At 56.0% G+C, this 179,402-nt stretch carries 173 protein-coding genes, 1 tRNA gene, 4 pseudogenes and 1 other annotated feature; of the genes and pseudogenes, 92 read left to right on the top strand and 86 right to left on the bottom strand.

Annotated features, from left to right (window positions below; translation table 11 throughout):
• Nucleotides 1-720: 720 nt before the first annotated feature.
• Nucleotides 721-900, top strand: a pseudogene (locus tag APT89_RS24735) (hypothetical protein); the annotation flags it as partial.
• A pseudogene (locus APT89_RS07815) lies at nt 828-1,237 on the top strand (hypothetical protein). The pseudogenes APT89_RS24735 and APT89_RS07815, both read left to right, overlap by 73 nt.
• Before the next feature lie 93 nt (nt 1,238-1,330).
• Here APT89_RS07815 and glyS read toward each other — a convergent pair.
• The 3 genes from glyS to APT89_RS07800 form a co-directional block, all read right to left on the bottom strand.
• On the bottom strand, nt 1,331-3,400 hold the full coding sequence (gene glyS / locus APT89_RS07810) for a glycine--tRNA ligase subunit beta (protein ID WP_028015075.1): 2,070 nt from the start codon (nt 3,398-3,400) through the stop codon (nt 1,331-1,333).
• A 9-nt stretch (nt 3,401-3,409) separates the two neighbouring features.
• Nucleotides 3,410-4,321 (bottom strand): glycine--tRNA ligase subunit alpha, encoded by a 912-nt coding sequence (gene glyQ / locus APT89_RS07805; RefSeq protein ID WP_003860141.1) that lies wholly within the window; start codon nt 4,319-4,321, stop codon nt 3,410-3,412.
• A 160-nt stretch (nt 4,322-4,481) separates the two neighbouring features.
• Nucleotides 4,482-4,787: a YsaB family lipoprotein gene (locus APT89_RS07800; RefSeq protein WP_060572020.1), complete on the bottom strand. Its 306-nt coding sequence runs from the start codon at nt 4,785-4,787 to the stop codon at nt 4,482-4,484.
• A gap of 182 nt (nt 4,788-4,969) precedes the next feature.
• Here APT89_RS07800 and APT89_RS07795 point away from each other — a divergent pair, with 182 nt between their 5' ends.
• Nucleotides 4,970-5,965 (top strand): acyltransferase, encoded by a 996-nt coding sequence (locus APT89_RS07795; RefSeq protein WP_060572019.1) that lies wholly within the window; start codon nt 4,970-4,972, stop codon nt 5,963-5,965.
• On the opposite strand, the gene APT89_RS07790 is transcribed toward APT89_RS07795, so the two are convergent.
• The 4 genes from APT89_RS07790 to xylA form a co-directional block, all read right to left on the bottom strand.
• Nucleotides 5,958-6,878: a GlxA family transcriptional regulator gene (locus APT89_RS07790; RefSeq protein WP_060572018.1), complete on the bottom strand. Its 921-nt coding sequence runs from the start codon at nt 6,876-6,878 to the stop codon at nt 5,958-5,960. The genes APT89_RS07795 and APT89_RS07790 overlap by 8 nt on opposite strands.
• On the bottom strand, nt 6,878-7,417 hold the full coding sequence (locus APT89_RS07785) for an isochorismatase family protein (protein WP_060572017.1): 540 nt from the start codon (nt 7,415-7,417) through the stop codon (nt 6,878-6,880). Before APT89_RS07785 ends, APT89_RS07790 begins: the two co-directional genes overlap by 1 nt.
• Nucleotides 7,418-7,520: 103 nt before the next feature.
• A complete protein-coding gene (xylB, locus tag APT89_RS07780) occupies nt 7,521-8,975 on the bottom strand; it encodes a xylulokinase (protein WP_048958456.1) in 1,455 nt (484 codons plus the stop codon).
• Between the two features lie 61 nt (nt 8,976-9,036).
• A complete protein-coding gene (xylA, locus tag APT89_RS07775) occupies nt 9,037-10,359 on the bottom strand; it encodes a xylose isomerase (RefSeq protein ID WP_088204493.1) in 1,323 nt (440 codons plus the stop codon).
• 371 nt (nt 10,360-10,730) lie between these two features.
• On the opposite strand from xylA, the gene xylF reads away from it, so the two are divergent.
• From xylF to xylR, 4 genes are all read left to right on the top strand, one after another.
• Nucleotides 10,731-11,723, top strand: a complete 993-nt coding sequence (gene xylF, locus APT89_RS07770) for a D-xylose ABC transporter substrate-binding protein (protein ID WP_041911619.1) — start codon at nt 10,731-10,733, stop codon at nt 11,721-11,723.
• 72 nt (nt 11,724-11,795) lie between these two features.
• Nucleotides 11,796-13,337 carry a xylose ABC transporter ATP-binding protein gene (locus APT89_RS07765; RefSeq protein ID WP_060572016.1) on the top strand — a complete coding sequence of 514 codons (1,542 nt, stop codon included), beginning with the start codon at nt 11,796-11,798 and terminating at the stop codon, nt 13,335-13,337.
• Nucleotides 13,315-14,496 carry a xylose ABC transporter permease XylH gene (xylH, locus tag APT89_RS07760; RefSeq protein WP_060572015.1) on the top strand — a complete coding sequence of 394 codons (1,182 nt, stop codon included), beginning with the start codon at nt 13,315-13,317 and terminating at the stop codon, nt 14,494-14,496. Before APT89_RS07765 ends, xylH begins: the two co-directional genes overlap by 23 nt.
• Before the next feature lie 33 nt (nt 14,497-14,529).
• Entirely contained in the window at nt 14,530-15,708 is a 1,179-nt protein-coding gene (gene xylR / locus APT89_RS07755) for a D-xylose utilization transcriptional activator XylR (protein WP_041911622.1), read from the top strand.
• Nucleotides 15,709-15,746: 38 nt separating this feature from the next.
• Here the strand turns inward: xylR and APT89_RS07750 are convergent, their stop codons facing one another.
• Nucleotides 15,747-16,571, bottom strand: a complete 825-nt coding sequence (locus APT89_RS07750; protein WP_045630274.1) for a protein bax — start codon at nt 16,569-16,571, stop codon at nt 15,747-15,749.
• A 314-nt stretch (nt 16,572-16,885) separates the two neighbouring features.
• Between APT89_RS07750 and APT89_RS07745 the strand changes: the two genes are divergently transcribed.
• Both APT89_RS07745 and avtA read left to right on the top strand, forming a co-directional pair.
• Nucleotides 16,886-18,916, top strand: a complete 2,031-nt coding sequence (locus tag APT89_RS07745) for an alpha-amylase (RefSeq protein ID WP_060572014.1) — start codon at nt 16,886-16,888, stop codon at nt 18,914-18,916.
• 201 nt (nt 18,917-19,117) lie between these two features.
• Nucleotides 19,118-20,374: a valine--pyruvate transaminase gene (gene avtA / locus APT89_RS07740; protein WP_047363353.1), complete on the top strand. Its 1,257-nt coding sequence runs from the start codon at nt 19,118-19,120 to the stop codon at nt 20,372-20,374.
• A gap of 4 nt (nt 20,375-20,378) precedes the next feature.
• Here avtA and yiaJ read toward each other — a convergent pair whose 3' ends face one another.
• The gene (gene yiaJ / locus APT89_RS07735) at nt 20,379-21,197 is read right to left on the bottom strand and encodes an IclR family transcriptional regulator YiaJ (protein WP_041911625.1); all 819 of its coding nucleotides are present in this window, start codon (nt 21,195-21,197) and stop codon (nt 20,379-20,381) included.
• Nucleotides 21,198-21,421: 224 nt separating this feature from the next.
• On the opposite strand from yiaJ, the gene yiaK reads away from it, so the two are divergent.
• The 8 genes from yiaK (at nt 21,422) to araD (ending at nt 28,997) form a co-directional block, all read left to right on the top strand.
• Nucleotides 21,422-22,420: a 3-dehydro-L-gulonate 2-dehydrogenase gene (yiaK, locus tag APT89_RS07730; RefSeq protein WP_060572013.1), complete on the top strand. Its 999-nt coding sequence runs from the start codon at nt 21,422-21,424 to the stop codon at nt 22,418-22,420.
• Between the two features lie 10 nt (nt 22,421-22,430).
• Nucleotides 22,431-22,898: a YhcH/YjgK/YiaL family protein gene (locus APT89_RS07725; protein ID WP_041911627.1), complete on the top strand. Its 468-nt coding sequence runs from the start codon at nt 22,431-22,433 to the stop codon at nt 22,896-22,898.
• Nucleotides 22,899-22,924: 26 nt separating this feature from the next.
• Nucleotides 22,925-23,851 (top strand): DUF4862 family protein, encoded by a 927-nt coding sequence (locus APT89_RS07720; protein ID WP_045260032.1) that lies wholly within the window; start codon nt 22,925-22,927, stop codon nt 23,849-23,851.
• Between the two features lie 42 nt (nt 23,852-23,893).
• Nucleotides 23,894-25,213, top strand: a complete 1,320-nt coding sequence (locus APT89_RS07715; RefSeq protein ID WP_041911629.1) for an MFS transporter — start codon at nt 23,894-23,896, stop codon at nt 25,211-25,213.
• 76 nt (nt 25,214-25,289) lie between these two features.
• Nucleotides 25,290-26,795: an FGGY-family carbohydrate kinase gene (locus APT89_RS07710; protein WP_060572022.1), complete on the top strand. Its 1,506-nt coding sequence runs from the start codon at nt 25,290-25,292 to the stop codon at nt 26,793-26,795.
• A complete protein-coding gene (gene ulaD, locus APT89_RS07705; protein ID WP_060572012.1) occupies nt 26,792-27,445 on the top strand; it encodes a 3-keto-L-gulonate-6-phosphate decarboxylase UlaD in 654 nt (217 codons plus the stop codon). The genes APT89_RS07710 and ulaD overlap by 4 nt, the downstream gene beginning before the upstream one ends.
• Before the next feature lie 2 nt (nt 27,446-27,447).
• A complete protein-coding gene (locus APT89_RS07700; RefSeq protein ID WP_060572011.1) occupies nt 27,448-28,308 on the top strand; it encodes an L-ribulose-5-phosphate 3-epimerase in 861 nt (286 codons plus the stop codon).
• A complete protein-coding gene (gene araD, locus APT89_RS07695) occupies nt 28,302-28,997 on the top strand; it encodes an L-ribulose-5-phosphate 4-epimerase (RefSeq protein WP_041911632.1) in 696 nt (231 codons plus the stop codon). Before APT89_RS07700 ends, araD begins: the two co-directional genes overlap by 7 nt.
• On the opposite strand, the gene APT89_RS07690 is transcribed toward araD, so the two are convergent.
• A complete protein-coding gene (locus APT89_RS07690; RefSeq protein WP_045260037.1) occupies nt 28,998-29,816 on the bottom strand; it encodes a helix-turn-helix domain-containing protein in 819 nt (272 codons plus the stop codon).
• A 225-nt stretch (nt 29,817-30,041) separates the two neighbouring features.
• On the opposite strand from APT89_RS07690, the gene APT89_RS07685 reads away from it, so the two are divergent.
• From APT89_RS07685 to APT89_RS07675, 3 genes are all read left to right on the top strand, one after another.
• Nucleotides 30,042-31,442, top strand: coding sequence for an MFS transporter (locus APT89_RS07685; RefSeq protein ID WP_060572010.1), 1,401 nt, complete (start codon nt 30,042-30,044; stop codon nt 31,440-31,442).
• A gap of 10 nt (nt 31,443-31,452) precedes the next feature.
• Nucleotides 31,453-33,402, top strand: a complete 1,950-nt coding sequence (locus APT89_RS07680; protein WP_060572009.1) for a glycoside hydrolase family 127 protein — start codon at nt 31,453-31,455, stop codon at nt 33,400-33,402.
• Nucleotides 33,403-33,608: 206 nt separating this feature from the next.
• Nucleotides 33,609-34,685 (top strand): type I restriction endonuclease, encoded by a 1,077-nt coding sequence (locus APT89_RS07675; protein WP_060572008.1) that lies wholly within the window; start codon nt 33,609-33,611, stop codon nt 34,683-34,685.
• A 3-nt stretch (nt 34,686-34,688) separates the two neighbouring features.
• Here APT89_RS07675 and APT89_RS07670 read toward each other — a convergent pair whose 3' ends face one another.
• The 3 genes from APT89_RS07670 to APT89_RS07665 form a co-directional block, all read right to left on the bottom strand.
• Nucleotides 34,689-35,096, bottom strand: coding sequence for a type II toxin-antitoxin system HicB family antitoxin (locus APT89_RS07670; protein ID WP_060572007.1), 408 nt, complete (start codon nt 35,094-35,096; stop codon nt 34,689-34,691).
• 14 nt (nt 35,097-35,110) lie between these two features.
• Nucleotides 35,111-35,296: a type II toxin-antitoxin system HicA family toxin gene (locus APT89_RS23250; protein WP_041911637.1), complete on the bottom strand. Its 186-nt coding sequence runs from the start codon at nt 35,294-35,296 to the stop codon at nt 35,111-35,113.
• Between the two features lie 209 nt (nt 35,297-35,505).
• A complete protein-coding gene (locus tag APT89_RS07665) occupies nt 35,506-36,246 on the bottom strand; it encodes a MipA/OmpV family protein (protein WP_060572006.1) in 741 nt (246 codons plus the stop codon).
• A gap of 117 nt (nt 36,247-36,363) precedes the next feature.
• On the opposite strand from APT89_RS07665, the gene APT89_RS07660 reads away from it, so the two are divergent.
• A complete protein-coding gene (locus APT89_RS07660; protein WP_060572005.1) occupies nt 36,364-37,329 on the top strand; it encodes a LysR family transcriptional regulator in 966 nt (321 codons plus the stop codon).
• Here APT89_RS07660 and aldB read toward each other — a convergent pair.
• The gene (gene aldB, locus APT89_RS07655; protein ID WP_041911639.1) at nt 37,326-38,864 is read right to left on the bottom strand and encodes an aldehyde dehydrogenase AldB; all 1,539 of its coding nucleotides are present in this window, start codon (nt 38,862-38,864) and stop codon (nt 37,326-37,328) included. The genes APT89_RS07660 and aldB overlap by 4 nt on opposite strands.
• A 165-nt stretch (nt 38,865-39,029) precedes the next feature.
• Between aldB and APT89_RS07650 the strand changes: the two genes are divergently transcribed.
• A complete protein-coding gene (locus tag APT89_RS07650) occupies nt 39,030-39,914 on the top strand; it encodes an ROK family protein (RefSeq protein ID WP_028015053.1) in 885 nt (294 codons plus the stop codon).
• A gap of 3 nt (nt 39,915-39,917) precedes the next feature.
• Here the strand turns inward: APT89_RS07650 and selB are convergent, their stop codons facing one another.
• From selB to APT89_RS07625, 5 genes are all read right to left on the bottom strand, one after another.
• Complete coding sequence (gene selB, locus APT89_RS07645) at nt 39,918-41,756, bottom strand: selenocysteine-specific translation elongation factor (protein ID WP_060572004.1); 1,839 nt, start codon at nt 41,754-41,756, stop codon at nt 39,918-39,920.
• The gene (selA, locus tag APT89_RS07640) at nt 41,753-43,138 is read right to left on the bottom strand and encodes an L-seryl-tRNA(Sec) selenium transferase (RefSeq protein WP_041911642.1); all 1,386 of its coding nucleotides are present in this window, start codon (nt 43,136-43,138) and stop codon (nt 41,753-41,755) included. The genes selB and selA overlap by 4 nt, the downstream gene beginning before the upstream one ends.
• Nucleotides 43,139-43,241: 103 nt before the next feature.
• Entirely contained in the window at nt 43,242-43,850 is a 609-nt protein-coding gene (locus tag APT89_RS07635; protein ID WP_041911643.1) for a glutathione S-transferase, read from the bottom strand.
• A gap of 90 nt (nt 43,851-43,940) precedes the next feature.
• Nucleotides 43,941-45,077 carry an HlyD family secretion protein gene (locus APT89_RS07630; RefSeq protein WP_028015049.1) on the bottom strand — a complete coding sequence of 379 codons (1,137 nt, stop codon included), beginning with the start codon at nt 45,075-45,077 and terminating at the stop codon, nt 43,941-43,943.
• 2 nt (nt 45,078-45,079) lie between these two features.
• Nucleotides 45,080-45,436, bottom strand: coding sequence for a DUF3302 domain-containing protein (locus APT89_RS07625; RefSeq protein WP_028015048.1), 357 nt, complete (start codon nt 45,434-45,436; stop codon nt 45,080-45,082).
• A 634-nt stretch (nt 45,437-46,070) separates the two neighbouring features.
• On the opposite strand from APT89_RS07625, the gene APT89_RS07620 reads away from it, so the two are divergent.
• The 9 genes from APT89_RS07620 (at nt 46,071) to trmL (ending at nt 56,158) form a co-directional block, all read left to right on the top strand.
• Complete coding sequence (locus APT89_RS07620) at nt 46,071-47,978, top strand: PTS mannitol transporter subunit IICBA (RefSeq protein WP_028015047.1); 1,908 nt, start codon at nt 46,071-46,073, stop codon at nt 47,976-47,978.
• A gap of 102 nt (nt 47,979-48,080) precedes the next feature.
• A complete protein-coding gene (gene mtlD, locus APT89_RS07615) occupies nt 48,081-49,229 on the top strand; it encodes a mannitol-1-phosphate 5-dehydrogenase (RefSeq protein WP_045630257.1) in 1,149 nt (382 codons plus the stop codon).
• Nucleotides 49,226-49,816 carry a mannitol operon repressor MtlR gene (gene mtlR, locus APT89_RS07610; RefSeq protein WP_041911645.1) on the top strand — a complete coding sequence of 197 codons (591 nt, stop codon included), beginning with the start codon at nt 49,226-49,228 and terminating at the stop codon, nt 49,814-49,816. Before mtlD ends, mtlR begins: the two co-directional genes overlap by 4 nt.
• Before the next feature lie 57 nt (nt 49,817-49,873).
• Nucleotides 49,874-50,236 (top strand): YibL family ribosome-associated protein, encoded by a 363-nt coding sequence (locus APT89_RS07605; protein ID WP_015572767.1) that lies wholly within the window; start codon nt 49,874-49,876, stop codon nt 50,234-50,236.
• A gap of 271 nt (nt 50,237-50,507) precedes the next feature.
• The gene (gene lldP / locus APT89_RS07600) at nt 50,508-52,163 is read left to right on the top strand and encodes an L-lactate permease (RefSeq protein WP_060572003.1); all 1,656 of its coding nucleotides are present in this window, start codon (nt 50,508-50,510) and stop codon (nt 52,161-52,163) included.
• Nucleotides 52,160-52,933, top strand: a complete 774-nt coding sequence (gene lldR, locus APT89_RS07595; protein WP_041911647.1) for a transcriptional regulator LldR — start codon at nt 52,160-52,162, stop codon at nt 52,931-52,933. Before lldP ends, lldR begins: the two co-directional genes overlap by 4 nt.
• Nucleotides 52,930-54,117 (top strand): quinone-dependent L-lactate dehydrogenase, encoded by a 1,188-nt coding sequence (gene lldD, locus APT89_RS07590; protein ID WP_041911648.1) that lies wholly within the window; start codon nt 52,930-52,932, stop codon nt 54,115-54,117. The genes lldR and lldD overlap by 4 nt, the downstream gene beginning before the upstream one ends.
• A 181-nt stretch (nt 54,118-54,298) precedes the next feature.
• The gene (locus tag APT89_RS07585; protein WP_041911649.1) at nt 54,299-55,639 is read left to right on the top strand and encodes an MFS transporter; all 1,341 of its coding nucleotides are present in this window, start codon (nt 54,299-54,301) and stop codon (nt 55,637-55,639) included.
• A gap of 45 nt (nt 55,640-55,684) precedes the next feature.
• A complete protein-coding gene (gene trmL, locus APT89_RS07580; protein ID WP_028015039.1) occupies nt 55,685-56,158 on the top strand; it encodes a tRNA (uridine(34)/cytosine(34)/5-carboxymethylaminomethyluridine(34)-2'-O)-methyltransferase TrmL in 474 nt (157 codons plus the stop codon).
• Here the strand turns inward: trmL and cysE are convergent.
• From cysE to APT89_RS07555, 5 genes are all read right to left on the bottom strand, one after another.
• Entirely contained in the window at nt 56,155-56,976 is an 822-nt protein-coding gene (gene cysE, locus APT89_RS07575) for a serine O-acetyltransferase (RefSeq protein ID WP_008502718.1), read from the bottom strand. The two genes, trmL and cysE, sit on opposite strands and share 4 nt — an antisense overlap.
• Before the next feature lie 74 nt (nt 56,977-57,050).
• Entirely contained in the window at nt 57,051-58,070 is a 1,020-nt protein-coding gene (gene gpsA, locus APT89_RS07570; RefSeq protein WP_045630251.1) for an NAD(P)H-dependent glycerol-3-phosphate dehydrogenase, read from the bottom strand.
• Entirely contained in the window at nt 58,070-58,537 is a 468-nt protein-coding gene (secB, locus tag APT89_RS07565; protein WP_003860835.1) for a protein-export chaperone SecB, read from the bottom strand. The genes gpsA and secB overlap by 1 nt, the downstream gene beginning before the upstream one ends.
• Before the next feature lie 32 nt (nt 58,538-58,569).
• Nucleotides 58,570-58,821 carry a glutaredoxin 3 gene (gene grxC, locus APT89_RS07560; RefSeq protein WP_028015037.1) on the bottom strand — a complete coding sequence of 84 codons (252 nt, stop codon included), beginning with the start codon at nt 58,819-58,821 and terminating at the stop codon, nt 58,570-58,572.
• Nucleotides 58,822-58,832: 11 nt separating this feature from the next.
• On the bottom strand, nt 58,833-59,264 hold the full coding sequence (locus tag APT89_RS07555) for a rhodanese-like domain-containing protein (protein WP_041911651.1): 432 nt from the start codon (nt 59,262-59,264) through the stop codon (nt 58,833-58,835).
• 246 nt (nt 59,265-59,510) lie between these two features.
• On the opposite strand from APT89_RS07555, the gene gpmM reads away from it, so the two are divergent.
• From gpmM to APT89_RS07530, 5 genes are read left to right on the top strand one after another with little or no spacing between them, the layout of a single operon-like run.
• Complete coding sequence (gpmM, locus tag APT89_RS07550; protein WP_028015036.1) at nt 59,511-61,055, top strand: 2,3-bisphosphoglycerate-independent phosphoglycerate mutase; 1,545 nt, start codon at nt 59,511-59,513, stop codon at nt 61,053-61,055.
• A 33-nt stretch (nt 61,056-61,088) separates the two neighbouring features.
• On the top strand, nt 61,089-62,348 hold the full coding sequence (gene envC, locus APT89_RS07545) for a murein hydrolase activator EnvC (protein WP_231940812.1): 1,260 nt from the start codon (nt 61,089-61,091) through the stop codon (nt 62,346-62,348).
• Between the two features lie 3 nt (nt 62,349-62,351).
• Nucleotides 62,352-63,302 carry a divergent polysaccharide deacetylase family protein gene (locus APT89_RS07540; protein ID WP_045630248.1) on the top strand — a complete coding sequence of 317 codons (951 nt, stop codon included), beginning with the start codon at nt 62,352-62,354 and terminating at the stop codon, nt 63,300-63,302.
• 20 nt (nt 63,303-63,322) lie between these two features.
• Complete coding sequence (locus tag APT89_RS07535) at nt 63,323-64,528, top strand: glycosyltransferase (RefSeq protein WP_060572002.1); 1,206 nt, start codon at nt 63,323-63,325, stop codon at nt 64,526-64,528.
• Nucleotides 64,529-64,543: 15 nt separating this feature from the next.
• Complete coding sequence (locus APT89_RS07530; RefSeq protein ID WP_045260055.1) at nt 64,544-65,458, top strand: hypothetical protein; 915 nt, start codon at nt 64,544-64,546, stop codon at nt 65,456-65,458.
• Nucleotides 65,459-65,484: 26 nt separating this feature from the next.
• Here APT89_RS07530 and tdh read toward each other — a convergent pair whose 3' ends face one another.
• Together tdh and kbl are read right to left on the bottom strand one after the other, a co-directional pair.
• Nucleotides 65,485-66,513 (bottom strand): L-threonine 3-dehydrogenase, encoded by a 1,029-nt coding sequence (tdh, locus tag APT89_RS07525; protein WP_042717745.1) that lies wholly within the window; start codon nt 66,511-66,513, stop codon nt 65,485-65,487.
• A gap of 9 nt (nt 66,514-66,522) precedes the next feature.
• Nucleotides 66,523-67,719 carry a glycine C-acetyltransferase gene (gene kbl / locus APT89_RS07520; RefSeq protein WP_041911657.1) on the bottom strand — a complete coding sequence of 399 codons (1,197 nt, stop codon included), beginning with the start codon at nt 67,717-67,719 and terminating at the stop codon, nt 66,523-66,525.
• Between the two features lie 215 nt (nt 67,720-67,934).
• On the opposite strand from kbl, the gene rfaD reads away from it, so the two are divergent.
• The 6 genes and pseudogenes from rfaD to APT89_RS07490 all read left to right on the top strand — a co-directional run bounded on the left by rfaD (nt 67,935) and on the right by APT89_RS07490 (nt 74,123).
• Nucleotides 67,935-68,867 (top strand): ADP-glyceromanno-heptose 6-epimerase, encoded by a 933-nt coding sequence (gene rfaD, locus APT89_RS07515; RefSeq protein ID WP_041911658.1) that lies wholly within the window; start codon nt 67,935-67,937, stop codon nt 68,865-68,867.
• A gap of 2 nt (nt 68,868-68,869) precedes the next feature.
• On the top strand, nt 68,870-69,916 hold the full coding sequence (gene rfaF, locus APT89_RS07510; RefSeq protein ID WP_048958489.1) for an ADP-heptose--LPS heptosyltransferase RfaF: 1,047 nt from the start codon (nt 68,870-68,872) through the stop codon (nt 69,914-69,916).
• 3 nt (nt 69,917-69,919) lie between these two features.
• A complete protein-coding gene (rfaC, locus tag APT89_RS07505; RefSeq protein ID WP_060572001.1) occupies nt 69,920-70,903 on the top strand; it encodes a lipopolysaccharide heptosyltransferase RfaC in 984 nt (327 codons plus the stop codon).
• Nucleotides 70,904-70,906: 3 nt separating this feature from the next.
• On the top strand, nt 70,907-72,007 hold the full coding sequence (locus APT89_RS07500) for a glycosyltransferase family 9 protein (RefSeq protein ID WP_059353786.1): 1,101 nt from the start codon (nt 70,907-70,909) through the stop codon (nt 72,005-72,007).
• Between the two features lie 5 nt (nt 72,008-72,012).
• Nucleotides 72,013-72,921, top strand: coding sequence for a glycosyltransferase family 2 protein (locus APT89_RS07495; protein WP_060572000.1), 909 nt, complete (start codon nt 72,013-72,015; stop codon nt 72,919-72,921).
• A pseudogene (locus APT89_RS07490) lies at nt 72,909-74,123 on the top strand (O-antigen ligase family protein). The gene APT89_RS07495 and the pseudogene APT89_RS07490 overlap by 13 nt, the downstream one beginning before the upstream one ends.
• Before the next feature lie 24 nt (nt 74,124-74,147).
• Here the strand turns inward: APT89_RS07490 and APT89_RS07485 are convergent.
• Nucleotides 74,148-75,104 carry a polysaccharide deacetylase family protein gene (locus tag APT89_RS07485; protein ID WP_047363309.1) on the bottom strand — a complete coding sequence of 319 codons (957 nt, stop codon included), beginning with the start codon at nt 75,102-75,104 and terminating at the stop codon, nt 74,148-74,150.
• A 150-nt stretch (nt 75,105-75,254) separates the two neighbouring features.
• Here APT89_RS07485 and rfaQ point away from each other — a divergent pair, with 150 nt between their 5' ends.
• The 7 genes from rfaQ to coaD all read left to right on the top strand — a co-directional run bounded on the left by rfaQ (nt 75,255) and on the right by coaD (nt 82,147).
• Entirely contained in the window at nt 75,255-76,325 is a 1,071-nt protein-coding gene (rfaQ, locus tag APT89_RS07480) for a putative lipopolysaccharide heptosyltransferase III (protein WP_045260064.1), read from the top strand.
• Nucleotides 76,322-77,449 carry a glycosyltransferase family 4 protein gene (locus tag APT89_RS07475; protein ID WP_047363307.1) on the top strand — a complete coding sequence of 376 codons (1,128 nt, stop codon included), beginning with the start codon at nt 76,322-76,324 and terminating at the stop codon, nt 77,447-77,449. Before rfaQ ends, APT89_RS07475 begins: the two co-directional genes overlap by 4 nt.
• Nucleotides 77,450-77,451: 2 nt before the next feature.
• Nucleotides 77,452-78,552, top strand: a complete 1,101-nt coding sequence (locus tag APT89_RS07470) for a glycosyltransferase (RefSeq protein WP_060571999.1) — start codon at nt 77,452-77,454, stop codon at nt 78,550-78,552.
• An 11-nt stretch (nt 78,553-78,563) separates the two neighbouring features.
• On the top strand, nt 78,564-79,553 hold the full coding sequence (locus APT89_RS07465; RefSeq protein WP_060571998.1) for a glycosyltransferase: 990 nt from the start codon (nt 78,564-78,566) through the stop codon (nt 79,551-79,553).
• Nucleotides 79,554-79,619: 66 nt separating this feature from the next.
• Nucleotides 79,620-80,894, top strand: a complete 1,275-nt coding sequence (waaA, locus tag APT89_RS07460) for a lipid IV(A) 3-deoxy-D-manno-octulosonic acid transferase (RefSeq protein WP_028015020.1) — start codon at nt 79,620-79,622, stop codon at nt 80,892-80,894.
• The gene (locus tag APT89_RS07455; RefSeq protein WP_060571997.1) at nt 80,894-81,664 is read left to right on the top strand and encodes a glycosyltransferase family 2 protein; all 771 of its coding nucleotides are present in this window, start codon (nt 80,894-80,896) and stop codon (nt 81,662-81,664) included. The genes waaA and APT89_RS07455 overlap by 1 nt, the downstream gene beginning before the upstream one ends.
• Nucleotides 81,665-81,667: 3 nt before the next feature.
• Nucleotides 81,668-82,147: a pantetheine-phosphate adenylyltransferase gene (gene coaD, locus APT89_RS07450; RefSeq protein ID WP_045260067.1), complete on the top strand. Its 480-nt coding sequence runs from the start codon at nt 81,668-81,670 to the stop codon at nt 82,145-82,147.
• 2 nt (nt 82,148-82,149) lie between these two features.
• Here the strand turns inward: coaD and mutM are convergent, their stop codons facing one another.
• From mutM to radC, 4 genes are all read right to left on the bottom strand, one after another.
• A complete protein-coding gene (gene mutM / locus APT89_RS07445; protein WP_028015018.1) occupies nt 82,150-82,959 on the bottom strand; it encodes a bifunctional DNA-formamidopyrimidine glycosylase/DNA-(apurinic or apyrimidinic site) lyase in 810 nt (269 codons plus the stop codon).
• Between the two features lie 72 nt (nt 82,960-83,031).
• Entirely contained in the window at nt 83,032-83,199 is a 168-nt protein-coding gene (gene rpmG, locus APT89_RS07440) for a 50S ribosomal protein L33 (RefSeq protein WP_003024094.1), read from the bottom strand.
• A gap of 22 nt (nt 83,200-83,221) precedes the next feature.
• The gene (gene rpmB / locus APT89_RS07435; protein ID WP_002436699.1) at nt 83,222-83,458 is read right to left on the bottom strand and encodes a 50S ribosomal protein L28; all 237 of its coding nucleotides are present in this window, start codon (nt 83,456-83,458) and stop codon (nt 83,222-83,224) included.
• 218 nt (nt 83,459-83,676) lie between these two features.
• A complete protein-coding gene (gene radC / locus APT89_RS07430) occupies nt 83,677-84,342 on the bottom strand; it encodes a RadC family protein (RefSeq protein WP_059353792.1) in 666 nt (221 codons plus the stop codon).
• A 174-nt stretch (nt 84,343-84,516) separates the two neighbouring features.
• Between radC and coaBC the strand changes: the two genes are divergently transcribed.
• The 3 genes from coaBC to slmA all read left to right on the top strand — a co-directional run bounded on the left by coaBC (nt 84,517) and on the right by slmA (nt 86,879).
• Nucleotides 84,517-85,728 (top strand): bifunctional phosphopantothenoylcysteine decarboxylase/phosphopantothenate--cysteine ligase CoaBC, encoded by a 1,212-nt coding sequence (coaBC, locus tag APT89_RS07425; protein ID WP_028015016.1) that lies wholly within the window; start codon nt 84,517-84,519, stop codon nt 85,726-85,728.
• Nucleotides 85,706-86,164 carry a dUTP diphosphatase gene (gene dut, locus APT89_RS07420; RefSeq protein WP_060571996.1) on the top strand — a complete coding sequence of 153 codons (459 nt, stop codon included), beginning with the start codon at nt 85,706-85,708 and terminating at the stop codon, nt 86,162-86,164. Before coaBC ends, dut begins: the two co-directional genes overlap by 23 nt.
• 118 nt (nt 86,165-86,282) lie before the next feature.
• Nucleotides 86,283-86,879 carry a nucleoid occlusion factor SlmA gene (gene slmA / locus APT89_RS07415; protein WP_028015015.1) on the top strand — a complete coding sequence of 199 codons (597 nt, stop codon included), beginning with the start codon at nt 86,283-86,285 and terminating at the stop codon, nt 86,877-86,879.
• 41 nt (nt 86,880-86,920) lie between these two features.
• On the opposite strand, the gene pyrE is transcribed toward slmA, so the two are convergent.
• Together pyrE and rph are read right to left on the bottom strand one after the other, a co-directional pair.
• On the bottom strand, nt 86,921-87,562 hold the full coding sequence (pyrE, locus tag APT89_RS07410) for an orotate phosphoribosyltransferase (protein ID WP_041911672.1): 642 nt from the start codon (nt 87,560-87,562) through the stop codon (nt 86,921-86,923).
• A gap of 68 nt (nt 87,563-87,630) precedes the next feature.
• Nucleotides 87,631-88,347, bottom strand: coding sequence for a ribonuclease PH (gene rph / locus APT89_RS07405; protein WP_010426431.1), 717 nt, complete (start codon nt 88,345-88,347; stop codon nt 87,631-87,633).
• Nucleotides 88,348-88,473: 126 nt separating this feature from the next.
• On the opposite strand from rph, the gene APT89_RS07400 reads away from it, so the two are divergent.
• Together APT89_RS07400 and APT89_RS07395 are read left to right on the top strand one after the other, a co-directional pair.
• The gene (locus APT89_RS07400; RefSeq protein ID WP_008502687.1) at nt 88,474-89,337 is read left to right on the top strand and encodes a YicC/YloC family endoribonuclease; all 864 of its coding nucleotides are present in this window, start codon (nt 88,474-88,476) and stop codon (nt 89,335-89,337) included.
• A 206-nt stretch (nt 89,338-89,543) separates the two neighbouring features.
• A complete protein-coding gene (locus APT89_RS07395; protein WP_023334014.1) occupies nt 89,544-90,161 on the top strand; it encodes a trimeric intracellular cation channel family protein in 618 nt (205 codons plus the stop codon).
• A gap of 2 nt (nt 90,162-90,163) precedes the next feature.
• Here the strand turns inward: APT89_RS07395 and ligB are convergent, their stop codons facing one another.
• Nucleotides 90,164-91,834 (bottom strand): NAD-dependent DNA ligase LigB, encoded by a 1,671-nt coding sequence (ligB, locus tag APT89_RS07390; protein ID WP_060571995.1) that lies wholly within the window; start codon nt 91,832-91,834, stop codon nt 90,164-90,166.
• Nucleotides 91,835-92,085: 251 nt separating this feature from the next.
• Here ligB and gmk point away from each other — a divergent pair, with 251 nt between their 5' ends.
• The 5 genes from gmk to recG are packed head-to-tail and all read left to right on the top strand — an operon-like array spanning nt 92,086 to nt 97,952.
• The gene (gene gmk, locus APT89_RS07385; RefSeq protein ID WP_010426438.1) at nt 92,086-92,709 is read left to right on the top strand and encodes a guanylate kinase; all 624 of its coding nucleotides are present in this window, start codon (nt 92,086-92,088) and stop codon (nt 92,707-92,709) included.
• 54 nt (nt 92,710-92,763) lie between these two features.
• Nucleotides 92,764-93,039: a DNA-directed RNA polymerase subunit omega gene (gene rpoZ, locus APT89_RS07380; protein WP_000135058.1), complete on the top strand. Its 276-nt coding sequence runs from the start codon at nt 92,764-92,766 to the stop codon at nt 93,037-93,039.
• 19 nt (nt 93,040-93,058) lie between these two features.
• The gene (gene spoT, locus APT89_RS07375; protein ID WP_045630233.1) at nt 93,059-95,173 is read left to right on the top strand and encodes a bifunctional GTP diphosphokinase/guanosine-3',5'-bis pyrophosphate 3'-pyrophosphohydrolase; all 2,115 of its coding nucleotides are present in this window, start codon (nt 93,059-93,061) and stop codon (nt 95,171-95,173) included.
• A gap of 4 nt (nt 95,174-95,177) precedes the next feature.
• The gene (gene trmH / locus APT89_RS23990) at nt 95,178-95,867 is read left to right on the top strand and encodes a tRNA (guanosine(18)-2'-O)-methyltransferase TrmH (RefSeq protein WP_041911675.1); all 690 of its coding nucleotides are present in this window, start codon (nt 95,178-95,180) and stop codon (nt 95,865-95,867) included.
• A 3-nt stretch (nt 95,868-95,870) separates the two neighbouring features.
• Nucleotides 95,871-97,952, top strand: coding sequence for an ATP-dependent DNA helicase RecG (gene recG / locus APT89_RS07365; protein WP_060571994.1), 2,082 nt, complete (start codon nt 95,871-95,873; stop codon nt 97,950-97,952).
• 2 nt (nt 97,953-97,954) lie between these two features.
• Here recG and gltS read toward each other — a convergent pair whose 3' ends face one another.
• On the bottom strand, nt 97,955-99,157 hold the full coding sequence (gltS, locus tag APT89_RS07360) for a sodium/glutamate symporter (RefSeq protein ID WP_028015008.1): 1,203 nt from the start codon (nt 99,155-99,157) through the stop codon (nt 97,955-97,957).
• 225 nt (nt 99,158-99,382) lie between these two features.
• On the opposite strand from gltS, the gene xanP reads away from it, so the two are divergent.
• Both xanP and APT89_RS07350 read left to right on the top strand, forming a co-directional pair.
• Nucleotides 99,383-100,774 (top strand): xanthine/proton symporter XanP, encoded by a 1,392-nt coding sequence (gene xanP / locus APT89_RS07355; protein WP_014881972.1) that lies wholly within the window; start codon nt 99,383-99,385, stop codon nt 100,772-100,774.
• Nucleotides 100,775-100,893: 119 nt separating this feature from the next.
• Nucleotides 100,894-102,582: an AsmA family protein gene (locus APT89_RS07350; protein WP_060571993.1), complete on the top strand. Its 1,689-nt coding sequence runs from the start codon at nt 100,894-100,896 to the stop codon at nt 102,580-102,582.
• Nucleotides 102,583-102,692: 110 nt separating this feature from the next.
• Here APT89_RS07350 and yicI read toward each other — a convergent pair whose 3' ends face one another.
• Nucleotides 102,693-105,011, bottom strand: a complete 2,319-nt coding sequence (gene yicI / locus APT89_RS07345; protein WP_060571992.1) for an alpha-xylosidase — start codon at nt 105,009-105,011, stop codon at nt 102,693-102,695.
• 12 nt (nt 105,012-105,023) lie between these two features.
• Entirely contained in the window at nt 105,024-106,415 is a 1,392-nt protein-coding gene (locus tag APT89_RS07340; protein WP_060571991.1) for a glycoside-pentoside-hexuronide family transporter, read from the bottom strand.
• Nucleotides 106,416-106,704: 289 nt separating this feature from the next.
• Between APT89_RS07340 and APT89_RS07335 the strand changes: the two genes are divergently transcribed.
• Nucleotides 106,705-106,799: transfer RNA gene (locus APT89_RS07335), tRNA-Sec, on the top strand.
• A 478-nt stretch (nt 106,800-107,277) separates the two neighbouring features.
• Here the strand turns inward: APT89_RS07335 and APT89_RS23240 are convergent.
• On the bottom strand, nt 107,278-107,439 hold the full coding sequence (locus tag APT89_RS23240) for a YlcI/YnfO family protein (protein WP_065421064.1): 162 nt from the start codon (nt 107,437-107,439) through the stop codon (nt 107,278-107,280).
• A gap of 128 nt (nt 107,440-107,567) precedes the next feature.
• On the opposite strand from APT89_RS23240, the pseudogene APT89_RS23235 reads away from it, so the two are divergent.
• From APT89_RS23235 to APT89_RS07315, 4 genes and pseudogenes are all read left to right on the top strand, one after another.
• Nucleotides 107,568-107,833, top strand: a pseudogene (locus APT89_RS23235) (SymE family type I addiction module toxin).
• A gap of 417 nt (nt 107,834-108,250) precedes the next feature.
• Nucleotides 108,251-108,946, top strand: a complete 696-nt coding sequence (locus tag APT89_RS07330; RefSeq protein WP_072201704.1) for a hypothetical protein — start codon at nt 108,251-108,253, stop codon at nt 108,944-108,946.
• 211 nt (nt 108,947-109,157) lie between these two features.
• Nucleotides 109,158-109,637, top strand: coding sequence for an Hcp family type VI secretion system effector (locus tag APT89_RS07320; protein ID WP_060571988.1), 480 nt, complete (start codon nt 109,158-109,160; stop codon nt 109,635-109,637).
• A 10-nt stretch (nt 109,638-109,647) separates the two neighbouring features.
• On the top strand, nt 109,648-110,232 hold the full coding sequence (locus tag APT89_RS07315; protein ID WP_239689082.1) for a hypothetical protein: 585 nt from the start codon (nt 109,648-109,650) through the stop codon (nt 110,230-110,232).
• Nucleotides 110,233-110,265: 33 nt separating this feature from the next.
• Here the strand turns inward: APT89_RS07315 and APT89_RS07310 are convergent, their stop codons facing one another.
• From APT89_RS07310 to APT89_RS07300, 3 genes are all read right to left on the bottom strand, one after another.
• Nucleotides 110,266-110,709, bottom strand: a complete 444-nt coding sequence (locus APT89_RS07310) for an acetyltransferase (RefSeq protein ID WP_060571987.1) — start codon at nt 110,707-110,709, stop codon at nt 110,266-110,268.
• A gap of 31 nt (nt 110,710-110,740) precedes the next feature.
• On the bottom strand, nt 110,741-111,790 hold the full coding sequence (locus tag APT89_RS07305) for a class I SAM-dependent methyltransferase (protein ID WP_060571986.1): 1,050 nt from the start codon (nt 111,788-111,790) through the stop codon (nt 110,741-110,743).
• Between the two features lie 78 nt (nt 111,791-111,868).
• Entirely contained in the window at nt 111,869-112,393 is a 525-nt protein-coding gene (locus APT89_RS07300; RefSeq protein WP_028014997.1) for a lipocalin family protein, read from the bottom strand.
• 117 nt (nt 112,394-112,510) lie between these two features.
• On the opposite strand from APT89_RS07300, the gene APT89_RS07295 reads away from it, so the two are divergent.
• The 5 genes from APT89_RS07295 (at nt 112,511) to APT89_RS07275 (ending at nt 117,031) form a co-directional block, all read left to right on the top strand.
• Nucleotides 112,511-113,236, top strand: coding sequence for a MerR family transcriptional regulator (locus tag APT89_RS07295; RefSeq protein WP_060571985.1), 726 nt, complete (start codon nt 112,511-112,513; stop codon nt 113,234-113,236).
• Between the two features lie 99 nt (nt 113,237-113,335).
• Nucleotides 113,336-113,746, top strand: a complete 411-nt coding sequence (gene uraH, locus APT89_RS07290; RefSeq protein WP_060571984.1) for a hydroxyisourate hydrolase — start codon at nt 113,336-113,338, stop codon at nt 113,744-113,746.
• Nucleotides 113,747-113,848: 102 nt separating this feature from the next.
• The gene (locus APT89_RS07285; RefSeq protein ID WP_041911685.1) at nt 113,849-114,808 is read left to right on the top strand and encodes a YbgA family protein; all 960 of its coding nucleotides are present in this window, start codon (nt 113,849-113,851) and stop codon (nt 114,806-114,808) included.
• A 144-nt stretch (nt 114,809-114,952) separates the two neighbouring features.
• Nucleotides 114,953-116,041, top strand: a complete 1,089-nt coding sequence (locus tag APT89_RS07280; RefSeq protein ID WP_060571983.1) for an AAA family ATPase — start codon at nt 114,953-114,955, stop codon at nt 116,039-116,041.
• 186 nt (nt 116,042-116,227) lie between these two features.
• Nucleotides 116,228-117,031 carry a DUF4225 domain-containing protein gene (locus tag APT89_RS07275; protein WP_041911687.1) on the top strand — a complete coding sequence of 268 codons (804 nt, stop codon included), beginning with the start codon at nt 116,228-116,230 and terminating at the stop codon, nt 117,029-117,031.
• Here APT89_RS07275 and APT89_RS07270 read toward each other — a convergent pair.
• The 5 genes from APT89_RS07270 to APT89_RS07250 form a co-directional block, all read right to left on the bottom strand.
• Nucleotides 117,009-117,338: a hypothetical protein gene (locus APT89_RS07270; protein WP_041911688.1), complete on the bottom strand. Its 330-nt coding sequence runs from the start codon at nt 117,336-117,338 to the stop codon at nt 117,009-117,011. The genes APT89_RS07275 and APT89_RS07270 overlap by 23 nt on opposite strands.
• Before the next feature lie 234 nt (nt 117,339-117,572).
• Nucleotides 117,573-118,532, bottom strand: coding sequence for a GlxA family transcriptional regulator (locus APT89_RS07265; RefSeq protein ID WP_060571982.1), 960 nt, complete (start codon nt 118,530-118,532; stop codon nt 117,573-117,575).
• 26 nt (nt 118,533-118,558) lie between these two features.
• Nucleotides 118,559-119,338 carry an MBL fold metallo-hydrolase gene (locus APT89_RS07260; protein WP_041911690.1) on the bottom strand — a complete coding sequence of 260 codons (780 nt, stop codon included), beginning with the start codon at nt 119,336-119,338 and terminating at the stop codon, nt 118,559-118,561.
• 122 nt (nt 119,339-119,460) lie between these two features.
• Nucleotides 119,461-120,261: a lipoprotein NlpA gene (gene nlpA / locus APT89_RS07255; protein WP_028014989.1), complete on the bottom strand. Its 801-nt coding sequence runs from the start codon at nt 120,259-120,261 to the stop codon at nt 119,461-119,463.
• A 147-nt stretch (nt 120,262-120,408) separates the two neighbouring features.
• Nucleotides 120,409-120,828: a GNAT family N-acetyltransferase gene (locus APT89_RS07250; protein WP_041911691.1), complete on the bottom strand. Its 420-nt coding sequence runs from the start codon at nt 120,826-120,828 to the stop codon at nt 120,409-120,411.
• A 186-nt stretch (nt 120,829-121,014) separates the two neighbouring features.
• On the opposite strand from APT89_RS07250, the gene APT89_RS07245 reads away from it, so the two are divergent.
• From APT89_RS07245 to APT89_RS07225, 5 genes are all read left to right on the top strand, one after another.
• Nucleotides 121,015-121,584 (top strand): TetR/AcrR family transcriptional regulator, encoded by a 570-nt coding sequence (locus APT89_RS07245; protein WP_028014987.1) that lies wholly within the window; start codon nt 121,015-121,017, stop codon nt 121,582-121,584.
• 147 nt (nt 121,585-121,731) lie between these two features.
• On the top strand, nt 121,732-122,853 hold the full coding sequence (locus APT89_RS07240) for an efflux RND transporter periplasmic adaptor subunit (protein ID WP_045260816.1): 1,122 nt from the start codon (nt 121,732-121,734) through the stop codon (nt 122,851-122,853).
• A complete protein-coding gene (locus tag APT89_RS07235) occupies nt 122,853-125,963 on the top strand; it encodes an efflux RND transporter permease subunit (protein WP_060571981.1) in 3,111 nt (1,036 codons plus the stop codon). The genes APT89_RS07240 and APT89_RS07235 overlap by 1 nt, the downstream gene beginning before the upstream one ends.
• Nucleotides 125,963-127,327: an efflux transporter outer membrane subunit gene (locus tag APT89_RS07230; protein WP_060571980.1), complete on the top strand. Its 1,365-nt coding sequence runs from the start codon at nt 125,963-125,965 to the stop codon at nt 127,325-127,327. Before APT89_RS07235 ends, APT89_RS07230 begins: the two co-directional genes overlap by 1 nt.
• Nucleotides 127,328-127,448: 121 nt before the next feature.
• Nucleotides 127,449-127,745 (top strand): YicS family protein, encoded by a 297-nt coding sequence (locus APT89_RS07225; RefSeq protein WP_048957724.1) that lies wholly within the window; start codon nt 127,449-127,451, stop codon nt 127,743-127,745.
• 44 nt (nt 127,746-127,789) lie between these two features.
• On the opposite strand, the gene APT89_RS07220 is transcribed toward APT89_RS07225, so the two are convergent.
• Complete coding sequence (locus APT89_RS07220) at nt 127,790-128,740, bottom strand: LacI family DNA-binding transcriptional regulator (RefSeq protein ID WP_060571979.1); 951 nt, start codon at nt 128,738-128,740, stop codon at nt 127,790-127,792.
• Nucleotides 128,741-129,033: 293 nt separating this feature from the next.
• Between APT89_RS07220 and APT89_RS07215 the strand changes: the two genes are divergently transcribed.
• From APT89_RS07215 to APT89_RS07190, 6 genes are all read left to right on the top strand, one after another.
• Complete coding sequence (locus tag APT89_RS07215) at nt 129,034-129,348, top strand: PTS sugar transporter subunit IIB (protein ID WP_014830072.1); 315 nt, start codon at nt 129,034-129,036, stop codon at nt 129,346-129,348.
• Between the two features lie 11 nt (nt 129,349-129,359).
• Nucleotides 129,360-130,685 (top strand): PTS sugar transporter subunit IIC, encoded by a 1,326-nt coding sequence (locus APT89_RS07210; RefSeq protein WP_028014981.1) that lies wholly within the window; start codon nt 129,360-129,362, stop codon nt 130,683-130,685.
• A gap of 17 nt (nt 130,686-130,702) precedes the next feature.
• Nucleotides 130,703-132,079 carry a glycoside hydrolase family 1 protein gene (locus APT89_RS07205; RefSeq protein WP_060571978.1) on the top strand — a complete coding sequence of 459 codons (1,377 nt, stop codon included), beginning with the start codon at nt 130,703-130,705 and terminating at the stop codon, nt 132,077-132,079.
• Nucleotides 132,080-132,084: 5 nt separating this feature from the next.
• On the top strand, nt 132,085-132,387 hold the full coding sequence (locus APT89_RS07200; protein ID WP_028014979.1) for a PTS lactose/cellobiose transporter subunit IIA: 303 nt from the start codon (nt 132,085-132,087) through the stop codon (nt 132,385-132,387).
• 138 nt (nt 132,388-132,525) lie between these two features.
• Nucleotides 132,526-133,905: a carbohydrate porin gene (locus tag APT89_RS07195; protein ID WP_041911699.1), complete on the top strand. Its 1,380-nt coding sequence runs from the start codon at nt 132,526-132,528 to the stop codon at nt 133,903-133,905.
• Nucleotides 133,906-134,022: 117 nt separating this feature from the next.
• Nucleotides 134,023-134,928, top strand: coding sequence for an EamA family transporter (locus tag APT89_RS07190; RefSeq protein WP_060571977.1), 906 nt, complete (start codon nt 134,023-134,025; stop codon nt 134,926-134,928).
• Between the two features lies 1 nt (nt 134,929).
• Here APT89_RS07190 and APT89_RS07185 read toward each other — a convergent pair whose 3' ends face one another.
• Genes APT89_RS07185 through nepI form a run of 3 tightly spaced genes read right to left on the bottom strand, consistent with a single transcriptional unit; the run spans nt 134,930 to nt 136,690 of the window.
• Entirely contained in the window at nt 134,930-135,196 is a 267-nt protein-coding gene (locus APT89_RS07185; RefSeq protein ID WP_041911701.1) for a Txe/YoeB family addiction module toxin, read from the bottom strand.
• Complete coding sequence (locus tag APT89_RS07180; protein ID WP_045631197.1) at nt 135,171-135,443, bottom strand: type II toxin-antitoxin system Phd/YefM family antitoxin; 273 nt, start codon at nt 135,441-135,443, stop codon at nt 135,171-135,173. The genes APT89_RS07185 and APT89_RS07180 overlap by 26 nt, the downstream gene beginning before the upstream one ends.
• A gap of 56 nt (nt 135,444-135,499) precedes the next feature.
• Nucleotides 135,500-136,690 (bottom strand): purine ribonucleoside efflux pump NepI, encoded by a 1,191-nt coding sequence (gene nepI, locus APT89_RS07175; protein WP_060571976.1) that lies wholly within the window; start codon nt 136,688-136,690, stop codon nt 135,500-135,502.
• A gap of 207 nt (nt 136,691-136,897) precedes the next feature.
• Between nepI and APT89_RS07170 the strand changes: the two genes are divergently transcribed.
• A complete protein-coding gene (locus APT89_RS07170; protein ID WP_041911704.1) occupies nt 136,898-137,896 on the top strand; it encodes an aldo/keto reductase in 999 nt (332 codons plus the stop codon).
• Nucleotides 137,897-137,958: 62 nt separating this feature from the next.
• Here the strand turns inward: APT89_RS07170 and APT89_RS07165 are convergent, their stop codons facing one another.
• Genes APT89_RS07165 through APT89_RS07130 form a run of 8 tightly spaced genes read right to left on the bottom strand, consistent with a single transcriptional unit; the run spans nt 137,959 to nt 143,883 of the window.
• A complete protein-coding gene (locus tag APT89_RS07165; RefSeq protein WP_060571975.1) occupies nt 137,959-139,134 on the bottom strand; it encodes an acetyl-CoA C-acetyltransferase in 1,176 nt (391 codons plus the stop codon).
• A complete protein-coding gene (locus APT89_RS07160; RefSeq protein ID WP_041911705.1) occupies nt 139,131-139,544 on the bottom strand; it encodes a carboxymuconolactone decarboxylase family protein in 414 nt (137 codons plus the stop codon). The genes APT89_RS07165 and APT89_RS07160 overlap by 4 nt, the downstream gene beginning before the upstream one ends.
• A complete protein-coding gene (locus tag APT89_RS07155) occupies nt 139,531-140,751 on the bottom strand; it encodes an MFS transporter (protein ID WP_060571974.1) in 1,221 nt (406 codons plus the stop codon). The genes APT89_RS07160 and APT89_RS07155 overlap by 14 nt, the downstream gene beginning before the upstream one ends.
• 21 nt (nt 140,752-140,772) lie before the next feature.
• Nucleotides 140,773-141,423: an HAD family hydrolase gene (locus tag APT89_RS07150; protein ID WP_045260826.1), complete on the bottom strand. Its 651-nt coding sequence runs from the start codon at nt 141,421-141,423 to the stop codon at nt 140,773-140,775.
• Between the two features lie 3 nt (nt 141,424-141,426).
• Nucleotides 141,427-141,651 carry a 2-hydroxymuconate tautomerase gene (locus APT89_RS07145; protein WP_041911708.1) on the bottom strand — a complete coding sequence of 75 codons (225 nt, stop codon included), beginning with the start codon at nt 141,649-141,651 and terminating at the stop codon, nt 141,427-141,429.
• Between the two features lie 7 nt (nt 141,652-141,658).
• Nucleotides 141,659-142,492 carry a hypothetical protein gene (locus APT89_RS07140; RefSeq protein ID WP_028014969.1) on the bottom strand — a complete coding sequence of 278 codons (834 nt, stop codon included), beginning with the start codon at nt 142,490-142,492 and terminating at the stop codon, nt 141,659-141,661.
• A complete protein-coding gene (locus APT89_RS07135) occupies nt 142,485-143,261 on the bottom strand; it encodes an AfsA-related hotdog domain-containing protein (RefSeq protein ID WP_028014968.1) in 777 nt (258 codons plus the stop codon). The genes APT89_RS07140 and APT89_RS07135 overlap by 8 nt, the downstream gene beginning before the upstream one ends.
• A 10-nt stretch (nt 143,262-143,271) precedes the next feature.
• Complete coding sequence (locus APT89_RS07130; RefSeq protein WP_060571973.1) at nt 143,272-143,883, bottom strand: hypothetical protein; 612 nt, start codon at nt 143,881-143,883, stop codon at nt 143,272-143,274.
• 187 nt (nt 143,884-144,070) lie between these two features.
• Here APT89_RS07130 and APT89_RS07125 point away from each other — a divergent pair, with 187 nt between their 5' ends.
• Nucleotides 144,071-144,991: a LysR family transcriptional regulator gene (locus APT89_RS07125; protein WP_028014966.1), complete on the top strand. Its 921-nt coding sequence runs from the start codon at nt 144,071-144,073 to the stop codon at nt 144,989-144,991.
• On the opposite strand, the gene APT89_RS07120 is transcribed toward APT89_RS07125, so the two are convergent.
• The 11 genes from APT89_RS07120 to APT89_RS07075 form a co-directional block, all read right to left on the bottom strand.
• Nucleotides 144,988-145,440: a DUF1198 domain-containing protein gene (locus APT89_RS07120; protein ID WP_060571972.1), complete on the bottom strand. Its 453-nt coding sequence runs from the start codon at nt 145,438-145,440 to the stop codon at nt 144,988-144,990. The two genes, APT89_RS07125 and APT89_RS07120, sit on opposite strands and share 4 nt — an antisense overlap.
• Nucleotides 145,441-145,591: 151 nt before the next feature.
• The gene (locus tag APT89_RS07115; RefSeq protein WP_060571971.1) at nt 145,592-146,596 is read right to left on the bottom strand and encodes an alpha/beta fold hydrolase; all 1,005 of its coding nucleotides are present in this window, start codon (nt 146,594-146,596) and stop codon (nt 145,592-145,594) included.
• A 161-nt stretch (nt 146,597-146,757) separates the two neighbouring features.
• Complete coding sequence (uhpT, locus tag APT89_RS07110) at nt 146,758-148,149, bottom strand: hexose-6-phosphate:phosphate antiporter (protein WP_060571970.1); 1,392 nt, start codon at nt 148,147-148,149, stop codon at nt 146,758-146,760.
• 132 nt (nt 148,150-148,281) lie between these two features.
• On the bottom strand, nt 148,282-149,592 hold the full coding sequence (uhpC, locus tag APT89_RS07105; RefSeq protein ID WP_041911712.1) for an MFS transporter: 1,311 nt from the start codon (nt 149,590-149,592) through the stop codon (nt 148,282-148,284).
• Nucleotides 149,585-151,090: a signal transduction histidine-protein kinase/phosphatase UhpB gene (gene uhpB, locus APT89_RS07100; protein WP_045630906.1), complete on the bottom strand. Its 1,506-nt coding sequence runs from the start codon at nt 151,088-151,090 to the stop codon at nt 149,585-149,587. Before uhpB ends, uhpC begins: the two co-directional genes overlap by 8 nt.
• Nucleotides 151,087-151,680 (bottom strand): transcriptional regulator UhpA, encoded by a 594-nt coding sequence (gene uhpA, locus APT89_RS07095; RefSeq protein ID WP_041911714.1) that lies wholly within the window; start codon nt 151,678-151,680, stop codon nt 151,087-151,089. The genes uhpB and uhpA overlap by 4 nt, the downstream gene beginning before the upstream one ends.
• An 82-nt stretch (nt 151,681-151,762) precedes the next feature.
• Nucleotides 151,763-152,050, bottom strand: a complete 288-nt coding sequence (gene ilvN / locus APT89_RS07090) for an acetolactate synthase small subunit (RefSeq protein WP_010426528.1) — start codon at nt 152,048-152,050, stop codon at nt 151,763-151,765.
• Nucleotides 152,051-152,053: 3 nt separating this feature from the next.
• Nucleotides 152,054-153,742: an acetolactate synthase large subunit gene (ilvB, locus tag APT89_RS07085; protein WP_045630905.1), complete on the bottom strand. Its 1,689-nt coding sequence runs from the start codon at nt 153,740-153,742 to the stop codon at nt 152,054-152,056.
• A gap of 106 nt (nt 153,743-153,848) precedes the next feature.
• A complete protein-coding gene (ivbL, locus tag APT89_RS23985; RefSeq protein ID WP_057979964.1) occupies nt 153,849-153,947 on the bottom strand; it encodes an ilvB operon leader peptide IvbL in 99 nt (32 codons plus the stop codon).
• Between the two features lie 146 nt (nt 153,948-154,093).
• Nucleotides 154,094-154,513: a helix-turn-helix domain-containing protein gene (locus APT89_RS07080; RefSeq protein WP_127334638.1), complete on the bottom strand. Its 420-nt coding sequence runs from the start codon at nt 154,511-154,513 to the stop codon at nt 154,094-154,096.
• Entirely contained in the window at nt 154,510-154,824 is a 315-nt protein-coding gene (locus APT89_RS07075; protein ID WP_041911716.1) for a type II toxin-antitoxin system HigB family toxin, read from the bottom strand. The genes APT89_RS07080 and APT89_RS07075 overlap by 4 nt, the downstream gene beginning before the upstream one ends.
• Before the next feature lie 488 nt (nt 154,825-155,312).
• Here APT89_RS07075 and tisB point away from each other — a divergent pair, with 488 nt between their 5' ends.
• From tisB to emrD, 4 genes are all read left to right on the top strand, one after another.
• Nucleotides 155,313-155,402, top strand: coding sequence for a type I toxin-antitoxin system toxin TisB (gene tisB, locus APT89_RS23225; protein WP_045260836.1), 90 nt, complete (start codon nt 155,313-155,315; stop codon nt 155,400-155,402).
• Between the two features lie 64 nt (nt 155,403-155,466).
• Complete coding sequence (locus APT89_RS07065; RefSeq protein WP_060571969.1) at nt 155,467-155,913, top strand: GNAT family N-acetyltransferase; 447 nt, start codon at nt 155,467-155,469, stop codon at nt 155,911-155,913.
• A 62-nt stretch (nt 155,914-155,975) separates the two neighbouring features.
• On the top strand, nt 155,976-156,809 hold the full coding sequence (locus tag APT89_RS07060; protein WP_028014955.1) for an EamA family transporter: 834 nt from the start codon (nt 155,976-155,978) through the stop codon (nt 156,807-156,809).
• A gap of 175 nt (nt 156,810-156,984) precedes the next feature.
• Nucleotides 156,985-158,169, top strand: coding sequence for a multidrug efflux MFS transporter EmrD (emrD, locus tag APT89_RS07055; RefSeq protein ID WP_039024559.1), 1,185 nt, complete (start codon nt 156,985-156,987; stop codon nt 158,167-158,169).
• Here the strand turns inward: emrD and APT89_RS07050 are convergent.
• Nucleotides 158,072-159,160 carry a glycoside hydrolase family 5 protein gene (locus APT89_RS07050; RefSeq protein ID WP_060571968.1) on the bottom strand — a complete coding sequence of 363 codons (1,089 nt, stop codon included), beginning with the start codon at nt 159,158-159,160 and terminating at the stop codon, nt 158,072-158,074. The two genes, emrD and APT89_RS07050, sit on opposite strands and share 98 nt — an antisense overlap.
• An 84-nt stretch (nt 159,161-159,244) precedes the next feature.
• Nucleotides 159,245-160,171 carry a DNA-binding transcriptional regulator DsdC gene (dsdC, locus tag APT89_RS07045; RefSeq protein ID WP_060571967.1) on the bottom strand — a complete coding sequence of 309 codons (927 nt, stop codon included), beginning with the start codon at nt 160,169-160,171 and terminating at the stop codon, nt 159,245-159,247.
• Nucleotides 160,172-160,375: 204 nt separating this feature from the next.
• On the opposite strand from dsdC, the gene dsdX reads away from it, so the two are divergent.
• On the top strand, nt 160,376-161,713 hold the full coding sequence (dsdX, locus tag APT89_RS07040) for a D-serine transporter DsdX (protein WP_045630899.1): 1,338 nt from the start codon (nt 160,376-160,378) through the stop codon (nt 161,711-161,713).
• Between the two features lie 17 nt (nt 161,714-161,730).
• Nucleotides 161,731-163,017, top strand: coding sequence for a D-serine ammonia-lyase (gene dsdA / locus APT89_RS07035; RefSeq protein ID WP_045630898.1), 1,287 nt, complete (start codon nt 161,731-161,733; stop codon nt 163,015-163,017).
• 35 nt (nt 163,018-163,052) lie between these two features.
• Here dsdA and APT89_RS07030 read toward each other — a convergent pair whose 3' ends face one another.
• The 4 genes from APT89_RS07030 to APT89_RS07015 all read right to left on the bottom strand — a co-directional run bounded on the left by APT89_RS07030 (nt 163,053) and on the right by APT89_RS07015 (nt 166,771).
• Nucleotides 163,053-163,400, bottom strand: a complete 348-nt coding sequence (locus APT89_RS07030) for a DUF202 domain-containing protein (protein WP_045630897.1) — start codon at nt 163,398-163,400, stop codon at nt 163,053-163,055.
• Entirely contained in the window at nt 163,390-163,737 is a 348-nt protein-coding gene (locus APT89_RS07025; protein WP_028014948.1) for a YidH family protein, read from the bottom strand. Before APT89_RS07025 ends, APT89_RS07030 begins: the two co-directional genes overlap by 11 nt.
• Nucleotides 163,738-163,829: 92 nt before the next feature.
• The gene (locus tag APT89_RS07020) at nt 163,830-165,152 is read right to left on the bottom strand and encodes a 6-phospho-alpha-glucosidase (RefSeq protein ID WP_060571966.1); all 1,323 of its coding nucleotides are present in this window, start codon (nt 165,150-165,152) and stop codon (nt 163,830-163,832) included.
• Nucleotides 165,149-166,771, bottom strand: coding sequence for an alpha-glucoside-specific PTS transporter subunit IIBC (locus tag APT89_RS07015; RefSeq protein ID WP_060571965.1), 1,623 nt, complete (start codon nt 166,769-166,771; stop codon nt 165,149-165,151). Before APT89_RS07015 ends, APT89_RS07020 begins: the two co-directional genes overlap by 4 nt.
• A 221-nt stretch (nt 166,772-166,992) precedes the next feature.
• Between APT89_RS07015 and APT89_RS07010 the strand changes: the two genes are divergently transcribed.
• On the top strand, nt 166,993-167,739 hold the full coding sequence (locus APT89_RS07010) for a GntR family transcriptional regulator (protein WP_028014945.1): 747 nt from the start codon (nt 166,993-166,995) through the stop codon (nt 167,737-167,739).
• Here APT89_RS07010 and APT89_RS07005 read toward each other — a convergent pair.
• From APT89_RS07005 to ibpA, 3 genes are all read right to left on the bottom strand, one after another.
• A complete protein-coding gene (locus APT89_RS07005) occupies nt 167,707-169,368 on the bottom strand; it encodes a putative transporter (protein WP_028014944.1) in 1,662 nt (553 codons plus the stop codon). The genes APT89_RS07010 and APT89_RS07005 overlap by 33 nt on opposite strands.
• Nucleotides 169,369-169,497: 129 nt before the next feature.
• The gene (ibpB, locus tag APT89_RS07000; RefSeq protein ID WP_028014943.1) at nt 169,498-169,926 is read right to left on the bottom strand and encodes a small heat shock chaperone IbpB; all 429 of its coding nucleotides are present in this window, start codon (nt 169,924-169,926) and stop codon (nt 169,498-169,500) included.
• Nucleotides 169,927-170,062: 136 nt separating this feature from the next.
• Complete coding sequence (ibpA, locus tag APT89_RS06995) at nt 170,063-170,473, bottom strand: small heat shock chaperone IbpA (protein ID WP_008500162.1); 411 nt, start codon at nt 170,471-170,473, stop codon at nt 170,063-170,065.
• Nucleotides 170,467-170,538 (bottom strand) — a sequence feature (ROSE (Repression Of Heat Shock gene Expression) occurs in the 5'-region of heat shock genes and acts as an RNA thermometer to modulate expression.). Its footprint overlaps the gene before it by 7 nt.
• A 250-nt stretch (nt 170,539-170,788) precedes the next feature.
• Between ibpA and APT89_RS06990 the strand changes: the two genes are divergently transcribed.
• Nucleotides 170,789-171,121 carry a YceK/YidQ family lipoprotein gene (locus APT89_RS06990; protein WP_014881914.1) on the top strand — a complete coding sequence of 111 codons (333 nt, stop codon included), beginning with the start codon at nt 170,789-170,791 and terminating at the stop codon, nt 171,119-171,121.
• Here APT89_RS06990 and APT89_RS06985 read toward each other — a convergent pair.
• The 8 genes from APT89_RS06985 to APT89_RS06950 form a co-directional block, all read right to left on the bottom strand.
• Nucleotides 171,118-172,347 (bottom strand): DUF3748 domain-containing protein, encoded by a 1,230-nt coding sequence (locus APT89_RS06985; protein WP_041911727.1) that lies wholly within the window; start codon nt 172,345-172,347, stop codon nt 171,118-171,120. The genes APT89_RS06990 and APT89_RS06985 overlap by 4 nt on opposite strands.
• 51 nt (nt 172,348-172,398) lie before the next feature.
• Nucleotides 172,399-173,736 carry an MFS transporter gene (locus APT89_RS06980; protein WP_080350606.1) on the bottom strand — a complete coding sequence of 446 codons (1,338 nt, stop codon included), beginning with the start codon at nt 173,734-173,736 and terminating at the stop codon, nt 172,399-172,401.
• Between the two features lie 78 nt (nt 173,737-173,814).
• Entirely contained in the window at nt 173,815-174,963 is a 1,149-nt protein-coding gene (dgoD, locus tag APT89_RS06975) for a galactonate dehydratase (protein WP_028014940.1), read from the bottom strand.
• On the bottom strand, nt 174,960-175,577 hold the full coding sequence (locus APT89_RS06970; protein ID WP_041911729.1) for a 2-dehydro-3-deoxy-6-phosphogalactonate aldolase: 618 nt from the start codon (nt 175,575-175,577) through the stop codon (nt 174,960-174,962). The genes dgoD and APT89_RS06970 overlap by 4 nt, the downstream gene beginning before the upstream one ends.
• The gene (locus tag APT89_RS06965) at nt 175,561-176,439 is read right to left on the bottom strand and encodes a 2-dehydro-3-deoxygalactonokinase (RefSeq protein WP_041911730.1); all 879 of its coding nucleotides are present in this window, start codon (nt 176,437-176,439) and stop codon (nt 175,561-175,563) included. The genes APT89_RS06970 and APT89_RS06965 overlap by 17 nt, the downstream gene beginning before the upstream one ends.
• Nucleotides 176,436-177,125, bottom strand: coding sequence for a D-galactonate utilization transcriptional regulator DgoR (dgoR, locus tag APT89_RS06960; RefSeq protein ID WP_003861109.1), 690 nt, complete (start codon nt 177,123-177,125; stop codon nt 176,436-176,438). Before dgoR ends, APT89_RS06965 begins: the two co-directional genes overlap by 4 nt.
• Nucleotides 177,126-177,351: 226 nt before the next feature.
• Nucleotides 177,352-178,164 carry a sugar-phosphatase gene (gene yidA, locus APT89_RS06955; protein ID WP_047363227.1) on the bottom strand — a complete coding sequence of 271 codons (813 nt, stop codon included), beginning with the start codon at nt 178,162-178,164 and terminating at the stop codon, nt 177,352-177,354.
• A gap of 114 nt (nt 178,165-178,278) precedes the next feature.
• On the bottom strand, nt 178,279-179,304 hold the full coding sequence (locus APT89_RS06950) for a zinc-dependent alcohol dehydrogenase family protein (RefSeq protein ID WP_041911732.1): 1,026 nt from the start codon (nt 179,302-179,304) through the stop codon (nt 178,279-178,281).
• Nucleotides 179,305-179,402 lie beyond the last annotated feature (98 nt).

Here is a 179,402-nt window from a genome sequence, read left to right as displayed (position 1 = left end):
GTGGTGGTACAGCACGAAAGTGGGGGTGATCGACCTGAAGAAAAAGTCGATCACCATGGGTAAAGGATGTTAAAAAGTGTTCACCATGTCCCCGAACACCTGTCTACCATGTCCCCGGACTGTACAAGGGAGAGGGCTGGGGTGAGGGGAAGCATACGACTCTGGTGGTCATTCCGTTCACTTTATGTTCCTTGCTACTCTGTAACGACAATACCCGTGAACGTGCCAGGGTGGCTCAGTCGCCACCACCCTGGCTACCCGGGCTCCCGGCGGTAAATCGCCGCTACGCGGTACCTTCGGCTTATTCCTTCCGGCTTATCGGGGACGGGCGGAGGTAACATCCCTGTAAAGCCCGCCCTCTCGGCGCATCCATGCGCCTCGCCCCGGCCGGAAGGCAAACGCCTCAGCGATTTACAGCCGGACCATAGCGTCGCTGTAAGACCTCTGCCCGCAGTATGCTTTTCATTGCGGTAATTTTGCGAGTCTCTTTCCAGAAATGGTAATATCCTCAGTGGCATAGCTCAAATCTTTTGCCGCCTGTTTTGATGAGCAGTAAGTTCTCTTTGCACCTGCAAAATCAGGTGCCGGGTTTAGCATCCTGGCTTATCTTATCGGCGGCACATTATGTGCAGCATGCTTTGCTACATCTCAATGGTGGGCTGAGCAGGGGCATCGAAAGATGCGCCGGTATCCGATAAGGCCGGTAATGCTAACTCTGTTCAGTCCACCACCAGCGAAGTTAGCATTTCCGGTGGTGGAAGCTTTATCACTTATCGGAGGCTGCCAATATGGCTACTACCCCAACCCAAGCTCATTCTTAATTCACCCTGCCCTTCAACCACGCCACCGACTTCACCGAACTGGCGGATAACTGCGAACGTTTTACCGACGCACTGGTAGATTGCGAAGAACCCGCCCCAAAAATGGCGCTTTACGGCAGACTTTATGCCTGTCTGAATCTTCTGCAACCCACGCTTCTGGAACCTGTTCCGGACGCTTTAAAAGCCAGCCTGACCGTGAAGGAACTCCCGTCACGCGTTCCGGCTTTCGAACCCGAATGCGATCAGCTGGGCGCTACTGTCAGGAGCTTACGCAGATGCTGATGAACGGCTCACTGCCGCGACAATCTGAAATCGTGATGGAAGATTTGCTGTGCGAGCTGGTCAGCTACTTTGCTGATACGCTGAAGGCACGGCGCTGGCTGCAGACAGACGAAGGCACAATCGCGATCGGCTAAACCTGCCGGATGGCGCTGCGCTTATCCGGTCTACAAAAGACCCATAAAAAAACCCGCCGAAGCGGGTTTTTAGCATTGGTTACAACGGGCACATTACTGCAGCAGCGAAATATCCGCCACGCGCAGGAACAGCTCGCGCAGTTTTTCGAGCATGGAGAGACGGTTAATACGCAGTTCTTTATCTTCTACGTTCACCATCACTTTCTCGAAGAAGGCGTCGATCACGTCACGCAGCTCCGCCAGCTCAACCAGCGCTTCCTGGTAACGACCTTCCGCGAAGTACGGCTCGAGCTTGTCGCGCAGCACCACAACCTGCATCGCCAGAGCGATCTCTTCCGGCTCTTTCAGCGTCGCGGCGTTTACGCGCTCGTTCAGCGTCTCGTCGGATTTCGCCAGGATGTTGGATACACGCTTGTTGGCCGCCGCCAGAGCAGATGCCGCTTCCAGCGTACGGAAGTGGGAAACCGCCTTCATACGCGCATCGAAATCAGCCGGACGGGTTGGACGACGCGCCAGCACCGCCTGAATGGTGTCGACGGTGTAACCTTCGTCCTGATACCACGCGCGGAAACGGCCGAGCATAAAGTCGATCACGTCATCCACAACGTTCGCGTTGGTCAGCTTGTCGCCGTACAGACGCACCGCTTCTTCGGTCAGGGTCTGCAGATCAAGGTTCAGGTTCTTCTCAACGATGATGCGCAGCACGCCCAGCGCGGCACGACGCAGCGCAAACGGGTCTTTATCGCCTTTCGGATGCTGGCCGATGCCGAAGATACCCGCCAGGGTGTCCATCTTATCGGCAATCGCTACAGCGCAGGCAACCGGGTTGGACGGCAGATCGTCGCCCGCAAAGCGCGGCTGATACTGCTCGTTCAGAGCTACGGCCACGTCTTCCGCTTCGCCATCGTGACGCGCGTAGTGCATGCCCATTACGCCCTGGGTGTCGGTGAATTCGAACACCATGTTGGTCATCAGGTCGCATTTGGAGAGCAGGCCCGCACGGGTGGCATGGTTCACGTCGGCACCGATTTCACGGGCGATCCAGCCGGACAGCTCCGCGATACGGTCGGTTTTGTCGCGCAGCGTACCCAGCTGCTGCTGGAACAGTACGGTCTGCAAGCGCGGCAGGTTATCTTCCAGACGCTTTTTACGGTCGGTATTGAAGAAGAACTCGGCATCCGCCAGACGCGGGCGCACCACTTTCTCGTTACCGGAGATAATCTGGCTCGGATCTTTCGATTCGATGTTCGCCACGAAGATGAAGTTTGGCAGCAGCTTGCCGTCGTTGGCGTAAACCGGGAAGTACTTCTGGTCACCCTTCATGGTATAAACCAGCGCTTCTGCCGGAACGGCCAGGAATTTCTCTTCGAATTTTGCGGTCAGCACAACCGGCCATTCCACCAGAGAAGTGACCTCTTCCAGCAGGCTGTCGCTCAGGTCGGCATTACCGCCAATCTTACGCGCCGCTTCTTCCGCGTCCGCTTTAATTTTGGCTTTACGCTGTTCGTAGTCGGCAATCACTTTACCGCGTTCCAGCAGGATCTGCGGATACTGGTCGGCATTGTCGATGGTGAACTCTGGCTCGCCCATAAAGCGGTGGCCGCGGATCACGCGATCGGACGCCACGCCCAGAATGGTCGCCGGAATAACGGTGTCGCCCAGCAGCAGGGTCACGGTGTGTACCGGACGCACGAAGTGTACGTCAGACGCGCCCCAGCGCATCAGCTTAGGAATCGGCAGCTTCGCCAGAGAAGTGGCGATCATGTTTGGCAGCAGCGCTTCCGCGCTTTCGCCTTTCACGTGGGCACGATACAGCAGCCATTCGCCTTTATCGGTGGTCAGACGCTCGGCCTGATCGACGGTGATGCCGCAGCCGCGCGCCCAGCCTTCGGCAGCCTTGCTTGGCTTGCCTTCCGCGTCAAACGCCTGGGCAATCGCCGGGCCACGTTTTTCGACTTCGCGATCCGGCTGAGACGCCGCCAGATTTGCCACTTTCAGCGCCAGACGACGCGGTGCAGCAAACCACTCAATTTTACCGTGCGCCAGGCCAGCGTTATCCAGCTCGGCGGTCACATTCGCAGCAAAAGATTCAGCCAGGCTGCGCAGGGCTTTTGGTGGCAGCTCTTCGGTGCCGATTTCCACCAGGAAAGTTTTCTCAGACATGGCCGCCTCTTATTTGTTTCGGTTGCACATCGGGAAGCCAAGGGCTTCACGGGACGCGTAGTAAGCTTCTGCAACGGCTTTGGTCAGGGTACGAATACGCAGAATGTAGCGCTGACGTTCAGTTACGGAGATCGCTTTGCGGGCGTCCAGCAGGTTGAAGCTGTGGGCGGCCTTCAGAATACGCTCGTAAGCAGGCAGCGGCAGCGGAGTTTCCAGCGCCAGCAGCTGCTGAGCCTCTTTCTCGTACTGCTCGAAGCAGGTGAACAGGAAGTCCACGTCCGCGTATTCGAAGTTATAGGTGGATTGCTCCACTTCGTTCTGATGGAACACGTCGCCGTAGGTGGTTTTACCCAGCGGGCCGTCGCTCCAGACCAGGTCGTAAACGCTGTCTACGCCCTGAATGTACATGGCCAGACGTTCCAGACCGTAGGTGATTTCACCGGTGATCGGCTTACATTCCAGACCACCGACCTGCTGGAAGTAGGTGAACTGGGTCACTTCCATGCCGTTCAGCCACACTTCCCAACCGAGACCCCAGGCACCCAGCGTTGGGTTTTCCCAGTTGTCTTCCACGAAACGGATGTCGTGGATGGTTGGATCCATACCCAGCTCTTTCAGCGACCCGAGATACAGTTCCTGAATGTTGTCGGGTGATGGCTTAATCACCACCTGGAACTGATAGTAATGCTGCAGACGGTTCGGGTTTTCACCGTAACGACCATCGGTCGGACGACGGGAAGGCTGCACATACGCGGTCGCCATTGGCTCTGGGCCCAACGCGCGCAGGCTGGTCATCGGGTGTGAAGTGCCGGCGCCGACTTCCATGTCCAAAGGTTGAACAATGGTACAGCCCTGACGAGCCCAGTAATCCTGTAAGGTCAGGATCAGGCCCTGGAAGGTCTTGGTATCAAACTTTTGCATAGTATTTCGTGCTGGATACGTGTGGTTTTAAATGGAAGGGACCAGTATACCCGCTGGCTGCAAGATATACAGTACGAAACGGGGTTGTTTAGGGAAAATTGGGAAATAAGCCTTCCGGCCAGAACGCTGACGGCGTCTGGTTGTTGATTATGCGAGCAGGCTAGCGCATGGAGAGATGTAAAAACTGACCGTCCGCATCAAACGAGCAGACAAAGCCCTCTTTACGCGCAGTATACCCTCTAAGCTCATAGCTGCCCTGAAAGCGCTCGAATCCGATGACGTTAATTTTCTGAACGTCCGAGTTATAGCGCCGAGCGGCCCGCTCTTTACAGAGCGCTTCCATATTCAGCGAACGCTCCGGGCTTATTTTTCCCTGCTGCGCTTTTTGCACGGGGACTTCCTGTGACGTACTGCATCCTGCCAGCATGAATAGCAGAAAGAGTGATGCCACACGCTTCATCATCATTTTTATTACCGTCCTGGTCAGCGGCTGTTATTTTTAGTATCAACACTTTTATAGATTAAGGTCTGCCATTCTGCGAATCTCGCGGTCTCCCGGCAAGCCTGTGCATAAAACTCAGAATTTTCCAAACGAAGACTTTTGGACAATGGGAGTCCCACTCACTTTACAGGGAATAAGAGGAACTGATGCCGTCAAAAATTAACTGGATTGATAACCTGCGCGGAATAGCGTGTCTGATGGTGGTCATGATCCACACGACGACCTGGTATGTCACGAATGCCCACAGCATCAGCCCCGTTAACTGGGATATTGCCAATATCCTCAACTCCGCGTCGCGCGTCAGCGTGCCGCTGTTTTTTATGATTTCCGGCTTTCTCTTTTTTGGCGAGCGTAGCGCGCAGCCGAGGCACTTCATCCGCATCGCGGCCTGTCTGGGGTTCTACAGCGCCGTTGCCCTGCTCTATATCACCCTGTTTACCTCCATTAACGCCGGGTTATCCCTCAAATTTTTGCTGCAAAAACCGGTTTTCTACCACCTGTGGTTCTTCTTCGCCATCATCGTTATCTATCTGGTCTCTCCGCTCATTCAGGTGAAAAACGTCAGCGGGAAAATGCTTCTGGCCCTGATGGTGGTGATTGGCATCGTCGCCAACCCGAACACGGTTTCGCAGAAAATCGACGGTTTCGAATGGTTGCCGGTAAATCTCTATATCAACGGCGACACCTTCTACTACGTGCTTTACGGCATGCTGGGGCGCGCCATCGGGATGATGGATACGCAAAAGCGCGGTCTGAACTGGCTCTGCGGAGCGCTGTTTATCGCCGGCGTGGCGGTGATTTCACGCGGGACGCTACATGAGCTTCAGTGGCGCGGCAATTTTGCCGATACCTGGTATCTGTATTGCGGGCCGATGGTCTTTATCTGTGCCGTATCGCTGCTCACGCTCGTTAAAAACACCCTGAACGCGCGTCCCCTTCCCGTGCTGGGCTTTATCTCGCGGCACTCGCTGGGAATTTACGGTTTTCACGCGCTGGTGATCCACGCCCTGCGAACAAGGGGCGTTGAGCTCAAAAGCTGGCCGGTGCTGGATATCGTCTGGATTTTTGCCGCTACGCTGGTTATCAGCCTGCTGCTGTCGATGCTGCTGCAAAAAATCGACACGCGCCGCTTCGTCAGCTAACGCTGCGCTGCCGGGCGCGGTGGTACTGGCGCGGGGAGGAGAAGCCTGCCGCCAGCGAGGCCTGTTCCACGCCGCGCCCCTGCATCAACCACTGCTCCGCCACCGCCAGACGCAGCTGCTCCAGATAATCGCGGACGCTAATCCCTAAATGCGTCTGGAAAAGCCGGGTGAGATGGCGCGGGCTGACGTGCGCCAGTGCGGCGATATCAGGCAAGCTCCACGTTTTTTGCGGCTCGGCGGTGAGCGCATCCTGCGCCCGATGGATCGCCGGATGAAGATGATTGCGGTAGCGCAGCCACGGGGAGAGCTGGGGATCGTCACCGGAACGGCGGAACCAGACCACCATCTCGCGCGCCACTGCCAGCGCCTTTTCGGGACCGCACAGGCGGTTAATCATATGCAGCGCCAGATCGATGCCCGACGTGATCCCCGCGCTGGTCCAGATATTCTCGTCCTGCACAAAAATGCGGTTTTCTTTAATCGTCGCCGTGGGAGCCACAGTGCGTAAACGGCTGATAACGTCATGGTGGGTTGTGCACTGTTTGTTATTCAGCAGGCCCGATTTCGCCGCCAGCAGCGCACCAGAACAGACGCACATCACCGTGATATCCCGGCGCTGAATGACCGGCTGCAGGCGCATTAGCCAGTGCTGGATCTGCTGCGCCTGCGGCGTTGAGAACTGAGCGCGGGAGTCGCTCACCCCCGGCAGGACCAGCAGACTCCCTGGAGGCAGACTTTCCGGCAACGGCTGGATGCCGCCCATCGTCAGGCCTATCGACGTCGGCACGTCCGGTTGCGGCCCAATGTAATGCAGACGAAACGCGTCGCCAGCCAGCACAAAGGTCTCCGCCGGGCCTGACATATCCAGTGCCAGTACCCCGGGTAACATCACGAACCAGACGTCGATGCGCATTACAGTGACTCCAGCGTCTCCGCTACCGTTTTAATGTCGGCAAAACGCCCGGCCAGTACCGTCTCGGTACGGTGGCGAATTTCCGCTGCGCTCAGGGTAATGCCCTTGTACATCATGGGAAACGTCAGCGTTGCCTCGCTCACAAACGTCACAGCATAACCCAGATCGGATGCTACCCGAGCGGTGGTTTCACAGCATTGTTCCGTGCGAATGCCGCAGATAATCAGCTGGTTGATATCACGCTCGCGCAGCCAGCGGTCAAGCCCGGTATCCGTGAAGGCATTATGGACGTGTTTCTGGAAAACCACATCCGGCTGATGACGCAAAAAGGCCATCGGTTTGACATAGCCGCTTTGCAGCGTGAAGGGGCCGTCTTCATCCACATGAAAAATATCAACGACTGGAATACCGCGCGCCTGGCAGCCTTCAATCAGCCCCAGCATCGCCTGCTGAAAGGCAGGAATGTCGCCCTCCTGCCAGTAAGGGCGATGATGGAAGGACTGCTGAGTATCAATATTGATGAGTGCAATGCGTGACATGATAAATCTCCTCGCCAGTGGGTGTGTCACCATACTGGCAAGGAAAGAGAGGCACGCACAGACCAAAAAAGGACATCCTCGTGCCTCTGTCGGACAAGCGAGTTTATGACATCAGCGGCAGCAGCTGCTGATAGATTTTGCGGAACACCTCGCGCCTTTCTGCATAACGGGCATGTCCTGCCGCGTCAGGCACATGCGCCTGTTCAAGCGTAAGCTGCGGCAGCAGCTGCGAAAGCGGCTTGTCCGGGTTCATAGCGATCTGCGCCAGACGCGCGGCGCCGAGCGCGGGGCCAACATCCCCTCCCGTGCGGAAATCCAGCTGCAACCCGCTGATATCCGCCAACATCTGTCGCCAGTAAGGGCTTCGCGCGCCGCCGCCAATCAGGGTGACGCTCGCCGGTTTCAGGCCGCAGTCGTGCACCACATCCATTCCGTCGGCCAGCGCATACCCCACACCTTCCAGAACCGCACGCGCCAGCTCTGCCGGGCCGTGCTGGTGGGTTAGGCCAAAGAATACCCCTTTCGCTTCCGGGTTGTTGTGCGGCGTACGCTCGCCAGAAAGATAGGGTAAAAACCAGACGGTACTCGCCGCGTCATCCGCCTGCTGCGCCGCCGCAATGAGTGCCGGAACGTCCGCCATGCCGGTAAGCTTCGCCGCCCAGTCCAGGCAGGATGCCGCGCTCAGCATCACCGACATCAAATGCCATTTTCCCGGAAGCGCATGACAGAAACTGTGCACAGCGCTTTCGGGATTGCTGCGATAGCCGTCGCTGACGGCAAAATAGACCCCAGAGGTTCCCAGCGACAGCATCGCCTGCCCCGCCTCAACCATCCCGACACCCACGGCACCCGCCGCGTTATCACCGCCCCCGGCCACCACCGGTACGGCAGGCATATTCCAGCGTTCCGCAACGTCTGGCAGCAGCGTACCCGTCACCTCACAGCCTTCGAACAGCGCGGGCATATGTTCCCGGGTCAGATGGCAGGCATCCAGCATCGCCTCGCTCCAGTCGCGTTTCGCCACATCGAGCCACATCGTGCCCGCGGAATCGGACATGTCGCTGGCGAAATCGCCCGTCATACGAAAGCGCAGATAGTCTTTTGGCAACAGGACTTTCGCCACCTGACGGAAAATCTCCGGCTCGTGGCGCTGTACCCACAAAAGTTTTGGTGCGGTGAAGCCCGGCATCATCAGGTTGCCCGTAATCTCGCGGGACGTGGGCACACGCGCTTCAAGGATTGCGCACTCTTCCGCACAGCGGCCATCGTTCCAGAGAATAGCCGGGCGCAGAACGCGATGCTGGCTATCCAGCAACGTTGCACCATGCATTTGTCCGGCAATGCCCAGCGCTTTCACGTCGCGCAGGCTGTGCTGCTCGCCTAAGGCTTTCATCGCGCGATCCGTCGCCTGCCACCACTGCTCCGGGTCCTGCTCCGACCACAGCGGATGCGGGCGTGAAACCTGCAGCTTTTCAGTCTGCGTTGCTAACACGTCGCCCTGCTCGCTTAACAGGATGGCTTTCACACCCGATGTGCCAAGATCGATCCCGATATACATTGTGGTGACTCCTTTGACAGAAATGCCCGGTGGCGCTTCCGCTTACCGGGCCTGGATGCTGTTATTTATCGAACAGGTAGTGATTAACCAGGTTTTCCAGCAATTCCTGATGCCCGCTCTGGTGCTGCGGCGCCAGCTGCTGTTGTTCAGCGTACTTCGCGATGTCCGCAAGCGATAACTGACCCTTCAAAATTTGCTGGCCCAGCTCACTGTTCCAGCCGCTGTAGCGCTTCGCCACGCGCTTATCCAGCTCGCCGTCTTCAATCATACGCGCCGCCACTTTCAGCGCCAGCGCCATGGTGTCCATCGCGCCAATGTGGCCGTAGAACAGATCGTATTTGTCGGTGCTCTGGCGACGCACCTTGGCGTCAAAGTTGAGGCCGCCGGTGGTGAAACCGCCCGCTTTGACGATCTCGTACATCACCAGCGCATTCTCTTCCACGCTGTTCGGGAACTGGTCGGTATCCCAGCCCAGCTGCGGATCGCCGCGGTTCGCATCTACCGATCCGAAGATGCCCAGCGCAATCGCAGAGGCAATTTCGTGGTGGAATGAGTGGCCCGCCAGGGTAGCGTGGTTAGCCTCAATATTCACTTTGATCTCTTTTTCCAGACCAAACTGCTTCAGGAAGCCATACACGGTGGCGACATCGTAGTCGTACTGATGCTTGGTTGGTTCCTGCGGTTTAGGCTCGATCAGCAGCGTGCCGCGGAAGCCGATTTTGTGCTTATGGTCGACAACCATCTGCATAAAGCGGCCAATCTGCTCGCGCTCCTGGCGCAGGTCGGTATTGAGCAGGGTTTCATAGCCTTCACGGCCGCCCCACAGCACATAGTTTTCGCCGCCCAGCTGATGCGTAGCGTTCATTGCCGTCACCACCTGCGTAGCCGCCCAGCTAAACACTTCCGGATCCGGGTTGGTGGCCGCACCCGCACCGTAGCGTGGGTTGGTGAAGCAGTTTGCCGTACCCCAGAGCAGCTTCACGCCGCTTTGCTGCTGTTTTTCTGCCAGCACGTCCACCATCTGCGCAAAATTGTTCAGGTACTCTTTCAGCGACGCCCCTTCCGGCGATACGTCAACATCATGGAAGCAGTAGTACGGTACGTTCAGCTTGTGGAAGAACTCAAACGCCACGTCGGCTTTGCGTTTCGCCAGCTCGATGGCCTCACCCGGCTGTTGCCACGGACGGTCAAAGGAACCCACGCCGAACATATCGGCGCCGTTCCAGCAGAAGGTATGCCAGTAACAGGCGGCAAAGCGCAGATGATCTTCCATGCGCTTACCCAGCACCAGCTCATCCGGATTGTAGTGACGAAATGCTAAAGGATTGGTCGTTTTTGGGCCTTCGTAACGAACGCGATCGAGTTGGTCGAAATAAGCTTGCATATTGAGCTCCATAATCAGGGTATGCGGCGAGTCGTTGATTCAGGAGTAATAGTGAATAGACATTTTGGGTTGCTCAATTACGTTATTTCACACTGCTATTGAGAGAATGCACAACTGTGCGCTGGCTCGCAAAATAATGCGCAGACAAACTATTTTTCGGCGCGCATTCCAGAATCAAATGTAATTAAGGCGTTACGAATTTTAAAATCCGATCGCGGTCATAAATTCAGAAATAAACCAAATATCGTAATGAGAAGATAAAAATCTGTAATTGCCAGCCCGCCTTTCCGCGTTAAAAATTTGCTGCGACCCAGCAGTGAATGTTTCTTTTATCTCAGCAACACATACCCCTACAAAAAGGCCTAATAATTATGAAGATAAAGAACCTGACCCTAACGCTCTGCACTACGCTCCTCCTTGTAAGCTTTGCAGGGCATGCCAAGGAGGTCAAAATTGGCATGGCGATTGATGACCTGCGTCTGGAGCGCTGGCAAAAAGATCGCGATATTTTTGTGAAAAAAGCGGAATCACTCGGTGCGAATGTGTTTGTTCAGTCGGCTAACGGCAATGAAGAAACGCAAATGTCGCAGATCGAGAATATGATCAACCGGGGAGTCGATGTTCTGGTCATTATCCCTTATAACGGCCAGGTATTAAGTAACGTGGTGAAAGAAGCGAAGCAGGAAGGCATAAAAGTTCTCGCTTATGACCGCATGATTAATAACGCCGATATTGATTATTATATTTCCTTCGACAATGAAAAAGTGGGCGAATTACAGGCGCAAAGCCTGATCGACAAAGTGCCTCAAGGCAATTATTTCCTGATGGGCGGTTCGCCGGTGGATAACAACGCCAAACTGTTCCGCGAAGGGCAAATGAAGGTCCTTAAGCCGTACATCGACAGCGGCAAAATTAAGGTGGTCGGCGATCAGTGGGCCGACGGATGGTTACCAGAAAATGCCCTGAAGATTATGGAAAATGCGCTGACGGCCAATAACAACAAAATTGATGCTGTCGTGGCCTCCAACGATGCCACAGCAGGCGGGGCTATTCAGGCTCTGAGTGCCCAGGGACTGGCCGGTAAAGTCGCGATTTCTGGTCAGGATGCCGACCTGGCGGGCGTAAAACGCATTATCGCAGGTACTCAGACCATGACAGTCTACAAACCGATTACTGAGCTTGCCAATACGGCGGCGGAAATTGCCGTTGAGCTGGGCAACGGTAAGCAACCTAAAGCAGATGCAACGCTGAATAACGGCCTGAAAGACGTTCCGGCTCGCCTGCTCACGCCAATTGAAGTCAATAAAGAGAACATTGACGCCACCGTTATTAAAGACGGTTTCCACAAGAAGAGCGAACTGTAATCCGGCGCTGCCCCTGCTCTGCGGGGGCGCATCACGTTGTACTGTTCTTCCCTCGGGTTATGTGGAGCAGTTATGCCTTATTTACTTGAAATGAAAAGCATCACCAAGCGCTTCGGCGCGGTGAAAGCCGTCGACAACGTCAGTCTCCGGTTGAACCCCGGCGAAGTGGTTTCGCTGTGTGGCGAGAATGGTTCGGGCAAATCAACGCTGATGAAAGTCCTGTGTGGGATCTACCCGCACGGCAGTTACGAAGGCGAAATTGTCTTTGCTGGTGAAGTCATCCAGGCGACGCACATTCGCGACACCGAACGTAAAGGCATCGCCATCATCCACCAGGAGCTGGCGCTGGTGAAACATCTCACCGTGCTGGAGAACATCTTCCTCGGAGCCGAGATTTCCCGCCACGGCGTGCTGGATTACGACACCATGACGCTCCGCTGTGAAAAGCTGCTGGCGCAGGTGAGCCTCAACATTTCACCGGATACCCGCGTGGGCGATCTGGGCCTGGGGCAACAGCAACTGGTCGAAATTGCGAAGGCGCTGAATAAACAGGTCAGGCTGCTGATCCTCGATGAGCCAACGGCGTCACTCACCGAACAGGAAACTGCGGTTCTGCTCAATATCATCCGCGATCTGCAAAACCACGGTATCGCCTGCATCTACATTTCGCACAAGCTGAACGAGGTAAAAGCCATTTCGGACACCATCTGCGTGATCCGCGACGGGCAACACATCGGCACGCGTGAAGCTGCGGGCATGAGTGAAGATGACATCATCACCATGATGGTGGGCCGCGAGCTGACCGCGCTCTACCCGAATGAGCCCCACACTACGGGCGGTGAAGTGCTGCGCGTGGAAAACCTGACCGCGTGGCACCCCGTTAATCGCCACATTAAGCGGGTCAATAACGTTTCGTTTTCCCTTCACAGCGGCGAAATTCTTGGGATTGCTGGGCTCGTCGGTGCCGGGCGCACCGAAGCCGTGCAGTGCCTGTTTGGCGTGTGGCCAGGGCGCTGGGAGGGCACGATATATATAGACGGCCAGCCCGTGAGAATCGACAACTGCCAGCAGGCGATTGCCCACGGCATTGCCATGGTGCCGGAAGACCGCAAAAAAGACGGCATCGTACCGGTCATGGCGGTGGGTAAAAACATCACCCTTGCGGCACTCGATCGGTTCTCCGGCGCGCTGAGCAGCCTGGATGATGCCGCCGAGCAGCAGTGCATCCTTCAGTCACTTGCCCGGCTGAAGGTCAAAACCTCCTCACCGGAACTGGCGATTGGCCGACTGAGCGGTGGTAACCAGCAGAAGGCGATTCTGGCGCGCTGTCTGCTCCTCAATCCACGCATATTAATCCTTGATGAGCCGACGCGCGGGATCGATATCGGTGCCAAATACGAAATCTACAAACTGATTAATCAGCTTGTACAGCAAGGGATTGCCGTCATTGTCATCTCGTCTGAGTTACCCGAAGTGCTCGGCCTGAGCGACCGCGTGCTGGTCATGCACGAGGGGAAACTGAAAGCCAACCTGATTAACCAGAACCTGACGCAGGAGCAGGTGATGGAAGCCGCTTTAAGGAGCGAACGTCATGTCGAAAAGCAATCCGTCTGATATCAAAGTCGCTGTTCCGACGCCCGGCGCGTTCGCGGGCCTAAAAGCGCTGAACCTGCAGGTTTTCGTGATGATCGCGGCGATTATCGTCATCATGCTGTTCTTCACGTGGATGACGGATGGCTCGTACTTAAGCGCGCGTAACGTCTCAAACCTGCTCCGCCAGACCGCCATCACCGGCATCCTGGCCGTGGGCATGGTGTTCGTGATCATCTCTGCGGAAATCGACCTGTCGGTCGGGTCGATGATGGGTCTTCTCGGCGGCGTGGCGGCCATTTTTGACGTCTGGCTCGGCTGGCCGCTGCCGCTGACCGTGGCGGTGACGCTGGTACTGGGGCTGGTTTTAGGGGCCTGGAACGGCTGGTGGGTTGCCTATCGGAAGGTGCCATCGTTTATCGTCACCCTGGCGGGAATGCTGGCCTTCCGCGGGATCCTGATCGGTATCACCAACGGCACGACCGTCTCCCCGACCAGCGCGGCGATGTCGCAAATTGGCCAGAGTTACCTCTCGGACAGCATAGGCTTTACGATCGGCGTGGTGGGACTGCTGGCGTTTGTCGCGTGGCAGTGGCGTGGACGTATGCGCCGTCAGGAGCTGGGTCTTGCGTCGCCAGCGTCAACGTCCGTGGTAGGACGTCAGGCGCTGACGGCGGTCATTGTGCTGGGCGCCATCTGGCTTCTTAACGACTATCGCGGCGTTCCGACGCCGGTACTGCTGCTGGCGCTGTTACTGCTCGGCGGCATGTTTATGGCGACGCGCACCGCGTTTGGCCGTCGTATTTATGCCATCGGCGGCAACCTTGAAGCTGCTCGCCTGTCGGGTATTAACGTCGAACGTACCAAGCTGGCGGTTTTCGCCATTAACGGCCTGATGGTCGCTATCGCCGGGTTGATCCTCAGCTCGCGTCTGGGGGCAGGCTCTCCTTCCGCCGGTAACATCGCCGAGCTGGATGCTATCGCTGCCTGCGTCATCGGTGGCACCAGCCTCGCAGGCGGTATCGGTAGCGTGGCGGGCGCGGTCATGGGGGCATTTATCATGGCGTCGTTGGATAACGGGATGAGTATGATGGACGTCCCGACGTTTTGGCAGTATATCGTCAAGGGGGCCATTCTTTTACTGGCAGTCTGGATGGACTCTGCCACCAAGCGACGAGCCTGATAACCGCATTGTGACTTAACTGGGAAGCGAGCCATGTTTGAAAAGCGTCACCGCATTACGTTGTTATTCAATGCCAACAAAGCCTACGACCGTCAGGTGGTAGAAGGGGTGGGTGAATATTTGCAGGCGTCGCAATCCGAATGGGATATTTTTATTGAAGAAGATTTCCGCACCCGTCTGGAGAACATCAAAGACTGGCTGGGTGATGGCGTCATCGCCGACTATGACGATCCCATCATCGAGCAGTTGCTAACCGACGTCGACGTGCCGATTGTGGGCGTCGGCGGCTCGTATCATTCACCCGAACACTACCCGCCGGTCCACTACATCGCCACCGATAACCATGCCCTGGTCGAGGCCGCCTTTCTCCATTTAAAGGAGAAAGGCGTCCATCGCTTCGCGTTTTATGGTTTACCCGCCACCAGCGGCAAGCGCTGGGCCGTGGAGCGTGAACATGCGTTTTGCCAGCTGGTCGCGCAGGAGAAGTACCGTGGCGTGGTCTATCAGGGGCTGGAAACCGCACCGGAAAACTGGCAGCACGCGCAAAACCGCCTGGCGGACTGGCTGCAAACGCTGCCACCGCAAACCGGCATTATTGCCGTGACGGACGCCCGGGCCCGACACGTGCTGCAGGTCTGCGAACATTTGCATATCCCGGTGCCCGAAAAACTGTGCGTGATTGGCATTGATAACGAAGAACTGACCCGCTACCTGTCCCGCGTGGCGCTCTCCTCCGTAGCTCAGGGCACACGTCAGATGGGCTATCAGGCGGCAAAGCTGTTGCACCGTCTGCTGGATAAAGAGGCTCTGCCGCTTCAGCGCCTGCTGGTTCCCCCCGTCCGCGTCGTTGAGCGTCGCTCAACCGATTATCGCTCCCTAAGCGACCCGGCCGTCATTCAGGCCATGCACTATATCCGCAACCACGCCTGCAAAGGGATTAAGGTCGATCAGGTCCTGGACTCGGTGGGCATTTCCCGCTCGAATCTGGAGAAGCGATTCAAAGAAGAGGTGGGCGAAACCATTCATGCCGTCATTCATGCGGAGAAGCTGGAGAAGGCCCGCAGCCTGCTTGTCTCTACGTCACTGTCGATCAACGAAATCTCGCAGATGTGCGGCTATCCGTCGCTGCAGTATTTCTATTCGGTGTTTCGCAAAGAGTATGACACCACGCCGAAAGAGTACCGGGATCGCCACAGCGAGGTGCTGATATAGAAAAGGAAACGCCTTCCAGTGGAAGGCGTTTTTTGAGATTACATATGGGCGGCAATTAAGCGCTGGTTATCCTGGTACATAGCGAACAGATAGTTGTTATAGCTATTTCCCTTCGTCGAATACCCTTTTAGCTTGTGAATCATTGCGCTGGCCGTTACTTCCTGATCCGCTTTACGCAACTGAGCGCGTGATTTACGGAACGATGAGTAGGCCGGGTGCGTATTAAGATTCACCGCGTAAGCATTCACGGAATCTTTTACTGATTCAAACTGAGAATAGCCCTTCACTTTGCCGGGCGCATTATTACAACGCCCTTTCGCACATTTCATGCCGAACAGGTTGTTGTTATTACGCGCCAGCTTAGACGTTCCCCAGCCGCTTTCGGCTGCTGCCATGGTCGCTACCATGCTGCCTGGGATAATGTCCACACGCTCAAGGAGAGCATTCCACGGTACGCGACGCGTGTTACCGTTCCAGCTCAGTTTGTAGCGCTTCGTGATGTCTTTCAGACGCGCGCGTTCAGACGGCGACCATCGGCTATCGTACTGTTTTGAAATTAACCAGTTACGATCCGCCGTAATCGCGGCATTTTGACTTGTTATGTAAGGCATTACCGTCCGGAGAAACGCTTTTTTTCTTGGTGTTCCGGAAGGGTATTTTCGCAAATCAGGAAGTGAACTACTCTTTGCACTATTGCGAGAATACTCTTGTTTACTGCTAACCTTACTACTTGTCGTCTTTATTACGTGGGCTTTCTTACTCGTTGTATCCGTGTGCGTCTTCGCAAGCACCCCACCCGAAAATGTCGTGGTGAGTAACATGAGTATCGCGGCCCCATATCGTCGAATGGGAGTCGATATCATTAGGTCTCCTGGTCGGATGTAATCATCCCAACACCTTATTTTTTTCACAAATTTGAGAGCGGAATCTCAAATCATATCAAAAATAGACTTCAAGAGCACGTATAGAAATAGTCCAAATCCGAAACTATGTCACCTGAAACTTGCTCATAAAAACATCATTCCTGAAAAAATGTGTGCGATATCGCAGATAACTGTCTCATTTCGCGCGGGATCACTCATCCTCACAGATCCTCCCGACAGAAAGCGATGGGGGATGAGTTTTTAACCACAACCTGATGGCACACTGGTCAAAAATGCCGCGACAGGAAAATGGAATGAAACGCACCGCATTAGCTTTTCTGATGTTACCCGCTCTGGCACATGCCGACTGGTCATCGCCGGGGTTTAACACATTTCGCGCCGAAGGCACCGGTGTTTTCACCAGCCAGGCAAAGCTTACGAAGGGTACGCGTCCTCTGACGCTGGGTTTTGACAAGACGTGCTGGCAGCCTTCGGAGGCGATAAAACTCAATGAGATGCTGTCGCTCAAGCCCTGCGACGGGTCTCCGCCGCAGTGGCGCCTTTTCCGCGACGGTGAATACCAGATGCGGATTGATACCCGATCCGGCACGCCAACTCTGCTGCTGACAATTCAGAGCACCGCAGAACAGCCGGTTGCAAGCGTTATCCGCCAGTGCCCGAAGTGGGACGGTAAACCGCTGACGCTGGACGTCAGCCATACCTTCCCGGAAGGCACAGTGGTGCGTGATTTCTACAGCAAACAGACCGCGACGGTGCAGAACGGAAACATAACCCTGCAGCCAGCCGCCAGCAGTGGTGGCCTGCTGCTGCTTGAGCGCGCCGAAACCGACAAACCAGCGCCGTTTAGCTGGCAGAACGCCACCGTCTATTTTGTGCTAACCGACCGCTTTGTGAATGGCGACCCGGGCAACGACAACAGCTACGGTCGCCACAAAGACGGCATGCAGGAAATTGGCACCTTCCACGGTGGCGATCTCAAAGGGCTCGCCAGCAGGCTCGACTATTTACAGCAGCTGGGGGTGAACGCGCTCTGGATAAGTTCCCCGCTTGAGCAGATCCACGGCTGGGTAGGCGGTGGCACCAAAGGGGACTTCCCACACTACGCCTATCACGGCTACTACACCCAGGACTGGACGAAGCTCGATGCCAACATGGGCACCGAGGATGATCTGCGCCATCTTGTTGATGAAGCGCACAGGCGCGGCATTCGCATCCTGTTCGATATCGTCATGAACCACGCGGGCTACGCGACGCTTGCGGACATGCAGGAGTACCAGTTTGGCGCGCTGTATCTGCAGGGTGATGAGCTGAAAAAGACCCTCGGCGACCGCTGGACGGACTGGAAGCCGGGCGCGGGCCAAAGCTGGCATAGCTTCAACGATTACATCAACTTTAGCGACAAAGCCGCATGGGAAAAATGGTGGGGCAAGAAATGGATCCGCACCGACATTGGTGATTACGACAACCCCGGCTTCGACGATTTAACCATGTCGCTGGCGTTCCTACCGGATCTGAAAACGGAATCCACCGCCCCTTCCGGATTACCCAACTTTTATCAGCACAAGCCCGATACCCACGCGAAAGCCATCCCGGGATATACCCCGCGCGACTATCTCACCCACTGGCTCAGCCAGTGGGTGCGCGACTACGGCATTGACGGTTTCCGGGTGGATACCGCGAAGCACGTCGAGCTTGCGGCCTGGCAGCAGTTAAAGGACCAGGCTAGTCAGGCGCTGGCCGCGTGGAAAGGGGCCAACCCGGACAAAAAGCTCGATAACGCACCGTTCTGGATGACCGGCGAGTCCTGGGGTCACGGAGTGATGCAAAGCGACTATTACCGCCACGGTTTCGACGCGATGATCAACTTTGATTATCAGGAGCAGGCGGCAAAAGCGGTGGATTGCCTGGCCGATATGGATCTCACCTGGCAGCAGATGGCGGAAAAGCTGCAAAGCTTCAACGTGCTGAGCTATCTCTCCTCCCATGACACACGCCTGTTCCGCGAAGGAGGCCAGCGCGCTGCGGAGCTGCTCCTGCTGGCACCGGGCAGCGTACAAATCTATTACGGTGATGAATCCGAGCGTCCGTTTGGCCCGACGGGGTCTGACCCGCTGCAGGGTACCCGCTCGGATATGAACTGGCAGGACGTGACGGGCAAGCAGGCCTTAACCGTCGCCCACTGGCAAACGCTGGGCCAGTTCCGCGCCCGCCATCCGGCGATCGGTGAAGGCAAGCAAACCACGCTGTCGCTGAAAGAGGGGTACGGCTTCGTACGCGAGCACAAGGACGATAAGGTGATGGTGGTATGGGCAGGTAATCAATAATTATACCCCCCCTCACCCTGGCCCTCTCCCCGCATGGGGAGTGAGCCGGGGTGAGGGGTGAAACCCACCAGAACTATTCACTACAAAAACCATACTCCGCCATACAAAACAACAAATCCGACCACATCTCCCGATTTGCACCAGCACAGTGCTAGCGTTATGGTTACCCACTTTCAAAATAAGCTCGATAGAACACCTGCTATGACGTTTTCACTTTTCGGCGACAAATTCACCCGCCATTCAGGCATTACTCGCCTGATGGAGGACCTCAACGACGGGCTGCGCACACCGGGTGCCATCATGCTCGGCGGCGGAAACCCGGCGCAAATTCCGGAGATGACAACCTATTTCCAGACGCTGCTCGCGCAGATGCTGGAAAACGGCAAAGCGACCGATGCGCTCTGCAATTACGACGGTCCGCAGGGTAAAACCGAGCTACTGACTCTCCTTGCCAAAATGCTGCGTGAAGAGCTGGGCTGGGATATCGAACCACAGAATATTGCACTAACAAACGGCAGCCAGAGCGCGTTTTTCTACTTGTTTAACCTCTTCGCAGGGCGTCGTGCCGACGGCACCACCAAAAAGGTGCTGTTCCCGCTGGCACCGGAGTATATCGGCTATGCTGATTCCGGCCTGGAAGAGGATCTGTTCGTCTCCACGCGCCCGAACATCGAGCTGCTGCCGGAAGGCCAGTTCAAATATCACGTCGATTTTGAACACCTGCATATTGGTGAAGAGACGGGGATGATCTGCGTATCGCGCCCGACGAACCCAACGGGCAACGTGATTACCGACGACGAACTGATGAAGCTGGATGTCCTGGCGAACCAGCACGGCATCCCGCTGGTGATCGACAATGCCTACGGCGTGCCGTTCCCGGGCATTATCTTCAGCGAAGCTCGTCCGCTGTGGAACCCGAACATTGTCCTGTGCATGAGCCTCTCCAAGCTGGGTCTGCCGGGCAGCCGCTGCGGCATCATCATCGCCAACGAGAAAATCATCACCGCCATTACCAATATGAACGGCATTATCAGCCTTTCACCAGGCGGTATCGGCCCGGCGATGATGTGCGAAATGATCAAGCGCAACGACCTGCTGCGTCTGTCTAATGAAGTCATCAAACCGTTCTATTACCAGCGCGTTCAGGAGACGATTGCGACGCTTCGCCGCTACTTACCGGAAGAACGCTGCCTGATCCACAAACCAGAAGGAGCGATTTTCCTGTGGCTGTGGTTTAAGGATTTGCCGATCACTACAGAACTGCTCTATCAGCGACTGAAAAAGCGTGGCGTGCTGATGGTGCCGGGCGATTACTTCTTCCCGGGTCTGGATAAGCCGTGGCCGCACACGCACCAGTGCATGCGCATGAACTACGTGCCCGATCCGGCAAAAATCGAAGCGGGCGTCAAAATTCTCGCCGAAGAAATTGAAAAAGCGTGGCACGAAGGCAGCCAGTAACACGCTACCCCTCACGCACGTTAAAACCCAGCTCTTTTGATATCGCCTCTGCCGTTTCGCGCAGAGGCTTGAGCAGGTTTTTCTCGCCAACCTGCTTCATGCGGGACGTCGACAGCGAAATGGAGATCGCATACGGCACGCGACCATGAATATCAAACACCGGCACGGCGATACAGGAGACACCCAGCTCGTTCTCTTCTTTATCCATTGCCATGCTGCGATCGCGAATTTCCGCCAGCTCATCGTACATAGCACTCAGTTCAGTGATGGTATTGCGCGTCAGCGGTTGAATCTGTTCCTGATGGCTTTGCCAGTAGCTGGCCACGTAATCCTGATGACCAAAGGCCATATAGATCTTGCCCATTGCAGAACAATAGAGCGGCATATGCTGGCCAATGTAAGCACGCGTACGCAGCATGCCGGTTGTCGGCTCGAGCTTATAAATTAGGATCGCGTGGTCATCTTCCCGACTGGAAAAGTTCACCGTTTCGCCAGTGGCAATGTTCAGCGCCTCAAGATGCGGGGCCGCCACGTGAATAATGTTGAGCGATGACAGCGCCTTTTGCCCGACAGCAATGAATTTAGTGGTCAGACGATAGCTGCCCGCCGCTGGCGCCGGTGTAACGTACCCGCACGACTGCAGTCCCTGGAGTAACCGGTGGACGGTGCTCTTATTCAAACCTGCCAGTTCCGATAAATGCGCAAGCGGACACCCGTTCGGGTAGTTGCTGAGGATCTCAATCAGCATCAGGCCGCGAAACAGGCTCTGGCTGCCTGCTGGCCTCTCTTTTTCCTGCGTTATTTCGCTCTCTTTCATGCTCATCAAATCGCTCCTTTTTATCGCGCTCCTGATGGTAGCGCAAAGTGTGGTTTAGTTCACGATCTCAACAGAAAAAACACAACCAGTTGATTTTAATGCTTTTTGAAAAACGTGAATGTCGTTGATCTGATAAAAATTGATCGCTATATTTGAAATCATATTTCGCATAGTGAAATTTAACGATAAAAAAGCGTTCGCACTTGCCCCTAAAAAACAGGAGAACAGGGATGAAAGTGACCTTCGAAGAGTTGAAAGCGGCGTTCAATCGGGTTCTGCTCGATCGCGGCATAAAAGTGGAGACTGCCGATGCCTGCGCGGAGATGTTTGCCCGCACCACCGAGTCCGGTGTCTACTCGCATGGCGTAAACCGCTTCCCGCGTTTTATTCAGCAACTGGATGCGGGTGACATCATCCCTGATGCCCAGCCACAACGGGTGACCTCATTGGGTGCCATTGAACAGTGGGATGCCCGACGCTCCATCGGCAACCTGACGGCGAAAAAGATGATGGATCGCGCCACCGAACTGGCATCCGACCACGGTATCGGCCTGGTGGCGCTGCGTAACGCCAACCACTGGATGCGCGGCGGCAGTTACGGCTGGCAGGCGGCTGAGAAAGGTTACATTGGAATTTGCTGGACCAACTCCATTGCAGTAATGCCTGCGTGGGGATCAAAAGAATGCTGCATCGGCACAAACCCACTGATTGTCGCTATCCCGTCGAATCCTATCACCATGGTCGACATGTCGATGTCGATGTTCTCCTACGGCATGCTGGAAGTGAACCGCCTGGCCGGGCGCGAGTTGCCTGTAGATGGCGGCTTTGACGACGAGGGCAATCTCACCCGAGAGCCTGGCGTGATTGAGAAAAACCGCCGTATTCTGCCGATGGGCTACTGGAAAGGTTCAGGCTTATCCATCGTGCTCGACATGATCGCTACCCTGCTCTCTAACGGCTCTTCCGTCGCAGAAGTGACCCAGGACAACAGCGACGAATATGGCGTATCGCAGATCTTTATCGCTATTGAAGTGGATCGCCTGATCGACGGGCCAACCCGCGATGCCAAACTGCAACGCATCATGGACTTCATCATTACCGCCGAACGCGCTGATGAGAATGTTGCCGTTCGTTTGCCGGGACATGAATTCACGCGTCTGCAAGAAGAGAACCGTCGCAACGGCATAACCATTGACGACAGCGTATGGGCGAAAATCCAGTCTCTGTGAGGAGGGGATGATGATATTCGGACATATTTCGCAGCCCAATCCGTGTCGCCTGCCGCTGGCGATTGAAAAAGCGCTTCATTTTCTGCGCACCACGGATTTCACTACCCTGGAGCCAGGCGTGGTGGAAATTGAAGGCCGCACTATTTTTGCCCAGGTGCTCGACCTCACCACAAAGGATCAACACGAAAACCGTCCTGAAGTGCACCGCCGCTATCTGGATATTCAGTTTCTGGCCTGGGGTGAAGAGAAAATCGGTATCGCTATTGATACCGGCAATAACAAAATAAGCGAATCATTACTGGAACAGCGAGATATTATTTTTTATCACGACAGCGAAAATGAGTCGTTTATAGAAATGGTACCTGGCAGTTATGCCATATTTTTCCCGCAGGATGTTCATCGTCCTGCCTGTATTAAAAACAAGGAAACGGTAATTCGTAAAATTGTGGTGAAAGTGGCAATCAGCGAATTATTGTAATTTTCTGACGAATACAGGAACGCGAAATGACCAACACCGGTTTTATTATTGGTGCGTACCCCTGCGCACCCTCGTTTCACCAGAAAGGGGAACAAGAAGAACAATCCTTCTGGCGGGAACTTTCCGACACACCGTACATACGCGGGCTGGAACAACCTTGCCTGGAAAACCTTCATCCTTTCGGTGACGAGTGGCTGTTCCGTCATACGCCGGACGAGTGGCAAATCGTGGTCACGGCGGTGATGGAAACCATGCGCCGTCGTGGCACGAACGGCGCATTTGGTCTGGCATCAGCAGACGAAGAACAACGTAAAGCATGCGTTGAATTTTACCGGCATCTGCACCAGAAAATTGACGCTGTAAATGTGCGTTTTCCGGGAAAAGTCATAGCCCTGGAGATGCAGGCGGCGCCGCAGGCCGGGAATGCATCCGTCGAACAGGCCACCGAGGCATTCTCCCGCTCAATCCGCGAAATTGTGAGCTGGAACTGGTCCTGCGATCTGGTGCTGGAACACTGCGATGCCATGACCGGACCTGCACCGCGTAAAGGGTTTTTACCCTTAGAACAGGTGCTGGAGGTGGTAAACGGAACCGACATCAGCGTCTGCATCAACTGGGCACGGTCGGCCATTGAAGGCCGTAATTCCACCGTTCCGCTTGAACACGTTCAGGCCGCATGTAAAGCCGGAAAATTGGGCGCGCTGATGTTCTCTGGCACCACCACACGCGGTGAATATGGCGAGTGGCAGGATCTGCACGCGCCGTTTTCTTCGTTCTGTGCCGACAGTTTAATGACGACTGAACAGGCTACATCACTCTTTACTGCGGCGAGCGCCGCAACATTGAAATTCTCCGGTATTAAATTACTGGAAATAAATGCTAATGCTGATGTCAGCCATCGCATCGCCATTTTGCGTGACGGCATTAGCGCTATGAATAAAGCGACACAATAAAAATAAAAACATATTCCGATTACATTCACAGAGACATTAACTATGAATATTTCAACGAATGCTCTACATGCGGATATTCCGCGCCAGCGCTGGCTAAGAATCATTCCACCTATTCTTATCGCCTGCATTATTTCTTACATGGACCGCGTAAATATCGCCTTTGCGATGCCCGGAGGTATGGATGAAGAACTGGGTATTTCCGCCACCATGGCAGGCCTGGCAGGCGGGATCTTCTTTATCGGCTATCTGTTCCTGCAGGTTCCGGGCGGCAAGATTGCTGTTCATGGTAGCGGCAAGAAGTTTATCGGTTGGTCCCTGGTCGCCTGGGCAGTCATCTCAGTCCTGACCGGTATTGTCACTAACCAGTATCAGTTGCTGGTGCTGCGCTTCTTACTCGGCGTGGCGGAAGGCGGGATGCTGCCCGTTGTGTTAACGATGATAAGCAACTGGTTCCCGGATGCCGAACGTGGCCGCGCCAACGCGATTGTGATCATGTTCGTGCCGATTGCCGGGATCATCACCGCGCCACTTTCCGGCTGGATTATCACCGCGCTCGACTGGCGCTGGCTTTTTATCATTGAAGGTTTGATGTCCATAGTGGTGCTGGTGCTGTGGGCGTTCACCGTTTACGACCGTCCGCAGGAAGCACGCTGGATCTCAGAGGCCGAGAAAAACTATCTGGTGCAAACGCTGGCCGCTGAACAGCAGGCCATCGCCGGAAAAGAGGTGAAAAATGCCTCATTGAGTGCCGTGCTTTCCGATAAAACCATGTGGCAATTAATCGCCCTGAACTTCTTCTACCAGACCGGGATTTACGGTTATACCCTTTGGCTGCCCACCATCCTGAAAGAGCTGACGCACACCAGCATCGGCCAGGTCGGGGTGCTCGCCATTCTGCCTTATATCGGTGCCATTGCGGGGATGTTCCTGTTCTCTACGCTTTCTGACCGCACCGGCAAGCGCAAGCTGTTTGTCTCCCTGCCGCTGATTGGCTTCGCACTTTGCATGTTCCTCTCCGTGGCGCTGAAGGCAAACACCTGGCTGGCCTATGCCGCGTTGGTCGGCTGCGGATTCTTCCTGCAGTCCGCCGCTGGGGTGTTCTGGACGATTCCTGCACGTCTGTTTAGCGCCGAAATGGCAGGCGGTGCGCGCGGTGTGATCAATGCGCTTGGTAACCTCGGCGGATTCTGCGGCCCTTATGCGGTAGGCGTACTGATAACGCTGTACAGCAAAGATGCGGGAGTTTACTGCCTGGCGATTTCTCTGGCACTGGCGGCGCTGCTGGCACTGCTGTTACCAGCGAAATGTGATGCCGGAGCAGAACCCAATCCCACGGTGAATCCGCATAAACGTGCGGCCTGATGCCCTCACCCAACCCACTAAACCGAACCGTAGGCCGGGTAAGCTAAGCGCCACCCGGCGAATAAGTGAGATGAAGATGAGTGAAAAAGAGCCCTTCTGGCTGGGTATCGATTGTGGCGGTACTTATCTGAAAGCCGGGTTATACAACCGCCAGGGAAAGGAAGTGTGTATCGAACGTCGCTCAGTGGCCACGCTCAGCCCACGCGCAGGCTATGCGGAGCGGGATATGCACCAGCTCTGGCAGCACTGCCACGCTACCGTCGCCACGCTGCTCAAACATTCAGGCGTAGACGGAGAGCAGATCAAAGGCGTCGGCATTTCTGCTCAGGGCAAAGGACTGTTTCTACTCGATAAACAGGATCGGCCCCTGGGCAACGCCATGCTCTCTTCTGACCGCCGGGCGCTGGAGATTGTGCAACGCTGGCAGCAGGACGGCATTCCAGAAAAACTCTATCCGCATACGCGCCAGACGCTGTGGACCGGGCATCCGGCCTCGCTTCTGCGCTGGGTAAAAGAGAATGAGCCCCAGCGCTTCGAGAAAATTGGCTGCGTGATGATGGCGCAAGATTATCTTCGCTGGTGCCTCACCGGCACCAAAGCCTGCGAAGAGAGCAACATTTCGGAGTCCAATCTCTACAATATGAATACCGGCCAGTACGACCCACAGCTCACACGCTGGCTCGGTATCAGCGAAATTGACGGCGCCCTGCCGCCGATTGTCGGTTCAGCAGAAATTTGCGGGGAAATCACCGCTCAGGCAGCCGCCCTGACCGGTCTCGCGGCGGGTACGCCCGTCGTTGGTGGACTGTTTGACGTGGTTTCCACCGCGATCTGCGCCGGGCTACACGACGAACACACGTTGAATGCCGTAATGGGCACCTGGGCCGTCACCAGCGGGATTGCGCATGGCATCCGCGACAGCGAGCAGTTCCCCTACGTCTATGGCCGCTACGTTCATCCGCAACAGTACATCGTTCACGAAGCCAGCCCGACTTCCTCCGGTAATCTTGAGTGGCTCACCGCGCAGTGGGGCGATATGTCATTCGATGAAATCAACCATGCCGTCACCGGTCTGCCAAAAGCCGGAAGCGATCTGATTTTCCTGCCATTCCTCTACGGCAGCAACGCGGGCCTGGAGATGACCAGCGGTTTCTACGGCATGCAGGCGCTACACACCCGCGCGCACCTGCTGCAGGCGGTTTACGAAGGCGTGGTATTCAGCCACATGACCCATCTTAACCGCATGCTTGAGCGCTTTACCGAGGTGCAGGCACTGCGCGTCACGGGTGGCCCGGCCCAATCGGACGTGTGGATGCAGATGCTTGCGGACGTCAGCGGTCTGACAATTCAATTACCCCAGGTAGAAGAGACTGGCTGTTCCGGTGCCGCGCTGGCCGCACTGGTCGGTACAGGCATCTATCCCGATTTCCACACGGCGCAACGCGCCCTTAAACATGACATCCGGGTGATTGAACCCGACATGAACGCCCATGCGGCCTATCAACGCAAATATCACCGCTATCAGTTACTGATTTCAGCATTACAGGGCTATCACGCCCAGGTTAAGGAGCACGACCTATGAGCCGACCATTACTGCAGCTGGCGCTCGATCACACCTCACTTCAGGCCGCGCAGCGCGATGTTGCCCTGCTTGTGGATCACGTCGATATCGTCGAAGCCGGTACCCTTTTATGTCTGACCGAAGGACTAAGCGCCGTCCGCGCGCTGCGCAAACAGTGCCCGAAGAAAATTATCGTGGCGGACTGGAAAGTGGCCGATGCCGGAGAGACGCTGGCAGAACAGGCGTTTGGCGCGGGCGCGAACTGGATGACCATTATCTGCGCCGCTCCGCTGGCCACCGTTGAGCGAGGCCACGAGGTGGCACTGCGCTGCGAAGGAGAAATCCAGATAGAGCTCTTTGGTAACTGGACGCTGGACGACGCGCGCGCATGGCAACGTATCGGCGTAAAACAGGCGATATACCACCGGGGAAGAGACGCGCAGGCCAGCGGTCAGCAGTGGGGCGAGGCGGATCTCGCCAGAATGAAAGCCCTCTCAGATATCGGTTTACAGCTTTCGATTACCGGCGGCATCACGCCTGCCGATCTCCCCCTGTTTAAGCAAATCAACGTCAAAGCGTTTATCGCCGGGCGCGCGCTGGCGGGCGCGGATAATCCGCCACAGGTGGCACAGGCATTCCATTCGCAAATCCGCGATATCTGGGGAGCGTAACCATGCGTCAGCATCCGTTAGGTATTTATGAAAAAGCGCTGCCGAAAGATCTCTCCTGGCCGGAACGCCTGGTCCTGGCGAAGAGCTGCGGATTCGATTTCGTTGAGATGTCGGTTGATGAAACCGACGAGCGTTTATCGCGCCTTGAGTGGAGTACCACGCAGCGCGCCTCTCTGGTTGAAGCGATGCTGGAAACCGGGGTGTCTATCCCTTCTATGTGCTTGTCTGCCCACCGTCGCTTCCCGTTCGGCAGCCGCGACGAAACGGTGCGCCAGCGCGCCCGTGAGATCATGACCAAAGCCATCAGGCTGGCACGCGACTTAGGTATTCGCACCATTCAGCTTGCGGGTTATGACGTCTATTACGAAGAGCACGATGAAGGTACTCAACAACGTTTTGCCGAAGGACTGGCATGGGCCGTCGAGCAGGCCGCCGCCGCACAGGTGATGCTGGCGGTCGAGATCATGGATACCGCATTTATGAATTCCATCAGCAAGTGGAAAAAGTGGGACAGCATGCTCGCCTCGCCGTGGTTCAGCGTTTACCCGGACGTTGGCAACCTGAGCGCGTGGGGTAACGACGTTACCGCCGAACTGACGCTGGGCATTGACCGCATTGCGGCTATTCACTTGAAAGATACCCAACCCGTTACCGCGCAAAGCCCCGGACAGTTCCGCGATGTATCGTTTGGCGATGGCTGCGTCGATTTTGTCGGCGTGTTTAACACGTTGAATAAGCTGAACTATCGCGGCGCGTTTCTGATTGAAATGTGGACCGAAAAAGCCAAAGAGCCGGTGCTGGAGATTATCCAGGCACGCCGCTGGATTGAAGCCCGTATGCAGGAAGGAGGCATGACATGTTAGAACAACTGAAAACCGAGGTACTGGCGGCAAACCTGGCGCTGCCAGCCCACCAGCTGGTGACCTTTACCTGGGGCAACGTCAGCGCAATAGATCGCGAAAGCGGCATGATGGTCATCAAGCCGTCCGGCGTGGAGTACGACGTGATGACGGCAGAGGATATGGTGGTGGTGAACATTGCCACCGGCCTGGTGGTCGAAGGCAGTAAAAAACCCTCCTCTGACACACCAACCCATCTGGCACTGTATCGCCGTTATCCGGAGATTGGCGGCATCGTACATACCCATTCCCGCCACGCCACCATCTGGTCGCAGGCGGGACAGGATTTACCCGCCTGGGGCACGACGCACGCAGACTATTTCTACGGAGCGATCCCCTGCACGCGGCTGATGACCACGGCAGAAATTGCCGGGGAATACGAATACCAGACGGGCGAAGTGATCATTAAAACCTTCGAGGAGCGCGATCTCAGCCCAATGCAGGTCCCGGCGGTACTGGTTCACTCCCACGGCCCGTTCGCCTGGGGCAAAGACGCTGCCGATGCGGTCCACAATGCCGTCGTGCTGGAAGAGTGCGCCTATATGGGCCTGTTCTCACGCCAGCTCGCACCACAGTTACCGGCTATGCAGCAGGCGCTGCTGGACAAGCATTATCTGCGCAAGCACGGGGCGAACGCCTATTACGGGCAGTAATCAACCGGAATTAATATGCTCCTTACAGTACCGCCGTTTCCAGACGGCGGGGGTTAACCCGGTATGCTTCGAAAATATCTGTCGGAAATATCCCACGTCGTTAAAGCCGCAGCGCGCTGCGACCTCAGTTAATGACGCAGCGTCGTTGAGCAGGAGTTTTTCCGCCGCCCTGACGCGCTGGCGATGTATCGCCTCCGTCAGGGTTAAATGGAAAGTCCGGCGAAAGACGCGCCCGAGATAATCTGCATTACAGTGCAACGCTTTTGCCAGCTGCGAGGTGGATATCGGTAAATGAAACTGCGTGCGAATAAGCTGTTTTGCCTTCCATGCCATCGCCGCGCCGGCCTGATCTGCGCTGTCTTCATATCCTGAAGAGTTCGACACCTGCTGTAAAATCAATAATAAAATCATCTCCAGCGCCAGGCTACGCCGTAATTTCTCCTGCTCGCTGAGGAATTGACGAAAGAGCGCAATCACATATTCCGCATCCCTTACGCGGCAGTGTTGTTCTATTGCCAGAGGAGCAGCGTTGGGTAACGTTGGATCTTGCGGCTCCACCTCAAAATGCAGCCAGTAAAAGCGCAGGTCCGCCGGGAAATCCTCCACGCCCACATGCCGACGCTGCGGCCAGAGCAACAAACTCTCTCCCGCATTAACATCAAAAACATGATTTTCTTCCTGGATCGTTAAAGTCCCTTTTTCGACAAAAATAATCTCCCACGATGTTAATTTTCGCGCAGGGTGCCGGCCCACTCCGCGGGAGATAAATAGCCCGCCATTTTGAACCTTAACCGGAAGCGCTATGGATAATTCGAGCATGGATATTCACCATTCCGCTTTTATTGTCGTTAATATTCGACTTACCCGTTGATTATTAATCAATATTAAAATATCTGTCCGATCGGAATCACATTTTTATCATCAGGTCGGAATCGTCACCTTTTTATACTTTTCCCTTCCCTTGTTGGCCTTCCCGTTCGATGCAGAATAAAGAGGTACCCAGCATAAATACGATAATAAATTCGATCTCCGAGGAGTTACTTCATGACTTCCACACCGATTACAGACGCAGACGCTGCAAAACAGAAAGTCGATGACCGGCTGTCCGTCCGCGAGAAAATGGGCTACGGCCTGGGCGATGCGGGCGGCACGGTGATTACCTGCCTGATCATGAACTTTCTGACCTTTTTCTATACCGATGTATTTGGTCTCACCCCTGCGCTGGTGGGCACGCTGTTTATTGCCCTTCGCGTGTTTGACGCCATTTCCGATCCGGTGATGGGCGTCATTGCTGACCGCACGCAGAGCCGCTGGGGCCGATTTCGTCCCTGGCAGCTGTGGGTCGCCGTCCCAATAGGCATTATCGGCGTAATGACCTTCACCGTTCCGGAAGCCAGCATGGGCGTGAAAATCGCCTGGGCGTTCGGCACCTATTTGCTATTGTCCGTGGGCTATACCGCCATCAACGTGCCCTACTGCGCGCTGATTAACACCATGACCACCCGCCACAACGAGGTGATCGCCTGCCAGTCCTGGCGCTTTGTGCTGTGCGGCGTGGCGGGCTTTCTGGTCTCCGTTGGCCTGCCGTGGCTGGTAGCGGAGCTGGGTCAGGGCGATACCGCGAAGGGTTATCAACTGGGCGTTGGCGTGCTGTGCGCTATCGCCGTGGTGATGTTCTTGTGCTGCTTCTTCTGGGTTCGCGAACGCGTTCCGCTGGCGCTGATGGGCAAATTCACCCTGCGCGAGCACCTGGCGGGCCTGCGTAAAAACGATCAGCTGCTGCTGATGTTGTTGATGTCGTTTCTGCTGATCAACGTCTTCAACATTCGCGGCGGTGGATATATGTACTTTATCACCTACGTGCTTCAGGGCAGCACGGCGTACACCTCGCTGTTTTTCACCATGGTGACCTTTGCCGCTATTCTGGGCGCAGTGATCGTCAGCCCGCTGTCGCGCCGTATTGATACCGTCAAACTCTACTACTACACCAACCTGGTGCTCGCTGCGCTTGCGGTGGGCATGTGGTTTCTGCCGGGTGGCCCGGCGCACCAGACGCTATGGCTGATCGTCATTTTAAGCAACGGCGTGATCCTGGGCTTCACCCTGCCGCTGCACTTCTCGCTAATGGCCTTTGCCGATGACTACGGCGAGTGGAAAACCGGCGTGCGTTCGTCGGGCATGAACTTCGCCTTCAACCTGTTTTTCATCAAGCTTGCGTGGGCGTCCAGCGCCGGGCTTATCAGCCTGGTGTTTATTGCCGTGGCCTATCAGCCAGGCGCGGGCAACCAGACGCCAGCCTCACTGCACGGCATCACCGCCATGGAGACGCTGCTGCCTGCCTTTTTCCACCTGCTGCTGGCGGTCGCTATCCGCTGGTGCAGGCTTAATAACCCAATGATGTCGCGCATTTCCACCGACCTGCGCCAGCGTCACGTACCGTCCTGAGGAGAACGCTATGTCCATAATGGAACCCGACCTGCACCAGCTGAAAATCAACGATCCGTTTCTCGGGCAATATCAACGGCTGGTCCGTGACGTGGTGATCCCTTACCAGTGGGATGCGCTTAACGACCGCGTGGCGGAGGCCGAACCCAGCCACGCCATCGCCAACTTCCGCATCGCGGCCGGGCTGGAACGGGGGGAGTTTTACGGGATGGTATTTCAGGACAGCGACGTGGCGAAATGGCTCGAAGCCGTGGCGTGGTCGCTGTGCCAGAAGCCGGATGCAGCACTGGAAAAAACCGCCGACGAGGTGATTGAGCTGGTCGCGGCGGCGCAGTGTGAAGATGGCTACCTCAACACCTACTTCACGGTAAAAGCCCCCGAGGAACGCTGGACGAATCTGGCCGAATGCCACGAGCTGTACTGCGCCGGGCATATGATTGAAGCGGGCGTGGCGTATTTCCAGGGAACCGGAAAACGTCGCCTGCTGGACGTGGTGTGCAGGCTGGCGGACCATATCGACAGCGTGTTTGGCCCGGGAGAAACACAGCTACACGGTTACCCTGGTCACCCGGTAATCGAGCTGGCGCTGATGCGGCTGTACGACGTCACGCAGGAGCCGCGTTATCTCAATCTGGTGAAATACTTTATTGAAGAACGCGGCGCGCAGCCTCACTTCTACGATAGCGAATACGAGAAGCGCGGCAAAACATCTTACTGGAACACCTATGGTCCGGCGTGGATGGTCAAGGACAAAGCCTACAGCCAGGCGCATCTGCCCCTTGCGGAACAACAAACGGCCATCGGCCATGCCGTGCGTTTCGTCTATCTGATGGCGGGCATGGCGCATCTGGCGCGCCTGAGCAACGACGAAGGTAAACGCCGGGACTGTCTGCGTCTGTGGAACAACATGGCGCAGCGCCAGCTGTACATTACCGGCGGGATTGGCTCGCAGAGCAGCGGCGAGGCGTTCAGCAGCGATTACGATCTGCCCAACGATACGGTGTACGCCGAAAGCTGCGCCTCAATCGGCCTGATGATGTTCGCCCGCCGGATGCTGGAGATGGAGGCAGACGGCCACTACGCCGACGTGATGGAGCGCGCGCTGTACAACACGGTGCTGGGCGGGATGGCGCTGGACGGTAAGCATTTCTTTTATGTCAATCCACTGGAAGTGCATCCGAAAACGCTGGCCTTTAACCATATCTATGACCACGTGAAGCCGGTGCGTCAGCGCTGGTTCGGCTGCGCCTGCTGCCCGCCGAATATCGCCCGCGTGCTGACCTCGCTGGGGCACTACATTTATACCGTTCGCCCGGATGCGCTGCTGATAAACCTGTACGTGGGGAACGACGTCGCCATTCCGGTGGGCGATAACACCCTACAGCTGCGCATTAGCGGTAACTATCCGTGGCAGGAGCAGGTGAAGATCGAAATCACCTCGCCGGTTCCGGTCACCCACACGCTGGCACTCAGGCTGCCGGACTGGTGCGCGGAGCCTACCGTTTCGCTGAATGGCGAAGCCATGACCGGTGAAGCGTCACGCGGATACCTCTACCTCAACCGCCGCTGGCAGGAAGGCGACACCCTGACCCTGACGCTACCGATGCCGGTCCGCCGCGTGTACGGTAACCCCCAGGTGCGCCAGCAGGCGGGTAAAGTCGCGCTACAGCGCGGGCCGCTGGTTTACTGCCTGGAAGAAGCTGATAACGGCGCCAACCTGCATAACCTCTCCTTGCCCCGAGATAGCGAGTTCCGGGTGTATGAAGGCAAAGGCATTTTCGCGCATAAGATGCTGATACAGGCTGAGGGGATTGGGTGCCAGGCAAAGGAAACGGATGCGCTGTGGCAGTACGACCGCTCGCCGGTACAGCGTCAGCCCCGTACGTTGACCTTTATTCCCTGGTTTAGCTGGGCTAACCGGGGAGAAGGGGAAATGCGGATATGGGTGGATGAAGCATAAATAAGGGTAATACTAATTTTCATAATATATAATATTTTTATCGAGCTCGGTGATGCCGAGCTCTGTGATTTATTATCAATCGAAAGACAATGTGATCTAACCCTCGGTATTGTTTTTTTTGGTGTCCATCATCTCAGCATACCATTGTCTAGTACACATTTTAGTGTTATTCCATAAAGACACACAGCTAAAAATAAGGTTATCCCATGGAATTCACTGAAAGATTAAATGCCTTATCAAATAAAATAAAACAACAAATTGATGTAATAAATACTGAAGAAGGAACAAAAACTGCATTTGTAATGCCATTCATTCATAATGTCCTGGGCTACGATGTTTTTGATCCTTCAGAGGTAACACCTGAATTTGTCTGTGATATTGGCACAAAAAAAGGAGAAAAAATCGATTACGCCATAATGAAAAACAATGACGTACAAATACTTATTGAATGTAAAAAAATTGGCGAACCATTAAATATAAATCATGCGTCACAGTTATTCAGATATTTTCACGTAACAAACGCAAGGATTTCAATTCTTACCAATGGTCAAAATTATAAATTTTTCACTGACCTTGACGCACCAAACAAAATGGACGAAAAACCATTTTTGGAAGTCGATCTACTTGATATTGACGAAAATATAATACCTGAATTAAAGAAACTAACTAAATCTTCATTTGATCTCGAATCAATTATCAATGCTGCTGGTGAGTTAAAATATGTTAGCCAAATCAAAAAAATCCTTCACTCTCAGCTTAATAATCCCGAAGATGATTTTGTGAAATTTTTTGCATCCAGGGTTTATGATGGAATTCTGACGCAAAAAGTCAGAGATTCATTTTTAAATTTAACTAAAAAGGCTGCAAGTCAGTACATAAATGATCAAGTTAATGAGCGACTTAAGTCTGCCATTACGGGTATAACCCCAGCGATTACCGAAACATCAAATGAGCCATCGCATATTGAAGAAGATGACCATAAAGATGAAAGCGATGTGATAACAACGCTAGAGGAACTTGAGGGATATCATATTGTTAAAGCAATTACCAGAGCAGTACTAGAGGCACCACGTATCACTCACAGAGATACCAAAAGCTATTTTGGCATTCTTGTGGATGATAACAACCGCAAACCAATTTGCCGATTGCATTTTAATCGTACGCAAAAATACATCGGACTTTTCGACATAGAAAAAAACGAAACACGTCACCCTATATCGACAGTCGATGATATCTATTCCTTTGCAGATATCCTTAAAGCAACAGCGGCTCTATATAATTAATTTTTACCCAGGCAGCACGCGACGTGCTGCCTCAGCCAGAAATGCGCTTCGATTACCGAACTGAGGATGCTCGCTGACAAAGGAATCAATCTTTACCAGCAAACGTCGAGGCATCGTGATGTTGATACGCTCGGCTCTGCCGTCAAACTGCTTCATATTAATATCCACCAGCAACCATTGCCCGCCCGTGAAGTCGTCAGGGTGATTTTCAAGGTGCACTTCGACATTCCCCGGAAGAGGCAATGCTTCATCCATTTCAAACAGCTCTTCGAAGTGCGCGGTGAGCGCCTCACGTGCATCCTGAAAAGCGTCGTCCAGGGAATCACCTGCAAAAAAACAGCCTGGAACGTCAGGAAAAAAGCCGCTGGCGCTACCGTCGGTGTCAGAATGAATGTAAGCCGGATAAAACATAACTACTCCTGATATCAGTGTTTAATTCCCGCCTGCCGCCATATCTGCGCGAGCGTGCCCGGTTTAATATCCTTCTTAGGATGTGGGACAGTAACCAGCCCTTTCTGTTCGGGATGGCGAAACTGATGATGGCTTCCTTTCGTTCTGACACATTTCCAGCCGTGGCCGATCAGAACGGTAATGACATCCGCACTTTTCACATCCCAGTCCTTCCATGATTATACACATGATACACACCATTACTATCGGGTCGAATCACATTAGCGCATAAGGAACATCAGTGCAGCCGTGTTTTGGCGGAACAGGAAGAAGCATCGAGAAATGAAAAAGGAATACGTTGTATTGCAGATAAAAATGCAGGCAAGATCGTAGGCCGGGCAAGGCAACACCGTCGCCCGGCTTTACCCCATCAGAAGCGCCAGGTCAGGCCGGTCATTAGCGCGAAGCTATCATCGCGGTCGATCATCGGGCTGTTCTTCACGTCATCAGGCAACACGGTGTAGACGGCGCTGGCGTTGAGGTACAGCTTCTGGGTTAACTGATATTTAGCTACCAGACCAACGTAGGGCGTCCAGCTGTCACCGGCGGTGTATTGATCCAGCCCTGAGCGGCGTGACTCGCTGCCGGATACGCCGTAGTAGTAGTCGTTATAGCTCTCGTCGCTGTAAAAAACACCGACAGAAGGCGTCAGGGTCAAACGCTCCATCCTGATTGGACGGAAGTAGGATACCTCGCCCACCACGCCGCCGCTTTCATCCGTGGCATCGCCTGAGACCGCCACTTTCAGAGAACCCCAGCTTTCGTGGCGGTAGTACGCACCGCCGAGGAACGCAGAGGCTTTACGCTCATCAAGCTGCTTCATCTGGTGGTCGTCGTTATCATCCGGATCAAAATGCAGCGGCATCCAGGATGCGGTCAGGCTGAGTTCATTTTTTGCGTCTTTCCACAGGATCCATCCGCCCGTGGTCTGGCGAACATAGAAGCGATCGCTCTCATAGCTAATTAACGGCACCGCGGTGGTATTTTCGTTATAGCCTTTATAAGGAGACTCATTAAATACGGCCCCCGCACCAAGTGAAAAATCACCGGCCATTGCAGAAGAGGTTGCAAATAACGTGGCAGCAATCAGTAAATTGTATTTAATAGTCATGTGAAGTAATCCATTTATACGCCAAATAAACGGGGCGAATAATAATGGTTACAAATTTGCCTGTGCAACGCTGCAGTTTATATAATATTATATATAAAACCATATAGATGGGTGCGCATGATGAATAAATTACAGCTAAAGCCACGCGAGTTAAAAATAATCTCCGTCATCGCAGCCACCCACAGCATTGGTGATGCCGCCGCCCTGCTGGGCATGGCGCAGGCCAACGTCAGTAAATATCTCTCGGATTTTGAAACGCGGGTTGGGCTTAAGGTTTTTGAGCGCACGACCCGCCAGCTCGCTCTGACGCAGTTCGGTGAAGCATTACTCCCTTATGTCGACGCCACGCTGGACAAAAACACACAACTCATTAATTTCATTGCCGATTATAAGCATGAAAAGCGTGGAAAAGTCACAATTTACGCCCCAACGGGCATTGTGACCTATCTCGCGCGCCACGTGATCCACCAGATAAAGGACATCGGGGACATTCGTATTTCCCTGAAAACCTACAACCTGGACCGCAACGAATATTCAGAAGGTGTGTCCTTCCCGGATGACTGTGATATTTTAATTACCTATGCTCAGCCAAAAGATGAAAGTCTGGTCGCCAGCGTGTTAGCAAAATATTCCGTCACTGCATTCGCAACCCAGGAATATTTAAATAAACATCCTTTAACCGGACCTGAAGATTTAATTAATCACTCCTGTATTCTGATCGACTCCATGCTGGTCGATGACGCCAACATCTGGCGTTTTCGCATGCATGGCAGTGATGATGTGCATGATTATCGGGTAACCGGAAACTATATTTGCGACAATACCCAGACGGCCCTGGAGCTGGCAAGAAATAACCTTGGCATTGTGTTCGCGCCGAAAGAAAGCCTGAAGAAAGAATTAACGCAAGGCACGCTGGTCCCCTGTTTCCCGCATCAGGAAGAGTGGTGGCTCGATCTGACCGCCATCTTCCGCAAGCGCGAATATCAGCCCTGGCGCGTACAATATGTTCTGGATGGTGTCCTCAACTGCCTGCGCCAGCAAATTGCTCAGGCCGTCCATGGACGGCCTGAACTGGGTGGTTAGAATAGCCCCAGCGGTTTATCGGAGTAACTGACAAGCAGACATTTCGTCTGCTGGTAATGCTCCAGCATCATCTTGTGCGTTTCACGCCCGATGCCCGACTGCTTATACCCGCCAAATGCCGCGTGAGCCGGATAGGCGTGGTAGCAGTTGGTCCATACGCGTCCCGCCTGTATACCCCTGCCCATTTTATAGGCCAGATTACCGTTACGGCTCCAGACTCCCGCCCCCAGGCCATACGGCGTGTCGTTGGCAATCTCCAGCGCCTCCTCCATCGTTTTGAAGGTAGTCACCGCCAGCACCGGTCCGAAGATCTCCTCCTGGAAGACGCGCATGTTGTTCTGCCCGAACAGGATCGTCGGCTCAAGGTAATACCCTTCCTGCAGATCTCCGCCGAGCACCTTACGGCGACCGCCGGTCAGGATATCCGCCCCTTCCTTCTTGCCGATATCGATGTAGTTGAGGATAGTCTCCAGCTGGCCATGCGAGACCTGCGCCCCCATCTGCGTAACGTTATCGAGCGGGTTACCGCTGCGGATAGACTCGACGCGGCGAATGGCCCGCTCCATAAAGCGCTCGTAGATGGACTCCTGCACCAGCGCGCGGCTTGGGCAGGTGCAGACTTCGCCCTGGTTAAAGGCAAACAGCGCAAACCCTTCCAGCGCCTTGTCGAAGAAAGCGTCCTCTTCCTCCATCACGTCCGCGAAGAAGATGTTCGGGGACTTCCCGCCCAGCTCCAGGGTCACCGGAATGATGTTTTGCGTGGCGTACTGCATAATCTGCTGGCCCACTTCCGTCGACCCGGTAAACGCCACTTTAGCGATCCGTTTTGAGGTGGCCAGATATTCCCCTATCTCACCGCCCGCGCCGTTCACCACGTTAATCACCCCCGGCGGCAGAAGATCGGCAACAATTTCCATCAGCAGCAGGACAGAGAGCGGGGTTAAACGCGCCGGTTTAAGCACAATGCAGTTCCCGGCGGCCAGCGCGGGTGCCATTTTCCAGCTCGCCATCAGCAGCGGGAAGTTCCACGGAATAATTTGCCCGACGACACCCAGCGGCTCGTGGAAGTGGTACGCCACGGTGTCGCTATCTACCTCGCTTATTCCGCCCTCCTGCGCGCGAATACAGGAGGCAAAATAGCGGAAGTGGTCGATAGCCAGCGGCACGTCTGCCGCCATCGTTTCCCGGATCGGCTTGCCGTTATCCCAGGTTTCCGCCGTCGCCAGCAGCTCCAGGTTCTGCTCCATCCGGTCGGCGATTTTGAACAAAATGGCCGCGCGCTCCTGAACGGAGGTATGGCCCCATTTATCTTTCGCTTTGTGCGCCGCATCCAGCGCCAAATCGATATCCCGCTTGCCGGAGCTGGCAATCTCGCACAGCGGCTGGCCGGTAACGGGCGTCAGGTTGGAATAGTATTCGCCGTCGACGGGGGCCACCCAGTCGCCGCCGATAAAATTGTCATAACGGGGCTTCAGCTTGAGGGGAAAACCGTACTCGCCGGGTTGGATACGCGAAGAGGGAGGATTGTTTGTCATGACCGTCTCCTTGCTGTTGGTGTACAACAAGGGTAGTCCCGGCTGGCGGTTTTCTCGCCAGTGGGTGACGGGTTTACGAGCCGTATCACGGATTACCGTACTTTACGTTTCGTTCCTGCCACTGAGCCATACTTAACAGCTCAAGGGCTCATGAGGAACAATGCGATGCAGCTGTTTATCGGTTTTGACGTAGGCGGAACCCACATCAAACACGGCGTGATTGATGAAAATGGCAAGGAGCTGACGACGGACGAGTACGATACTCCTGAGGATAAAAACACCTTCAAAAAGAAGTGGAAAGCGGTAGTTGAAGCGTATCAGGACGAACACGACATCGTCGGTATCGGCGTGAGCTTTCCCGGCCATATTAACCACCACAGCGGCGAAGCGGCAAAAGCGGGCGCGCTCGATTATCTCGATGGTGAAAACCTGTGCGAACTCTTCGCCGGGCTGACCGACCTTCCCGTCACCGTGGAAAACGACGCCAACTGTGCGGCGCTGGGCGAGCGCTGGCAGGGCGCGGGTAAGGACTACGAGCATTTCGTCTGCATCACCATCGGCACGGGCATCGGTGGCGGGATTGTAATGGAAGGCGATCTTTATCGCGGGTCGCATTACCGCGCCGGCGAATTTGGCGTGCTGCCCGTCGGTAATAACGGCGAACCCATGCATGACGTGGCGTCGGCCAGCGGCCTGATGAAAGCCTGCCGCCGCGCGCTGGCCGTATCAGAAGAAGAGATGCCTGACGGCGAGGAACTGTTTAAACGCATGGAGAGCGACGTGCATCTGCGTGAGGCCATTGAGGAGTGGGCCCATTGCCTCTCGCGCGGCGTTTACAGCGTAATCTCGATGTTCGATCCACAGGCAGTGCTGATTGGCGGCGGGGTAAGCGAGCAGGAGAAAATCTATCTCCTGCTCGATAAGTACCTGCAGCGATTCGAGGAGTGGGAGGCGCTCAAGGTGCCCATTCTGCCCTGCGAGCTGGGTAACCAGGCGGGGAGGCTGGGCGCGGTATGGCTGGCTAAGCAAAAACTCTCCCGCCGCACGTAGCGCTCAGGGGAACAACTGCGCGTCGCGAAGCAGATGGTCATTACCCCGGCGACGCGTAAAACCGATGCGGTTGAAATATTCCAGGATCTGGATCGCCAGCTTGCGGCCAACGTTCAGCCGGTCGCGGAAATCGGCTGCGCAGGTGGAGCCGCGCGCCTGATCCAGTTCGCGGATCAGGTTAGCAAACGCCACAATGCGATCGTTACGGTAATAACGATCTTTCACGATCGCGACTATCAGCCCCTGCTGCGCCGCATGGCGCAATACCTGGCGCATCACCTGCTCGTCGGTATTCGTTTCACGCGCCAGATCGCGAACCCACCAGGGTTCATCGCCAAACAGCGGGGCCACTTTTTGCCAGATTGCCTCCTGTTCTGCGGTGAACCCGGCTTTGTGATCCGGCAGGTGCAGCCAGCCGTGATGGCTTTTAATCACCCCGCTTTCGCGCATGTTTTCAATCAGCAGCAGCACCAGCGCATCGTCTTCCATCGGCAGCGCCATGCGTCGCAGGCGCTCACGACCAGGACCGGGTTCATCCTGATGCTGTTCATGGTAAGTGGCGAGCGTGTTCAGGATCTTACGCTGCCAGTTTGCCGCAACCGGCGCATCGAGCAGGCTGTTGCCGGCCTGAATAAAGCCCGGCTGTTGGGTCAGCTGATGCAACCCTTCGCCGCTCAGCTGGCGTGCCCATGCAAAATCACTCAGGCTCACGGCCCCGCGCTCAAGATGCACCCGCAGCGCGGCGTTATCATCCTGAGCCTGCGCAAGCGCAGCCAGCCATTGCAGGTATTCAGGCTTACGCTTGCCGCGTCGCGGCGGGTTCAGCGTCACTACCCGCGCCCCGGCCAGCGTTTCCCGTGCGGAAATGTCCCGCAGTACCAGACGGTCGTCATCCGCCAGCCAGAGCGGCGAATCAAAAACCAGTTCGGCAAGATCGTTTTCCAGCAGGGACACGCGCCCGGTGATATGGCTGGCCGCGTGGTGAATATGCAGCGGCTGCCATTGAGTCAGCGGGACGTTTGTCTGCAGGGAGACGATGACGCGTTCAGACGGCTCGGGCGGGGCGTCGGCCAGCAGCCAGTCGCCGCGGTTAAGCTGCTCTTTTTCCGCATCCCCGGCAATGTTGAGCGCGATCCGCTGCCCGGCGTGGGCGTGCTCCGCAGGCTGATTTTGCGCATGTAAGCCGCGCACGCGCATCGGTTTATTAACGCCCGTCAGCCAGAGGCTATCGCCCACCTTCACTTCACCGCTTAACGCCGTACCGGTGACCACCAGCCCCGCGCCTTTGACGGTAAACGCCCGGTCAATCGCCAGACGGAAGCGGTGATGGCTGGCGTGGTCTCGCGACGAAAGCTGCTGCAAATGGTAGCGAAGTTCGCCGATACCGCGCCCTTCTGTCGCTACGGTGACAAAAAGCGGTGCATCGGCAAAACCATATTCCCGTAAGGTCGCCTGCACCGCTTCGCGCACCTCGCTGACGCGCGCGTCGTCAACGCGATCGGCTTTAGTCAGCGCCACGGTCAGCTGCGGGTTGCCTGTCAGCTGGAGGATCGCCAGATGCTCACGGGTTTGCGCCATCACGCCGTCATCGCAGGCCACCACAAGCAGGGCATGATCGATGCCCCCCACGCCCGCCAGCATGTTGGAAAGAAATTTTTCATGCCCCGGAACATCAATAAAGCCCAGCACGCGGCCATCGGGCTGGGGCCAGTAGGCATAGCCAAGATCGATGGTCATGCCGCGCTTTTTCTCTTCCGGCAGACGATCGGCGTTTATGCCGGTAATTGCCTGCAGTAACGTGGTTTTTCCGTGGTCGACGTGACCGGCGGTGGCAATAATCATTTCAACAACATCTCCAGAAATCGCTCTTCATCTTCAAGGCAGCGCAGATCCAGCCACATGCGGCCGTCGTAAATCCGTCCGATAACCGGCGTCGGCAGGCCACGCCAGCGCAACGACAGGGCCTCAAGGCGGCTACCGCGCCCGTCACGCGGGGTGAAAGTGAGCGCTTGACTCGGCAGCCTGTCCACCGGCAGCGAACCGCTGCCAATTTGCGACTGGCAGGGCTCAATGCGAACGTCAAAATCGGGGTAGTGCGGGGCAACGCGCGGCAGCAGCAGTTCGGCCTGAGCGCGAATCGAGGCGGCATCCCGGCTTAACAGACGCAGCGTGGGCAGGCGGTCAGCCAGTTTTTCCGGATGGAGATAGAGCCGCAGCGTCGCCTCCAGCGCGGCAAGCGTCATTTTATCGGCGCGCAGGGCGCGTTTGAGCGGGTGCAGCTGCAGCTGCGCAATCAGCTCGCGCTTGCCGACGATAATTCCGGCCTGCGGCCCGCCCAGTAGTTTGTCGCCGGAAAAGCTGACCAGGCTCACGCCCGCGGCAATCATCTGTTGCGGCATCGGCTCTTCAGGCAGCCCGTACTGGCTGAGATCCACCAGCGAACCGCTGCCGAGATCGGCAATCACCGGAATATTCAGCTCGCGCCCAATCGCCGCCAGCTCGGCCTCTTCAACCGTTTTGGTGAAGCCTTCAATATGATAATTGCTGGTGTGGACCTTCATCAGCAGGGCGGTGTTTTCATTCACCGCCGCGCGATAATCTTTCGCATGGGTACGGTTAGTCGTACCCACTTCATGCAGCGTGCAGCCCGCCTGGCGCATCACGTCCGGGATGCGAAACGCCCCGCCAATCTCCACCAGCTCGCCGCGGGACACCACCACCTCTCTGCCGCTCGCGGTCGCCGCCAGCATCAGCAGCACCGCCGCCGCGTTGTTATTCACAATGCAGGCATCTTCCGCACCGGTTAGCTGGCAGAGCAGATCCGCCAGCGCGCGATCGCGATGCCCGCGCCCGGCGCCGTCCAGATCGTACTCCAGCGTCACCGGCGAGCGCATGGCCTGCACGACCGCAGCCACCGCCTCTTCCGCCTGCTGGGCGCGTCCCAGGTTGGTGTGCAACACGGTCCCCGTCAGGTTGACCACCGGGCGTAACGCGCTTTGCGCCTTCTCACCCAGCCGATACTCAACTTCCTGCTCCCACGCAGCACACCAGTCGGGCAAGGCGTTTTCGGCCTGGATATGGCCTCGGGCTTCATCCTGAAGCAGACGTAACATCTCCACCGTCGCGGTATGGCCGAAGCGCTCAACGGCAGCGTGAATGCGGGGCTCGCGAAGAAGTCGGTCGGTCGCGGGGATCTGGCTGTACAGCGAATGATGAGTAGTCATGAAAGCGCCTGGCGAGTAAATATCTTCCCCCCTCCCGACGGGAGAGGGAGTTAACATGTGGAGGGATTGTACCGCCTCCGACGCCGAAGTGTTATAACCCGCGTCAAGCCTTTGGCGGTTCGGTGCGGGCAAAGCTCTCGCGGCTAAAGAGCGTTTCTGCGAGTTTCACCAGCAGCGGACGGTCAACGCACCAGCCAGGGGACACCCGGCGGAAGTTGAGATAGCCGATGGCGCAGGCGATGGCGATGGTTGCCAGGTCCAGGCTGTCGGTGTGGATCTTGCCCTCCCGGATAAGCTTTTCACACATATCCAGACTGCGGCTGATTTTTTCCCGCTGGCGCAGCAGCTCGCTTTCTGACTGCTGGGCGGCGGGCCTTGCCTGCTCGCGAACGGAGGTGAGTGCTGCATCCATAATGCCGTCGGCCAGGGCTTCAATTTGCTTCACCGCCAGCGCCGCTTTAGGGTCAGACGGCAGCATTGCCGGGGCAATGCCCAGCAGCTCGATATACTCCGCAATAATGGGGGAATCGAACCAGTATTCGCCCTCGTCCGTCACCAGCGCCGGAACTTTCCCCAGCGGGTTATACTGCGCGACGCCGTTTTTGGCGTTGTAGGGCTGTTCATTAACGAATTCAAATTCAATCCCTTTCTCCAGCAGGAGAATCGAGATTTTTCGCACGAAGGGACTGGTGTAGCTACCGATGAGTTTCATTGCCTGATCCTTGATGCCGGGAAAAAGTCAGTATGGATCAAGCGATGAAAAAAGGGCAGATATGCGTGTCGCATTCCCGCCCCGGAAGGATTAGTGATCGAGATAGAGGTAGTGCATCCAGCTGGTCATACGCAGCAGCACTTTACGCATCACCGAGACGTGGGCGAAATGATCCGAATAGACCGCCACCTGGGCATAAATACCGTCCGGCAAAGCATCGACGTCGGCGTTAGGCTCCAGTTCAATCAGCGCCTGTACCCCATCCGTACCCGGCGCAACGGTCAGTGCCTGCAAGGCACCCTGCGCCTGATACGACCCGCCCGGCACCACAGGCAGAACGCTGGTGAGCTTACCGGTGAACACCTGGCCCGGCAGCGCGTTAAATACCACTTCCGCTTCATCGCCCGGCTTCAGACGCAGCAGCGAGTTCTGACGGAACTGGGCCACAATCTGGCGCTTCTGTTCAGGAATGAAGACCATCACCGGGCGCAGCGGCAGCGCGGCGGCATAGGTTCCCGGACGAATCAGCACCTGGGTGATATAGCCATTGCTCGGCGCGCGCACCACGGTCTGATCGAGGTTGTATTTTGCTTCAGCAAGCTGGGCGCGTAACGAGGCAATCTGCGACTGCTCGCCGTTCACCATGCTGTCCAGCTGGCTTTGAATCTGCGTCTGCTCAGCAACGGAGCCTTTCACCATGGCATCCTGCGCCAGATAGTTCTGCCGCGCGTTATCAATATCGCTTTCAGAGAACGGATTCACCTTCGCCTGGCTGCCTTTGAGGTAGCGCTGATAATCTTTATATAGTCGATCGCGCTCAGCGGAGACGCGTGTCGTATTGGCAACCGCTTCCGAAAGCTGCGCTTTCAGAGTGTCGATATTGTGCGTCGCTGTCACCAGGTCCGCCTTCAGTCTGTCGACGCGCGCCTGATAGCGGCCCGGATCCAGTTTAAATAACACTTCGCCTTTTTTAATGAGCTGGTTATTTTTATCGGTCACTTCAGTAACCACCCCCGTGACCTGCGGCGTAATCGGAATGGAAATTACCGCTTTTTGCGCCGTAAAGGTATACGGATGGTTATAGTTCATTAGCAGAATGAGTCCGGCAACAATAAACACTCCGCCTAACGTCGCGGTAGCAAGCGTCCACTGATTTACCGGAATACGGAATATTTTAAAGATTGCCCAGGCAAATGCCACATAGGTCAGAATAATCAACAGATCCATGATTAGCGCTCCAGCGTGTTTTTATCATCAGAGGGCTGAACCGCTGCCAGCTTGTGTTCTAACTCGGCCACGCGTTTGGCCAGCGCATCCATCCCCGGAACCTCATCAGGCTTAGTAATGTGGTTCTGCATGCCCCAGCCGCGATCTTCGCGGTACAGCGTGGCCCAAATCCACAGGAACGGCCAGATGGCATGGAGCGTAAACAGGCTGATCCAGCCTGCCGTATGAATAGCATCGGCATGGGGATGATTACGCTTTTTAGCCATATTATAGGGGATGTCATGGATGGCGATGATTCCGTAAAAAAGAACCAGAAATACAAAAATCAACACGCCCAGCGCGAAATAGTTGAGAAACATAGTCTCCTCACTTAAACAACGTCAACTCATTACATTAATAAAACAGCACGCAGCCTAATTAATTTATTTTTAAATTTAAAAGGCACACTGATTATTTCAGAGCCGGGGAGTATCGGTTTTTATAATATCTCCACGCAAGTTTATAAGCGTGTCAAAATATATCCTGAATAATAATATACTCAACCTTACATTATGAGCGTCATTCAGGTTTCAACTTTCCGCCATACTACATATGAAAACTGTTTTATTAGCTTTCCGTGTTACTCGAGGCCGTCCTGACGCCGATCGCAGTCGGAGAAATCCGCATAAAAATATTTTGTGAAACCAGTCACAATCCAGAAACAAACCCGCAAAAACAAAATGTGATATCAATCACATAAAGAGGTGGTTTTTGCTCTATTTTTCGCCATCGTATTTTTTTTACTCACCTGTTTTGTGACTCAGATCACTTCATTCAACGCCATACCCCCTACATTTACGTGACATACATCACACAAAATTCCGCTATCTGGACAGTTGAACGATTCAGTGCCAGATTTCACAGCATCAGAACAGGGTCCGGCTACCTCTGCCGCCTCATTAACAATAAACCTCGGGCCGCAAGCCTAAGCGTAAACAGAAGAAGGGGTGTTTTATGTCATCCGATTTCAAGATCAAAGTTCAAAGCTTTGGTCGTTTCCTCAGCAACATGGTGATGCCAAATATCGGCGCGTTTATCGCGTGGGGTATTATCACCGCATTGTTCATTCCGACAGGGTGGTTGCCTAACGAAACGCTGGCGAAACTTGTTGGCCCAATGATTACCTATCTCCTGCCGCTGCTCATCGGTTATACCGGTGGTCGTCTGGTGGGCGGTGACCGTGGTGGCGTCGTGGGTGCCATCACAACCATGGGCGTGATCGTCGGTGCGGATATGCCGATGTTCCTCGGTGCGATGATTGCCGGTCCTCTGGGCGGCTGGGCGATTAAGAAATTCGACGTCTGGGTTGATGGCAAGATCAAGTCCGGCTTCGAAATGCTGGTGAACAACTTCTCTGCGGGCATCATCGGGATGATCCTCGCGATTCTGGCGTTCCTCGGCATTGGTCCGGCTGTTGAAGTGCTGTCCAAACTGCTGGCGGCGGGCGTTAACTTCATGGTGGCGCACGACATGCTGCCGCTGGCGTCTATCTTCGTTGAACCGGCGAAAATCCTGTTCCTGAACAACGCCATTAACCACGGTATCTTCTCGCCGCTGGGTATTCAGCAGTCTCACGATCTCGGCAAGTCCATCTTCTTCCTGATTGAAGCGAACCCGGGTCCGGGTATGGGCGTTCTGCTGGCGTACATGTTCTTTGGTCGCGGCAGCGCGAAGCAGTCTGCTGGCGGCGCGGCTATCATCCACTTCCTGGGCGGTATCCACGAAATTTACTTCCCGTACGTGCTGATGAACCCACGTCTGATCCTGGCCGTTATCCTCGGCGGTATGACTGGTGTGTTCACCCTGAGCGTGCTGGGCGGCGGTCTGGTCTCCCCTGCTTCTCCAGGCTCTATCCTGGCGGTGCTGGCGATGACGCCGAAAGGCGCGTACTTCGCGAACATCGCGGCGATCTGTGCGGCGATGGCGGTCTCCTTCGTGGTCTCTTCTATCCTGCTGAAAACCAGCAAGGTGAAAGAAGACGACGATATCGAAGCGGCAACCCGTCGTATGCACGACATGAAAGCCGAATCCAAAGGTGCGACCCCACTGGCGGCTGGCGATGTTTCTAACGACCTGAGCCACGTGCGTAAAATCATCGTTGCCTGCGACGCCGGTATGGGTTCCAGCGCAATGGGTGCCGGCGTGCTGCGTAAGAAAGTGCAGGATGCGGGCCTGACCAACATCTCCGTAACCAACAGCGCGATTAACAACCTGCCGCCGGACGTTGACCTGGTCATCACGCACCGCGATCTGACCGAGCGCGCTATGCGTCAGGTACCGCAGGCACAGCACATCTCGCTGACCAACTTCCTGGACAGCGGCCTGTACACCAGCCTGACCGAACGTCTGGTTGCCGCGCAGCGCCACGAAGACAACGAAGTGAAAGTGCGCACCAGCCTGCAGGACAGCTTTGACGAGAGCAACGCTCACCTGTTTAAGCTGGGCGCGGAGAACATCTTCCTCGGCCGTACCGCGAGCACCAAAGAAGAGGCGATTCGCTTTGCCGGTGAACAGCTGGTGAAGGGCGGCTACGTTCAGCCAGAATACGTTGACGCGATGCTGGAACGTGAAAAACTGACGCCAACCTACCTGGGTGAATCCATCGCGGTTCCGCACGGTACGGTTGAAGCGAAAGACCGCGTGCTGAAAACCGGCGTGGTGTTCTGTCAGTATCCTGACGGCGTGCGCTTCGGTGAAGAAGAGGACGACATCGCCCGTCTGGTGATTGGTATCGCCGCTCGCAACAACGAGCATATTCAGGTGATTACCAGCCTGACCAACGCGCTGGATGATGAGTCCGTCATCGAGCGCCTGGCACAAACTGAAAGCGTTGAAGAAGTTCTGGCCCTGCTCAACAAATAGCAGCGCCTCTTCCCTCTCCCCTTCGGGGAGAGGGCTAGGGTGAGGGGGAAACGTTCCTCACCCCAGCCCTCTCGGGTAAAAACATTGATGAAGGTTAACACTATGAAAGCATTACATTTTGGCGCAGGTAATATCGGTCGTGGCTTTATCGGTAAACTGCTGGCAGACGCGGGCATTACCCTGACATTCGCCGATGTGAATCAGGTGGTTCTGGATGCCCTGAATGCCCGTCATAGCTATCAGGTTCATGTGGTGGGTGAAAACGAACAGGTTGAAACCGTCTCTGGCGTCAACGCGGTCAGCAGCATCGGCGACGACGTGATTGACCTGATCGCCAGCGTTGATCTGGTGACCACCGCCGTGGGTCCGGTGGTGCTTGAACGTATTGCTCCTGCGGTCGCGAAAGGCCTGAAGAAGCGTAAAGCACAGGGCATTGAAACACCGCTGAACATCATCGCCTGTGAAAACATGGTGCGCGGCACCACGCAGCTGAAAGGTCACGTTATGGCGGCCGTGGCTGAGGAAGATAAAGCCTGGGTTGAAGCGCACGTCGGGTTTGTGGATTCCGCTGTAGACCGTATCGTTCCGCCGTCCGAATCCGCCACCAACGATCCGCTGGAAGTCACTGTTGAAACCTTCAGCGAGTGGATCGTCGATAAAACTCAGTTCAAGGGCGCGCTGCCGACCATTCCGGGAATGGAACTCACTGATAACCTGATGGCATTTGTCGAACGCAAACTCTTCACGCTGAACACCGGGCATGCTATAACCGCGTACCTCGGAAAGTTGGCCGGTCATCAGACCATTCGCGACGCGATCCTCGATGAGCAGATCCGCGCGGTGGTGAAAGGGGCAATGGAAGAGAGCGGCGCGGTGCTGATCAAACGCTACGGTTTTGATGCTGATAAACACGCAGCATACATCCAGAAAATCCTCGGTCGTTTTGAAAACCCGTATCTGAAAGATGACGTTGAGCGCGTGGGCCGTCAGCCTCTGCGTAAGCTGAGCGCGGGCGACCGCCTGATTAAGCCGCTGCTGGGCACGCTGGAATACGGTCTGCCGCACGCCAACCTGGTGAAAGGAATTGCTGCCGCGATGCACTACCGCAGCGAGCAGGACCCGCAGGCGATTGAGCTGGCTCAGCTGATTGATGACAAAGGCGCGCAGGCTGCGCTGGCGCAGATTTCCGGTCTGGACGCCAGCAGCGACGTGGTTGCGGAGGCGGTTAACGCATACAACGCAACCAAATGATTCAGAATCCGGCGCAGGTAAGCCTGCGCCCGAATAACAGATTGTCAGATATGCAGGCAATAATGGAACAAACCCAGGCCTTTGAAAATCGTGTGCTTGAGCGTCTGAATGCTGGCAAAACCGTACGAAGTTTCCTGATTGCCGCCGTCGAGCTGTTAACCGAGGCGGTGAACATTCTGGTGCTTCAGGTGTTTCGCAAAGACGACTACGCGGTAAAGTACGCTGTAGAACCGTTACTGGACGGAGACGGACCGCTGGGCGATCTGTCGGTGCGTCTGAAGCTGATTTATGGTCTTGGCGTGCTCAACCGCCAGGAGTATGAAGACGCTGAACTGTTAATGGCGCTGCGCGAAGAGCTCAATCATGACGGTAATGAGTACACTTTTACCGATGATGAGATCCTGGGGCCCTTCGGCGAGTTGCACTGCGTGGCCGCCCTGCCCCCTGCTCCTCATTTTGATAACAGCGACCCTGAGCTGTACGCTATGCAAAAGCTGCGTTATCAACAGGTTGTCCGTTCCACTATGGTCCTCTCCCTGACTGAGCTGATTTCTAAAATCAGCTTAAAAAAAGCGTTTCAGAAGTAAGCCCGTTCACATTGGTGTATCCTTCCCTGTAATTCCCCCGATTTAGAGTCAATTGTCATGAAAGAAGTCGAAAAGAACGAAATTAAACGCCTGAGCGACCGTCTGGATCTGATCCGTCACCAGATGGCTGGCCTGTCTCTGGTTGATTCCGCCGAGAAATATGCCGAACTGGAAAAAGAGTCCGTGAAGCTGGAAGCGGAGATTGAGCGCCTGCGCGAAGTGAAAGGCCAGAAGTTGAGCAAAGAAGCGCAGAAGCTGATGAACATGCCGCACCGCCGCGCGATCACCAAAAAAGAGCAGGCTGACATGGGCAAGCTGAAGAAAAGCGTCCGTGGTCTGGTGGTGGTGCACCCGATGACCGAGCTTGGCCGCGAAATGGGCCTCAAAGAGATGACGGGTTTTTGTAAGACCGCATTCTGATTTCATGCCGGGTGGCGCTGCGCTTACCCGGCCTGTTCTTTTCCCCTTCGCGTGAATTGGTCCAACCAATAGCGCAATCAATCCTCCCCCGGTTCACAATTCCATTATTTGCGCTCACAAAACCATTGCCACTCCATAACATCTGGTTAACCATTCATTGTCATTAACCCTACAACACAATATTGGCAGGACCACTCTTACACAGTTTGTGACGCAGAGTTGAGCGGAGACTCACCCGCAGCACAGGCTGTCTGGTCCCCAGGAGACCTGCATGAGCCTCTGGCAACAAAACTACGACCCGGCCGGCAATATCTGGCTGTCGAGCCTGATCGCATCGCTACCGATCCTGTTCTTCTTCTTTGCGCTGATTAAGCTCAAGCTGAAGGGCTACCTTGCCGCGACGTACACCGTCGCCATCGCCCTGCTGGTGGCGCTGTTCTTCTACAAAATGCCGGTCGACCGCGCGCTGGCCTCCGTCGTCTACGGTTTCTTCTACGGCCTGTGGCCGATTGCGTGGATCATCATCGCCGCGGTTTTTGTCTATAAAATCTCGGTAAAGACCGGGCAGTTCGACATCATTCGTTCGTCGATTCTCTCCATCACGGCTGACCAGCGCCTGCAGATGCTGATTGTCGGCTTCTCCTTCGGGGCGTTTCTGGAAGGCGCGGCAGGTTTTGGCGCACCGGTGGCGATCACCGCCGCGCTGCTGGTGGGTCTGGGCTTTAACCCGCTGTATGCCGCGGGCCTGTGCCTGATTGTGAACACCGCACCGGTGGCGTTTGGCGCGATGGGGATTCCGATTCTGGTCGCGGGTCAGGTGACCGGTCTGGACAGCTTTGAGATTGGTCAGATGGTTGGCCGCCAGCTGCCGTTCCTGACCATTATCGTGCTGTTCTGGATCATGGCGATTATGGATGGCTGGCGCGGCGTGAAGGAGACCTGGCCTGCTGTGATGGTGGCGGGCGGTTCGTTCGCGATTGCCCAATATCTCAGCTCAAACTTCCTTGGCCCGGAACTGCCGGACATTATCTCTTCCCTGGTGTCGCTGGTCTGTCTGACGCTGTTCCTGAAACGCTGGCAGCCGGTGCGCATCTTCCGTTTTGCCGACATGGGGGCGTCGCACGTGGATCAGACCCTCGCCCGCACCGGCTATACCGCAGGACAGATCGTCCGCGCCTGGTCGCCGTTCCTGTTCCTGACCGCTACCGTGACGCTGTGGAGCATACCGCCGTTTAAAGCGCTGTTCGCTCCCGGCGGCGCGCTGTACGACATGGTGATTAACATCTCCGTGCCGTTCCTCGACAAGATGGTTGCCCGTATGCCGCCGGTCGTGCACGCCGCCACCCCGTATGCGGCAGTGTTTAAGTTTGACTGGTTCTCCGCCACCGGTACGGCCATCCTGTTTGCGGCACTCCTTTCCGTGGTGTGGCTGCGCATGAAGCCTGCCGCCGCGGTACAGACTTTTGCGGCAACGATTAAAGAGCTGTTGCTGCCGATCTACTCCATCGGCATGGTGCTGGCGTTCGCGTTTATCTCGAACTACTCCGGCCTGTCGTCGACGCTGGCGTTAGCGCTGGCCCACACCGGACACGCGTTCACCTTCTTCTCGCCGTTCCTCGGCTGGCTGGGGGTGTTCCTGACGGGTTCAGATACCTCGTCTAACGCCCTGTTTGCCGCCCTGCAGGCGACGGCTGCGCAGCAGATTGGCGTGTCGGACGTGCTGCTGGTCGCCGCGAACACCACCGGCGGCGTGACCGGCAAAATGATCTCCCCGCAGTCCATCGCCATTGCCTGTGCCGCGGTGGGACTGGTAGGCAAAGAGTCGGACCTGTTCCGCTTTACCGTTAAACACAGCCTGATATTCACCTGCATGGTGGGCGTGATCACCACCCTGCAGGCCTATGTCTTAACCTGGATGATCCCATGATAGTGATGCCCAGACGCCTGTCCGACGAGATTGCCTCTCGCGTGCGGGCGCTGATTGAAGAACAACAGCTGGAAGCGGGCATGAAATTGCCCGCCGAGCGCCAGCTTGCCGCCCGGCTTGGCGTATCGCGTAACTCATTGCGCGAGGCGCTGGCGACGCTGGTCAGCGAAGGCGTACTGGTGAGCCGTCGCGGCGGCGGCACCTTTGTGCGCTGGCAGCATGATGACTGGTCCGAGCAAAACATCGTTCAGCCGCTGAAGACGCTGCTGGAAAACGACCCGGACTACAGCTTCGACATCCTTGAAGCGCGTCACGCCATCGAAACCAGTACCGCATGGCACGCAGCGATGCGGGCAACCGAAGCCGACAAAGAGAAGCTCAAAGCCTGCTTCGAAGCCACGCAAAGCAGCGACCCGGACATCGCCTCCCAGGCGGACGTGCGTTTCCATCTGGCAATCGCCGAGGCGTCGCACAACGTGGTGCTGCTCCAGACCATGCGCGGATTCTTCGACCTGCTGCAATCCTCCGTGAAGCAGAGCCGCCAGCGCATGTATCTGGTCCCGCCGGTCTTTGCCCAGCTGACCGAACAGCACGAGGCGGTGCTCAACGCCATTCTGGCCGGCGATGCCGAAACCGCGCGCAAGGCGATGATGGCGCATCTCGGCTTCGTGCACACCACCATTAAACGATTTGATGAAGACCAGGCCCGACAGGCGCGTATTACCCGTCTGCCTGGCGAAAGTGATATTTCCAGGGAGAACAAAGCATGATTATTTCAGCAGCCAGTGACTACCGCGCCGCGGCGCAGCGCATTTTGCCGCCGTTCCTGTTCCACTACATCGACGGTGGGGCGTATGCCGAATACACCCTGCGCCGCAACGTGGAGGATCTGTCAGAAGTGGCCCTGCGCCAGCGCGTGCTGAAGAATATGTCTGACCTGAGCCTTGAGACGAAGCTGTTTAACGAAACGCTCTCCATGCCCGTCGCGCTCGCACCTGTCGGCTTATGCGGCATGTATGCCCGCCGGGGCGAAGTGCAGGCCGCCGCCGCGGCAGATGCTAAAGGCATTCCGTTTACCCTGTCTACCGTCTCGGTCTGTCCGATTGAAGAGGTCGCCCCGACCATCAAGCGCCCGATGTGGTTCCAGCTGTACGTCCTGCGCGATCGCGGCTTTATGCGTAACGCCCTGGAGCGCGCTAAAGCGGCGGGCTGCTCCACGCTGGTCTTTACCGTTGATATGCCGACCCCCGGCGCGCGCTACCGTGATGCCCACTCCGGCATGAGCGGCCCGAACGCCGCGATGCGCCGCTACTGGCAGGCGGTTACGCATCCGCAGTGGGCGTGGGATGTGGGTCTGAACGGCCGTCCGCACGATCTGGGGAATATCTCGGCCTACCTTGGCAAACCGACCGGGCTGGAGGATTACATCGGCTGGCTGGCGAACAACTTCGATCCGTCGATCTCGTGGAAAGACCTGGAGTGGATCCGCGAATTCTGGGACGGCCCGATGGTGATCAAAGGGATCCTCGACCCGGAAGATGCCCGCGATGCGGTACGCTTTGGTGCAGACGGGATTGTGGTCTCTAACCACGGCGGACGTCAGCTCGACGGCGTGCTCTCTTCCGCCCGCGCCCTGCCGGCCATTGCCGATGCGGTAAAAGGGGATATCGCGATACTGGCCGACAGCGGGATCCGCAACGGGCTGGACGTAGTGCGCATGATTGCGCTGGGTGCCGACAGCGTGCTGCTGGGACGCGCATATCTTTACGCCCTGGCGACGGCCGGTCAGGCAGGTGTGGCAAACCTGCTGAACCTGATCGAGAAAGAGATGAAGGTGGCGATGACCCTGACCGGCGCGAAGTCGATCAGTGAAATCAGCAAGGATTCGCTGGTTCAGGAGCTGAGTAAACTGCCGGCGGCGCTGGCTCCGCTGTCACATGGCGACGCGGCCTGATCCTCTCCCGTTACCCCACCTTTTCCATGCGTCCGATTTCCCCCTCGGGCGCTTTTTTTTGTCGAAAATAACACCTGCGTAACATTCTGGATAAGAAAATTTGACACATCCCTCCCGTTCGCAATTGTATAGACAAGCAAATACAAGAACACAAAAACAACATCACATCGGAGGGGAGCGTATGACCTATTCAGGTAAGGTGGATATTCAGCAGGTGATCGACGAGAGTCCTTTTTCAGGGTTTCACTGGCTTCTTATCGTGCTGGGCTTTCTGGTTCTGGCGATCGATGGTTTTGATACGGCAGCGATGGGCTACATCGCGCCTACGCTGTCGGCAGAATGGGGGATCCATAAGCAGGATTTGGGGCCGGTGCTGAGTGCGGCGCTGCTGGGGCTGTCGCTGGGAGCCCTTATTGCAGGTCCGGTATCGGACCGGATGGGACGCAAGCGCGTGCTGGTCTTCTCGTGCCTGTTCTTCGGCCTGGCGAGCCTGGGTACGGCCTGGGCGCAAAGCCTGAATACCCTGACGCTCTGGCGCTTTCTGACGGGTCTCGGGCTCGGCGCCGCCATGCCAAACGCCATCACGCTGATCTCAGAGTTCGCCCCCCAGCGCTGCCGCGCCATGGCGATTAATACCATGTACTGCGGCTTCCCTCTGGGTGCAGCGGGCGGCGGGGCGATCTCTTCCTGGCTTATTCCCCACCACGGTTGGCGAAGCGTGCTGCTGACCGGCGCGATTGCGCCGCTGATTTTAACCGTGCTGCTGGCGCTGCTGCTGCCGGAATCGGTGAAGTTTCTGGTGCAGCGCGGGAAAGACGTCGCGCAGGTTCGCCGCATTGCCAGCCGGTTCAGCCGCAGCACGCTGGAGAGCGTTACGGGCTTTTTCCTGGCGGAAGAGAAAGCCGCGTCTAAAAAAGGAAGCGTGGGGCAGCTGTTTTCCATGCCCTGGCTACCCGGCACCCTGATGCTGTGGGTGACTTATTTTATGGGGCTGGTGATTTACTACGTCCTGCTTAGCTGGATGCCGACGCTGATGCAGGGGATGGGTTATGCCCTGGCGGAATCCGCCTGGCTCACCTCGCTGTTTACCTTTGGCGGCACCGCAGGCATTCTGCTCGCGGGCTGGATGATGGACCGCTGGGAAGCGCACAAGGTGGTCGCAGGTGGTTTTGTGCTGACGATGGGCCTGATTCTTTTGCTTGGCCTTGAGCATAACCATATCGCCCTGTTTGGCGGGCTGATTTTCCTGATGGGGATCGCGATGAACGGCGCGCAGTCGGGCATGCAAACCCTCGCGGCCACCTTTTACCCTACCGAGTGCCGCGCGACGGGCATCGCCTGGATGCAGGGCATCGGCCGCTTTGGCGGCGTGGCGGGAACCATGACCAGCGCCCAGCTTCTTTCCATGCAGTGGCAGGCAGACAGTATTTTAATGATCCTCAGCGTGCCCGCCCTGCTAGCCGCGGCGGCAACCGTCTACAAAATGCTGTACAGCCGCTCGCAGGAACCCGGCGTCGCGTAGTTCCTCTCTTTTCTGCTATTCTGCCCCCGCAATTAAGGGGGCAGCATGCTTAACATCGTTTTATTCGAACCAGAAATTCCGCCGAACACCGGCAATATCATCCGCCTGTGCGCCAACACCGGTTTTCGTCTGCACATCATCGAGCCGATGGGCTTTACGTGGGACGACAAACGCCTGCGCCGCGCGGGGCTGGATTACCATGAATTTACCGCCGTGGTTCGCCATCACGATTACGCCGCGTTTCTGGAAGCAGAGAAGCCGCAGCGCATGTTCGCCCTTACCACCAAAGGCACGCCAGCGCACAGCGCCGTGAGCTATCAGGAGGGTGACTATCTGATGTTTGGCCCGGAAACCCGCGGTCTACCGGCCACGATCCTGGATGCCCTGCCCGCTGAGCAGAAAATCCGTATTCCGATGATGCCGGACAGCCGCAGCATGAATCTGTCGAACGCGGTGTCGGTGGTGGTGTATGAAGCCTGGCGCCAGCTGGGTTACCCGGGCGCCATTCTCAGAAGTTAAATGCCGTCACCATACTCGAAGGTATGGTGAATGCCGTTGAAGTGCTGATCCATATCCATCGACGGCTTATCGCTGTCTGGCTTACCAACGATGCGCGCCGGTACGCCAGCGGCGGTGGTGTGCGGCGGCACGGGCTGGAGCACAACCGACCCCGCGCCGATCTTCGCGCCGCGCCCGACTTCGATATTGCCGAGGATTTTAGCCCCCGCGCCAATCATCACCCCTTCACGAATTTTCGGGTGGCGATCGCCGCTGGTTTTCCCGGTACCGCCCAGGGTAACCGACTGCAGGATCGAGACGTCGTCTTCAATCACCGCCGTTTCCCCGACAACGATCCCGGTGGCGTGGTCGAGCATGATCCCGCGGCCAATCTTCGCCGCCGGGTGAATATCAACCTGAAACGTCACGGAAACCTGGTTTTGCAGGAAGATCGCCAGCGCGCGGCGGCCTTCATTCCACAGCCAGTGGCCAATGCGGTACGCCTGCAGCGCGTGGAAGCCTTTCAGGTACAGCAGCGGCGTAGAATATTTATCGACCGCCGGGTCACGGGTGCGCACGGCCTGAATGTCGCAGGCGGCAGACGCAATCATTTCCGGGTCAGCGGCGTAAGCCTCTTCCACCACCTCACGAATGGCGATAGCAGGCATAATGGAGGAAGCCAGCTTATTGGCGAGCATATAGCTCAGGGCGCTGCCGAGGTTTTCGTGCTTGAGTAGCGTCGCGTGATAGAAACTGGCCAGCATAGGCTCACAGTCGGCCAAAGCGCGGGCTTCGGCTTTAATATTATTCCAGACGATATCCAGTTCTTCACACGGCATTGCTTGCTCCAGACGATAGTTAATGACCAGCCAGTTCTGCGCTGGCTGGGTCATTCAGGTGACAACGGTTCCGACTAGTTACTGCTGCGCTCGTCCTTGCGCGCACGACCCAATAAGGTCAATGCTGCCTCGCGCGCATTTTTTCCGCAATACAATACCTGATAAATTTCCTCGGTTATTGGCATTTCGACACCGAAACGGTGCGCCAACTCGCGGACTTCTTTGGTATTGCGGTAGCCTTCCACCACCTGTCCAATCTTCTCTTGCGCGCTTTTTACATCGCTGCCCTGTCCGAGCATCATGCCAAAGCGGCGGTTACGCGACTGGTTATCGGTACAGGTCAGCACCAGATCCCCCAGACCCGCCATCCCCATAAAGGTGGCCGGGTCGGCACCCAGCGCTTCGCCCAGACGGGACATCTCGGTTAAGCCGCGGGTAATCAACGCCGTACGCGCGTTGGCGCCAAAGCCAATACCGTCAGACATCCCGGCCCCGATGGCAATCACGTTCTTCACCGCGCCACCCAACTGCACGCCGATAAAATCGGGGTTGCTGTAGACGCGGAAGCTCTTGCCGCAGTGCAGCAATTGCTGGAGATCGTCGGAGAAGGCCTGATCGGTGGATGCCAGCGAGATCGCCGTCGGCAGGCCCGCAGCCAGCTCTTTGGCAAAGGTCGGCCCTGAGATGACCGCCAGCGGGATCTCATCCCCCAGCGCTTCGCGGGCAACGTCCTGCAGCAGACGTCCGGTTTCCGCTTCCAGCCCTTTGGTCGCCCAGACGATACGCGCATCCGGGCGCATCAGCGGCTTGATCTGATTCAGCACGTCGCCAAAGACATGGCTTGGCACCACAATCAAAATGTTGCGGCTGGCCGCCAGCGCGGTTGCAAGATCGCTTTCCAGGTGCAGGGTGTCAGGGAACGGAACGTCCGGGAGAAACGCCACATTGCAACGGTCGCGCTGCAGCGTGGCGATATGTTTTGGATCGTGGCCCCACAGGACCACGTCGTGACCATTTCTTGCCAGCGTGATGGCAAGAGCGGTGCCGTATGAGCCGGCACCGATCACAGTCATTGACGCATTAACAGTGCTCATCAGGCATCCTGATGTTGTTCGGCACCTTCGCCAGCCTGCTGCTGCAGATAGTTCATGAACAGCGCATCAAAGTTCACTGGCGCAAGGTTCAGTTGCGGGAATGTACCGCGAGAAACCAGGCTGGTGATGCATTCACGGGCATACGGGAACAGGATGTTCGGGCAGTATGCACCCAGGCAATGCGCCATCTGGTTGCCTTCGATGCCGCCGATGGAGAAGATACCGCCCTGCTGTACTTCGCACAGGAATGCAGTTTCTTCGCCCAGAGAGGCGGTCACGGTCACACGCAGTACGACTTCATACACGTCATCCGCCAGCTGGGTGGATGCGGTATCCAGATCAAGTTTAACCTCTGGCTGCCAGTCTTTCTGGAAAACGTGCGGCGCATTTGGCGCTTCGAAAGAGACATCCTTGGTGTAGATACGCTGGATCTGGAAAGTCATTTCGGTGTTGTTTTGTTCTGACATGGAAATACCCTTTTTAATTGTCCTAAAGTCTCTTAGCTCAGCAGCGGATCGAGTCCACCACGGGCGTCGAGCGCATACAAGTCATCACAGCCGCCAATGTGCTGCGCATCAATAAAAATCTGCGGAACCGTCGTACGACCACTACGTTGGATCATCTCTTCGCGTTTGATCGCGTCACCGTCGATCGGCAGTTCCTGGAACGTGACGCCTTTGCTGCTCAGCAGCGCTTTCGCACGGTGGCAGAACGGGCACGTCGCTTTGGTGTAGATCTCAATATTGGCCATGACTGAACTCCTTATTTACCGCGAACCAAAGGAAGATTTTCCCCGCTCCAGCCGGAAATCCCTTCTTTCAGTACCGTTACGTTTTCGAAGCCCGCTTTGTAAAGCGCGCTGGCAGATTCCTGCGCCTGCATACCGGTCGCATCCACAACGATAATGGGCTGGGCTTTGTATTTCTCAAGCTCACCAACGTTGTTGGCTTTGATTTCAGCTGGCAACAGGTTGATTGCGCCGGCAATGTGACCTTTACGGAAATCGTCACGCTGACGCAGATCGACAACGACGGCATCTTCTTTGTTAATCAGACGCGTCGCTTCACCACGGGTGATAACCTTAATCTTAGACGTCAGGCTCTTAAATGTGGTGAACAGCACAGCAGCCAGCAGGCCAATCCACGCGATGCTCAGTACCGGATGGCGGCTAACGAATTGCATAATTTCTTGCATGGAGGGTAACTACTCCCGACTAAGTGATAAAAAAACCAGGACAGGAGTATACCTGTGCGTTCTGGCAAATACAGCCAGCGACCATAACCTAATCCATTTTCTGCGGCATGCCACCTAAAAAAATGCCTCAAAATGGTCCGGTCAGCATCTTGCCCCCGCGTTTTCTTTGATCTTCTGCGGCTATTTGATCGATTCAGCTGTAGTAAAATTACGCAAATTTTGACTCTTGAGCATGAGGTTGTTGCAATGTCGGTTTCTAAAAAACCTATGGTACTGGTGATTCTGGATGGCTATGGCTACCGTGAAGATAGCCAGGATAACGCTATTTTCAACGCAAAAACCCCGGTCATGGATGCACTGTGGGCAAAACGTCCGCATACCCTGATTGACGCATCCGGTCTGGAAGTGGGCCTGCCGGATCGCCAGATGGGCAACTCCGAAGTTGGCCACGTTAACCTCGGCGCGGGTCGTATCGTGTATCAGGATCTGACCCGTCTGGACGTCGAAATCAAAGAACGCACCTTCTTCGCTAACCCGGTTCTCTGCGGTGCGGTAGATAAAGCCGTTGCGGCAGGTAAAGCGGTGCACATCATGGGTCTGCTTTCCGCAGGCGGCGTGCACAGCCACGAAGATCACATCATGGCGATGGTTGAACTGGCCGCTGAACGCGGTGCGGAAAAAATCTACCTGCACGCCTTCCTGGACGGTCGCGACACGCCACCGCGCAGCGCAGAAGGGTCCCTGAAAGCTTTCGAAGACAAATTCGCTGCGCTGGGCAAAGGCCGCGTGGCCTCCATCATTGGCCGTTACTACGCTATGGACCGCGACAACCGCTGGGATCGCGTTGAACAGGCCTATGACCTGATGACTCTGGCAAAAGGGGAATTCCAGTTCCCGACTGCGGTTGAAGCACTTGAAGCCGCTTACGCGCGTGATGAAAACGACGAATTCGTGAAAGCGAGCGTGATCCGCGCTGAAGGCCAGGCCGATGCCGCAATGGAAGATGGCGATGCGCTGATCTTTATGAACTTCCGCGCTGACCGCGCGCGCGAAATCACCCGTGCGTTCGTCAACAGCGACTTCGACGGTTTTGCCCGTAAGAAAGTGGTTAACATCGACTTCATCCAGCTGACCGAATACGCGGCAGACATCAAAGCGCCGTGCGCGTACCCACCAGCCTCGCTGGCTAACACCTTCGGTGAGTGGATGGCGAAGAACGACAAAACGCAGCTGCGTATTTCCGAAACGGAAAAATACGCGCACGTGACCTTCTTCTTTAACGGCGGCGTTGAAGAGCCGTTCAAAGGCGAAGAGCGCATTCTGATCAACTCGCCGAAAGTTGCGACTTACGATCTGCAGCCAGAGATGAGCTCTGCGGAATTGACTGAAAAACTGGTCGCGGCCATCGAAAGCGGCAAGTACGACACCATCATCTGTAACTACCCGAACGGCGACATGGTCGGCCATACCGGCGTAATGGAAGCGGCAGTGAAGGCGGTTGAAGCGCTGGACCACTGCGTTGAGCAGGTTGCGAAAGCGGTTGAGTCCGTTGGCGGCCAGCTGCTGATCACCGCTGACCACGGTAACGCCGAGCAGATGCGTGACCCGGCAACCGGTCAGGCGCACACCGCCCATACCAACCTGCCTGTTCCACTGATTTATGTGGGTGATAAATCACTGAAAGCAGTAGAAGGCGGCAAGCTTTCCGACATCGCGCCAACCATGTTGTCGCTGATGGGTATGCCGATCCCTGAAGAGATGACTGGTAAGCCGCTGTTCATCGTGGAATAATCGCTCCCCATGAGGGGAAAGGCGATTTTTTCAATCACATGGGTCGTGAAGCCGCTTAGGCTATCAGTCAGACCTCTGCTTTGCGCCAGCGCACTCAGCGCTGGCGTATTGCTGTGCGCCGCATCCGCCCACGCGGATGACCGCGACCAGCTGAAATCCATTCAGGCCGATATCGCCGCCAAAGAGCGTGCGGTACGCCAGCAGCAACAGCAGCGCGCCACCCTTCTCGCCCAGCTTAAGCAGCAGGAAGAGGCCATCTCCGCTGCCGCACGTAAACTCCGTGAAACGCAAAACACCCTCACCCAGTTGAACAAACAGATCGACGAGATGAATGCGTCGATTGCCAAACTGGAGCGCCAGCGTGATGCGCAGGAGCGCAACCTCGCAGCACAGCTGGATGCCGCATTCCGCCAGGGTGAGCATACCGGACTCCAGCTGATCCTCAGCGGTGAAGAGAGCCAGCGCGGCCAACGTCTGCAGGCCTATTTCGGCTATCTGAACCAGGCGCGTCAGGAGACCATTGCACAGCTGAAACAAACGCGTGAAGAGGTTTCCACCCAAAAAGCGGAGCTGGAAGAGAAGCAGAGCCAGCAGCAGACGTTGCTCTACGAACAAAAAGCGCAGCAGGCAAAACTTGAGCAGGCCCGTAACGAGCGCAAGAAAACGCTGTCGGGTCTTGAGTCCTCCATTCAGGCAGGACAGAGCCAGCTGAGCGAAATGCGCGCCAACGAATCAAAACTGCGTAACAGCATTGCCCGTGCGGAAGCCGCAGCGAAGGCGCGCGCCGAAAAAGAGGCCCGCGAGGCGCAGGCGGTTCGCGACAAGCAGCAGGAAGCCTCCCGCAAAGGGACCACCTACAAGCCAAGCGAAAGCGAACGCTCCCTGATGTCGCGTACCGGCGGTCTGGGTTCCCCGCGCGGTCAGGCCTACTGGCCCGTTCGCGGCACTATTCTGCATCGCTATGGCGAACAGCTGCAGGGTGAGCTACGTTGGAAAGGGATCGTTATCGGTGCGTCTGAAGGTAGCGAAGTGAAAGCCATCGCCGATGGCCGCGTGATCCTGGCCGACTGGCTGCAGGGTTACGGGCTGGTGGTGGTGGTCGAGCATGGTAAAGGTGACATGAGTCTTTACGGCTACAACCAGAGCGCGCTGGTCAGCGTCGGCACCCAGGTGCGCGCCGGCCAACCCATCGCCCTTGTGGGCAGCAGTGGCGGTCAGGGCCGCCCGTCACTCTATTTCGAAATTCGTCGTCAGGGTCAGGCGGTCAATCCACAGCCGTGGTTGGGAAGATAAGTTTTGCTTCAATTTCGTCGAATGGTTCTCTCCGTCGTCAGCGCACTGGCGCTGGCTGCACCGGTATATGCAGGTAAACTCGCCATCGTGATTGATGACTTCGGTTATCGACCACACTATGAAAATCAGGTGCTGGCGATGCCGTCAGCCATCTCCGTCGCCGTCCTGCCGAATGCGCCTCACGCGCATGAAATGGCGACCAAAGCGCACAATAGCGGCCACCAGGTCCTCATCCATCTTCCGATGGCACCGCTCAGCAAGCAGCCGCTGGAAAAAGACACCCTGCGCCCGGATATGAGCAGCGATGAGATCGAACGCATCATCCGCGACGCCTACAACAAGGTGCCGTATGCCGTGGGTCTGAACAACCATATGGGTAGCGCGATGACCTCCAGCCTGTACGGTATGCTGAAGGTGATGCAGGCGCTGGAGCGTTACAATCTCTATTTCCTCGACAGCATGACCATTGGCAACAGCCAGGCGATGCGTGCCGCTCAGGGTACGGGGGTGAAGGTCATCAAGCGCAAAGTCTTCCTGGACGACTCCCAGAACGAAGCGGATATCCGCGTTCAGTTCAACCGCGCGGTACAGCTGGCGCGTCGTAACGGTTCGGCGATTGCCATCGGGCACCCGCATCCGTCTACCGTTCGCGTTTTGCAGCAAATGCTGCCGACCTTACCCGCCGATATCACGCTGGTACGCCCGAGCGATCTGCTCAATGAACCGCAGGTTGACACGTCTCGTCCGGAAAGCGCTCAACCTCCGGCAACGCAGCCGCGTAATCCGTTCCGCGGCGTGAAGAACTGCGCGCTGAAAAAGCCGCTCGAGCCGGTGCATGCAACCCGCTTCTTTGCGGTCATCAGCGAAAGCGTGGGCCAGAGTACGCTGGTGCAGTACTTCCAGCACCAGTGGCAGGGATGGGGTAAAAAAGTCTCAGCGAACCAATCCCAGTGACAGGCGATTAAGGTAGAAAGATGCCACAGCGACACAAAATTCTGCTCCTCGATACCGGTAAAGAGTGGGGAGGAGGCACCAACAGCATGCTCGAGCTTCTGAAGCGGATTAACCGCGAGAAGTTCGATATTACCTGTTGTTTTTACAGTGATTACAGCCGGGCCGAAGGACAAACCATCGGCCAGGTGTTGAACGGCATTGGCATCCCTTTAATTGTCATTCCGCAGCAAAAGCAGCCCGGATGGGCGAAGGTTGCGAAAGAGCTGGGCCGCAGCCTGCTGTTTTTCTCGCGCAGCGCCCGCAAGGCGTTTACCCGACATATTGACACGCTCTGGCGCATCCGGCCCAACGTCAGCAAGATCGAGACGATTTTTCGGGAAGGCGGTTTCGATACGCTGTACATGAACAACCAGCCGGGCTCTAACGAAGAAGGGTATCTCGCGGGCGCGAACCTGCATGCGCGGATAATTCAGCATTGCCGGATTGAACCGGTGCTGACCCCGCCGCTGGTGAAGCTGGTGAATGCCCACGCCACAAAAATCATCGCCGTCTCGCACGGCGTTGAACGCGTGCTTCTTCAGCATGGCGTCCGGCCCGAGCTGTGTACCACGGTCAACAACGCCATCGACATCCACCAGCCTTTGCCCGATCGACGCGCCATGCGCCAGCGTCTGAACATCGATGACGACACCTTTGTGTTCGGCAGCATTGGGTCGCTTATCCCTCGCAAGTCCAACCACCATACTCTGGAGGCGCTGGCCCAGTTCAGCCAGAAGCATCCGCAGGTAAAATGGAAGATGGTGCTGGTCGGTGAAGGGGCTGAACGCGGCGCGCTGACGGCGCAGGCTGACGCGCTGGGGATTGCTGAGCACATCATTTTTACCGGTTTCCAGAACACGCCTTTTGACTATCTCGCCACCTTTGACGCGTTTATTCTGGCTTCGAAGAGCGAAGGTTTGCCCCGCGTCGTGCTGGAGGCAATGCTGCTGAATATCCCGGTGATTGGCTCAAAGGTAACCGGCACGGCAGAATTGATCGACCATGAGTCGACCGGGCTGCTGTTCCCGTGGAGCGATGTGTCGCAACTTGCTCAACATCTGGATAATATCTGGCAGGATCCTGCTCTGCGCGCCCGGCTCGCCGCAGCCGCGCACCAGAATGTCTGCAACGTGTATGCCATTGAAAGCTATGTTAACGGTGTCGAGGCCGTTCTTGGCGCGCAATAACCAAACGAGAAGAACATGTTTAAATTCCTGAATGCTCGCTACCGCCACATTACCGGGCGTCATAACATTCCGTACGCTTCCCTTCCGGTCACGCGCGATCTCGTTGCGGTTGATTCCATCGTGATCCCTTGTACGGGCGCGGATTTCGTCGAAGAGGCGTTATTATCAGCGACCTTTGCAGAGCGTTACGCCACCGACGTCAGCGAGATTGTTATCGTCAGCGATCAGCCTGAATCCGCTTTCGGCGAGCTGCCGCCAAAAACCCGCGTTGTGACCCTCACGCTGCCAAAACGTGAAGAGGGGTACCGCTATAAGCAGATCTACCTCAGCCGTCTGGTGAAGCTTAACGCTCCGCTTCAGGCGCGCGGAGAAGGCGTATTGATGATCGACTCCGATCTCAACCTGCTGAAGATGCCCCAGATCAACATGGCCGATATGCACATCTACTCCAGCTTCCGTCAGGGCAAAATGATTGCCAAGCTGGACGGCGCCCCCGCAGAAAAAGTGCCGGCCTATTACAAAGAAACGGTGCGCCCGTATCTGGTCGATCACGTTAACGGCGCGTTTCTTGCCGCAACCAAAAAGACCTGGCGTCGCATTTGCCCGCTGTGGCTGACGCTGTTCCAGGATACCTGGGAGCTGATGGACGACACGCAGCCGCCGACCGATCAGTTGCCGCTCGCTGCGCTGCTGGACATGCTGGATGTTAAAACGGTTAACCTGGGCGACTGGATGAACTGGCCGGTATCCAAGAAGATCGGCGGTCAGGAAGCCGTTGTGCCGAAAGAGGTGATTGGCGCGCACGGGGGTTTCCCGCTTTCCGAATGGCAGAAGTATCTGGAATCGCCGGATAACAAATTGCTGTTCAAAGGGCAGGACTATACCCGTAAGGTGCGCTACCTGACGGACGAAGAGAAAAAGAATCAGTAAAAAAGGGGCCTGAGGCCCCTTTTTGTTTACTTATCCCAGCTCAGGATCACTTTCCCTGACTGGCCGGAACGCATCGCGTCGAAGCCCTGCTGGAACTCATCGATGGAGAAACGGTGAGTGATAATCGGGGACAGATCCAGGCCGGACTGGATCAGCGCTGCCATCTTGTACCAGGTTTCGAACATCTCGCGGCCATAGATGCCCTTGATGAACAGCCCCTTGAAGATGACTTTGTTCCAGTCGATGGACATATCTGACGGCGGAATGCCCAGCATCGCGATACGGCCACCGTGGTTCATGGTGTCCAGCATGGTGCGGAACGCCGGCGGCGCGCCGGACATCTCCAGACCCACGTCAAAGCCTTCGGTCATACCCAACTCTTCCATCACGTCGGTCAGGCTCTCTTTCGAGACATCCACCGCACGGGTGACGCCCATCTTACGCGCCAGCGACAGACGGTATTCGTTCACGTCGGTGATCACCACGTTACGCGCGCCCACGTGCTTCGCCACGGCTGCGGCCATAATGCCGATTGGGCCGGCGCCGGAAACCAGCACGTCTTCACCGACCAGGTCGAAGGAGAGCGCAGTGTGTACCGCGTTGCCGAACGGGTCGAAGATAGAGGCCAAATCGTCAGAGATATTGTCCGGGATTTTGAAGGCGTTAAACGCCGGGATCACCAGGTATTCTGCGAAGCAGCCCGGACGGTTGACGCCCACGCCAACGGTGTTGCGGCACAGGTGCGTGCGTCCGCCGCGGCAGTTGCGGCAGTGACCGCAGGTAATGTGCCCTTCGCCAGAAACGCGATCGCCAATCTTGAAGCCTTTCACTTCCTGGCCGATACCGACCACTTCGCCGACATATTCGTGACCGACAACCATCGGTACCGGAATGGTTTTCTGCGACCACTGGTCCCAGTTGTAGATGTGAACGTCAGTACCGCAGATGGCGGTTTTACGAATTTTGATCAGCAGATCGTTATGACCGACTTCCGGCTCCGGCACGTCGGTCATCCAAATCCCTTCTTCCGCTTTCAGTTTGGATAACGCTTTCATCACACGTCCTCAGGCAATTACGCCCAGCTGTTTGCCGATGCGGGTAAAGGCTTCCACCGCACGTTCAATTTGTTCAGGCGAGTGCGCCGCAGACATCTGGGTGCGGATACGCGCCTGACCTTTTGGTACCACCGGGAAGAAGAACCCGGTGACGTAAATCCCTTCTTTCTGCAGCTCACGGGCAAACTGCTGCGCCACAACTGCGTCGCCCAGCATCACCGGAATGATCGCGTGGTCAGCGCCGGCCAGGGTAAACCCTGCAGCGCTCATTTTTTCACGGAACAGACGGGCGTTTGCCCACAGTCGGTCGCGCAGCTCGGCGCCGGACTCCATCATCTCCAGCACTTTGATGGAGGCGGCCACAATGGCCGGCGCCAGGGAGTTGGAGAACAGATACGGACGGGAGCGCTGACGCAGCCACTCAACCACCTCTTTGCGCGCAGCGGTATAGCCGCCGGACGCGCCGCCGAGCGCCTTGCCCAGCGTACCGGTGATGATGTCCACGCGTCCCATGACGTCACAGTATTCATGGGAGCCGCGGCCGTTTTCGCCGACAAAACCGACCGCGTGGGAGTCATCGACCATCACCAGCGCGTCGTATTTATCCGCCAGGTCGCACACGCCTTTCAGGTTGGCGATCACGCCGTCCATGGAGAATACCCCGTCGGTCGCGATCAGTACGTGGCGGGCGCCCGCTTCGCGTGCCTCTTTGAGCCGCGCTTCCAGCTCAACCATGTCATTGTTGGCGTAGCGGAAACGCTTCGCTTTACACAGGCGGACACCGTCGATGATGGAGGCGTGGTTCAGGGCGTCGGAGATAATCGCATCTTCTGCGCCGAGCAGGGTTTCAAACAGACCGCCGTTGGCATCGAAGCAGGAGGAGTACAGAATCGCGTCTTCCATTCCGAGGAAGTTTGCCAGCTTTTGCTCAAGCTGCTTGTGGCTATCCTGGGTGCCGCAGATGAAGCGCACGGAGGCCATGCCGAAGCCGTGGGTGTCCATGCCGTTTTTCGCGGCGGCAATCAGCTCAGGGTGATTCGCAAGACCTAAGTAGTTGTTCGCGCAAAAGTTGATCACATGGCTGCCGTCGGCAACGGTGATATCCGCCTGCTGGGCAGACGTGATAATACGCTCTTCTTTGAACAACCCTTCCGCACGTGCGGTGTCGAGGTCGCTGTTTAACTGTTTGTAAAAATCACCACGCATTGCAATTCTCCAGACTCGGCAAATTTTGGCACATATTACCCAAACCTATAGTTCATGACGAGATGACGCCGTATCTCTTCTCGTTTTTGCAGCATAAATCACGTGTACCCCTGCTGCATATCGGTGAATGGCTGAAGACCGGGCATTGTGATGATATGATATGAATATTAGCGTCCGGGATTGTCCCCGGGCTCAACACTTCAAAGGTTACAGTTATGATCATCGTTACCGGCGGCGCGGGCTTTATCGGCAGCAACATTATCAAGGCCCTCAATGATAAGGGCATCACCGACATTCTGGTGGTGGACAACCTGAAAGACGGCACCAAGTTCGTTAACCTGGTGGATCTGAACATCGCTGACTACATGGATAAAGAAGACTTCCTTATCCAGATTATGGCGGGTGAAGAGTTCGGCGAGATCGAGGCCATCTTCCACGAAGGGGCGTGCTCTTCCACCACCGAGTGGGACGGCAAGTACATGATGGATAACAACTATCAGTACTCTAAAGAGATCCTGCACTACTGCCTGGAGCGTGAAATTCCGTTCCTGTACGCCTCTTCCGCGGCAACCTACGGTGGGCGCACTTCAGATTTCATCGAATCCCGCGAATACGAGCAGCCGCTGAACGTCTACGGCTACTCCAAGTTCCTGTTTGACGAGTACGTGCGTCAGATCCTGCCGGAAGCGAACTCGCAGATTGTCGGCTTCCGCTACTTCAACGTTTACGGGCCGCGCGAAGGCCATAAAGGCAGCATGGCGAGCGTGGCGTTCCACCTGAACACCCAGCTGAATAACGGTGAAAGTCCAAAACTGTTCGAAGGCAGCGACGGCTTCAAGCGTGACTTCGTCTACGTAGGCGACGTGGCGGCCGTTAACCTGTGGTTCCTGGAAAACGGCGTCTCCGGCATTTTCAACCTGGGCACGGGCCGCGCGGAATCCTTCCAGGCGGTGGCAGACGCGACGCTGGCATATCATAAGAAAGGCAGCATCGAGTACATTCCGTTCCCGGACAAGCTGAAGGGCCGTTACCAGGCGTTCACGCAGGCCGACCTGACCAACCTGCGCGCAGCGGGTTATGACAAGCCGTTCAAGACCGTTGCCGAAGGCGTAACGGAATATATGGCCTGGCTGAACCGCGACGCATAAGTATGAAGATTCTGGTGATCGGCCCGTCATGGGTGGGCGACATGATGATGTCGCAAAGTCTCTATCGCACGCTCAAGGCGCGTTATCCCCAGGCGATAATCGACGTGATGGCACCCGCATGGTGCCGTCCGCTGTTATCGCGTATGCCGGAAGTAAACGAGGCGATCCCGATGCCGCTCGGCCACGGGGCGCTGGAAATCGGCGAACGCCGCAAGCTCGGTCATAGCCTGCGCGAGAAGCGCTATGACCGTGCGTACGTGCTGCCAAACTCCTTTAAATCCGCCCTCGTACCTTTCTTTGCGGGCATTCCGCACCGTACCGGCTGGCGCGGCGAAATGCGCTACGGTCTGCTGAACGACGCGCGGGTGCTGGATAAAGCGGCCTGGCCGCTGATGGTGGAGCGCTACGTGGCGCTGGCCTACGACAAAGGGGTGATGCGCAGCGCGAAAGACCTGCCGCAGCCGCTGCTGTGGCCGCAGCTTCAGGTGCACGACGGCGAGAAGTCTCAGACCTGCAGCGCGTTTGGTCTTTCGTCTGAACGCCCGTTGATTGGCTTCTGCCCCGGCGCAGAATTTGGCCCGGCAAAACGCTGGCCGCACTACCACTACGCCGAACTGGCGAAACAGCTGATCGACGAAGGCTACCAGATTGTGCTGTTTGGCTCGGCGAAGGATCACGAGGCGGGCAACGAAATTCTCGCCACACTCAGTAATGAACAGCAGGCCTGGTGCCGTAACCTGGCTGGAGAAACGCAGCTTGAGCAGGCCGTTATCCTGATTGCCGCCTGTAAGGCCGTGGTCAGCAATGACTCTGGCCTGATGCACGTCGCCGCCGCGCTGGACCGTCCGCTGGTCGCGCTGTATGGCCCAAGCAGCCCGGACTTCACGCCGCCGCTGTCGCACAAAGCGCGCGTAATCCGTTTGATCACCGGCTACCACAAGGTACGCAAAGGCGATGCCGCTGAAGGTTACCATCAGAGCCTGATCGACATTACCCCAGAGCGCGTTCTCGAAGAGCTCAACGAACTGCTGTTGAGCGAAGAAGGATAACGGATGCGGGTATTGATCGTTAAAACCTCCTCAATGGGCGATGTGCTGCATACGCTACCGTCGCTGACGGACGCCATGCGGGCCATTCCCGGCATCCGTTTTGACTGGGTGGTAGAAGAAGGCTTCGCGCAGATCCCCACCTGGCATGAAGCGGTTGACCGCGTGATCCCGGTCGCGATTCGCCGCTGGCGCAAAGCGTGGTTCTCCGCGCCGATTAAAGCCGAGCGTAAAGCCTTCCGTGAAACGGTGCAGGCGCAGCGTTACGACGCGATTATCGACGCGCAGGGGCTGGTGAAAAGCGCGGCGCTGGTCACGCGTCTGGCACATGGCGTAAAGCACGGTATGGACTGGCACACCGCCCGCGAACCGCTGGCGAGCCTGTTCTATAACCGACGCCACCACATCGCAAAACAGCAGCACGCCGTCGAACGCACCCGCGAGCTGTTTGCGAAAAGCCTCGGCTATGCGAAACCGGAAACCCAGGGCGACTATGCCATTGCACAGCACTTTTTGCGCAATACAGATCCCTGTGCTCAGCCTTATCTTGTCTTCCTGCATGCCACAACGCGCGACGATAAGCACTGGCCGGAAACGCACTGGCGAAGGCTGATTGAACTAATGCAACCCTCCGGTATCCATATTAAACTCCCGTGGGGCGCTGAGCATGAGCGACAGCGTGCGGCGCGTCTGGCAGCAGGCTTTTCCCACGTCGAGGTGTTACCCAAACTCACGCTGGCGCAGGTTGCCGCAGAGCTGGCAGGCGCTAACGCCGTTGTTTCCGTGGATACGGGTTTAAGCCATTTAACCGCGGCGCTGGATCGCCCAAATATCACCCTTTTTGGCCCGACCGATCCCGGCCTGATCGGGGGCTATGGCAAAAACCAGCATCAGATGGTCAGCCCGACTCAGCAAACGAAGGATATCAGCGCAGATGCGATTTTTTCATTTTTACAGGGCAGCCGTTGGCTTTCCAACAGGGATATTTAACCCATGAGTTACGTATTTCTGCTGATTTTACTCTTTCCGGTGAAGCTTATCCGGAAGCTGTTGCGCAAAGAGACAGGGAAAAACCTGGTCATTCAGACAGCCAAAATCGGTGATTTTGTTAATGCAACGCCTCTTCTGGCCTGGCTGCAAAAAAGCGACGTACTCATCAGCCGCAGCGTGGGTGCGCTGGCGAAGCACGACGAGACGGTCGAAGAGATTTATTTTATTGAGCAGCATAAGCGTAACCTGTGGCGTAAGCTCTGTTTCGCCTGCAGGATCATGAACCGCTATGACAACGTCTACCTTCTGCAGCCTAACAGCGTGAATCTTTTTTTCGCCTCCGTTTGTAACGCCAAAAACAAGCAATTTTTAAGCACTTACACGCGCAGGTGGTATCACGGGATTTTCTATTCAACGGCCGATGGTACGGTTGACCACGGTAGAAAAACGTTAACAGTCACTGACTATCTTAAGCTGGCCGACCGCGCTCTGACCTGGCAAGACTCTCCAAAGCACGCCACAAAGCCACTGTTTAAACCCGCGACTTATCCGGCGATCCTTGATAAACCCGGCGCGGTCCGCATTGGCATCAGTATCGCCGCCGGGAATAAAGCCAAAACCGTTCCGCCTGTCATCTGGAAGCAAATTGCCGATCGTCTCGCCGACCTGCCCTGCGAGTTTTATGTCTTTGGCGCCCCAAATGAACAGTCCTGGATGGATGACATCACCCGCGCTTACGGTGAACTGCCCAACTTTATTAATCTGATTGGCAAGATCTCGCTTGAAGAGCTTCCATGGGCAATTTCTAAAATGGATTGTTATATCGCCTCCGACTCGGGGAATGTCTACATCGCCGATGCGGTTGGCGTGCCGGTCGTCTTACTGTTCGGTCCGTGCTGTCACTACGAGCAGCGCCCGCTTGGCAACGTGATGCTGATTGGCAACGATGATAATATTTGCTCGTATGTTTTTGAAACTCGTTATTATTTCCCGCAAGGCCGGGAAGAACTCTTCGCGGTAACAGATGAATCGCTGGACGAACTCAAACATTTCATTTGCGGGCTACCAACAGCAAAATCTGCCTTTGATGCTCAGGGGAACTAATTACTATGGCTTTTCTCAGCATCATTATTGCCGCATATAATGCCGAAAACACGCTTCACGCCACGCTGGAAAGTCTGCAAAACGCGATTGAGAATGCAGGCGATGATGTAGAAGTTATTATCATTAATGACAGTTCCAACGATTCCACGCAGGATATTATTGAGGCGTGGTTGCCAAAGCTTCCGCATGCGCAATGCCAATACGTTGAGTACCGTAACGTAGGGCATGTTCGAAACAGCGCAGTCTCGCTGGCGTCAGGCGATTACATCACGATGCTTGATAGCGACGATCTGTTAAAGCCGGGTAGCATCCGGGATGCCGTCGCCTTCCTGAAAGCAGAGCGTCCTGATATGTTGCTGACGCGCCTGCTGGAAATACGTGATATGCGGAAAATCACCTCCGCCTGGCAGGGATTCACGCCCGTCTCATTATCGCAAAATGATGCAATAAAGCGTTTCCTGCAGCACAAAGATTTTCAGGCGCATCTGATCGGGCAATTCATCCACCGCAAGCTGTATGCAAGCAACCCGATCCCGTCTATGGTCTGCTATGAAGATTTCGCGGTATTTCCCGGCATGTTGATGCAATCGCACAAAATATTCTATCAGCGCCAGGGACACTACTATTACATCAAACGCAGCGACAGTTTGTCGAGCCGTCTTGACGCCAGCAAAATCGCCACGCTGATTGAATGTACACTACAGATGGAAAATACATTCCCGCAATCATTTAAGCAGCTTATTAATTGCCACTGGTTTGATATTTACAGTAATCACCGACAATATCTGACCGACCTGCAGCTCAAACAGGTTAAGGCGCGGGTAAACGCACTTTATTCTTTCTCTTTTTTCTTCTCCAGAGATGTACGTTTCAGCTACAAAAAAAGGGTCATTGAGGCATTATGGAAAAAGTAAAACTGCGGCTCTATCAGCTGACGCTGATTTTGAGCCTCATTTCGTTTGCACTGGCGCTGCTGAGCTCAGGTAAACAACGCGAATTTTTCTATATTGCGGTTTATGCCAGCATTATCGGCTTAGCTTGCGAATATAAAAAAATCACCCTGCGCCCCTTTTCAATCGCGCTCCCCATATTGCTGATTGGGCTACTCAATCTTGTCTGGTATATGGTGTACGAATATCATAGCGAAGGTTTAAACGCTTACAGCGATTATCTGGGTGCCAGTAAGAAACTGATATTAGCGAGCATTCTCGTTTTTTATCTTGATCGGTTTAAAACTTACGTCGATAAAAGCGCTTTCCAGAAGTACTTCCTGTACGCGGCAGGTACAGGGTTTGTCCTCGCCACGGGATATGGCTTATGGCAGGCCTGCCAGGGAATGGGGCGTATCGAGATGGCCATAAATCGTGCGACCGTGTCAGCCTATGTATACTCTGTACTGTCGCTGGCGCTGATATACAGTCTTTATCTTCAGAAAAACAGAAAATTGTATGTTGTAGCGGGTCTCACCGTATTAATTTCCTGGTTCGTTATTCTTTTGACAGGGACGCGTGCTGCCATGGGGCTGTATTTGCTTATGGCGATTGTGCTGACCCTTTACCATTTCAGAAGAATTCACCTTAAATCAATGCTGATTTTCTTATGTGTTGTGGCGGGCATTATTATCGTTAGCTACAAACCGTTGATCTCGCCTAAGATAGATCAAACGCAGAGGGAATTTGCAATCTACCAACAAGGCATCGACGCCACGTCACTCGGGGCGCGTTTTTCCATGTGGACAGTGGGTCTTCAGAACGGTCTGGCCCACCCACTGGGACAGTCAATCGAAGATCGCGAGGTATGGTAACAGCATTATGTTCAAGAGGGGCACCCGCACCTCGTATCCGCACTCGAGTATATCAGGATACATCTGCACAATGAATTTATCGAAAAATACTCTCTGCAGGGGCTTCCGGGTCTGGCGATATTACTCTTTTTCTTCGTTTCGATGATCGCTTACGCGCTTAAAAACCGAAATGGCCTGCTGCTGACAACGATGCTTCTCTTATTACTCTATGGCCTGACGGACGTCATTTTATTGAGCTCAGAAGCCCTAATATTCTTTGTTACTCTGTTTGCATTGAGTACTCCCTTCTCGCAAACCAGACAACATCACTAAGAGATAATGCCCGCCAGCCGGGCATTATTTTTTCTTGTATTGATAAAACTCCGCCAGCGTCATCCCCACCGTCTTATCGGATAGCCAGCTAAAAAGCGCTTCTAAATCCTGATATAACCCTTCAATCGCCGCCTCATCTTTAAAGGTCGGACTTCCGCCGGGCATAAATTCTGACGAATGAAGCATAAACTCCACATAGTCATTTCCCTGCGACAGGCATTGCTGCGCGACCTGAATCATCTGCGACGCATTGCCACCGGTCGGTCGTAGCCAGTTCACGGAAGGCGAGCGATATTTACCGCGAAGCCGATCGTATCCCTGTTTGATCGTGTTCAACCAGGCCGGATGTTTATACTGAATGCTCATCGGCACTTCGAGTAAGGGGCTATTTCCCGCCCGGGAAATAGTATCTAAATCCATAAAATAGGCGTGGTCGGGGAAATGCTGATAATCCGTTCCACCATTGCCCTGCGGAGCACCTTTCGCATTGCGCCAGTTCACGCGTGGCGTCACGGAGCAATCAACCTGGTAGCCCAGTTCAACGAGCAATTTTGCATAGCGGCTATCAAATGCCCAACGCCCGGCGCGGTGGCTCAGCATTTTGGTCTGGAATGTCTCTTCCAGCAGACGGGTCATGAACAGCACTTTCTCACGCATCACCTCGTCTGAAAATTCAATCAGATACGGTTGCCAGCGCCAGTCATCTCCCGTGAGATCGTGCTCAGGTGGGCTATTCCATGCGTGAAGGTGCATTCCCACCTCCCCCTGACCGCGAGCGATCGCGTCCCTGGCGAATTCAATGAAAACGGGCTCGATTGCCATCTCATAGTTTGTCAGCCATACGGGCTTAAAACCAAAACGCTCACAAAGGGCCTGGAACCGGGCCAGATAGCGCGCATTTTCCGTTTTAATGACGCGGTGATTCTGCCAGAGATTATCGCCCTCAGTATCAATCGTGATGATAAACGCTGGTTTTTTCATAATGAGTCCGCATGACAGGGAAGTTAGCGCTATGTTACGCACTCACCAAAGCCTGAGTAAAGCCTCCCTGGGAAATTCCTGAGATTATGGAGAAAGAGTGCAAGTCGCTACCAGGTCTATTAGAATTGCCAACAGTACAACGCCGATAAGATGATGATGAATAACTTACCTGACACGCCTGATTTGCGCATTCTACTGATCAAACTCCGCCATCATGGCGATATGTTATTGACCACCCCCGTCATTGATTCATTACGTCAAAAATGGCCACAAGCGCAAATTGACGTGCTGTTGTATGAAGAAACGCGCGATATGCTCGCCGCGCATCCGACGATTGGCACTATTTATGGAATCGATCGTAAATGGAAGCAACTGGGCACGCTAAAGCACCTTCAAAAGGAGTGGCAGTTACTCTGCGCGTTACGAAAGCAACATTATCATCTGGTGATAAATCTTGCCGATCAGTGGCGTAGCGCTATCGTCACCCGTTTCACCGGTGCGCCGGTTCGCCTCGGATTCGCCTTTAACAAACGCAACAATCCATTCTGGCGTTTCTGTCATAGCGATTTAGTCTCTGTTGCAAATCACAAATCCCTGCACACTGTCGAACAAAATCTCTCCATTCTGTCACCATTACAGGTCGCGCCTGAGCCAGCTGTTACCATGGCCTACAGTGCAGAAGACTGGCACCACGCCCACCAGCAGCTGGTGCAAAAAGGAGTGGGGGATAACTACATCGTCATTCAGCCGACATCACGCTGGTTCTTCAAATGCTGGGATGAAAGCAAAATGGCGCAAACCATCACCGCGCTGCAGCAGGATGGGCATACCGTTGTACTCACGGCCGGGCCGGATAAAAAAGAGCTGGCGATGATAGATCGCATACTCGCCGCCTCACCGAAAACGGGGGTCGTCTCGCTGGCGGGACAGCTAACGTTGCGCCAGCTGGCCTCACTCATCGACCACGCGTGTCTTTTTATTGGCGTTGACTCCGTTCCGATGCATATGGCCGCCGCGCTGCAGACGCCCTGCGTGGCGCTGTTTGGCCCTTCCAAACTGACGTTTTGGTCTCCATGGCAAGTCAACGGTGAAGTCATCTGGGCTGGCGACTACGGTCCCCTTCCCGATCCCGACGCTATTGATACCAAAACGAAAGAACGCTATCTCGACGCCATTCCTGTTGATGCTGTCGTCTCCGCTGCAAGGAGATATTTGTCATGAAACACCATCGTCTGGCGATTGTTCGCCAAAAGTATCGCCCTGATGGCGGAGCGGAGCGCTTCGTTTCACGTGCGCTCACCGCGCTGAGCAATCAGAATCTTGAACTCAACGTCATTACGCGTGAATGGCAGGGCGAGAGACAGGACGACTGGCATATCCATATTTGCGACCCGCGCAAATGGGGCCGAATTAGCCGCGAACGCGGGTTTGCCCATGCTGCCCGCGCGCTGTGGCAGCAACAGCAGTTTGATATTGTGCAAAGCCACGAGCGGATTCCGGGCTGTGATATCTACCGCGCTGGCGATGGCGTTCATCGCCGCTGGCTGCTACAGCGTGCGCGCATCCTGCCCGCCTGGCGCGCGAAAATGCTGCTGGTCGACCGCTATCACCGCTACGTGATGCACGCCGAGCGTGAAATGTACCAGGCGCCAGAGCTGAAAGCGGTTATCTGTAATGCGGAGATGATCAAACGCGAAATCGTCGAAGACTTTGATATTGACGCAAAAAAGATACATGTGATTTATAATTCAATTGATTCCAGCCGCTTCGTTCCAGCCCAGGAAGCACAGCGTGCCGCGCTGCGTCAGCAATTTGGTTTGCCAGCCGATGCCGTGGTGTTCTGTTTTGTAGGATCGGGATTTGAACGAAAAGGATTGGCCAGCGCCATACGCGCTATCGCAGGAACTTCAGCCTGGCTGATTGTGGTTGGACAGGATAAAGCAGAACATCGTTATCGTGACCTCGCCCGTTCATTGGGCTGCGAAGGGCAAATCCGTTTCCTGGGGATGCAGAAAGAAACGCTGCCTTTTTATCAGCTATCCGATGGTTTACTGTTGCCAACGCTGTATGATCCCTTTCCAAACGTCATTCTTGAAGCGATGGCCTGTGGCTTGCCCGTCATTACTTCAGAGAGTTGCGGAGGCGCTGAATTTATTCAGCAAGGCCAGAACGGATTTTATTGTGACGCCCTGGATATCAACACATTGAAGGAGGCAATTGCAGCCACTCCTTCTCTGGGAAAAAATAACACGATGGGGCAAGCGGCACGTGAACGGGTAAAAGACGCCACCCCCGAAAAACTGTCAAGTCAGCTTATTTCGCTTTATCAAAAATTACTGGATTAAAAATGCGCATCCTAATGATTATTGATGGTTTACCCGGTGGGGGAGCTGAAAAAACAGTTCTTACACTTTCCAGCGGATTAACGGAAATGGGGCATCAGGTCTCCCTTTTCTCTCTGCGGAAAGTGTGTGATTACGCCATCCCGGAAGGCATTGATTATCAGGTGGTTCAGGATACCTGCAAAAAACCGTGGCGCAAGTTGACGGAGATCCCACGCCGAGCCCGCCTGCTGGATCAGGCAATTGAGCGGGCTGAGCGCAGCGGAAAATTTGACGTTGTGTTCTCTCATCTGCACAAAACTGACCGCATTGTGGCGCACTGCCGCGCGCTGGAGCGTGAAAAAGTCTGGTTCTGCGTGCATGGCATGTTCTCTTTCTCCTATCTTCGCCATCGCAGCGGGCTTTCGCGCTGGTTTAAGCATCTTAAAATTCGTCATACCTACGAAAACCGAAACGTTGTCGCCGTCTCAGGCGCCGTGCTGAAAGACCTTTCCGAGACCCTGGCTCTGAAACTCCGGCGTAAAGCGGTTATCCACAATCCTTTTGATATCCCTGAAATTCAGCGTCTGGCGGATGCCCCCTTCGAGATGCAAGGGAAGGATTACATCATCCATGTCGGCCGCTTCCATGAACACAAACGCCACGACCGTCTTTTACGCGCGTTCGCACAGAGCCAGCTCGACACTACGCTTGTCATGATGGGCAATGGTTCCGAAGCCAAAATTCAAAAGCTCAAACAGCTTGCCCGCGACCTGGGTATTGAAGACAAGACGGTTTTCCGTCCCTTCGACTCCAATCCCTACCCCTGGATTAAAGGGGCACGCCTCTTAGTGTTAAGTTCTGACTGCGAAGGTTTTGGTAATGTGCTGGTGGAATCCATTATCTGCCAGACGCCACCGGTCAGTACCAATTGTCCGGGTGGTCCCGCAGAAATTCTCACCGGCGCCTTAGCGCGCGGGCTGGCAGAGCTAAATGACGCGTCACTGGCAAAAACCCTGGTAGATATTTATACCGCCCCGCCGGTCGTTGGCGATGCAACGATTTCGTCGTTCGGTATCAATGCCATTTGCCAGCAGTACATTGCTTTGGTCGACAATCAAAAATAATCAGGTTTCTTATGCAAAATTCAGCGCCATTGTTAAGCGTGGTGGTTGCCGTTTATAACGGCGAAGCTTTTCTGGATCAGTTCTTTACCTGCCTTGTGAATCAACGCATCGACAGCATGGAAGTCATTATTGTCAATGATGGCTCGACTGACCGCTCGATGCAGATCGTCGAAAGCTGGCGTGAAAAACTGCCGCAGATGCAGGTGATTGAACAGCAAAACCAGGGCGTTTCCATTGCGCGGAATACCGGCCTGGCCGTTGCAACCGGTCAGTATCTCTCTTTCCCGGATATTGATGACGTCTTCAAACCTGGCATGTACCAGCGTCTGCTGGATATGGCCGTCACGCAGGATCTGGATGTCGCCACCTGCAACGGCAACTACGTCTGGGAAAATGATAAGAAACCGTCTCGACCTATCTTCCCCGAGGATAAACTCGCCTCAACGGGCGTTATGACGGGCCCGGCATGGTTAAAGATGGCGCTGGATTCACGTAAGTTCCTGCACGTGACCTGGCTTAATATTTATCGCCACGATTTTATTCGTAAACACAGTTTCCATTTCGAACCCGGGCTGCGCCATCAGGATATCCCGTGGACCACCGAGGTGCTGCTTGCCGCAGAGCGCGTTCAGTACACCAGTGAACGCTTTTATGACTACTACATTCACTCTGCCTCGGTATCGCATACACCGGATAATGACGACACGCTGATCCGCTCCGCGCGCCACTACATGAAAATCCTGCAGATGCTTGATGCCATTAACCAGCGTTACCCGGATAAAGTGAAAAAGATCCCCGCCTGCCACTGGCAAATCGCCAAAGAGGGGCTGGGGATCATTCATACCTTCGACAACATGAAGGATGAGACAAAGAAAACAATGATTATCAAAGAGTTCTTCGACACCGGGATCTGGAAACTTATCTGGAAAAGTGCCAAAAGCCCGCGTTTGCGCTGGCGCCTGGGCCGACGCTACTTCCGTTTAAAACGGTATCTGGCATAAGAGATAGCTTTACCTGGCTTAAATGCTTAGAATTTGCCCGCCGAAACTAAAAAGACGGATAATCGCTTGGAATTGTTGTATACCGCCCTGCTCTATATCATTCAGCCACTGGTGTGGCTGAGACTGTTGCTTCGTAGCCGTAAAGCGCCTGCGTATCGTAAACGCTGGGCTGAACGCTATGGCTTTTGCCGCAATAAAGTCGCCCCGGACGGTATTTTGCTGCATTCCGTTTCTGTCGGTGAAACGCTGGCGGCGATCCCGCTGGTTCGCGCTCTGCGCCACCGCTACCCGTCTCTGCCGATTACCGTCACCACCATGACGCCAACCGGCTCAGAGCGCGCGTTATCCGCGTTTGGCAAAGACGTTCATCACGTCTACCTCCCTTACGATCTGCCCTGCGCTATGAATCGTTTCCTGAACACCGTTCGCCCGAAGCTGGTGATCGTGATGGAAACCGAGCTGTGGCCGAACATGATTTCCGCTCTGCACGCCCGTAAAATTCCGCTGGTGATTGCCAACGCGCGCCTGTCAGAGCGCTCGGCGAAAGGCTACGGCAAGCTGGGCAAATTTATGCGCCGCCTGTTGAGCAAAATCACGCTGATTGCCGCGCAGAACGAAGAAGACGCGGCGCGCTTTATCTCCCTGGGCCTGAAGCGCAACCAGCTTGCCGTGACCGGCAGCCTGAAATTCGATATTTCCGTTACCCCTGAACTGGCCGCCCGCGCCATCACGCTGCGCCGCCAGTGGGCTCCGCGTCGCCAGGTCTGGATAGCGACCAGTACTCATGAGGGCGAAGAGGCGATTATCCTGCAGGCGCACCGTAAGCTGCTGGAAACCTTCCCGGACCTACTGCTGATTCTGGTGCCTCGTCACCCCGAACGTTTTAAAGATGCCCGTGAAATGGTGCAGAAAGGCGGCTTCAGCTTCACCCTGCGCAGCAGCGGAGAGATCCCTTCCGGCAGTACCCAGGTGGTGATTGGCGATACGATGGGCGAACTGATGCTGCTCTACGGCATTGCTGACCTCGCCTTTGTTGGCGGCAGCCTGGTGGAGCGCGGAGGCCATAACCCGCTGGAGCCGGCAGCCCACGCCATTCCTGTGCTGATGGGTCCACACACGTTTAACTTCAAAGATATCTGCGCTAAATTGCAGCAGGCCGATGGTTTAATTACCGTGACCGATGCGGACTCGGTCGTCAAAGAAGTATCGACCCTTCTGACGGATGAAGATTACCGCCTGTGGTACGGTCGCCACGCCGTCGAAGTGCTGCACCAGAACCAGGGCGCACTCACCCGTCTGCTGCAGCTTCTGCAACCTTATCTGCCTCAGCGGAGCCACTAATGTCTACGCGTCTGTCGGTCGTCATGATCGCCAAAAACGCCGCCGACCTGCTTCCGGACTGCCTGGCCTCCGTCGCCTGGGCTGACGAAATTGTTATCCTCGACTCCGGAAGCACGGACAACACGGTGGACATCGCCCGGGCTGCGGGCGCAAAAGTCTTTACCGATACCGACTGGCAGGGCTACGGCATTCAGCGCCAGCGCGCGCAGGGTCACGCCACGGGCGATTATGTGCTGATGATCGACACCGACGAGCGCGTCACCCCGGAACTCCAGCAGGCCATTCAGGCGGTGCTTTCCTCACCCCAGCCTGGCGCTGTATACAGCATCGCGCGTCGCAACTACTTCCTTGGCCGCTTCATGCGCCACAGCGGCTGGTATCCGGATCGCGTAATGCGCCTCTACGAGCGCGGGTGCTTTCAGTACAACGACAATCTTGTCCATGAGTCACTGGCCTGCGACGGCGCACAGGTCATCCCCCTGACGGGTGATTTGCTGCATCTGACCTGCCGTGATTTCGCCAGCTTCCAGCAAAAGCAGCTCAACTATGCCACCGCATGGGCGCAGGAACGCCATCAGCGCGGCAAGAAGGCCTCGTTGACAGGAATCTTCACCCACACGCTGGGCGCGTTTCTGAAAACGCTGCTGCTGCGCGGCGGCGTGCTGGATGGTAAGCAGGGCTGGTTACTGGCGGTAGTGAATGCTCAGTATACTTTCAACAAATACACCGAGCTGTGGGCGCTCTGCCGCGGCTACTCAGAGAAAACGTGAGCCATGAGCACAAAAGCGATTTATCCGGGTACCTTCGATCCGATCACTAACGGTCATCTTGACATCATTACCCGTGCAGCGTGCATGTTCGACAAGGTGATCCTGGCGATTGCCGCCAGCCCCAGCAAAAAGCCGATGTTTGATCTCAACGAGCGCGTGCAACTTGCCACCGACGCCATTTCGCACCTGCCGAATGTTGAAGTTGTCGGGTTCAGCGATCTGATGGCGAACTTCGCCCGCGCCCAGCAGGCCAATATTCTGATTCGTGGCCTGCGCGCGGTGGCAGACTTCGAGTATGAGATGCAGCTGGCGCACATGAACCGCCACCTGATGCCGGAGCTGGAAAGCGTATTCCTGATGCCGTCAAAAGAGTGGTCGTTTATCTCGTCCACGCTGGTAAAAGAGGTGGCGCGCCATCACGGGGACGTTACCCATTTCCTGCCGGATAACGTCCACCTGGCGCTGATGGAAAAGCTAAAGTAGTTCTATTTCTGACACTGGCGGCAGTAGAACGTGGCGCGTTGGGCGTGCTTCGTGGCAATAATCGGCGTCCCGCATGCCCTGCATGGCTCGCCCTTACGGCCATACACCTGCAGCTCCTGGGCAAAATAGCCTGGTTTACCGTCGCTCTGCAGAAAATCCTTCAGGGTGGTCCCACCTTGCTCAATCGAGCGCAGCAGCACTGCTTTAATGACCCGAACCAGCAGCTCACACTCCTGCGCGGACAGCGACGAGGCCAGCCGATCGGGATGGATCCCGGCCGCGAACAGCGATTCACTGGCGTAAATATTCCCCACGCCGACCACCAGCTTATTATCCATCAGCCAGGGCTTGATCGGAGTCTTTTTCTTCGCGCACTTCTCTTTCAGGTAGTCCGCATTAAACGCGTCTGAAAGCGGCTCAGGGCCCAGATGCGCCAGCACGTTGTGTCCTTCCAGCTCCTTCGTCCACAGCCACGCGCCAAAGCGCCGCGGATCGGTGTAGCGGAGCACTTTGCCGTTGCTCATTACCAGGTCAACGTGATCGTGTTTTTCCGCAGGCAGTTCTTCGGTCAGGATGCGCAGGCTCCCGGACATCCCAAGATGGATAATGATCCAGCCGTCAGGCAGCTCCAGCAGCAGGTATTTCGCGCGGCGCTGCACGCTAAGGACGGGTTTGTCGCTTAACGCGTGGATCTCATCGGACACCGGCCAGCGCAGTCGTCCATTACGAACGACGGCATGAAGAATAGTCGCGCCGACCAGATGGGGCTCAATGCCGCGACGGCTGGTCTCTACCTCAGGTAATTCAGGCATGGTTCCTCCGTTGAGATGCAGAATGCAAAAAACCCCGCAGTTGCGGGGTTTTTCAATACAAGGAGGCTAAAATTATTTGATTTTAGCTTCTTTGTACAGTACGTGCTGGCGTACAACTGGATCGAATTTTTTCAGTTCCAGTTTTTCCGGCTTAGTACGTTTGTTCTTCGTGGTGGTGTAGAAGTGACCTGTACCAGCAGAAGAAACCAGCTTGATTTTCTCGCGAATACCTTTAGCCATGATTTATTTCCTCTTTAAGTACTTAGTACTTTTCGCCACGGGCACGCAGTTCAGACAGAACTGTATCGATGCCTTTCTTATCGATTACACGCATACCTTTAGCAGATACACGCAGGGTGACAAAACGCTTCTCGCTCTCAACCCAGAAACGGTGAGAGTGCAGGTTCGGCAGGAAACGGCGTTTAGTCGCGTTCAGTGCGTGGGAACGGTTGTTACCGGTCACCGGACGCTTGCCAGTAACTTGGCAGACTCGGGACATGTCTATTCTCCAAAAATCAAATTAGCTCGAGCTTCGTATGGGGTATCGGCGCCTCGTCAGGCTTTACAGCCCGGTCATCGCGTAGTTCTAAGTGAACTCTCGATTGCCAGGCCCAAATGCCAAACCCGAGATTCTCAAAGGTGGCGTAGTATACGCTGACTCGGCGGTGTGCTCAAGTCCCGAACAGACAAAGATCCCGATGGATCGCGAGAAATAGCCTAAATCCAGCCATGTTCTGCAAAAGAAATGTACTCTCCGCGGCCAATTATCAGATGGTCCAGAACACGAATGTCCATGAATTGACAGCATTTGATAATGCGTTCGGTGATTTCTTTGTCAGCTCTGCTCGGTTCTGCACAGCCAGAGGGGTGATTATGCGCGAGGATCACCCCCGCTGCATTCACTTTTATCGCTTCACGCACAATTTCACGCGGATGTACCTCAACGTGGCTCAGTGTACCCGAAAACAGGCGGCTGTGCTTCAGTACCCGGTTCCTGTTGTCGAGAAAGATCACCATAAAGATCTCCCGCTCCAGACCGGATAGCTGGCTTTGCAAAAATTCGCGGGTCATGTCAGGGGTAAGGATCGGATCTTGCTCCTCCATCTGTACGTTATAAAATCGCCGGGCAAGTTCAGCAATACCCCGTAACTGGGCATACTTCGCGACGCCAATGCCTTCTACGTGCGTAAACGCCTCCAGTTCGGCTGTCAGCAAACCATGTAGTGAACCAAAATGGTCTATCAGATTTTTCGCCAGCGTAAATACCGTTTTTCCCTTCGTACCTGTACGTAAAAAGAGCGCCAGCAGTTCCTCGTCTTTTAATAACGCGATGCCATGACGCAGCATTTTTTCGCGCGGTAGCAGCAGTTCAGTCTCTTCCATGCCTGGCCTCCTTCTGTTTGCCATTATGCTGCCACAGGCAAATCCGGGGCTCGACGCTGAGGTTTCGTTCTTGCGTAGCGCCTCGCAAAGTGCATAAAGGACTTCATCACCCCCCTATTTGGGATTGTGGTAAAATGCCCGCTCTCTGGTGAAACCCAACAGGAAAGAATCATGATGAGCCTGGCCGGTAAAAAAATCGTTCTTGGCGTGAGCGGCGGCATTGCTGCCTATAAAGCGCCTGAGCTGGTGCGTCGTCTGCGCGAGCGCGGGGCGGACGTGCGGGTCGCGATAACCGAAGGCGGTAAAGCCTTTATCACCCCTCTGAGCCTGCAGGCGGTTTCAGGATACCCGGTATCTGACAGCCTGCTCGATCCGGCCGCCGAAGCCGCGATGGGGCATATTGAGCTTGGGAAATGGGCCGATCTGGTGATTCTTGCCCCTGCCACGGCAGATTTAATTGCCCGCGTGGCGGCCGGTATGGCGAACGATCTGGTTTCGACCATTTGCCTCGCGACGCCTGCACCCGTCGCCGTTGTGCCCGCCATGAACCAGCAGATGTACCGCAATGCCGCCACCCAGCATAATCTGGAGACGCTGGCTTCGCGCGGCCTGCTTGTCTGGGGCCCGGACAGCGGCAGCCAGGCCTGCGGCGACGTTGGCCCGGGGCGTATGCTCGACCCGTTGACGATTGTGGATATGGCCGCCGCCCATTTTTCACCTGTCAACGACCTGCAACATCTCAACATCATGATTACCGCGGGCCCGACGCGCGAGCCGCTGGACCCGGTGCGTTACATCACCAACCACAGCTCCGGCAAAATGGGCTTTGCGATTGCTGCCGCAGCGGCAAAACGCGGTGCTAACGTCACGCTGGTCAGCGGCCCGGTCTCGTTACCTACGCCACCTTTTGTACAGCGTATTAATGTTACCACCGCGCTGGAGATGGAAGCCGCCGTGCAGGCTCATGCGCAACGCCAGCAGATTTTTATCGGCTGTGCGGCCGTGGCAGACTATCGCGCCGAGACCATCGCCGAGTCTAAAATCAAAAAGCAAGGCGATGAATTAACACTGAAAATGGTGAAAAACCCGGACATTGTTGCCGGTGTCGCCGCATTAAAAAGCCATCGTCCTTACGTTGTTGGATTTGCCGCAGAAACGAATAATGTGGAAGAATATGCCCGGCAAAAACGTACCCGCAAAAACCTCGATTTAATTTGCGCGAACGACGTATCGCTGGCCACGCAAGGATTTAATAGCGACAGCAACGCACTGCACCTTTTCTGGCAGGATGGAGATAAAATCTTACCGCTTGAGCGCAAGGAACTCCTGGGCCAACAATTACTGGACGAGATCGTTACCCGTTATGATGAAAAAAATCGACGTTAAGATTCTGGACCCGCGTGTTGGCGAGCAATTCCCGCTGCCAACCTATGCCACCTCCGGCTCTGCCGGACTTGACCTGCGCGCCTGTCTCGATGACGCCGTAGAACTGGCTCCCGGTGCCACTACCCTGCTCCCGACTGGCCTGGCGATCCACATTGCAGACCCGTCTCTGGCGGCAGTGATCCTGCCGCGCTCGGGTCTGGGCCATAAGCACGGCGTAGTGCTGGGTAACCTGGTCGGCCTGATCGACTCCGACTACCAGGGCCAGCTGATGGTGTCCGTCTGGAACCGTGGTCAGGACAGCTTCACCATTGAACCGGGCGAGCGTATCGCGCAGATGGTTTTTGTACCGGTGGTACAGGCAGAATTTAACCTGGTGGCAGATTTTGATGCCACCGACCGTGGCGAAGGCGGCTTCGGCCATTCCGGGCGCAAATAACCGCCCGACACACGTATCTCGCAGCGCCATAACGCAATAACAAACCGCAAACGTCAGTTTGCGGTCGCTGTGTGGATGCCAGCCTGGCAAGTGCTTATTTTCAGGGGTATTTTGTAACATGGCAGAAAAACAAACCGCGAAAAGGAATCGTCGCGAAGAAATACTTCAATCTCTGGCTCTGATGCTTGAATCCAGCGATGGCAGTCAACGCATCACCACCGCCAAACTGGCCGCCTCTGTGGGCGTGTCTGAGGCGGCGCTGTATCGTCATTTCCCCAGCAAAACAAAAATGTTCGACAGCCTGATCGAGTTTATTGAAGACAGTCTGATCACGCGCATTAACCTGATTCTGAAAGATGAAAAAGATACCACCGCGCGTCTTCGTCTGATTGTGCTGTTAATACTGGGCTTTGGGGAGCGCAATCCGGGTTTAACCCGTATCCTGACCGGCCACGCGCTGATGTTTGAGCAGGACAGGCTGCAGGGCCGCATCAATCAGCTTTTTGAGCGTATTGAAGCGCAGCTGCGCCAGGTGCTGCGCGAGAAGAAAATGCGTGAAGGCGAAGGATACAATACGGATGAGACATTGCTGGCAAGCCAGATTCTGGCGTTTTGTGAAGGCATGCTCTCCCGCTTTGTGCGCAGCGAATTCAAATACCGACCAACGGACGATTTTGACGCCCGCTGGCCGTTAGTGGCAGCGCAGCTGCAGTAGCACCGCAGGCCCGGTAAGCGTAGCGCCGCCGGGCAATTCAATTACACACCAAACTCTTCGCGATACGCCCGCACCGCCGCCAGGTGATCCGCCATCTCTGGCTTCTCTTCCAGATACGCAATCAGGTCTTTCAGAGTGATGATAGAGGTCACTTTGCAGCTGTAATCACGCTCTACTTCCTGGATAGCAGAGATATCGCCGCGACCACGCTCCTGACGATCAAGAGAAATCAGCACGCCAGCCAGCGTCGCACCGTTGGCCTGGATAATCTCCATAGATTCACGGATCGCGGTGCCTGCGGTAATCACGTCGTCGACCAGCATCACGCGGCCCTGCAGCGCGCTGCCCACAAGATTACCGCCTTCACCGTGGGTTTTGGCCTCTTTGCGGTTAAAGCAGTACGGCACATCACGGTCATGGTGCTCCGCCAGCGCCACCGCCGTGGTAGTTGCAATCGGAATGCCCTTGTACGCAGGGCCAAACAGCAGGTCGAAATCAATCCCGGAATCCACCAGCGCTTCGGCATAGAAGCGGCCTAACAGTGCCAGATCGCGCCCGGTATTAAACAGCCCGGCGTTGAAGAAATACGGGCTCTTACGCCCGGATTTCAGCGTAAATTCGCCAAACTTAAGTACCTGTTTATTAATTGCAAACTCAATAAACTGGCGCTGATACGATTTCATGGATTCGCTCCTTTGGTTTTTTCTGTCTTACAGGCAAAAAAAAGGCGACTCATTGGTCGCCTTTAAAATCAATTTTCTAACGCCGCTTTTTGCGTCGTTACAATGGATTCGATTCCCCCTCGGGCCAACGCCAGCAGGGAGAGAAGTTCTTCATGGGTGAACGGCTCACCTTCCGCCGTCCCCTGCACCTCAATGATGCGACCATCTTCGGTCATCACCACGTTCATGTCGGTCTCGGCGGCAGAATCTTCAACATATTCCAGATCGCAAAGCGCTTCACCATTAACGATCCCCACGGAAACCGCCGCGACCATCCCTTTCATAGGGTTGGTTTTCAGCTTACCGGCTGCAACCAGCTTGTTCAGGGCATCGGCCAGCGCCACACAGGCACCGGTAATGGACGCGGTACGCGTGCCGCCATCTGCCTGAATCACGTCGCAGTCCAGGGTAATAGTGAATTCACCGAGGATTTTCAGGTCAACGGCGGCGCGCAGCGCACGTGCGATCAGGCGCTGGATTTCCATGGTACGTCCACCCTGCTTACCCTTTGCCGCTTCACGGGCGTTACGGGTATGGGTCGCGCGCGGCAGCATGCCGTACTCGGCGGTGATCCAACCCTGGCCCTGACCTTTCAGAAAGCGCGGAACACCTTCTTCGATGGACGCGGTGCAAAGCACTTTGGTGTCACCAAACTCAACCAGCACGGAGCCTTCAGCGTGTTTTGTATAGTTACGGGTCAGGGTGACGGGACGCACCTGATTGGCGCTACGACCTGATGGACGCATGATGGATTCTCCGGCTTGAAACGAATGTGGCTGCGCATTATACGGATAAAGGACGCTTATTCCTATCCTGAGAAGCCCCCGAAAGCTATAATCCCCCCCATCTCTCCTTTAAAAACGGGAATGTCTATGATCCGCAGTATGACCGCCTACGCCCGGCGTGAAATCAAGGGTAGCTGGGGTAGCGCTACCTGGGAAATGCGTTCGGTAAACCAGCGCTATCTGGAAACATATTTCCGTATGCCGGAACAGTTCCGCAGCCTTGAACCTGTAGTGCGCGAGCGTATCCGTACGCGTCTGACCCGCGGGAAAGTGGAATGCAACCTGCGCTTTGAGCCCGATGCCAGCGCACAGGGCGAACTGATCCTCAACGAGAAGCTGGCAAAACAGCTCGTGAATGCGGCGAACTGGGTCAAAATGCAGAGCGATGAAGGCGAAATCAACCCCGTTGATATTCTGCGCTGGCCTGGCGTCATGGCCGCCGGCGAGCAGGATCTGGACGCGATTGCAGCAGAAATTCTGGCAGCCCTCGACGGCACGCTGGATGACTTTATCGTTGCCCGCGAAACTGAAGGTCAGGCGCTAAAAGCGATGATTGAGCAGCGCCTTGAAGGCGTCAGCGCTGAAGTAGCCAAAGTCCGCACCCACATGCCGGAAGTGCTGCAGTGGCAGCGCGAGCGCCTGGTCGCCAAGCTGGAAGAAGCGGAAGTTCAGCTGGAAAACACCCGTCTGGAACAAGAGCTGGTGCTGATGGCGCAGCGTATCGATGTTGCTGAAGAGCTGGATCGTCTGGAAGCGCATGTTAAAGAGACCTACAACATTCTGAAGAAGAAGGAAGCGGTGGGCCGCCGCCTGGACTTTATGATGCAGGAGTTCAACCGCGAGTCGAACACTTTGGCGTCTAAGTCTATCAACGCTGAAGTGACCAACTCAGCGATTGAACTCAAGGTTCTGATTGAGCAGATGCGCGAGCAGATCCAGAATATTGAGTAATCGCTTTTTGGATGGCGTCGGCTGACGCCATCCATTATTATTTCTAATCCGAATTTCCACCTCTTTTCTAATTCAGCAGCCAAGTATCAAAGATATTCAACATGCATTGATTAAATTTTATAGGTGAAACCCAATCGCCTTAGAAAATCTCAATCGTGATCTTGCGCACAAATCGCTAACCTTTCCGCGTTCACACCGGAGGGTATATGCTGCTTCACATTCTTTATCTTATTGGTATCACCGCTGAAGCCATGACTGGCGCTCTCGCCGCCGGGCGTCGCCGGATGGACACCTTCGGCGTGATCATTATTGCCACTGCAACCGCGCTGGGCGGCGGTTCCGTGCGCGATATCCTGCTTGGCCATTACCCGCTCGGCTGGGTGAAACATCCTGAGTATGTGATTATCGTCGCAACGGCCGCCGTATTAACCACCATCGTGGCACCCGTTATGCCGCACCTTCGCCGCCTGTTCCTGGTGCTTGATGCACTGGGGCTGATCGTCTTTTCTATCATCGGCGCGCAAATCGCGCTCGATATGGGGGAAGGTCCGGTTATCGCTACCATTGCCGCCGTGGTCACGGGCGTATTCGGCGGCGTGCTGCGCGATATGTTCTGCAAGCGCATTCCTCTGGTCTTTCAAAAAGAGCTGTATGCCGGCATCTCCTTCGCCGCAGCGGTGCTCTACATTGCCCTGCAGCATTACGTTTCAAACCACGACGTGGTGGTCATCTCCACGCTGCTGTTTGGCTTTACGGCCCGCATGCTGGCGCTGCGTCTGAAGCTCGGATTGCCCGTGTTTCACTATAAGCACAGCGCCCACTGATCTCAGAACCCATTGATGTGCTGCTGAGCAAGCCACCTGACCAGCACATCGATCTCTGGCGCGTGCAGCCAGGCAACGATTTGCCGCGCCTTCTCCGCTCCCGTACCCGGCAAGGCCTGCCAGGCCTTTTCACTGCGTTCGCTCATCTTCTGCCACGACACATCTTCCAACGCCTTCAGCGAGGCCTGTGGCAGCGGAACACCCAGCGCCATAATCCAGCGGATAAAAGGCTGCTCATGCACCTGATTAAAGCGATGCCAGAGCGCCAGCCCGCGTGCGGCAGAGAATCCCGGCGTCGACTGCAGTTGCTCCTGCGTTAATAGCAGCCACGAAAAGAGATGTTCAAAATGATGCGCCTGCCAGAGTGTGCGCCAGCCTGACTCACCTAATCCTTCAATGTTGAATACCTGCTTTGAACTGAGCCACGTCAGCCGGGCAAAGAACTGTTCCATACACTCCGGCGAGGCATAAAAGCAACTCAGGGAGTGATAACGCGAGGCCGGAGGCTCTGGTTTTTGTCTGTCCGCCCCTCGCCAGACCACCTTATCAAACCGGGGGATACCCTGCCCTGCCAGGCTGACCTGGATCTGATCGCCCGGGGCAATATCCAGCCTCTGCCAGCGTCCAACCGAACCGAGACTCACGCGCTGCACCCGTTTATCGTCCAACTGCACAGGCTCAAGTGCCGCCACGACAGAAATTTTGCCCGTGCGCCCCACGGAAAAAAGAATATTCCTGACCTCTGCCACCTGTGCCGCAGGCGAATATTTCCACGCGATAATCCAGTTGCCTTCGCCGGGCAGCCAACTCTCCCCTGTAGGTGGCTCCGCAGACCGAACCACTATGCCATCCGTGGCAAAGGGCAATGCCGTGTTTTGCCAGGCCAAACGCTGTTTTTCAACAGAATCAACCGCTTGTACGGGCAACGTATAGCGCGCCGTCAGGGAAAAGCCTGCGCTGGACAGCTCAGACAGCCTGTTTTCCATTCCCTTCGGTCCATCCGGCCAGGCCCAGATAAATATTCCTGTCTGGCTCAAAAGCGCGTTGTCCTTTTGTCGCATCATCGCGCCCGCCACTTTTGCGCGAGCATTCATTCCGCCCATCTGCCGCTGGACGTGGTTTTCGCGTAGCCAGAAAAGCTCCCCCTGTAAGACGCTGTTTGCAAGCGTGCCGGATACCTCCTTGGGCACGGACGGGATCAAACGCACGCGGGCCGTCCAGTCCTCGCCTTTTAGCCCATTACCACGGCTGATGGCCCGCGCTAGCTTTCCGTTGCGATACACCAGCGTCACCGCCACGCCATCAACTTTTGGCTGCATCCAGAGATTTTTCCGGCCGTGCATCCAGTGACCCAGCGCTTCTTTGCTGGCTGCTTTACGTACCCCCGTATGGGCAACAGGATGTTTTACGTTTCCCTCCAGCGCAGGAAGGGCGCTCTCAGCAAAATCGTTGCCGAAACAGCGCTGCCACTGGGTTAAACGGCCGTTGAGCTGGTCATACACTTCGTCACTGACCTCGCTCACCCCCAGCTTCCAGTAAGCTTCATCCCAGCGTTTGATTTGTGCACTTAATGACGCAATCTCTTTTTCGGCTTTTGCCTGTGACCACACCGGGCACACCGCCGCCCCGTAACCACACCACAACAGCATTAACCCGCTTATCCACCGCCACATCGCTATCCCTCCTTTGCAATGCAGGAGGTATAACCTGACGTGAGAAACGACGCTAATAGCAACCTTTCACGTTGCGAGGCGCTATCCAGCGTTAATTTTTATTGCTGCAAACCGCAGGTAAAACCTGAAAACGGTACGCAAAATTCAATAATCCAGGGGAAAAAGTGTGACAAAGGCTACGTCACACAGCGGCGACGTGTATAATAAGCCCGTATGTAGGACTTCTTCGTTAACACATACAAAAGACTCTCATGGCTCAAGGCACGCTTTATATTGTTTCTGCCCCTAGCGGCGCGGGTAAATCCAGCCTTATTCAGGCACTGTTAAAAACCCAACCGTTGTACGACACACAGGTTTCTGTTTCTCACACCACGCGAGCGCCGCGTCCGGGTGAAGTGCACGGTGAACACTATTTCTTTGTGGATCACGACGAGTTCAGAGCGATGATCGGCAGAGATGCGTTTCTTGAACACGCAGAAGTGTTTGGTAACTACTACGGCACCTCGCGTGAAACCATTGAGCAGGTTCTGGCGACGGGCGTGAATGTGTTCCTCGACATCGACTGGCAGGGCGCACAGCAAATTCGCAAGAAAATGCCTGACTCGCGCAGTATCTTTATTTTACCGCCGTCGAAGGATGAGCTGGATCGCCGCCTGCGTGGCCGCGGTCAGGACAGTGAAGAAGTCATCGCAAAGCGTATGGAACAGGCAGTTGCAGAAATGAGCCATTACGCGGAATATGATTACCTTATTGTGAATGATGATTTTGATGCCGCGCTGAGCGATCTCAAAACCATTCTTCGCGCAGAACGACTGCGTATGAGCCGCCAGAAGCAGCGACATGACGCATTAATCACCAAACTGTTGGCAGACTGAACCCACTTTCAGTATCATGCCCAGTCATTTCTTCACCTGTGGAGCATTTTAAGTATGGCACGCGTAACTGTTCAGGACGCTGTAGAGAAAATTGGTAACCGTTTTGACCTGGTGCTGGTCGCCGCGCGTCGCGCTCGTCAGATGCAGGTGGGCGGTAAAGATCCGCTGGTACCGGAAGAAAACGATAAAACCACCGTTATTGCACTTCGCGAAATCGAAGAAGGTCTGATCAACAACCAGATCCTCGACGTGCGTGAGCGCCAGGAGCAGCAAGAGCAGGAAGCCGCAGAACTGCAGGCCGTAACCGCCATTGCTGAAGGTCGTCGTTAATTAAACCTGCGGGTCGCCCTTGTATCTGTTTGAAAGCCTGAATCAACTGATTCAAATCTACCTGCCTGAAGACCAGATTAAGCGTCTTCAGCAGGCGTATCTCGTTGCACGTGACGCTCACGAGGGCCAGACACGTTCAAGCGGTGAACCCTACATCACGCACCCGGTTGCGGTAGCCTGTATTCTGGCCGAGATGAAACTCGACTACGAAACGCTGATGGCTGCCCTGCTGCACGACGTGATCGAAGATACCCCTGCCACCTACCAGGATATGGAACAGCTGTTTGGCAAAAGCGTTGCCGAGCTGGTGGAAGGGGTCTCTAAGCTTGATAAGCTGAAATTCCGCGACAAGAAAGAGGCGCAAGCCGAAAACTTCCGCAAGATGATTATGGCGATGGTGCAGGATATCCGCGTCATTCTCATCAAACTCGCTGACCGTACCCACAACATGCGCACGCTGGGCTCACTTCGCCCGGATAAACGTCGCCGCATTGCCCGTGAAACCCTCGAAATTTACAGTCCGCTGGCGCACCGTTTAGGTATCCACCACATCAAAACCGAGCTGGAAGAGCTGGGCTTTGAAGCGTTGTACCCGAACCGTTATCGCGTGATTAAAGAGGTGGTGAAAGCCGCACGCGGTAACCGTAAAGAGATGATTCAAAAGATCCTCTCTGAAATTGAAGGGCGTTTGCAGGAAGCGGGAATCCCGTGCCGCGTCAGCGGTCGCGAAAAACATCTTTACTCCATCTACTGCAAAATGGTGCTCAAAGAGCAGCGTTTTCACTCGATCATGGATATCTACGCGTTCCGCGTAATCGTCCACGACTCTGACACCTGCTACCGCGTGCTGGGGCAGATGCACAGCCTCTATAAACCGCGCCCGGGGCGCATGAAAGATTACATCGCCATTCCGAAAGCGAACGGTTATCAATCTTTGCATACCTCGATGATCGGTCCGCACGGCGTGCCTGTTGAAGTGCAGATCCGCACCGAAGACATGGACCAGATGGCAGAGATGGGTGTAGCCGCACACTGGGCTTACAAAGAGCACGGTGGCGAAAGCAGCACCACTGCGCAAATCCGCGCCCAGCGCTGGATGCAGAGCCTGCTGGAGCTTCAGCAGAGTGCGGGTAGCTCGTTCGAATTTATCGAGAGCGTTAAATCCGATCTCTTCCCGGATGAGATTTACGTTTTCACCCCAGAAGGCCGCATTGTCGAACTGCCTGCGGGCGCAACGCCGGTCGACTTCGCCTACGCCGTGCATACCGATATCGGGCACGCCTGCGTGGGCGCGCGCGTCGACAGACAGCCTTACCCGCTGTCTCAACCGCTCTCCAGTGGCCAGACGGTCGAAATTATTACCGCGCCGGGCGCACGTCCGAACGCGGCCTGGCTGAACTTTGTCGTGAGTTCCAAAGCGCGTGCCAAAATTCGTCAGCTGTTGAAAAACCTCAAGCGCGATGACTCCGTCAGCCTGGGGCGTCGTCTGCTCAACCACGCGTTGGGCGGCAGCCGCAAGCTGGCTGAGATCCCACCGGAGCATATTCAGCGTGAACTCGACCGTATGAAGCTCACGTCTCTGGACGATCTGCTGGCGGAAATTGGTCTGGGTAACGCGATGAGCGTCGTGGTGGCGAAAAACCTGCAGCAGGGCGAAGCGACGCCATCTGCTCCAGGCGCATCCGGCCATGCTCATCTGCCGATCAAAGGCGCGGACGGGGTGCTGATCACCTTCGCAAAATGTTGCCGTCCAATCCCTGGCGACCCGATTATTGCGCACGTCAGTCCGGGCAAAGGGCTGGTTATCCACCATGAATCCTGTCGTAACATTCGCGGCTACCAGAAAGAAGCCGAGAAGTTTATGGCGGTCGAGTGGGATAAAGAGACGGCGCAGGAATTTATCACCGAAATTAAGGTGGATATGTTCAACCACCAGGGTGCCCTGGCAAACCTGACGGCAGCCATCAACACGGCCTCGTCCAACATTCAGAGCCTGAATACGGAAGAAAAAGACGGCCGCGTCTATAGCGCCTTTATTCGTCTGACCGCTCGCGACCGCGTGCATCTGGCGAACATTATGCGCAAGATCCGCGTCATGCCGGACGTGATTAAAGTCACCCGAAACCGAAACTAGGTTTATGAATTCACAACGTTATGCCCGTATCTGCGAAATGCTTGCCAGACGCCAGCCTGACCTGACGGTCTGCATGGAGCAGGTGCATAAACCTCATAACGTCTCTGCCATCGTCCGTACCGCAGATGCCGTCGGCGTGCATGAAGTGCACGCCGTCTGGCCGGGTCACCGGATGCGAACCATGGTCTCTGCTGCGGCAGGCAGTAACAGCTGGGTATCCGTCAAATCTCACCAGACGATTGGCGATGCCGTATCGCATCTGAAAGGACGCGGGATGCAGATCCTGGCGACAAACCTGTCCGATAAGGCCGTGGATTTCCGCGAGATCGACTACACCCGTCCGACCTGCATTTTGATGGGTCAGGAGAAAACCGGGATCTCCCATGAAGCGCTGGATCTGGCGGATCGGGACATCATCATTCCGATGATCGGCATGGTCCAGTCCCTTAACGTCTCCGTGGCGTCCGCGCTCATTCTGTATGAAGCGCAGCGCCAGCGTCAGAACGCCGGGATGTACGAGCGCAGCAACAGCATGCTGCCGGAAGAAGAACAGCAGCGCCTGCTGTTTGAAGGTGGCTATCCGGTGCTGGCTCGCGTTGCGAAGCAGAAAAAATTGCCTTACCCCCACGTCAACGCGCAGGGCGAAATTGAAGCCGATGCCGAGTGGTGGGCCACTATGCAGTACGCCGGGTAACCGATGAAAGGCCGCCTGCTGGATGCTATCCCGCTCAACAGCCTGACGGGCGTGGGCGCGGCGCAAAGCAATAAGCTGGCAAAAATTGGCCTGCACACCGTACAGGATCTCCTGCTTCACCTCCCCCTGCGTTACGAAGACCGCACCCAGCTTTACAAGATTGGCGATCTGCTTCCCGCTATTTACGCCACCGTTGAAGGCGAAGTCCTGAACTGCAACATCACTTTCGGCGGACGCCGGATGATGACCTGTCAGATCAGCGACGGCACCGGCATCCTCACCATGCGTTTCTTCAACTTCAGCGCTGCAATGAAAAACAGCCTGGCGACAGGCCGCAGAGTGCTGGCCTATGGCGAAGCCAAACGCGGGAAATACGGCGCAGAGATGATCCACCCGGAGTACCGCGTGCAGGGCGATCTCAGCACGCCGGAGCTGCAGGAGACGCTCACCCCGGTTTACCCGACGACCGAAGGCATCAAGCAGGCGACGCTGCGTAAGCTCACCGATCAGGCGCTGGAGCTGCTGGACACCTGTGCCATTACCGAACTGCTGCCGCCAGAACTGGCTCAGGGGATGATGAGCCTGCCCGAGGCGCTGCGCACCCTGCACCGCCCGCCGCCAACGCTGCAGCTCAGCGATTTAGAAAGCGGTAAACACCCCGCCCAACGGCGTCTTATCCTTGAGGAATTACTGGCGCATAACCTGAGCATGCTGGCGCTGCGCGCCGGCGCGCAGCGTTTCCACGCTCAGCCGTTAAGCCCGAATGATGTGCTCAAAGATAAGCTGCTGGCCTCGCTACCCTTTAAGCCCACCGGCGCGCAGGCGCGCGTCACCGCCGAGATTGAGCGCGACATGGCGCTCGACGTGCCGATGATGCGCCTGGTGCAGGGCGACGTAGGCTCAGGTAAAACGCTGGTTGCCGCCCTGGCCGCGTTACGCGCCATCGCCCACGGCAAACAGGTCGCCCTGATGGCACCGACAGAGCTGCTGGCCGAGCAGCACGCCAATAATTTCCGCGCCTGGTTCGCACCGCTCGGGATTGAGGTGGGCTGGCTCGCCGGAAAGCAAAAAGGCAAAGCGCGTCTTGCGCAACAGGAGGCCATCGCCAGCGGGCAGGTGCAGATGATTGTCGGCACGCACGCTATCTTCCAGGAGCAGGTGCAGTTCAACGGCCTTGCGCTGGTGATTATCGATGAACAGCACCGCTTCGGCGTGCATCAGCGTCTGGCGCTGTGGGAAAAAGGGCTGCAGCAGGGCTTCCACCCGCATCAGCTGATCATGACCGCCACGCCGATCCCGCGTACCCTGGCGATGACGGCTTACGCCGATCTGGATACCTCTACCATCGACGAACTGCCGCCGGGCCGAACGCCGGTGACGACGGTCGCCATACCGGATACGCGCCGCAGCGACATCATTGACCGCGTGCGCAACGCCTGCACCCATGAAGGGCGCCAGGCCTACTGGGTCTGTACCCTGATTGAAGAGTCGGAACTGCTGGAAGCCCAGGCCGCCGAAGCGACGTGGGAAGAGCTCAAGCTGGCACTGCCCGAGCTGAACGTTGGCCTGGTTCACGGACGCATGAAGCCTGCCGAGAAGCAGGCGGTGATGCAATCCTTCAAACAGGGGGTACTGCATTTGCTGGTCGCGACGACGGTCATCGAAGTGGGCGTTGACGTCCCCAACTCCAGTTTGATGATCATCGAAAACCCGGAACGTCTGGGGCTTGCCCAGCTCCACCAGCTGCGCGGGCGCGTTGGCCGCGGCGCGGTAGCGTCTCACTGCGTGCTGCTTTACAAAGCTCCGCTTTCAAAAACCGCCCAGATGCGACTGCAGGTGCTGCGCGACAGCAACGACGGCTTTGTGATTGCGCAAAAAGACCTGGAGATACGCGGCCCGGGCGAACTACTGGGCACGCGCCAGACGGGAAATGCTGAATTCAAAGTGGCGGATTTACTGCGCGATCAGGCCATGATCCCCGAAGTTCAGCGCCTTGCGCGCCATATTCATGAACGCTACCCCGAACAGGCGGCAGCGTTAATTGAGCGCTGGATGCCGGAAACCGAACGGTATTCCAACGCCTGATCTCAGGCAAATATCGGCAGCATCAGGTACAGCTTGATCACCAGCGCGTTGACGATATCAATGAAGAATGCGCCGACCATCGGGACCACCAGAAACGCCATATGCGATGGCCCGAACCGTTCGGTGATCGCCTGCATGTTGGCGATAGCCGTTGGGGTAGCCCCCAGACCAAACCCGCAGTGACCGGCCGCCAGCACCGCCGCATCATAGTTTTTCCCCATCATGCGCCAGGTCACGAACATGGCATAAAGCGCCATAAACAGCGCCTGCACCGCCAGAATCGCCACCATCGGCAGCGCCAGCGAGGCCAGCTCCCACAGCTTCAGGCTCATCAGCGCCATCGCCAGGAACAGCGACAGACAGACGTTGCCAAGCACCGATACCGCACGGTCAAACACGCGATAGAAGCCCATCAGCGCCAGACCGTTGCTCAGGATCACCCCGATAAACAGCACGCAGACAAACGTCGGCAGTTCAAACGCGGTACCCGCCAGCCATTGCGCAACCACTTTGCCCACGGTCAGGCAGATGGCAATCATCGCGATGGTTTCAATCATCACCAGCGAGGTGATGCTGCGGCCAACGTCCGGTTTTTCAAACGCGGTCGGCACCATTTCATCGTCCGGTCTGCCATTCGGCGTGGTGGAGTGCTTCACCAGATAACGCGCTACCGGGCCGCCAATCAGGCCACCCAGTACCAGGCCAAAGGTCGCGCAGGCCATCGCCACTTCCGTCGCGTTTTCAAAACCGTAGCGTTCGATGAACAGCTTGCTCCACGCCGCGCCGGTGCCGTGACCGCCCGAAAGGGTAATCGACCCCGCCAGCAGCCCCATCAGCGGATCCAGCCCCAGCAGCGTTGCCATACCGATGCCAATGGCGTTCTGCATCAGCAGCAGCCCCACCACCACAATCAGGAATACGCCGAGCACCTTACCGCCCGAGCGCAGGCTCGCCAGGTTGGCGTTCAGGCCGATAGTGGCAAAGAAAGCCAGCATCAGCGGGTCTTTCAGGGACATATCAAAATCAATTTCCCAGCCCATGCTTTTTTTCAGTATCAGCAAGGCCAGCGCCACCAGCAGACCGCCGGCGACAGGTTCAGGAATAGTGTATTTTTTCAGAAAGGAAACGCTGTGGACCAGCTTGCGACCAAGCAGAAGAACCAGCGTTGCGGCAACAAGGGTCGACAACGTATCGAGATGAATCATAAAAGGCTCCTGTTATGCGCGTATTCCATACACACGCGGCGTTATCCTGGGCCGGTTTGCGCTCGTCATGAGCCCCCGGCGCAAAAAGTGTAATTTTTTTTTCCGATAGGTTGTAAAAAACCTGCTCACAGCGGCAGATTTTCTTCCTTTTTTTTGCTGGCAATCGTTTGCTTTTACCAGGTGGTCAGATAAAATGCCCGCTTTTCCACCGTGGGATTGCCGCCGATGTCCGTTAACACCATAGAATCGCCAGATGCGCAACCGATTGCGCAGAAGCAAAATAGCGAACTGATTTACCGCCTTGAAGACCGACCGCCGCTGCCGCAGACGCTTTTTGCCGCCTGCCAGCATCTTCTGGCGATGTTTGTTGCGGTGATCACCCCGGCGCTGCTGATTTGCCAGGCGCTCGGTTTACCGGCGCAGGACACGCAGCACATTATCAGTATGTCTCTGTTCGCCTCCGGCGTGGCCTCCATTATTCAAATTAAAGCCTGGGGCCCGGTGGGGTCTGGGCTACTGTCGATTCAGGGCACCAGCTTTAACTTCGTGGCGCCGCTGATCATGGGCGGTACGGCGCTGAAAACCGGCGGTGCGGATGTTCCGACGATGATGGCGGCGCTGTTCGGCACGCTGATGCTGGCAAGCTGCACGGAGATGGTCATCTCCCGCGTGCTGCACCTGGCTCGCCGTGTGATCACCCCGTTGGTTTCCGGCGTGGTGGTGATGATTATCGGCCTGTCGCTAATTCAGGTGGGCCTCACCTCCATCGGTGGCGGCTACGCGGCAATGAGCGACCACACCTTCGGCGCGCCGAAAAACCTGCTGCTGGCGGGCGTGGTGCTGGCGATCATCATTCTGCTTAACCGTCAGCGTAACCCTTACCTGCGCGTGGCCTCGCTGGTGATCGCCATGGCGGCGGGCTATCTGCTGGCGTGGGCGCTGGGGATGCTGCCGGAGAACACCGCGCCGACCAACAGCGCGCTAATCACCGTCCCAACGCCGCTTTATTACGGCCTGGGCATAGACTGGGGTCTGCTCCTGCCGCTGATGCTGGTCTTTATGATTACTTCTCTGGAGACCATCGGTGATATCACCGCTACCTCCGACGTCTCTGAGCAGCCGGTGTCCGGCCCGCTGTACATGAAGCGTCTGAAAGGCGGCGTGCTGGCGAACGGCCTGAACTCGTTTGTCTCTGCGGTATTCAACACCTTCCCGAACTCCTGCTTCGGCCAGAACAACGGTGTGATCCAGCTGACCGGCGTGGCCAGCCGCTACGTTGGTTTCGTGGTGGCGCTGATGCTGATCGTCCTCGGCCTGTTCCCGGCGGTGAGCGGCTTTGTGCAGCACATTCCTGAGCCGGTGCTGGGCGGCGCAACGCTGGTGATGTTTGGGACTATCGCGGCCTCCGGCGTGCGTATCGTCTCCCGCGAGCCGCTGAACCGTCGCGCGATCATGATTATCGCGCTGTCGCTGGCCGTTGGTCTGGGTGTTTCCCAGCAGCCGCTGATCCTGCAGTTTGCGCCGGACTGGGTTAAAAACCTGCTCTCTTCCGGCATTGCCGCGGGCGGTATCACCGCTATCGTGCTGAACCTCGTTTTCCCGCCTGAGAAGAACTGATCTCCCTCACGGCAGGCAGTCAATGCCTGCCGTGACATCTAATTACACCATTCCCGCCTTGAGCATTGCGCATAAATCGTGCATAACTCCCTTATGTTCGTTTCGCGGGATGGAAGACCATGAAATTTATTGGAAAGCTACTCGTCTATCTTCTGGTAGCCCTGCTTATTGTGCTGCTGGCGCTCTATATTTTGCTCCAGACCCGCTGGGGCGCGGCGCAGGTCAGCAGCTGGATTACGGTGAATACCGACTACGAACTCAGTTTCGACAAGATGAATCACCGCTTTTCATCGCCTTCCCACCTCATTCTGGAAAATGTCACCTTTGGGCGGGACGGTAAACCCGCCACATTAGTTGCCAAAAAAGTCGATATTGGCCTGAGCAGCCGTCAGATCACCGCTCCGCTGCACATGGGCACTATCACCCTGTTCGACGGCACGCTGAATCTCTCGCCTCAAACAGCGCCGCTGCCCTTCCAGGCCGATCGTCTGCAGCTGAACAACATGGCCTTTAACAGCCCGAATACTGAATGGGATCTGAGCGCACAGAAGGTCACGGGCGGCGTCAGCCCATGGCAGCCAGAAGCCGGGAACGTGCTGGGTAAAAACGCGAAGATCCAGATGAGCGCCGGCTCGCTGACCCTGAACGGCGTACCGGCCACCAACGTGCTAATCGACGGCCAGTTGAACGGCAAGGAGGTGGTGCTGAACACCATTGGTGCCGATATGGCCCGTGGCTCGCTCACTGGCTCCGCCCTGCGTAATGCTGACGGAAGCTGGATAATCGACACCATGCGCCTGAACGAGATCCGCCTGCAGAGCGACAAAACGCTGAAAGCGTTCTTCGCGCCGCTGGCTACCATCCCCTCCCTGCAAATTGGCCGTCTGGAGGTCACCGATGCCCGCCTGCAGGGCCCGGACTGGGCGGTGACCGATCTCGACTTAAGCCTGCGCAACCTGACTCTCAGCAAAGGCGACTGGCAGAGCCAGGAAGGTCGCCTGTCCATGAACGCCAGCGAGTTTATCTTCGGCTCGCTGCATCTGTTTGACCCGATCCTGAATGCGGAGTTTTCCCCGCAGGGCATAGCGCTGCGTCAGTTCACCTCCCGCTGGGAGGGCGGTATGGTGCGCACGTCCGGCAACTGGCTGCGCGACGGTAAAGCGCTGGTTCTGGACGATGTTGCCATCGCCGGGCTGGAGTACACCCTTCCTGAAAACTGGAAAACGCTGTGGATGGAGCCGCTGCCGGAATGGCTGAACAGCGTCACGCTGCAAAAATTTGGCCTGAGCCGCAACCTGGTGATCGACATCGATCCCGCCTTCCCGTGGCAGATCACCTCCCTGGACGGCTACGGCGCAAACCTGCAGCTGGCGAAAGATCGCCACTGGGGCGTCTGGGGCGGCAGCGCAACATTAAACGGCGCGGCGGCGACCTTTAACCGCGTCGACGTGCGCCGTCCGTCGCTGGCGCTGAATGCCAACGCCGCCACGGTGAACATTAGCGACCTGAGTGCCTTTACCGAGAAAGGTATTCTGGAAGCCACGGCGACCGTTTCACAACTCCCGCAGCGGCAGACCACGGTGAGCCTGAACGGGCGCGGCGTACCGCTCAACGTGCTGCAGCAGTGGGGCTGGCCTGCGTTACCGATTACGGGCGACGGCAATATTCAGATGACCGCCAGCGGCAGCGTGCAGGCGAATGCCCCACTGAAGCCGACGGTGAATGGGAAGCTGAGCGCGGTGAATATGGATAAGCAGCAGGTTGAGCAGACGATGACGGGCGGCGTGGTTTCAACGCCTGTGCAATAAAGTTTTTGATGTTTGTTCCCTCTCCCTGTGGGAGAGGGTCAGGGTGAGGGCATCAGAGCGCATAATTACCTTAGGCCCGGTAAGCGAAGCGCCACCGGGCATTTTCCACCTCAGAGCTGAACCACCACCTCATCCCCCTCCGCTTTCACCACCACACCCCACTCGCTGCCCGCGTGCGAACCGCCTTTCACGCCACTCACCTTCTGCACGTTGCGCAAGCACACTGACCAGTTTTTCGCGTCACCCGCGCCGGTAAAGGTCACAATGTCGCCCCGACGTGACGCCTTCAGCGTAAATGCCACAGACCCGTCCGGCGCAGGCACTTCGCTCACCGCCGCTGCGCCATCCTCCAGGTTAAACAGCTGGAAGGCCGTCCCCTCGTTCCAGGCGTAGTCCGGCTTCTGGTTATTGTTACCGAGCGCCAGCAGCGTGTTGTCGCGCACGTAGACCGGCAGGCTCATAAAATCGTGCTGCTGCTTATGCCAGCGGCTGCCATGGATTTCGTCGTTGTGCCACAGGTGCGTCCAGCGGCCTTCCGGCAGGTAGAACTGCACATCCCCCGCCTCGGAGAACACCGGCGCCACCATCATGGAATCCCCCAGCATGTACTGACGGTCGAGGTAATCGCACGCCGGATCGTCCGGGAACTCCAGCATCATCGCGCGCAGCATCGGCGTGCCGAACTCGCGGGCCAGCGCCGCCTGACGGTACAAGTACGGCATCAGCTGACACTTCAGCTGCGTGAAGTGGCGCACCACGTCGCAGGACTCGTCATCGTACGCCCACGGCACGCGGTAGGATTTGCTGCCGTGCAGACGGCTGTGGCTGGAGAACAGCCCGAACGCGCACCAGCGTTTATAGACGTGCGCCGGAGCGGTGTTTTCGAACCCGCCGATATCGTGGCTCCAGAACCCGAAGCCGGACAGGCCAATCGACAGCCCACCGCGCAGGCTTTCCGCCATCGACTCGTAGTTGGCGTAGCAGTCGCCGCCCCAGTGTACCGGGAACTGTTGCGCTCCGACGGACGCGGAGCGGGCAAACAGCACCGCCTCCTCTTCCCCCACCGTCTCTTTCAGCACGTTCCACACCAGTTCGTTATAAATGTAGGCGTAGTGGTTGTGCATCTTCTGCGGATCGGAACCGTCGAACCACTGCACGTCGGTCGGGATACGCTCGCCGAAGTCGGTCTTGAAGCAGTCAACGCCGATATCCACCAGGCCTTTCAGCTTGTCGGCATACCACCGGCATGCGTCCGGATTGGTGAAGTCGTAAATCGCCAGCCCCGGCTGCCATTTGTCCCACTGCCACAGGGAGCCGTCCGGACGCTTGAGCAGGTAGCCCTTCTCTTTCAGCTCGCGGAAAATCGGGGATTTCTGGCCGATGTACGGGTTAATCCACACGCAGACCTTCAGCCCTTTCTCTTTCAGGCGGCGGATCATCCCTTCCGGATCCGGGAAGGTCACCGGGTCCCACTCGAAGTCGCACCACTGGAAGGCCTTCATCCAGAAGCAGTCGAAGTGGAACACGTGCAGAGGCAGGTCGCGCTCGGCCATGCCGTCGATAAAGCTGTTGACCGTCGCTTCGTCGTAGTTGGTGGTGAACGACGTGGTCAGCCACAGGCCGAACGACCACGCCGGCGGCAGCGCCGGACGCCCGGTGAACTGCGTATAGCGGTTCAGCACCTCTTTTGGCGTCGGGCCGTCGATCACGAAATACTCGAGATATTCCCCTTCCACGCTGAACTGTACTTTGGACACCTTCTCGGAGCCGACTTCAAACGAGACGTTTTCCGGGTGATTCACCAGCACGCCGTAGCTGCGGTTGGTCAGGTAGAACGGGATATTTTTGTAGGACTGCTCGGTGCTGGTGCCGCCGTCGCGGTTCCAGGTTTCGACCGTCTGGCCGTTGCGCACCAGCGCGGTAAAGCGCTCGCCCAGGCCGTAGACCGTTTCCCCCACGCCCAGATCCAGACGTTCGAACACATAATTGCGGTCGGTATTGCTGTCCTGCACGTAGCCGTTGTTTTTCAGCTGGCTGCCGGTAATGCGCTGGCCGTTGCGCAGGAAATCCAGCGCCCAGAACTCGCCTTTGGTGACGCGCACGCTGACGCTGCCGCTTTTCAGCTCGGCAAATTCGGCGTTGTTTTCAATCTCGACCTTCACGTCTTTCAGAACGTTCAGCGGATAGTGCGGGCCGTTGTTCAGCGCGCCCTGGAAGTGCTCGATGCGCACCCCGACAATCCCTTCCTGCGGGGAAAACAGACGCACCGTGAACATCAACGTGTCGAGCTGCCAGGTGCGCTCACGCACGTCGCGCGGCGCAACATACACCACCAGGTCATTGCCCTGCTGCTCCACGTCGAACACCTGAACCGGACAGGTCACGTTCAGGCCCGGTTGAATAAGCCAGTTTCCATCACTGATTTTCATGCTTTCGTCCTCTTAGTTCTGCAATTCTTTGCTGACCGGCAGGTTTTCAAAATCCTGCTGATTGCGGCGCGCGCCCTGCGCCAGCTCGCCCAGGATTTTGGTCAGGAAGGGGGTTTTCAGCGTGTAGTAGCGTTTGGCGATAATGGCGCTCAGCACGTAGCAGATCGCCGGCGCCAGCGTAAACAGGCCGATAATGATACTGATGGTCGCGCTGTTCTGGGTTTTGGCCGCCGCGTCGTAGCCGCCGCCTGCCAGCATCCAGCCGATCATCGCCCCGCCCAGCGCCAGGCCGAGCTTCAGCACGAACAGCGTGCCCGCAAAGCTGATGCCGGTCAGGCGTTTGCCGTTGGTCCATTCGCCGTAGTCGACGGTATCGGACATCATTACCCACTGGATTGGCGTCACCAGCTGGTGCAGCACGCCGATAACGAAGATAAAGGCGAACATCAGCACCGTGGCGTGCATCGGGACGAAGAACATCGCCACGCTGACCACCGCCAGCGCGGCGTTGGTCCACCAGAAGATGCTGACCTTGCACTTCCAGTCGGTGAGCGGTTTCGCCAGCGCGGAGCCGATCAGATTGCCGACGCAGTAGGTGGTGAGAAATGCGACGAACACCTCCGGCGAGCCCATGATCCAGGTGCAGTAGTACATCATCGCCCCGCCGCGCACGCAGACGGCGAGGATATTGAGGATGGTCAGCACGCCGACGATGCGCCACTGGTCGTTTTGCCAGATATCGCGCAGGTCTTCCCGCATGGAGGTGGTGCTCGGCGGCACCTGGATGCGCTCTTTGGTGGTGAAGAAGCAGAACGCCAGCATCAGGAACGCGACCACCGACAGCACGGCGATCCCGCCCTGGAAGCCGAACGCCTTATCTTCTCCGCCAATCAGCTTCACCAGCGGCATCATCAGCACCGTGGAGAGCATGCCACCCGCCGTCGCCAGCACGAAGCGCCAGGACTGAAGGGAGATACGCTGCGTCGGGTCGCTGGTGATTACCCCACCCAGCGCGCAGTACGGGATGTTGACCACGGTATAGAGCAGGGTCAGCAGCGTGTAGGTGATAGCGGCGTAAATCATTTTGCCGTTGAGGCTGAGGTCCGGTGTAGTGTAGGCCAGCACGCAGACGATGCCGAACGGGATGGAACCGAACAAAATCCACGGACGGAACTTGCCCCAGCGGCTGCGGGTGCGGTCGGCAATCAGCCCCATGCACGGGTCAGAGATTGCATCCAGCGCGCGGGCTAGCAGAAACATGGTGCCGACAAACCCGGCGGGAATGCCGAAAATATCAGTGTAGAAAAACATCATGTACAACATGACGTTATCAAAAATGATGTGGCTGGCGGCGTCACCCATGCCATAGCCAATCTTCTCTTTTACTGACAATGCTTCGCTCATATTTTTTATCCTTCACGCTGTAGGGGGCGCTGAGACCGGTTGCATTGGTTTTAAACCATTGTTTCAACGGCGGGTATTGCGTTTTCTGGTTAGCAGATTACGTTTCTTGTTTTTTGTGATCGCGATAAATGTTGGAGAGCACAAAAGGCTAACCTGAGGATTTTCTTAGGAATTAGCTGAAACAGGGGGGTACAGGTCAAAAGAGAGGTGAAAAAAGTGGTGTGGGGTATGTGGTAAATGCCTGAAAGTAGCTATAATGCGCCCCGCCTCCATGTAGCAATCGAGGCGCGGAAGATCGTCATCTCCGGTGAGGTGGCTGGACTTCAAATCCAGTTGGGGGCGCCAGCGTTCCCGGGCAGGTTCGACTCCTGTGATCTTCCGCCAAAAATGCCATTCACCTCGATAATAAAAAACGTCACTCGTAAATAGAACCGCTTATTGCAACCACCTTATGTGAGCTTGATCAATTATTCATTTGAATATTGAGTGTTATCCTTTTACTTATTCAAAAAATATTTAAGGGAAGCTGTAATGGAATGGATTATTGGTGCGGTGATTCTAATGGCTATTATTTGTACCATATTCAAGCCCAGACGGTGTGATATCTGCCAAACTTATTTCAAGAAAAAATATTACACATGGAAAATCCAGGGAAAGAAACAACATCTATGCCCCAACTGCAATGGTAAAATGCAGCGTCGAGTTAGTTCGCAAAAATTTAAGAGTAGATTTGGTTAAAAGTTTTTTAATCATTTTTTAATCGCAAACTTCAGGATAATCATAAATGATAAGTTTTTTATTATAGTTCTATAACTTATCATTTATTCCCTTATTACCATCACCAAATTAAAAACCATGATAGCTACTTATTCATAAGCCTAAGCCTACAAGCTTCTTTAACCCACTTACTAAAATTCCCTTTCCCCGCAGCCTTCTCAATCTGCCCCAAAAGCTCATCCTCGAACCGGATGTTTTTCATCGTGCTCTTTGTGCGGTCAAAATTTGGTTTCTTTTTCTCTTGCATGGTAGGTACCACTTCGGTTAGTTTTTCCGCATGTGGTACCTACCACATGGATTATAAATTCCTGACAACGCCCAGCAGTGTTGGAGCACTAAAGGGCGTCTACCATACCAACTATCAATGAGTTGATTATAACTGATTCACATTCTATCCAGACACCGACCAATCCGGAACCGAGCGTTCGTTGATTATGGGATACTGCCCAAATGTTTTCGACAAATCGACGCTGAAAATCATCCTTTCTGGCAAGTAGCTGCGCGCGGCGGGGTTTGATACCGGACAGCATGTCACTGTAAAGGTCATGAAAGGATGTATCATTCTGGTGGCGTATAACGAGCAGGAAGCGGTTGCAGGATAAACGCTCATTGAGATAGAGGACGCGCTTGCAGCGATCTAAGCTCCCTGTTCGAACCATCAACTAATATCTCATAAATAGAATTTCTGATGGCGACATTGATCAGCATTCAACTATCCGGAAATTCCGGATAGTTGGCCCGGAAAGGTGACATCAGATTTCCACTGAGTGATCACTACAATCTCAAAGCTACACTCGTAGTTACGCTCAGCTCATGGCTCCCAGTTTCGCCTTTAGCGGCCATACGGCTATTAAACTAATATGCAACGGATCTAACGCCCTCATTCTCACGCTCATATAATATCTAAATTAATAGCCAACAATTATTCACGACAAATATAATGCGAAGATTAAAATATCTGAATTTTTCATTACGTATAAATTATTGCGATATGCATCACAGCAGAAATATAATATTAATAGAAACTTGTACCTATGTTTACTGTTAAAAGGTGCAATATGTATTATAGCGACTCATTAATAACATCAATGGATGCGAATAAAATATTGGCACTAAAGTTAGATCACGCCTTAACAGGCGTAAAAGATGAAGTATTAAAGCAAGCGCAACTGTTAGATGATGGGGCAACGCGATTAAGCTATCAGCTATCGTGCTTTACTGAAAACTATCAGGATGTATGTTTACGATTACGCAAAGAAGACTCAAGATTTTTGACAGGTATCGTCCAGTTAATAAAACACAGAGACATTATCTATAAGATGCTTTATATTTATATTAAAAGCCTATTAAGTAACAAGAGTGAAAAAAGAATACATAACATACAAATAAATCTTATGCGTTTAGGTTTATCAATTTCATCATCGATGCTCTCCAGCCAGGCTTTTATATATTCGGCAACTATTGCAATTTTTAGTAGTGTTCATACCAACATTTGGATGAAAGAAAAGATCACATCGTTTTCTACTTATGCTGTCCTTGGTTTAAAAGTTTATGGCATCGTTGAGCAAGCATCCAGAAGCGCCAACCATCTAAAAAATTATAATGCTTATTACTATAATCTCCTTTATCAGGAAGAGCTTGAAATGATGTTTTTCTTGATTGAGCCCATAATAATGAGGTCCCCCATACTTAACCAAGCCTATGCTTCAGACAGCGACATTGCATACGCGATTTCAAGGATGATAAAGGGATGATTAAAGCTATTAAAGACTGGCTAAAAGGCCAACTCATATTTTTCCTGAGAGGCGCAACTCCCCTTTTATTCGTCGTAATATTTGCACTATTTGCCGTAACCTGGCTACCCGAAAAAATCGCAATGAATGCAACATGGTCAGTTGTAGTTATTGTAGGCCTCAATATCCTTTTACGTAAAAAAAGATAATTACTATTTAACAGGAGTAAATTATGTCAATTCCCGCACATCTATGGTTGTTTGATGAAAATGGCTCGCCCATAGTTGGTCCATCCTTACTGCCAGCGAGATTAGGATCGTTTGAAATCCGTTCAGTTATCCATCAGGTATGGATCCCTGAGAGCTCGCATACTGGTCGTTTGACAGGCACGAGAGTTCATTCCCCCTTAAATTTGCATAAGGAATTTGATGCTGCAACGCCTGTTTTATATCGTGCTATGTGTGAAGGAAGAACATTAAAAAAAGCAGAATTGAAAATGTATCGAATTATTGACCAGGGCGTTGAGAGTGAGTATTTCAATATGATAATGGAGAACGTGAAAATCACCTCTATATCACCCCTGCTGCATCCCACCGGCTTGACGAGCACGCATCTAGAAGAGATTCAACTCAGGTACGAGAAGATTACATGGAAGCATTGCGACGGGAACGTTCTCTACACTGACGAATGGAATAACCGAGCTACGTATTAGGGTATCTAAAATGAAAGTACTGTTAATTTTGGCTGCACTTCTATTCCTGGTTCAAAATACATCAGCAGCCCAAATGTCCGGCTTCGCAGCCAGGTATTATCAGTATGATGGAACAACGTCGGAAGAACCCACAGAAGTGCCCCTCTATCCCACTATTACCATCGGTAAGAAAACCGTGCAAATGGAGGTTACTCATCTGGCAGACATCTCCAGCACACCAGTCAACAAAGACAGTTCCGCTTGTTGGTTCTGCCTTCATGACGACGATGACACGAATTACTGGTTCATCTCTTATAACGAAATGGGTACAGGATTGTTAACGGCAATAGCCATAGCCAGGGATGGGATTCATAAAGAGTGTGCAAAAACAACGGAAGCTGTCAAAGTCTCAGTCGCTAATGTTCCGTTGTTGAATGCTACTCACGGGAATTTAGTTAAACTGTTCGGTAATAAGGAGATCGCCAAAAAGAAAGCAATGCTCTTTTATCATGAGACACCAGTGCAGGATGGATTCATCCAGAGTAATACGGTCTCGTATTACTTCGATGGCGAAAAAGTACGTGGCGTAATCATCGGGCAAATTACCAGCAACTAGTTCGCAGACTCCCTCTTCCACAGGAACGGGGAGTTAAGCCTGTCCACCCAACCTCATATGGAGCAACGGAAACGGATTCCCCTGCCCGTCCACTTCCGAGCGCCCGACCTGCTCAAACCCCATATGGCGATAAAATCCCACGCCCTGCGGATTCTGCTCATTCACATCCACTTCGTTCACGCCGAACGCTGCGATGGCGTGTTGCAGCAGCAATTTCCCAACGCCCTTCCCGCGGCTCGCGTCGTCAACAAATAGCATTTCAATGCGGTTTTCATCCACGCCTAAAAAGCCGTGAATAACGCCTGCGTCATCCTGGGCCATCACAACGCTGAGGTTTGGCAAATACGCGTTAAGCAATAACGGGCGCAGCGCCGCGATATCGCTTTCCTGTAAAAAGTGATGGGTGGCGCGGACGGAGGATTCCCAGATCGCGACCAGACGTTCGAAGTGTATGGGGAGTGCGGTTTCAATTTTCATAGGGGGATCATGTGCTGATAAGTAAGTTAATTCAAGTCACTCCTTGCGGACCGTACGGGAACTGACCGTGCGGTTTTTCATCCCCTACCCTAATCTCCATCACCGCATACACCCCGTCCTTCGGCACGACCACGGTGACGTTTTCCACCGGTACGCCCGCCGCCAGGTGAATATCCTGCAGCTGCTGTAGCGTCCTCGGGTGGATATCCTCCCAGCCGATACCGCGCAGCACAAAGTCAATCTGCGGGCTGCTGGTCAGCATGTTTGAGACAATCACCGCCCCGCCGGGCTTGACCAGCCGCAGCGCGCGCTGGAGAAAAATCACCGCGTCGGCGTCGTTGAAGTATTCGAAAATCCCCAGCGCGTCGACCAGTTCGGCCTGATGCTCGCCCAGCTCCAGCAGCAGGTCCTCGTTACGCACCAGCGTGTGCACCAGGTTGCGCCTGAGCAGGGTCAGCTGTTCGCCCACCACAATGCCTTCCTGCGCCGCCATGGTTTCGGCCCAGCTAAGCGCCACGGGGTCTTTATCCACCAGGGTGAGATAGACCTGCTGGCCATCGAACTTTGCTTCGCGCAGCGCCTCCAGCACCGGAATGGCGGCGCCGCTTGCCAGGCTGACCCAGTTGTTCTCGCTCTCATTGTGAATGTACTTCTCCACCAGCGCGGCAAGCACCCGGGCGCGGGCGCGCACGCCGATGGCGTCGTTCGCGTGGATAAACCACTGACGACTGTCGCTGTCCATCTTTGTGCCATCCGGCAGGCGATCCTCAAGCGGGTTTTGCACCACAAACAGCGCCAGCGCGGAGGGCACCAGCCGGGTGCGCCATGCGGTAAGCGCCGGACGGTTGCGAAAGGCCTGTTCGGAATAGCGGTTCTGCGGGACGAGCACAGCCTGCCCCCCTTCCTGATATTCGACCTGCGGAGGGCGAAGCGCTAGCTCGGCTTTCAGCGCCCGATCGAGCGCAGCGATCTCCCGGGCAGCATCGTCTTTCATCGGCCACTGGTCGCTGACGTCGGGAAATGACGCGCTGAAAATCGTCATATTTTCCGGCGCATCGCCGCGAAAAGGCTGCCAGTTCATGTCGTCTTCCCTCCGTTAGGCTTTTAACGGAAGTCTATCTAGGCGAGCCAGTAATGCCCCAGGAAGAAAGCACGATTTTTACTGCTTCACCCACACCAACTGGTCAACCCGGAAGCCCAGACTGCGCGCGGTATTCAGGTAATCCTGCTTTACCGCATCCGGGATGGTCGGCGTGCGTGACAGGATCCACAGATAGTCGCGGTTCGGGCCGCTCACCAGCGCGTACTGGTACTTATCGTCCAGCCTGATCACGTTATACCCGCCGTAGAACGGGCCGAAGAACGATACCTTCAGCGCGGCGGTGGTCGGCTCGCCGGTAAAGTAGGCTTTGCCCTCGCTCTCGTTCCACTTGTTCTTCACCGGATCAAAACCCCGGTTAAGCACGCTGATGCCGCCGTCGCTGCGCTCGCCGTAGGTCGCCGTCACCTGCTCCAGACCGCGTTCAAAGCGGTTTTCCAGACGGGCGACTTCGTACCATTTGCCGAGATAGCGGCTGGCGTCAAAGTGGGTAATAGGCTGCACGCCTTTCGGCGGCGTGGGGGATTTACAGGCGACCAGCGTCAGGGCAATCGCAACACCGGTCACAACAGGCCATAGCTTCATGAGAATTCCTTTCATTTGCACGGTTGGAAGTTAAGTGTAGTGCACCGTTTCGGCGCTTCATCCCGTTCGGGAAAATTCGTAGTATATTGAGAGTATTCCTCCACCCTGGACACGGACATGGCTTACTCCATCGGCGAATTCGCCAGACTCAGCGGCATCACCGCCACCACCCTGCGGGCGTGGCAGCGTCGCTACGGTTTACTCAAGCCACAGCGCACGGAAGGCGGCCACCGCCAGTACAGCGATGAGGACGTCCAGCAGGCGCTCAAAATCCTCGACTGGGTAAAAAAAGGCGTCCCGATCGGCCAGGTCAAACCGCTGCTGGAGCGCCCGACGCCGGGGCGGACCAACAACTGGCAAACGCTGCAGCAGATCATGCTGCAACGCCTGCAGGACGGCAAAGTCGAGTCCCTGCGCCAGATGATTTACGATGCCGGACGCGAGTACCCAAGGCCGGAACTGGTCGCGAACGTACTGCGTCCGCTGCGCAGCCAGGTCTCGGCTAACGTCGCCGCCGCCATGACCCTGCGCGCGATCCTCGACGGCATCATCATCGCCTACACCTCGTTTTGCCTCGAAGGCGATAAAAAAGCGCCGGGCGACAATATTCTGCTCAGCGGCTGGCACCTGAACGACCCGTGCGAGATCTGGCTCGAAGCCCTAACGCGCACCGGGCAGGGCCACCGCATCGACATTCTGCCGGTTCCCCCTGACGCGCTGGCGCCGGAGATTTTCCCGGAGCGGAAATGGCTGCTGGTCACCAGCGGCAAGCTCACCGCCGGGCGGAAAAAGCAGGTGGAGCAGTGGCAGCAGCAGGTATCGCTTGAAGTAATTATCCTCTGATAATTTTCTCCTGCGGGAATCTTCACGAAAAGTTGAATATTTTCCCACGCCGCAGATGCTAACGTTTTCCTGTGACGAATAACTCAACAGGAAAACACCATGAAAAAAACTGCCCCTCTGCTGATCCTGGCCTCGATGGCCTTCGCCCCTGCCGCCTTTAGCGCCCCTGCCGGCACGCTAAGCGTCCACATTCTTGACCAGCAAACCGGAATGCCGCCATCAGACGTTACCGTTACGCTGGAGAAGCAGCAGCAGGACAAATGGACTCAGGTTGCCAGCGGCAAAACCGACCACGATGGCCGTATCAAATCGCTCTATCCGCTGGACCAGGACATGCAGCCTGGCGTCTATAAAGTGACCTTTAAAACCGCAGAGTACTTCCACGGCAAAAAGCTGGACACCTTCTTCCCGGAGATCCCGGTGCTGTTTACCGTGACCCGCACCAACGAAAAGCTGCACATCCCGCTTCTGCTTAGCCAGTACGGCTACTCGACCTACAAGGGCAGTTAAGAGGCATTGATTTTAAAGGATTATAAAAAATAGTTCCGCGAATACTTGGACAAATTAGTCATGTTGTGTAAGTTTTAGTTATATGAACGGGAGGACTACACCATGACAACGAAACCTGTGCTCGGTATTAGCGGATGTTTGACCGGATCCGCCGTTCGCTTTGACGGCGGACATAAGCGCATGGGCTTCATCATGGATGAGCTGGCCCAGTGGGTGAATTTCAGGCCCGTCTGCCCGGAGATGGCCATCGGCCTGCCGACGCCTCGCCCGGCGCTGCGTCTGATCGTCACGACAGACGGAGAAACGCAGATGCGCTTCAGCCACGCACCTCACGAAGACGTTACGCAGAAAATGGCTGACTTTGCGGCAGATTATTTGCCGAAAATCGGCGATCTCGCAGGCTTCGTTGTCTGTGCAAAATCCCCAAGCTGCGGCATGGAACGCGTGCGGCTATACGATGAAAACGGCAACCGGGGCCGCAAGGAGGGGGTCGGGCTGTTCACCGCCGCTCTCCTTGAAACCTTGCCGTGGCTGCCCGTGGAAGAGGACGGACGCCTGCACGACCCGGTGCTGCGGGAAAACTTTGTCGAACGTGTTTTTGCGCTGCACGAACTTAACACGCTGCGTAAAAATGGCCTCACGCGCCGCGCGCTGCTGGACTTCCACAGCCGCTATAAGCTTCAGCTGCTGGCGCACCACCAGGCGGGCTACCGTGAGATTGGCCCGTTCGTTGCCTCGCTGCACGAGTGGGAAGACCTGGACGCCTTCTTCGTGGCGTACCGGGAAAAGCTGATGACCATCCTGAAAAAACCTGCTTCACGGAAGAATCACACCAACGTGCTGATGCATATTCAGGGCTATTTTCGTAACCAGCTCAACACTCGCCAGCGCGGCGAGCTGCGCGATGTGATCCTGCACTATCGCAACGGACAGTTGCCTATCCTCGCGCCGATCACGCTGCTGAAGCACTACCTGGCCGAATACCCCGACCGGTATCTGATGACGCAAAACTACTTTGATCCCTATCCTGATGATTTGGGTCTGCGTCTGGCAGTCAAGTGATGAAAAAAATGCGAAGGCCCCATTGACCCATAGAGGCCCAAAGCAGTACCCCGTTTAGACGACATCCTCACTGTCGTCTCTTTTTTGCATTTCATCTAAAGACTGTGATTATATACAGGCTTATTCTGCAAAAGGGGCCTGCCTGTGATCCACACCCTGCACATACAAAACTACCGCTCCATCCGCGAGATGTCGCTGGAACTGGAGCAGCTCAATATCGTCTTCGGGCCGAACGGCACCGGAAAATCCAATATTTACAAGGCGATACACCTGATGCACAGCGCCGCGCAAGGGCAGTTTTCCCAGGCGCTGGCGAACGAGGGCGGCATTCTGAAGGTGTTCTGGGCAGGCAAAACCCGCAGCGACCAGCTGCGGCGGATGAACCTGGCGGTGGAAACAGAGACCTACGAATACGAGCTGCAGGTCGGGTTTGTGGAGAAGCTGCCGTATCCCTCACAGTTTCAGCTCGACCCGGTGATCAAAGAGGAGTCCATCTGGCTGAGCGGCCAGCACCGTCGTCCTTCGTCACAGCTGATGAAGCGCAGGAATCAGGCCGTGTTTCTGAACAACGTGCATCACGAGAAAGTGACCCACAGCGGCACGCTGTATGAGAACGAATCGGTATTCGGGCAGCTCGGTGAACCGCATCTTTACCCGGAAGTGTCGCAGATGCGCGAATCCCTGCGTAACTGGCGCTTTTATCATGAGTTTTCTGTATCAATCGGCTCGGCGATGCGCGCTCCGCAGGTCGGTTTCCGCTCCCCGGTGCTGGCCAGCGACGGCGCCAACCTGGCGGCGGCGTTTCAGACTATCGTGGAGATTGGCGACGAGCTGCTGCTGATGCGCATTCTCGACCAGGCCTTCCCCGGCTGCGTGTTTTACAGCGACAACAGCGGTGGACGTTTTCGCATGATGATGCAGCGCGAGGGGCTGAGCAGGCCGCTGGAACCGGCGGAGTTCTCCGACGGCACCCTGCGCTTTCTGTGCCTGGCGGTGGCGCTGTTAAGCCCGCGCCCGCCGGCGTTTATCGCGTTAAACGAACCGGAAAACAGCCTGCACCCACAGATGCTGCCCGCTCTGGCGAGCTTAATCGCCGAGGCCAGCCACTACTCGCAGATCTGGCTCACCAGCCACTCGCCGGAGCTGGCGACGTTGATTGAGAAGCACAGATCGTTTTCGCTGTATCAGCTGTCGATGGCGGAGGGGGAGACCAGGGTGGAGAGACTGGGGTAAGTGTTTGTTTCCTTAATTACTTTTCTCCAGTCATCCCTCTCATGGTCGCCATCAACGACGATGATGATTTCCGCAGGTATATGCTTCAGCGAATTCAGGGCTCGCGATACATTATCCAATTTATTGTTGTCAGTTTCTGCTGGCTGGATAATCTGTAAACATTGGTTATCAGATGAGAAAATTAAAATGGATATTGCACTTTTCCCTGGTCAGAACACCCGTGCATGGGCTGAAACAATGATTAACCTTGAAGCCCGAAAGCTTATCAATACTGCGAATATTGTCGGAGGGCAACATCTCAGCGACGGACTCGCACGAATTAAATTTATGGATGATATTCGGCAATTTGTAATGCAACAGTTTAGCGCTACCCGGGCGGCCAGAAGTCATGATGAGTGCATGGAATGCCTGAAAAACATCCGGGCTGAGAACGAAAGTCTTCTTGATCAAAGCAGAATGCTTCGCTCACGTACAGCTCAGCTTTTTGCTCAGATTGAACTGGTTAAAGAAAATAACAAAGTCATCGGTTACTTTATCTCGTCGATAAAGGTTGTACTTTCCGGGTTACAGATTGTTGCAGGCGTTGGTGCAATGATGACAATGAATCCAGTGGGTGCGCTTGCAGGAGCGATTCTGGTTATGGATGGTGCAAATGCTATTTCAAAAGAAATTAACAGAACCCTTCAACATCAACCAAATTCTGAAGGTATGCTGGCAGATGGCGTCATGGATATCGCTCAGTTTATGGGATTTAAACGTGAATCAGCACTGGGAGTCTTCAACAGCGTAAGCCTGGCAGCAAGCGTCTATACGGTATTTGGCGCCATCCGAAAACCCGAATCATGGCGTCTGTTTCGCTATCTCCCGCTGGATTTCTACCGCAAGGTCGACGGTATGAATCGCGCAGCGCTCACTATGAAAATTGTCGGCTGGGGTGTCTCTGCAAAAGTCTCGTTTGATTTAATTTCTAATGCGTCTGGCCAGAACTAATGTATTTCTTTCTGTAGCGCCAGGCTTTGTAGGTAATGACCGGGGGTTGAAAAAACCAGACAATCGCCAACACGATGAAAAGAGAGATGCCCCCGGAAACAAGATTGTAATGTTCAGCGAAAAAAATAAGCGCCAGGAAAATCAGAGCCACAGCCGCAGTAATACACAGAACCATGATAAATCGCTTACCTAACTCAAGCACGACCTCGAGCAAGGATGAACCATAACGACTGATGTTTCGGTTCAGATACGCTAACTCTTTTACGGTGAAACCTGATTCAAGTAACTGCGTTTCAATATTGTTCATGCCACTACCTTTTCTTCTGGAAAGTAACGTGCAATATCTTAACCGGAAGAGATGCGTCTTGTAACCCGTCTGATACATCAGCATTTTCAGCAAAAAAACAGGACCACGCTAAAAAGACACTGGCGCTAAAGTAGAAAATAATAGATTACGGTGTTTAGAGCGCGCTCGTTAGGGGCGTTCGTAGCCGTCACCCCGAAAATGTCCCCCACGCCTTTTTATTCAATCGCGACAGAATTATAAAGACGGATGAACACGGAACGTCTTTCGCCAGTCCGCTGGGCTCACCCCAAAGCGCGCCTTAAACTGCTGTCGCCAGGTGACGGCGGAATTAAATCCCACCAGCTCCGCCACGCTCTCAACGGGCATATTTCCGGCTTCAAGCAAAATCTGGCTGCGCCGCAGGCGTTCGGCGGTAAGCCAGTCGGCGACGCTCATCCCCGTGGCTTTAATAAAATGGCGGGTCAGCGTGCGGCGGCTCATCGAAACCACCTCCGCCAGCGAGTCCAGACTATGCGGTTCGGTGATGTGCTGCTGCAGGTAGTCGATCAGGCAGTTAATACGTGCGTCACGGGTATCTTTCGGAACCGGCTGGGCGATGAACTGCGCCTGCCCGCCCTCGCGATGGGGCGGGACAATCATCCGACGGGCAATCTGGTTGGCAACCACGCTGCCAAAGCGCTGGCGAATGATATACAGGCAGCAGTCGAGGGCTGCGGCAGTACCGGCGGAGGTGATGATATTGCCGTCATCCACGTAAAGGGCATTAATATCCAGCCGAACGTTCGGGAAGAGCGACTGAAACTGACGTTCGAACTCCCAGTGGGTGGCGGCCCGTTTACCGTCGAGTATCCCCGCCCAGGCCAGCACAAACGATCCCAGACACAGGCCGACAATTTCCGCGCCGTTGTCTCTCGCCAACACCAGGCTGTCGAGCAGCGCCTGAGGCGGCCGTTCAAGGACGTGCTGCCAGAAGGGAACGACAACAATGTCGGCCTGCCCGATGGCGGTGTAATCCTGCGTGGCGTTGAGGGCAAACCCGTCTTTTGAGGTAAGAAACCCCGGCGTTTCGGCGCAGATCGTCACGTTAAAGCGCTTTTCGCCGGAGACCGAATCACCAAACAGAATGCAGGGAACGGAGTAGTGGAACGGGCTAAACCCGTCTACCGCGACAATCGCGACGTTGATTAGCGACATCTGTCTCTCCTTTCCCGTTAACGCACTCAGAATATAACGGTTTCGCCATCCTGGGGAATGCTCACCACATCGCTCACCTGGTTGGCTTCGACGTACTCACGCAGCGCGCTGCGGGTCAACAGGCAGTGGTTAATCGCCTCCATGTGGCTCGCGACGATTTTAGCCTGCGGCAGCAGGAAATGGACGTTAAGCACATCTTCCTGTCCCATAATAATGGGCCCAAAGCCGATGACGTGGGCATAACCGGCGTTCAGTACTACCACATCTGGCTGGTGTTTTTGCAGATCGGCTGCCACCTCTTCGCGCCAGATGGTATCCCCGGCAAGATAGAGCGTCTTCTCATCAGGATGACGCAGCACCACGCCACAGGCCTCACCCAGCCGCTCCGCCAGTTCTGGCACGGCGTAAGCGCGGTCGGTCCCGTGCTGGCCGCCGTACGTTTTCGCAATCCGAACCTCCCCGAAGGTGGTCTCGTCGGTCATGATCGTCAGGTTGGTAAATCCCTGGCTGCGCAGCAGCGCGGCGTCACGATCGTTTTGCACGTAGATCGGTTTGTCTTTGGCGATCAGCTCTGCCGCGGTGCGATCCCAGTGATCGTCATGGGTATGGGTGACGATCACCGCGTCAGCGTCCAGCAGCGTATTGACGTCGACGGGAAGTTCGACCGTCGGGTTACGGCGTTCGGCATGCGCCGTACCGGGAAAGCCCGGATAAGCGCCTTTCGGGGCCAGCATCGGGTCGATTAAAAGACGTTTTCCGGCGTAGGTAATCAGCAGGGTGGCATTGCGAATTTGGGTAATGTTCATGGGCTATCCTCCGGTTGGTGTGATAAGGAGGATAGCCAGCCGTCACAATTGGCGCTGTGGGTTAAAGGGCGATTACCGATGGAATCGGGCCATTTTCATCACCGCGTTTTCTGCCGGCACCTTTACCAGCCTGGCACCGCCCCGCCGTTAAAGATCGTCTCTGCCGCTTTCGCCACTTCCGGTGACTGATACGACTGGATAAACGCCTTCACGTTCTCCGCGTCTTTGTTGTCTTCGCGCGTCACCACGATGTTCACGTACGGCGAGTTTTTATCTTCAATAAAGACGCTGTCATGCACCGGCGATAGCCCTGTTTGCTGAATATAGGTGGTGCTGATGATGGCGACATCCACTTTCGGGTCGTCCAGCACGCGCGGCAGCTGTGCCCCTTCCAGTTCCATGATTTTCAGCTGCTTAGGGTTGGCGGTAATATCCAGCGCCGTCGGCAGCAGCCCGGTGTCCGGCTTCAGGGTGATGAGCTTCTCTTTTTGCAGCAGCAGCAGCGCGCGGCCAAGGTTGGTCGGATCGTTTGGAATGGCGATAGTCGCCCCGTCCTTCAGGTCAGAGACGGATTTGATTTTGCGGGAATAGCCGGCCATCGGGAAGACAAAGGTGTTCGCCACGGCCACCAGCTTGTAGCCATGCGCCTTGTTATCCTCTGCAAGGAACGGGCGATGCTGGAAGACGTTGGCATCCAGTTCCCCCTGGTTGGTGGCATCGTTAGGCAACAGCGAGCCGCTGAAGCCCACCAGCTCCACGTCCAGGCCATATTTCTCTTTTGCCACCTTTTTGGCGACTTCCGCCACGTCCTGTTCGGCGCCGTTGATGACGCCGACTTTAATGTGTTTGGCATCGCTGCCACTTTGATCGCACCCGGCCAGCAGCAGGCCAGCCAGTACCAGAGCACCTAATCGACGTTTCACAAGACAGTTCCTTTTGCTGAATGTTGTAGTGACTATATCGACAACGAGGCGGGGAAATAAAAACCGAAAAAGAATCAATAAGAAGGATAAGTTATATGCGGGTATGGCCGGGTGACGCTGCGCTTACCCGGCCTACGGATTCAGAGCTTAAAGGGCTTTCGCCAGGTAATGTCGCTGCATGCCCGGGTACGGATAATCCTGCAAAGACATCTGCAGCTGGTACCCCTGTTTTTCATAGAACGGGCGCGCCTGGAAGCTGACGGTATCCACCAGCGCGTGCTTGCAGCCTTTGCGTCTGGCTTCCTCTTCAGCCGTTTTGATAAGCTGGCTGCCCACGCCGGTACCCCGCACGGTGTCGCTGACCCAGAGAAAGTCGATATTCAGCCAGTCGCCTTTACGCACTCCAATGAGCCCGCCGAGCATGACGCCTTTATCGTCTCGTACATAAACGCCAATGTCGCCGCTAAAGTTTGTCAGATCGATAAACTGTCCGTTATAGGCTCTTAACCCCACAAATAGCTCTTCTTTTTCTGCGGGTGTTACATTATAAGTAATGCTCAGGTGCATATTTCTCTCCTTATTTTCCGCGCAATTTGAATATCTCACAGCTTAACCTTCATAAAAACTCCTAATTTCCTCCATTTTTTTAATACAGAAACATTCATTCAATAACTAAATAAAAAAAGCCTTTCCAATACGCACCCAAAACGTATACTGAGAACGATCATTCTCACTTTTACACGGTAGACGACGATGAGCACAAAGCTGGAAGAACGACAAAAACAACGTCAGGACGAAATCATCACCGCCGCGCGTCGCTGCTTTCGCGCCAGCGGATTTCACGCCGCCAGCATGTCGCAAATTGCCAGTGAGGCGAAGCTTAGTGTCGGGCAAATTTACCGTTATTTCAGTAACAAAGACGCGATTATTGAAGAGATGATCCGCCGCATTATCGACTCACGCATCGAAGGGATGCAGGACAAAACGGTGGTGGAAGGGATGCCGCAGGCGCTCGCCTGGCGTCAGACGCTCAACGAAGACGACGATGCGTTGATGCTCGAAATGTCTGCCGAGGCGACCCGTAACCCGCAGGTGGCGGCCATGCTGATCGCAGCCGATGCCCGGATGTTTACCAACGCCTGTGCGCACCTGAAAAAACAATTTCCCCATCTGAGCGATGAACATATTCGCTGCTGCGTGGAAATTACCGCAGTGATGATCGAAGGCACGATTTACCGTCGACTCGCGCCTTTAAAAGTACCGTCAGAACAATTAGAGCCTATCTATCAGAATATTTTAAATATGCTTTTCTCTGCGAAGTAATCGCATGTGAATAATTAGCGGGAATAAGTAATTTCCCAACTTAGCATTTCCGGCCATGCCGGAGATGCGGTATCGCTGTGCCTTTAAATAGCCCCCTCCCTGTTGATCCTTTAACAGGGCAGGCATCGTTCACCCTGGAAAAAGATTATGAAAACCATAACAACCTCCATCGCGGCATTACTCCTCCTGACCGGGTGCGATAATGCGCAAACATCTGCTCCCCAGCATCCTCTTCCGGATGTGGGGATTGTCACCCTCATGAGCCAGCCGGTCTCCGTCGTCAGCGAGCTCACGGGCCGCACCACCGCCGCCATGAGCGCCGAAGTGCGCCCGCAGGTGGGCGGCATTATTCAGAAGAGGTTGTTCACCGAAGGCGATACCGTGAAGGCCGGACAGGCGCTGTATCAAATTGACCCTTCCAGCTACCGCGCGGCGTTTGATGAAGCCGCCGCGGCGCTGAAACAGGCCCAGGCGCTGGTGCAGGCCGACTGCCAGAAAGCCCAGCGCTATGCGCAGCTGGTGAAAGACGACGGCGTGTCGCGTCAGGACGCAGAAGACGCGAAGTCCACCTGCGCGCAGGACAAGGCCAGCGTTGAATCAAAGAAGGCCGCGCAGGAGAGCGCGCGCATTAACCTCAACTGGACCACCGTCACCGCGCCGATTGCCGGACGCATCGGCATCTCCTCCGTCACCCCCGGCGCGCTGGTCACCGCCCAGCAGGATACCGCGCTCGCCACCATCCGCGGGCTGGACAGCATGTACGTCGACTTAACCCGTTCCAGCGCCGATCTGCTGCGTTTACGCAAGCAAACCCTTGCCACCAATAGCGATACGCTAAGCGTGTCGTTAATCCTCGAAGACGGCAGCACCTACAGCGAGAAAGGCCGCCTGGCGTTAACCGAAGTGGCGGTGGATGAATCAACCGGCTCGGTCACGCTGCGCGCCGTCTTCCCGAACCCGCAGCATCAGCTCCTGCCGGGGATGTTTGTCCGCGCCAGGGTGGATGAAGGCGTCATGAGCGACGCGATCCTCGCGCCGCAGCAGGGCATCACCCGTGACGCCAAAGGCACCGCCACCGCTCTGGTGGTCAATGCCAGCAACAAGGTCGAGCAGCGTCAGCTGGAAACCGGTGACACCTACGGCGACAAATGGCTGGTGCTGAGCGGGCTGAAGGCGGGCGACAGGCTGATTGTGGAAGGTACTGACAAAGTCACCGCCGGGCAGGAAGTGAAGGCCGAAGAGATGAAAGCCAACGGAGGAAACGCCTGATGTTTTCCCGTTTCTTCGTGCGTCGCCCGGTCTTTGCCTGGGTTATCGCTATTCTTATCATGCTCGCCGGGATGCTGGCCATCCGCACGCTGCCGGTCGCGCAGTACCCGGACGTTGCGCCGCCGTCGATCAAAATCTCCGCCACCTATACCGGTGCCTCCGCGCAGACGCTGGAAAACAGCGTGACGCAGGTGATCGAGCAGCAGCTGACCGGGCTGGATAACCTGCTCTACTTCACCTCCACCAGCAGCTCGGACGGATCGGTGAGCATTACCGTCACCTTCGAGCAGGGCACTGACCCGGACACCGCTCAGGTGCAGGTGCAGAACAAAGTCCAGCAGGCGGAATCGCGCCTGCCCACCGAGGTGCAGCAGTCCGGGATCACCGTCGAAAAATCCCAGAGCAACTTCCTGCTGATCATGGGCGTGTACGATAAAACCGACACCGCCAGCAGCTCGGATATTGCCGACTGGCTGGTGAGTAATATGCAGGATCCGCTGGCGCGCGTGGAAGGCGTCGGGAGCCTGCAGGTGTTCGGGGCGGAATACGCGATGCGCATCTGGCTCGACCCGGCGAAGCTGGCGTCCTACTCGCTGATGCCGTCCGACGTGCAGAGCGCGATTGAAGCGCAGAACGTGCAGGTCTCCGCCGGTAAAATCGGCGCGCTGCCCTCGTCGAACGCCCAGCAGCTGACCGCCACCGTCCGCGCCCAGTCGCGCCTGCAGACGGTGGATCAGTTTAAAAACATCATTGTGAAGAGCCAGTCCAACGGCGCGGTGGTGCGCATCAGCGATGTCGCCCGCGTGGAGATGGGCAGCGAAGATTATACCGCCACTGCGAAGCTCAACGGCCACCCGGCGGCGGGTATGGCAGTCATGCTCTCACCGGGTGCGAACGCGCTCAACACTGCGACGGCGGTGAAAGACAAGATTGCCGAGTTCAAAAAGTCGATGCCGGAAGGCTACTACGTGGCCTACCCGAAGGACAGCACCGAGTTCATCAAGATCTCCGTTGAGGACGTGATTCAGACCCTGTTCGAAGCCATTGTCCTCGTGGTGGTGGTGATGTACCTGTTCCTGCAAAACATCCGCGCGACGCTGATCCCCGCGTTGGCGGTACCTGTCGTTCTGCTGGGTACCTTCGGCGTACTGGCGCTGTTCGGCTACTCCATCAATACCCTGACGCTGTTTGCGATGGTGCTGGCGATAGGGCTTTTGGTGGATGACGCCATCGTGGTGGTGGAAAACGTCGAGCGTATTATGCGCGACGAGGGGCTGCCCGCCCGGGAAGCCACCGAGAAATCGATGGGCGAAATCTCCGGCGCGCTGGTCGCCATTGCGCTGGTGCTCTCTGCGGTATTCCTGCCGATGGCCTTCTTCGGCGGATCCACCGGGGTGATTTACCGTCAGTTCTCGGTCACCATTATTTCGGCGATGTTCCTCTCCGTGGTGGTGGCGCTGACCCTGACGCCCGCGCTCTGCGGCTCGATTCTGAGCCACACGACGCCGCACAAAAAAGGCTTCTTCGGCGCGTTTAACCGCTTCTACAGCAGGACCGAGCGCGGTTATCAGAACAAGGTGCTGCGCGCTCTGCGCCGTTCCGGCGGCATGCTGGTCATCTACGCCCTGCTCTGCGGCGCGATGGGCTTCGCCATGCTTAAGCTGCCGGGCAGCTTCCTGCCGACGGAAGACCAGGGCGAAATCATGGTGCAGTACACCCTGCCAGCCGGCGCGACGACGGTACGTACCGCCGAAGTCAGCCGCCAGGTGCGCGAGTGGTTCCTCACCAAAGAGAAAGCCAACACCAACGTGATCTTCACCATTGAAGGCTTCAGCTTCAGCGGCAGCGGCCAGAACGCCGGGATGGCGTTTGTCTCCCTGAAGAACTGGTCAGAGCGTAAAGGCGATGCAAACACGGCTCAGGCCATCGCCCTGCGTGCCACGCAGGAACTGAGCACCATCCGCGATGCGACCATCTTTGCGATGACGCCGCCTGCGGTAGACGGCCTGGGCCAGAGCAACGGCTTTACCTTTGAGCTGATGGCCAGCGGCGGCACCGACCGCGATGCGCTGCTGAAACTGCGTAACCAGCTGATTGGCGAAGCCAACCAGGACAGCTCGCTGCACGCCGTACGCGCCAACGATCTGCCGCAGATGCCGCAGCTTCAGGTGGATATCGACAACAACAAAGCCGTGTCGCTGGGGCTGTCCCTGAGCGACGTCACCGACACCCTCTCCAGCGCCTGGGGCGGGACCTACGTGAACGACTTTATCGATCGCGGCCGTGTGAAAAAGGTCTACATCCAGGGCGACAGCGACTATCGCGCCGTGCCGTCCGATCTCAACAAATGGTATGTGCGCGGCAGCGACAGCACCATGACCCCGTTCTCCGCCTTCGCCACCACGCGCTGGGAGTATGGCCCGGAAAGCCTGGTGCGCTACAACGGCTCGGCGGCGTATGAGATACAGGGCGAAAACGCCAGCGGCGCGAGCTCCGGCACGGCGATGAGCAAAATGGAGCAGCTGGCAAACAGCCTGCCGTCCGGCAGCACCTGGGCGTGGAGCGGTTTATCGTTGCAGGAAAAACTGGCGAGCGGTCAGGCGATGAGCCTTTATGCCCTCTCGATCCTGGTAGTGTTCCTGTGTCTGGCGGCGCTGTATGAAAGCTGGTCGGTGCCGATTTCGGTCATCCTGGTGATCCCGCTTGGGGTGCTGGGTGCGGCGCTTGCCGCCTCCCTGCGCGGCCTGAGTAATGACGTCTACTTCCAGGTGGCGCTACTCACCACTATCGGCCTGTCGTCGAAGAACGCCATCCTGATTGTCGAGTTTGCCGAAGCCAAAGTCGCAGAAGGTTACTCCCTGACGCGCGCCGCCCTGCGTGCCGCCCAGACGCGTCTGCGTCCCATCATCATGACGTCGCTGGCGTTTATCGCAGGGGTGACGCCGCTGGCCGTTGCAACCGGTGCCGGTGCCAACAGCCGCGTGGCAATTGGTACCGGCATTATCGGCGGAACGCTGGCCGCGACGCTGCTGGCGATCTTCTTCGTCCCTTTATTCTTTGTACTGGTGAAACGTCTGTTCTCCGGTAAACACGCGAACCGGAGGTCATAATGTTTCGTGTCACTGTTTTAGCGTTAGTCCTGCTGAGCGCAGGGTGTGTGTCGTTAGACCCTACCTATCAACGCCCGGACGCTCCCGTCCCGGCGACCTTGCCCGGCGCGCACGGCGAAGCCACCGCCGTGGTGAGCCAGTGGCAGCAGGTGATGAACGACGCGCGGTTGAAAAGCGTGGTGACGATGGCGCTCAACAGCAACCGCGACGTGCAAAAAGCGATCGCGGATATCGACGCCGCCCGCGCACAGTACGGTGAAACGCGCTCGTCCCTGTTTCCGACGGCGGACGCCGAGCTGAGCCACACCCGCAGCCGCACGCTGGCAAGCGGCGTCGCGACAAGCGACGAAGCCAACGGCGCGGTCTCCAGCTTCGAGCTGGATCTGTTTGGCCGCAACCAGAGCCTCTCCCGCGCCGCGCGTGAAACCTGGCTTGCCAGCGAGTTCACCGCGCAGAACACGCGCCTGACGATGGTTAGCGAGCTGACCACGGCCTGGGTGACGCTGGCGGCGGATAACAGCAACCTGGCGCTGGCGAAATCCACAATGGAGAGCGCGGCAAACTCGCTGAAGATTGTGAAGCGCCAGCAGGAAGTGGGCGTCGCGGCGGCTACGGACGTCAGTGAAGCGATGGCGGTTTACCAGCAGGCGCGCGCCAGCGTGGCGAGCTACCAGACGCAGGTAATGCAGGACAAAAACGCCCTCAATCTGCTTGCGGGCGACACGGTGCCGGACAACCTGCTGCCGGGCACGCTGGAGAGCCTGAGCGATAACGCCATCACGCTGATCCCGGCGGGCGTCAGCTCCAGCGCGCTGCTGCGTCGCCCGGACATTCAGGAAGCCGAGCATAACCTGCTGAGCGCCAACGCCAATATCGGCGCGGCGCGCGCCAACTTCTTCCCGACCATTTCACTGACCGCCAGCGCGGGCGTCGGCAGCGACTCGCTCTCCTCCCTGTTCAGCCACGGGATGAAGGTCTGGTCATTCGCGCCGTCCATCACCCTGCCGCTGTTCAGCGGTGGCAACAATCTGGCGCAGCTGCGTTATGCAGAAGCCGAGAAAAAAGGGTTAATTGCGACCTATGAAAAAGCCATCCAGAGCGCGTTTAAAGACGTGGCCGACGCGCTGGCGCGCCGTGAAACGCTCAGCGAGCAGCTTGATGCCCAGCGAGAATACGTGGCGGCCGAGCAAAAAACGCTGGATGTGGCAACGCGCAGCTATAAGGCGGGCGCGGGGGATTATCTGACGGTACTGACCGCGCAGCGGTCGCTGTGGTCGGCGCAGGAATCGCTGATTGCGCTGCAGCAAACCGACCTGGAGAACCGCATCACGCTGTGGCAGTCGCTGGGCGGGGGGATCCAGTAACCTTATCGGTGGGCGATTCTCATGCGCAGAAAAGAGAAAATCATACTTTCGACTGGAATCGCTACACTGAATGTAACGATATATTTCATGGGAAGCCTGTGACGTCTAAAGGGGGTTGTTGATGAAAGCTGCGCACCTGGTCTGCCTGCTGGTTTGTCTGCTCTTCGCCGCGTTTGTCCATGCTCAGGAAAAGGACGATCCGGCGAAAGAGGCGCAGATTAAGCAACAGGTCCTGAAAGATATTAAGAAAACCTGTACGCCACAGAAAAAGCAGAGCGATAAGGCCTGGCAGGAGATGATTTTGTCGTCCGCGGCCAATCAGCTGCTGATCAAAAACGCCATCACCGCCGTGAAGCGCGACAACCTGGACGCCTACTGGGCTGCGGTTGGTCAGGTGGATTGTCTGGAAGATTATTGAGTTCTCGCCGGGTGGCGCTGCGCTTACCCGGCCTGGAAAATGTTTTAACGCTTCCGCACGTCCGGAATGATGAGATCCCCGCGCAGAACATAGGACCCGAGCATCTGCGTTTTCTCCGTCAGCCAGCTCACAATGCGTGACGCCATGGCATCCATTGAATATTCAATCGCCGGGATCACCGGAATACCCGGCAGGTGCAGCGATCCGGCCAGGCTAAAGACCATAATGTCGTCCGGTACGGATTTATTAAACGCCTGCAGCTGCGGGATCACCCGCTGGGCTTCCTGCTCGTCCGCCACCAGCAGCGCGTTGAAGTTCAGCGTGGACGCGTTGTTGAGTAATTCCTGAAGCGCAACGGACGAGGAGGTCGCGTCCATAAAGACGAGGTTGCGATTAAAGGGCAGGAAATTTTTCTCCAGCGCGTGCTTATAGCCAAGCAGCACCTGGTCGGCAAACCCGCTGCCGTGCGGGTGGATCAGCGCAATCTGGCGACGCCCCTGGCTGGTCAGATAGTTACAGGCGGTTTCGGCGGCAAAGGCGTGATCGAACTGGATGCTGTTGGAGTTATCAGCCTCCATGCAGTCCACCAGAATGACGTTGTCCATATCCACGTCCAGCGGGAAACGGGCGCCAATCACCAGAATGTCGTCACACAGGCCGCAGGAGAGTTCTTCGAGAGCATTCATCACTTCCGCTTTGCTATGTGCGAAGCGCAGCAGCAGGTGTTTTTGGTGCTGGCTGAGCTGTTTTTCCAGCGCGTAAAGATACCCGGTGGTCTGGTTAATGTTTTCCTGCGCGCAAATCACCCCAATGCAGCCCGTCGACTGGCTCAGCAGCGACTGGGCAATCACGTTAGGCCGGTAGTTCAGCTCATCCACCGCCTTCAGCACGGCCTGACGGCTGGCTTCCTTAACGCCACGTGACCCACTCAACACTCGCGATACCGTGGCTTTAGACACCCCGGCCAGACGTGATACATCATTGATTGTCGACATCTCTTTCCCCTGGCAGGCTAACCTCGCGCCTGCAAATTCCATAACCGCTACGGCTCACTTTATAGCCAGAACGGAGTATATCCGTTTCCGTTTTTCATGGAAACCGATTTTCCGTTTCCACTCAAAATGATGTCAAAACAGCCAAATTATGTGACACACATCCGGTTAATTAGCCTCATAAGTATTGGATCTTGATGGTTATCACAGTTCTGCTTTTTATAAATGGAAACCGGTTTCCGTATCATGTCCAATCATCCTCGCAATAACTATTTACATTTAGAGGATGGTTGTCGATGTTCAAGATTATGCTGTGTTGCTCTGCCGGGATGTCCACCAGCCTGCTGGTCAGCAAAATGGTCGATGTCGCGAAAGAACGTGGTTTGCCGGTGAAGATTGATGCGTACGGTGTTTCCGAATTTGATACGCAGTTTCCGCAATATCAGGTGGTACTTCTCGGACCGCAAGTGAAATACATGTTACAGACACTCTCAGACAAGGCGGCTACGAAAGGCATTCCGGTGCAGCCCATCGACATGATGGACTACGGCATGCAACGTGGCGATAAAGTACTGGACTATGCTCTGTCGCTCATCGAAGCGGCACACTAAAAGGTGTTCACATGAGTTCGTTATATCAATCCATGGTCGCGGTGATTGAGCAGTCAATTACCCCGCTGGCCGCAAAGCTGGGTCAGCAAAAGTATGTGATTGCCATCCGCGACGGCTTTACCGCCGCGCTACCGTTTATGATCATCGGCTCGTTTATGCTGGTGTTCATCTTCCCGCCGTTCTCGGCGGATACCACCAACAGCTTCGCCCGCGGCTGGCTGGATTTCTCCCAGACCTACCGCGAACAGCTGATGCTGCCGTTTAACCTCAGCATGGGCGTGATGACCTTCTTCATTTCGGTGGGGATCGGGGCGAGCCTGGGGCGTCAGTTTAACCTCGACCCGGTGATGTCCGGCCTGCTGGCCTTTATGGCCTTCCTGCTGGTCGCCGCGCCGTATGCCGACGGTAAAATCTCGACTCAGTATCTCTCCGGTCAGGGCATCTTTACCGCGCTTATCACCGCGATTTACGCCACACGTGTCTATGCGTGGCTGAAGCAGAACAACGTGACCATCCGCCTGCCGAAGGAAGTGCCCACCGGCGTGGCGCGTTCGTTTGAGATCCTGATCCCGGTGATGGTGGTGATCGGTACGCTGCACCCGTTGAACCTGTTCATTGAAGCGCAGACCGGAATGATCATCCCGCAGGCGATCATGCACCTGCTGGAGCCGCTGGTATCCGCATCCGACTCCCTGCCCGCGATACTGCTCTCCGTGCTGCTGTGCCAGATCTTCTGGTTTGCCGGTATTCACGGCTCGCTGATTGTTACCGGCATCATGAACCCGTTCTGGATGGCGAACCTCTCCGCAAACCAGGCGGCGCTCGCCGCAGGCGCGGCGCTGCCGCACGTTTACCTGCAGGGCTTCTGGGATCACTACCTGCTGATTGGCGGCGTAGGCTCCACGCTGCCGCTGGCGTTCCTGCTGCTGCGCAGCCGCGCCACGCACCTGCGCACCATCGGCAAAATGGGCATTGTGCCGAGCTTCTTTAACATCAATGAGCCGATTCTGTTCGGCGCGCCGATCATCATGAACCCGATGCTGTTTATCCCATTCGTGTTTGTTCCGCTGGTCAATGCCTGCCTGGCGTACGGCGCAACGAAGCTCGGCTGGCTGGCTCAGGTGGTGTCATTAACCCCGTGGACCACCCCCGCGCCGATTGGTGCCTCATGGGCGGCAAACTGGGCGCTCAGTCCGGTGATAATGTGCCTGGTCTGTATGGTGATGTCCGCGCTGATGTACCTGCCGTTCCTGCGCGCCTATGAGCGTACGCTGATGAAAAACGAAGAGCAGAAAGCCCAGGCAACCGTCGGTACCGCTGAAGCCGCAAGCAATTAAGTCAAAGAGGAAAGGACATGAAATACGCATTTCCCGATAACTTCTGGTGGGGCAGCGCAAGCTCCGCTCTCCAGACCGAAGGGGCAAGAGAGGGGGAAACCACTTGGGATTACTGGTTTGCCCGCGAGCCGAACCGTTTTCACAACGGCGTGGGGCCGCAGCACACCTCCACGTTTTATCAAAACTGGAAAACGGACATTCAGCTGTTAAAGCAGCTGAACCACAACAGCTTTCGTACCTCGATTAGCTGGGCGCGCCTGATCCCCGACGGTATCGGTGAAGTGAACCCGGAAGCGGTCGATTTTTATAATCAGGTCATTGATGAGCTGAATGAACAGGGCATCACGCCGTTTATCACCCTGTTCCATTTCGACATGCCGATGGCGATGCAGGAGATAGGCGGCTGGGAAAACCGTGACGTGGTGGACGCTTACGCCCGCTATGCGCAGATCTGCTTCGAGCTGTTTGGCGACCGCGTGCTGCACTGGTTTACCTTCAACGAGCCCATCGTCCCGGTGGAGGGCGGTTATCTGTACGACTTCCACTATCCTAACGTGGTGGATTTCCGCCGGGCGGCCACCGTGGCGTATCACACCGTGCTGGCCCACGCGAAGGCCGTTCAGGCTTACCGCGCCGGACATTACGCGGGTGAGATCGGCATCGTGCTGAACCTGACGCCGTCCTACCCGCGCTCGCAGAACCCGGCGGACGTGAAGGCGGCACACATCGCGGACCTGATGTTTAACCGCAGCTTCCTTGACCCGGTACTGCGCGGGGAGTATCCGGCCGACCTGGTGGCGTTGCTGAAATCCTACGATCAGTTGCCCGCCTGCAAGCCGGAAGACGGCTTCCTGATTGCGGAAGGGAAAATCGACCTGCTCGGCGTGAACTACTATCAGCCGCGTCGCGTGAAGTGTCGCGACAGCGCGGTGAACCCGCAGGCGCCGTTTATGCCGGAGTGGTTCTTTGATAACTACGAAATGCCGGGCCGCAAGATGAATCCCTACCGCGGCTGGGAAATCTACGCGCCGGGTATTTACGATATTCTGGTTAACCTGCGCGACAATTACGGCAACCCTCGCTGCTTTATTTCTGAAAACGGCATGGGCGTCGAAAATGAACAGCGCTTTATTGAAAATGGCCAGATTAACGATCACTACCGCATCGAGTTTATTTCTGAGCATTTAACGTGGCTGCATAAAGGGATTAGCGAAGGGTGCAATTGCCTTGGCTACCATATGTGGACATTTATTGATAACTGGTCGTGGTGTAATGCCTATAAAAACCGCTACGGATTTATCCAGCTTGATTTAGAGACGCAGCAGCGCACCATTAAGAAAAGCGGAGAGTGGTTTGCCGCCACCGCCTTAAATAATAGTTTTGAAAAAGAGTAATAATGATGATCGCACTAGAAGAAGCCGTAATGGAAATTATCGTCAACGCCGGACAGTCCCGCAGCCTGTGCTTTGAAGCGCTGCACGCGGCGCGTCAGGGCAACTTTGACGAGGCCAAAAGCCTGCTGCACGAAGCCGACGGCTACGCGCGCCAGGCGCACAAGATGCAGACCAAACTGATCGAGCAGGATGCGGGCGAAGGCCGCCAGCCGATGACGTTAATCATGGTGCACGCGCAGGATCATTTAATGAATTCCTTATTAGCGCGTGAACTGTCTGAAGAAATTATTCATTTATATCAGAGATAGTCTATGGCGAAATAAAGTTAATGTAATACCTCTGTACCCTAAATAGAGATCCACTTGTTCTGATGATAGCGACATACTCTGTCAGATCGGAGCGGGATGGTTATTGTCTGAATAAAATTAAACTATATTGAGATAACCATGAATACGATTAAAAAACTTCCATTAACCATGGCGGTTATCGCCGCGCTTTGCCCAATTTCCGTACTCGCACAAGAATTTACCCAGGAGCAAATCGACGCCATTGTGGCGAAAGCGGTAGATAAAGCTCTGGCCGAGCGTCAGGCCAAAATGGATGCGGCGGTTGCGAAAAAAGCGGACGTGGTAACCGAGCCGCAAAGCGCGGCGCAATCCCCGGATATGGCGATCCCGTTCGGCATTAAATTCACCGGCTACGCCCGCTACGGCGCGCACTTCCAGGCCGCCGATCAGAAATACGTGGCGGTGGACGGCTCGTACAACGGCGCGTCCGCGATTGGTCGTCTGGGTAACGAAGGTAACGGCGGGGAATTCCAGCTCTCCAAGGCCTTCAAAGGGGACAACGGCGCCATCTGGGACATCAACGTGATGATCGACCACTGGGGCGACGAGGTTAACCTGAAAAAAGCCTACGCGGGGGTGACCAACATTATGGCCTCCAACCCAAATGCCTACTTCTGGGCCGGTCGTGACTTCCACCAGCGTCCGCAGCAGGGCATCAACGATTACTTCTGGATGAACCACGACGGCCAGGGCGCAGGCGTGAAGAACTTTGACATCGGCGGCGTGCAGTTTGACGTGGCTGCCGTGGCGGCAGTCGAATCCTGTAGCCCGGAAGTGATGGAAGACGAAGCGAACCCGTCGCGCATCACCTGTACCGGCGGTTCCGGCACGGGCGACAAGGGCAACTACGCCGCGACCTCCAAAATCCACGGCATGAAGCTCGGCCCGATCGACATGGAGCTGTACGCCAACTACGGCTTTGACTCCAAAGCGGTGGAGAGCGACGAGCGTCTGAACGCCTGGCAGGGCGGCGTGGTGCTGAGCCACACCAACGACAGCGGCGTGAACAAGGTGATCGCCCGCTACTCCGATAACGCGGACAACAGCGTGTTCAACAAAACCGAAGATCTGACCACGGTCTACGCCAGCTTCGAAGGGCTGTATAAATTCACCCAGGCCACGCAGGTGGAGTACATCCTCGCCTTCCACGACTACGACAACAGCCGCGATAAGACCGACAACCGCAAGAACTACAACGCCATCGTGCGCCCGATGCACTGGTGGAACGACGTTCACTCCACCTGGCTGGAAGCAGGCTGGCAGCACGTTGACTACGATAACGGCGGCGACAACAAGGGCTGGAAGCTGACCCTGTCGCAGAACATGTCTATCGCCATGGGGCCTGAGTTCCGTCCGATGCTGCGCTTCTACGTCACCGGCGGCAAAGTGGATAATGAACGCACCGCGCGCGTGAACAATACCAAAGACGAGACGCTCGACGACTTCAACGTCGGCGCGATGTGGGAGGCGTGGTTCTAAGGTCAACAACATGCCGGGTGGCGCTACGCTTACCCGGCCTACGGGGGTGAGGGCATCAAGCCGCACACAACCATGCTATGCTGTTGGCCAATTAACGACAACATAGCAGGGGAGAAAATGGGTTCCACACGTAAAGGGATGCTGAACGTCCTGATCGCCGCCGTTTTATGGGGCAGTTCCGGCGTTTGCGCGCAGTACATCATGGAGAAAAGCCACATTTCTTCGCCTTACCTGACCATGGTTCGCCTGCTGTTTACCGGCGTGATCCTGCTGACGCTATCTTTCGTTCACGGCGACAAGATTTTCTCGGTCATCAAACATCGCAAAGACGCCCTCAGCCTGCTGATTTTTTCACTTGTCGGCGCGCTCACCGTGCAGCTCACCTTCCTGCTGACGATTGAAAAATCCAACGCTGCGACCGCTACCGTGCTGCAGTTCCTGTCACCGACCATCATTGTGGCGTGGTTTGCGCTGGCGCGGAAAAAGCGTCCCGGCGTGTTTGTGCTGTCGGCCATCATGACGTCGCTTGTTGGCACTTTCCTGCTGGTGACCCACGGCGACCCGACCTCGCTCTCCATCTCCCCTGCCGCGCTGTTCTTCGGCATCGCCTCGGCGTTTGCCGCCGCGTTTTACACAACCTATCCGTCAGCGCTGATTGCCCGCTACGGCACATTGCCGATTGTCGGCTGGAGCATGTTGATTGCCGGGTTAATGCTGACGCCGTTCTACGCCGGACGCGGAACCGCGTTCGTGATTGACGGTAGCCTGCTGCTGGCATTTTTCTATCTGGTGGTGATTGGCACCGCGCTGACGTTCAGCCTGTACCTGAAAGGCGCACAGATGATCGGCGGGCCGAAGGCGAGCATTCTGAGCTGCGCCGAGCCGTTGAGCAGCGCGTTACTGTCGGTGATCCTGCTGGGGGTGGCCTTCACCCTGCCGGACTGGCTGGGAACGCTATTGATTGTGTCGTCAGTGGTGTTGATTTCGATGGATTCGAAAAGACGGATGAGGACATCGGCGTGATCTACGAATAATAGTGGTAGCGGCACATTAAAATAGTAAGAGCGCTATCCGACACCCCGTAAACCAGACGGTCAGTATCATTGATTCGGCGGGACCAGTATCCGGAAAGGTTACCTTTAAGCGGTTCCGGCTTACCCAGGCCATCGAAGGGTTGACGCTTCGCATCTTCAATCAATTTATTGATTCTGCGAAGCGTTTTCTTATCCTGCTCCTGCCACCATAGGTAATCATCCCAGCCGTTATCAGTCCAAATCAGTAGCCTGGTCATCTATCAGATCCCTCTGCGTGGTTTTTCCGGAATTTGCCTGTGCGATTGACTCCATCAGTCGACTGGCGTTGGCAGGCGAACTCATCAGATGGATGGTTTCCATCATTGAGTTGTAGTGCTGCAGAGACATAACCACCGCATCCCCCCCGTTTCGGCGGCTGATGATGGTTGTCTCCACATTGTCATTCACGTCGTCCAACACATCTTTGAGTCGGCTTCGTGCTTCGGTAAACGTCACAACCTGCATATTTCCTCCTGTACAAGTTACGGTACAAGTATATCGATGTAGTGACTGTTTATCAATCAACGCGCCTTCACCTTCCCTGCCACCAGCAGTGCCGTCAGCAGCATCAGCGTACCGGAAATCACCAGTGGTGACGTCAGCCCCAGATGGTCGAGCGCCACGCCGCCAATGGCCGCGCCGCAGGTGTTCGCCAGCTGGATCACCGCCACCTGAATCGACCCGGCTTTTTCCGCCTGATCGGCCAGCGTTCGGGTGATCCACGTCGACCAGCCCACCGGTACCAGCGCAAAGGCAAAGCCCCAGATAATCGCAATCGCCGAGGCAACCCATTTGTCGCTACCCCACAGAATCAGCACCGTGGCACTCACCGCCAGCAGCAACGGCGCACCCGCCAACGCCACCTTCAGGGAGCGCTTCAGGAACTGCGACGACAGCGACGTGCCGATAAAGCTGGCGATACCGAAGCTCAGCAGCACCAGCGTCAGGCCGTCCACGTCAAAGCCCGCCATGGTCATATACACCGGGCGGATGTAGGTGAAAAAGGCAAACTGCCCGGCAAAGGCCATAAAGATGGCGGTCATCCCCGCCAGCACGCCCGGACGCTTGAGCAGCGCGAACATGTTCTGTTTGTGGTGCGCCGCTTCGCCCGGGAGGGACGGCAGCGCCTTCCACACCCAGATAATGCAGAGCACACCCATCACTGCCGCCGCGTTAAAGACGTTACGCCAGCCGATAATCCCACCAAGGAAGCTGCCCAGCGGCGCGGCAATCACCAGCGCAATAGAGACCGCGCCGAAGATAACGGACAGCGCTTTTGGCACGGTGCGCGCGGGCACAAGGCGCATGGTGAGCGAGGCGGACATCGCCCAGAAGCCGCCTAATCCCAGCCCCAAACAGGCGCGACCGAGCAGCAGCAGGGTGAAGCTTTCCGCGAAGGAGACCAGCAGGCAGGATGCCGTCAGCAGCACGCTGAACAGAATGACCACTTTGCGGCGGTCGATAGTGCCAATGACCTGGGTGATAAACAGGCTGGCGAACATCGCCACAAACGCGGTCACGGTGACCGACTGCCCCGCCACGCCTTCGGAAATGCCCAGATCCTGCGCCATCGGCGTCAGCAGGCTCACCGGTAGAAACTCAACGGTAATCAGGCAGGCGACGCAGAACGCCACGGAGAAAACCGCCGACCAGTTGGGCCGAGAAACCTCGTTGGTCTGCGGTCTGGTCGAGGGCTGGATATGTTCTGTCATGGCGTCACCTGAAGAGTAAAACGTGCGGAAAAGTCGCGCAGTTTATCATCAAAAGTGTGACGAATTTAACGTTTAGATAACTTTTGTCGTTTTTAATGATTCGGAAGGTAGAGCGGCGGTGACTGATACCTTTTCAGCATAACGAAAATGAAAATTCAGTAACCACAATTGAGGTGAAACAATCATAGGGTCTGAAAAGGAGAAACTATGAAAACACGTACTTTATCTCAAAATCTTACCGTCAGTGCCATCGGCTACGGTGCCATGGGTCTGAGTGAATTTTATGGCCAGACTGATGACAAAGGCTCACTGCAGGTATTGCATAACCTCATCGATCTGAACGTGACGTTTATTGATACCGCAAATTTATATGGCCGTGGCCATAATGAAAGGCTAATCGGTCACTTTCTTGCCGGGCTGGATAAAAACACTCGCGACCAGTTCAAAATCGCCACGAAGTGCGGCATCGATCGCTCTCCTGACGACTCCTACGCCCGCACCATCAACAATACGCCGGACTATATCATCCGCTGCTGTAACGAATCCCTTAAGCGGCTTGGCGTGGAGCGAATCGACCTCTTTTACCTTCACAGGGTGAGTAACGCAACCCCGATCGAAGAGAGTATGGATTGCCTGCGCACCCTTGTTAAAGAGGGTAAGATCAACCACATCGGCCTTTGCGAAGTGTCGGCTTCAACGCTGCAACGGGCGCATGCGGTGCATCCGGTCACCGCATTGCAAACAGAATATTCTCTGTGGACACGAGACATCGAGGAAAACATTTTGCCGGTCGTGAAAGCGCTAGGTATCGGCCTGGTGCCCTACTCACCTCTTGGCAGGGGCTTCCTGACGGGAAAATACCTGAACAACAACGATTTTGCAGAAGGTGATTTCCGCAAGAATAACGAACGATTTGTTCAGTCCAGTCTCGATCATAATCGCCAGTTGCTCGATACCATTACCCCGCTGGCGACAAAATACGGCTGTACCGCAGGTCAGATTGCACTTGCCTGGCTGTTAGCACAATACGATCGGCTGGTTCCCATTCCGGGTACTAAGCACGTCAGCTATCTGGCCGAGAACGCGCGCGCTGCCGATATTGTGCTTGAGAAGAGCGATATCGAATCGTTGAACAACCTTCATCGCCGGGTAGCGATTAAAGGCGATCGTTATTCTGCCGAGGGTATGAAGGGCGTGAATGCCTGATACAGCATCTTGAAAATAAAAAACCGGGTTTCCCCGGTTTTTTTATATCTACAGATACGCCGTTAGCGATAAACGCTCAACGCGACGCCTTCCCCGCCGCCAACGCACAGTGCGGCAACGCCACGCCTGGCATCATTACGGATCAGGGAATGAACCAGCGTCACCAAAATTCGGCAGCCGGATGCACCTATCGCATGCCCAAGCGCGATTGCCCCGCCGTATGGATTGATACGATCCGGGGAAATCCCGGCCCGCTGAATCACGGCCAACGCCTGGGCGGCAAACGCTTCGTTGGATTCGAGATGATCGACATCCTCAGGCTTCCATCCCGAGCGGGAAAGACAGTCGGCAATGGCCTGAATCGGGGCTGCACCCATTAATGCCGGCTGGATACCGGAATTGGAAAATACGCCCAGCGATGCCAGAACCGGCAAACCACGTGCTTCGGCAGTCTCACGCGTACAAAGCAGGACCGCCGCAGCACCGTCATTCAACGATGAAGCATTTCCCGCCGTCACCGTACCCTCTTTTCGGAAGACAGGCTTCAGTTTCGTCAATTTTTCGATACTGGTTGCACGGGGTCCTTCATCCCTCGCCACGCTGATCGTTTCACCTTTTCGCGTCTGCCACTCAACCGGGACAATTTCACGCTCAAAAATGCCACGCGCCTGCGCTTCAAGCGCATTGTGGTGAGAGACAAGGGCATATTCATCCTGCATTTCGCGGCTGATACCAAACTCCGTCGCAACATTCTCTGCAGTGATACCCATGTGATAATCGTTGAAGGCATCCCAGAGCCCGTCAGAAACCAGGCTATCTTTGAGAGTAATATCACCCAGCCGCGTTCCGCTACGCGACGTCGTGGCGATATGCGGCGCGTTGGACATACTCTCCTGACCACCGGCGATAACAAACTCAGCCTCCCCCGTCTGCAGCGCCTGCATGCCAAGATGGACCGCCTTAAGCCCGGACCCGCACACTTTGTTTACCGTCAGACATTGCGTATCTACGGGCAACCCAGCATTCAGTGCCGACTGTCGGGCCGGGTTCTGGCCGCACCCCGCAGTAAGTACCTGTCCCATAATGACCTGAGAGATATCACTGGCTTCTACGCCAGATTCTTTCAGGAGCGCCTGAATAACGCGGCTTCCCAGGTCAGAGGCTGAATGCTCCGCAAGCGCGCCCTGAAATGCGCCCGTCGCCGTGCGGCGGGCTGCAATAATAACAATCTCGCTCATGCGTCACTTCCCTTCAGTCCTGGCAAAGTATGGCCCGTCGAGGCCATTGCCGCGCGGTATGCAGTAAGACCATTCATGCAGGCGGGAACGCCAGCATATACCGCCATCTGTATCACAATTTCAAGCAGCTCTTCCGGCGTCACGCCGGTATTGAGCGCGCCTCGCATATGCAGTTCTAGCTGCGGCATGGCATTACCCAGCGTCACAAGCGAGGCGACGGTCAACATTTCGCGCGTTTTGAGATCCAGTCCCGGACGACCCACCACATCCCCGAACGCATAGTCGGTAATCAGGGCGGGCAGCCCCGGGTCCAGCTCGCTCAGGCGGCGGGTGACTTTATCCGCGAGCCCCGCTTCAAGACGGTCCATAATCTCTCTGCCATAGCGCGTGCGGTCATTAATTTGACTCATAAGATTTCTCCATACGGGATTGTTTTGCGGTTAACGTTGCCGGAATAACCGCGACAAGCAGAACGGACAGACCGATGGCCGTACCGGCGACGATATACAGGAGCGGCATTGAAAATGATGAAACCATCCAGGCACCGACTGACGCACCGATACCAATGGCGGTATTGAAAAATGAAACGTAGATTGCGGAGGCCGGGAAGGCTTTATCCTCTGCCATACGTAAAACCCACGTCTGGAAACCGACAAATATTCCTGATACGGCGACACCCCAGACAACCATACTGGTAAATATCAACGCAGCAGAGAGCGAGGAACCAGACAGGCCCAGGAACAGCAGCACTGCACAGATCAGCAGTACAGACAAAGAGACCGTCAGCTTGAGATACTTATCAATCAACACGCCGGTCAGGAAATTACCTGCCAGACCCGCGATGCCGTAAACAAAAAGCACAGCAGGAATAATGGTGGTGGACAGTAAACTCTGCGTGTGTAGCCAGGGTTCAATGTACGTAAAGGCAGCAAAGTGAGCCGTCACAGCCAGCAAGGTTGCTGAGTAAATTTTCCATAATGTTGACGATTTCAGCACGCCTTTAAGCGCATCCAGCCCGAGCGCGCTTTTGCTGGTAATCCTGGGAACAAGAACGCTAATACCCACAAAGGCAATTACGCTCAGCGCGGCCATCAGCCAAAATGCCTGCCGCCAGCCGAAGTGAATACCAATATAGTTGGATACCGGTACGCCAAAAACGCTTGCTGCGGAAACACCACCAAATACGATTGACGTCGCCGCCCCTATATATCTGGCAGGGACCATAGCCACCGCCGTTGCGCCGATCATCGCCCAGAATGCGCCGTGAGCAAGCGCTCCCAGTACGCGGGCGCTAAGCAGCATGCTATAGACGTTTACCGTCGCAGCCATAACGTTAGAGACAAGAAGTACCACGGAAAGCACAAGTAAAAGCCGCTTCTTGGCCACATTCCCTAAAAAGACGGAGGCAAACAGCGCACTCAACGCCCCCACCCAGGCATAAAGCGACACGGTCATGCCCACCGCAGATTCCGAAGACTGTAGCCCCTCTGCGATTGGCGTTAATAATCCGACTGGCGCCAGTTCGGTGGTGACAATAGTAAAGGTTGAAATTGCCAGAATGAATAAAGCAAGCCATGACCTTAACGTCATATTCTGCGAAGTGAGTTCTGAAGTCATACTACTTACCTCAATAAGGATTTAAATAATGTGCCAATTTTTTTCAGTTGCATATCTGGTAAGCGCGGAATGCTCTCCCACACAGACGGGATGGCCAGTGGCTTCCAGCATTGGAATATCCGAAAGATCGTCGCCGTAGGCATAACAATCCACGGGGTTAATCTCTTTATCATCGCAAAAGGCGATAAGCGCGTCTTTTTTACCTGTTCCAATTGTTTGAGGCAGGCCGATTTCACCCGTCAACTCACCTGCGTCATTTATTATCACCGGCGCACAGAGTACTTCCGTTACTCCAAGATATTTTGCAATGGGTGAAAGAATCGGAAGCATAGAGCCCGATATAAATACGGTATACATGTTCTGGTTCTGATGTTTTTTAAGGGCTGAAACAGCACTCTCAATAAAAAACTCGCTTTCCAGCTTACGCCTGAACCACTTCTCACCCATTTCTTCCAGATAACGACAAGACACACCTTTAAACTGACGATAATAATCTCTGTTCAGGGCTTCCCTTGGCACGCCGTTTTTCACGTCGGTGCGAAAACGAGACATATAGCGTTGAAGACGATCGTTTTGATTATTTTCCCTGCACCAGAAATCATAGAAATCAAACATGCTTTTAATATTTATAAGCGTTTCATCAACATCAAAAAAAGCGGCATGTTTACGCAAATTTTATTCCTCGTAGTTTTTTCTTCGACTCTTAACCGGAAAATCTCTATCCGTACCAGACACGCCTGCATCCGCCCAGCGGGAAGGCGCAATTTCAGAAACCACCACGGAAATTTTATCCAGCGGCGCACCCGTGTTTTTGTGAACGGCAAATGTAATATCTTCCTGGAGTCTGATGATTTGATTTTCATCTTTCGCAGGCCAGGTCATAACATGAACAAATGGCATATTTTTCTCACTCTATAGTTGTAAATTCATCGAAGGAACGGCCTTTGAGTTTTAAATGGGCATGGATATCGCCTCCAAGACCATAAAAGCCAATTGCACCGCCATAGCTCTGACGCGAGCTCATATAAAGTACGACTACGTTAATAATTCTGTTTCCTTTCCTCGCCGGAGCCGGGAAAGGATCGGTTAACTCTGCCCAATATTCGGCATTACCTTCGCTATCGGTTATAAATACGTTGGGTATTCCCAGCGGACCTGGCCTGCTCGGATCCTCCGAGGCTAGATCGTTTTCCCTGAGACTCATCACGGTGTAAACGCTATCCGGAACAAGGCTCCGGAACGAAAACGTGAACCGGGCTCGTTTCTTATCTTCGGACAATGTGACCTCAAAGGTGCCCTCTGCCTCGAGCCAGGCAGCGAGGGTCACTGGCTCGATCTCTCGCTTTCCATCGCTGCTGCGATAATCCGCGATATAGCCTTCATGAAGTGGCAGGCCAGGCCTTATTTCATTATTGGCCTGCGGCCGCTGTTCTGGTGCGAAAACCATCCGATAGTTGTTCATCGGAATGGGTAAAGGAAGAGTATGAAGAATGATGTCCTTCAACGCGTCCTGAGGCATCTTGTCCAGATCGCACAGAATGTTATAGGGTGCGACTTCCCCAAATGCCGGAAGCGGGCTGTCCGGAGAGACAATGACGCTTCGCCACTGTAGTCCGTTATCCCCTGGTACCATGCCAACCACGACAAAATTACCCTTCCCGTCCATGACCTCCGCAGGGGGGTAAAGCGGCCCCTGCGTGGTCGCAGCCAGACGGTATTTCTGGCTACGTAATTCAGGCATGCGTTACCCCCTGAGTCACCCCTTGCTGCTCAACAATGGTCGCCTGCATGGCAACCTCAGCCAGAGATTTCTCTTTCTCTGTAATCAGGGCGGAAGGATAGACGGTGAACGAGACATCCATTGTCGCGCAAAGCGTTTGGTGCTGAGTGACGCGAACCTGAGCCTTGAAACGCCCCCGGCGGTCGTTAATATCTTTTTCAAGAAATTCAAAGTGGACCAGCGCCGGTAAAGGGAACAGGAAACTGGCGAAATTGATTGCCATGCTATTAATGACGTAATAGCGTCCACTTTCCTGCTGGTAAATAAATTCTTCGGTGACACCGATAAAGGCCTGTCGGCTGGCTTCAACCAGGAGCATTCCCTGAATATGCTGCCCCGTCTGATGATCCGCCATCAATTCGCAACGCTCATCGATTAACAGCGGCATCGCATAAAGGTCGTGGTTATGCTCAGCTTGTTCCGCAGGTCCTATAAGTACATTCTGTTCCAGTCTTTTATGGCAATAAGCATTTTTTTTGTCGCTAACCAGTTTTTCCAGAGAGCACATTTTTAACTTATTACCATGAATCGCATTTCTTGCCTGGTTTGAAATTACCTTTCCGGCAAAATCCTTGCGCACGCCCTGCCCAACAATAATTTCATGTTCTTTATCAATGATATTCGCAGGGATTTGAGTCAATAATTCTAGCTGAGATATCGTCAGTACATCTTTACCATTGGCAAATTCATTAAATTTATCGCCAACAACTACCAACTTTTTACAGTTCATTCATTGTCCCTCAACAACAGCAAGCACGATAGATACGTGTATAAAGGCCGTCATTACCGCCAGTAATAAAGTTATCGCCGGCCTGTTGAATAATTTCCTGATAACGCGCATTGGTAAATGCTTCTTTATATGCTGCTTTATCGCCGTTGAATGAGGAGATAAACATTACACCCGGAACGCCACTGATCAGTGAATGAAATGCTTCGAAACTTTCAATCTTATCTTTGTTATCTCTTACAACATTAAAAATGGTTTCATCGCGCCACTGACGGTACTGCTGATAGTTATGCGCAGGCACTTCGACGTGTCGGAGTTGAATATAATTTGATTGTGGCAAGCTATTTTTATTATCAATTGGGGATTCAACAAACTTAAGCAGTTCGCGACGGATATCGGCAGAAAGAACCTCAGAGAAACGATGGAACATGGATTCCATTTCACTTTCAACCCATGAAATTTCTTTAATATCGTTGAATGCGCGTAATTCCAGCAATTCATTAACGCCGTTTTCTTCACAGGTATAGTAGCGAACGTTTTCATTGCTTTTTAAGGAAGTAAATTCTTTTTCAGAAAAAGTGTTTTTTAATGGGAAGCGTGATACCAGTACATATTTAGACGACATAATTACTCCGAGTATTGATTAAGTGAGGATTCGGATAGAAATTTATCAATACAGGAAACTATTGGAATTGTTAAATTTGTAATATATTTTTTGTATTACTGTTAAAACGGGTTTTGCTGCCAGCATTTAGCGTGTAATATCGAAATGGAAAAAAGACGAAATACCTTTTCGCATTTAGGACCCACGTATGGCTACAGCAGAACATTTAATCAGCAATAACCTGCCCAGTATCAAACAATTACAATGCTTTCTCGCTGTTGCACATGAACTGAACTTTCGTAAGGCTGCCGAACGTCTACGCATGACTCAACCGCCTCTGACGCGTCAGATAAAATGCCTTGAAGCGGTGTTGAAACGTCAGTTGTTCAGTCGCAGTACGCATGACGTTAGCCTCACTGAAGCAGGCCGAGCGCTGGTCGTTCAGGCAGAAAAAATACTCAAAGACATCAGCAGCTTAAAAGAAGACCCTCACTCTTCAGAAACGAATCTGCGCATCGGTCTCACGCGCACGCTTAATTTTGAATATATTGAACCTGTAAATACCCAGCTTCAAAAAATGAACGCCGGAGATGACGTTGAAACGCCCGACCTGACGTCAGCACAGCTGCTGCAAAGCTTGTCTAAAAATATGCTGGATCTGGTGCTGACCGGGGAAAAAGGAACGGGTCATGAAGACATTGTTCAATACCGCTGGGTCTGCCAGGAACCGTTGCTCATCGCAATGCCTTCTTTACATCCTGCCAGTCTGAAAGAGAAAGTCTCGCTGGAAGACATTAGCGATCTTCCACTTTTTTGGTTTTCGAGAAGCGCTAATCCGTCATTCTATGACAAATGCGAAAGCTACTTTGACACGCTTAAAACGCCGCTGAAGCGTATTAAAGAGCCGGATGATTCCCTCGTGATGCTAAGCCGTATCGCAAGAGGGAAAGGGTTTGCGCTGCTGCCTCAGTCAAAATGCACCTTCAATCAGGAGGGGCTATGCTATCGCGAACTAACGGACGATGAGGCAAAGAGATTAAATATTGATATCTATGCCGCAACCCGCCTCAATGAAAACAGAGAGGAGATCCTGAACGCTCAGAATATCTTGTGCGGCAAAAAGGCTTAATGCAGATAAAACACACCCTCTTCCGGCAGGAAGAATTGGTTATAGCGCAGCTGAAAGGCGTTCAGCTCCTGCGGATCGGGCTCCATTTCGCGCATAAAGCCAAGTGCCAGACGAATTTGCGCATCGGTAATGGGTGCGGCAAGGCGGGCTTTACGCAGCATACGGTGCCAGGTATGCAGATTCTCTTCGCTACCGTCGACAATACAGACCTGCCAGATGAGCAGCACCTGCGCGGCGTTTTGCAGATGCGCCTCGTCAGGCCGCTCAAGGTAGCGGATAAATTCATTGCCCGGTGTTTTACCGAACTGGTCAATCATCGACTCGATCGGCATCGGGGTAATCCCCAGCCGTTCGCTTAAACGTTTGATGGCGCGGCGGGAGTCTGAGGTCAGGACACGAAATCCCACCACAAACACCACGGCAAGCGTTGCCAGCATTATCCAGACCATGCGTTCTCCTTAGACTAGCCGCTCATCATAGCGGGAAACGCAGCGTGTCGACAGCGGGTACGGCCAGAATAGTGAACCGAAAAAAGCTGGATAAATGCGATGAAAGCAATCCCGCGCAGGCGTGGCTGCGCGGGCTGTTGCTGGAGACCCGTCAGCGCGCCTGAAGCCCCTTCAACAGCGCCTCGTGAAAGCGTGCGGGATCCTGCATCTGCGGCGCGTGGCCCATGTCGTTAAACTCCACCAGCGTCGCGTGCGGGATGCGCTTCGCCGTCTCTTTGCCCAGCACCGCATAGTTGCCGAGCGTCTTGCGGACCTCCGGCGGGGCGAGGTCTTTCCCGATGGCGGTGTTGTCCTTCGTGCCGATCATCAATAATACCGGCATCTTCAGGTCGCTAAATTCATAGATGACCGGCTGGGTGTAGATCATGTCGTAGAGCAGCGCCGAGTTCCACGCCACGCGCGCTTTGCCCGGCCCGTTGTTCAGCCCGGCAAGCATGGTCACCCAGCGCTCGTATTCCGGCTTCCACTCCCCGGCGTAGTAGGTGTTTTTCTCGTACTGGCGAATGCCGTCGGCGCTGACCTTCAGCTCGCGCTGGTACCACTGGTCGACGGTAATATGCGGCACGCCGCGCGCTTTCCAGTCTTCAAGCCCTATTGGGTTCACCATCACCAGCTGCTCGACCTGCTGCGGCCACATCAGCGCGTAGCGGGTCGCCAGCATGCCGCCGGTCGAATGGCCAATAACCGTGACGCGATCGACGCCCAGCGTTTTCAGCAGCGCGTGGGTGTTATCCGCCAGCTGCTGGAAGGTGTACTGATAATGCTCTGGCTTGGTGGATTTACAGAAGCCGATCTGGTCGGGTGCGATCACGCGATACCCGCTGGCCGACAGCGCGCGGATCGTGCCGTCCCAGGTGCCGGCGCAGAAGTTTTTACCGTGCATCAGCACCGCGGTGCGGCCATTGGGTTGTTCCGGCTTCACGTCCAGGTAAGCCATATCCAGAGACTGGTTTTGCGAGGTAAAGGTAAAGTGTTTTACCGGCCAGCCGTAGTCAAAACCTTCCAGCTTCTCGCCGTAAGTGGGGGCATCCGCGGCCATTGCGGGGGAGGCCAGCGCCATCAGCAGCGCCAGGCAGGACAATCGTCGGGTCAACATGCAAGCTCTCCATTAGCAAAGGGGCTAAGGCTGCGCGAAAGGCGGCAGCAAAAACACTGTAGAGCATGGAGAGGAGCGGGTGTGTAAAGCGGGGTAAAGGTAGGACGCGCAAATAAAAAAAGCCCGGCATCACACACCGGGCAAAGAAGTTACCTGCACACTCAGGCCGCTTTTAATTTCTGCACTCGCCTTTCGCGGCGAATCTTACGCTCTTCCAGCACCGCGACCATCGCCATCAGGACGATACAGCCGATCGCTGCCGCATCCAGCGCCGCGAAGGTGCCCGCCCAACCGGTGAGGCCGAAAATCGGCGTACCGTCGGCGATCATCCCCAGGCCAAGCTTGGCAAAGCTGTCGCCGATCAGGTAGGCGAAGGTGCCTTTAATCCCATCGGCGGCGCCGATCGCTTTTTTCGGCACGAACCCTACGGCCGCCACGCCAATCAGCAGCTGAGGGCCAAACACCAGGAAGCCGAGCGCGAACAGGGACGCCAGGTAAACGTACTGGTTGCTGGCGTGCTGGTAGATGCCGAGCGTGGCGATAATCAGCGCCAGCGCGACGCAGGCCACCAGCGCGCGACGGCCGTTGGCGAGATCCGAGAGCCAGCCCCACAGCAGCGTGCCGACCAGCGCGCCCACTTCGAACAGGGTGAAGCCCTGAATCGCCACCTCTTTCGACAGCTTCAACTCCTGGAAGGCGTACACCGTTGACCACTGGTCGATGCCGATGCGCACCACGTACAGGAAGATGTTTGAGAAGCACAGCAGCCAGATCACTTTGTTTTTCAGCACATACTCAACAAAGATCTGCCATTTGGACATCTCGTTCCCTTCGGTCTCTTTGTCCTCTTCGCTGATCTCCTCCCCGAACAGCTCTTCGGCTTTGCCGAGGCCGTACGATTCCGGGGAGTCGCTGCCGAAACGCAGGCCGATAAAGCCGACGATCAGGGCGATAATCGACGGGAAGATAAACATGCCGATCACGTGGCCGTCGAACAGATAGTTCGCGCCAAACAGCGCCACGCCTGCCGCACCCGCCCCGCCGAGGTTGTGGGAGATGTTCCACATGCCGAGGTACGAACCCCGCTTGCGGCGCGGCGTCCATTTGGTGATGGTGGAGTAGCTGCACGACCCGCCGGTGCTCTGGAAGAAACCGCTCAGGGCGTAGAAGGCGATCATCAGGAACAGGCTGACGGAGCCCGCGCCCATGCTGGCGCTGAAGCCGAGCATACAGATGGCGGAGAGGATCAGCATAAACGGCAGGAACTGCTTGGTGTTTTTACCGTCCGCGTAGTAGGACACAACCGTTTTCCCCACCCCGTAGGTGATGGAGAAGCCCAGGCCAATCATCCCCAGCTGCGTCATGCTCAGCCCGTAGGTGGAGATCATGTCGTTCTGCGCGATGTTAAAGTTTTTGCGGATCAGGTACATGGTCAGGTAGCCGATGAAGACCACCAGATAAGACTGCATGAACGGTTTGAACCACATCTTGCGCCGCACGTCGAGCGGCAGATCCAGGGTCGGCTTGCGCACCTGGTTTAAGAAGGCCAGCATGGTTGGTTTACTCCTGAGCTGATTTTTGCAGCATTGTAAAAATCAGCCGGGAGAGATGCCTGAGACAGCGTCCAGGTGAAACCGGGAAAATTTCCTAGTTTTGCGCCATTCGGCAACAAAAGGTGAGGCACGTCACGCTTCGCGCGGCGCCTGGGCGTGCAAAAACGGCAGCAGCAGCAAGGCCGAGATGCCCGCCGCGATGGCGATCGCCGCGAAGAACCCGCTCCAGTGCCAGACGTCGATGACCCGCGCCAGCGGCCAGCCGGAGAGCGACGCGCCGAGGTAGGCAAACAACCCGACAAACCCTGTCGCCGCACCGGCCGCCTCCTTGTGCGAGCACTCCGCCGCCGCCATGCCGATCAGCATCTGCGGGCCAAAGACAAAAAAGCCGATGGTGAAGAAGCACGCCGCCTGCATCACGTAGCTGGCGAACGGCATCAGCCACAGCGAGCCGACGGAGAGTAAAATCCCGGCGGCAAAAATCAGATTCATCGGGCCGCGGTTGCCGTTGAACAGCTTGTCCGAGCCCCAGCCCGCCACCAGCGCGCCGATAAACCCGCCCAGCTCAAACATCGTCACCGCAGAGTTAGCGGTCACCAGGTCCACGCCGAGCGTCTCGGACATGTACAGGTTACCCCAGTCGTTGATCGCCGCGCGCACCACGTAGACCAGCACGTAACAGAGGGACAGCAGCCAGATGTACGGATTTTTCAGCACGTATTTGGTGAGGATTTCCTGGCGGGACAGCCCGGCGCCCTCCTGCTGCTGGGCGATCTCCATCTCGTCGTGCCGCCAGTCGCCCACCGCCGGTAGGCCGACGGTTTGCGGCCTGTCGCGCAAGCGCCAGCAGAGGAACAGCCCGGCGACAATCGCGAGGGCACCGGCAATCATCATCCCCGTGCGCCAGCCGTAGTGCAGCGCGGCAGCCCCCACCACCATCGGGATCAGTGCCCCGCCGACGTTATGCGCGGTGTTCCAGATTGCCCACCATCCGCCGCGCTCGTTGCGCGAGTACCAGGCGGTGAGCAGGCGGGCGCAGACCGGCGCACCCCAGCCCTGGAAAAAGGCGTTCAGCGCCCACAGCAGGGCAAAGGCCCACAGCGAGGTGGAAAAGCCAAACAGGATGTTCACCACGCCGGTGGCGATCAGCCCAACGCCCATGAAATAGCGCGCGTTGGAGCGGTCGCTGACGATGCCGGAGAAGAACTTCGACAGCCCGTAGCTGATGTAAAACAGCGTCGCCAGCAGGCCGATATCGGTGCGCGTCATCACGCCGCTGGCGAGGATTTCCGGCGCGGCGGCGTTGAAGCTTTTGCGGGTGAAGTAGAACAGCGCGTAGCCGAGCCAGATGGTGATCAGGATATGGCGACGCCAGTAGCGGTAGCGGGCGTCGATTTCCGCCTTGTCGCGCAACGGAGCCGCGCTGGTTGGGGTTTTAAACATGATACGTCCTTAACGGCAAACTGACGCTGACGCGCGTCCCGTGGGTGCAGGAGAGGGTCAGCGTGCCGCCCAGCGCCTTGACGCGCTCGCGCATGCCCGCCAGGCCAAAGCCCTGCTGGCCGGAGCCCGGCGGCAGGCCGCAGCCGTCGTCTTCAATCACCAGCATCAGGCGCTCGTCCTGCTGCCAGCCCTGGATCGTCACCGCGCTGGCATTGGCATGTTTAACGATGTTGTTCAGCCCCTCCTGACAGACGCGGAACAGCGTCACGCGCTGGCCTTCGCTGAGCAATGATTCATCAATGCGCCAGTCGAGATGGCTGACAATGCCGCGGCTTTCCAGCTCCATCTCGCGCATCAGGGAGCGTATCGCCTGCTCCAGCGACAGGTCATCAAGCTGGCGCGGACGTAGCCGTCCCAGCAAGCGGCGAACGGCGTCATAGACACCCAGCGAAAGCTGTTCGATATGCGCCCCGCCCTGCTTCACGCCCGCGTTATCCGCCGCCAGGCGCTGAACAATGCCCGCCTGCGTGCGGATGGCGGTAATGGTCTGGCCGATATCGTCGTGCAGCTCGCGAGCCACCTCCTGACGCACGCTCTCCTCGGTCTCCAGAAGACGCTCCGCCAGACGACGGTTGCGCGCCAGCTCGGCTTGAAGGGACTGGTTCAGCTCGCGCAGGCGCTGAATGCCCGCGCCGAGCAGCAGTCCGGTCAGGCTCTGGGCCAGCAGCGAGAGCAGCAGATCCACCGGATGATCGTGCCAGGTCTGGCTGGCGATCAGCGCGATGGCGTTCATCAGCGTGGCGATCAGCGCCCCCTGCCAGCCGTAGTGCCAGGCCAGAGCGATGATCGGCAGCGCCAGGCAAAACGGCGTGAAGCGCGAAAGCTCGGCGGGCAGACCAAGCTGCAGCCACAGGCTCACCATAAACAGCAGCAAATACCAGATGAGGTGCCGGGCGCGCCAGTTCACCGGCTGGGAGACCAGCGCGGGGCCGAGCGGTTGCCAGACGGTGCTGGTGAGGTAGTGCCAGAAAACCAGACAGGTCGGCGCGAGGGTCAGACCACCGGTCAGGGTCAGAAGCAGGGCGTTAAGCATCTCCTTCTCGCCGATCCACGGCAGGGATTGTAACAGCGCGGCGGCAATCAGCGCCGCCCCCTGACGCAGCAGCGTGCGCCAGTCGCGCTGGTGGCGGTAGCGGGAAATCAGGGCAACGGGGAGAAGCGTGAGCAGACTTCCGGTCATCAATAAGGGAAGATGCGCGAGGGCCACCTCCTGCGCCAGCCAGATCAGCATCAGCCACTCCGCGCCGAGCAAAACGGGCCAGTAGCCGCGCGGGCACTGGAGCATTAGCCCCAGACGCAGGCCGAAGGGAAACAGCAGCACCGCCAGCTCCGGGCGCTCCACCAGGTGCAGGCTGATGCTCCACAGGCAAAACCACGCGGCGGAGAAGATAAAAAAGCTGGCGACGACGGCGATCAGCCGCGAAAACACGGGACTCATTGCCAGCTGTCGAACATGCGGCGCGCCAGCTCGACGTCGTTGCTGACGTTGAGTTTTTCCATCAGGTTGGCGCGGTGGACGTGCACGGTTTTCGGCGACAGATCCAGCTCGGCGGCAATCTCTTTCACCGACATGCCCTGGGCAAGCTTCTCCGCCACCTGGCGCTCGCGTCTGGTGAGCGGATCCTGACGTCCGGCCGCCAGCTTGATAGCGATATCCGGCGTCAGGTAGCAGCCGCCGGTGGAGACGGTGCGCACGGCAGCGATCAGCTCGTCCGGGCTACAGCGTTTGGAGAGGAAGCCGCGCGCCCCCGCGTTGAGCGCCTGCTCGACCAGCGCCGGGCTGTCGTGAACCGAGAGCATGATCGTCGCCATCCCTTTCGGCAGCTGGCTCAACAGCTCCAGCCCGGAGAGATCCGGCATCGAGATGTCACAGATACAGACCTGCACCCCGCGCCCCGGCAGGCCCGCCAGCGCCTCGTGACCGGAGCCAAACTCGGCCACGACCTGAAAATCCGGTTCGAGGTTAAGAAGCTGGGCAAAGCCGGAGCGGACGATAAGGTGGTCGTCGATGAGAGCGATGGTGGTCATGTGTGTTCCTGCGATCTGAAAAAGCCGGATGACGCTGCGCTTATCCGGCCTACAAGAGCGAAAGACGCTTACCTTAAGCGATTTACTCGAAAAACACCGCAATTTTGTTAAACATGGTGGGATCGGACTGGTTGCGCGCCACTTTGGTGACGTCTTCCAGCTTGTCGATCTGCGCCATCATCTGCTCCAGACGCTGATCGTCGTTGACCAGTAGCCAGATGCGGCTGTGCTCGCTGCCCTGAATCGGCAGGCAGAGAATGCCTTCCACGTTAAACGCCCGGCGGGCAAACAGCCCGCAGACGTGGGTCATAACGCCAGGGTGGTTGCGGACGGTGAGTTCCAGAATGACGTTATCATGTTGTTTCTGCATGGTTTATTCCCCCACCATCTCAGTATTGGCCGCACCCGGCGGCACCATCGGATACACTTTTTGTTCAGGGTCGATACGCACGTGGATCAGCGCCGGGCCGGGACGAGAAATCGCCGCCTGCAGCGCCGCGTGGGCGTCTTCTTCCGCGTTCAGATCGCAGGTGTGCAGGCCAAAGCCGGCGGCAATCTGCATAAAATTAATCATCCCCGGATAGGTCGCCGCAAACACGCCCTGCTTGTAGAACAGGCTCTGCTGCTGGTGTACCAGGCCCAGCGCCTCGTTGTTCATCAGAATAATTTTCACGTCTAACTGGTTTTCGGCCGCGGTCGCCATCTCCTGAATGTTCATCATCAGGCTGCCGTCGCCGGAGAAGCAGATAACCTTGCGGTCCGGGTTGGCGAGCGCCGCGCCTACTGCCGCCGGCAGGCCGAAGCCCATGGTGCCGAGGCCGCCGGAGGTCAGCCACTGGCGCGGACGGTTCAGCGGATACGCCTGCGCGGTCCACATCTGGTGCTGGCCCACGTCAGTGGTGATAATCGCGCTGTCGTCCACGCAGGCGGCCACGGCGTTGATCAGCCCGTAGTGGCTCAGTGGGTCGCCCTCAGCTGGGATAGCGCCCGGGAACTCGCGCTGCAGATCGGCCACCAGCTGACGCCAGTCGGCCCGGTCAGTTGCGTCCGTCTGCGGGATCAGCTGCGCCAGCACTTCGGCCACGTCGCCCTGAATCGCCACGTGCGGCTGTTTGATTTTACCCAGCTCGGCGCGGTCGATATCCACGTGAATGATTTTGGCGTTCGGGCAGAACTCCTCGGTTTTGCCAATCGCCCGGTCATCAAAACGTGCGCCCATAACAATCAGCAAATCCGCCTCTTGCAGGATGTAGTTGGTGCTGCGCGCACCGTGCATGCCCAGCATACCTAATGACAACGGATGCGCTTTAGGCAGCATACCCAGCGCCATCAGGGTCATGGTGGTCGGCAGGTTGGCCTTTTCCGCAAACTGGCGGATTTCATCCGCAGCGTTAATCGCCCCGCCGCCCAGATAGAGCACCGGGCGTTTCGCTGCATTAATCATGGCGGCGGCGTCGCGCACGCTTTCAGCGCTGAATTCCGGCGCGGGGGCGCGCTCGCCCGGCTCCGGCAACATGTCGATCTCGATCTCTGCGGTCTGGACATCCTTAGGAATGTCTATCCACACCGGGCCCGGGCGGCCAGACTGCGCAATGCGGAACGCATCGCTGATAACCTGAGGCAGCTCGCTGATATCGCGAACTAAATAGTTATGTTTGGTGATGGGGATAGAGATGCCGTAGGTGTCCACTTCCTGGAACGCATCGGTGCCGATCATCGAGGACGGCACCTGGCCGGTAATGCAGATCAGCGGAATGGAGTCGAGGCGCGCGTCGGCGATGGCGGTCACCAGGTTGGTTGCGCCGGGGCCGCTGCAGGCCATACAGACCGCCGGTTTACCCTGGGTACGCGCCATGCCCTGTGCAATAAAACCTGCCCCCTGCTCGTGACGCGCCAGCACGTGGCGGATCTGCGTGCTTTGGCTCAACGCATCGTACAGCGGCAGCACGGTTCCACCCGGGATACCCGCAACCGTGGTGATGCCCTGTCGTTCCAGTAAATGAACAATCAGCTGCGCGCCTGTAAAACGCGTCTTTGTGGATGTTGTGCCCGAACTTGCCATGCTCCAGTCCTTTTCTTCTGGGCCGACTTTCCGGGGAGGGTCCTAAACGAAAAACCCCGCCCGGTTTGCGCCGGCGGGGTTTTGGATTCGTGTGTTGATCCAGTCCCTACGGCGCATTGCCGACGACCACCACCACACGCACGACGACCACTGCGGCTGGTTGCGCAGTTTTTAGTAGGGTCGAAGTGAAGATGGATGAAGTCATTGGGGACCTGTGTTTGGATTCATTGATTGAATTTATACAAACACAGGTTTTCGGGCGTGACAATGGAAATATTTTCATCTGCGCAAAAATGCGTCAGAGATCACGTTTCGTTTGTTGAGTGATAAAGGGCTGTCGACCGTTTTATTTCATTCAATAAACAGTGCAGGCGATACCCCAAAGCGCACCGCCAGTTTTTTTATATGGTTTAACGTCAGCTGACGCTGTCCATTCAATACCCTTGAAACCATTGATTTACTGCCAATTTCATCCTGAAAATCTGAAATGGTCAGTTTGTACTGATCCATAAGGGTTCTTAAAACCGCAATTCCCACTGGAACAGATTCCATCTCCTGACGCAAGGCGACAATCTCGGGTCGATTCGCTTCATAACGACTTATTCTTGCACATACGATATCCAGCAAAGGACTACCAGGTTCATTCATGAGCAGATACTCAACCAGCTCAAGTGCATCCTGATAATCTTTCTCATTCGGATGTTCACCCAGTAAAGGGACAGCCTCGACAAGGGCATGCGTTGCTTTCATTGCATCAGCGACGATCATCATTTCTTCCCCTTAGTGCGATGTTTCTCCGTAAAACGGTCATATTCCTTATGAGTAAAAACATGGCGCACATAGAACTTTTGGCTTTCAAAGAATATGAGAGCCACTACTCTGAGATTGTTATTTGCAATATCAATCACATAATGCTTATCCAGATATTTAAAGTTATCCAGCGTCGGAAAAATTTGTTTCAGCACAGCAGGTGTCGGGCAATGGCTCTTTTCGATAGTGCGACCTAAAAAAAGGAGCTCTTCCTTATGCTGCGGGAACTGTTTTACCGCATCAATAATTGCCTTCATAGAAATTAAATGCATACTGCATGCCTGCTGCGTCCGTTGCCATTATGGCAACAATATCATGCATTGCCAATGTGTCAACACGTATCGTTTTTCTGACTAACATTTGAAAACAAAAAACCCCGCCGGAGCGAGGTTTTTATCAGGGTTTTGCGGTTGGTCGCCGCAGAACACACTGTGTTACGTCAACGGAAAAAGTATACGCGATCGAACTCGAACGCGCAATTCCGGCACGGATTTTGACGTTTTTGAGTATGGATCACCTTCCAAATTTCGTCCAAAAAAATACTGTTCATGCATACAGTATTTATCTATACTGAGGGTGTTCGCAGTGAGCGAGGGGGCCGCAGTTTACCGGCGCAACGAAGTCCTGGCTGAAACGGGTGGTGCCGTCAGTGCCTTAACCCCTGAAGTGAGCACACTGTGTTACGTCAATCCAGGTGCTGGCAACAGGCGGCGGAAAGGTACGCCAGCATCGTGCTCCTTTTAACCAAAAGGAGACGCGTATGAGCGTAGTGGATATGGTGATACTTATCCTCAAACTCATTGTTGCAGTACTGCAACTGCTTGATGCTGTCCTGAAATACGTTCGGTAATTCAGGTTCAAGTCGCACCTGAGAGGGGCGGGCAACCGCCCCTCTTTAATAACGAGGGAATGCTATGTCGCGTCTGTTAATTGAGCCTGTCACACCGGATGAGCCGGGGTATATCGCCCTGAAGGCGGAAAGTATCGCGCTGAATTTCAACATGCTGCGCAGGCTGGAAGAGAACTGGCTGCGGGGTGAGAACCGCTTTAACGCGCCGGGTGAAAAGCTGCTGGGTGCGTTTCTTAACGGCAAGCTGGTGGGCGTGTGTGGCCTCAACCGCGATCCGTTCAGCCAGCAGCCGCGTGCCGGACGCATTCGCCATCTCTACGTCAGCGAGAAATGCCGCGGGCTGGGCATTGGAAAACAGCTTTTAACCGTAGTGATGGCGGATGCCAGCATCTGGTTTGATTTTCTGAATACTCACTCGCCGGACAGCGCGTACGGATTTTACAATCGAGCCGGTTTTACGCTGGTCTCAGACGAACCACGGGTGACGCACCGCCTTTTTTGTGCGGTGTAACCGGCTGGCGGCATCAGGATGTGAATGTTACAGTTGAGTGACAATTCATCACCCAATACGCCATGACCATCACCGTTTTCTGCATTTTGCTTTTCGCCGCACTGCTGCATGCCAGCTGGAACGCTATCGTTAAAGCCGGAACGGATAAACTCTACTCTGCGATCGGCGTTAGCGGCTCAGCCGCGATTATTGCCCTGATTTTACTGCCCTTCTCACCACAGCCTTCTGCGGCAAGCTGGCCGTTTTTGATCGTCTCCTGCGCCTTACAGGTGGTCTACACCGTGCTGGTGGCGAAAACCTATCAGGTCTCGGACATGAGCCAGACCTATCCGCTGATGCGCGGCACCGCCCCGCTGCTGGTGGCGCTGATCAGCGTGCTGGCGCTCGGCGACCATCTCTCCTGGCTCGCCTGGTCCGGTATCGGAGTCATTTGCCTGTCGATTCTGGCGATGGCGATGAATGGCCGCATGCAGTCACGCAGGGGGATCTGGCTGGCGCTGCTGAACGCCTGTTTTATCGCCGGGTATACGCTGGTGGACGGCACCGGCGTGCGGCTGTCGGACACCGCGCTGGGCTACACGCTCTGGACCTTCTTTATGAACGGCTTCTGCCTGCTGGGCTGGGCGATGGTGGCGCGTCGGCGCGAGGCGTCCAGCTACCTGCGCCTGCACTGGAAAAAAGGGCTGCTCGGCGGCGTGGGGACCATGGGCTCTTACGGTCTGGCCCTCTGGGCGATGACGCAGGCGCCGCTGGCGGTGGTCGCCGCGCTGCGTGAAACCTCGATTCTTTTCGGGGCGCTGATCGCCTTTGTCCTTTTAAAAGAGAAGGTTGCGGGCCTGCGCATCGCGGCAGCGCTGGGTATTGCTGTCGGCGCAATTCTGCTGCGTCTGGCGTAAATCGCTGGCAACATTAGTTGCCGTTCTTGTTTACAAATCCTGCCTTTCCCGGTTTTTTCATTCACCGCAACAATGCTTAAATTGTCATCTGTCTGTGGTAGATTCCTCGCGCATTTATGGGAATGCGTAGTCACTTATTCTTCATTTCTCTCTTTTGGCAAAAGTATTCAGCGACATGAAAAAGCAAAGGAACGTTAACTTATTGTTGATGCTGGTGTTACTGGTGGCCGTCGGTCAGATGGCGCAAACCATCTACATTCCGGCGATTGCCGACATGGCAAAGGAACTGAACGTCCGCGAAGGCGCGGTGCAGAGCGTGATGGCAGCCTACCTGCTGACCTATGGCGTTTCACAGCTCTTCTACGGCCCGCTCTCCGACCGCGTCGGGCGTCGCCCGGTGATCCTGGTGGGCATGAGCATTTTCATGGTAGCGACGGTGATTGCCATTACCACCCACAGCCTGACCGTTCTGATTGCCGCCAGCGCACTGCAGGGCGTTGGGACGGGTGTCGGCGGGGTGATGGCGCGAACCTTACCGCGCGATATGTATCAGGGCACCCAGCTCCGCCACGCCAACAGCCTGTTAAATATGGGCATTCTGGTCAGCCCGCTTCTCGCTCCGCTGATTGGCGGCCTGCTGGACACAATGTGGTCCTGGCGCGCCTGTTACGCCTTTCTGCTGGTGCTCTGCGTAATTGTCACCTTCAGCATGGCGCGCTGGATGCCGGAAACCCGTCCAAAAGACGCGCCGCGCACGAAGCTTCTCACAAGCTATAAGACGCTGTTCGGCAACGGCGCGTTTACCTGCTACCTGCTGATGCTGATCGGCGGCCTGGCGGGTATTGCAGTGTTCGAAGCCTGCTCCGGCGTGCTGCTGGGCGCGGGTCTGGGCCTGAGCAGCATGGTGGTGAGCATTCTGTTTATTCTGCCGATCCCGGCGGCGTTCTTTGGCGCGTGGTTTGCCGGGCGTCAGAACAAGCGCTTTTCAACCCTGATGTGGCAGGCCGTGATCAGCTGCCTGCTGGCGGGTCTGATGATGTGGATCCCGGGGCTGTTTGGCGTGATGACCGTCTGGACGCTGCTGATTCCGGCGGCGCTGTTCTTCTTCGGCGCGGGAATGCTGTTCCCGCTCGCCACCAGCGGCGCGATGGAGCCGTTCCCGTTCCTCGCAGGCACGGCGGGCGCGCTGGTGGGCGGTTTGCAGAACATCGGTTCCGGCGCGCTGGCCTGGCTCTCCGCCATGATGCCGCAGACCGGGCAGGCTAGTTTGGGCCTGCTGATGACGCTAATGGGGCTGCTGATTTTACTGTGCTGGCTGCCGCTGTCGTCGCGCGTTCCGCATCACGAGCAGCCGGTTTAACCGCATGATGGCCCGGCTTCTCGCCGGGCTTTTCACAGACGGTCGTAATCATCGCCTGCAATAACGGCTCCGGCGCAGGCCGCCAGGCCCCCTCTTCCCCGTCGTAAAACTGGAAATCCGCGTTAAGCGCATACGGGATTTTCGCCTTTTGCAGCTCGCAGGCCATAAAGGTGGCGAAGGCCATTTGCGAAGCGGTTGGCGTGAGGTGGTTTGACTCCCCCACGCCCCAGCCCCCGACCCAACTGACGTGCCCGGTTTTTTGCTGCCAGCGCAGCGCGGTGCTGATGCGGTTACGGATAGCCGCCTTCTCCGCCGCCGTGCCGGACGTCCACGGGTATTTACCGCTATTTTTCAGCGGCCCCCACGGGAAAATATGCCACTCCGCCAGCAGGTAGTTTTGACTGTGCGCAGGCAGCTTCAGGCCGGATAAATCCTCCGGCGCGGCACGCAGGCGCGGCGCAATGAAAATCATGCGCTGCGGGTCGATGTCGTGGATCGCTTTAATGGTTTTTTCATACACGCGGTTTAACGACGCGAGGTTGTGGTTAAGCTTGTCGGCTGGCTCATAAATGAGGTCAAAACCCAGCAGCGGATAGCTCTGGCCGAAATAGTGCGCCACGGCAATCCACCAGTTGATCGTCTCTTTCTCGTTATCGGCTTTGGGGTCGTTTTTATATTCATCGGCCTGATAAGCGATAATCGGGATCACGCCATACTGCTCACAGGCTTCCACCAGCTTGCGCAGGTGGATCAGCCGCGCTTCCGTCGGCTCATCGGCCACGCGAATGCGCACGTGGGTAATGCCTTTTGCGCGAAAATCGCGCACCACCAGCGGGTCGAACTCGCGTATGCCGCGCTCGGTGCGCGCCCAGTCCACATCCATCCCGACGCCCAGCTGCTGCGCATAGTGGGCAGCCGTCAGCGGCGGCTCAGCGGCAATGGCCCAGCCGGAAGAGATCAGTAACGCGGTAGCAATGAGAGGCTTTAGCACGGTTTACCCTGGATAAATCGAAAGCATTACCTGTATTTAGCACGCTTTTTCACATTTGGTGTAGCGCGAAAGCGTAATAATTCTTCAACCTGCCAGTTCTCTCAGCCAGCCGATAAAGGCGTCTATTTTCGGCCACTGACGGCCAGAAAGCGTCGAGACATAGTAGTGCTGATGGCATTTCAGGGTCTTGTCACCAAACGGGGCGATCAGTTCGCCCCGTTCAAGCCGTTTTTGCACCAGCCGCTTTCTCCCCATCGCGATGCCGACGTGGTTGATGGCCGCAATAATCGCCAAATCCGACCGATCAAAGCCAATGCCCGACGATGACGGCATATTTACCCCAAAATGCTGCGCCCAGCTCAGCCACTCATCCGTACCAGAATCATTACTCCAGGCCTGACGATCGTGGAGTAATGCGCAGTGATTGAGATTATCGGGGTTTTTCAGCAGCTCATGCTCGCGGGCATACTGCGGCGAGCAGACGGGCAAAATCTCTTCGTCCATCAGGAAGTGATGAGACAGATGGTTTGGCGGCGTATCGTCGAAATAGAGCGCCAGATCGACACCCGTTCGCTGCATATTGACGTAATCATTGCCGGTCAGGATGGTGAGTGAAATCGACGGGTAGCGGCGGGTAAAGTCGCCCAGCATGGGTACCAGCCAGCACTGGGCAATCGACGGGCGGGAGTAGACCGTCAGCGTGCCGGACAGCGCCTGGTTTTTGATGTCCAGGATCTCCTGATTCAGGGTGTCGAGGGACGATTTTAGCGTCCAGTAAACGCGCTTTCCCTCCTGCGTCAGCTCGACTTTACGGTGCGAACGGACAAACAGCTGAATACCGAGCTCTTCTTCGAGCAGGTTCATGCGGTGGCTCACCGCGCTGGGGCTGAGCGACAGCTCCTCCGCCGCCAGCGCGAAGGACTCATGCCGGGCAGCCACTTCAAAGGTATACATTTTCGACAGCTGCCAGCCGTTTAGCAGCCGGTTTCTGGCTTCATTTGCATCGGTCATCACAATTCTCACGCGGGGTTTCTGCGCTCAGCATACCGCTCAAGGGTGAATTTATGTGAACCTAATACGAATTAAGTGCACTTTTTAGAGCGTAGTCACTCAGTTGATCCAATCTGGCTCACCTGAACGCCAATTTATATCGTTTGTCAGCCCCCGCCGTTTTTTCGTCCAATACCCACAGATGACATAAGGGTGAGGTGAGATATGGGATCTCAGGTCTGGGTTGTGGCAACGCTGCTGGTCAGCATTGTGTTGATTGTTTTAACCATCGTAAAACTGAAGTTTCACCCGTTCCTCGCGCTGCTGCTGGCGAGCTTTTTCGTTGGCGCGATGATGGGGATGAGCCCGCTGGATATGGTGAACGCCATTGAGAGCGGGATTGGCGGTACGCTGGGCTTCCTGGCGGCGGTGATTGGTCTGGGCACCATTCTCGGCAAAATGATGGAAGTCTCCGGCGCGGCGGAACGCATTGGCATTACGCTGCAGCGCTGCCGCTGGCTGTCAGCAGACGTGATTATGGTGCTGGTGGGCCTGATCTGCGGCATTACGTTGTTCGTGGAAGTGGGCGTGGTACTGCTGATCCCGCTGGCGTTTTCCATCGCCAAAAAGACCCACACGTCGCTGCTCAAGCTGGCCATTCCGCTCTGTACCGCGCTGATGGCGGTGCACTGCGTGGTGCCTCCGCATCCGGCCGCGCTGTTTGTGACCAATAAATTAGGGGCGGACGTCGGGACGGTGATTGTCTACGGTCTGCTGGTGGGCCTGATGGCCTCGCTGGTCGGCGGCCCGCTGTTCCTGAAACTGCTGGGCAACCGTCTGCCGTTTAAGCCGGTTCCGGCGGAATTTTCAGACCTGAAGGTGCGGGAAGAGCACACCCTGCCGTCGCTGGGCGCTACCCTGTTCACGGTGCTGCTGCCAATTGCCCTGATGCTGGTGAAAACCATTGCCGAGCTGAATATGGCAAAAGAGGGCACGCTGTATACGCTGCTGGAGTTTATCGGCAACCCGATCACCGCCATGTTCATCGCCGTGTTTGTCGCCTACTACCTGCTGGGCATCCGCCAGCACATGGGCATGGGCGCAATGCTGACCCATACGGAGCACGGCTTTGGCTCTATCGCCAACATTTTGCTGATTATCGGCGCGGGCGGCGCGTTCAACGCCATCCTGAAAACCAGCGGACTGGCGGACTCGCTGGCGCAAATTCTCTCGAACCTGCACATGCACCCTATCCTGCTCGCCTGGCTGGTGGCGCTGGTGCTGCATGCCGCCGTAGGCTCCGCCACGGTCGCGATGATGGGCGCCACGGCCATCGTCGCGCCGATGCTGCCGCTCTACCCGAACGTCAGCCCGGAGATCATCACCATTGCCATCGGTTCCGGCGCCATTGGCTGCACGATCGTGACCGATTCTCTCTTCTGGCTGGTGAAGCAATACTGCGGCGCGACCCTGAATGAGACCTTCAAATACTATACGACGGCGACGTTTATCGCCTCGGTGCTTGCACTTGGCGGCACATTCCTGCTTTCTTTCATTATCTGAGCGCGAAGAGACGTATTATGGAAAACGCAACTATCACCACTTTAACCGCACAGTTTCCTCTGGTTGAGGATCTGATTGCCCTGAAAGAAACCACATGGATTAACCCGCGTACCACAACGCTGGCGGAAGGATTGCCGCATGTCGGGCTGACCAAAGCCGACGTGGACGACGCGCACGCTCGCCTGAAACGCTTTGCGCCGTATCTGGCGAAAGCCTTCTCGGAAACGGCGGCAACGGGCGGGATTATTGAATCCGAACTGGTCGCCATTCCGGCAATGCAGGCGCGGCTGGCGAAAGAGTCCGGCAAACCCATTCCCGGCAGTCTGCTGCTGAAAAAAGACAGCCATCTGCCGATCTCCGGCTCGATTAAAGCGCGCGGCGGCATCTACGAGGTGCTGACCCACGCGGAAAAACTGGCGCTGGACGCCGGGTTGCTGAGCGTTGAAGACGACTACAGCGTTCTGCTGGAGCCGCGCTTTAAGGACTTCTTCAGCCAGTACAGCATTGCGGTGGGCTCAACCGGCAACCTGGGGATGTCCATCGGTATCATAAGCGCCCGCATCGGCTTTAAGGTGACGGTGCATATGTCCGCCGACGCCCGCGAGTGGAAGAAAGCCAAACTGCGCAGCCACGGCGTCATCGTCGTGGAATATGAGCAGGATTACGGCGTGGCGGTGGAGCAGGGACGCAAAGCGGCAGAAAGCGATCCGAACTGTTTCTTCATTGACGATGAAAACTCCCGCACCCTGTTCCTGGGCTACGCGGTGGCAGGCGAGCGGCTGAAGGCGCAGTTTGCCGAACAGGGCCGCGTGGTGGATGCCGAGCACCCCCTGTACGTCTACCTGCCGTGCGGCGTCGGCGGCGGCCCCGGTGGGGTGGCGTTTGGCCTGAAGCTGGCCTTTGGTGACAACGTCCATTGCTTCTTCGCGGAGCCCACGCACTCCCCGTGCATGCTTCTGGGCGTCTACACCGGCCTGCACGACGAGATTGCCGTACAGGACCTTGGCATTGATAACGTGACGGCAGCGGACGGGCTGGCGGTAGGACGTGCGTCCGGCTTCGTGGGCCGCGCGATGGAGCGCCTGCTTGACGGGTTCTATACGCTTTCCGATCAGAGCATGTACGACATGCTCGGCTGGCTGGCGCAGGAGGAAGGCATTCGGCTGGAACCGTCCGCGCTGGCGGGGATGGCCGGACCGCTGCGCGTGCCTTCAGATGCTAGCGTTACCCACCTGGTGTGGGCGACCGGTGGCGGCATGGTGCCGGAAGACGAGATGGCGAAGTATTTAGCAAAAGGCCATTAATCGTAGGCCCGGTAAGGCGTAGCCGCCACCGGGCTTTAAAAGCTCACAATTTGCTGAATGTGAGTCACTGCGAAGAGTAAAGACAGAGACAGCACAGCCAGGGCGATCAGGAACTTATCCCTCACCGCCTTCGGCTGGACAAAGTCGTTCTGCGCCACGTCCATCAGGTTACGGCTGCGGGTATAGCGCCATAAAATGATGGCTACCAGCGCCAGCACAATAATAGAGATCCAGAATGGCACCCCGGTTCGGTGCCAGTTGTGCTTGATCGCCAGGGCAATCAGCGCGCCATACCCCAGCAGCGTGCGCAGCCAGGCCAGCGACGTCCGCTCCGGCTGCAGGCCGGGGTCCGCTTCCCGTCGCGCTTTGCGGCTATCCGCCATAGAACACCAGCCCCATCACCACGCCCGCCACCGCAAGCAGAATCACGCTGATGATGAGCAACCCGCGCGTATAGGGCAGATCCTGCTTCAGGCGCATCGCCTTCTCATTGCGCAGCCATCGCAGGTAGCCGTAAATCGCCAGCACGCCCGCGAACAGGCACAGCAGCAGCGCCAGCACTTCACGAATCAGCGGCGTGGCAAAATCGGGGGCGAGCTGGTCAAGGCCGACACCTGCGGCCAGAAAGCCCAGTGCGGTGCGGATCCACGCTAAAAACGTGCGTTCATTAGCCAGAGAGAAGCGGTAGTCCGGCGCTTCGCCGAGGCGGGAAATTTTCATGGAGATTCCTTGTCGTGCTACGGGCAGGCTTCAGCATAGCGTAAATCGACAAGGACAAGGAAACCGGCATCGGGCGATGCCGGTCAGGACGATTAATGCAGCTCTGGCCAGTACTCTTTGTTGGCCTCGATCAGGTCATCCAGAATCGCTTTCGCGACGGAGGCGCTCGGCACGGTTTTCGACAGGGTAATGGCCTGCCAGAGCTTCTGGTACGAGCGCTGCTCCCAGGCATCCACCACCAGTTTTTCCACCGCCACCTGCTGGCTCATCAGCCCTTTCTGGAAGTGCGGAATATCGCCCACCGCAAGCGGCTCCGGTCCGTTATGGCCCACCAGGCACGGGATCTCCACCATCGCGTCGGCGTCAAAGTTATGGATGGCACCGTTGTTTGGCACTATCAGCAGCATCCGCTCCTGGGTGTTAAAGGCAATCGCAGTCGCCAGATCGACGATGTACGACGCATGTTCGTCGATTTCCAACTCACCGGCGGCGGAGTTGCCGGCTTCGATAATCGCCCGACAGGCGCTAAACACATGCTTCTCACGGTGATCCATAACTTCATTGGCGCGGGTCCGTTCCGGGTTGGAATGCGCGACCACGTAGTCCGGGAACAGGTAATACTTCAGGTAGGTGTTCGGCATGGTGTCCGGATCCAGCGCCTGCACGTCTTTAGCTTTGGCAAAGGTATCGTTCCAGCTCGCTTCGGTATGCGCATCTTCCGAAGGCGGAACATAGCCGTTTTTCGCCACGTATTCGCGCAGCTTCGGCATCAGATCGGTGCCGTTCAGGTCTTCAATCGACGTCCACCAGCCGAAGTGGTTCAGGCCGTAGTAGCGCACGCGCATCTCTTTGCGGTCTTTCAGGCCGACAATCTGCGCCATGCGCCCTTCAATGCCGATCGGCATATCGCAGATGTTGAGGATTTTAGCGTTCGGACGCAAGCGGCGCGTGGCTTCTGCGACAATCGCCGCCGGGTTGGAGTAGTTCAGCATCCACGCGTTCGGGGAGTACTGCTCCATATAATCCACCAGCTCCAGCACGCCGCCGATAGAGCGCATGCCGTAAGAGATACCGCCCGGTCCGCAGGTTTCCTGGCCCAGCACGCCGTGGCGCAGCGGGATTTTTTCATCTTTTTCGCGCATCTGGTATTTGCCCACGCGGATGTGCGCCATCACGAAATCGACATCGGTAAACGCCGCTTTAGGATCGGTGGTGTAGCTGAATTCAATCTCCGGGGCCTGCTCCTTAAGGATGATTCTGCACGCTTCGGCGATGGTCTCCTGACGCGCGCCATCGTTGTCATAGAACTTCAGGGCGCGCAGCGGGAAACGGTCACGGTTGGCTAACAGCATCAGGACGATACCAGGCGTAAAGGTGCTGCCGCCGCCTGCAATGACAACTGAGAATTTTTTCATGATATAGCCTCTGTCAGGGTGGTTTGTTCATTTGTTAAAGGAGTTTTCATCAGCGATTCCAGCTGGTCGCGCACCTGAGGAACGTGCAGGCCGACAATCACCTGAATGCCGTTGCCGCGTCGCACTACGCCGTGTGCGCCCAGGGCTTTGAAGACGTCGTCGCTTTGGGTTTTCGCCATATCCACCAGCGCGATACGCAGGCGGGTGGCGCAGTTGTTGATGCTTTCGATGTTGGCCGCGCCGCCGAGCGCCTGCAGGAATCCGGCGGCTTGCCCAACCTGCTGGCTGGCCGCCGCCGGGGCGGTGGTTTGCCCGCGCGCCGCCTTATAGTCGGCCTTGCTGTAGAGTTTGATTTCGCTCTCTTCCCGGCCCGGCGTTTTCAGGTTCAGACGCTCAATCAGCGTTTTGAAGATCACGAAGTAGATGCCGGTGAAGCAGACGCCAATGCCGATCTGGGTGAACACCGTCGAGGCGTGGTTATGGAACATCGGGATCCAGTTTTGCGGCAGGAACTGGTCCAGCAGGCCGCCGCCCATGTTCCCCACGACGCCGAAGGCGTACATCACCGTCGCCATGGTGGCCGCCAGCACGGCGTGCACGGCGAACAGCAGCGGCGAGATAAACAGGAAGGTGAACTCAAGCGGTTCGGTAATGCCCACCAGCACGGCGGTGAGCGTGGCCGGAACCAGCAGGCCCGCCACCTTGACGCGATTTTCTGGCGACGCGGTGTACCAGATAGCGAAGGCAATCCCGACCGAGCCAAACACTTTTGAGTTGCCGTGCAGTGCAAAGCCACCTTCCGGGAAGAGGGTCTTCAGCGGCAGGGTGCTCTGGCTGAATTCCTGCAGATGCTGCGCCCAGTAGACCTGAATACCGCCCTCCACCGCCGCCGGGCCGAAGATGAACGGACCGTAGACGAAGTGATGCAGGCCAGTTGGGATCAGAATGCGTTCCAGGAAGGTATACACCCACACGCCCAGCGCACCGGCAGAGCGCAGGAACGCCTGCAGGGATTCGATGCCTATCTGCACTTTCGGCCAGCCCAGCAGCGTCAGCCAGGCACAGGGGATCATCACGAAGAACGCGAGGATAACGACAAACGAGCTGCCCTGGAAAATCCCCAGAAAGACCGGCAGCGGCTTGTCGAAATAGCGGTTGTGGATGGCGGTGACGATGCCTGAGATCACGATGGCGCCGATGATGCTGGTATCGAGTGTTTTGATCCCGGCAATCATCGCCAGCCCGCTTCCCGCCGTCGGTTCGGCGGAGAAGTCGACGCCAAAGAAAGGCCCCCAGGTCATGCCCATCGCGTTAATGAAGTAGTTCCAGGTCAGGAAGCTAATCAGCACCGCCAGGCAGGCGCGGCCCTGGGCCTGCTTCGCCAGCCCAATCGGCAGGCCGACGGCAAAAATCAGCGGCATATTGCGAAACACCGCCCAGCCGCCCTCTTCAATGATGTGAACGATCTGCGCGAAAAGATGATCGGGGGCGGTTAAGGCTTCGCCGACAAACAGCGGGTTGCGAAGCATGATGGCGATTCCCACCACGATCCCGGCAAACGGAAACAGCAACACCGGGGTAAACATGGCACCGCCAAAACGTTGTATTTGACTGAGCATTTTTAAATCCTCACGTAACAACCTGTAGGGGTAGAGGCCTTTATGGTTTTGTGCTGGCCTGAGGTGAGCATAAGAACTTACTGATGCGCGAACATGGCGTGCCGCTGCGATTCGTGATCGCATTCATGGTTTTATTTTGACCAGTCAGGTCTACTTCTTGCGGTAAATATGGACATGTCAGGACGCATTCCACGCCCTGATAAGGGCAGAGAGGTCTACTGGTGATCTACAAATCAATTGCTGACAGGTTGCGGCTGCGGCTGAATTCATCGGACTACAACATCGGCAGCCCGCTGCCTGGTGAAAAAGCGCTGGCGCAGGAGTTTGGCGTGGCGCGCATGACCATCCGCAAGGCGCTGGATCTGCTGGTGAGCTGGGGGCTGGTTGAGCGCCGGCACGGCAGCGGAACGTTTGTCTCGCGCAAAGACGTTCACCACGAAACCACTAACCTGACCGGGCTGGTGGAGGTGCTGCGTCAGCAGGGAAAAGAGGTGCAGAGCAAGGTGCTGCAGTTCGAAGTGATGCCCGCCCCGCCCGCCATCGCCAGCCAGCTGCGGATCCAGGTGGATGAGCGGATCTACTTTTCACGGCGGGTGCGCTACGTGGACGGAAAGCCGCTGATGCTGGAAGACAGCTTTATGCCGGTGAAGCTGTTCCGCAACCTGTCGCTGGCGCATCTTGAGGGGTCTAAGTTTGATTACATTGAGAAGGAGTGCGGGATCACCATCAGCGGCAACTACGAGAGCCTGACGCCGGTGCTGGCAGATAAACAGCTGGCCGGTTATATGAATCTGCCGGAACAGACGCCGCTGCTGCGAATTACCTCTCTCTCCTACAGCGACAGCGGCGAGTTCCTCAATTATTCCGTGATGTTCCGAAATACCAGCGATTACCAGGTGGACTACCATCTACGGCGCATCCACCCGGAAGAGCTGTTAGCCCATCCCCCAGAACAGCACCGCCAGTAGCTGCGGGGTGATGATGCGCAGGAACATCACCAGCGGGTATACGGTGGCATAGGAGAGCGCGGCCGCGCCGCTGGTGGCGTGCAGGTTGTTGGCAAAAGCGAGCGCTGGCGGGTCGGTCATGGAGCCCGCCAGCATGCCGCACAGCGTCAGGTAGTTCATTTTGGCGAACATCCGCGCCAGGATTGCCACCGTCAGCAGCGGGATCGCCGTGATAAAGATGCCGTAGCCGACCCAGCTCATCCCTTCGCCCTTGACCAGGGTATCGACAAAATCCCCGCCGGACTTCAGCCCGACAACCGCCAGGAACAGCACGATGCCCAGCTCGCGCAGCGCCAGGTTAGCGCTCGGCGGCATAAACCAGTAGAGCTTCCCGATACAGCCGATACGCCCGAGGATCAGCGCCATAATCAGCGGCCCGCCCGCCAGGCCGAGCTTGAGCGCCACCGGGAAGCCCGGCACGTACAGCGGAATAGAGCCGAGCAGCACGCCAAGCCCGATACCGATAAACACCGGCAGCATCTGCACCTGCTGCAGTTTTTGCTGGGCGTTGCCTACCATATCCGCCACGGCATCGATGGACGACGGGCGTCCGACCAGGTTGAGGATATCCCCGAACTGCAGGCTGGCCTCCGGGCTGGCAACCAGTTCGACGCCCGCACGGTTGAGGCGGGAGATGACCACGTCGTAGCGCTCTTTTACCTGCAGATCGCGTATTTTCTTGCCCAGAACGTGCTCGTTGGTCACCACAACACGCTCCACGCGCATATCGGTGCCGCGAGTCGAAAGCGAGGTATCCACTTCCTGACCAATCACCAGCCGCGCGTTGTTCAAATCCCCCGGCTGGCCGACCAGGTGCAGCAGGTCACCCTGCTGGATCATCGTGCCGGGCGCAGGCACCATCAGCACGTCGTCGCGCTTAAGGCGGGAGCAGATAATATTGGCGCTGTTCAGGATCGGCACGTCCTGAATCGCCATATTGTTCAGGTTGGGGTTATCGACGCGAATGTTGATGGTTTTGATCGGCATGTGGCCATTGGTGAGCGTGGTTTCGTGATCCTTCGCCTCTTTGTCGACGTTAACGCGAAACAGGACGCGGACCAGCCACATGGAGAGCAGAATGCCGCAAATCCCAAACGGATAGGCCATGGCGTAGCTCATCCCCATCTGGTCAACAATGCCGGGTTCAATGCCCAAATCGCGAAGGATTTGCTGCCCGGCTCCGAGCGCCGGCGTGTTGGTGACCGCCCCGGAGAAAATGCCCAGCACCACGGGCAGCGGGATAGCAAAGATTTTGTGCAGGATCGCGGTGACCAGCCCGCCCATCACCACAATGCCGAGGGCAAACAGATTGAGCCGTAGCCCGGAGACGCGCAGGGAAGCGAAAAAGCCCGGCCCTACCTGAATCCCGATGGTGTAGACGAAGAGGATCAGGCCGAACTCCTGAATAAAGTGGAGCATATCGGCGCTGAGAACCAGCCCGAGCTTGTCAGCAAAATGCCCGACAAAAATGCCGCCAAACAGCACCCCGCCAATCCCAAACCCGACGCCACGGATTTTGATATTGCCAATCCATAGCCCTACAACCGCGGCCAGGGCCAACACGCTGACGGTTAACGCGATATCACTCATGATCCACATCCTTGGCATAACCTTAGTTATAACAAGGATTTTCTCAGAGCCGGATGCGGTTGTATGGGCGATGGCGCACAAAAAAGCCCTGCCGGGGCAGGGCTTTGTGCAGTCTGTGAGTAAAGCGGATTAGCTGTTCAACGCCGGCCGCTCGCTAATGGCGATACGCTGCGGCGCGATGGCTTCCGGCACGTTACGGATAAGATCGATATGCAGCAGCCCGTTGGTAAACGTCGCACCGGACACTTCCATATGGTCTGCCAGGGTAAAGCTCAGGCTAAACGGCTGATTAACCAGACCCTGATGCAGCCACCGGGTTTCGGTCTCTTGTTTTTCCGGCGTACCCTTCACGGTCAGGCGCGCGCCTTCAAGCTGGATATCCAGATCTTCCTGGCGGAACCCGGCCAGCGCAAGGGTGATGCGATAGTGGTTATCGTCGCTTTTTTCAATGTTGTACGGCGGAAATGTCTGTTGCTCGGTGGTGCTTTGCAGGGCATTAGCCAGTTTGTCAAAACCAATCCACTGACGCAGCAGGGGGGATAAATCGTAGTTACGCATACTAAATCTCCTTCTGAGAAGCGAGTTCGGCACAGTTTAATTTTGTGCACAGTTGTTCCTGCAAATCCTGATGGATTCGCATATGCTCCCGTTACGGCAAGCAAGTCCGGGTGGGTCGCTCGCGCGACCCGCGTAATTAGTTAATTTCGATACGGCGCGGTTTTTTCTCTTCCGGAATCACGCGTTCCAGTTCGATAAACAGCAGGCCGTTAACCAGGTTCGCGCCTTTAACGTGAATGTTCTCGGCTAACTGGAACTTGCGTTCAAAGTTGCGCTCGGCGATGCCCTGGTAAAGGTAGGTACGTTCTTTCTGCTCGGCCGTATGGGAACCTTTCACCACCAGCAGGTTGTCCTGCGCGGTGATTTCCAGCTCGTTTTCTGCAAAACCGGCGACGGCAATGGCGATGCGGTAGTGGTTTTCGTCAACCAGCTCAACATTGTATGGAGGGTAGCCGTTGCTCTGGCTTTGGTTATTTTCTAAATGGTTAAACAGGCGGTCAAAACCAATTGCAGAACGGTATAGCGGAGAAAGATCGAAGTTACGCATAGATAATGCTCCTGAAATCAGCGAGAAATTGTAGCCTTCCACCATGGACAGGCCTTTGCGCCCCCGAGCACCCATCAGGCGTGTTCGTTATCGGGTCACATTCTTAAAATGGGTCTGGAACCGGGCTTTTCAAGACTATTTAGGCGAGATTTTTTTGCACTTTGCTGGTTGTCGCATAGACTCTGGGACAACAGCACAAAGGGTTAAATTGCGATGGCTGCCACAGTGCGGGGTTATCGGGCTATTCATTTCGGATAAGGCTCGCTATAACCCTGAGTTGCAGGTCTATGCAGTGCCATTAACGATGACTGAGTGATGATGAAAAATGTTCTGATAAAGCTGACGACGTTCAGCGGGGTGGTTTTACTTTGCGGGTGTTCGAGCGTGATGTCTCACACCGGCGGTAAAGAAGGAACATATCCGGGGACGCGCGCCAGCGCGGCGATGATCTCCGATGACGATACGAACTGGGGCACCAAATCCCTGGTTATCCTAGATATGCCCTTTACAGCAGTGGCGGATACGCTTCTGCTGCCGTGGGATGTATTCCGTAAGGACGATTCCGTGCGCTCACGGGTAGAGAAAAGCGAGCAGGAAAATCTGGCGACAAACGCCGTTATCCCGCCCGCTGAGATGCCGCCGCGCTAGTCCTGCGCGGTTTCCGTTACCCAAAGCTGACGGAAACCGCCCGTCTCTTGCATCCACGCAATAAATCGCCCGTCCGGGGAAAACACGACCGCATCAGCAGACGGCGGATTGCCGTGATCGGACGTCAAAAACGTCACTTCTCCAGTCTTCGCGTCACAGCAGGCGATTCGGTTTTCAAGCACAAATCCCAGCATGTTCCCGGAAGGGTGCCAGTTAAACGCAGACTGAATACCGCTCCCGGTGCGCGTCAACTGGCGCGGCTCGCCGCCCTCAGGAGAGATCAGCCACAGCTGCACAATGCCGTTATCATCCCGCATCAGAAACGCGATCTGCGTCCCCTGGGGGTTACTGCGCACCCAGTGACGCGGCACGTTCACCAGACCCGGGTAAGCCCTCTGGTGGGTAAAGGTCAGACGACGCTGCTTCACCCCGGCAGGCGGCGCTGGCAGGGTGTCTGGGGTGCCCTGCAGCGGCGCATCGCCCGCTTGTTTCCAGCCCTGCTCGCCTTCTGGCAGGTTAACAATAAACAGTTCAGGCACTTTTTCGCCCTGCGCGGAGAGGGTGTCGCCGATAAACGCCAGCCTGTTGTTGCCCACCCAGCCCTCTTCGTAGGCGCGGTTGATTTCATCGCTGCCCGGCTGCGGGTTGGGTGTTGTGCGGCTGACCAGCACGCTCCAGAACGTGCCTGAATATTCACGTGGATGATTCCCCTGCGGGTTCACCGGGCCAAACGGTGCCGCCACGCCGACGTTGCGTAAATCGAGCTTCGGATCGCGCTCATGTAAAACATGGTCATTATAGGTGAAGCTGACGAACTGCCCGTTCGGGCTGAAGACGTGCACGTGGCTGCCGCCGCGCAGCGCGCCTGCGGTATAAGGTGCGGTGATATCCATCGCGTCCAGGTTGCTCACCTGACCGTGATGCACAATCACACCCTGACGATGATGAAAATCGTAGTGCCAGCCAGCATCCGGGTTTTTCGGACCGTGGATAAAGACGTATTTGTCCTGTGCCGGATGAACGGTCACCACGCCGACATGCGCGCCGTCAGTGGCGCGATAGACCACCTCCACCTCACCCGTAACGACGTTGACCTGCTCAATGGTTTCGCCGGTAAATGACGCGCCTGACGGGCGCACGTCGTAGACCAGCCACTGGCTATCCGGCGTCCAGGTATTGATGTTGGTCAGCTGGTGGTTGCGGGAAGCGAAGGTGATTTGTTTCATGAGGATACCCTGATGCACGGTGAGTGCATCAGGGTAAAACATCCGCAGGGATTAGCCTACTCGTTTCACATCGCCCACCAGCAGGATGTAGGAGAGTGCCCCGATCAGCGCCACGGCAGAGATGTAGACCAGCGCCGGGCCGAAGCCGTAGTCCTGCGCCAGGTAGCCGATGACCAGCGGTACGGTGATCCCGCCCAGTCCGCCGACAAAGTTGAACACACCGCCGGTCAGGCCAATCAGCCGCATCGGCGCAAGGGACGACACCAGCGACCAGGTGATAGAGGCGAAACCGTTACCAAAGAACGCCACCGCCATCAGGGCCATAATCCACACCGGATCGTTGGTGTAGTTGGCACCCATGATGCAGGTTGAGATCAGCAAGCCGCAGATAATCGGCGTTTTACGCGCTACGCCCAGTGAGTATCCTTTTTTCACCAGCTTATCGGCCAGCCAGCCGGAGAGCAGCACGCCGAAAAATGCGGCGAGGAACGGCACGGTGGTCATAAAGCCCGCCTTCAGCGCCGCGATCCCCTTTTCCTGGGTCAGGTAGTTCGGGAACCAGGTGAGGAAGAACCACAGCGTAGAAGTAACCGCGAACTGACCCAGATAAACGCCCACCAGCTTACGGTGGAAGACCAGCTTCCAGTCCGCTTTGGTCAGCGGCTGGCGCGCCTCTTTTTTCACCGGCGCATCACCATCCACCAGACCGCCACCGTCGCGGATGTAGTCCAGCTCGGCCCTGGTGATACTTTTGGTCAGACGCGGCGGCTGGTAAACCTTGAACCAGATTAGCGACCAGATAATGCCAATCCCGCCGGTAACGATGAACACCCAGTGCCAGCTCAGCAGCTCCTGGATCCAGATCAGCAGCGGCGTCAGGAACGCCAGGCCGACAAACTGGCCAGAGGTGTAAAAACCAACGGCGGACGCGCGCTCGTGTTCCGGGAACCAGCTGGTCACCATACGGTTGTTGGTCGGAAACGCGGGCGCTTCGAAAACCCCGGTGATGGCACGCAGGCCAATCAGCGACATCAGCCCGGTGGCGAAGCCCTGGAACAGGGTCGCCACGGACCAGCCTAATATGGCGATAAAGTAGGTCAGACGTGAACCCACGCGGTCAAGAAACCAGCCGCCGGGGATCTGACAGAGCGTATACAACCAGGCAAACGCCGAGAAGACGTAGCCCATTTCCGCTTTGGTGATGCCAAACTCTTCCTGAATATGGGCCGATGCCACGGCAAGGTTGGCGCGGTCAACATAGCAAATGACCACGGTAATAAAGATCATCATCAGCGTCAGGTAGCGGCGACGCCCGATTTTTGTAGCGGTAACTGGAATATCCATCGCAATCTGTCTCCAGATTTTGGGCATAGCGAAGCCGCTCACCATGCCCTGTAATTTACAGAGGGTTATATTTTTGTATGTATGATTTTTGCCCGGAGGCTTACCGGGTCTACGGGATGGCGATTACCATTCCGCTACGCTGCCGTCCTCATGACGCCACAGCGGGTTTCGCCAGTCCGGCGCATTCTTACTCAGCTCAATGACTTTAGCTTCGTCAATTTCCACGCCAAGGCCCGGCTTCGTAAGCGGTTTAAAGAAACCGCCTTCCATGCAGAAGTCTTCTTTATTTTTCACAAAATCGAGCAGTTCCGCGCCCTTGTTATAGTGAATCCCCATGCTCTGTTCCTGAAACACCGCATTGCGGGAGACGAAGTCGACGTGCAGGCAGGCCGCCAGCGCGATTGGGCCGAGCGGGCAGTGCGGCGCCAGCGCCACATCGTAAGCTTCTGCCATCCCGGCAATTTTGTAGCATTCGGTGATGCCGCCCGCATGAGAAAGGTCCGGCTGTAGGATCGCTATGCCGCCCGCTTCAAGTACGCGTTTAAACTCGAAGCGCGAGAACATACGTTCACCCGCCGCGATAGGAATGTGGGTCTGTTCAGCTAACTTCGGATAGTACTCCGCCTGCTCGGCCAGCACCGGCTCTTCGATAAACAGCGGGCGATACGGCTCAAGCTCTTTAATCAGCACTTTGGCCATCGGCGCGCTGACGCGGCCGTGGAAATCCAGGCCAAACTCAATCTCGTTGCCGAAGGCTTCACGAATTTGCGCCACGGTATTGACCGCCCGGTCTACCGCACGCGAATTGTCGATAACGCCCATCTCTTCGCAGCCGTTGAGCTTGAAGGTGTCAAAGCCGATATTGCGCAACTGCGTGATGCCGTCGATCACTTCCGCAGGGCGGTCGCCGCCCACCCAGCTGTAGGCTTTGATTTTGTCACGCACCAGGCCGCCCATTAATTGCCAGACCGGGGCATTCAGCACTTTGCCCTTGATATCCCACAGCGCCTGGTCGATACCGGCGATGGCGCTCATCAGGATCGGACCGCCACGGTAAAATCCCGCGCGGTACATCACCTGCCACAGGTCGTTAATGCGCGCCGGATCCTGACCAATCAGGTATTCGCCCAGCTCGTGTACTGCCGCTTCAACGGTGCGCGCGCGCCCTTCAATCACCGGTTCGCCCCAGCCTACAACCCCTTCATCGGTTTCGATTTTCAGGAACATCCAGCGCGGGGGTAAACGGTACGTGGTGAGTTTGGTTATTTTCATTTCACTGCCTCTCGATACGCTTTCACAAATGCTGCCGCCTGCTGTGCGGTACGTTCCACGGACTGTCCAGCACGATAAAGATCGCTACCCAACCCTGCGCCCACACAGCCAGCGCTCATCCACTGGCCCAGGTTTTCTGGCGTTACGCCGCCCACGGCAAAGACCGGCACGCTGGCGGGCAATACCGCTTTCAACGCCTTGATGTAGTCCGGTCCAAAAGCCGATGACGGGAAAATTTTGAGCGACTGCGCGCCCGCATCAAGGGCAGTAAAGGCTTCCGTGGCGGTGGCGCAGCCCGGGCAGACCGTCATGCCGTAACCCACCGCGCGGCGGATCACCTCAGGCTGAATATTGGGCGTGACGATAAGCCTGCAGCCCATCTTTGCCAGCCGATCGACCTGCTCAGGCTGTAACACGGTGCCTGCGCCAATCAGCGCCTTATCGCCGAAAACCTCGACCACGGCCGGAATGCTTTTTTCCCAGTCGGGCGAGTTGAGCGGGATTTCTACCGCGTCGAATCCGGCGTCGATAACCGCGCCGACGTGGTCTAACGCCTCATCGGGCGTGATGCCGCGCAAAATCGCGATAAGGGGAAGATCAGTTTGCCACTGCATGAGCGATGCTCCTTATTCCTGCCTGAAATGCCGTGTCGCCGGATACCGTCGAAACATCACGCCCAACGGCGCGAAATGCCTGTTCGTAGCGCGACATTAGCGATGCGCCTGCGACAATCGTAATGGCCTGCTCGTGCGCGATGAACTCACGCATGCTGGCGACCTCTGCGCCAATCAGCAGGCCGGAGAGAAACTCGCTGACCTGCTCGCGCGGGAGAAGTCCCAGCACGTGCGAGGCGCGAACCTCAAAAAGCTGCGGCAACACATCAGGGGAGGCGATCCCACGTTCAAGCCCGGCGGAAAACGCCTCTGACGAGGATTCCTGCTCAGGTAAACCGGCCCCGACCAGCGAATGGTTGAGCAGCAAATGGTGCAGCTCGCCGGTCATTACGGTGCGAAAATCGTGGATTTGCTCAGCGTCAGCCTGGACCCACTTACAGTGCGTGCCGGGCATGACGTAGACAGAAGAAGGAGAGAGAGCGCGCGCGCCAAGCAGCTGCGTCTCTTCGCCGCGCATCACGTTGTGGTTATCGTCGCGAGAGACGCTCAAACCGGGAATAATCCAAATATTGTCGCCAACGGACGTTAACTGCTCGCCAATAGCGGAGAAATGGACGGGAACCGGCAGATAAGGTGCAATTTTCCAGCCTACGTTACTGCCCACCATTCCCGCCATTACCACCGGCGTGGCGCTGTCGCGCCAGTTTTGTGTGACCTCTGCTAACACCGCCTCGGGGGATTTACCGTTCAGGCGCGTCACGCCTGCTTCTGATTGCCTGCTCTCCAGGCACTGCTCGCCCTGATAAAGCCAGGCGCGCAGATTGGTCGATCCCCAGTCAATTGCGATGTAGCGAGATGTCATGTGATTTCCTTCAGCCTTCGTGTCGAGCTGGCAATCATGGTAAGTGCCGCCTGCTCTGCCGCATCGCCGTCCTGATGCCGTATCGCATCGAACAGCGCTTTATGTTCCTGGAGCGTTTTTGGCATGTTGGCCTCATCACCCATCCAGGTACGTTCAAATACCGCTCGCTGTAGCGAGCTGATCGCCACGCTAAGCTGCTGTAATACCGGGTTATGCACCGACTGCAGCACCGCTTCGTGGTAGCGAATGTCCGCCTCGTTGAACGCCTCCCGGTTCTGGTTATTGGCGATCATGTCGTTTAAAGCCGATTCAATCTGGGCCAAATCACCGGAGGTCGCGCGTTCCGCCGCCCAGCGCGCAATTGCCGGCTCCACCAGGTTTCGAACTTCACTCATCGCGCCGATAAGCCGCGGGTCGTAGTCGTTTTCCAGCACCCACTGCAGCACGTCGGTATCGAGGTAGTTCCACTGGTTGCGCGGAGCAACAAACGCGCCGCGATAGCGCTTCATTTCAATCAGCCGCTTCGCCATCAGCGAGCGGAACACTTCCCGGATGATGTTGCGCGAGGTTTCAAACTCCTCGCACAGTTCAGCCTCTGCGGGGAGCGGCGAACCGGGAACGTATTTACCGCCCACAATCTGGGTGCCCAGCGTAATAACGATGCGATCGGTTTTATTGAGAGTCATGGAGAGTCCTTGTGCTCTGTATGTCCATCACTACTTTACCGCGACCGCTGAATTTTGCCTCACTTTTGCAGTACAAACGTGAGGACATTCGTCTTTGCCGTGGTGACAATGTAGTACAATCATTTAATGTTGTACTACAATCAAGATCACAAAAAGAACAATTTGATAAATACAGGGCAAAAAAAAGCCCCGGTTGATAACCGGGGCTGATGATTGTAAATAAGCGTTACTGCAGCACAAACTTCTCGATCGCGTAGGCAACGCCGTCTTCCAGGTTAGATTTGGTGACGAAATCAGCCACCTCTTTCACCGAAGGAATGGCGTTATCCATTGCCACGCCAACGCCCGCGAATTCAATCATCGCGATGTCGTTTTCCTGGTCGCCGAGCGCCATGATTTCTTCCTGCTTAATCCCTAACGCATCAGCAAGTGATTTCACGCCGGTGCCCTTATTGACGCGTTTATCGAGGATTTCGAGGAAGTACGGCGCGCTTTTCAGCACGGTGTACTTCTCTTTTACCTCCGCCGGAATGCGCGCGATGGCTTTATCCAGGATCTCCGGCTCGTCGATCATCATCACCTTCAGGAACTGCGTCGCCGGATCCATTTTCTCGGCTTCACAGAACACCAGCGGAATGGTCGCAACGTAGGATTCATGCACCGTGTAGTAGCTGATATCGCGGTTGGCGGTGTAGAGCGTATTGCGATCGAGCGCGTGGAAGTGGGAGCCCACTTCACGGGACAGTTTTTCGAGGAACAGGTAGTCATCATAGCTCAGCGCAGTTTGCGCAACCGTGCTGCCGTCTGCGGCTTTCTGCACCAGCGCGCCGTTATAGGTGATGCAGTAATCGCCCGGCTGATTCATGTGCAGCTCTTTCAGGTAGCTGTGTACGCCCGCATATGGACGCCCCGTGGTCAGAACCACATTCACGCCCTTCGCTCGTGCGGCGGCGATCGCGTTTTTAACGGCAGGAGAGATAGTGTGGTCTGGCAGCAGCAGCGTGCCGTCCATATCGATTGCAATGAGTTTGATAGCCATGAGTTCCCCGGGATAAATGAGTGCTACCTCATGCTAACGCGATTAAGCACACAAAAATAGAGCTACATTGCGCAACAGAAACACCCCTTTTACGCTTAACCGGGGAACGACGACTTACTCGCGGGTGAGAACGATTTTACCGAATGCGCCGCGATCCAGATGTTCAAGGGCCTGTTCAAGCTCGTTAAAACGGTAGCGATGCTCAATCACCGGCTTCAGTCCCGTGACGTCAACAGCGCGGACGAAATCCTCCAGCGCCCGGCGGTGTCCCACGCCAATCCCTTGAATGACGGGGGATTTCAGCAGCAGCTCGCCAGCAGGCAGTGAAATGTCAGTCCCGGCCAGCACGCCAATCACTGAGATACGCCCGTGAACGGCAACGGCACGCAGGGAATGCTTCAGGTTTTCCCCACCTACGGTTTCGATAATATGGTCGATGCCGCGATCCTGAGTCAGCGCCAATGCTTCTTCAGCCCAGTCACTTTTCAGGCGGTTGACGCCCTGACTGGCGCCCAGTTTTTTGGCGAGCGCCAGCTTTTCATCGCTCCCGGACGTGACAATAACCTCTGCGCCGTGCGCTTTTGCAATTTGCAGGGCGAAAATCGCCACGCCGCCCGTCCCCTGTACCAGCACCGATTGCCCGGCGCGGAGCTGACCCCGCTCCACCAGCGCGAACCAGGCGGTAAGCCCTGCGCAGGGTAACGTGCTGGCCTCTGCGTCATTCAGAGTTTCCGGAGAGGCTACCAGCGCGTTTTCATTTACAACCACATATTCGGCCAGCATGCCCTGGAAATAGCCGCCGGACGTTTTGTAGGGCAAATCACGCGCGTCTGCCTGCGGCTTGCCGTCGATCCACTCCGGGAAGAAGGTTGAAATGACGCGAGCGCCGGGTTTGAAACGCGTGACACCTTCACCTACGCTGTCCACCACGCCCGCCATGTCAGACGCCGGGGTGAACGGGAAGGAAAGCGGAATCGGCATCGTGCCTTCGATGACCATTTTATCGCGATAGTTGAGCGCAACGGCATTTACCCGCACGCAAACCTCACCGGGGCCTGGCTGTGAAACCGATTCATGAATGAGTTTGAGATTCTCGCGCCCGAGGGCGTTCATTGACCAGCGCTGCATTGTCTCTGTCATTTTTTCCTCCTGCCATCAGATAAGCTTCAGTAATGACAGTCTACCGTTGACTCCTCGTCACCAGTGACGATAAGTTTTCTCTTCATTGACGCCTGAAT

Origin of the sequence: Enterobacter sp. 50588862 (assembly GCF_001462935.1) — a bacterium.
Classification (GTDB): Bacteria; Pseudomonadota; Gammaproteobacteria; order Enterobacterales; family Enterobacteriaceae; genus Enterobacter; species Enterobacter bugandensis.
The sequence above is the reverse complement of the archived record's forward strand: the minus strand, read 5'-3'. Positions and strand labels throughout refer to the sequence as shown.

Coding starts and splice junctions, on each gene's coding strand:
- glyS (WP_028015075.1), bottom strand. CDS start 3,400: ATGTCTGAGAAAACTTTCCTGGTGGAAATCGGCACCGAAGAGCTGCCA.
- glyQ (WP_003860141.1), bottom strand. CDS start 4,321: ATGCAAAAGTTTGATACCAAGACCTTCCAGGGCCTGATCCTGACCTTA.
- APT89_RS07800 (WP_060572020.1), bottom strand. CDS start 4,787: ATGATGATGAAGCGTGTGGCATCACTCTTTCTGCTATTCATGCTGGCA.
- APT89_RS07795 (WP_060572019.1), top strand. CDS start 4,970: ATGCCGTCAAAAATTAACTGGATTGATAACCTGCGCGGAATAGCGTGT.
- APT89_RS07790 (WP_060572018.1), bottom strand. CDS start 6,878: ATGCGCATCGACGTCTGGTTCGTGATGTTACCCGGGGTACTGGCACTG.
- APT89_RS07785 (WP_060572017.1), bottom strand. CDS start 7,417: ATGTCACGCATTGCACTCATCAATATTGATACTCAGCAGTCCTTCCAT.
- xylB (WP_048958456.1), bottom strand. CDS start 8,975: ATGTATATCGGGATCGATCTTGGCACATCGGGTGTGAAAGCCATCCTG.
- xylA (WP_088204493.1), bottom strand. CDS start 10,359: ATGCAAGCTTATTTCGACCAACTCGATCGCGTTCGTTACGAAGGCCCA.
- xylF (WP_041911619.1), top strand. CDS start 10,731: ATGAAGATAAAGAACCTGACCCTAACGCTCTGCACTACGCTCCTCCTT.
- APT89_RS07765 (WP_060572016.1), top strand. CDS start 11,796: ATGCCTTATTTACTTGAAATGAAAAGCATCACCAAGCGCTTCGGCGCG.
- xylH (WP_060572015.1), top strand. CDS start 13,315: ATGTCGAAAAGCAATCCGTCTGATATCAAAGTCGCTGTTCCGACGCCC.
- xylR (WP_041911622.1), top strand. CDS start 14,530: ATGTTTGAAAAGCGTCACCGCATTACGTTGTTATTCAATGCCAACAAA.
- APT89_RS07750 (WP_045630274.1), bottom strand. CDS start 16,571: ATGATATCGACTCCCATTCGACGATATGGGGCCGCGATACTCATGTTA.
- APT89_RS07745 (WP_060572014.1), top strand. CDS start 16,886: ATGAAACGCACCGCATTAGCTTTTCTGATGTTACCCGCTCTGGCACAT.
- avtA (WP_047363353.1), top strand. CDS start 19,118: ATGACGTTTTCACTTTTCGGCGACAAATTCACCCGCCATTCAGGCATT.
- yiaJ (WP_041911625.1), bottom strand. CDS start 21,197: ATGAGCATGAAAGAGAGCGAAATAACGCAGGAAAAAGAGAGGCCAGCA.
- yiaK (WP_060572013.1), top strand. CDS start 21,422: ATGAAAGTGACCTTCGAAGAGTTGAAAGCGGCGTTCAATCGGGTTCTG.
- APT89_RS07725 (WP_041911627.1), top strand. CDS start 22,431: ATGATATTCGGACATATTTCGCAGCCCAATCCGTGTCGCCTGCCGCTG.
- APT89_RS07720 (WP_045260032.1), top strand. CDS start 22,925: ATGACCAACACCGGTTTTATTATTGGTGCGTACCCCTGCGCACCCTCG.
- APT89_RS07715 (WP_041911629.1), top strand. CDS start 23,894: ATGAATATTTCAACGAATGCTCTACATGCGGATATTCCGCGCCAGCGC.
- APT89_RS07710 (WP_060572022.1), top strand. CDS start 25,290: ATGAGTGAAAAAGAGCCCTTCTGGCTGGGTATCGATTGTGGCGGTACT.
- ulaD (WP_060572012.1), top strand. CDS start 26,792: ATGAGCCGACCATTACTGCAGCTGGCGCTCGATCACACCTCACTTCAG.
- APT89_RS07700 (WP_060572011.1), top strand. CDS start 27,448: ATGCGTCAGCATCCGTTAGGTATTTATGAAAAAGCGCTGCCGAAAGAT.
- araD (WP_041911632.1), top strand. CDS start 28,302: ATGTTAGAACAACTGAAAACCGAGGTACTGGCGGCAAACCTGGCGCTG.
- APT89_RS07690 (WP_045260037.1), bottom strand. CDS start 29,816: ATGCTCGAATTATCCATAGCGCTTCCGGTTAAGGTTCAAAATGGCGGG.
- APT89_RS07685 (WP_060572010.1), top strand. CDS start 30,042: ATGACTTCCACACCGATTACAGACGCAGACGCTGCAAAACAGAAAGTC.
- APT89_RS07680 (WP_060572009.1), top strand. CDS start 31,453: ATGTCCATAATGGAACCCGACCTGCACCAGCTGAAAATCAACGATCCG.
- APT89_RS07675 (WP_060572008.1), top strand. CDS start 33,609: ATGGAATTCACTGAAAGATTAAATGCCTTATCAAATAAAATAAAACAA.
- APT89_RS07670 (WP_060572007.1), bottom strand. CDS start 35,096: ATGTTTTATCCGGCTTACATTCATTCTGACACCGACGGTAGCGCCAGC.
- APT89_RS07665 (WP_060572006.1), bottom strand. CDS start 36,246: ATGACTATTAAATACAATTTACTGATTGCTGCCACGTTATTTGCAACC.
- APT89_RS07660 (WP_060572005.1), top strand. CDS start 36,364: ATGATGAATAAATTACAGCTAAAGCCACGCGAGTTAAAAATAATCTCC.
- aldB (WP_041911639.1), bottom strand. CDS start 38,864: ATGACAAACAATCCTCCCTCTTCGCGTATCCAACCCGGCGAGTACGGT.
- APT89_RS07650 (WP_028015053.1), top strand. CDS start 39,030: ATGCAGCTGTTTATCGGTTTTGACGTAGGCGGAACCCACATCAAACAC.
- selB (WP_060572004.1), bottom strand. CDS start 41,756: ATGATTATTGCCACCGCCGGTCACGTCGACCACGGAAAAACCACGTTA.
- selA (WP_041911642.1), bottom strand. CDS start 43,138: ATGACTACTCATCATTCGCTGTACAGCCAGATCCCCGCGACCGACCGA.
- APT89_RS07635 (WP_041911643.1), bottom strand. CDS start 43,850: ATGAAACTCATCGGTAGCTACACCAGTCCCTTCGTGCGAAAAATCTCG.
- APT89_RS07630 (WP_028015049.1), bottom strand. CDS start 45,077: ATGGATCTGTTGATTATTCTGACCTATGTGGCATTTGCCTGGGCAATC.
- APT89_RS07625 (WP_028015048.1), bottom strand. CDS start 45,436: ATGTTTCTCAACTATTTCGCGCTGGGCGTGTTGATTTTTGTATTTCTG.
- APT89_RS07620 (WP_028015047.1), top strand. CDS start 46,071: ATGTCATCCGATTTCAAGATCAAAGTTCAAAGCTTTGGTCGTTTCCTC.
- mtlD (WP_045630257.1), top strand. CDS start 48,081: ATGAAAGCATTACATTTTGGCGCAGGTAATATCGGTCGTGGCTTTATC.
- mtlR (WP_041911645.1), top strand. CDS start 49,226: ATGATTCAGAATCCGGCGCAGGTAAGCCTGCGCCCGAATAACAGATTG.
- APT89_RS07605 (WP_015572767.1), top strand. CDS start 49,874: ATGAAAGAAGTCGAAAAGAACGAAATTAAACGCCTGAGCGACCGTCTG.
- lldP (WP_060572003.1), top strand. CDS start 50,508: ATGAGCCTCTGGCAACAAAACTACGACCCGGCCGGCAATATCTGGCTG.
- lldR (WP_041911647.1), top strand. CDS start 52,160: ATGATAGTGATGCCCAGACGCCTGTCCGACGAGATTGCCTCTCGCGTG.
- lldD (WP_041911648.1), top strand. CDS start 52,930: ATGATTATTTCAGCAGCCAGTGACTACCGCGCCGCGGCGCAGCGCATT.
- APT89_RS07585 (WP_041911649.1), top strand. CDS start 54,299: ATGACCTATTCAGGTAAGGTGGATATTCAGCAGGTGATCGACGAGAGT.
- trmL (WP_028015039.1), top strand. CDS start 55,685: ATGCTTAACATCGTTTTATTCGAACCAGAAATTCCGCCGAACACCGGC.
- cysE (WP_008502718.1), bottom strand. CDS start 56,976: ATGCCGTGTGAAGAACTGGATATCGTCTGGAATAATATTAAAGCCGAA.
- gpsA (WP_045630251.1), bottom strand. CDS start 58,070: ATGAGCACTGTTAATGCGTCAATGACTGTGATCGGTGCCGGCTCATAC.
- secB (WP_003860835.1), bottom strand. CDS start 58,537: ATGTCAGAACAAAACAACACCGAAATGACTTTCCAGATCCAGCGTATC.
- grxC (WP_028015037.1), bottom strand. CDS start 58,821: ATGGCCAATATTGAGATCTACACCAAAGCGACGTGCCCGTTCTGCCAC.
- APT89_RS07555 (WP_041911651.1), bottom strand. CDS start 59,264: ATGCAAGAAATTATGCAATTCGTTAGCCGCCATCCGGTACTGAGCATC.
- gpmM (WP_028015036.1), top strand. CDS start 59,511: ATGTCGGTTTCTAAAAAACCTATGGTACTGGTGATTCTGGATGGCTAT.
- APT89_RS07535 (WP_060572002.1), top strand. CDS start 63,323: ATGCCACAGCGACACAAAATTCTGCTCCTCGATACCGGTAAAGAGTGG.
- APT89_RS07530 (WP_045260055.1), top strand. CDS start 64,544: ATGTTTAAATTCCTGAATGCTCGCTACCGCCACATTACCGGGCGTCAT.
- tdh (WP_042717745.1), bottom strand. CDS start 66,513: ATGAAAGCGTTATCCAAACTGAAAGCGGAAGAAGGGATTTGGATGACC.
- kbl (WP_041911657.1), bottom strand. CDS start 67,719: ATGCGTGGTGATTTTTACAAACAGTTAAACAGCGACCTCGACACCGCA.
- rfaD (WP_041911658.1), top strand. CDS start 67,935: ATGATCATCGTTACCGGCGGCGCGGGCTTTATCGGCAGCAACATTATC.
- rfaF (WP_048958489.1), top strand. CDS start 68,870: ATGAAGATTCTGGTGATCGGCCCGTCATGGGTGGGCGACATGATGATG.
- rfaC (WP_060572001.1), top strand. CDS start 69,920: ATGCGGGTATTGATCGTTAAAACCTCCTCAATGGGCGATGTGCTGCAT.
- APT89_RS07500 (WP_059353786.1), top strand. CDS start 70,907: ATGAGTTACGTATTTCTGCTGATTTTACTCTTTCCGGTGAAGCTTATC.
- APT89_RS07495 (WP_060572000.1), top strand. CDS start 72,013: ATGGCTTTTCTCAGCATCATTATTGCCGCATATAATGCCGAAAACACG.
- APT89_RS07485 (WP_047363309.1), bottom strand. CDS start 75,104: ATGAAAAAACCAGCGTTTATCATCACGATTGATACTGAGGGCGATAAT.
- rfaQ (WP_045260064.1), top strand. CDS start 75,255: ATGATGATGAATAACTTACCTGACACGCCTGATTTGCGCATTCTACTG.
- APT89_RS07475 (WP_047363307.1), top strand. CDS start 76,322: ATGAAACACCATCGTCTGGCGATTGTTCGCCAAAAGTATCGCCCTGAT.
- APT89_RS07470 (WP_060571999.1), top strand. CDS start 77,452: ATGCGCATCCTAATGATTATTGATGGTTTACCCGGTGGGGGAGCTGAA.
- APT89_RS07465 (WP_060571998.1), top strand. CDS start 78,564: ATGCAAAATTCAGCGCCATTGTTAAGCGTGGTGGTTGCCGTTTATAAC.
- APT89_RS07455 (WP_060571997.1), top strand. CDS start 80,894: ATGTCTACGCGTCTGTCGGTCGTCATGATCGCCAAAAACGCCGCCGAC.
- coaD (WP_045260067.1), top strand. CDS start 81,668: ATGAGCACAAAAGCGATTTATCCGGGTACCTTCGATCCGATCACTAAC.
- mutM (WP_028015018.1), bottom strand. CDS start 82,959: ATGCCTGAATTACCTGAGGTAGAGACCAGCCGTCGCGGCATTGAGCCC.
- rpmG (WP_003024094.1), bottom strand. CDS start 83,199: ATGGCTAAAGGTATTCGCGAGAAAATCAAGCTGGTTTCTTCTGCTGGT.
- rpmB (WP_002436699.1), bottom strand. CDS start 83,458: ATGTCCCGAGTCTGCCAAGTTACTGGCAAGCGTCCGGTGACCGGTAAC.
- radC (WP_059353792.1), bottom strand. CDS start 84,342: ATGGAAGAGACTGAACTGCTGCTACCGCGCGAAAAAATGCTGCGTCAT.
- coaBC (WP_028015016.1), top strand. CDS start 84,517: ATGAGCCTGGCCGGTAAAAAAATCGTTCTTGGCGTGAGCGGCGGCATT.
- dut (WP_060571996.1), top strand. CDS start 85,706: ATGATGAAAAAAATCGACGTTAAGATTCTGGACCCGCGTGTTGGCGAG.
- slmA (WP_028015015.1), top strand. CDS start 86,283: ATGGCAGAAAAACAAACCGCGAAAAGGAATCGTCGCGAAGAAATACTT.
- pyrE (WP_041911672.1), bottom strand. CDS start 87,562: ATGAAATCGTATCAGCGCCAGTTTATTGAGTTTGCAATTAATAAACAG.
- rph (WP_010426431.1), bottom strand. CDS start 88,347: ATGCGTCCATCAGGTCGTAGCGCCAATCAGGTGCGTCCCGTCACCCTG.
- APT89_RS07400 (WP_008502687.1), top strand. CDS start 88,474: ATGATCCGCAGTATGACCGCCTACGCCCGGCGTGAAATCAAGGGTAGC.
- APT89_RS07395 (WP_023334014.1), top strand. CDS start 89,544: ATGCTGCTTCACATTCTTTATCTTATTGGTATCACCGCTGAAGCCATG.
- ligB (WP_060571995.1), bottom strand. CDS start 91,834: ATGTGGCGGTGGATAAGCGGGTTAATGCTGTTGTGGTGTGGTTACGGG.
- gmk (WP_010426438.1), top strand. CDS start 92,086: ATGGCTCAAGGCACGCTTTATATTGTTTCTGCCCCTAGCGGCGCGGGT.
- rpoZ (WP_000135058.1), top strand. CDS start 92,764: ATGGCACGCGTAACTGTTCAGGACGCTGTAGAGAAAATTGGTAACCGT.
- trmH (WP_041911675.1), top strand. CDS start 95,178: ATGAATTCACAACGTTATGCCCGTATCTGCGAAATGCTTGCCAGACGC.
- recG (WP_060571994.1), top strand. CDS start 95,871: ATGAAAGGCCGCCTGCTGGATGCTATCCCGCTCAACAGCCTGACGGGC.
- gltS (WP_028015008.1), bottom strand. CDS start 99,157: ATGATTCATCTCGATACGTTGTCGACCCTTGTTGCCGCAACGCTGGTT.
- xanP (WP_014881972.1), top strand. CDS start 99,383: ATGTCCGTTAACACCATAGAATCGCCAGATGCGCAACCGATTGCGCAG.
- APT89_RS07350 (WP_060571993.1), top strand. CDS start 100,894: ATGAAATTTATTGGAAAGCTACTCGTCTATCTTCTGGTAGCCCTGCTT.
- yicI (WP_060571992.1), bottom strand. CDS start 105,011: ATGAAAATCAGTGATGGAAACTGGCTTATTCAACCGGGCCTGAACGTG.
- APT89_RS07340 (WP_060571991.1), bottom strand. CDS start 106,415: ATGAGCGAAGCATTGTCAGTAAAAGAGAAGATTGGCTATGGCATGGGT.
- APT89_RS23240 (WP_065421064.1), bottom strand. CDS start 107,439: ATGCAAGAGAAAAAGAAACCAAATTTTGACCGCACAAAGAGCACGATG.
- APT89_RS07330 (WP_072201704.1), top strand. CDS start 108,251: ATGTATTATAGCGACTCATTAATAACATCAATGGATGCGAATAAAATA.
- APT89_RS07320 (WP_060571988.1), top strand. CDS start 109,158: ATGTCAATTCCCGCACATCTATGGTTGTTTGATGAAAATGGCTCGCCC.
- APT89_RS07315 (WP_239689082.1), top strand. CDS start 109,648: ATGAAAGTACTGTTAATTTTGGCTGCACTTCTATTCCTGGTTCAAAAT.
- APT89_RS07310 (WP_060571987.1), bottom strand. CDS start 110,709: ATGAAAATTGAAACCGCACTCCCCATACACTTCGAACGTCTGGTCGCG.
- APT89_RS07305 (WP_060571986.1), bottom strand. CDS start 111,790: ATGAACTGGCAGCCTTTTCGCGGCGATGCGCCGGAAAATATGACGATT.
- APT89_RS07300 (WP_028014997.1), bottom strand. CDS start 112,393: ATGAAGCTATGGCCTGTTGTGACCGGTGTTGCGATTGCCCTGACGCTG.
- APT89_RS07295 (WP_060571985.1), top strand. CDS start 112,511: ATGGCTTACTCCATCGGCGAATTCGCCAGACTCAGCGGCATCACCGCC.
- uraH (WP_060571984.1), top strand. CDS start 113,336: ATGAAAAAAACTGCCCCTCTGCTGATCCTGGCCTCGATGGCCTTCGCC.
- APT89_RS07285 (WP_041911685.1), top strand. CDS start 113,849: ATGACAACGAAACCTGTGCTCGGTATTAGCGGATGTTTGACCGGATCC.
- APT89_RS07275 (WP_041911687.1), top strand. CDS start 116,228: ATGGATATTGCACTTTTCCCTGGTCAGAACACCCGTGCATGGGCTGAA.
- APT89_RS07270 (WP_041911688.1), bottom strand. CDS start 117,338: ATGAACAATATTGAAACGCAGTTACTTGAATCAGGTTTCACCGTAAAA.
- APT89_RS07265 (WP_060571982.1), bottom strand. CDS start 118,532: ATGTCGCTAATCAACGTCGCGATTGTCGCGGTAGACGGGTTTAGCCCG.
- APT89_RS07260 (WP_041911690.1), bottom strand. CDS start 119,338: ATGAACATTACCCAAATTCGCAATGCCACCCTGCTGATTACCTACGCC.
- APT89_RS07250 (WP_041911691.1), bottom strand. CDS start 120,828: ATGCACCTGAGCATTACTTATAATGTAACACCCGCAGAAAAAGAAGAG.
- APT89_RS07245 (WP_028014987.1), top strand. CDS start 121,015: ATGAGCACAAAGCTGGAAGAACGACAAAAACAACGTCAGGACGAAATC.
- APT89_RS07240 (WP_045260816.1), top strand. CDS start 121,732: ATGAAAACCATAACAACCTCCATCGCGGCATTACTCCTCCTGACCGGG.
- APT89_RS07235 (WP_060571981.1), top strand. CDS start 122,853: ATGTTTTCCCGTTTCTTCGTGCGTCGCCCGGTCTTTGCCTGGGTTATC.
- APT89_RS07230 (WP_060571980.1), top strand. CDS start 125,963: ATGTTTCGTGTCACTGTTTTAGCGTTAGTCCTGCTGAGCGCAGGGTGT.
- APT89_RS07225 (WP_048957724.1), top strand. CDS start 127,449: ATGAAAGCTGCGCACCTGGTCTGCCTGCTGGTTTGTCTGCTCTTCGCC.
- APT89_RS07220 (WP_060571979.1), bottom strand. CDS start 128,740: ATGTCGACAATCAATGATGTATCACGTCTGGCCGGGGTGTCTAAAGCC.
- APT89_RS07215 (WP_014830072.1), top strand. CDS start 129,034: ATGTTCAAGATTATGCTGTGTTGCTCTGCCGGGATGTCCACCAGCCTG.
- APT89_RS07210 (WP_028014981.1), top strand. CDS start 129,360: ATGAGTTCGTTATATCAATCCATGGTCGCGGTGATTGAGCAGTCAATT.
- APT89_RS07205 (WP_060571978.1), top strand. CDS start 130,703: ATGAAATACGCATTTCCCGATAACTTCTGGTGGGGCAGCGCAAGCTCC.
- APT89_RS07200 (WP_028014979.1), top strand. CDS start 132,085: ATGATCGCACTAGAAGAAGCCGTAATGGAAATTATCGTCAACGCCGGA.
- APT89_RS07195 (WP_041911699.1), top strand. CDS start 132,526: ATGAATACGATTAAAAAACTTCCATTAACCATGGCGGTTATCGCCGCG.
- APT89_RS07190 (WP_060571977.1), top strand. CDS start 134,023: ATGGGTTCCACACGTAAAGGGATGCTGAACGTCCTGATCGCCGCCGTT.
- APT89_RS07185 (WP_041911701.1), bottom strand. CDS start 135,196: ATGACCAGGCTACTGATTTGGACTGATAACGGCTGGGATGATTACCTA.
- APT89_RS07180 (WP_045631197.1), bottom strand. CDS start 135,443: ATGCAGGTTGTGACGTTTACCGAAGCACGAAGCCGACTCAAAGATGTG.
- nepI (WP_060571976.1), bottom strand. CDS start 136,690: ATGACAGAACATATCCAGCCCTCGACCAGACCGCAGACCAACGAGGTT.
- APT89_RS07170 (WP_041911704.1), top strand. CDS start 136,898: ATGAAAACACGTACTTTATCTCAAAATCTTACCGTCAGTGCCATCGGC.
- APT89_RS07165 (WP_060571975.1), bottom strand. CDS start 139,134: ATGAGCGAGATTGTTATTATTGCAGCCCGCCGCACGGCGACGGGCGCA.
- APT89_RS07160 (WP_041911705.1), bottom strand. CDS start 139,544: ATGAGTCAAATTAATGACCGCACGCGCTATGGCAGAGAGATTATGGAC.
- APT89_RS07155 (WP_060571974.1), bottom strand. CDS start 140,751: ATGACTTCAGAACTCACTTCGCAGAATATGACGTTAAGGTCATGGCTT.
- APT89_RS07145 (WP_041911708.1), bottom strand. CDS start 141,651: ATGCCATTTGTTCATGTTATGACCTGGCCTGCGAAAGATGAAAATCAA.
- APT89_RS07140 (WP_028014969.1), bottom strand. CDS start 142,492: ATGCCTGAATTACGTAGCCAGAAATACCGTCTGGCTGCGACCACGCAG.
- APT89_RS07135 (WP_028014968.1), bottom strand. CDS start 143,261: ATGAACTGTAAAAAGTTGGTAGTTGTTGGCGATAAATTTAATGAATTT.
- APT89_RS07130 (WP_060571973.1), bottom strand. CDS start 143,883: ATGTCGTCTAAATATGTACTGGTATCACGCTTCCCATTAAAAAACACT.
- APT89_RS07125 (WP_028014966.1), top strand. CDS start 144,071: ATGGCTACAGCAGAACATTTAATCAGCAATAACCTGCCCAGTATCAAA.
- APT89_RS07120 (WP_060571972.1), bottom strand. CDS start 145,440: ATGGTCTGGATAATGCTGGCAACGCTTGCCGTGGTGTTTGTGGTGGGA.
- APT89_RS07115 (WP_060571971.1), bottom strand. CDS start 146,596: ATGTTGACCCGACGATTGTCCTGCCTGGCGCTGCTGATGGCGCTGGCC.
- uhpT (WP_060571970.1), bottom strand. CDS start 148,149: ATGCTGGCCTTCTTAAACCAGGTGCGCAAGCCGACCCTGGATCTGCCG.
- uhpC (WP_041911712.1), bottom strand. CDS start 149,592: ATGTTTAAAACCCCAACCAGCGCGGCTCCGTTGCGCGACAAGGCGGAA.
- uhpB (WP_045630906.1), bottom strand. CDS start 151,090: ATGAGTCCCGTGTTTTCGCGGCTGATCGCCGTCGTCGCCAGCTTTTTT.
- uhpA (WP_041911714.1), bottom strand. CDS start 151,680: ATGACCACCATCGCTCTCATCGACGACCACCTTATCGTCCGCTCCGGC.
- ilvN (WP_010426528.1), bottom strand. CDS start 152,050: ATGCAGAAACAACATGATAACGTCATTCTGGAACTCACCGTCCGCAAC.
- ilvB (WP_045630905.1), bottom strand. CDS start 153,742: ATGGCAAGTTCGGGCACAACATCCACAAAGACGCGTTTTACAGGCGCG.
- ivbL (WP_057979964.1), bottom strand. CDS start 153,947: ATGACTTCATCCATCTTCACTTCGACCCTACTAAAAACTGCGCAACCA.
- APT89_RS07080 (WP_127334638.1), bottom strand. CDS start 154,513: ATGATGATCGTCGCTGATGCAATGAAAGCAACGCATGCCCTTGTCGAG.
- APT89_RS07075 (WP_041911716.1), bottom strand. CDS start 154,824: ATGCATTTAATTTCTATGAAGGCAATTATTGATGCGGTAAAACAGTTC.
- tisB (WP_045260836.1), top strand. CDS start 155,313: ATGAGCGTAGTGGATATGGTGATACTTATCCTCAAACTCATTGTTGCA.
- APT89_RS07065 (WP_060571969.1), top strand. CDS start 155,467: ATGTCGCGTCTGTTAATTGAGCCTGTCACACCGGATGAGCCGGGGTAT.
- APT89_RS07060 (WP_028014955.1), top strand. CDS start 155,976: ATGACCATCACCGTTTTCTGCATTTTGCTTTTCGCCGCACTGCTGCAT.
- emrD (WP_039024559.1), top strand. CDS start 156,985: ATGAAAAAGCAAAGGAACGTTAACTTATTGTTGATGCTGGTGTTACTG.
- dsdC (WP_060571967.1), bottom strand. CDS start 160,171: ATGACCGATGCAAATGAAGCCAGAAACCGGCTGCTAAACGGCTGGCAG.
- dsdX (WP_045630899.1), top strand. CDS start 160,376: ATGGGATCTCAGGTCTGGGTTGTGGCAACGCTGCTGGTCAGCATTGTG.
- dsdA (WP_045630898.1), top strand. CDS start 161,731: ATGGAAAACGCAACTATCACCACTTTAACCGCACAGTTTCCTCTGGTT.
- APT89_RS07030 (WP_045630897.1), bottom strand. CDS start 163,400: ATGGCGGATAGCCGCAAAGCGCGACGGGAAGCGGACCCCGGCCTGCAG.
- APT89_RS07025 (WP_028014948.1), bottom strand. CDS start 163,737: ATGAAAATTTCCCGCCTCGGCGAAGCGCCGGACTACCGCTTCTCTCTG.
- APT89_RS07020 (WP_060571966.1), bottom strand. CDS start 165,152: ATGAAAAAATTCTCAGTTGTCATTGCAGGCGGCGGCAGCACCTTTACG.
- APT89_RS07015 (WP_060571965.1), bottom strand. CDS start 166,771: ATGCTCAGTCAAATACAACGTTTTGGCGGTGCCATGTTTACCCCGGTG.
- APT89_RS07005 (WP_028014944.1), bottom strand. CDS start 169,368: ATGAGTGATATCGCGTTAACCGTCAGCGTGTTGGCCCTGGCCGCGGTT.
- ibpB (WP_028014943.1), bottom strand. CDS start 169,926: ATGCGTAACTACGATTTATCCCCCCTGCTGCGTCAGTGGATTGGTTTT.
- ibpA (WP_008500162.1), bottom strand. CDS start 170,473: ATGCGTAACTTCGATCTTTCTCCGCTATACCGTTCTGCAATTGGTTTT.
- APT89_RS06990 (WP_014881914.1), top strand. CDS start 170,789: ATGATGAAAAATGTTCTGATAAAGCTGACGACGTTCAGCGGGGTGGTT.
- APT89_RS06985 (WP_041911727.1), bottom strand. CDS start 172,347: ATGAAACAAATCACCTTCGCTTCCCGCAACCACCAGCTGACCAACATC.
- APT89_RS06980 (WP_080350606.1), bottom strand. CDS start 173,736: ATGGTGAGCGGCTTCGCTATGCCCAAAATCTGGAGACAGATTGCGATG.
- dgoD (WP_028014940.1), bottom strand. CDS start 174,963: ATGAAAATAACCAAACTCACCACGTACCGTTTACCCCCGCGCTGGATG.
- APT89_RS06970 (WP_041911729.1), bottom strand. CDS start 175,577: ATGCAGTGGCAAACTGATCTTCCCCTTATCGCGATTTTGCGCGGCATC.
- APT89_RS06965 (WP_041911730.1), bottom strand. CDS start 176,439: ATGACATCTCGCTACATCGCAATTGACTGGGGATCGACCAATCTGCGC.
- dgoR (WP_003861109.1), bottom strand. CDS start 177,125: ATGACTCTCAATAAAACCGATCGCATCGTTATTACGCTGGGCACCCAG.
- yidA (WP_047363227.1), bottom strand. CDS start 178,164: ATGGCTATCAAACTCATTGCAATCGATATGGACGGCACGCTGCTGCTG.
- APT89_RS06950 (WP_041911732.1), bottom strand. CDS start 179,304: ATGACAGAGACAATGCAGCGCTGGTCAATGAACGCCCTCGGGCGCGAG.